This window comes from Segatella maculosa DSM 19339 = JCM 15638 (genome assembly GCF_000382385.1).
GTDB lineage: Bacteria > Bacteroidota > Bacteroidia > Bacteroidales > Bacteroidaceae > Prevotella > Prevotella maculosa.
The window spans coordinates 57,672-223,185 of the sequence record NZ_KB908322.1 but is presented as its reverse complement, the minus strand read 5'-3'; the positions used below and the strand labels follow the sequence as shown (position 1 = coordinate 223,185).

109 protein-coding genes (1 of these 109 running past the window's edge) are annotated in these 165,514 nt (G+C 49.3%); 49 read left to right on the top strand and 60 right to left on the bottom strand.

The genetic code is table 11. The annotated features are described in order from the left end of the window. The 18 genes from H164_RS15090 to H164_RS0105915 all read right to left on the bottom strand — a co-directional run. The coding region (locus tag H164_RS15090) for a transposase (RefSeq protein WP_019967789.1) at positions 1 to 219 on the bottom strand (219 nt) is incomplete at its 3' end. A 44-nt stretch (positions 220 to 263) separates the two neighbouring features. Beyond that, positions 264 to 965 carry an IS4 family transposase gene (locus H164_RS14430; protein WP_019967788.1) on the bottom strand — a complete coding sequence of 234 codons (702 nt, stop codon included), beginning with the start codon at positions 963 to 965 and terminating at the stop codon, positions 264 to 266. Between the two features lie 111 nt (positions 966 to 1,076). Further along, positions 1,077 to 1,589, bottom strand: coding sequence for a hypothetical protein (locus H164_RS0105995; protein ID WP_008564562.1), 513 nt, complete (start codon positions 1,587 to 1,589; stop codon positions 1,077 to 1,079). 43 nt (positions 1,590 to 1,632) lie between these two features. Then, positions 1,633 to 1,884 (bottom strand): hypothetical protein, encoded by a 252-nt coding sequence (locus H164_RS15085; RefSeq protein ID WP_202898943.1) that lies wholly within the window; start codon positions 1,882 to 1,884, stop codon positions 1,633 to 1,635. Positions 1,885 to 2,175: 291 nt separating this feature from the next. After that, a complete protein-coding gene (locus H164_RS0105990) occupies positions 2,176 to 2,484 on the bottom strand; it encodes a peptidase associated/transthyretin-like domain-containing protein (protein WP_154652109.1) in 309 nt (102 codons plus the stop codon). Between the two features lie 844 nt (positions 2,485 to 3,328). Next, on the bottom strand, positions 3,329 to 4,663 hold the full coding sequence (locus H164_RS0105975) for a DUF2130 domain-containing protein (RefSeq protein ID WP_019967783.1): 1,335 nt from the start codon (positions 4,661 to 4,663) through the stop codon (positions 3,329 to 3,331). A gap of 341 nt (positions 4,664 to 5,004) precedes the next feature. Beyond that, complete coding sequence (locus tag H164_RS0105970) at positions 5,005 to 6,729, bottom strand: RagB/SusD family nutrient uptake outer membrane protein (protein WP_008564557.1); 1,725 nt, start codon at positions 6,727 to 6,729, stop codon at positions 5,005 to 5,007. Positions 6,730 to 6,756: 27 nt separating this feature from the next. Beyond that, complete coding sequence (locus tag H164_RS0105965) at positions 6,757 to 9,747, bottom strand: SusC/RagA family TonB-linked outer membrane protein (protein ID WP_019967781.1); 2,991 nt, start codon at positions 9,745 to 9,747, stop codon at positions 6,757 to 6,759. 754 nt (positions 9,748 to 10,501) lie between these two features. Beyond that, positions 10,502 to 11,338, bottom strand: coding sequence for a glutamate racemase (gene murI / locus H164_RS0105960; protein WP_019967780.1), 837 nt, complete (start codon positions 11,336 to 11,338; stop codon positions 10,502 to 10,504). A gap of 1 nt (position 11,339) precedes the next feature. After that, positions 11,340 to 11,849: an OmpH family outer membrane protein gene (locus tag H164_RS0105955; RefSeq protein ID WP_025829682.1), complete on the bottom strand. Its 510-nt coding sequence runs from the start codon at positions 11,847 to 11,849 to the stop codon at positions 11,340 to 11,342. 11 nt (positions 11,850 to 11,860) lie between these two features. Next, positions 11,861 to 12,193 carry a hypothetical protein gene (locus H164_RS0105950; RefSeq protein WP_019967778.1) on the bottom strand — a complete coding sequence of 111 codons (333 nt, stop codon included), beginning with the start codon at positions 12,191 to 12,193 and terminating at the stop codon, positions 11,861 to 11,863. A gap of 18 nt (positions 12,194 to 12,211) precedes the next feature. Continuing rightward, positions 12,212 to 13,105: an ATP-binding protein gene (locus H164_RS0105945; RefSeq protein ID WP_019967777.1), complete on the bottom strand. Its 894-nt coding sequence runs from the start codon at positions 13,103 to 13,105 to the stop codon at positions 12,212 to 12,214. A gap of 170 nt (positions 13,106 to 13,275) precedes the next feature. Further along, positions 13,276 to 13,776, bottom strand: coding sequence for an OmpH family outer membrane protein (locus tag H164_RS0105940; RefSeq protein WP_008564549.1), 501 nt, complete (start codon positions 13,774 to 13,776; stop codon positions 13,276 to 13,278). 41 nt (positions 13,777 to 13,817) lie between these two features. After that, a complete protein-coding gene (locus tag H164_RS0105935) occupies positions 13,818 to 14,357 on the bottom strand; it encodes an OmpH family outer membrane protein (RefSeq protein WP_008564548.1) in 540 nt (179 codons plus the stop codon). Positions 14,358 to 14,562: 205 nt separating this feature from the next. Continuing rightward, positions 14,563 to 17,196: a BamA/OMP85 family outer membrane protein gene (locus tag H164_RS0105930; protein ID WP_019967774.1), complete on the bottom strand. Its 2,634-nt coding sequence runs from the start codon at positions 17,194 to 17,196 to the stop codon at positions 14,563 to 14,565. A gap of 27 nt (positions 17,197 to 17,223) precedes the next feature. After that, positions 17,224 to 17,988, bottom strand: coding sequence for an isoprenyl transferase (locus H164_RS0105925; RefSeq protein ID WP_019967773.1), 765 nt, complete (start codon positions 17,986 to 17,988; stop codon positions 17,224 to 17,226). An 8-nt stretch (positions 17,989 to 17,996) separates the two neighbouring features. Then, positions 17,997 to 18,671 carry a type IX secretion system protein PorG gene (gene porG, locus H164_RS0105920; protein ID WP_019967772.1) on the bottom strand — a complete coding sequence of 225 codons (675 nt, stop codon included), beginning with the start codon at positions 18,669 to 18,671 and terminating at the stop codon, positions 17,997 to 17,999. A gap of 9 nt (positions 18,672 to 18,680) precedes the next feature. Beyond that, positions 18,681 to 20,063 carry a DUF6242 domain-containing protein gene (locus H164_RS0105915; RefSeq protein WP_025829679.1) on the bottom strand — a complete coding sequence of 461 codons (1,383 nt, stop codon included), beginning with the start codon at positions 20,061 to 20,063 and terminating at the stop codon, positions 18,681 to 18,683. 368 nt (positions 20,064 to 20,431) lie between these two features. Here H164_RS0105915 and H164_RS0105910 point away from each other — a divergent pair, with 368 nt between their 5' ends. The 11 genes from H164_RS0105910 (at position 20,432) to H164_RS0105855 (ending at position 35,731) form a co-directional block, all read left to right on the top strand. Next, entirely contained in the window at positions 20,432 to 23,464 is a 3,033-nt protein-coding gene (locus tag H164_RS0105910) for a SusC/RagA family TonB-linked outer membrane protein (RefSeq protein WP_238315080.1), read from the top strand. A gap of 49 nt (positions 23,465 to 23,513) precedes the next feature. Beyond that, positions 23,514 to 24,977 carry a RagB/SusD family nutrient uptake outer membrane protein gene (locus tag H164_RS0105905; protein ID WP_019967769.1) on the top strand — a complete coding sequence of 488 codons (1,464 nt, stop codon included), beginning with the start codon at positions 23,514 to 23,516 and terminating at the stop codon, positions 24,975 to 24,977. Positions 24,978 to 25,004: 27 nt separating this feature from the next. Beyond that, the gene (locus tag H164_RS0105900; RefSeq protein ID WP_008564541.1) at positions 25,005 to 25,835 is read left to right on the top strand and encodes a PKD domain-containing protein; all 831 of its coding nucleotides are present in this window, start codon (positions 25,005 to 25,007) and stop codon (positions 25,833 to 25,835) included. Positions 25,836 to 26,069: 234 nt separating this feature from the next. Beyond that, a complete protein-coding gene (locus H164_RS15450; RefSeq protein ID WP_019967768.1) occupies positions 26,070 to 26,225 on the top strand; it encodes a hypothetical protein in 156 nt (51 codons plus the stop codon). 101 nt (positions 26,226 to 26,326) lie between these two features. Then, positions 26,327 to 27,118, top strand: a complete 792-nt coding sequence (locus H164_RS0105890) for a DeoR/GlpR family DNA-binding transcription regulator (protein WP_008564539.1) — start codon at positions 26,327 to 26,329, stop codon at positions 27,116 to 27,118. A gap of 109 nt (positions 27,119 to 27,227) precedes the next feature. Then, positions 27,228 to 28,154 carry a glycoside hydrolase family protein gene (locus tag H164_RS0105885; protein ID WP_025829677.1) on the top strand — a complete coding sequence of 309 codons (927 nt, stop codon included), beginning with the start codon at positions 27,228 to 27,230 and terminating at the stop codon, positions 28,152 to 28,154. 79 nt (positions 28,155 to 28,233) lie between these two features. Further along, positions 28,234 to 29,304, top strand: coding sequence for an SIS domain-containing protein (locus H164_RS0105880; protein WP_036872528.1), 1,071 nt, complete (start codon positions 28,234 to 28,236; stop codon positions 29,302 to 29,304). An 8-nt stretch (positions 29,305 to 29,312) separates the two neighbouring features. Then, positions 29,313 to 30,536: an MFS transporter gene (locus H164_RS0105875; RefSeq protein ID WP_238315078.1), complete on the top strand. Its 1,224-nt coding sequence runs from the start codon at positions 29,313 to 29,315 to the stop codon at positions 30,534 to 30,536. Between the two features lie 11 nt (positions 30,537 to 30,547). After that, entirely contained in the window at positions 30,548 to 31,435 is an 888-nt protein-coding gene (locus tag H164_RS0105870; protein ID WP_019967764.1) for an ROK family protein, read from the top strand. Between the two features lie 427 nt (positions 31,436 to 31,862). Next, positions 31,863 to 34,652, top strand: coding sequence for a glycoside hydrolase family 2 protein (locus tag H164_RS0105860; RefSeq protein ID WP_025829676.1), 2,790 nt, complete (start codon positions 31,863 to 31,865; stop codon positions 34,650 to 34,652). A 50-nt stretch (positions 34,653 to 34,702) separates the two neighbouring features. After that, complete coding sequence (locus H164_RS0105855; protein WP_019967761.1) at positions 34,703 to 35,731, top strand: DUF4434 domain-containing protein; 1,029 nt, start codon at positions 34,703 to 34,705, stop codon at positions 35,729 to 35,731. Between the two features lie 682 nt (positions 35,732 to 36,413). Here the strand turns inward: H164_RS0105855 and aspA are convergent. The 4 genes from aspA to H164_RS0105835 all read right to left on the bottom strand — a co-directional run bounded on the left by aspA (position 36,414) and on the right by H164_RS0105835 (position 41,738). Beyond that, positions 36,414 to 37,826 carry an aspartate ammonia-lyase gene (gene aspA, locus H164_RS0105850; RefSeq protein WP_019967760.1) on the bottom strand — a complete coding sequence of 471 codons (1,413 nt, stop codon included), beginning with the start codon at positions 37,824 to 37,826 and terminating at the stop codon, positions 36,414 to 36,416. Between the two features lie 292 nt (positions 37,827 to 38,118). Beyond that, entirely contained in the window at positions 38,119 to 39,312 is a 1,194-nt protein-coding gene (locus H164_RS0105845) for a porin (protein ID WP_019967759.1), read from the bottom strand. 2 nt (positions 39,313 to 39,314) lie between these two features. Then, a complete protein-coding gene (locus tag H164_RS0105840; RefSeq protein WP_026356260.1) occupies positions 39,315 to 40,361 on the bottom strand; it encodes a type II asparaginase in 1,047 nt (348 codons plus the stop codon). Between the two features lie 30 nt (positions 40,362 to 40,391). Beyond that, entirely contained in the window at positions 40,392 to 41,738 is a 1,347-nt protein-coding gene (locus H164_RS0105835) for an anaerobic C4-dicarboxylate transporter family protein (RefSeq protein ID WP_019967757.1), read from the bottom strand. Positions 41,739 to 42,163: 425 nt separating this feature from the next. Here H164_RS0105835 and H164_RS0105830 point away from each other — a divergent pair, with 425 nt between their 5' ends. Then, positions 42,164 to 44,614: a glycoside hydrolase family 2 TIM barrel-domain containing protein gene (locus tag H164_RS0105830; RefSeq protein WP_019967756.1), complete on the top strand. Its 2,451-nt coding sequence runs from the start codon at positions 42,164 to 42,166 to the stop codon at positions 44,612 to 44,614. A 1,314-nt stretch (positions 44,615 to 45,928) separates the two neighbouring features. On the opposite strand, the gene H164_RS0105820 is transcribed toward H164_RS0105830, so the two are convergent. Beyond that, positions 45,929 to 47,767 carry a sulfatase-like hydrolase/transferase gene (locus H164_RS0105820; protein ID WP_019967754.1) on the bottom strand — a complete coding sequence of 613 codons (1,839 nt, stop codon included), beginning with the start codon at positions 47,765 to 47,767 and terminating at the stop codon, positions 45,929 to 45,931. Between the two features lie 216 nt (positions 47,768 to 47,983). Between H164_RS0105820 and H164_RS0105815 the strand changes: the two genes are divergently transcribed. The 3 genes from H164_RS0105815 (at position 47,984) to H164_RS0105805 (ending at position 52,986) form a co-directional block, all read left to right on the top strand. Further along, positions 47,984 to 49,213, top strand: a complete 1,230-nt coding sequence (locus H164_RS0105815; protein ID WP_019967753.1) for a nucleoside recognition domain-containing protein — start codon at positions 47,984 to 47,986, stop codon at positions 49,211 to 49,213. A 66-nt stretch (positions 49,214 to 49,279) separates the two neighbouring features. Beyond that, positions 49,280 to 50,773 (top strand): oligosaccharide flippase family protein, encoded by a 1,494-nt coding sequence (locus tag H164_RS0105810; RefSeq protein ID WP_019967752.1) that lies wholly within the window; start codon positions 49,280 to 49,282, stop codon positions 50,771 to 50,773. A 107-nt stretch (positions 50,774 to 50,880) separates the two neighbouring features. Continuing rightward, on the top strand, positions 50,881 to 52,986 hold the full coding sequence (locus H164_RS0105805) for a S46 family peptidase (protein ID WP_026356259.1): 2,106 nt from the start codon (positions 50,881 to 50,883) through the stop codon (positions 52,984 to 52,986). A gap of 994 nt (positions 52,987 to 53,980) precedes the next feature. Here the strand turns inward: H164_RS0105805 and H164_RS0105800 are convergent. The 8 genes from H164_RS0105800 to H164_RS0105765 form a co-directional block, all read right to left on the bottom strand. Beyond that, on the bottom strand, positions 53,981 to 55,252 hold the full coding sequence (locus H164_RS0105800; RefSeq protein WP_026356258.1) for a helix-turn-helix transcriptional regulator: 1,272 nt from the start codon (positions 55,250 to 55,252) through the stop codon (positions 53,981 to 53,983). A gap of 16 nt (positions 55,253 to 55,268) precedes the next feature. After that, positions 55,269 to 56,858 (bottom strand): S41 family peptidase, encoded by a 1,590-nt coding sequence (locus tag H164_RS0105795; RefSeq protein WP_019967749.1) that lies wholly within the window; start codon positions 56,856 to 56,858, stop codon positions 55,269 to 55,271. 100 nt (positions 56,859 to 56,958) lie between these two features. Beyond that, complete coding sequence (locus H164_RS0105790) at positions 56,959 to 58,944, bottom strand: DNA topoisomerase IV subunit B (protein WP_025829670.1); 1,986 nt, start codon at positions 58,942 to 58,944, stop codon at positions 56,959 to 56,961. 41 nt (positions 58,945 to 58,985) lie between these two features. Further along, on the bottom strand, positions 58,986 to 60,134 hold the full coding sequence (locus tag H164_RS0105785; RefSeq protein WP_019967747.1) for a hypothetical protein: 1,149 nt from the start codon (positions 60,132 to 60,134) through the stop codon (positions 58,986 to 58,988). Positions 60,135 to 60,194: 60 nt separating this feature from the next. Then, complete coding sequence (locus tag H164_RS0105780) at positions 60,195 to 61,415, bottom strand: THUMP-like domain-containing protein (RefSeq protein ID WP_019967746.1); 1,221 nt, start codon at positions 61,413 to 61,415, stop codon at positions 60,195 to 60,197. Between the two features lie 6 nt (positions 61,416 to 61,421). Further along, positions 61,422 to 62,111, bottom strand: a complete 690-nt coding sequence (locus H164_RS0105775; RefSeq protein ID WP_025829668.1) for a M15 family metallopeptidase — start codon at positions 62,109 to 62,111, stop codon at positions 61,422 to 61,424. 66 nt (positions 62,112 to 62,177) lie between these two features. Beyond that, a complete protein-coding gene (locus tag H164_RS0105770; protein WP_019967744.1) occupies positions 62,178 to 62,672 on the bottom strand; it encodes an MgtC/SapB family protein in 495 nt (164 codons plus the stop codon). Between the two features lie 910 nt (positions 62,673 to 63,582). Beyond that, complete coding sequence (locus H164_RS0105765; RefSeq protein ID WP_019967743.1) at positions 63,583 to 64,512, bottom strand: PfkB family carbohydrate kinase; 930 nt, start codon at positions 64,510 to 64,512, stop codon at positions 63,583 to 63,585. Positions 64,513 to 64,593: 81 nt separating this feature from the next. Between H164_RS0105765 and H164_RS0105760 the strand changes: the two genes are divergently transcribed. Beyond that, a complete protein-coding gene (locus tag H164_RS0105760; RefSeq protein ID WP_026356255.1) occupies positions 64,594 to 65,823 on the top strand; it encodes a M16 family metallopeptidase in 1,230 nt (409 codons plus the stop codon). A gap of 118 nt (positions 65,824 to 65,941) precedes the next feature. Further along, complete coding sequence (locus tag H164_RS0105755; RefSeq protein ID WP_019967741.1) at positions 65,942 to 66,592, top strand: HAD family hydrolase; 651 nt, start codon at positions 65,942 to 65,944, stop codon at positions 66,590 to 66,592. A 116-nt stretch (positions 66,593 to 66,708) separates the two neighbouring features. Here the strand turns inward: H164_RS0105755 and H164_RS0105745 are convergent, their stop codons facing one another. Next, entirely contained in the window at positions 66,709 to 68,697 is a 1,989-nt protein-coding gene (locus H164_RS0105745) for a glycoside hydrolase family 97 protein (RefSeq protein ID WP_019967739.1), read from the bottom strand. Positions 68,698 to 69,172: 475 nt separating this feature from the next. Between H164_RS0105745 and H164_RS0105740 the strand changes: the two genes are divergently transcribed. Further along, positions 69,173 to 71,251: a TonB-dependent receptor plug domain-containing protein gene (locus H164_RS0105740; RefSeq protein ID WP_019967738.1), complete on the top strand. Its 2,079-nt coding sequence runs from the start codon at positions 69,173 to 69,175 to the stop codon at positions 71,249 to 71,251. 879 nt (positions 71,252 to 72,130) lie between these two features. Here the strand turns inward: H164_RS0105740 and H164_RS0105735 are convergent. The 19 genes from H164_RS0105735 to mraZ all read right to left on the bottom strand — a co-directional run bounded on the left by H164_RS0105735 (position 72,131) and on the right by mraZ (position 102,385). Next, positions 72,131 to 73,618 carry a SusD/RagB family nutrient-binding outer membrane lipoprotein gene (locus H164_RS0105735; protein WP_025829662.1) on the bottom strand — a complete coding sequence of 496 codons (1,488 nt, stop codon included), beginning with the start codon at positions 73,616 to 73,618 and terminating at the stop codon, positions 72,131 to 72,133. A gap of 37 nt (positions 73,619 to 73,655) precedes the next feature. Beyond that, positions 73,656 to 76,817, bottom strand: coding sequence for a SusC/RagA family TonB-linked outer membrane protein (locus H164_RS0105730; RefSeq protein ID WP_019967736.1), 3,162 nt, complete (start codon positions 76,815 to 76,817; stop codon positions 73,656 to 73,658). Between the two features lie 647 nt (positions 76,818 to 77,464). Further along, positions 77,465 to 79,147 carry a C10 family peptidase gene (locus tag H164_RS0105725; protein ID WP_025829661.1) on the bottom strand — a complete coding sequence of 561 codons (1,683 nt, stop codon included), beginning with the start codon at positions 79,145 to 79,147 and terminating at the stop codon, positions 77,465 to 77,467. 109 nt (positions 79,148 to 79,256) lie between these two features. Continuing rightward, positions 79,257 to 80,048 carry a hypothetical protein gene (locus tag H164_RS0105720; RefSeq protein WP_019967734.1) on the bottom strand — a complete coding sequence of 264 codons (792 nt, stop codon included), beginning with the start codon at positions 80,046 to 80,048 and terminating at the stop codon, positions 79,257 to 79,259. 22 nt (positions 80,049 to 80,070) lie between these two features. Then, positions 80,071 to 81,687 (bottom strand): RagB/SusD family nutrient uptake outer membrane protein, encoded by a 1,617-nt coding sequence (locus tag H164_RS0105715; protein WP_019967733.1) that lies wholly within the window; start codon positions 81,685 to 81,687, stop codon positions 80,071 to 80,073. Positions 81,688 to 81,710: 23 nt separating this feature from the next. After that, positions 81,711 to 84,971: a SusC/RagA family TonB-linked outer membrane protein gene (locus H164_RS0105710; protein WP_025829659.1), complete on the bottom strand. Its 3,261-nt coding sequence runs from the start codon at positions 84,969 to 84,971 to the stop codon at positions 81,711 to 81,713. An 843-nt stretch (positions 84,972 to 85,814) separates the two neighbouring features. Then, entirely contained in the window at positions 85,815 to 87,149 is a 1,335-nt protein-coding gene (gene ftsZ, locus H164_RS0105705; protein WP_019967731.1) for a cell division protein FtsZ, read from the bottom strand. A gap of 38 nt (positions 87,150 to 87,187) precedes the next feature. After that, positions 87,188 to 88,639 carry a cell division protein FtsA gene (ftsA, locus tag H164_RS0105700; RefSeq protein ID WP_019967730.1) on the bottom strand — a complete coding sequence of 484 codons (1,452 nt, stop codon included), beginning with the start codon at positions 88,637 to 88,639 and terminating at the stop codon, positions 87,188 to 87,190. A 10-nt stretch (positions 88,640 to 88,649) separates the two neighbouring features. Continuing rightward, positions 88,650 to 89,720, bottom strand: coding sequence for a cell division protein FtsQ/DivIB (locus tag H164_RS0105695; RefSeq protein ID WP_019967729.1), 1,071 nt, complete (start codon positions 89,718 to 89,720; stop codon positions 88,650 to 88,652). Between the two features lie 14 nt (positions 89,721 to 89,734). Next, positions 89,735 to 91,111, bottom strand: coding sequence for a UDP-N-acetylmuramate--L-alanine ligase (locus H164_RS0105690; protein ID WP_019967728.1), 1,377 nt, complete (start codon positions 91,109 to 91,111; stop codon positions 89,735 to 89,737). Between the two features lie 19 nt (positions 91,112 to 91,130). Then, positions 91,131 to 92,237, bottom strand: a complete 1,107-nt coding sequence (gene murG, locus H164_RS0105685) for an undecaprenyldiphospho-muramoylpentapeptide beta-N-acetylglucosaminyltransferase (RefSeq protein ID WP_019967727.1) — start codon at positions 92,235 to 92,237, stop codon at positions 91,131 to 91,133. Between the two features lie 96 nt (positions 92,238 to 92,333). Beyond that, positions 92,334 to 93,602: an FtsW/RodA/SpoVE family cell cycle protein gene (locus tag H164_RS0105680; RefSeq protein ID WP_019967726.1), complete on the bottom strand. Its 1,269-nt coding sequence runs from the start codon at positions 93,600 to 93,602 to the stop codon at positions 92,334 to 92,336. Between the two features lie 564 nt (positions 93,603 to 94,166). Further along, on the bottom strand, positions 94,167 to 95,498 hold the full coding sequence (gene murD / locus H164_RS0105675; RefSeq protein WP_019967725.1) for a UDP-N-acetylmuramoyl-L-alanine--D-glutamate ligase: 1,332 nt from the start codon (positions 95,496 to 95,498) through the stop codon (positions 94,167 to 94,169). 1 nt (position 95,499) lies between these two features. Next, a complete protein-coding gene (locus tag H164_RS0105670) occupies positions 95,500 to 96,768 on the bottom strand; it encodes a phospho-N-acetylmuramoyl-pentapeptide-transferase (RefSeq protein WP_008564480.1) in 1,269 nt (422 codons plus the stop codon). 22 nt (positions 96,769 to 96,790) lie between these two features. After that, positions 96,791 to 98,239 carry a UDP-N-acetylmuramoyl-L-alanyl-D-glutamate--2,6-diaminopimelate ligase gene (locus H164_RS0105665; protein ID WP_019967723.1) on the bottom strand — a complete coding sequence of 483 codons (1,449 nt, stop codon included), beginning with the start codon at positions 98,237 to 98,239 and terminating at the stop codon, positions 96,791 to 96,793. Between the two features lie 24 nt (positions 98,240 to 98,263). Then, positions 98,264 to 100,423, bottom strand: a complete 2,160-nt coding sequence (locus tag H164_RS0105660) for a penicillin-binding protein (protein WP_025829656.1) — start codon at positions 100,421 to 100,423, stop codon at positions 98,264 to 98,266. After that, a complete protein-coding gene (locus H164_RS0105655) occupies positions 100,420 to 100,947 on the bottom strand; it encodes an FtsL-like putative cell division protein (RefSeq protein ID WP_019967721.1) in 528 nt (175 codons plus the stop codon). The genes H164_RS0105660 and H164_RS0105655 overlap by 4 nt, the downstream gene beginning before the upstream one ends. Further along, positions 100,944 to 101,888: a 16S rRNA (cytosine(1402)-N(4))-methyltransferase RsmH gene (gene rsmH / locus H164_RS0105650; protein WP_025829655.1), complete on the bottom strand. Its 945-nt coding sequence runs from the start codon at positions 101,886 to 101,888 to the stop codon at positions 100,944 to 100,946. Before rsmH ends, H164_RS0105655 begins: the two co-directional genes overlap by 4 nt. A 35-nt stretch (positions 101,889 to 101,923) precedes the next feature. Beyond that, positions 101,924 to 102,385 carry a division/cell wall cluster transcriptional repressor MraZ gene (gene mraZ, locus H164_RS0105645; RefSeq protein WP_025829654.1) on the bottom strand — a complete coding sequence of 154 codons (462 nt, stop codon included), beginning with the start codon at positions 102,383 to 102,385 and terminating at the stop codon, positions 101,924 to 101,926. Between the two features lie 254 nt (positions 102,386 to 102,639). On the opposite strand from mraZ, the gene H164_RS0105640 reads away from it, so the two are divergent. From H164_RS0105640 to H164_RS0105625, 3 genes are all read left to right on the top strand, one after another. Continuing rightward, positions 102,640 to 103,467, top strand: coding sequence for a glycerol acyltransferase (locus H164_RS0105640; RefSeq protein ID WP_019967718.1), 828 nt, complete (start codon positions 102,640 to 102,642; stop codon positions 103,465 to 103,467). A 40-nt stretch (positions 103,468 to 103,507) separates the two neighbouring features. After that, the gene (locus H164_RS0105635) at positions 103,508 to 104,500 is read left to right on the top strand and encodes a GNAT family N-acetyltransferase (protein ID WP_019967717.1); all 993 of its coding nucleotides are present in this window, start codon (positions 103,508 to 103,510) and stop codon (positions 104,498 to 104,500) included. A gap of 1,440 nt (positions 104,501 to 105,940) precedes the next feature. Beyond that, positions 105,941 to 110,026, top strand: coding sequence for a hybrid sensor histidine kinase/response regulator transcription factor (locus tag H164_RS0105625; protein ID WP_019967715.1), 4,086 nt, complete (start codon positions 105,941 to 105,943; stop codon positions 110,024 to 110,026). A 615-nt stretch (positions 110,027 to 110,641) separates the two neighbouring features. On the opposite strand, the gene H164_RS0105620 is transcribed toward H164_RS0105625, so the two are convergent. From H164_RS0105620 to dut, 4 genes are read right to left on the bottom strand one after another with little or no spacing between them, the layout of a single operon-like run. After that, complete coding sequence (locus H164_RS0105620; protein WP_019967714.1) at positions 110,642 to 112,315, bottom strand: murein hydrolase activator EnvC family protein; 1,674 nt, start codon at positions 112,313 to 112,315, stop codon at positions 110,642 to 110,644. Next, positions 112,316 to 113,221 (bottom strand): DUF4292 domain-containing protein, encoded by a 906-nt coding sequence (locus H164_RS0105615; protein WP_019967713.1) that lies wholly within the window; start codon positions 113,219 to 113,221, stop codon positions 112,316 to 112,318. It abuts the gene before it with no gap. Further along, positions 113,218 to 115,002, bottom strand: coding sequence for a tetratricopeptide repeat protein (locus tag H164_RS0105610; protein WP_025829653.1), 1,785 nt, complete (start codon positions 115,000 to 115,002; stop codon positions 113,218 to 113,220). Before H164_RS0105610 ends, H164_RS0105615 begins: the two co-directional genes overlap by 4 nt. 16 nt (positions 115,003 to 115,018) lie before the next feature. After that, positions 115,019 to 115,453 carry a dUTP diphosphatase gene (gene dut, locus H164_RS0105605; protein WP_008564465.1) on the bottom strand — a complete coding sequence of 145 codons (435 nt, stop codon included), beginning with the start codon at positions 115,451 to 115,453 and terminating at the stop codon, positions 115,019 to 115,021. Between the two features lie 103 nt (positions 115,454 to 115,556). Here dut and dgt point away from each other — a divergent pair, with 103 nt between their 5' ends. The 18 genes from dgt to H164_RS0105505 all read left to right on the top strand — a co-directional run bounded on the left by dgt (position 115,557) and on the right by H164_RS0105505 (position 146,196). Next, positions 115,557 to 116,894 carry a dGTP triphosphohydrolase gene (gene dgt / locus H164_RS0105600; RefSeq protein ID WP_019967711.1) on the top strand — a complete coding sequence of 446 codons (1,338 nt, stop codon included), beginning with the start codon at positions 115,557 to 115,559 and terminating at the stop codon, positions 116,892 to 116,894. Positions 116,895 to 117,692: 798 nt separating this feature from the next. Continuing rightward, a complete protein-coding gene (locus H164_RS0105590; protein WP_025829652.1) occupies positions 117,693 to 120,851 on the top strand; it encodes a SusC/RagA family TonB-linked outer membrane protein in 3,159 nt (1,052 codons plus the stop codon). 46 nt (positions 120,852 to 120,897) lie between these two features. After that, positions 120,898 to 122,823: a RagB/SusD family nutrient uptake outer membrane protein gene (locus H164_RS0105585; RefSeq protein WP_019967707.1), complete on the top strand. Its 1,926-nt coding sequence runs from the start codon at positions 120,898 to 120,900 to the stop codon at positions 122,821 to 122,823. A 39-nt stretch (positions 122,824 to 122,862) separates the two neighbouring features. Next, positions 122,863 to 125,727: a SusC/RagA family TonB-linked outer membrane protein gene (locus tag H164_RS0105580; RefSeq protein WP_026356254.1), complete on the top strand. Its 2,865-nt coding sequence runs from the start codon at positions 122,863 to 122,865 to the stop codon at positions 125,725 to 125,727. A 26-nt stretch (positions 125,728 to 125,753) separates the two neighbouring features. Further along, a complete protein-coding gene (locus H164_RS0105575) occupies positions 125,754 to 127,445 on the top strand; it encodes a RagB/SusD family nutrient uptake outer membrane protein (RefSeq protein WP_026356253.1) in 1,692 nt (563 codons plus the stop codon). A 333-nt stretch (positions 127,446 to 127,778) separates the two neighbouring features. Continuing rightward, on the top strand, positions 127,779 to 129,092 hold the full coding sequence (locus H164_RS14415; protein WP_025829651.1) for a discoidin domain-containing protein: 1,314 nt from the start codon (positions 127,779 to 127,781) through the stop codon (positions 129,090 to 129,092). Between the two features lie 81 nt (positions 129,093 to 129,173). After that, complete coding sequence (locus H164_RS0105565; RefSeq protein ID WP_019967703.1) at positions 129,174 to 130,289, top strand: glycoside hydrolase family 43 protein; 1,116 nt, start codon at positions 129,174 to 129,176, stop codon at positions 130,287 to 130,289. Positions 130,290 to 130,318: 29 nt separating this feature from the next. After that, positions 130,319 to 132,142: a heparinase II/III domain-containing protein gene (locus tag H164_RS0105560; protein ID WP_025829649.1), complete on the top strand. Its 1,824-nt coding sequence runs from the start codon at positions 130,319 to 130,321 to the stop codon at positions 132,140 to 132,142. Then, entirely contained in the window at positions 132,139 to 133,389 is a 1,251-nt protein-coding gene (locus H164_RS0105555; RefSeq protein ID WP_019967701.1) for a DUF2264 domain-containing protein, read from the top strand. Before H164_RS0105560 ends, H164_RS0105555 begins: the two co-directional genes overlap by 4 nt. Before the next feature lie 13 nt (positions 133,390 to 133,402). Next, on the top strand, positions 133,403 to 134,590 hold the full coding sequence (locus H164_RS0105550) for a DUF4861 family protein (RefSeq protein ID WP_019967700.1): 1,188 nt from the start codon (positions 133,403 to 133,405) through the stop codon (positions 134,588 to 134,590). After that, the gene (locus H164_RS0105545; RefSeq protein ID WP_019967699.1) at positions 134,587 to 135,714 is read left to right on the top strand and encodes a glycoside hydrolase family 88/105 protein; all 1,128 of its coding nucleotides are present in this window, start codon (positions 134,587 to 134,589) and stop codon (positions 135,712 to 135,714) included. Before H164_RS0105550 ends, H164_RS0105545 begins: the two co-directional genes overlap by 4 nt. Positions 135,715 to 136,328: 614 nt before the next feature. After that, the gene (locus H164_RS0105535) at positions 136,329 to 138,473 is read left to right on the top strand and encodes a M3 family metallopeptidase (protein ID WP_019967697.1); all 2,145 of its coding nucleotides are present in this window, start codon (positions 136,329 to 136,331) and stop codon (positions 138,471 to 138,473) included. Positions 138,474 to 138,531: 58 nt separating this feature from the next. Further along, entirely contained in the window at positions 138,532 to 139,920 is a 1,389-nt protein-coding gene (locus H164_RS0105530; RefSeq protein WP_019967696.1) for a DUF5687 family protein, read from the top strand. A gap of 91 nt (positions 139,921 to 140,011) precedes the next feature. Further along, on the top strand, positions 140,012 to 140,725 hold the full coding sequence (locus tag H164_RS0105525; protein ID WP_019967695.1) for an ABC transporter ATP-binding protein: 714 nt from the start codon (positions 140,012 to 140,014) through the stop codon (positions 140,723 to 140,725). A 442-nt stretch (positions 140,726 to 141,167) separates the two neighbouring features. Next, on the top strand, positions 141,168 to 143,138 hold the full coding sequence (gene gyrB / locus H164_RS0105520) for a DNA topoisomerase (ATP-hydrolyzing) subunit B (RefSeq protein ID WP_019967694.1): 1,971 nt from the start codon (positions 141,168 to 141,170) through the stop codon (positions 143,136 to 143,138). 263 nt (positions 143,139 to 143,401) lie between these two features. After that, positions 143,402 to 144,328: an alpha-L-rhamnosidase gene (locus tag H164_RS0105515; RefSeq protein WP_019967693.1), complete on the top strand. Its 927-nt coding sequence runs from the start codon at positions 143,402 to 143,404 to the stop codon at positions 144,326 to 144,328. Positions 144,329 to 144,401: 73 nt separating this feature from the next. Then, complete coding sequence (locus H164_RS0105510) at positions 144,402 to 145,274, top strand: AraC family transcriptional regulator (RefSeq protein WP_008564447.1); 873 nt, start codon at positions 144,402 to 144,404, stop codon at positions 145,272 to 145,274. Positions 145,275 to 145,365: 91 nt separating this feature from the next. Beyond that, complete coding sequence (locus H164_RS0105505; protein WP_025829646.1) at positions 145,366 to 146,196, top strand: DUF481 domain-containing protein; 831 nt, start codon at positions 145,366 to 145,368, stop codon at positions 146,194 to 146,196. A gap of 151 nt (positions 146,197 to 146,347) precedes the next feature. Here H164_RS0105505 and H164_RS0105500 read toward each other — a convergent pair whose 3' ends face one another. The 3 genes from H164_RS0105500 to gpmI all read right to left on the bottom strand — a co-directional run bounded on the left by H164_RS0105500 (position 146,348) and on the right by gpmI (position 149,284). Further along, positions 146,348 to 146,950 (bottom strand): DUF3109 family protein, encoded by a 603-nt coding sequence (locus tag H164_RS0105500; RefSeq protein WP_019967691.1) that lies wholly within the window; start codon positions 146,948 to 146,950, stop codon positions 146,348 to 146,350. 146 nt (positions 146,951 to 147,096) lie between these two features. After that, positions 147,097 to 147,759, bottom strand: a complete 663-nt coding sequence (ung, locus tag H164_RS0105495; RefSeq protein ID WP_019967690.1) for a uracil-DNA glycosylase — start codon at positions 147,757 to 147,759, stop codon at positions 147,097 to 147,099. A gap of 4 nt (positions 147,760 to 147,763) precedes the next feature. Beyond that, positions 147,764 to 149,284, bottom strand: a complete 1,521-nt coding sequence (gene gpmI, locus H164_RS0105490; RefSeq protein ID WP_019967689.1) for a 2,3-bisphosphoglycerate-independent phosphoglycerate mutase — start codon at positions 149,282 to 149,284, stop codon at positions 147,764 to 147,766. 1,132 nt (positions 149,285 to 150,416) lie between these two features. Here gpmI and rimP point away from each other — a divergent pair. The 10 genes from rimP (at position 150,417) to H164_RS15680 (ending at position 162,838) form a co-directional block, all read left to right on the top strand. Then, positions 150,417 to 150,884, top strand: coding sequence for a ribosome assembly cofactor RimP (rimP, locus tag H164_RS0105480; protein ID WP_019967687.1), 468 nt, complete (start codon positions 150,417 to 150,419; stop codon positions 150,882 to 150,884). A 4-nt stretch (positions 150,885 to 150,888) separates the two neighbouring features. Next, entirely contained in the window at positions 150,889 to 152,154 is a 1,266-nt protein-coding gene (gene nusA / locus H164_RS0105475) for a transcription termination factor NusA (protein WP_019967686.1), read from the top strand. 69 nt (positions 152,155 to 152,223) lie between these two features. After that, positions 152,224 to 154,992 (top strand): translation initiation factor IF-2, encoded by a 2,769-nt coding sequence (infB, locus tag H164_RS0105470; protein WP_026356250.1) that lies wholly within the window; start codon positions 152,224 to 152,226, stop codon positions 154,990 to 154,992. Positions 154,993 to 155,515: 523 nt separating this feature from the next. After that, entirely contained in the window at positions 155,516 to 156,961 is a 1,446-nt protein-coding gene (sufB, locus tag H164_RS0105465; protein WP_019967684.1) for a Fe-S cluster assembly protein SufB, read from the top strand. Between the two features lie 29 nt (positions 156,962 to 156,990). Beyond that, positions 156,991 to 157,755: a Fe-S cluster assembly ATPase SufC gene (gene sufC / locus H164_RS0105460; RefSeq protein WP_008564433.1), complete on the top strand. Its 765-nt coding sequence runs from the start codon at positions 156,991 to 156,993 to the stop codon at positions 157,753 to 157,755. A gap of 14 nt (positions 157,756 to 157,769) precedes the next feature. Then, the gene (gene sufD, locus H164_RS0105455) at positions 157,770 to 159,113 is read left to right on the top strand and encodes a Fe-S cluster assembly protein SufD (RefSeq protein WP_025829639.1); all 1,344 of its coding nucleotides are present in this window, start codon (positions 157,770 to 157,772) and stop codon (positions 159,111 to 159,113) included. 177 nt (positions 159,114 to 159,290) lie between these two features. Next, complete coding sequence (locus tag H164_RS0105450; RefSeq protein ID WP_019967682.1) at positions 159,291 to 160,529, top strand: aminotransferase class V-fold PLP-dependent enzyme; 1,239 nt, start codon at positions 159,291 to 159,293, stop codon at positions 160,527 to 160,529. Between the two features lie 185 nt (positions 160,530 to 160,714). After that, a complete protein-coding gene (locus tag H164_RS0105445; RefSeq protein WP_019967681.1) occupies positions 160,715 to 161,377 on the top strand; it encodes a ribonuclease HII in 663 nt (220 codons plus the stop codon). 102 nt (positions 161,378 to 161,479) lie between these two features. After that, positions 161,480 to 162,403 (top strand): helix-turn-helix transcriptional regulator, encoded by a 924-nt coding sequence (locus H164_RS0105440; RefSeq protein ID WP_019967680.1) that lies wholly within the window; start codon positions 161,480 to 161,482, stop codon positions 162,401 to 162,403. 60 nt (positions 162,404 to 162,463) lie between these two features. Beyond that, positions 162,464 to 162,838, top strand: coding sequence for a hypothetical protein (locus H164_RS15680; protein ID WP_169336422.1), 375 nt, complete (start codon positions 162,464 to 162,466; stop codon positions 162,836 to 162,838). Positions 162,839 to 163,303: 465 nt separating this feature from the next. Here the strand turns inward: H164_RS15680 and H164_RS0105430 are convergent, their stop codons facing one another. Both H164_RS0105430 and H164_RS0105425 read right to left on the bottom strand, forming a co-directional pair. Then, the gene (locus H164_RS0105430; protein WP_019967678.1) at positions 163,304 to 164,194 is read right to left on the bottom strand and encodes a helix-hairpin-helix domain-containing protein; all 891 of its coding nucleotides are present in this window, start codon (positions 164,192 to 164,194) and stop codon (positions 163,304 to 163,306) included. Positions 164,195 to 164,248: 54 nt separating this feature from the next. Then, positions 164,249 to 165,514, bottom strand: the 3' portion of a protein-coding gene (locus H164_RS0105425) for a sodium-dependent transporter (protein WP_019967677.1). It continues 93 nt past the right edge of the window; only the last 1,266 of its 1,359 coding nucleotides appear in the window; its start codon lies off the right edge, out of view — the gene reads right to left on this strand; the stop codon is at positions 164,249 to 164,251.

The window sequence follows — 165,514 nt, the reverse complement described above, 5'->3', positions numbered from 1 at the left end:
CTCAATAAATTCCTTATTCCATTTGTAGTAAGTGCTATCTGATATACCATATTTACGGCAGAGCTCGGCAATACTATGTTCGCCACGGATTCCTTCCATCACAATTAAAACCTTTTGTTCTGAAGTGAAAATTCGTTTCGTGTTACAACGGATATCCTTTAACAAGGATTCTGATGTTCTCTGCTGAGAACCTGCTGAAAAATTCTTTTTTGTTGTCATTGTGCAAATATACTTTTTTATTAATATAATTCATACTAAAACCCCTAACTTAATTGAGGTCCCAGTTGTGCACTTTTATTTGACAACGTACACTCTCTGACAACAAAGAAGGCTCCTATACGTTTGATAAGGCAAAGCTGGGCCGTGTTCATGTAGCCTCTGTCGAAGATATACAAAGCACCCTGTTCATAGGGGATTAGGTGCATCACCTTTGAATCGTGGACGTCTCCGTTTGTAATCACGAAGAAAGAAGGGATGTCCGTCTTGACATCATACAAGGTATGCATCTTAACTGCTCCCTTGTCATGATGAAGCCTGCTCCACCAGAATATCTGAAGACTGAGGGAAACCGTCGTAGAGTCAAAGGCATAGACAGAACCTTCATAGAAGGAATCTTCAGAGACACTTCCAATCCGATACTCACGAGCCTCCTGTGCAAGATAAACTGCCATCTCTTCGAAGATCCTAGCTTCGCGCTGTTCGTTAGCCTTCGAGAGATTGCTTCTTGTCACAGCCTCGCCAAATCCAAGTCTGTTAAACTTGGACTTATGCGCATTGAGTGTAGAAACGAGGTCTCTTAGGCTCTCACGCTGTGTAAGCTGTGCGAAAATCATAACCAATAAATGATTCCAGCAAGTAAACTTCTTTACGTATTTATTACCTTCATATTTCTTTACAAGCCAATCAAACTTTATTTTCGGGAGAAAGTCTGTCAACTGGCTAAAAATGTATTTACCTTGATTCATGGGTGTACTGATACTTACAGATTGTTACTTCCTGAAAAGTTAGCCAGTTCTAACCCATAGAGTCCATTTAGGGGTCTTATTTATTTATCGTTCAGCATATTATGCCATTTGTTAATCGATTTTAGTGGACACTAGTGAATGATCTTCAGCAGAATCTACGTCCCTGTATTCATACAGGCTATTACAAAAATCCTTCTTGATTACAGTCTTTCTGTCATAAAGTTTTTTTGTACGAATCTCTTCCAACGAATAGTGTGTTACCACCCAGTGCTTTATGGCATATATGTAACACGTATCGTTATTTTTAAATGAGTATGGACTAGCAAATACCATAGAATCTGGCGGTGCATAGAAAAAATTATCAATAACCACTTTTTCTCTATGTATATAAATCCAAGTTGTATCTTTTGGCATAATAGGCCTCTTGGTGTCTTTAGGATATTTACTCCAATATATCCAATTGTCAAGAGTATCCGACTCCGATAGTTCAATATAAAGAGTATCATTTGTGCAATTTCTTATACAAAATGCAGTAATTCTGTCCATAACACAAGAATAGAGTACAAATACTCCTAAAATAATAGACGCTAAAAATAGAATTTTATCAATTTTCTGTTTACTCATAAGCCTATGTATTTACTAATGGTTCTAGTAGTTCTAGCATCATTTAAAAACAAAAACCTTTCCAACCAAATTTTGCAAACTTAAGTAATGTATTAAGTTCTTTTGATGGATAGTAAAATTCCCAATTCTTTGGTGAAAGATTCTCCATTCCAAGCCATTTTGTTCCAAAGTATTGCTTTGCCAAATAGTTTGCCCAAGTCTCTGTCCAGTAAGTACTATGTGTGTGTGTACCTAATAGCCAGTCATATCCACAATTATATGCGCTTTCTTTTGCTATGACATTATAATTATCCACAAAATCTACTATCCTATACTGAATGTTTACCAGTCTACCAAATGTCCATTACGCCAAATTTTACTACTTTATAAATAGTTTGGATATATGCAATCAACTCTGTTTTTCGCACGAATGACGCTTATGCTATCACTATCAGAACACGACAATTCAATAAATAATTCGTATGTTCCTTTATTTAGTTTATCTAACGATCTTGCATAAAACTGTATGATTTTGTCAATGTAAGAAACTGAGCCGAGCGTACTACAAAAATGCAGAATCTGAAAGTGTTGTTTTATCTTTTCCATATCATTTTTCTCTTTTCAGTATTATGATTGCAATGCTATCTGTATTTATTTTCAGTTTCTGTCTGCTTTCGATAAAGCCTTTTCTTGAAAAAAGAAAGTTCATTTCACCCCGGTGCTTCCATCCTGCCATGCTGATAAATTTAAACCTTCCTGCAGAATCAGTACGAACCTTTACACCGCTACTTGTAATGATAACGCTATCTAATGGAACATTATTGGCATCTGTAACAATACCATTCAGATATATAACGCTTTCACATGAACATAAAGCAATCCCAGTCAATGCACAAAACATTATCTTTCGTATCACTCTCATATGTACCTATTCATTATATGGATTACCCACGGTATTGTACCCGTGCGACATCAGCCATTTTGCCACGCTGTTTCAGCCATTGTGCGAACCAATATCTATCATTTCACACGATAATATCAGCCACATTGGTTCGCTTCTGAAACCTTGCTCCCCCAACCGGCATGGAAGGCGAATCCCAGGAAAATGTTTTTCGATTTCGTACTGATGCAAATATACAAAATTTTGCAAGCGATTGCAAGAGTTTCGTAGATTTTTTTATAATCGAAACGGCCGGCAATGTTTTTTAAGCAAAAAAGCGGAAACGACGACGGCGGCGAAAATAAAAACCATCTTGAGAAGGAACGGCGGCGACGACAACTCTTTCTACTTCTTTTTCTTCGTCTTTCTTTTTTCTTGTTCTTTGTTCTTTAGAAACATAACCAACTGATTATCAAGCTTTCCATTTGTTAATTAATTTAAACTTTTTGTTGTTTAACATTAATTTACACGACATTTGAACAAAAAATCAGGCAAAAAATCGGTTGAAAAAACGGTGTTTTAATCTCATCGGTCATTGGCTATTGTGTCACTATCTTTTTCAAATGATCGATTGGAGATGGAGCGTCTTTTTAAATCAACTTGATCGGACGCACGAACCGTGCGTCCCTACATGGCTACTTCAGCCATATTATCGTACAATGCGGCTGATGTTCCACCGCAACAGCCGCACTCCTGACGCCATAAAGACCTGTCTTGCCCCGCATGTCCTTTTCCTTTCTCCGGAAAAACGGAGACGACTGCAGACCGCAAGGCTGCCGTTTCCAACAGACAACCCACTATTTCGCAGAAGCCCGAGGTTTTATTCCTCGTCCGTGTCCTCTTCCTGCCGACGGGCCTCATCAAACTTGGCCTTCATCGTGGGGTTGTTGTGGGTGAGTTTCTTGATTGTGAGCGCCTCGGCCTTGTTGTTGGCCAGTCGCAGATTGTTCTCACTGCCCAAGAGGGCCGATTTGATTTTCTGAAGATGCTCGATCGACTTATCGATTTCCTCAATGGCTTTTTGGAATTTCTCGCTGGCCAGCCGATAGTTGTTGGCAAACTTGTCTTTGAAATCCATGAGCCGGCTCTCGAAATTGGTGACATCGACCGACTGACTCTGTGCGATTGCCAGCTGTTGCTTATATGCCAGGCTCTTTTTGGAGGTCTGAACCAAGAGCGAAATGAGTGGCAGAAAGAATTGCGGACGAATGACATACATCTTGTCATAGCGATAAGAGACGTCTACGATGCCACCGTTGTAGAGTTCGTTATCGGGTTCCAAGAGCGAAACCAGCACGGCAAACTCGCAACCTTTCGCACGTCGGTCGCTATCCAGCTTCTTGAAAAAGTCTTCGTTCTTGTGTTTCGTGGCCGTTTCATCGGCTTCGTTTTTCATTTCAAACATAATCGACACGTATTCCGTACCATCTTCGGCATAATCGCGAAAGATAAAGTCGCCTTTCGTACCCCCCGATGCGTCGTTGTCTTTCTCAAAATAGGCGTTAGGAAGCATCGAACGCATGGTCTGATTGAACAGCGTTGCGCAATGAATCTCAAGCGTTTCGCCGATCATCTTGGTAGACATGCGTGTCTTCAAGTCTCTGTAATACTCCACCTGCTCCTGTGCAGCCTTCAGTTTTAGCTCATATTGCTCCTTGATAGCGTTCTCGTGGTTGGCCGCCTTCTGTTTGTCGAGTTCCACCGAGGCCTTCAACTGCGCAATCTCCGCCTCCCGATGCTGCAAACTGTCTTGTGCTTTGCGCTGTTCTTCCATCACCGCCATCTTCAACCGGCTGTCGTTCTCGTTGAGCGAGGCTTGCAAGGCTGCAATCTCTTGGTCTTTCTGAGCCAAAGCCAGCGAAATTTCGCCCTTTTTCTTCTCTTCCGCATGCCCGAGTTCCGTCTGCAAACGGACTATCTCGGCCTCTTTTTCCGATAACTTCTGCGCTTGCCTGCTTCGTTCTTGCTGATATTGTTGCTCAGCTTTGGCCGCAACGAGAGCCTCTTCGGCCTTATGACGTTCATGTAATTCGGCAAGACGGCAATTGATTTCGGCATCAAACTCGGCATTCTTCACTTGGTTCACGATAGAAGCATAGCCTGCTTCGTCTACCGTGAAGGCCTTATGACAATTGGGACAGATGAGTTCTTTCATTCTTTTTTCTTGATATAAATGGGTACGCCCGACTTTTTAAGTCGGCTTCCTGTGGTTTTTATGCTCCTTATAAGGTCACGACAGAAAGTATCGTGTGCACAAATTTATTAAAAAAACACCATATCCCGGCACTTGAACCTTGAAATTATGCACTGAAAAGGGATTGTCGGCCATTTGTTTCCATCAAACTGCACCGAAAAGCATGTGGGGACGCGGTGTAAAATGGGTTAAATAAGAAAACAGGTTGGGCGATATGGCAAATTACCACATGAAAAAAGGCACTCCATGAGCCTTTTGTCATTAAACAGACATCATGGAGTGCCTCGGTAAACTGACCGTTTCTATTTGGCGTAACCGGGATTTTGATGCAGGTTCTTATTCAAGTTTAGCACCTCATAAGGAATGGGATAAAGGCAAGTATAGCCTGTTTTATCCTCATTAAAATCGCCGGCAGAAGCGTTATGCCACACATTTGGATAGCGATCAATGGTGGGTTGGGTAAACGTGCAGAAGCGGATTTGGTCTTGACGACGCACCCCTTCCCATGCCAACTCTATCATGCGCTCATTGAGAATGTCGTTCAACGTGACCGAAGTCAAGGCCGTTGCACCCGCACGATGGCGTATTTGATTGACCAATGTCAATGCGCCCGACGTGTTACCCAAGCGATATTCGGCCTCGGCCTTCATCAATAAGGCATCGCCATAACGCCAAACAACAAGGTCGTTGTTGTATTGTCCCTGTGCTGCGGCCGTGGGGTCGTATTCGTATTTCTTGAATCTTGCCCCGGCACACTTCACATCATGCTTGTCAGCTGCGTTGTTGAAATCAACAACAACGGCCAAAGGACGATACTCCAAGGTTCCTCCTACACCGTCGTCTACGGTCTTTCCGCCCGTCTGCTGCGTGTATTCACGTTCCACCCAATAGTTGATTCTCAAGCGGGGGTCCTCGTTCGGCGTGTTATAACCCATGACCTTCATAGCCTGAACAGTGGCGCATGCGCCGTTCCAACCATTGAATCCGGCAGCACTTGCATGGTTATAGTGCACGGAACGAATGAGGTTATAATCCGTTATCTTATAGGTCTTGTCGTCATTCGGCCGCGTGAAAATGTTTTCGTTGGAGTTTTGGTTCTGCATGACAAAGTTGTCGCTGTAGTTTGCTGCCAAACCATAGCCCAACGCAGCCAGTTTGTCGACGCAATAAACCACGGTTTGCCACGCATTTCGGGCCGTTCCGTCGACAGTGATACTGATACCGGCTCCCATGGTTGATACATGTGCGCCGAGAGTCTCGCTTGCTTTATTCTGTTTTGACATGTCATCGCCCACGAAAGCCTTATAACTGCTGACTGATGTGGCGTCAGTGGTGTAAACAGGAGCATTGATGGCACATTTAGCCATACACATGTAGGCCACGGCTTGCGTGATCCGACCGTAATAAGTGCCCGTTTTCTGGCTGGGTTCTGCTGAAAGATGGGGAATGACGGCAGCCAGTTCGGTGGTGACAAACTTGAAAACTTCGGACCGGTTGCTTTGTTTCACGCTCCTTATGGTCTGTGAAGACGAGGTAACCAAAGGGATTTGTCCGAAGAGGTCCATGGCATAGTAATAATAAATGGCCCGCAAGGCCCGCAACTCGTCTACATATTTCTTGTAATCGGGCCGCTGTGAGATCATAGGCGTCAGCTTATCAATGGAAGAATTGCAGAGACCGATGATCTTATATATGTTCTTCCAGTTGTCGTTATAGGTATTGACCGACGAAGCGAAGTTATGTAAGAAGAAATTCTGCCACTTTCCGCCATCAACCCAGTCGCCTTGCCGGCCCGGAAGGATTGCTTCGTCGGAGGTAAACTCCTGTAAACAATGGATAGCATCGGTTCCCCCGTAGATGCCATCACCTATTGCAGCGTAAACATTGGCTACCGAATTGACGTAAGTGAGGGTGGAATTGCCAAAAGCTTCGCTTTCATTGAACTTGCTTTTAGGACTTTCGTCCAAGGAACAGCTGGCAAGAAGAGCCGTTGAAAGCAAGGATGCAATAAAAATATAATGTTTCATAATTGTATTCACTTTTAAGTTTGACATTTAGAATGTGACGCTTACATTGAAAGAGAAGGTACGTGAGAGCGGATAAAGGCGTTTATCGTCTACACCGATGGTGCCATAAGTGGTCCTTCCCTCGTCGACGCGTACCAAAGAGGTCGAGTTGATGAGCGGAGAGAGTCCTTTATAGCCGGTGAACATATACACATTGTTGACCGATAACCCTAAGTGCAGGCTCTGAATCCAGTTGGCTTTGAGCTGCTTTTTGCCGAATGTGTAGCCCAAGGTGACGTATTCAAAGTTCACATAATCGCCTTTTTCCAACCAATAATCGGAGATTTGAATATCCTTGATTCCCTTTTGGGGAGCCTCAGCCAGCACGTTATAGGTAGGAAAGTTGTTCATGTTGCTGTATGTCATGCCTGTTCCGTTATAGATTTTATGCCCGAACGCACCGTTGAACTGCATCGTCAGGTCCCAATTCTTATACTTAAACGTGAAGTCCCAGCCCAAATAAGCCTTCGGAATGGCCTGTCCGCAGACCTTCCTGTCGCCGGAATCTCCGGTATCTATCGTCTTGTTGTGGTCGAGATCAGAGATAACATACTGTCCGTTGGCGTTGATTCCCTCGCAATGAGGCAGATAGAAGACGCCGATGGGCTGTCCTTCGATGAGATAACTAACGCCGGTGTTCTGTGTCAAGCCTGCCGCATTGATCTTTGCCACGGCAATATGCTCACTTGTTGTAAGCAGTTGCCCTTTATAATAGCCGCTCAATGAATTGAGTTTGTTCTTTTGGAAGCTGAGATTCAGGCCAGAGTTGAAGGTAAAGTCCTTTGAACGGACAATATCCCCGCGGACACCGATTTCAAATCCCATGTTGGTCATCTTTCCCATATTGGCCAACAAGGTGTTATATGTGAAAGGAGGCACGGGAACCGTGTAGAGATAAAGCAGGTCTTTGGTGGTGGAAGTGTACCAATCAAGCGTCACGTTCAATCTATTTTTGAAGGCACTGAAGTCCACGCCCACGTCGAAGGTCTGCTTTACTTCCCATTTCAAATCGGGATTGTCGTTACTCAGTATTGCATAAGTGGTGGATTTGGCACCGTTAACGGTTGTAACACCGTTCGGACCATAGAGTGCTAACGACTGATAAGGCTCGATGACGTCCTGATTACCAGTCACACCGTAGCCCATTCTGACCTTGAGATTGTCTATCCATTTGACATTTTTCATGAAGTTCTCTTGTGAAACGACCCACGCAACAGATGCCGAAGGGAACCAACCCCACTTATGTCCTTTGCCGAGTTTTGACGAACCGTCGGTCCTTAAGTTCACCGTTGCGATGTATTTGTCGGCAAACATGTAGTTGAGGCGGGCCATATAGGACATCAATTTATATTCTTTCGCCTCCGAAGTCACGTCGCCCCACGACACATTCGCCCCGGATTGCATGTTGTTGTAGCCGAAATAGTTGGTATCAAACTTGAAAGCCTGCCCCATGTTCTCGAAACTCTTGTATTGTTGCCCCTCCATCAAGGCCAAAGCATCGATATGATGCTTACCAAAGTCCTTCGTATAGGTGAGCTGGAGATTGCCCATGAGGTCCGTACGTTTGATATTCTTGATGTATGCCCAGCCATTTCCGTTGATACGTCCCTGTTGAATGTCGTTGGGAACATAGCGTTTGTGGTCGAGGTTCAGCCTTGTATAACTGCCAAATGCGCTAAGGAACAAGCCGTCCAAGAGTGTATAGGTTACTTTTCCATGCACATTGAGCGAGCCCACATCGTAACGGTCCGTCACTTCCAGCTGTCCCATGGGGTTATATATCTCATTTGCGAGTCTGTCCTCGTCCCATTCGCCCGTATTTTTGTTCTTGTAAGTGGGGTAAGTGGGGTTATATGCCGCTGCAGAATAGAACATTTTCTGCGGATCATACTGCATCTTGCCGTCACGTTCACTACCGAAGATGCCCAATTCGAGCTTCAATCGCTTGTTGAAAGCATATTGCATGGCATCGAGTTTGGCTGTATAGTTCTTCATATCCGAGTTCTTGAGGGCTCCTTCACGCTGAATGAAACCCAAACTTGCACGATAATTGCCGGTATCATTGCCCGAAGAGAACGATACATTGTGGTTTTGAGTAAGTCCCACAGACCGTTCTATCTCGTCGAACCAGTTGGAGTTTCCGCCCAAATCGGTGAAGGCAATGCCCAAACGGGTTGCCGTTGCACGATAATCTGTAGCATTCAGCATCTTCAGATTCTTGTAAACGGTGTTCACACCAAAGGTCCCACTATAGTTAATGCTCGAAAATCCGTTCCTTCCCTTGGTCGTTGTCACCACAATAACGCCCGCAGCACCACGCGATCCATACTGGGCTGTCTCGGAAGCATCTTTCAATATGGTCATCGACTCAATATCTCCGGGTTGCAAGGCATTGAACATTGTCATGTCGGCAAACACACCATCAATGATGACGAGCGGGTCGTTGCCTCCCGATAACGACGAGGTTCCACGCACACGTATGCTGGTTGTCCCCATCGGGTCGCCTCCGTTCTGACTGATAACGACACCGCTCACCTTACCTTTCAGCGCATCTGACGCCGATGTCACCACGCCTTTATTCATGTCGGCCTTGCCAATGCGGTCGATTGCGCCCGAAACCGTGCGCTTGGTTCCCACGGCATAGCCCACGACAACAATCTCGTCGAGTTGCTGATGGTCCATTTCAAGAGAGACATTGACTGTGGTTTGATGCCCGACGGCCACCTCTTTGTTCCTATATCCGATATAGGAAAAGACCAACGTGGCATTGTTTTTCACGTCGGAGAGCACATAATGGCCGTTAATATCGGTGACGGTACCGCCTTGAACGCCCTTCACTTGCACCGTGGCCCCTATCAATGGCTCGCCCGAAGCATCTTTAACACTTCCTTGAACGACAGACTGTGCATGCGAATAAGCAGCACAAACGATGCTGAAAAGCAACAGCAACGTGCGTCTTGCAATGTTTTTACTGTTCATGAAAATTAAATTTAGATTGGTTTAATAGTATTTAGATTGACAAATAGGTCTTACATGGATTTCCTATAGCCCGGAGTTGCGCTTGTGAAGTGCCTGACAGGTGTTCGTATTAACATGGTTTGACTGCATCAAATATACAATTTTAAGAAACACTATCATACATTAAAAGACGAAAATTAACACTATTTAGTGCAAAGGTGTGCAAAAGACGAAGGCTGAAAAGCTGCAGATTAGTCTGTCTCCCCGCCTTAGACAGCGTCAATTCTCCACATATTGAAGGCCACAAACAACAAACCGACGACACGGGAATAACCGCATCGCGCCGCACAGCACATCACGCTGTTTGATAATTGCATGCATTCGGAAACTTTGTTTCAGTCCTATTGTCGCGCAATACGGGTGAGATTGCACGGCGAAGTGGTCGGGTTAGAAATGCAGGGACGCACAGTTCGGGCGTCTGACCAAAGTGAACCGACAAGTATATATACCTGTTTATTGAAGCGGACGAACGAACCGGGCGTTCCTACATGTGCTCAACTGATTCTCGGTGTCGGCCCTATTGACAATCAACAACTTACACATTGCATTCCAATCTCAGCCATTTTACCGTGCTAAATGGGCCTTTTCACCGTGCAAAATGGGTGATATTAGGCGATGAAATGGCTGATATTGAATTACGATAGGAGTGATATTGATTTCCGAAAAGGGGAAATCAGTATTCTCAGGCTATGAAAGCGGGAGGCAAGAGGGCTTGTCACAGCTCCACATGCTCCACTTTCACCTTCTCATGCAGGAAGATGCGGGCACTTTCCTCAAAGCGTTCGGGACTCTCGGTCGTGAAATAACAGCACGAACCGCCACGGGTGAGCTTCGCTTCGATGTCCGTATGACGTTCGAGATAGGCCTGAAGACTGCCCGCAACATACTCACCTTGCGGAATAATGCGCACGCCCGGGCGCACGTATTTCACGATTTTGGGCATCAGAAGGGGGTAATGTGTGCAACCCAGAATGATGGAATCGATGTCGGGATCGCGCCGCATAAGCTCGTCTATGCGCTTCTTGACGAAGTAATCGGCACCGGGACTGTCGGCCTCGTTGTACTCAACCAGCGGCACCCAGAACGGACATGCCACGCCCGTTACCTTGATCTTGGGCCACAGTTTGCGGATTTCAAGGTCGTAGCTGTGGCTCTTCACGGTGCCTTCGGTGGCCAAAAGGCCCACGTGGTTATTCTTTGTGAGCGTGCCAATAACCTCTGCCGTGGGACGAATCACACCCAAAACGCGGCGTGAAGTGTCCAGTTCGGGCAGGTCGTTGCGCTGAATGCTGCGCAGAGCCTTAGCCGAAGCGGTGTTGCAACCGAGGATAACAAGGTGGCAACCCATCTCGAAAAGCTTCATCACGGCCTGCCGGGTGAACTGATAAACCACGTCGAACGAGCGCGTACCATAGGGTGCACGGGCGTTGTCTCCCAAGTAAACGTAATCATACATGGGCAACAATTGGCGGATACCATGCAGGATGGTCAGTCCACCATAGCCCGAATCGAACACGCCGATGGGGCCGGGTAGCTTGGGAAATGGCGTCATTTTACTTCCTTACTGCATCTTTCACCAAGGCATTGATGTCCTCACCGACGGCATTATTGACGTAGGGAACGGCATCATTGTCGGTGTTGAGAATGAAAGCATAGCCGCGGTCGGCACCTATCCGTGCCACAATGGCACGCAAACGTACCTTCAATGAGGCCTTACTGTCGGCCTCGGCCTGTGCCAACAGCCGTTGTGATTCGGTCTTGAAAGCCACGTTTTTCTCCATCATCTCTTGCAGTTCGGCTTGCCGTTTCTGCAATATCGACGGAGCAAAGTCGCGCTGTCCGTCAAGAAACTGCTCGTATTTCTTGTTGAATTCGTCCTCAACGCGCTTGCCTTCTTCGGCATATTTGGCCCGAAGGTCGGCCATATTGCGCTCGGCAACCGCATAGGCGGGCATGGCTTTCAATGCTTCTGAAAAGCTGAAATAGCCGTATTTCAAAGGTGTTTGCGCATTGGCAGAGAGCGTCAGTGCCGTGAATGCGAGCAACAGGAATAGCTTTTTCATTATTGTTTTCATTATATTGTTTGTAAAAAATCCACGAATTTATCTATGGAAGTCATATCTTGGATTACCGTATGGTCTGCTTTCCTTTCTCTCTTTTTCTTTCTTCCTTCCCATACCACCTGCATCATCTTACTTACTTCTTCAGATTGATTGCAAAAGTGTACCTGTTTGTAGTCGTATTGAAGGTTATAGAGTTCATCGGCAAATGAACGGGAAATGAAAGTTATGTCTTTCATGTCTAAACACACTTCTCCTTTATTCTCCATACGCTCCTTGATAGCGCAAATAGAGGCTCTGGAGCGTATCTCCTTACCTAAAATCTTCTGAACTTCGATGATGTCCATATCCAATCCTTTCTTAATTTATTCAACAAAATGATAGAAATTAAAATCTTGTGAGGCTTTTAATGGAATCCGAACTAAAATAATAGTTCCATTCCACCGATAAGCTTCAGGTATATTAACGATATTAATTCCTTGTTCATTGTGCCTATAAAAGGCTGTTCCTGAGAGCATGAAGAAAGCTCCTCCTAACCCATCAACAACCATTTCCCTAGATTTTGATATTCCATAGCCTCGGTTTTCGGCCTCAGGTCTATCTTTTGTGGAATACCCTTCATTGGCAATCTTGATGGCAAATGCCTCGTCTAAGCCTATGATATCAAGATATTTCTTTGTATTAACGTAGCTACCATAAATGGTTCTTCCACTATCACCTATCACTATGAGGAGATCTCTTTTGACACGTTGACAAAATATATAACCATATTCACTGCCGGAATGTTCTCCTATATTATCAACGAGTTCACTTAACAGGTGGGAAATAGGGGTCCTCATATTTTTATCCACTCGTGACTGCCTTTCTATGACACGTTGAAGTATTTCTTGTATTCTGTTTATATCAGTTCCCTTACATTTGAATTTTACAATAGGAATATAACTTTTCTCAAGATACTTGTTCAATTCTCCACTTTTAATGCCTGATGCATCATAAATTTCTTTGAAACAAATATTCGTAAAATATTTCTCAAGTTCAGGCTCCATGTTGCTACATCTCACTTCTTTGTTGCAAATATCTTTATAAATTGCAAGTGGCGCAAGGAAAAATGGATGCAGGAACAAATCATTTTTAAAATCCCAATTAAGGGTTTCAGACTCAATCAATTCTGATTCCCTTATGATAGCAAAGAGACTGTTGAAGACACTCCCTATTCTGTCATCTCTAGAGACATTGGGTATGAATATATTCTTTGTCATTCTTATAATCTGCGAATATACTATCTTTTATTTACTCTTCCAAGTTTTATAATCGTTTATTTGGTTTGAAATTAAAAGAATGTTGAATGACGGGGGAGCGAAGCCCCTGTAAAGTGCAAAGAGGGACGGAAAAGAATTCCGCCCCCACCACTATTGTTCTGTATCGTTAATTACTTCAGTTTGTTGAGTTGCGTCTTTACCTCGGCAGTAACGTCTTTGCTCAGGGTGTCGCTGATGTAAGGAATGCCTGAACTTACGTCCATGATGTAGACATAGCCACCGGTTTTGCCCACTTCCTTAATGGCATTGACCAGCTTTGTCGTGATGGGCTGCATCTTCTCCTGCTGTTCTTTGGACAGTGTCTGCTGGTTGTCTTGCAAAGCCTGCTGATACTTTTGGTAAAGGGTGTTGAGCTCGGCCTCCGTTTCCTGCTGTTTGGTAGCATTCATCGTAGACTTGTTCTTGTCATACTCCTGACTCTTGCGCTGGAGTTCGTCCTGCATGGCCTTGAGATCGTTCTCCATTTGCTTGGCTTTGGCTTCCATTTCGCCGCGGGCCTTAATAAACTCGGGCATCTGCGACATCACTTCCTGTGCGTTGATGTGGCCAAACTTCTGTGCAAATGTTGCCAAAGGGGCAAACATCAGCATCATTAAAATCATCTTCTTCATGTTGTTCTGAATTTTATTTGTGTTATATAATTATTTTTTGCTTACTTTCCGTAGCCCAATTTTTGCAGCACTTCATTGGAAATATCAATCCTCGGGCTACCAAAGATGATGCCTTGGTCGCTCGAACGGTCGAGAACAAGACTGTAGCCACGCAGTTCTGAGATTTCTTTCACGGCGTTGTAAATCTCTTCTTGAATAGGACTGACGAGGGCTTCGCGCTTCTTGAAGAGTTCACCTTCGGGGCCGAAGTATTTCTTTTTCAGGTCGGCTGCGGCCTTTTCCTTGTTCATAATCTGCTCTTGTTTAGCCTTTTTCTGCTCTTGTGAGAGGAAGACCGACTCGTTCTGATAGTTCTTATACATCGTGCTTGCCTCGGTATTGAGTGCTTCGACCTCGGCTTGCCATTTCTTGCTCACCTGATTCAACTGCTCATTGGCACGTTCATAGGCCGGAACATTCTTCAGAATGTACTCCATATCGATCAATGCGAACTTCTGCGCAGAGGCAGATAAAGGTAAAAAGGTAAAAAGATAAAAAGGTAAAACAAACCTTAGTACCTTTCTTAAAATCTTCTTTTCCATATCCATTTGTATTTAGTTTACTGGCAGACAAGCAGATGAGAGGACGCACCCAACCCATTCCTTCCGAGAGAAAGGAGTGAACGAACGGACAAATGGCTTGTCAATTCGAACACGTTGTCAACCATTATTCTTTTTATAAACATTATCATTGACTCGTCAACCAGTTCACTTGTTTACCCGTTTACTATCAACTCGTCAACTCTCATTAGAATTCTTGTCCCAAGATGAAGTGGAATTGGCTTCCACCTTTCTTGTTGTTCACGTTGTCCTTATCGAAACCGTAGGCCCAATCGATGCCCATCAGACCCACCATCGGCAGATAGATGCGCACACCAAGGCCGGCACTGCGCTTCATATCGAACGGATTGAAATACTTCGTGTCTGACCAAGCGTTACCAGCTTCAACAAATCCAAGACCATAGATAGTGGTATTGCCCAAGAGGAACGGATAACGAAGCTCTAAAGAGAAGCGGTCGTAGGCATAACCATTATAAGCCAGCGAACCGTTGTCGTAGCCTCGCAGTCCGATTGTCTCGTCGGCATAGCTCGAAGAAGAGCCACTCATACCGTCACCACCCACATAATAGGTCTCGAACGGTGTCTTCTTATACTTGTTATAGCTGCCCAACAAGCCCATTTCGATGCGGGTCATCAGCACGAAACACTTCTGTCCGCCACTAAGCGCGGTATAGGTACGGGCCTTGAACTTCCACTTATGATACTCCACCCAGCGATATTTCTCCTGCTGTTCGGCCGAATAGGTGGGCGAATAAGGATTCACGGCAAGGTTCTTATAGTCCTTATGGCTCCATACACTCCATGGCGGAGTGACCGTAACGCTGGCCGTGAACTCCGAACCACGGCGTGGGAAGAGCGGGTTGTCCGTTGACGTGCGGCTCAAAGAGATGCTCAAGTTCAGGTTGTTGGCTATTCCGTTGGTCATCAGGAAGTATTTCCAGTTCTTTAACTCATAGCGTTGATAAGCCAACTGTGCCGAAAGCACGAAGTAATCGTCAGGCCAACGCAACCGTTTTCCCCAACCCAAGCTGATACCATACATGCGCATGTAGGTGTCGGGGTCGTAATAGTTCTCGTAATAATTGTTGTTATAGTTGCCATAGCCGTAACCATAGCCGCCATAATAGGAATTCAGATAGTTCTGACGGTAGGCATCGTTGTAATAACTGCTCGAAACGTCGGTCATCTTGCTGAAATAGAGACCGATGCTGAACTGATTAGGCCGCTTGCCACCAAACCAATTGGTGGAATAGCTGGCATTATAGCTCTGATAATAGGTACCGTTGGTTTGTGCACCGAGGCTCAACACCTCGCCATCACCGATAGGCATGATGCCACGATGCTCCTTATTCTTTTTGAAAAGATTGGCCATGGAGAAGTTGTTGAGCTTCAAACCAATCTTACCAATGACACCAGTCTGCCCCCAACCCAAGGAAAATTCAATCTGGTCGTTGCTTTTCTGCTCCAAATTGTAGGTGATATCGACCGTTCCGTCCTCGGGATTGGGTTTCACATCAGGCTGACTGCTCTTCTCAGGGTCGAAATGTCCCATGGATTGTATCTCACGTAGCGAGCGCATCAAGGCTTCTCGTGAGAAAAGGTCGCCCGGTTTGGTGCGCAGTTCGCGACGAATTACATTCTCATACAGGCGCGTGTTGCCGTTAATTCGCACGTGACTCAGATAGGCTTGCGGCCCTTCGGTGACGCGCATCTCAAGGTCTATCGAGTCACCGTCGATGTTTACCTCGGTCGGACTGATGCTTGAGAACACATAACCATTATTATAATAGAGGTTAGCGGCTGCATCTTCGTCCCTTGAAACGCGTTTTTCGAGCAATTTCTGATTGTAGACATCGCCCTTGTTCATTCCCAAGATGTGGTTCAGCTGCTGCGTCGAGTAGACTGTATTACCCACCCAAGTGATGTTGCGCAGGTAGTATTTCCGACCTTCATCGACTTTCAGATAGATATTGACATGTTTCGGGTCGGCATTCCACACACTGTCTTTCAGAATGACGGCATCGCGGTAGCCATATTCATTGTATTTCTCGATTAAGTTCTTTTTGTCCGTCGCCCAACGTTCGGGGGTAAACTTCTTTGCTTTGAGGAACGAGCCGAGTTTTCCAGCCTCGTGCGTCTTAGCAAAGGCTCCTTTCTTTAAGAATCCGCCCTTTATCTTTGAAAGTTTCAGGGCATTGTTACCCTCAATGATGATGCTGCGCACCTTCATCTTCTGCTTCTTGTCGACAATAACATCAAGGATTACGTGACCTTTGTTAGCCACATCGTCACGCTGGTTAATGGTGATTTCTGCGTTCTTGAAGCCTTTATCGTCGAAATATTTCTTGGCTAAAATCTTTGCACGGTCAATCATGTTAGGCGTAATCTGCGAACCTTTGAGCAGTCCTAACTTGTTTTCCATGTCTTCGCGCTCGCTCTTCTTCAGTCCTTCGTAGTTGATTGTGGAGACACGTGGCCGTGTTTTCAGGGCAATATGCAGATAAATCTTTCGCCCGACGATGGAGTCGGCCGAAATACGGACATCGGAAAAGAGGCCATGACGCCAATAACGCTTCACCGCATTGGTGATGTCTGCCCCCGGAACCGTGATTTCCTGTCCCACTTGCAAGCCGGAAATGCCCGACAACATATAGTCCTCATAGCCCTCAACCCCCGAGATATTGATACCTCCAATGATACATGAGCGTGGTGTTCCGGCGTAGGATATATCGGGAAAGAGTATCTTATCCTGCGCAAAAGCAGGCACTCCATAAGTGATTCCCGCTGCCAATATGAAAAAAACTTTCTTTATAGGGTTCATTATCAAAGATGTTTCAACGCTTTATTACTATTCGGTTGCCTCGGCTTCCACCTGTGCCTCGGTCTTTCCAAACCTACGTTGCCGGTTCTGATAGCTCAGAATAGCCTTCCGAAGGTCTGCCTCACTGAAGTCGGGCCAATAGGTATCACAGAAATACAGCTCGGAATAGGCAATTTGCCACAGTAGGTAGTTGCTGATGCGCAGCTCTCCACCCGTTCTGATCAGCAAGTCGGGATCGGGCATAAAGTTGGTTTGCAGATGCTTGGCAATGAGTTCTTCCGTGATATCTGCCGGCAAAAGAGGCCGATGAGATGGGATTTTAACGTCCATTTCGTGCGCAGCGATGATGTCTTTCATTGCCTGTGTGATTTCCCAACGTGCACTATAGCTCAGAGCCACCACCATTGTCATGGCCGTATTGCCTGCCGTATGCTCCTCGGTCTCGCGAAGTTTCTGCTGAACGTCGTCGGGCAGACGCTTCACCTCGCCGATAACACGAAAGCGCACATTGTTCTTCATGAATATTTCGTCTTCAAGTGAGGTCAACACAAGCCCCATCAAAGCACTTATTTCGTCAGCCGGTCGGCTCCAATTCTCGGTGGAGAAGGTGTAGAGCGTCAGGAACTTGACACCCAACCGTGTGGCTTCCGATGTGATACGACGCACGGCATCGACCCCAGCCTGATGGCCGTAGCTGCGCGGTTGCCCTTTTTCTGAGGCCCAACGCCCGTTGCCATCCATGATGATGGCAATGTGTTCGGGTATCCGTGTCATATCCAATGAAGTGTCCATATTCTTTTTTAATCTTTATTGCAAGTTGAACATTTAGGCATGAAGCTGTAAGTCAACGTCAGTTGCAGCACGGAATAGCAGTCGGTGTTCTTGAACATTCCCGTCGAAGCAATGCCGTAAGGGTCTTTCCTACCGTCGAGTTTGTCGCTCAACGAGAAGTGCATGGCCCAGTCAAGTCCAACATTCATGCGTTCACCTATTTTATATTTAAAGCCGAGACCAAGGGGAACATTCGCCGTAAAGACTTTCTCCGCCCCACTGACATACGTTCCGCCCACTCCGATGAAGACGAAAGGAGTCAGTCGTTTGGCTCCATAATAGTCGTTGCCCGTGCCATAAGGCCAGAAGTTATATTCATATGTCAGGCCCACATCGGTCACCGAACGGTTGAAAGCATAAGCCGTACCGCCCATGAGTGGATAATACGTACCGGCATTCCTTTCGTCTCCTTTCAGCTTTCCCATCGAAACTGCAAGCCGAAATGCCATATAAGCATTCATATTACGGCGCATCATCAGTGTCACCATCGGCTGCAGGCCACGTGTCAACGACCCATTATAGTCGCCCAGATAGCCCATGAGCCCCACGCCTCCGCCTACTTCCATCAGGTATTCATCGTCGGTTTGTGCATTGATTCCAAGCGTTGAAGCCATCATCAGCAGCAAGAGCGTCATCTTTCGCATCTCGGTCTGTTACTCTTTTGCAAGCATTCCGGCAAGGTTTCCCTTCCAAACACGCCCGCTCTTTCCGGCTATCAGCCACAGATTGTGGTGTTCATCGACGGTCATGGCAAACGACGCTGCATCGCTTTCAAAGTTCTTCGGCAACGAATAGCTGTCGTTTTTCCGCCACGTAACACCCTTATCCACACTATAATGGAACTGTGCAAAGGCCTTTGCCTTGTATCCTCCGATACCTACACCGCCGAAAGCTAACAACTGACTGCCCACCTTTACCACTTGCAGATTGGTGAGTCGCGGAGTCTGATAGGGCGAAAAGCCTTGTCCGTAGTAGTTCCATGTCTGCGTGTTGTCATTCGTTCCAAGCAATCGCCCCCACACCATACCACTGTCATCGACATAGTTTGACGGGCGAATACCTGTCAACACGAGGTTGTAAACGCCGGCGTTCACTTTTGAAGCGAAGCCGAACAAGCGCACGTTCTGTGTGGGCAGATAGCCCGTTTCGGCACCCATGGCGTCACTCTTCCATGTAGTTCCGCCATCTTCAGACAGCAGAACGCTTCCTTCAGTGACACCATATATAATATTGTTGTAGCCACCGGCCAATTGTTTCAGTGCGACATTGCCCCTATACTCCCATGTAATACCGTCTTGACTGCGCAGTACACGGCCATTGCTGTAGGTATAAAGATAGCCATTCAGCGCCATCAAGTTGGCGTAAGCCTGCCCGTCGAGCGTTACATTTGGGGCCAGTTGCTGCCAACCGGCTACGTTATTATCGGCCGTAGCATAGAGTTTGACCGTGCTTCCTTCGTTTCCCATCACGTAGACTTTGCTGTTCAAGGCCACGGCTTTCATTGCTGTAAGGGCACCCAAACGTGCATCTTGCCCACTGACGCGATGCCAAGCGAACACGCCTTCGGCCACTTTTCTGACGTTTACCGTCACCTTGTAACTGCAATAGGCTCCTTCACGATTGTAAACACGGAATTCCCGCGGCTTAGAGAAGTCGACAGAATCTTTCGTTGTATAGTAGTGAAGTGTGTCAGACGTAAGACTTTTATAAACAACCGTACCGCCGTTCTTTGCCGAAATCGTGCACAATACCTTTCGTGCATCGGTACCATAGGGCAAAGAATCAACATTATAGATTTCGTGCTTGAGTTGGTCGATATAGAATTTATAGCCACTTGCCGTCAATTTGTCCTGATAAGTGGAGTCCTTTCCAGCTTTCGTCTTGACGTGTTTGGTTTGTTTCAGTGTGTTCAGAGAGAAAGCCGTAATGGCCGTATCAGCATAGTTTGTCTGGTCGTCATCGTTACTTTTCAAGCATGATGTAAAAACAAAAACAGCTGAAAACAGCAGTACTGAAGATAATAGCTTCCTTTCCATTCACACAATTTTATGTTGTTTAATCCGAAGAGACACCCTGTCTCACAGGTTTTTGCCTGCAAATTTAAGTAGAATTCCGCAAATAGACCGCTATTCCTACCCATTATTATGTAAAATAATGAATATTCCGTGGTTTTTTAAGTTTGTTTTACATAGAGAAATTGTTCTGACAACGAGTCGCATAAATGGATTTAGTATCATCATTTAACAACTCATACATATTAACAATAGCGGTTTTTCTATGTAAATAATGTTAATTAATAGATAGAATACAAGCAAATGAATTTCGTTTACTTTCTTTTTATTATCTTTGTGATTGAAAATAACCTATATACATTAATATCATTACTGCTATGAGACCAAAAAGAATGAGATTCTTGATGTTGTTCATGCTCTCCTTTATACCTATTTATATAATAGGACAGACTGGAGGAGAACGGACAATTGCAGGCGTTGTATTGGATGCCGAAACAAGTGAGCCGTTAATAGGCGTAACCGTACGCTCTCCAAAGAGTGGAACGGGGGTGACGACCGACCTGAACGGGAAGTTTGTCATCAAGGTTCTGCCCAACGATTCCACGCTATCTTTCTCTTATATAGGCTACTCTCCCAAGCACGTAAGCGTGGTGGGAAAGAGCCGGTTGAGTATTTTACTCTCGGAAATAGCCAATTCTGTGGGCGAAGTTGTCGTCGTTGGTTACGGAACACAGAAGAAAGAAGACCTCACGGGAGCCATTTCCGTAGTGGATATGAAAGAGGTGAATAAACTTTCGGCATCGACATTGAGCCATGCTTTGCAGGGACAAGTGGCCGGAGTTGACGTGACGAGCTTCTCAGGGTCGCCCGGTTCGGGTATCACGGTACGCGTGCGAGGCATCGGAACACTGAATGATTCCGACCCGTTATTCGTGGTCGACGGCATGATGGTGGGCGATATCAACTTCTTAAATACGGGCGACATCGAGTCGGTTCAGGTACTGAAAGACGCTTCGGCCACGGCTATCTACGGCTCGCGCGGTGCAAACGGCGTTATCATCATCACCACAAAGAAAGGCAATACGGGCAAGGCCACCATCAATCTGTCAGCCTATTATGGCGTTCAGAACGTGTGGAAGTCGAACAATATGTGCGACGGTCCGACGTGGGGCATGCTACGAAACGAGATGTCGGCAGGCCTTGGCGGTGGCACGCTCATAGAGGACACGCGCACATTGCCCACGGTTGACTACTTCGATGCCATTCTTCACAAGGATGCACCGGTGAAGAATGCCGACCTATCCATATCGGGTGGCAACGAAAAAGGAACGTATTTCTTGAGCTTGAACGGCTTTAGTCAAGACGGAATCATCAAGAAGACGACCTTTGATCGCGTCACCTTGCGTGCCAACGGCGACTTCAAGGCCAACTCATGGCTCACGGTCGGCGAGAACATCACACTGATTCGTACGAACCACAAAGGTGGAATTGAGAACGACGAGTGGACAAGTCCGATCATGACCACCTATACCCGCGACCCGATTACACCCATCCGCAATGAGGACGGCAGCTTCACAAAGTCCACGTTCAGCGACATTTGGAACCCGTTGGCAACCATCGAGTACAACAATCCCAAGAATACCGCCTACCGGGTGCTGGCAAATATCTATGGAGAAATCAATTTCTTAAAGAACTTTAAGTTCCGTTCTGCCTACTCAACCGAGTATACCAACAACGAATTTTCAAGCTATATACCGGTTTATTACGTATTCTCTGCACAGCAGAATCCCAATGTGAACTCGCTGACAAACTACACCTACAGCACTTATGTGAGGCAGTTCACCAACACGTTGACCTACGACAAGAAGCTGAAAGAGCACACGTTCTCGGCTATGTTGGGCTGCGAAACGTATGCTGTCACCTACAGAAAGCTCCAAGCTTCAGCGAAAGACGTTCCCAGTAACGACCCACGTGTGATGCATATCGATAACGCCCGCACGAAAGACAACGCCGCTGCGGCCCAAGGAATGACCACGGAAAGTAAGCAGGCTTCGGGCTTTGCCCGCCTAAACTACAACTTCTTGGAACGCTATCTCCTGACGGCTAACGTGCGAATGGACGGTTCTTCGAAGTTCGTAAGAGGGCATCGGTGGGGCACGTTCCCCTCAGTTTCTGTCGGATGGCGCATCACCGAGGAACCTTTTATGAAGAAAGTAAAGGTGCTGAACAACCTGAAACTCCGCTTAGGTTGGGGACAAATCGGTAACGAAGGCAGTGTCGATGCCTATTCATATGCCACGTTTGCCTCCGCCGGTTCCAACTATTTGTTCGGCGGAACCTTTGCACCGGGCTTCAGTTTCAACAGCACCGGCAACCCTGAACTGAAGTGGGAAAAGACCACAACGACGAACATCGGTCTCGACTTTGGCTTCTTCAACAGCAAGCTCAGCGGCACAATAGAGTTCTTCAACAAGGTGACAAGCGACATGTTGCTGCGTGTTCCCGTTCCCGGACAGACGGGAATCAGCGAGCCGCCTTTCCAGAATGCAGGCAAGATGCGCAACCGTGGCTTGGAGATTTCGCTGCAATATAAGAACTACGACCACCCTGTGGGCTACTCCGTCGGGGCAAACTTCACCACAATTCAGAACCGTGTGCTCAGTTTGGGAGCTAACAATGCCTACATCGAAGGGGCTTCTTTCATGAATACGGTACATCTTACGCGCACCGCAGTGGGCAAACCTATCGCACAGTTCTACGGACTGAAGACCGACGGACTGTTCCAAAACTGGGACGAAGTGCATGCACAGACGGCACAGAAGAACGTTGCTCCGGGTGATGTGCGCTACAAATTGGTGAACAAGGAGAACCTTTTCAGCAGCGAGAACTACACTTATTTGGGAAGTCCGCTGCCCAAGTTCAGCTACTCCGTCAACGGTGCCGTGAGTTATAAAGGCTTCGATTTGAGCGTAGCCTTGCAAGGTGTCTACGGCAACAAGATTTATAACGGCCCGTCAACCTATACCCGTTCGACGCAAAACCTCACCTATAACTACTCCCGCGACATGACAAAGCGTTGGAGAGGAGAGGGAACACAGACCGACGCCCGCTATCCTCGCTTGGGAGGATTGGACGCCAACAACTCCATTCTCCAGTCCGATCGCTACTTGGAAGACGGTTCTTACCTGCGCATTAAGATGGTACAGCTCGGCTATGCCGTGCCCGCCGCACTCACGGCAAAGGCAGGTATCAAGTCGGCCCGCGTCTATCTCAACGCACAGAACCTTTATACCTTCACGAAATACACGGGACTCGACCCCGAAATCGGCATGAAAGGCGGCGAAGACCCGTTGGATATCGGTGTAGACCGCGGCTATTATCCTATGCCACGCCTGTACAGCATCGGATTGAATGTGACCTTCTAAAGGAGAATACGTCATGCAACACAATAAAACAATCTAAAACAACACAGCAATGAAAAGATATTTAACCTACGTGCTCTCGTTTGCACTCCTTGGCTTCACCTCGTGCGAAGGCTTTTTGGACACCGACGTGCCGAGCATCGACCAACATACGTTCTTCTCCGGCGAACAAACCGCCTATAGTGCATTGGTCGGCATCTACGATCCGGCCGGTTGGATGGAATATATTCAGTTTCTTGACTGGGCCATCGGCGACGTTGTGTCTGACGATGCCACGAAAGGCGGAGGCGGCGACAGCGACCAACCGCAGATTTATGACCTCGAACACTTCCGTGCCACACCCGAAATGGCAACGCTTTCCACTGTATGGGAGCAGAACTATGAGGGCATCAACCGCGCCAACCGACTGATTGAAGGCCTCAAAGACAACACGGCCGTCAAGGAAGATGTGCGCAAACGCTTCATAGCCGAGGCTCGTTTCATGCGCGGCTACTACTACTTCTGCCTGATAAAGGTATTCGGTGCCGTGCCCATCGTAGACCATATCCTCGCCCCTTCCGAATACAAAGGCCCAAGAAACACACTGGAACAGTGCTGGACCTTCGTAGAAAACGACTTCAAGGCGGCCATGGAAGGACTGCCACACAAGAAGGCCATGCCGGCTACAGAGCTCGGACGGGCCACATGGGGAGCAGCTGCAGCCTTCCTCACCAAGGCTTATATCTTCCAAGCCAAGTGGAAACCAGCTGAAGCGCAGGCCAAAGCAATCGTGGCTTCGGGCGACTACGACCTGCAACCCAACTACGGCGACCTCTTCACGATAGCCACCGACAACGGCATCGAGTCGGTATTCGACATCCAACTCAAGGACTTCAAGATGACGCAGTGGGGCGACGAAAACGAAGGAAGCATGCTCGAAATCTATCAGCGCAGCCGCGACGATCGCAACGGCGGCTGGGGCTTCGACCAACCCACGCAGAGTCTGTACGACGAGTTCGAGCCGGGAGATATCCGACGCGAGTGGACCATCATCAAAAACGGCGACGTGCTTTGGCAAGGGACGGCAGACGAGGAGACCATCTACACCAACTACGACCCCGTTCACAACCCCGATGCACCGCGCATCGGCTACTGTAAGCGCAAAGGAACGCTACCCAAGAGCCAACGTCCTGACATGACCGACGCTGCCAGCCTCAACGTGCGCGTCATTCGCTTTGCCGACGTGCTCCTGTGGCAGGCCGAGGCCGCCGTTCACAACAACAGCGACTGGCAGACACCGCTCAACCACGTGCGGGCAAGAGTGGGATTGGGCGAAAGTCCCTACAAGGCCGACCCGCTCAAAGCCGTCTATCACGAGCGACGCGTGGAGCTTGCCTTGGAGAGTCACCGCTATTGGGACTTGGTGCGCACGGGACGCGGCTCGCTCATGGAGGGCTACACCGACAGCAAGCGTTACTTCCCGATACCGCAGAAGGAAATTAACCTCAATCCCAACTTGAAACAGAACCCTTATTGACGCACATCAACTTAAAACCAAACGACAATGAAAAAGCATATCTACCCGGCTGCCGCCCTTATCACGCTGCTGGCAGCCTGCGAACCGCAGCAGATGGAGACGCGAGAGATGGGCCCCGGGCCTGCGAACGCACGCATTGAGACGAAGGCCACCGACCCCTATAACCCCGTGTTCACGGCAAAGGCCGACCGAGGTTACATCTTCCACTGGGACATGGGCAACGGACAGACCATCGCACCCGGCGCAAACTCCGCCACTTCCTACTATCCCTTTGCCGGCACCTACACCGTGGGCGTGACCATATACGGCGAAGGTGCGCAGGAAACCTCGGCCGAAACCACCTACAAGGTGGCGAAGACCGACCCCACCATAGCCAACAAACCCGTGTGGAAAGAGCTGACGGGTGGCGGAGCGGGACGCACGTGGGTCTATAACACCAACCCCTTGACCGGCTCGCCCGACTACTGTTACCAGACGACGGGCGACCTCGTGAACTATCCCGACAACTGGATGCCCTCGGCAAGTTGGGGACAGTGCGACCGCATCACGCCCGACATCAACGGCGAAATGACGTTCGACCTCGACGGCGGCATCAACTTCACCTATCATCATGTGGCAGGAGACGCCGGCGTGAAGGGCACTTTCATTCTCGACACCGAGAAGATGACGCTCACGGTGAAGAATCCTTTCATTCTCGACCACAATGCTGCCTGCACCAACTCGGCCGCTGCGGCCACGGGCGTCTACCAAATCAAGAAGCTCACCGACGACGAACTGGTGCTTTGGCAGCTGCAAAAGGCTCCCACGACGCCCGGCTCGGGCGAAGGTTGGGGCTGGAGTTTCAAGCGCAAACCCTGAGCGTCGCGGGCCAAAAGCACCCGTCGCCGCCTTCCTAACGGGCCGATCTCGGTTGTCCTTATAGGAATACCGTCATCGAATAAGGCTGATGCAAGGGGCCGAGATACTTGATGTATCGAATTATCAGCATGCAGAGAAATATTTATCAGCATGCAGAGAAATTCGTCTCAGCGTGCAGAGAAATATTTATCAGCGTGCAGATAATTCGCAATGCCAAGTATCTCTCCGATAAGAATGACGGTATCAGGAGGCAAGGACAGCTATAAGCATCAGCCGACACAGGGCACTGTGGACCCGTTCTACAGCCCTTTGCCATCGGCCTCGGGCCAAACAAGACAAGCGATCTTTCACACTTTGGACGACAACGAGACCCACCTTTCGGGCCGGTAAGACTGCCGGCGGCATGCAGGAACCGAAAATCAAGGGGCAAAAAGAAACGAAAGTAAACGGAATTTCGTACTTTTGCACTACAGACTTAATCAGATTTCAGCATGGAACAACAGAAAGGAACGACAGAGAACGTGCTCTTCCAAGAAGAGCGGCTGGGAAAGATCATCGCATTGCTCGAGAAAGAGGGACGCTTGGTGACCAAAGACTTGGTCGATACGCTGGGGGCCACGCCCGTGACGCTGCGCAAGGATTTGCTGTTGCTTGAGAAGCGCGGCCTGCTCAAGCGCACGCACGGCGGAGCCGTCAAGGTGAAGCAGCTCTATCCGGGCCTTGCGCTCAACGAAAAGGAGAAGATCAACCTCGAAGAGAAGATGCGCATCGTGCGCAAGGCTGCGGCTTTCATCTCTGAAGGCGACACGATTATCCTCGATGCGGGCTCCACAACGAGTCTGCTGGCCAAGGAAATCAAGGGCTTCAAGCGGCTGGTAGTGATCACGAATGCGCTGAACATCGCCACCGAACTGAGCAACACTTCCATCGAGGTTATCATGGTTGGCGGCAGTCTGTTGAAGAAAGCGGCTACGCTCGTGGGCCCTTTGGCCGACGAAGCCCTGCGCCGTGTGTCGGCCGACAAGCTCTTCATGGGCGTCGACGGCGTTGACTTTAGGGTTGGACTCACCACGCCCGACATCAACGAAGCCAAGACGAGCCGGGTGATGATGGAGGCCGCAGGCGAGGTGTTCCTGCTGGTTGACTCCTCGAAGTTCGGGCGGCGGAGTCTCGGTGTCATTTCCGATGTGAAGCACATCGACAAGCTCATCACCACGAAACGGTTCACCGACGAGGAGTTCCGCTCGCTTCTGACCGACAAAGTGGAGGTGTACATGGTGTAAAGTCTGCACGCAGGAAGCTCATACGAGTAAGGTTCGTGTTGCTTTCTTCATGGCTTGTCGGGGTGGCTTGGTAAGAAGAAACATTCATAACACATAAAAACAAGAAAGTATGAGAACAAAGAAATCATTCATTGCATTGAGCTTGTTCGCGGCATTGAGCGTCAATGCTTTCGGACAGCGTAACGTTTACCCGCAAGCCGCCGATGACCAGCTGGTCATTCAAGGCGACAAATGCGGCTGGGATGCCGGCACCGTGCACACCTTCTCGGTGGTTGAGGCCAACAAGGACGGCTACAAGTATTGGGGCTACTATGGCCTTGACCACTATGAGAACGATGTTCACCTGCGAAAGGCGGGCCTCGTGCGCAGCAACAACCTACTCGATTGGGTGAAATATGAGGGTAATCCCATCATCGCCTCCAATTGCCGGTGGCCGACGGTGGTGATGAGCAACGGTAAGTTCTATATGTTCTATGCCGAATACAAAGGCCCGAACAAAGACAGTCGCATCATGATGGCCGAGAGCGACAATGGTATCGACTTCGACAACAAGCGTGTCGTGGTGCCTTATGCCGACGGTCAGCAGAACCAGAACCCTTTTATCTACTTCAACAAGAACGACGGTTTCTTCTACCTTTTCTATTATAACGGAACGGAACAGGCCAAGAGCAATCAGTATTGGAGTGTGCTCGTCAAGAAAAGCAAGAACGTGGCCGACCTACCTAACCAGAAACCCTACACGGTCGTGTCTTCCGACAAGACCTTGGCCGCTCCTTCGGTGGCCTATTATGACGGCACTTACTATCTGTTGGTAGAGGAATTCAGCGACGATACCCACACGAAATGGGTCACGAACGCCTTCTCTTCGAAGGAAGTGGACCGTGGCTACAAGCGCGTCAGCAACAATCCTGTGTTGTATAAGAACGACGCCTGCGCTTTCCAATACGTACTCGACAACCATCTTTACGTGACTTATTCACATTGCATCGACCTTTCAAAGGGTCAATGGGTGCTGCGTATGATGAAAGCGAAATAGGTATTTCATGATAATTGACTGGCCTGTGTCGGGAGACACGGGCGGTTTCTCAACGTTATAAACCCAATCCAAACACATTATGAATATGACAAAGAATCAGTTTCTCACAGAGATAATGGAGCAGCCCGCCGCCATCGGGAACATCATTGCGTTCTATTCGGGCACAGAAGGCATGGCCCTGCTGGCGAAAATCAAGGAGACCATCGCACAACGTGCCATCAGTCGCGTGATATTCACGGGCATGGGCAGTTCGTTCTTCATCTCCTTTGCGGCCGCCAACCTCTTCAATCAGCTCGGCATTCACGCCATGTACATCAACACGAGCGAGTTGTTGCACTACAACCTCAGCCTGCTCGACGAGCCCACACTGCTGGTTTGTTCCTCGCAGTCGGGCGAAAGCTACGAGATAAAGGAAATCCTTGAGCATCTGCCTGCCACGGTTTTCTGCGCAGGCATCGTCAACGAGGAAGACAGCGCACTGGCCAAGAAGGCCGACGTTGCCCTGCTTTGCAAGGGAGGAAAGGAGGAGATGACCTCCACGAAGACCTATGTCGTGACTTCACTTGCAGCTTATATCCTCGGTTTATACCTCACCGGGAAGTGGAACGAGGCCGCCATCGCACGCCTTCATGCGCTGCAACGTCAGTTCGAAGACACGCTTTCGGGCTATGAAGCATGGCTCGACAAAGGCTTGAACTTCCTCGGCGACATCACAACCTTGCAGATCATCGCCCGCGGTCCGGCCTACTCCACGGCCAGCCAAAGCGCCCTCATGTTCAAAGAAGCCACGCACATCGCCGCAACGGGCATCTTGGGCGGCGAGTTCCGCCATGGTCCTATGGAGATGGTGAGCCAAGGCTTCAAGTCGATATTGTTCGCTTCAGAAGGAAAAACACTGGAGCAAAGCCTGAAAATGGCCGAAGACATCACGCGGTTCGGCGGCAAGGTGTGGCTCATAACGAATGCAAAGGCCGCGCTGAACAGGCAAAGTGAGCACATCGTCCCGGTGTATATCGACGAGCAAGACGAGTTCCTTTTCTCCATACAGAGCATTATTCCCGTACAACTCTTCATCGATGCGTATGCCAAACGCCACGGTTTCGAGGCCGGAAGCTTCTCGCGTGGCGCCAAAGTAACGATAACCGAATGAGCAATCCCATGGTACGAAGCGAAAAGAAACATTCCTTTCTGCTGGTTGTCACCACGTTGATGTATGTGATATTCGGGCTGCTCACGTCAGTTATCGGCGTGGTCATCGACCGTTTTCAGACCGAATACAACGTCTCGTTGGCCGTGGCAGCCCTCCTGCCCCTTGCCTTTTTCCTCGCCTACGGACTCACTTCCATTCCCTTCGGCATGCTGATGGACCGGCGAGGTGCCAAACTTGTGCTGCTCACGGGTACGGGTTTGATGGCTGCGGGAGCCTTATTGTGCTACTTCAGCGACAACTATGTGGCCGTCATCGTCTCCGTTTTCCTCATCGGGATAGGCGTCACGGCCGTTCAGATAGCCGGAAATCCGTTTATCCGCGTGCTCGATGCGCCGTCAAGATACACGGCCAACCTCACCATGGTCATCGGCATCGGGGCCTTAGGCTACGCCTTGAGTCCGCTTATCGTACCGGTGTTGCAGTCTAACGGCTGCTCATGGAAGACCATTTATCTGCTCATCGCCATCGTCTGCATCGCCATTCTGCTCATCGTGGCCTTTGCCCAATTCCCCGAAGCCAAGGCCGGCGAGGAAGAACGACTCGACCTTTCGCGGCTATGGACGCTGTTCCGCCACCCGATTGTCTGCACTTATGGTCTCGGCATCTTCCTTTATGTGGGAGCCGAAGTGGGCGTTTCGTCCTACATCATCACCTTTATGAACGAGGTGCATCACCTTGACAACGCGCAATCCTTTTGGGGCGAAGCGTCCTTTCTCTACCGGATTTTCCCCTCGAAGACGGCATTAATCGTCGCATTGTTCTGGCTGTTGCAGGCCGTGGGCCGCATGGTGGCCTCGTTCCTGATGCGTTTCGTCAGCGAAAGGCGCATCTTCATCTTCCACAGTGCCTGCACGGTCATCGCACTTTTATGCGCCATCGCGGGCAACGAGACCGTTTCGCTCGTGGCGTTTGCCCTGACCGGCTACTTCACCTGCGTCTCCTTCACCTCCGTTTTCAGTGCCGTCATCAACAGTTTCGACCGCGACCACGGCATGATTTCGGGCCTTTTGGGCACGGCAATCGTGGGCGGTGCGCTCATAGGTTGGCTCGTCGGGAGCGTCGGAAACCGTTGGGGAATGGTTGCCGGCATGGCAGTCAACGTGCCGGCCTTCCTTTATGTGTTCGCACTTTCGGTGTGGGGAAAGGGCCGGTTAGATGTCAATGACAATTAATTCTCAAACGAATGGAAAAAGAAATCATCATAGGAGTAGACCTCGGTGGCACGAAAATCATGACAGGGGCCATCGACCAACAGGGCAACGTGATAGGAACGCCCGTCAAAGTGGCCACGGAAGGCACACGACCCAAGGAAGTTATCCTCGACAAAATCATGGCCTCTATCCGGCAAGTGATACGCGACAACGACCTCGACCCGGCCCGATTGCGGGGCATCGGCGTGGGATCTACGGGCCCACTCGACAGCGACAAGGGCCTCATTCTCGAATGTCCGCAGCTGCCCACACTGCACTTCTTCCCCTTGCGCGACGCATTGAGCCGGGAGTTCGGCCTGCCCGTGGCACTCAACAACGATGCCAACTGCCTTATTCTGGGCGAGGCTCGCTTCGGAGCCGGCCGCGGTAAGCAGCGCATTGCAGGCTTCACGCTCGGCACGGGCATCGGGTGTGCACTCGTATTCGATGGGAAGATATGGAACGGAGCAACGGGAACGGCTGGCGAAATCTGGTGTTCGCCCTACGCAGACGGCATCATCGAGGACTTTATCTCAGGGCATGGCGTCGCCAACATCTACCGTTCTGTTTCGGAAAAAGAGGCATCTTCGCTCGACGTATTCAGGCTTGCCGAGCAGGGCGACCAAGAGGCTTTGACCACATGGGAGAGCTTCGGGCGGCATCTGGCCGTGCCCTTGGCATGGACCATCAACCTCATTGATCCCGAAACCGTTATCTTGGGCGGCTCAATCGCTGCGGCCTACCGCTACTTCGGCCCCGCGATGGAGGCGCAACTCCGGCAGAACATCTGTCCCGTTCCGGCCAAGCAGACGCGCGTCGTGCTGTCGATGCTGGGCGATAATGCCGGCTTTGTGGGTGCAGCCTGCTTGATGCTGGAATGAAGAACCGGCACGCTCGGCACGCAATCTTAGCCATTTTGGTCTGCAATCTCAGCCATTTCACACGCTAATATCAGCCATTTTACGCGCTGAAATGACCCATATTGCCCGACAAAATGAGCCTTATTGCGACACGGAATAAATTTCCTTGCGGGAGGAAGAAAATTTCTTTGCGGGAAGAAATAAATTTTCATACGGGAAGAAATAAATTTCTTTGCGGGAGAAAATAAATTTATATACGGGAGAAAATTTCACGGCATACGGGAGAAAATAAATTTCCTTGCGGGAGAAAATTCCATGGGTCGCCGTGCAACGTCAACCATCACGCAAGCCGACACGCCTCATCCCGCAACGCACGCTGGCGGAGAACGGCACAAAGTCCGAACGAACGAACAAAACAATAAAAGCAATAACAACGAAAAACGATACAATGAAGAAAACCATTTCAACTATCTTTGCCCTCGCGGCATTGGCCGTTATGCCGGCAAATGCCTCGGACGAGAAGCAAATGCTCACGGATTGGGAACTGAAATCCGCCGTGCAGGTGAAGCAAGGTGGCGGAATGCTCTCGCTTTCCTCCTATAAAACCAACCGCTGGATCAAGGCGAAAGTGCCCACGAGTGTGCTGGGGGCGCTCGTCAAGGCGGGTGTTTATCCCGACCCACACTTCGATTTGAACGACCTAAAGATACCCGATGCGTCGGACGATTTGAACCGACGTCTGGGCCTGAGCAAGTACAGTTACATCAAAGGTACGCCCAATCCGTTCAAGCATCCCTATTGGTTCCGCACGAAGTTCCGCATTCCGGCCAACCGGAAAGGGCGGCGTGCGTGGCTCAACTTCGATGGTATCAACTACAGAGCCGACGTTTGGGTGAACGGAAAGCAGGTGGCCGACCACCGCGAGATGGCCGGAATGTTCCTCAGGTTCAAGTATGATGTGACGCGATTCGTGTCAGCTGACCGAGAGAACACGGTGGCCGTGAAAATCTATCAGGTAGACAATGTGGGCACACCGTCGCCGGGTTACCTCTTCGAACCGTTCGGACAAGGACGCGGACAGGGTGCCGAGATATTCCGAGACGTTACGTTGAAGTTCATGGCCGGCTGGGATTGCTCGCCCGTCGTGCGCGACCGCAACATGGGAATGTATCAGAATGTTTACCTTTCCTACACGGACGACGTGAAGATAGAGCACCCTTACGTGGTCACCGACCTGCAACTGCCCGACACGACGAATGCTTTCGTCACCGTTTCGGCCGAACTTCGCAACGCAGGGACGACCGTTCGGCGGGGCATTCTGCGTGGAACCATCGACTTGGAAAAGGAGATTGACTTCTGTACATACAGGAAACTGATGCCCGGAAGCATGAAAACTGTGGTGTTTGAACGTGAGGTTGAGGTGCCTGCAGGCCGCAGTATTACGGTGTCGTTCACGCCAAAAGACTACGCACAACTGCACATTCGGCGGCCTTATCTGTGGTGGCCTAACGGCTATGGCATGCAATATCTGCACCGACTGAAGCTCACTTTCGAGGCCGACGGCAGGGTTTCTGACACGCAGACCACCACGTTTGGTATCCGTAAAATAACGTCTACGCTGAAAGAACGCGATGGCGAACACGGCCGAATCTTTTGGGTAAACGGCAAAAGGATATTCAGTCGGGGCGGCTTTATCCAGCCCGATATGCTCTTAGACATGAACCGAAAGCGCATGTATGACGAGGCTCGGCTCCTTGCCGCAGCCGGCGTGAACATGATTGCCAATGAAGACATGCCCTCGCCTCCTGAAGAAGTGATGGAAACCTACGACAAATACGGCCTCTTGATGTGGGAGGTTTTCTTCCAATGTTGGACAAGTTACCCCGGAACGGAGACCTTTAAGAACCCCACGGACACCAAGTTGGCACTGCGAAACATGTATGATGTGGTGAAAAGATACCGCAACCACCCGAGCTTGGTGCTGTGGTGTATGCAGATAGAAACCATCGTTCGCGAAGAGCTTTACGTGCCTTTGCGACAGTATATCCGCGAGAACGACCCCACACGTCCGTTCATTGCGACGTCGAGTCACGGCTGGAATGTGGAAGAAACGCCGTATATCAAGCCCGATTTGCCCACCGGAATGACCGACGAGAACGCTCCTGACTACACATGGTACCCACATCCCTACTATTATGAGAAGGTATTGGAGGTGAAAGACCAGATGTTTCGCAACGAGATGGGCGTGCCTGCCGTCTCAACCTTGGCCAGCATGAAGAAGTATATCTATGATTTGGGCAAGGGAGAGAAGCGGGGTTACTACCCGTTGGACAAGGTGTGGGCCTACCACGACGCTTGGGATTCCATCTGTTGTCCGCCAGAAAGCTACGCCTACAAGCCTTATGACGACGCTATTCGCCGCCAGTTCGGACAGCCACAAAGCGCAGAAGACTACATCAGATGGGCGCAATACATCAACGCGGGCAGCTATCGTGCGATGTATGAAGCCGCAAATCATCGCATGTGGGACATTACAACTGGAGTCATGTTGTGGAAACTTAACGCCACATGGCCGCAGGTTTTGTGGCAGATTTACGACTGGTTCCTCAATCCGAATGCGGGATATTACTACGCAAAGAAGGCCTTGGAGCCGTTGCATATCCAGATGAACGAACACAACCGCATGGTGGCTGTCATCAATACCCAGCATCGTTCGCACGAAGAACTCACGGCCGACGTGCGCCTCTATGACTTCAATATGAACGTTGCATGGCAGAAACAGCAACCGCTTTCCATCGGAGAAGACCGCTATCAAGAGCTGTTCAACATTCCACAACCCGACAGAATAACTCCCGTTTACTTTGCCCGTCTGCTCCTGAAAGACAAAAACGGCCGGGTGGTTTCAGAGAACTTCTATTGGCTTTCGGCCGACGGAAAGAACGATTTCCGGCCAATTACGCGCATGCCGAAAGTGGAATTGCAACTCACTTCCACTACAATGACGAAAGATGGTGACGTCATTATGAAGGTCAATGTCAAGAACCCTACCGACCGACTTGCCTTTATGCACCGCCTTATCATCACCAAAGGAGAGGGCGGAGAAGAGGTTTTGCCGACCTTCTGGAGCGACAATTTCCTCACCATCTTCCCCGGTGAGACGCGTGAAGTGACGGCAACTTTCGCCCGGAAAGACCTGAACGGCACCACACCCGTGCTGAAGTTAGACCGCGACCAATAACAAATCCATCGACTTATCCCTATCAACAAACGCATAAAACCTTAAGAATTATGAAGAAGTATTGCTTATTCATCGCGCTGCTGCTGCCGCTTTTGCTGGGCAGTTGCAGCAATGACGACTCGCAACCCGGCACAAACGACGCCGATTACATCACCGTTGACGCCCGCAAAGCCCTCACGGGAACCTTCGTAGAGTTCTCGGGAAAGGACGATTGGGCGCCTTATCAGTGGAACAGTCTGCTGGAAGGCATGAAGAAAATCGGGCTGAACACGGTCATTGTTCAGTTTGCTGCCTACAACGACAACACGTGGTTCGACTCGCAAAACACGTTCACCAAGAACAAGAACAAGTATGCCTTGGCCCGCTTGTTGGCTGCCGCGGAGTTGAAACACATGGAGGTCTACATCGGACTTTACTTCAGCGACGAGTATTGGAAGAACCAAACCAATGCCGAATGGCTGAAACTGCATGCCGACCGCTGCATCTCTATTGCGCAGGAAATCCAAGCACGGTTCGGAAACAGCCCCGCTTTCAAGGGCTGGTACATTCCCCATGAACCCGAACCTTATGCTTATAACAGCGATGCAAAGGTGGCTTTGTTCAGGAATAACTTTGTGAACCGCATCTCAGACAGGCTCCACAAGCTGAACGGCAAGCCCGTTTCGATTGCCGCTTTCTGGAACAGCGACCTCTCAACGCCCGAACAATTGCAACATTTCATGGCCGAATTGGCCAAGGCTAACCTGCAAGTCATCATGCTGCAAGACGGAGTTGGCGTGGGACACGTGACGCTTGAGCGACTCGCCGGCTATTATCAAAGTGCGGCAAAGGGCCTTTTCAAGGAGAATACATCATACAAAGGAGCCTTCTGGACCGACCTTGAGACCTTCTCATCCGGCAGTATTCCCGCGCCGTTCGCCCGCATCAAGCAGCAACTCACGACCGAACTGGCCGTCGAGAAAGTCACGAAGGCCGTTTCGTTCCAATACTATAACGACATGTGTCCCACCGGTCCGGGCGGCAAAACGGCCGGAAAGCTCCGCCAAACCTACCGTCAATATCTTGAAACGCTCAAATAGAGCGGCTCCGAATCTTCAACCATCGCGTTCCTAATAAGTAGCGAACGCAAGCGCCCACCGCCGGTTTCATATCGTCGATGGGCCTTTTTTTGCAGCCACATCGGCCCTGTTGCAACTTGGTTTCAACCCTATCGTGTCATCATGTGCCCGGTTTTGAACACCAAATGGCTGCGATGCCCATATAGGGACGTACGGTTCGTGTGTCCGTTCAAGGAGGATGAAACACAAATGCACGATTGTTAGAGCGGACGCACGAGCCGTGCGTCCCTACATCGTTCAAGCAGAACGGAACATAAGTTCTATTGATAACCAACGACTTACACCTTGCTTTTCAATCTCACCCATTTTACCGCGCAATATAGCTGAGATTGCACGGCGATATGGGTCATATTACACGGTAAAATGGGTGAGATTGGAATGCAGGAAGTATGTGGTTGATTTTCAATGTGCATGCGCTTGGTCTTCAAATGGGGCTGATGGGCGTGCAGAATGAAAGCCGGGGCATGCGAATGCCTTGGTACTTATGTGTGTGCATTGCTGTTTGAGTGGACGCACAAGCCGTATGTCCCTATATATTTCCATGGCAAATGCTCATTGAAAATAGGAACATACGGCCCCGTAGTCCGCTCAAACAGCGCGTGATGGCAGCCATGTGGCTGCCCGATAGCAACAATGAAAGGACCTACTTGATGAACTTATGCGACACGAGCATGTTCTTCGGGTCGAGCGCTTCATCGAGTTTATCCTTCGTCATCAGCTCCTTTTCGAGCACAATGTCATAGACCGAGCGATTGGTTTCAAGGGCTTCTTTGGCCACTTTTGTGCTGTTTTTGTATCCAATGTAGGGGTTCAAGGCCGTCACAATGCCGATGGAATTCTTCACCATCTCGTAACAACGCTCCTTATTGACGGTGATTCCGAGTACGCATTCCTCTGTAAGCGTGTCGATGGCATTGTGTAACCACCACAGACTTTCAAAGAGACACTCAGTGATAACGGGCTCCATGACGTTCAATTCAAGCTGACCTGCCTCAGCAGCAAAGGTGACCGTGACGTCGTTTCCGATGACTTTGAAGCACACTTGATTGGTAACTTCGGGGATAACGGGGTTCACTTTGCCCGGCATAATGGACGAACCGGGGGCCTTGGGTGGCAGGTTTATCTCGTTCAAACCGCAGCGCGGACCTGATGCCATGAGTCGGAAGTCGTTGCAAATCTTGGAGAGTTTCACGGCCAAACGCTTCAAAGCGCCGCTGTAACTGACGTAGGCTCCGGTGTCGGGTGTGGCTTCTACGAGGTCGGTTGCAGAGACAAAAGGCTCTCCGGTGAGCTTACTTAGGTTGGCCGCACACAGCTTTGCGAAGCCCGGAACAGCGTTTAAGCCTGTCCCGATGGCTGTTCCGCCCATGTTAATTTCGTGCAACAGCTTGATATTACGCTCCAAATTGAGGACTTCCTCCTCTAAGTTATTGGCATAGGCATTGAACTCTTGGCCCGCTGTCATGGGCACTGCGTCCTGCAACTGCGTGCGTCCCATCTTCAAAACGTCCTTGAACTCTTCGCCTTTATAGCGCAAAGCGCTGATCAATCCCGTCAGACTTGACACGAGACTTTTGTTCATTCGAATGAGAGCAAGGCGGATGGAAGTGGGGTAAACATCGTTGGTACTCTGCCCACAGTTCACATGATCGTTGGGATAACAGTATTGATAGTCTCCCTTTTTGTGTCCCATTATCTCGAGAGCACGGTTGGCTATCACCTCATTGGCGTTCATATTGACCGACGTTCCGGCTCCTCCTTGCATCATATCGATGGGGAAGTTCTCGTGCATCTTGCCGTCGATGATTTCCTGACAGGCCTGACTGATGGCGCCGGAAATCTCATCATTGATGACACCGAGGCTGTGATTGGTCTGCACGGCAGCCAGTTTTACGTAGGCAATGGCCACGATATAGTCGGGATAGTCACGCATCTTCTTGCGCGATATGTGGTAGTTGTTGATGCCACGCTGGGTCTGTACGCCGTAATAGGCATCGATTGGTACTTTGAGTTCGCCTAAAAGGTCGGACTCTACTCTGAATTTTTCTTCTGACATAGGTGTTGAATGTTGATGTTTAATGGGAAATGAAAAGTTATTTTAATGTTGAATGGCGAATGGGGAGTGTGGAATGATTTCCAATGTCAATGATTAATGGGGAATGTTTAATGGGAAATGAGGAATTATCTTTCATGAAGAATTCCTCAATTCCCCAAAGAATCATTACTTTCCTCATGCTCCTTAGTTCTCAAGACACCCTCTGCAAGCACCCTCTCCCCTCCCTTCGGGAGGGGCTGGGGGTGGGTGTTAGAGCGGAGAGAAGTGGGTGTTAGAGGCCGAAGGTGGGTATTTAGAACGCCTTTATCCTATACATGAACCCCAATTCGATGCGGTTCGTGTTGTAATCCTTCAGCCCCGACTTCTCACTGAAGTCATATTTGCGGCCCACATAAGCCAAGAAGACACGGAAGTCCTGGTCTTTGATGGGGTAATACTCCACACTTCCGATGTAGCCGAAGCTCTTTCTGTAGTTCTTTCCTTGCTCCATTTTGCTGATACTTGCCGTCTCATACATGCCTTTCAGCATGAGGTTCCATTGCGGAGCGAACTGCCAATTGACCTTAGAGATGAAACTATTGTAGTGAACATCGCTGGCATAGACGTTGGCTCCAAGCACATGACCCATGTCACCGGTTGCTATTCCGAGCCGATCGAGCCCATCCCATGCGCCCATGTAGTCCACATACCATTGGAACTTCGCGAGATTTAGCTGCTGACCAAGCACGAGCATGCGACTGTATTTGTGCCGAGCTTGCGTCTGAAGTCCCCAAGACCATCGCGTATTAATCATGCCGTTGGCAAAGCTTCCATTCCAGTTTGCGATGTAAGTCAACGGGTTTTTGAATTGCTCTAAGGGCCGAGTTCCACCCTGTTCCCATGCATTTGACCCCACACCATAGACCATATTGAGGTTGTCATTGTTGGCATCTGACACCTCAAAAGCCAGCTCTTGGCTCGGTATAGGCTTGTAGGAAACGACCAAACCGGCCATGAAATTGTCCATATAGTCTACCATATCGCTGTATTGATAGATGTACATGGGGTTCTCATCAAACTCAAATCCGCCCCAAATCTGGCACATCTTACCAGCCTGAATGCTCAACTTGTCGTTGAATTTCCAGCCAGCCATCATGATATCCGTAGCCTTGGCAAAGTTGTCTCCGCGTGCATCTGTGCCCTTGTTCAGGCGATGACGGAAGCGATAATAGAGGTGGTCGCCGATGTTTCCCTTGATTTCAAGGCGCAATTGCTTGTTGGTAAAGGCCGCAGACCATTCTTTATCGCCGTTCTGCTCTGCCCGGAAGCTCGCAGCATAGTTGAAATACACGTTGAACGCATCGTTCTTCTTTTCCAAATTCGCCACTTTCTCGGCCAAAGAAGCATAGTTTCCGTCGCTTCCGCCCATGCCGGTGTTGGCTCCGTTCTGTGCGCCTGCCGTCAAACTTGCGGCAAGTAAGGCGCAAATTAACATTGTCTTGTTCATGGTTAATACTCTTGGAAATACTTTTGTATCTGTTGCCAGTCGCGTGTCTTGGTCAAAGCGAGTTGCAAGAGCACGCGTGCTTTCTGCGGATTAAGGTTCAATGCGGCCACAAAATGATACTTACTGTCGTCTACTTCTCCGTTCAAACAAGTCGGACCTGTGGGAACTCGGCTCGCACGCACAATCTGTGTGCCACTCTCTTGCATCTGAACTGCAACGTCAAACACATCTTTATAGAAGTTACCATCACCCACTCCGGCCAGCACAATGCCATCGAAATCGGCCTTAAAAAAGGCCTCTATGGGTAGCGTTGAGCAGTTGGCATAACCGTAAATGATGCCGACTTTCGGCAGTTTCTCAAGGTTATCGACATTGAAAATGCTTCGAGTTGTGTGCTTATATGTAGGCTCGAAGATGTAATAAGGCTTGCCGTTGTAGACGTATCCCATCTCTCCATAGGTGCCTTTGAACGTGGCACAGTCGGTCGTATGCGTCTTGATAAGGCTCTTAGCATCGATAAGTTGGTTGTTCATACAGGCCATAACGCCATGCCCTTTGGACGAAGGATCGACCAAAGCTGCCACACCATTGTAGAGATTTGCAGGCCCATCGGCACTGATTGCGGTTGAAGGTCGCATGCTACCTACAAGGATTACGGGCTTATCGCTGTGGACTGTGAGGCTCAAGAAATAGGCCGTTTCCTCCATCGTATCTGTACCATGCGTCACGAGAACGCCGTCATAGTCTCCGCTAAGCAGCTGATTGATGCGCTTAGCCAGCTTCAACCATACTGCATCATTCATGTCCTGACTGCCGATATTGACCAATTGTTCACCGCTAACATCAGCTAATTCCTTGATTTGAGGAACGGCATCAATCAGCGTTTGAATGCCTACTTGCCCCGCACCGTAGGCAGATGAGGTAGCACTTGCACTCACTCCGGCAATCGTTCCGCCCGTTGCGATGATGCGAATCTTGGGTTTTGCACTCAGTGTCAGCGTGAATACCAATGCCAATAGCATCAGCATTGAAATCTTAGTTGTTCTCATACTGTTTGTTTTATAGGTTAAAGATAGGTGTTAATATAGAAAGGTGATGACTAAATAGCCCACACCAATGCTCACAAATGTCGTGATGAAGCCGGCTAATTGAAAGCTATGGTTCAACACATATCGCCCAATTCGCGTCGTTCCCGTGCGGTCGAAGTTGATTGCCGCCACCTCTGTTGGGTAGTTGGGAATGAAGAAATAACCGTTAACGGCAGGGAACATAGCCACCAAAGCCAGTGGAGTTATGCCCAAACCTATGCCCAATGGATAGAGTGTCCTCACTGTTGCAGCCTGCGAAAACAGCATGATCGACATGAAGAACAACGCCACTGCGAAGAGGAAAGGATACTGAGTTACGATGCCAGCGATGTGACTTTTGAAGAAAGAAAGGTTGCCGTTGAAGAACGTATCGCCCATCCATGCGATGCCAAAAATGCTGACCATGGCATTCATTCCGGCTGCAAATACGTTGCCTTTCACGGCATCTTGCACCTTTGCTTTGCCCACTAAGAGGATCAATGCCGACATAGCCATCATAACAACTTCAATGATTTCGGGCATTCCCATGCGCACGGTTTCACCGTCAACCACGAAAGATGGGCGCAGAGAAGGAACCGAACCGAAGACCACAACCAGCAGAACAGCCATCAAAAATGCCATCACTGCATACTTGGCATGAGGGTTCGGGTGCGCTTCTATCTGCTCCATTTGCTTACTATCCTGCTCGGGATTGATGACACCTTCCTTGACCCTGCGTTGGTATTCGGGGGCATCAACCAGCTCTTTCCCTACATGGTTCTGTACGAAAGAGGCCACCAAGATAGCAATGAGCGATGCCGGAATGCAGATAATCAGCACATCTTTCAGTTCAATTCCCCTGTAACCGAGCAAATCGGTGGAGATAATAGCCGCCGTAGCTGCTGAAACCGGACTGCCAGTAATGCCCAATGAGGCTGCAATTGTAGCCACACTCATCGGCCGTTCGGGCCTTATCTTCGAGTTAGTTGCTATCTCTGAGATAATCGGAAGCAGTGAATAAGACGTGTGAGCTGTGCCGGCTACGAGGCAAAAAAGCCACGTTACGAGTGGTCCATAATAAGTAATGTGTTCGGGATGTCGGCGCAGAAACTTCGCAGCAAGGCCCACCAAGTAGTCCAATCCGCCTGCAGCTTGCACCAAAGCTGCCGCAGTGATGACCGAAACAATAATCAACATCACGTCTATCGGCAGCTTCCCGGGCTTCAAACCAAAGATGAACACGAGGATAAAAACGCCCACCATGCCATAGATTCCCAGCCCGATGCCACCCACACGTGCACCGATAAAGATGAGTGCCAAGACGATAAAGAGTTGCAAGATAATCAAAAAGGTCACCATAAATGATAGTAGGTTTATAGAAAGATAGGCTCGTTGAATATTAAATTCTATGGACAAAAATAGGCAAAAAAAGGCAAACCATATTTACAAAATCCTGCACTCTTTTTGTAAAATACGAAACAATCGGCCCTGTTTTCCTATTTTTCGATCACAAAATACAGGTTGAAACCGTCACCCCGAGGCCATATAGCCATCCAAACCTTATCGGTTTGCCCCACCATATGGTTGGGACAGGCATGTAGGGACGCACGGTTCGTGCGTCCGCTCAAGGCAAATGACAAACAAATATACATGATTATCGGAGGCGGACGCACGAGCCGTGCGTCCCTACATGCATCAGGCAGTTCACAAAATGACGGAAACAAATTCCCGATAATCATTTTTTTTCGTATCTTTGTGGGCAGTTAACCAAAATAAGATACGACATGAAGAGACCTTTTATCCTGTTATTGAGCGTTTTATCTTGCGTGGTTCAGGCACAAAACCGGCAAGAAACAGACCTGCGAACATGGCAGTTCAGCCGCGATAGTGTGCATTGGCAGCCGGTAACCGTGCCGCACGACTGGGCCATCAGCGGCCCTTTCGACAAGAAATGGGACCTGCAATGTGTGGCCATCACGCAGAACGGCGAGCAGAAAGCCACCGAGAAGAGCGGTCGTTCGGGCGCGCTTCCGTGGATAGGCAAGGGATTTTACCAAACAGAATTGACTTTCGAGACGCTTCCCTCACATGCTTGGCTCGCCTTCGACGGTGCAATGGCCGAGCCAAAGGTCTATGTCAACGGTCATTTTGCAGGAGAATGGAAATATGGCTACACGCCTTTCCGGATAGATGCCACGAGATGGCTGAAGAAAGGCCGCAATCTCATCACCGTAACACTGAATAACGTCGAGGAAAGCAGCCGATGGTATCCCGGAGCCGGGCTGTATCGGCCCGTGAAACTCGTAACAACGGGCGAAACTCACTTCGATTCGTGGGCGACTTTCGTCAGAACGGAGCGCATCGAAGCCGGAAAAGCCATCTTGAAAGTAGACTTTCAGACCGTCGGACCCATGAAAGGGCGATTGGTTCGCGGTCGGATCGTCGACGACCGGGGCAACCTTGTGGCCTCATTCAGCCGACCAGCCGCCCCGACCGGCTTGAACGAACTGACCGTTACGGTGAAAAAGCCGCATTGTTGGAGCCCCGAGACGCCTCGACTTTACACACTCGACCTCGCGATATGTCGCGAACGTGGCAGCAAAGTCCCCATGCTTGTCGACGACCGTCAGCAACAACGCTTCGGCATCCGCACGGTCAGCGTGTCGAAAGCAGGCTTCCAACTCAACGGAGTGGCCCGGAAATTCAAGGGCGTCTGCCTGCATCACGACCTCGGACCGCTGGGTGCAGCCGTCAACAAGGCTGCCCTTATCCGCCAGATACGCCTTTTGAAAGACATGGGATGCGATGCCATTCGCACCAGTCACAACATACCTTCGACGCTACAGATGGAGGTTTGCGACTCCATGGGCATGATGGTGATGGCCGAAAGCTTCGATATGTGGCGCTATCCCAAGTGCAAGAACGGTTATGCCCGCTTCTTTCAGGCGTGGAGCGAGCGCGACATTGAGAACCTTGTACGCTGCCATCGCAACCATCCTTCCATCATCATGTGGTCCATCGGCAACGAGATTCCCGAGCAAGGCAGCGCAGAAGGGCGCGAGATAGCCCACAACTTGCAGGCCATTTGCCACAGATTGGACCCTACACGGCCCGTTACGCAGGGCATGGACCGTGCCGAGGCAGCCCTGAAGAGCGGTTTCGCGCAGGAAATGGACGTTCCGGGCTTCAATTACAGGGTATATAAATATGATACGAACATTACCCAACTTCCCGCGGGCTTTCTCTTGGGGGCCGAAACGGCCTCAACAGTCTCGTCACGTGGCGTGTATAAAATCCCCGCACGTATCACCGACAAGGCTACCTACAGTGATGGGCAGTGCTCAAGCTATGACACGGAATACTGCGGCTGGAGTAATCTGCCCGAAGCTGACTTCCTTATGCAGGAAGATCGGCCGTGGACAATCGGCCAATTCGTGTGGACGGGCTTCGATTATCTTGGAGAACCCACGCCATATGATGAGTTTTGGCCGAGCAGGAGCAGCTATTTCGGCATCTGCGACCTTGCGGGAATACCGAAAGACCGCTACTATCTCTACCGAAGTCAATGGAACAAGCAGGCACACACGCTGCACCTCCTGCCCCATTGGACGTGGAACGGGCGCGAAGGCATGGAAACACCCGTGTTCGTCTACACGGATTATCCGTGTGCCGAGCTGTTCTTGAACGGAAAAAGCCTTGGACGGAAGTGCAAACAGACCTATACTGTCGCACCGGGAAGGCCAAACGAGGAGAAACGGCGCTTGGAAACCAGGGAGTTGCTACAACGTTACCGCCTGATGTGGGACGATGTGAAATACGAACCGGGCGAATTGAAAGTGATAGCCTACGATGCCAGCGGAAAAGCCGTGGCTACGCAGCAGATAACGACGGCCGGCTTGCCCGACCATCTCGTGTTGGAAGCCGACCGAAACAGCATTCATGCCGACGGCGATGACCTTTGTTTCGTCACTGTTTCGCTGGTTGACGCGAAAGGGACGCTCATTCCGACGGCCGATAATGCGTTGTCGTTCGACGTAAGCGGCGCGGCAACGTTCAAAGCTGCCTGCAATGGCGATGCCACAAGCCTCGAACCGTTCACCGAACCCCGCATGAAACTCTTCAACGGAAAGCTGGTTGTCATCGTTCAGAGCAACAGGCAGCGGGGCGATATCACGCTGACCGTGACGGACAAAAGCCTCGGTAAGCACGCCACTTTGAAGCTGAAAGCCGGCTGAAACAGCAGGATAAACCGGAGAAATGGCTGTGGTTTTCAGCATGCGTTTTCATTTTGAATTCCAACCAACCTTTTTCCGGTTTTTTGTTTCAACCATTTCGCGTCATAGTATGGGTGAAATCGCATATAGGGACGCACGGTCTGTGCGTCCGCGCAAGTGGAGTTGACAAATTAAATAAGTTGGTAAGTTGGTGAGTTACATGCTTTGAGGTATGTAGGGACGCACGGCCCGTGCGTCCGCGCAAGGAGAATGAAACACAACTGCACGAGTGTTAGGACGGACGCACGGGCCGTGCGTCCCTACATGCCTTTTGTCAACAGTTCATCTTATCTTTTTGCTAATCCTAAAGGTCAAAGTTCAAAGTTCAATATTCAAAGTCAAGGTCCCTACATGCATTCGAACGATTTGCAATCTCAGCCATATTGCGTGGTAATCTCAGCCATTTTAGCGTGTAATATGGCTGACATTGCGCGGTAAAATGGCTGAGATTGAAACGCAGGATATAAGTTGTTGATTTCCAATGTCAAAGACCTTGGATTTTGTTCTCCTAACCGCAAGCGGTATATTGATAAAAATCGTAGAATATCCAAGAATATTTTATAAATCAATAGGGCTTATTTTCTTTTATATATTCTCTGGTATTTTTTATATGCCGCTTACGGTTAGGCGATAAAAACCTTTTATCGGGAATTAGGAAAACCTTTCATTGGAAGAAAACGCAACACCCTTGGCGTTGATCTCTTGCTCGTCGCTCGGTGACAGGGTTGACGTGCAACGTCAACCCTGCCCTATAAATAACGAAACTGCCATGCGGTTTGTTGGTTGCGCACCCATATTTCCCCCGCACTTCCCTCGCCTTTACATCGGAAAACGCTATAAGCATGTAGGGACGCACGGCTCGTGCGTCCGCTCAAACAACCGAATGAAACAACAAAAGCAAAGTGGTTATGCAATAGTCCCAGCCCGATCAACGATCAGGCAAGGCGAGATTACAAATCAGCAGCTGGCGAATGGTTTTGAGAAGTGAATACAGGTGCATGGCCATTTGAGCGGACGCACGGGCCGTGCGTCCCTACATGGCCCGTGAGCGCTACTTGACGGTGGGCGAAAATATTGCACTTAAATCACGGTTTGACCCTCAACGGCTTCCTTTCTCCTTGAAAAAAGGACGTAACAAAGGCCGTTATCTCTTGAAAAACACTCCCCTCCTTTGGAGGGGTTGGGGGAGGCTGGGTGCGACAAAGGCCATTATTCTTTGAAAAGCACTCCCCTTCTCTGGAAGGATTGGGGGAGGTTTGCCTGCGACTGAGGCCGTTATTTCTTGAAAAACCGGTTGACTTGCTGAATAGCGGCATTGAACTCACGTGGATTAATGCGGTAGTTAGTCACGGGATTTAGCCGACTATCGGTCACATCCATGGCCCCGTCGCCTTCCTTGTTCACGATAGTATCGCCCCCAATAATAAAGGCATACTCGATGTCAGAGCCTACCATTTGCCAGCGACGTGGCCTTTTATCGGTGAGCAAATGGCCGATACTGTAGTCTTCGATGGGGTTCGTTACGCCCAACCAATCGTGCATCAGGGTCGGAACAAGGTCATAATGCGTCGTGCGATAGCTGATTTTCCGAGGCTTCTCGCCCGGAATGCGATACAACAAAGGTACACCAATCTGCCACTTGGTGAAGTTGGCGCCGTGTCCCCAGTAGTTCTTTTTGTTTTCATTGAACTCTTGGGCGTGATCTCCAGAGATAACGATGACAGAATGGTCATATAAGCCCTCTTTCTTCAGCTGTTCGATCACCTCGCCTATCATTTTGTCGATCAACCAACAGCAGTTTCGGTAGAGGTTAAAGTAAGGTGTGGGGTCCATGTCGTTGTTCAAGCGGGTGTAATCGGCGTAGTCCCACGACGGTTTGAACCTTTTAGGCAGGCTTTTGGGGTATTCATAGCTGTGTGCAAGGTCGTAGAAGAGGAACGAGAAGAATGGTTTTCCCTGTTGTTTCAGCCGTGGCAGCGCACTGATGAAGTCATGTGTGATGCGTTGGTCGCGGTCGTAAGTCGTTGCACCGGGTGTGTTCACCTGCAATTTGGGCACCCTTTGGAACACCACACGTGAGAATGGCGGGTTAACCAAGTTGGCACTGCCGTGAATACTGAAGTTATAACCTTGCCGAATCATTTCGTCAATGAACAACGGACTGATGTGACTCGACTCAAAGCTGTTCCAATAGAAGCAAGGAACGCTGAAGAAGAGTCCGAAGATCGAATACCGGGTGCCGTTGCTGCTGCTGAAATGATTGTCATACCACTGACTCTCGGTGGCCACACGATAGACGTTGGGCATCGTTTCGGGCGTAAGTGTGCGCTTGTTCCACGAGTCGATGAAGATGAAAATGATGTTCGGACGCTTTGAATCCTTCACTTTTAGGGGGTGTAAAGGATAGATAATGTCGGTCGAACTGGGCATGTCTGCAATGGGATTCACAGGAGCTTGATAGCCCAAATCCCTCAAAGCGCTCGTCGCAGTGAGTGGAAAATAGTAGGGAAGTAGGGCTCTTGACTTCATCACGGAGGGCTTTTGGAAGAACGCTCCATATACATGTATGACGTTAGATGCAAGGATTGACAGCATCAAAAAGGCCGCCATCGACCACAATTTGCCCCGACTCGTATGCCTTACCAACGTGGGAACGAGTCGCCATAGCCCTAAGGCTGCCACCACAAACAGCAGGAGTATGCCCCCTTCCTTGGCCAAAACGGCCGCATCGAAATTGAATATTTCGCTCGCACCGCTACCGAATACCATGTTAAGAATAATGCCGTTGATGTGGAACCGATACAGTTGATAGACCTGAAGATTGAGCATTGTCAACACCAACAACAGGGAAACCGACGTCACAAACCAGACTCCGGCCACCCAAGGTTGCCGTAATCGGGCCAGCAGTGCATAGCCGGCAAGGGGCAAGAGCATGATGATGGCGGCATGAGAGAGGCAGGAAAGCACGAAGAACAACCAACCCATGACATCCATGACGGGCAAAATAGTGCTGCCGATGATGTAACAAAAGAAAGTAAGTGCCAGTAGCAAGGTGGACAAGAAGTAGTAGATGACGCCCTTGCACTGATATTGTAAAGTGTCTGTCTGAACCATGATATAAAATTATTTCTAAATTTCTGCTTGCAAAATTAGACATTTATTCTTGAAACAACGCCTGTTTCGCACTGTAAAATCAAGATTTATATGCCGCTGAACAAGTCAAACAGTACCGAGATGTAGCCATTCATGCGTAGCAGGAAAGGTCTTTTTGCCATGTTTTTTCACGTTTTTCTTTTATATATAACGTATTTCCTTTAACTTTGCACTCGTATGGTTCTGAATTATATTTGGGTGGCTTTCTTTGCAATTGCCTTCCTTTTCGCATTGATTGCACTGTGTTTGGGAGACACGACAGTCTTTCAACAGATTGTACAGTCGACTTTCGACGCTTCAAAGAATGCTTTTGAGATCTCATTGGGGCTAACTGGCGTCTTATCGCTTTGGCTTGGCATGATGAAGATAGGCGAGAAGGCCGGTGTAGTGAATGTATTGGCAAAGGCATTGAGCCCAATCTTCACTAAACTCTTCCCCGATATACCGAAGAACCACCCCGTGATGGGAAGTATCTTCATGAATATTGCTTCCAACATGCTGGGGCTTGACAACGCAGCTACCCCAACTGGACTGAAAGCCATGCAGCAAATGCAGGAACTTAACACGAAGAAAGACACCGCAACCAACCCAATGATCATGTTTCTTGTGCTCAATACAAGCGGACTAACCATCATTCCGACCACCATCCTTGCCTTTCGGGCCGCATACGGAGCTGCCGTTCCCACCGATGTATTTGTTCCTATTCTCTTAGCCACCACAGTTGCCACGCTTGTTGGCATCATTTTGACAGCTCTTTGGCAGCGAATTAACTTGCTACAGCCTGCACTTTTGGCGTTCATCGGGGCCCTTTTGGCATTCGTAGGCGTGGTGATTTGGGGCTTCGGACAGTTGGATCAAAAGACGATGGAGACCGTTGCCAACCTCAGCGGCAGCATGATTCTCTTCTCAATCATCGTGAGTTTCATCGTTGCGGGCTTCATCAAGAAAATCAATGTCTATGATGCTTTCATCGAAGGTGCCAAGGAAGGTTTCACCACGGCCGTGAAAATCATTCCTTATCTCGTGGCCATTCTCGTGGGAATTGGCGTATTTCGCGCCTCAGGAGCTATGGATATGCTGATCAATGGCATCGCATGGTGCGTGGAGAAATGCGGACTTAACACCGATTTCGTAGGTGCTTTGCCCACTGCTTTCATGAAACCTTTGAGCGGAAGTGGGGCACGTGGCCTGATGTTGGAGGCCATGAAGACCTACGGTCCCGACAGCTTTGTCGGTCGATTGAGCTGTATGTTCCAAGGAAGTACAGACACAACGTTCTACATTCTTGCCGTTTATTTCGGCAGTGTGAATATTAAATACACGCGTCATGCTGTTGCTTGCGGCCTATTGGCTGACCTTGCAGGCGTGATTGCAGCCATCTTTCTGGCAAATCTTTTCTTTGAATAAGTGCTTAAAGCCCCACCCCGGCCCTCCAAAAGGGAGAGGTTGGAGGTGGATATTACTTTTTAAAACATGTCAAACTTAAAATCTTTGGCCAAAGATACGGCCATTTACGGACTCAGTTCCATCGTTGCTCGCTTCGTCGGCTACCTTTTGGTGCCGATAGAAACGGCGAAGTTCAATGCCAGTGGCGGGCAATTCGGCATCATTACCAACCTCTATGCCTACGTGGCCTTGCTGATTATCCTGCTTACCTACGGCATGGAAACCACCTTTTTCCGCTTTATGAACCGCCCGGGCGAGCAACCCGACAAGGTTTATGCAACAGCCTTGCGAACGGTTTCGGCCACTTCTGTGCTCTTCATTGGCTTGATTGCCCTCTTTTTAAGGCCCGTTTCGAATGCCATAGGCTATCAAGATCACCCCGAATTCATTATGATTATGGGGGCATGTGTGGCCGTTGATGCTTTCATAAACATTCCAATGGCCTACTTGCGCTATGCACATCGGCCCATAAAATTCGTGTCGTTGCGCATGATAAGCATTGTGGTCAACATCGTGGGTGTGCTGCTTTACCTCGTCATTCTGCCGCATTTCCGCCTCAATCCCTTTAGCATTTACGACGCAAACTTCAACTTGAACGTCGTTTGGGTGTTCTGGATAGAACTCGCTGGCAGCCTGATTACGCTCTTCTTTTTAGGCAAAGAGCTTCGCGGTTTCCGCAATCCTTTTGACAAAGCTACCTGTAAACGCATGCTGAAATACACGTGGCCGTTGCTTGTGATGGGCTTGGTGGGCCAGCTGAACCAAACAGTTTCGCAGATAATCTTCCCTTGGTTGTATGACGGAACGGCCCATGAAGCCCGCACACAATTGGGCATTTACGGTGCTTGTATCAAGATAGCAATGATCATGGTCTTTATAACTCAGGCCTTCAGATACGCCTATGAGCCTTTCGTTTTCGGCAAAACAAAGGACCAAGACAACAAAGAAACCTACGCCAAGGCCATGAAGTTCTATATCATCTTCACGCTACTTGCCTTCCTTTGTGTCATGGGTTACATGGACATTCTACGCTACTTGCTGGGCAAAAGCTATTGGGAAGGACTGCAAATCATACCGATTGTGATGGCCGCGGAAATCATGTTTGGTATCTTCTTCAACCTAAGTTTCTGGTATAAGCTTATCGATAAGACCATTTGGGGGGCCTACTTCAGTGGCATCGGCGCTGTAATCTTGATCGGAGTAGACTTGCTTCTCATTCCAAGGTTCAGCTATTGGGCCTGCGCTTGGGCTGGTTTTGCTTCGTATGCTGTTAGCATGGTGCTCAGTTATGCATTCGGACAGAAGTACTATCCCATTCGTTATCCACTCAAAGACATTGCTGTTTACACGCTGATTGCTGCACTGTTGTTTGTCTTTATCTCGGTTTCCAATGCCCGACTCCCCATGGTTGCGGCCCTCGGAGCCAACACATTACTCATCATTTGCTTTGCCCTTGTGATTGCGAAACGCGATTTAAGCCCATCGACTTTAGCCAAAATAAAAGATAAATTCAAGAAATAAACATCACAAACTGCCTTGCCCTACAAATGAAAGAAGTCACATTCAAGTCGTTCTCCCCTCCTTTGGAGGGGTTGGGGGAGGCTCCCACATTTACTAAAATCATTCTTATGAAGAAAAAACTCTTTTGGGTTCTCATTCCCTTTCTCCTTTTCTCCTTTTCATCTTTACGTGCCGATGAGGGCATGTGGACGCTTTATAACCTGCCACAAGCCGTCTTTAATCAAATGAAAAGCGAGGGTTTTGCGTTGCCCTATGGCGCACTTTACAACAATAATGACGCCATCAAGAACAGCGTTGTCAGCTTTTCAGGCTACTGTTCGGGCGTGGTTGTCAGTCCCGACGGACTCGTTTTCACCAACCACCACTGCGGTTTTGAGGCCATCAGAAGCCACTCCACCGTTGAACACGACTATATGTTGAACGGCTTTGTGGCTAAAAACTATGCGGAGGAACTGCCAAACAAAGACATGTTCGTGAGCTTTATGATCAACCAAAAAGACATAACGGCCGACGTGATGCGCCTTGGTTTCGAGGCCATGAGCCGCAAAAAGCAGAACGCTTTGCTTGATTCTTTGCAGAATGCCTACACATCTGAGGCCAAGAAACAAGACAGTTCGTACCACGTAGACATTGATGCTTTCTACGAAGGTAACCGATATTACGCCACAACCTATCAGGACTTCACGGACTTGAGACTGGTTTTTGCCGTGCCAAAATCAATGGGGAAGTTCGGCGGAGATACCGATAACTGGATGTGGCCGCGCCAGACTTGCGACTTCAGTGTGTTCAGAATATATGCCAACAAGGACAATCGACCTGCCCCATATAGCAAGGACAACGTGCCTTATCGCCCGAAACACTGGGCACCCGTGAGTCTTCAAGGCTACAAAGAGGGCGACTTTGCCATGACAATGGGCTATCCCGGCAGTACAAGCCGCTATCTTTCGAGCTACGGAATCCGTGAACGTCGCGACGCACTCAACGCACCTCGCGCCCAAGTTCGGGGAGTTAAGCAACGCATAATGGCCCAACATATGCGCGCAGATGAGGCAGTTCGCATCAAATACGACTCCAAATTCGCACAAAGTTCCAACTATTGGAAGAACTCAATCGGTATGAACAAGTGTATCGATTCCATTGGTCTTATTGCTCAAAAGCAGCACTATGAAACCCTCATCCGGGCTTGGCAAGACTCTACGGGCTACTTGAAAGGCCAGCTCGACTTTGGGGAAATGGCCCGTTTCTACGCTGATCGCTTCGAAGCTCGCAAGGCTTTGATGTACTTCAACGAGACTTTCTTGCGCACGAACGAGCTGACTGACCGAGCGTTGAAGGCCATTAAGACGACGATCAAGGACAAGAAAGGGCGTTACATCAAGTTTGATGACAACCGAAAACAATGGGATGCAGCCCTTGACAAGGAGGTGCAAGTGGCGCTGTTGAAGAACTATCGCGCGCATGTTGAAGCCAAATACCTGCCCGCTTTCTATCAAACGATTGATAAAAAGTGCCACGGTGACTACGAAAGATACGTTGATCACCTTTGGGAAACATCTGCCCTGATGACCAACGGCAAACGGGTTTACGTCACCAAACAGACCATCAAGAAAGATGCCGGACTGCAATATGGCGAGCAACTCAACGCCATGCGCGAGCAATTCAACCGCATGTTAAATGCCACACGCGACAGCATCGACGAGCAAGAACGCCTGCTTTGCGCCGCAAAACTGCGCATGGAAGAAGACATGCCCCACTATAGTGACGCCAATTTCACGATGCGTTTGTCCTATGGACAGGTGGAAGGAATCACCCTCGGTGGCCATTCTACCTATTACACCACGGCAGAAAGCCTCGTCGAAAAGATGAAACGGGGCGACAACGGCGTGTTTGATTACAAGGCAGAGCCCGTGATGCATCGCCTGATGGACGCCACTTCATTCGGTCCATACGCTGATAAAACGACCGGAAAGCTGCAACTTTGCTTCCTCACCAACAACGATATCACGGGCGGAAACTCCGGTTCTCCGATCTTCAACGGCAAAGGTCAGCTCATCGGATTGGCCTTTGACGGCAACTGGGACAGCCTCAGTAGCGACATCAACTTCGACAAACGACTGGCAAGATGCATCGGTGTAGACATTCGTTACATGCTCTACATGATTGATAAATGGGGGCATGCCGACCATTTGCTGCGAGAAATCAATGCACAATAAGAGGTAAAGCCCAGCCAAACCCTCTCAAAGAGGGGGTGAATGCGCTTGCAATGAGATAGAAATCCCCCTCCTTTTGAGATTTCTTTCCCCCACGAGAGAAGCTAAGGGGAGCTAAAGACCATTGAAGGGAGGGGGCTCCAAGCCTGAAATTCTCGCAATTTTCATTGCCTAACTGGAAGCAGTTTTCAAAGAATATCGGAGAATAATAAGCAAATAAACAGAACTTAACGGATAAACCCCATAGGGGTTTCGTTATTTAGAGGGCAGTTGGCATGCAATGTCAACGCTGTTGCCAAATGACGAGCAAGAGTTCAACGCCATCGGCGTTGCTTTCACATTACTTGTCCCATGACAGCGTTGGCGTTATATGCCAACACAGCCCTTTCGATAACGAAATCGCGATACGGTTTGTCCATTGAAGGCAACTTGTTCCTCTACCTTAAAACAACCATTTGAGTTGAATTGAAGGTATATATACATGATTGTTTGGGCGGACGCACGAGCCGTGCGTCCCTACATCACTTGAAGCGGTTTTTCACATCAACCGTATGGTAATGCAATCTCACCCATTTTGCCGCGCAATCTCACCCATTTTAGCATGCAATATGGCCCACTTTACACGCCAAAATGGCTGATATTGAAACGCGACCGTTAAGTCGTTGATTATCAATAGCGCTAACACCACAATCCGTTAGAATGGTATAGGACTGGGAAATACCAAAAATAAACATGCGACCTTCATCAGGCCGCATGTTCGTATTGTTCATTTTGCTGTCCTCCGCAGAGGAAAATCAGTTCAATTGCTAATCTTCAGCAAGATGAACATGATTTTTATAACTCTCTAAATAAATTAAAATGCGAAAAATGAAATAACGCTTGCCCTCACGGGTTCATGTAATTTACAAAGTTGAGTACTTAATAGTCTAAACTTAAACCTTCGATGCAAAGATAAACATCATTGAGAATAGAAGCTATCACAAATGTTCACATGTTCTCACATTTCTTCATTTTGCGCACTTTTTTCTGCATTTTTCTGTGAAAGAATGCGGAAATCGGAGGGTGTAACGCCGAATTTATCCGAGAAGTTACGATAAAAAGTTTGTGCAATCGGCATGCCGCACGCTTCTCCGATGGCCTCGATGGTGTAGTCGGGACGGTCGAGAAGCAACTGAGCGGCATACTCCAAACGTAGTTCGTTGACGAATTTCGTGAAGCTCATGCCTGCATATCGCGTGAAGAGTTGGGCGAACTTGTTGTGCGGAACATACACTTCATTGATGACATCTTCGCGACTCAGCTTCGGTTGAAGGAACATCTTCTTGCTCATGATGGTGGCCGAGACGCGGCGGAACAATAGCTTGTCGGCATCATCTTTCGGCTGTTCAGCCTGCTGGGAGGCTTCTTCCGAGGTCATGGCGGCTGTTTTGGCCTGCGTTTCGGCCGTTTCATGTTGCTTACGTTCGTTCATCAACGCCTCACGATACTGCAACAGTCGGTTGATGGTATCAACTGCCGATGCGTTCTTGCGTGTGATGATGCGGTTATACCGCGCGATTCGGAAGATGATAAAGCACAACAAGAGAAAGATAACGCCACCCATGATGAGCGCCATACGCATGGTTCGGAGTTCAGCTTCCTGTTGTTTCTGTTGCAATTCCAAGATGGTTGTCTCGCTGGATTTGGCCAATTTGAAGGCTGAACGGGGCATAAAGCCGAACGTACTGTTGGCTCCTGCCTTCATGGATGCCGTGTCCGGACACTCAGCCAACAGGCGGAACGAGCGGTTAAGGTCGGGTAATAGGCGCATAGCTTCGTCATATTTACCCGCGTTCTGCATTACCAATTCGACGTTGAGCAGTGCATATACCTTCTGATAAAGCCCATTCCACGGACTTGCTGCAGTCGGCATGGAGTTGTAAATGTTGATGGTTCGATGGAAATAAGGCATGGCTTCGTCGTATTTTCCAATGTTGGCTTTGTTGATACCAATAAGGAATGACAGGATAGCTTCATAGCTTTTGGACTGCTCTTCGATGGAACGACCGAGCGCAATGTAGGCATATTCGAGGCTCGAAAGGGTCTCTCCCTTGAGGTATTTGGCGTAGGCTATCTTCGTAATCGTGCGAAAATAGGCCTCACTACTCGAGGCCGTGTCTTCGATGGCAGCTGAAACCTGACGCGCATTCTGCTGACCTGAGTGGCAGGAAAAGAGCGTCATTGTCGCCAATAATGCACCGATTAGTGCATATAACACCTTATGTTTCATGCTTTATCTCCTTTAACTATGCGTTTTGATGGTTACTTTCAGCTTGCTCAAACAGCTCCACAGCCTTCCGAACAATGGGATTCTCTTCGTTGATTACCTGAAAATATTCACTCATGTCCCACAGGTCGCGTGCCACAAGTGCTTTGAGTTGCAATCTTAAACGGGGCAACGTCTGCTGCAATTCCTGCTCATCTTTGGGCTTGATGTTGTCTTTTGCGGCTGCTTCGAGCACGTCATTGACAAACGATTCGGGCACTTCATAGCGGGCATTGAAGTCGGTAAAGGTGGCAAAACGGTTGCGGAGTTGCTTCCGGTTGACGTCGATATACTTCAGATTTGCATTGATGATGTAGCTTCGGGCAGCCAGTTGGCGATGGAACCGCGTGTATTGTGCGGTGTCAAGAGGAACGAAATAATCGGGCATAATGCCCCCTCCTCCGTAGACAACACGCTGCTTTCGCAAGGTTTTATACTTCAAAGAATCGGCAAAATGAATGCTGTCGGCACTGTAAAGTTCGCCATGTTCGAAGCGTTTCTCAATGTCCATGGCATAGTCAAGGGCCTCACCTTTCTTATAAGGTTTCTGGATACAGCGGCCCGAAGGTGTATAATAATGGGCTATTGTGAGGCGGATCATGCTGCCGTCTGCAAAGTCTATAGGGCGTTGCACAAGGCCCTTGCCGAACGAACGACGCCCAACGACCTCACCACGGTCCTGATCTTGAATGGAACCGGTAACGATTTCGGCAGCCGAAGCCGTGTATTCATTGATGAGAACGACAACCTTTCCGTCGAGTAATTTGCCTGTTCCATCGGCACGATGTTCCTGCCTTGGAGCTCTTCTTCCTTGCGTATAGACAATCAAATCGTTGCGTTTTAGGAACTCATTTGCTATCTGCACGGCCGCCAAAAGATAGCCTCCGCCGTTCTCTTCAAGGTCGAGTATGAGGTCTTTCATGCCGTTATTCTTCAGCATATTGACCGCTTCCATGAACTCATTATAGGTGGTTAGGCCGAAACTTCCAATGCGGATATAACCTACTTTCGGCCGAATCATGTAGGCAGCATCAAGGGTCTTCACGGGAATCTTGTCGCGCGTGACCGTGAAATAGAGCATACCGGCAATGCCACGGCGCACGATTCCGAGTCTTACCTTAGAGCCTTTGGCCCCTCGGAGCCGCTTCATAATCTCTTCTTTCGACATCTTTACGCCTGCAATGGCTGTGTCGTTGACACTCACGATGCGGTCGCCAGCAAGGATACCTACACGTTCTGACGGGCCATTTACAATGGGTTGAATGACCAACAGCGTGTCTTGTACCATATTGAATTGCACGCCGATGCCTTCGAATGAGCCCTGCAATGGCTCGTTCATCTCCTTGGTTTCCTTGGCAGTTGCATAGGAAGAGTGAGGGTCGAGCTTCTCTATCATGCCACGAATGCCGTCTTCCACGAGTTTATTTTCATCGACTGTATCGACGTAAAGATTGGAGATGGCCATCTCGGCAATCTGCAATTTACGGATTGGAGCATCGCTCCCAAGGTTCATTCGCTGTGCTTTCAGCGACAAAGGCAACATGGCAAACGAGAAAACAACCCATACCATCCCTTGGCGGAAGGCATATAGGCATCTCATCGGGTTAGGATTTGATTTCATATTCATTTTTGTTTCGACGGTTTCAATGGCTTTCTGCCGTCTGTAACCGTTAATCTAAGGGTTCGGAATCAGCGTCCGGGAGGTCTTCTTCGATGACAAGATTGTCGATAATAAAGTTCTGTCGCTCCATGGTATTCTTGCCCATGTAATACTCCAAGAGCTTTCCAACTTGATCATTCTTATGAAGTGTCACTTGTTCGAGACGCATATCAGGCCCTATAAAGTGCACGAATTCCTCCGGACTGATTTCACCCAATCCTTTGAATCGGGTGATTTCGGGGTCGGGGCCCAATTCCTTAATCGCATTGATACGCTCTTCTTCGGTATAACAATAGCGGGTAATAAAGTCCGAACGCTTTTCCTTTTTGTCCAAACGAGCATCAGCCTCGGCAATCACTTGCTTGTTCTTGATTTTCGTCCGCTTGTTCCTTACGCGGAAAAGTGGGGTCTGCAATACATAAACATGCCCTTTCTTGATTAGTTCGGGGAAGAACTGTAGGAAGAAAGTAATGATTAATAAGCGGATATGCATGCCGTCAACGTCGGCATCAGTGGCTACAATCACCTTATTATATCGCAGACTATCGAGGCCATCTTCAATATCCAAGGCAGCTTGAAGCAGGTTGAATTCCTCGTTTTCATAAACCACTTTCTTCGTCAATCCGAATGAGTTGAGGGGCTTTCCACGTAGGGAGAAGACCGCTTGCGTGTTCACATCGCGACTCTTGGTGATGCTTCCACTGGCCGAATCTCCCTCAGTAATGAAGATAGCACTCTCTTCCTTGCGGTCGTTTTTGACGTCACAGAAGTGGATACGACAGTCACGTAGCTTCCTATTATGCAGGTTTGCCTTCTTTGCTCTCTCGCGAGCCAACTTCGTAACGCCTGCCATTGCCTTGCGTTCACGCTCACTTTCTTTGATTTTATTCTCCATCACTTCCGCCACATCGGCATGGATATGGAGGTAGTTGTCGACATTTTGCTTGATAAAATCCCCTACGTACTTGTTGATACTCTCACCGTCGGGCGCCATTTGGGTGGAACCGAGCTTTATCTTCGTCTGACTCTCGAACACCGGCTCCTCAACATTCAGCGCAATGGCTGCAACAATACCGTTACGCACATCGGTATACTCATAATTCTTGTTGAAAAACTCTTTTATTGTCTTGGCGATATGCTCCTTGAATGCGCTTTGATGCGTGCCACCCTGCGTGGTATGCTGACCATTGACAAAACTATGATACTCTTCGCCATATTGATTGGCGTGCGTGAAGGCAATTTCTATGTCTTCTCCCACGATATGTATAATGGGATAGAGCCCATCGTTCGTCATATTATCATTCAATAAGTCCTCCAATCCATTGCGACTTTTGATGCGACGACCGTTATACATGATTGTAAGACCGCTGTTGAGGTATGTATAATTACGGAGCATCGTCTCAACAATATCGTCATGGAAGCTGTAATCCTTGAAGAGTGTGTTGTCAGGTTCGAAATATATATACGTTCCATTCTCATTGTCGGTCGTATCTTTCGTGCTATCAGACTTCTTAACGCCTTTTTCAAACGTCAGTTCACGCACTTTTCCATTACGAAACGACTTGACTTCAAACCTCGAACTCAAAGCATTGACAGCCTTAACGCCCACACCATTCAACCCAACACTCTTCTTGAAGGCTTTCGAATCATATTTTCCACCGGTGTTAAGCATGCTCACTGCCTCGACAAGTTTACCCTGTGGAATGCCTCGTCCATAGTCTCTGACACTCACACGGAGGTTATCTTCAATCTCAATCTCAATGCGGTCGCCAGCCTTCATCTTGAATTCATCGATGGAATTATCAATGACTTCCTTCAATAATACATAGATTCCGTCTTCCGGAAGATTGCCATCTCCCAACCGACCAATGTACATTCCGGGGCGTGTACGCACATGTTCCATATCCGACAAGTGGCGGATGTTTTCGTCAGTATAGGCAACAGGCTGTCCTTGTTGCTTGTTTTCTTCTTCGTTTATCGTTTCTTTTTCTGGCATATTCATTCCTTTTCCGGTATATTATCAGCTTATGGGCCTACTTATATCAACTTTCGATAGCAACGACGGTATTTATGTCGGATGGTTTCCAAGTATTGCCACTGCGACTGCACCTTGTCATTGGTCTCCATTTCCACATGAGTTTCCCCCCACTCTATACCATATTTCTGATAAATAGGAATGAGATAGGAGAACAATAACGCATTGGCTCCCTTCACACGATATTCAGGAAGAACACCAATTAGCAATAAATCGACGATCTTGGTCTTGTGGAATTTCAACACACGTAGCACATCCCACCAACCAAAAGGCCACAACCTACCTTTATGAAGCTTTTGTAATACACGCGAAAGTGACGGAAACGTAATGCCAACGCCCACGACCTTGTGGGGCTCAACGCTCCAATCTTCGATAATCGGTATCCATTTCAAGTCGCTAAACGGCAGATACATATTGATATATTGATAAATCTGCCTTTCCGAAAGTTCCGAAAACCCATAGAGATCTTTAAAGGTTTCGTTGATGATTTCAAACACCTTGTAACCATAACCGTCCTTGTATATCTCCTTTTTCGTCATCGGACGCACGTGAAGATTATAGCGTTTCTCTATCATCTCCGCCACTTTCATATACTTTTCCGGTGTTTCTTTCGGCACAATAAGCTTGTATTCCACGTAGTCATTGTCCTTTTCCCAACCACCAAGTTGCTCCATGTGGCGTGGATAATAGGGATAATTATAAATCGTAGCCATTGTTCCAAGCTGGTCAAAGCCCTCAACCAGCATGCCTTCCGGGTCTAAATCCGTGAAGCCAAGTGGCCCGATCACCTTGTCCATTCCCTTCTTTTTACCATACAATTCGACTGCAGCAAGGAGTGCACGGCTCACTTCGAGGTCGTCAACAAAGTCAATCCAACCGAACCGAACGGCCTTCGTTTTCCATTTCTCGTTAGCTTTATGGTTGATGATGGCAGCCACACGACCCACCAGTTTTCCCTTTTTAAAGGCAAGATAGTATTCGGCTTCGCAGAAATCAAAGGCCGCATTCTTCTTTGGATTCAGCACATGTGCATCATCACTATAAAGCACGGGGGCATCGAATTCGTTTCCTTTGTAAAGGTCGTAATGGAATTCTATAAAGGTTTTCAAGTCTTTCTTGGTCTCTACTTTCCTTATCTCAACTGATGACATCGTATGTTCGTTTTACTTCTGAACCTGCAAATTTAGCCAATTTCAGGCAGAAAGCCAAATTTACCCCTGTTTTTTGCAGAATATTAAGGTATGGTTTCCGCCCACAATCGTGGCAAACAAATACCCGTCGCCGCCTTCTTTCAGTCGCAATCGCTTGCGTAATTCAGCCACGTTCAGTGGGAAATTCCTCACAGTCACGTTGGCTTTCTCCAACCCACCAAGCTTTTCTTTCAGCTCCTTTCGGTTCATTGACGACACAGCCACTATTTCGAAGCCCCGCCCCGGGAACCCTTTTACTGGCCCATCTGCCACAAATAGATGAGAATTCCGGCCCACTCCTTTCACCTTGAAACGCTCGGCAAGCACTCCGAAGCAGCCACCTTTCATCACCGAAGCATTCGGTTCGTAGAGCCAAAGTCCGGCTTTCACATCGTTTATCATGGGCATTCGGCCGCTTTCTTCACTTGGATTACAGGCAAAAACAGTGTCGTCGTTCGCGCAAAAAAGGCGTAACTCGTCTCCGTTCTGCTGCATCACGAGTAGCAGTTCCTTACATTCGCCCTCGACACTCACGATATGTACTTCGTAAACGTGCTTCATTCGCTCCACAGCCGCATGCCAATCGAGCATCGGAGACAGTTTTATCAACACGAGGTTGGCCCGTTCAATGAGCCTATCTGACAGCGCTGCCACGTCAGGAGAGCAGTCTTCAATGGCATAGGTCTTGCTCCCATGAGCATCGCGGCGGGCCGGATCGAGATAAAGCAATGTCACTTTTTCCTGCAATCCATGTAGATAGGCGATGCCATCTCCGTGAACCACCTCGGCATTCTTCACGCCCAAGCAGTCGAAATTATGGCGTGCCACGGCGCAAAGTCGCTCTTGTCGTTCTACATAAACGGCCTTTCCAAATCCCTGTGCCATATAAGAAAAGTCCACACCAAAGCCACCCGTAAGGTCTGCCATCATGCCTTTCCGCCGTTCCTCTGCCGAAATCAACCGCTCGACAATGCCACATTTATAGCGTGCTGTAGCCTCACTCGAACACTGTTCCATGGCCAGATGCGGCGGAAACAGCACACATTCCATCGCCCAACCGGGCAGTTTGCGTCGTGCCGTCTGCCACCCTTGTATCTGTTCGAGCACAAACGGCATGTCAACCTCCGGGTATTTCGAAGCCTGAAGGGCCAATGTACGCACGTTGTCCGTGCGATGCTGCTTGATAAACGCAATGTTCTTTATGCGCAAAGCCTCTAAGTCGACGTTTGCAGAATAAGCCATTATGAATTACGGTATTACTTTATAATAGCGTTTTGCCGTGGCTCGCGAGCATTTATTGAAGTGCCACCACTCCGTTCTCAATGGCATGAAACCGCCATGGCGCATCACCCGGCGCAGCAATTGGCGGTTTTCGCGTGCCTTTCGACTGATTTTCTTCTCCTTCACCAGCAGATCTTCGTGGTCAATATGGGCCGCCTTACCCATGTAATCAATCTTGGTTCCCATGTCGAGCGTGTCGCCTTTGAGCGTACAGAGCGTGATATCGACGGCCATTCCATAGTTGTGCATGCCGCCACCATGGCCAGGATTCGACACATAAATGGCCTTTCGCGTGTGCTTCACCTTGTCCCACATCTTCTGTTGAATGCTCTTCGGACGGGCCGCATCATAGACCTTGAGACTCAAATCGGGGCGCAGTTGTTGCAGATAGGCCTGCGCTTTCTTCAGAGCCGCCATGGCTTCAGGGTGCAAAAAGGCCTCTTTCAGGTCGTCATAGAGCACGACGCCGCAGAAGTTATCGGCCCTGCTGTACATCAGGCTCACATGAATCGTGGGGTCTTCCTGCCGAATATTGACATAACCTTGGCGGGTCAACCGGCGTGCTGTCTCTCCCTTGTCGGCTGAAAAGGCCGGGATGGCGACGGAACAAAGCAGCCATAAAGCGGCTAATGCCTTGCCATAAGTGTGCCGCAACATGCCTTGCGCATCACGACATCCCCCTTTTCGTCTCATTATTCTCATTCGTTTCATTCGTTATCCATGTCAAACTGCCCCGTCTTCACTTCCATCTTCGACCTCGTTTCCATGCTCCGTACCGCCCTCTTTGCTCCGGTCGAGCCGACGAAGCACGTAGTTGAAGGCCTCCATACCAACCAAAACGAGCACCGTGGCAACTACTGATAGCACGTAAAGTCCGGCACCACAGGCCAGACCAATAGCCGCTGTGACCCACACTCCGGCTGCCGTTGTCAGCCCATGTACGGCATTTTTCTGGAAAATAATAGTGCCTGCACCGATGAAACCAATGCCAGATACCACCTGAGCTGCTATGCGTGAGACATCAAGACGCATGTTTTCATCTTTCAAAACGCCCTCAAATCCGTATGCAGAAATAATCATAAAGAGCGCCGAACCCAGTGCAACAAGGAAGTGAGTTCGCAGACCTGCCGCCTTTTCCCTATACTCTCTTTCGAGTCCAATCAGGCCACCCAAGACGGCTGCCACAAAGATGCGGGCAATGAATTCGATAGTCATCATAAGCAATAAATGATTTTGCCTGCAAACTTACATAAAAAAGTGCAGAAATGCAAATAAAAAAGGACACCCACTCCAGCCATTCGGAACACCCACCCCGGCCCTCCCAAAGGGAGGGAGAAGCAGTTCGCGGGCCAAGAATGGGCCTTTTGTCGTTCAATGGCAGCCTTTTTCACGATGAAATGGCCAAATATTACATCGTAATACGGCCATAACAGACATGTAGGGACGCACGGTCCGTGCGCCCGTTCAAGCGAAATGGTAAACGAAAACATAAGATTATTGGAGCTGACGCACGGACCGTGCGTCGCTATATGCCTCTTGTCAACAATTCATCTTATCATTCTGCTAATCCTAAAGTTCAATATTCAAACTTCAATATTCAAAGTCTGCAAATCCTAAAGGTTAAAGTTCAATGTTCAAACTTCAAAATCAAAGTCCCTACATGCGCTCAAAGCATTCTCGGTTCCATTCATTTTGATAATCAATAACTTACAGCTTGCGTTCCAATCTCAGCTATTTTGGTGTACAAAATGAGCCATTTCATCGTGTAAAATGGGTGAGATTGCGCGGTAAAATGGCTGACATTAGAATACAGGATATAAGCTGTTGATTTCCAATATGAGAAGCATCGCGTCTTTAGTGGCCTAACCGCAAGTGGTATATCCACGAAATCGTAGAATATCCAAGAATATTTTATAAATCAACAGGGCCTGTTTTCGTTTATCTATGCTCCAATATTTTTTGATAAACCGCTTGCGGTTAGGAAATGAAAAAAGTGCCCTATTTTCGGAGTTGAGGCCCTTTTCAAGGTCGACAGCCCCGGAAACATATCATGCGTGTTGCCATAAAACATCGATGAAATCGCTGTTTTTCGCGGCAGGTACATGTAGATTGCTTTCCAAAAGGTCTGTCAACGTTGCATAGACAAGCCGAACTCCTTGCTCACATAATTATATATATCCTTGCAACATTCAGCAGAAAAGGCCTGTCCCGAGGCTGTCAAGGCATCCCATTGCGCCTCGGAAAGGCCGCGATCGATGTCGTCTCGCGTGATGTTTTGGCGGATAATACCATAGAGAAAACCCGCATTGAAGTTGTCACCCGCACCGATAGTACTCACCGTTTTCGTGTTTTTGACTTCGTAATCCTTGTGGAAATCGTTCTCTGCATACACCGAAATGGGTTCCTTTCCACGCGTGCAAATGAACTTTTTACAATAAAAGCTGATTTCTGAATGATATACTTTTGCGGCGTCATTCTGCCTGTAAAGGATTTCAAAGTCCTCGTGACTGCCGCGCACAATGTCTGCCAATTCGAGGTTTTCTATCAGGTTTGGCGTGATTTTCATCACTTCGTTGCGATGCGAAGCCCTGTAGTTTACGTCGTAATAAAGAATGGCCCCGCATTTATGGGCATAAGTAAGGAAGTCTGAAACCTGCGGTCTGACGGCGGGATTGATGGCAAAGAACGACCCAAAAAGCACGATATCATCGCGGTTTATCTCGGGATAAGTGAACTCGAGTCGGTCATGCGGGTGGTCTTTATAGAAGAGATAGTCGGCGTTGTTGTCAGCATCAAGGAAGGCAAGTGACAAAGGTGACTTGCTGTCGGGAAAGACATTGATGCCGTCGGTAGCCACTCCATTGTCGCGAAGGAAGTCGGTCACGTAGTCGCCGATGCGGTCGTTGCCGGCCTCACCGATGAAGGTTGTGGCGATGCCTGAGCGTCCCAACGAGATAATGGCATTGAATGCAGAACCGCCCGGAAGGGCATTGACGGGTTTGAAGCCTTTGAAAATGATGTCGAGAACGGTCTCTCCGAGACCTATTACTTTGCGCATAATGATGGGTTGTCTTTGATTTCTCTTGCAAATATACGCGAAATCAACGGCAAATACAAATTTTTCAGTAACTTTGCACGCATGAAATACAATACAGCAACGCTTGCCAACGGGCTCCGCATCATTCATCAAAGCACTGATTCGAGCGTGGTTTATTGCGGATATGAGGTCAATGCGGGCACACGTAACGAGCAACCGGGCCGCGAAGGCATGGCTCATTTCTGCGAACACATGGCGTTCAAGGGGACCAAGCGGCGCAGGTCGTGGCACATCAGCAATGCTCTTGAGAGCGTGGGTGGCGACTTGAATGCCTTTACCAACAAGGAAGACACGGTTTATTATGCCGCTATTTTGAAGGAACATACGCCCCGGGCGGTTGATTTATTGACCGATATCGTGTTCCACAGTACCTATCCTCAGACCGAAATTGACAAGGAAGTAGAAGTCATTTGCGATGAAATCGAGAGTTATAATGACTCACCTGCCGAACTTATCTACGATGAATTCGAGAATATTCTCTTTGAAGGTCACCCCTTGGGGCATAACATTTTGGGAACAGCCGAGCGTGTCAGGAGCTTTAAAACAGCCGATGCTTGCGGCTTTGTGCAGGCTTTTTACCGCCCCGAAAACTGTATTTTCTTTCTCTATGGCGACGTGAATTTCAACCGACTTGTACGGCTCTTGGAGCGTGCAACGAGTGATTCCCCATCGGCAAAGCCCTGCATTTCGCCCACGCTCCGGCAGCCTTTACCTTCATATTTCCCCCATTTCATCGAAAAAAAACATGGCACCCATCAAGCTCATGTCATGATAGGTAATCGCGGATATGGGGTACATGACGAGCGAAGATTGGTGCTTTACCTGCTCAATAACATTCTCGGTGGACCGGGAATGAACGCACGTTTGAACCTTGCCTTGCGCGAACGGCATGGCTTGGTCTACACGGTTGAGAGCTCAATGGTGAGTTATGGCGACACAGGAGTGTGGGGAACGTATTTCGGTTGCGACCCAAAAGACGTGAAAAAGTGCCTGCGTTTGGTGCGCAAAGAGCTTGATCGGGTCATCGGGCAGCCCCTCACGGCGGGGCAATTGCGGGCAGCCAAGAAGCAAATCAAGGGACAAATCGGCGTAGCCTGCGACAATCGGGAGAACTTCGCCCTTGATTTTGGCAAGAGTTTCCTGCATTATGGTTGGGAACGCGACATCACTTCGCTCTTCCGACACATTGAAAATGTGACGGCAGAAAGCCTGCAACAAGTGGCAACGGAGCTGATGAGCGAAGACCGTCTGACTACCCTCATTTTCACTTAAAAGCGATATTCCTTGCATGCGCGGCTTTCATTGCCGGGGTAATTTGGCCATTTTATGACTGCAAGGTGGACCTTTTCTGCATTTTTCTGCGTATCTTCGCAGGCAAAACAGACGAAAGATGAAAACAAAAATCGTGATATTGGATTTCGACGGCACCATCGGCGACTCGCAAGACCTCATCGTTCGCACGATGAGAGAGACACTCCGGCAATGCCATCTGCCCGATAAAACGACGGAAGAATGCGCACGTACCATCGGACTTCCACTGAAAGCGTGTTTCAAAATGCTGCAACCAATGAGCGATGAAATGGCCGAATTGTGTGCTAATTCCTATCGTGTAATCTTCGACCGCAATAATATTCGTGGGGCCGTTGCGGCCTTTCCGGGTGTCAAGGAGACCATCAAGGCCCTGCATGATGACGGCCTCACGGTGACAATCGCCAGCAGTCGGGGGCACCATTCGCTGGCAGCTTTCGTCGAAGAGCTGCATCTCGAGCCGTTCATCAGCCTCGTCTTGGGGGCCGACGACGTGGAGAAAGCGAAGCCCGATGCTGAACCTGTGCTGAAAACCTTGCGTCGGTTTGGTTTGCAACCGGCTGAGGCTTTGGTCGTGGGTGACACGAAATTCGACATACTCATGGGGCGCAATGCAGGTACAATGACCTGTGGCGTCACCTATGGTAACGGCAACAGGGAGGAATTGCAGGCCGCCCGAGCCGATTATATCATTGATCATTTCGAGGAAATCAGGCTGTGCGTGAGGCGTTAAACCGATGGATTAGGCCGTTTTTTCATCGTGGTAAGGTAATCATCAAGGCCGGAAAAAAGCCCGTCTTTACCGTCTGGTAATTGAAAAACAGACGGTAAAGACATGCAAAACGAGTGTTATAAGATGGCTATTGCAAAGCCTCCGCCAGGTGCCATCTGCAATTCAACGGTTCCATCTTCAGGTATGGAGATGGTCTTTTTGGCGTAATCTTGCGCCATTTTCTCTGCGTTCGGACCGTCATAATAGATTTCTGCTTTCCTACCGGCAGCATGAAGCCGACCGAGTTGCAGCCTGACAGTGCGCTCTTTCCAGTTGTTCAGTCCGCCGACATACCATGAATTGCCTTTCCGTCGGGCCATGATGACATATTCACCGACCTTACCTTCGAGTGGCAACGTCTCGTCCCAGACTGTCGGAATACTCGAAATAAAGCGAGTACATTCAGCTTCTTGCTCATAATGGGTAGGGCTATCGCAGAGCATGTTCAATGGCGAGAAGAAGACAACATACATGCCCAGCTGATGAGCACGCGTACCTTGGCTCATCGGATTGCTGTTTGAGGGATAATAGGTCTTCTTTGTTCCGTTCAACATGGCTCCTTGCGTGTAGTCCATTTGGCCTGCCAGCATTCTGATATAGGGCACCGTGACATCATAGTTCACTTGGTCGTATTTCGAAATGGGCGACCATTTGGTCTGTTCCTGCCCGGCCACGCCCTCGAAATTAACCACATTGGGGAACGTTCTGTTCAATCCGGTGGGCTTATAAATGCCATGGAAGTCTACTAACAAATGATACTTGGCCGTCATTTCCGCTGCCCTATATGCGAAATTCACCATCTGTTGGTCGTCACGGTTCAGGTAATCAATCTTGAATCCTTTCACACCAAGCTCAGAGAAATAGCGACATGCCTTCTCCATATCCCGCTCGAAGGCATAGTAACCGGCCCATAAGATGATGCCGACATGCTTTTGTTCGGCGTAGTTCACAATTGCTTTCAAATCGATTTCGGGCACTATCTGGAACAAATCTGCCTTATTCTTCACAGCCCAACCAGCGTCCATGATGACATACTCCAAACCATACTTGCTCGCAAAATCAATATATGCCTTGTAAGTTTGGGTGTTTATGCCCGCTTTGAAGCCCACATTGTAAAGTCCCCAATCGTTCCACCAGTCCCAAGCTACCTTTCCTGGCTTGATCCAAGCAGTGTCTTTGATGCGCGAAGGCGCAGCCAACAGATAGACCAAATCGTCATTCAGCAACTCATTCTCGTTTTCTGCGATGGAGATAATCCGCCATGGAAACGTGGCATCTTTGGCAGATTGGGCGATATAGTCCTCGGTAGAGCGCACCAACATCTCCAAGTTGAAGGTGCCGCCTTGTACGGTTTCCTTGGGATAAGGGGCAAAAATGCCTTTCAATGTCGTTGACTTGGGGGCTTCAGGATTGAGATACATGCCCGGATAATCGTTCAGGTCGGATTCCGTGATGGCCACTTTGACTCCGTTTTCGGCCTCTACCAGAATCGGAAGAAAGATAAGTCGGTCCTTATTCAGGCCGGAAAGCGGTCCATGCGTATAGGTGTTCTCGAACGAATTGGCGAATTGCTCGGCAAAGGTTCCCTTTTCACGGACATAAGGAACGTAAGATGGCAGGTCTTTTGCAAAATTAAAGGTCGCAATCTCATTGACTACTTGGAAAGTATTCTTGCATTTGGCCTCGAAACGATAGGCAACGCCTTGGTTATAAGCCCTGAAAACAAGGTTATAGTTGTCGAATCCGAGGGTAAGTTCCCAATACTTGTCTTCGATGGTGGCCTTTTTGTAAAATACCGCATTGACAGTGCCATCATGAAACGCCTTTTTAACGTTCTTGATGCGCTCTCCATTGCCGAAGTCCTTGGTCATTCGGTTTGTCATGGCTATCTGAGAGCTGTTGATCAACGGCTGGTTCTTATAGCTTACAGCGTAATGTATTTTTCCATCGACGTCAACCTCGACGGTAATGTTCTTGTCCGGAGAGTTCAATCTGTAGGATTTTCCCACGGCACTTCCAATCGAACAAACTGCCAAAAGGGCCAGCAAAATCAATTTCTTGTTCATGGTTTTGAGTTTTGTTTATGGTTTATATGATGTATGATCGTGTATTTCGGGTTGCCCGTCGGCTTTTCTTGACTTCCTATTCGGCCCACTGTCCATCAGTTGATGGTGCTGTTTGCGAACGAAAATCCGTGTCCCTGTATGTTTTTCAATGAAGTTGGTTAACCTTCATGCTATCGGTTGTCTTTTCATATTCGTGCAATATTACTTAATTTCGGCAACATGCAACGAAAAAAATACCTGAAACACAAGAACTTTAACATATTAACACAAAACATTTCTTTTATTAATTGATTTGTAATATTACTTATAAGCTTTGGCAAATCTCCGGTTCTCGCACTTCATTCCACACGGGTTTCCCTCCTCATCTCTCTTTTTTCATTCCCTAAATTCCACACTTCTCATTTCTCATTTCCCATTTTTTCCCTATCTTTGCAATCGTTTTGCACTTTTGCAAACGCTGAAATTATAATTATTTATGTACAAAACAATTTTCAACAAGCGCCGTAGTATCCGGTTTACGCAGTTCGTAAACAAGGGCTACGCACTCTTTTCGTGCTTGGGAAAGGAAGTGATTGTCGGTACATTGAGCGTGGCTTCGCTCACTTATGCGAAGGCCGAAGGCATCAGTACCGACGTTACTAAGCTCGACTCTGCACATTTTAACGAGAAAGAGTATGTGCTCGACGAGGTCAATGTCACCGGGTCGAGGGCGCCGCTGACGCAACGTCAGCAAGCGAGAATGGTTACTGTACTGAGCCGTGAGGACATTCAAGCGGCGCCGGTACAAAGTGTTAACGACCTGCTGAAGCGGATTGTGGGAGTCGATGTGCGCCAACGTGGCCCGATAGGTGCGCAGACCGACGTGACAATCCGGGGCGGAAACCACGAGCAAATCACCTTTTTGCTGAACGGAATCAACATCGGTGACCCGCAAACGGCACACAACGTGGCTGACTTCCCTGTTGACATCAGCGAGATAGAACGCATAGAAGTGCTCGAAGGACCAGCCGGATCGGTCTATGGAACAGCCTCGATGCTGGGTGCAATCAACATCGTTACGCGACCGAAACGGCTGCCGAGCCTCTCCGTTTACGCTGAAACAGGAAGCTTCGGTTATGTGCGTTCGGGAGGCAGAATCAATGCCGTTAGTGGCAAATGGAACCATCAATTGTCGGCTTCTTTCACCAGAAGCGACGGCTATAACCGCAATAAAGCGGGCGGACTGAACACAGATTTCCGTGCTGAAAAGGCTTTTTATCAAGGCAATTACACTGATGACGACGTGCTTGTCAGCTGGCATGCGGGGCTAAGTAACAAGGATTTCGGGTCGAGTACCAACTATAGTGCCAAGTATGATGACCAGTTTGAGCATACCTTTAAGACCTATACGGCCGTGCAAGGTGAGACAAAACGCGGTGTAATTAAGTGGAAACCGGCCGTTTATTGGAACCATAATTACGACCGTTTTGAGCTGTTTAGGGGTCGCCCGGGCAGCTATCCTTTCAACTATCATCGCACAGATTGCTATGGAATAAACCTCAATTCGTACTTCGATTGGACCTTGGGTCGCACCGCATTCGGGGCCGAATTGCGCAACGAAGACCTTGTGAGTACGAACCTCGGCACCCCGCTTTCGCACCCGAAACACGTGAGCGGCACCGATAATGTCATGTATAAAGTGGGAGTGAACCGCACGAACTTGCAGTTCATCTTAGAGCATAACCTGCTCATTGGTGGCCTTACAATGTCGGCAGGTTTGGTGGCTGTGAAGAACAGTTGGGCCGAAATGCACATGAAAGTCTATCCGAGTGTGAACGCAAGTTACCGCTTTGGCGACGCATGGAAGCTCTATGCAAGTTACAATACGTCGTTGCGTATGCCGTCAATCACCGAACTTTTCTACTCTGTCGGGGGGCATAAGGCCGACCCAAACCTGAAACCAGAAGAGCTTTCTGCCGTGGAATTGGGCATGAAATATGCCAAACATGGACTTTCGGGTAGCCTTAGTGGCTTCTATAATCACTACACCAACCTGATAGATTGGATTGACGACGGCGAGAAAGACGCTGGAGGAGCCGTGGTGTGGAAGTCGGTTAACTTCGGAACAATTGATGCTTGGGGCACGGAAATGGCCTTGAATGCTGACTTCCGGCAGCTTCTTCCCACGCAAAAACTGTTGAAAACGTTGGGCATCAGCTATTGTTTCATTCAGCAACATCACAAGGAATTTGCCGGCATTCACAGCCTTTATGCACTGGAATATCTCAAGAATAAGGTCGTTGGAAACCTGCAATTGAACCTTTGGAAGCGGCTTGATTTGGGCGTGGACTACCGTTTTCAGCATCGCATGGGCAGCTACAAAGACCCCGCGGGCAAGCTGCATCGCTACGGCTCCTACGGCATATTGGACGCCAAACTGTCGTGGAATGCGCCGAAATGGAACGTTTATCTTGCCGGAAACAACCTGCTCGACCGCGATTATGTGGACGTGGGCAACGTGAAACAACCCGGCGTTTGGATCGTAGCAGGGGCAAGGTTCGACGTTGAACTTTGATGTTTGGGCCTTTGAAGTTTGAAGATTGAACATTGAACTTTATGATTACTTGTGCCTTGGCAACAAGTTATCGGCAGGTCAGGTAGAGGAGAAGCCTCGCCTGACCTTTTGCTTTCACAATTTGTTCCAGCCCATTTTGTAACCGGACATCACCCCAATTATACGATGAAATGGCCCATTTTTTGGCATAATATTGCCGAAATGGGCATGCCGGGACGTACGATTCGTGCGTCCACTCAAGCTGATTAAAAGCGAAATAGGCAAGACTATCGGGGCGGACGCACGAGCCGTGCGTCCCTACATACATTCAAGCAGCTCACCCCATCACTCAATTTACGCATCAATCCAGCCATGATAGGCATGTAGGGACGCACGGCTCGTGCGTCCGTTCAACACGCAACAATCACCTTGTTCACCCGTTTACTCGCTAACTGTCAACTGAGAAACGGAGCGGACGCACGGACCGTGCGTCCCTACATGCATTCGAGCGGTTCGGAGTATCGGCGATATTGATAATCAACAGCTTATGACTTGCGTTTCAATATCAGCCATTTTAGCGTGCAAAATGGGCCATTTCATCGTGTAAAATGGCTGATGTTGCACGGTGAAATGGCCCATTTTAAAATGTGATGTGATTACGATGGGAATGTAGGGACGCACGGTTCGTGCGTCCGCTCAAGCAGAGTAAGTGGATAAGTGGACAAGTAAACAAGTTGACAAGTGGGTAGTAATCGGACTATAAACAAGCCCATTTAAGCGGACGCACGAGCCGTGCGTCCCTATATGCCACGCAACAACCACTTGTTCACCCGTTTACTCGTCAACTGTCAACTAAAACATGAAAAAGGGGTGCCATACTTATACTGCATTGGCAGCCTATTAGTTGCCACCGGCCCACCAAACGGGTTGCGTATAGACGTACATTCCGGCGTCATTGCCCGAACCGAACGCTTTGGCGACATTGGGATTGGAAACCACATCGCTGTTACCATAGGGCAAACAAAGCGGCCAACGGTTGGCACTTCCAGCAGTATTGTTGGGGTTAGTCAGGCTTACGGGATAGCTACCATCGATGAAACGGCAGCGACGAATATCGTTATAGGTCTCCAATTGTTCGTCACGTGACTGCGCAATATACTTCTGAATGAGGATTTCTTTCAGTGGGTTTGCGGTGTAACGTGGGCCGATTGCCGCGAGATAGGCAGCGATTTCGCTGTCGGATATTGTCTTGTCGATGACGCTTCCGCCAGTCTGATAGAAGTCTTTGACAGACGCTTTGACCCCTGATTCGAAGTTTGTCGTAGCGTCAAGTCCCAAGCGTGCCTTGGCTTCGGCAAGGACAAAGTGGAGCTCGGAAAGGCTGAGCACATGCAAAGGTGCGGCACCATTTTCCAAATAGGCAGGCCAATTGACGTACTCCGTTTCGGAGGCCATCGCGTCATCTCCGGGATTTGCCACAACGTTGTTGCCCCATTTGTTGTAGTTATAGATGGGTTCGCGCGGGTCGTTGCGGTCGCTTAGCAGCTTCTCTACGGTCGAAGAGCAACCCGTGTACTCACGGCTTTGCGCGTAGGCATACCAAGAATTGTCGGCCGTTTGACCGTTGAACACAGCCAGTTCGCAGCCCGTGAAGCCGCCATCGAGGGCAGCCTGTGCCTCAGTGATGACTTTCTGGAGTTGCGCATTGGTCTTGTTCGTGCCATAGGTGCGCAGCAAATAGCGGGCTTTCAGGGCGTGGACGAAGGCCAACCATTGGTCAGTTTTACCTTTATAAAGAATATCATTGTCGCTGACATCATCGGTCCCGCGGGCCAAATTGATTTGAGCACTATCCAAAAGTTCAAACACACGCGCATAGATTTCCTTTTGCTTGTCGATCTTCGGAGCCGACTTTACGAAGCATTCCTTATAGGGAATGTCGCCATGGAGGTCGGTCAGCGTGGCCCAGTTCAAGGCTTCAAGCGTCTGAGCCATGCCTAAAAGGGCGTATTCCCCTGCGTTGACACCGCCTTCCTGACACTTGTTTCGAAGCAGAGAGAGGTTATGAAGGTTGAGATAAGTGCTGTTCCAGTCGTTCTCAAAGACCGGACTTCCGGCCACTTCCGAGGTGTTCCGGGCCTCAACTTGGCGCAGTTGGTTGTTTCCGGTGCCAAAGAGTTGCTCGGTAAAAGAGGACACATACCACGCATAATTGCCACAGAGCGTGGAGTAGACCGTTGAGACTTCGGTCTCGGTCAGCTGAAGTCGGGCGTTAAGATTGATGCCGGGGTGGGCCTCATCCCTGTTGATACGGTCCATCATATCCTCTGAACAAGAGGCGAAAGCCAATGAGAATGCGATGGCACCGAATAGATATTTTGTTTTCATAATTGTACGCTTTGCGTTGATAACTGTTGATATACGTTTAGAAAGTGAGCTTAAAGCCACCGCCGAAGCTTGAAGTGCTGGGCACAGAGTAGCGTTCGAAGTAGCCGCTCATGTTGCCGTTGCCTTGTGAACTCTCGGGATCGAGGTCGGGCATCTTGGCCCATACGAGCACATTGCGGGCGAAACCGTAGACCGAAAGGTCGATGCCTGCGAACTTAGGCAGCTGATACGTCAAGGTGACATCGCGCAACTTGAGATAGCTGGTGTCGTAGATTCCGGCCTCGGTCACGTCATTATAGGCCTGATAATAATCCTGTTTGCTCACCTTAACGGTGTTCTTCTTTCCCGTGGCTTCGTCGATTCCCTCGGCAACCATCGTGCCTTCGTGATAGTCGAGCGATGCTTTCGTCACGCCGAAGAAGTTCATCGTGAGCAGTGTTCCATTGTACATGCAACCGCCTTTCTGCCAATCAAGCGTGGCAGCGAGCGACAATCGCTTGTAGCGGGCATGGAGATTGAAGCCCATGTTGAAGTCGGGCGCACACTCACCAAGGTTGACACTGGCGGAAGTGGCCTGCGGAAGACCATTACGGAGCAGCAGACTGCCGTCTTTCGTGCGCTTGAAAGCCTTGCCATAAATGTTGGGATAGGTGTAACCCGCCTGTGCACGAATCTGCGGTTCAACGAAACCACCGAGCATGATGCTCTCAACACCGTGGGCAAGTTCCTTCACTTTGTTGGTCACCTTCGTGAAGTTGAGACCGAAGTCAAGGCTGTAGTCGGCATGGTCGAGGAGTGTTGCGTTCAAAGTGAACTCATGTGACCATGTCGTCATGCGGCCGGCATTGGTACGGAGAGCCTGATAGCCGCTTGAGCCTGCGGTCGGGACGTCGAAAATCTGGTCCTTCACGTCTTGATAGCTCAGCGTATATTCCAGTTTCACACGGCTTTTGAAGAGTGCAAGGTCGATACCTGTCTCCCAGTTCGACGTGTTCTGTGGCTTGAGGTTCTCATCGAACTTCACATAATAGGGCGCATAGCCCCTTGCACCACCAAGAGGATAGCTTATCGGCGTGTAGATATACATGCCACTACCATAGGCCGGGACATACATATAGTTGTTATAGAACCGACCGGCCTGGCCCACTTGTGCATAAGACAGGCGGAGTTTACCGTAAGAAAGCAGCGGATGCTCTTTTAGCGGTGGAAGTTCGGTGAATATCCAGCCCAAAGAGACCGACGGATAGAAGAACGAACGGTTGCCACGCGGCATGGATGAGATCATGTCGTTGCGGCCCGTGACGGTCAGATAGAGCATATCTTGCCACGAGAGCGACGCCTGACCGAAGAAACCCACAGTGCGTTCCTGCTCATGATACTCCTCATGAGCGTCTACCGAGGCCGTGTTGGCGATGGTGGGTTGCCCATAAAAGGCCAGACCGGAGCCGTCGTAGTCCCAAATGCGACGGTATTCGTGATTGAACTCGTTGCCAAGTACCAACCCAAAATCCCACTCCCTGTCGGCTCCCCACTTAGCCGTGAAGTTGGCAGTGAGCAGGTTATTGAAGATGTTGTTCTGTTTTCCGTAGTTCTCCACCTCGCCTTTTGTGTTGTAAGCAGAGCCAAGTTCGGCAACAGTGGCATTGTTACTGGTGTATGTGTCGAGCCCGGCTTGCTCGCGAAAAACAAGGTGGTAGCGGTCGCCCCAGTTCAGTTTCGGGGTAAATTCCGCATAGGCATTGCCAAAGACGCGGTTCGTGTGCTGCGAGAATTCGTCGTTGGCCGCCCACCAATAGGGATTATTGAAGCTCGTGTTGCGGAAGAGGATTTGCGAAGTGGGCTTTCCCAGCGCGTGATAGGGCGTGCCTTTGAGGTCGTATTCGGCCGGAGCGGAATAAACCACATTGATGATGCCGCTGTTGGCACCCGGTGCAGCCTTCACTTTCACGGAGCTATAGTTGGCAGAAAAGCCAGCCTTCCACCTATCGTCCACTTTCCAATCCACAGCACCGCGTGCACCGGTCCGCGTCATGCCCGTCGAAGGGATGATACCGTTCTGATATGTATCGCTGATGCTGAACGAATAGCTCACATCGTTCTTGCGTTGCGAGATGTTGAAAGTGGAGTTTTGGGTGAAACCTGTCCTGAAGAAGTCGCCCACGTTATCATGGGTCTCGGGCTTGGCCCAGCCACTCAGACCGGCCGCTGCATACTTCGGGTTGTAATACATGCCGGCATGTGATGTGAGGTCGCCGTTGGTGTATGTGTTGTTGACGTTTCCGCCGTATTTAGGGTCGTTGGGTAGGTCGGCTATCTTCGGACCCCACGACATGGAGTTATTCGGATTGTAGTTCGTTCCGTCTGCACCTTGGGCGTAAACTGTCTGCCGTTCGAACTTGCGGCTGACAGTTTGCGCGCTCAAATCGGTCGAAAACGTGATGATGGGCTTGGCCGATGCCTTGCTACCCCGCTTCGTAGTAATCAAAATCACGCCGTTCGAAGCACGAATACCATAGAGAGCTGATGCCGCCTGTCCCTTTAACACGTTGATACTTGCAATGTCATCGGGGTTCAAGTCAATCGTTCGGCTGGCGTTATCGGCCCCCTTGACAGAGTCTTCCGTGTCAAAATCGGGCGTAGAAGAAATCGGCATGCCATCAACAACGTAGAGCGGTGTGTTGTTACCATCGAAGGAACGCGCCCCGCGAATGACGATTTGGGCCGACGCACCCGGTGCTCCTGAAGAGGTACGAATGTCAACACCCGTCAGCTTTCCCTGCATGGCACTGGCCAATGACGATGTTCCCGACGTGTTCAAGTCCTTGGCATCGAGCACTTGCGAGGCATAACCGAGGGCCTTCTTCTCGCGTGTGATGCCCATAGCCGTAACGACTACCTCGTCGAGCACACGGTTGTCTGGGTCTAATTTGATTTTCATGTTACCCAATGCCGTGACCGTCTTCGGTCGCATGCCCAGATAAGTCACCACGAGCTTGCTGCCTGCTTGTACACTTAAGCCGAACTTACCATCGACATCGGTCGACGTGCCCGTCTTTGTTCCGGCCACCATGACCGAAGCACCGACAATGGGCTCGCCATCTTCGCTCGAAACCACGGTTCCCGTCACTTGCATCTGTGCAACGGCTGCTCCGACGCTTAGGAACAGACCGGCAAGAAACATCAAAAGTCTCTTCTCCATAAATCTCTCTCTTTAAAATTTGTAAATTACATCAGCCGTCCGACTGCCACCAAGCACCGATACGACTTGCTTATGATTGAAAATATCGAATGCAAAGTTAAGAAATGTATAATTGATATGCAAGCTTTTTTGGGTAAAAAACTTTCATTTTAATGCAAATACCGTGGTATTTATTTCAAATAACACGAAAATTGCGGATTTATACAACAATAATGCAAGGAAAAGGTGCCACAAACTTACTTTCTTGCTTCCATTCCTAACGCTCTCTTTTTATCTTTTGGAGACAAAACTGTGGCACTGCAATCGGAAAACCATAAGTTAACCGGTCGTAAACCACAAGTTTGCGATGCAAAAGTGGCAAGTTTATGATTCCAAGGCGAGGTTCCAGGGAGTTCCATTAACCGGAACGGCAGAGAAATAGCAATGAAATAAAATTATGATATAAGCGATATTGAAACGCTTACATACGTAATTATCAACGAATTACAAAGGAAGAAATTCCAATTTCCTGCAAATTCGTTGGAAATTCACGATTATAAAAAATCTTTATTCTTGTTGAAAAGCACATCTATTGGTAGCCACAGAAATGAAAAACCCCCGTTGCAGTGTAACGAGGGCTTGTGTTTGAAAATGCTTCTTTCAGGTGCTTATCTCACAATCTTATGACTTTTGTCACCTTGCTTAACGATGAACACGCCATGCACCGGGAGTGCGTCCGCGTTGAATTGAGCTGCGGGAACGCTGAGTAGCCGGTGCCCTTGCAGGTCGTAGACGGTGACGGGCGCAGAAGCATCGGCTACCTTGACCGCATTAATGCCTGTAGTCGTCCAACCATCGTCGCCTGTACCGCCATCGATACTTTGGAGAGCACCGCCTGCAATGACAACCTTGTAGCTATTGGCAGCTCCTTTCGCCCGGCGCACGAGTTGCCATTCCGTCTCATGATACTCGGCGGACTTCGTACCGACAAACAGTCGGTAGGTTCCGTCAGCAAGTCCCGTCGGCAACGTAATCATATCACTGAGCTCGCCTACGGAGTGGAGATTGGCAACTCTTGCGACAAAGTTTTTCTTCAACACCTTTGTCGTCGTGTTGTTCTGAAGCACGATGGCAACCTCGCCCGTGAAGCTCTCGCCGGTCAAGTTGTACATGGTTCCGGCATTGACGTTCAACATCGGTCCGAACTTCATCGCAGAGAATCTCTCATCGCTAATAATATGTGAATGATAGTCCATTACCTTGTCTGGGGAGACGCCCACGAGCATGTCCTGCCCCTCTTTGAAGGAATAACCCTGTGGATTCAACAGCGCAATGTCGTAATAGCCGTTGCCTCCTTTGGCACCCCAACCCCAGTTCACATGGACGAAGCCCTGTTCGTTATAACCGTCAATCACAAAGGCATGCCCACCTTCGGTCTTGTCCGAACCCGTATAATACAACGGTCGACCGGCGTTCAGTTCCTTATAGATGATGGTCATCCACTGCAATGTGGAATAATAATTGCGATAAAGCAGATTGATACCGGCATTATAGCCGAAGTTCTTGATCAGACCATGGCGGGCCTCGTTGGAATAGGCTCCCGATCCGCTCGGCGTATATTCCATACTGACGGCAATGCCACATTGCACCATCAGCGTTGAGACAGCTTTGGCCTGCACGGAATTATAAGTTACCGCGTCATAGTCATTGAGCATGTTCTTCCAATCGTAGGTGGTGTTGCCAAAGTCGGCCGAGATAATCGTACTGCTACCGTTGACCACGACGCTCAACGTGCCTTTACCGATACCTTTGGCCGGATAATTGTAGTGCTTCATAATCTGTGACAATGCCGTTGCCACGCAACCCGTGGGATAAGGTGTCGTTCCCGACAAATGTGGGCAGTCGTTGTTATAGGGCTTCGACTGGCTCCACACGGTCTTCACAATCGGACTCACCGCTGTTTTGAATGTTCCGGTAGGAATGACTGGGGCATATTTCTTCCCTTCTGCAAGGTAATTGCTCATCGAAGCGGTCGCCGCATTGACGAACCAACGCAAAGATGTATTGTTCTCTGCATTATAGGAGTCCTTGGAATATCCGATGACTGCAGGGAAAACATCATCGTTGGCAATGATGGCAAAGCCTGCCTCTGATCCCATGACGGTCAGCACCTTGTTCTCGGATAGGACTTTCAGGTCGGCAGTCAGACAGGTTGTACGTGTCTGCGCCGGGGATTCAGGACCACGCAGTGCCTGCAATGCGGCCTGACGCTTCTGTAACAAACTGCGGTCGGCAGCCTGAATCCCCACCGACAGCAAGAAAAGAGAAGATAAGAGTAAAAACTTTCTCATTAGAATTGGTGTGTTGTTTGATAGAAACGAAATAAAACTTTTTACATATAAAAAAGAACCGGACAAGACAAGCCTGTCCGGTCTTTCGTTATATCAGAGGATTTTGCATCTACGGGAATAAGATATAGTCGGTCTTGGTGCCGAACGCTCCCAAATTGGGCACGGCATGTATCAACTTCAGCGTGGCCATCTTTGTACTCTTATCGTAGGTTCCAGCAATACCGGAGCCATTGACACCGTCTGCAGTGACCTTCGCATCGTCTTTTTCATTGCCACACACCCAAACCTTTCCATATTTTGAATGCTCCCAAGCGGATTGAGCCGGAACGGTCACCACGCCTTTCTCGTCAATCGTAAACTTGATGTCGTAGTCGTAACCGTTTTTCGCGTCAGCCAACAGTACATAGTTGGTACTGTATGAGTGCACAATCAGGTTTGGCTGTTTACCAAACATACCCAAAGCAACCGTTACTTTATGGGTCTTGTAGCGGATAATATTATAGGTTATCTCCGGCAGACCATAGATAAAGGCGTCTTTTGAGGCCACGGCAATATTTACCTTTTCTGATTTTCCTGCGGGCATATTGAAAGTTACTTCAACGTCCTTGGCCTTTTCTCCGGCAGCAAATTTCACATCGGTCGGTGCATTGAAGAGTTTATTATCACTTGACAAGGCAATCGTCTGTGTCCCGGCTGAGTTGGCACGAGCCACGCGCACAATGAGCTTTTGAGCCTCATCTTCAGTAAACTTAACAGTATCAGACTTTGGTGCAACCAAGTATGCGTTGCCACCTGTATCAGATGGTGCCGGTTCATACTTATAATCGTCTGAGCAGGCGCTTAAGCTTGCAATACACAAGCCGAGCAATACTGCGAATGAATATTTCAGCATCTTTTTCATTTCCTTTTCCTTTATGAAATACTTATTTAATTACCGGAGTATAACGACTCGAGGGGTCAGGATTGTTATAGCCTTTGACCGCACTGTTATTGTTTTCCTCGGTTATAACAATACAGAGGTTCATCCAAGCCGGCCGCCCGTTGGTGTTGTAACGACCGAGTTCATAGAAGTTTGTGCCTGCGTAACCACGTTTGACAGAGTAGTTCAGACGTTTGATATCGAAGAAACTCTGTCCTTCACCCCAAAGTTCTACGCGCTTCTGGAAGACGATCTCTTCAATAATAGCATCTTTGTCCGTGAGTAGGCAATTGTAGTTTGCATCACGTGTCTGCATGATATTGTTCAAAACCGTCTTTGCATCGGCAAGCTTATTCTGCTGGGCCGCAGCCTCGGCTTCGATGAAATACATCTCTTCGACGCGCATCAAAGGATAGGCACAGGCCGCAGCAACGGAAGACTCGCCGTCATTACCTTGACCCGGACGGAACTTAATGGAAGCATAGGTGGATAGTGCTGTCTTGTAAGAAGCCTTTAAGTAGGGAACTTGGCCGGCCAAAGGGCTGGAAGCCGGGGCTTTCCAATAAAGTTTACGCCAGTCGGTATCACTGATGCGGTCATAGAGTTCCTTTCCTATCATACAATGCACAGCGCCTGCACCGTTATAACCGAACGTTGTTTCGTTTGACATCCATGAGGTCCAGTTAAGAATACCTGTCTTCACCGTTGCAGCGTCTGCAGTCTGGTTAGAACCCCACATCCAAGGAGCGGTCGTATTGAAACCTGTTGTCGGGTTCAAGGCAACAGCTTTAGTCACAGGAGTCACCTTTGCAGCAGCAATGGCCTTCTTTGCATACTCCTCAGCCTTGGCATAATCCCCGACCCACATATAGAGCCGGGCCTTCAAACCATAGACACAGGCCTTGTCGGGTAGGGTTTTATCGCGTGTGTCGGTCAGCTTGTCAATGTTTTGCTCAGCATTATTCAAGTCTCCTTCAATGAATTTCTTCATATCTTCACGTGTAGCACGAGGATTCTTGCGAGCATCTTCCTTGCTCATACCGGCTTTTACGATAGGACAAGTCAGGTTTGTAACTACGTTACCATCGCTGTTCTTGCCGTCAGGAAACTTTTCGTTCGGCAAAAACTCATACATACGAGCCATATCCAGATAGAACATCGCACGGAAAGCATAGGCTGCCCCAAGATAACCTAACTGTTGAGTGGTTGCCGTTCCCGGGTCTACGGCGAGGATAAGGTTGTTGGTTGTCAGCACCATCTTGTAGAAATAGTTCCAAATAAACTGTGTCACGGCATAGTCTCTTCCGATACCAGAGCATTCTATCCACTGCGCATATTGGTTATAAGCACGTTCCGACAGCGCCTCGTCGGCCGTCATTACGTCTCTGATTTTCATGATAGAGCCATAGCCCCAGCTATAATGGTAACCACGATCCCAAACCGTATTCAATGATGACGGGATAGCACTCAATAGGGCTTCCGTCGCTGCAGAGGAACGTTGCATCTGATTGGTCGTCGCGTAGGAAGTAGCCGGCTCCGTCTCTTCTTCACACGAGGTGAAAGCAGAAAGAGACAAAACAAGCAGCCCCAAGCCCAAGATATATTGATTGATTTTTTTCATATTCTTTTCCTTTTCTATTATGATTAAAATGTTACTGTCAAGCCACCTGAAATGGAACGGATTGGCGAATAGTAGGCATTCGTGATGGAACCACTCTCGCTCTGCCGTGGGTCGAAGCCCTTACGCTTGGAGAATAACCACACATTATCACCCGTAACATAGACACGGATATTGGTCAAGCCGAGGTTGCGGACAACAGGTTTCGGCAACGTATAGCCCAAAGTGATGTTCTGCAAATTGAGATAAGAAGCCGAAGTCAGGAAGCGGTCGCTCTGTGCAGCCATGTATTTATCGTTGAAGTTCAAACGGGGAATACTTGAATTCCTGTTGGTCGGCGACCAAGCATCAAGGATATCGGCATGGATCGCACTGCCTCTGTCCAGGTTCATTCCACTTGCATAGCCATTATCGTAAGCCTTTCCACCTAATTGATAAGTGAAGTCTACGGCAAAATCAAAGCCTTTCCAGCTAAGGTTCGTGCCGAAACCGCCGAATGCATCGGGGTTGGGGTCGCCACAAAGATACAGGTCTGCTTCACCTGTTGTCTTGACAGTTTCCTGACCGACAACCTTTGGGCGTGCACCATGGGTAGACTGATCGACCTTATTGCCGTTTGCGTCGTAGTAAATGGTCTTTCCATTCCCATCTTTCTCATATACATTTTTATAATAGAGGGCCTCACCAGTAGTTTGGTCTACGCCGGCATACTTGTATATATACCAAGTGTACATCGGTAGCTTCTCACCATAGAAGTAATTGCCACTCTGGTAACCTTGCTTTCCGTCCACTACCGCGTTTTTCTTTTCATCAGCCAATCTGATGATACGGTTCTTATTGGCCGTCATATTCAGGTGGGCCGACCATGTAAGGTCCTTGGTTCGGATGATGTCGCCCTGCAATTCGAATTCGACACCCGTATTGCGCATGTCTCCGATATTGTCATAGTAACCCGTGAAACCAAATGATGCCGGCAAGGTGTACCAAGAAAGCATATCGGTTGTCTTGCGGTTATAATACTCGATAGAACCTGTTAGGCGGCTCTTCAGCAAAGAGAACTCGACACCGACATTGAACTCGCCGTTCTTCTCCCAAGAGATCTTCGCATTACCCAACTGAAGCGGTGCAAGCGCAAGCTTTCCGTTAGAGTTCTGAATTCTGTAAGTAGTAACATAATTGTAATAACCGATGTCGTCATTTCCCTGTTCGCCGTAAGAAGCTTTCAGCTTCAGTTCGTCTACCCAGCCTACATGGAAGAACTTTTCCTTTGAGATGAGCCATGCACCACCCAAAGACCAGAAGTTACCCCAGCGATGGTCGGGGTCGAAGTAAGACGAAGCATCACGGCGATAAGACAGTGAAGAGAAATATTTGTTGTCATAGCTATACTGTGCACGGCCGAAGAAACCCTCCGTGTTGTATTCAGACGTGGACGAAGTAGCAATGGCATTGGTCGTTACGGCAGAGCTCAACTCAACAATGCTGTTGGTAAACATGTTGTTGTTGTGGCCGGCCAGCGTCGTTATGCGGCGATGATAGTATTCATGCCCGAGCATTGCTTCAACATCATGCTTGCCGAACTGACGATGCCAGTTGAGCAACTGCTGATAGTTGTAGGTCCAAGTACGTCCATGGCTTACATCGGCCATACCATTTGAAGAAGAATATTGGCCGAACCAAGGATTCCTGCTTGATTGCGCACGGTATTCATCATCATAGACGCTGTTGGTAGAAGTGAACTTGAAGTCAAAGGGGAGATTAATTTCCACCGTACCGGTTGCACTGAACGTGTTACCTTCGTTATAGTTCTTGTTCACCAATGCATCGGAAAGCGCATTACTACCTCCCATATAAGGACGTTCCAAACCAAGGAGGCTCTTCTTTTCGCCATAGTCATAGGTCCAGCCACCCGAAGCCTCATGGCGGATTTTGTTGCCTTGGGCATCACGAATGAATAGCGGATAGATAGGAGCTATTCTTGATGCAGTGAAGACATTACCGGAGGCATTAGCTTCACCATCAGAACCTAATTGATTCGCATTGTAGTGTGCATAGTTCATGTTGACACCAAACTTCAGCCATGGTTTGAACTGATAGTCGGCTTTCAAACGCGATGTGAAACGCGCATAATCAGAGCCAATGGAGATACCTTTCATGTTCAGATAGTTGGCCGAAGCATAGAAAGAAGACCGCTGGGTGCTGCCCGCACCCGTCACAGTGTACTCCTGACGCAGCGCATGACGATAGATATTGTCGAGCCAATTGTCTGGAGTCAGGAGGTATTTTCCACCATCCGTGCCCGTCATGACGCGGCCTAAAGTGGCATTAGGATTGAGCTTTCCGTTCATACCAATCATGTTCTGACCCGTCGGAACAGTGTAGACATTGTAGTTAAGACCGTAACTGTCGCTCGCTGTCAAGTGCTGATTGGCAAACGCATTGGCCTGTACTGCACTGTAACCATAGGTATCACGGGCATAATTATAAAGACCTTTGTACCATGTTTCATAGTAACCTGCAGGGTCGTTTATATAATTATAGTCGGGCACCTGACGTGAGTTCACACCCCATTTTGCATCAACTGTGACGGTTGCATTGCCAGAACGACCGTTTTTCGTTGTAATGATGACCACGCCATTGGCACCACGTGCACCATAAAGGGCGGCGGCGGCGGCCTCTTTCAATACAGTCATACTCTCAATATCCGTAGGAGCAATAATGTTGATATCACCATCATAAGGCATTCCGTCAACAACATAAAGCGGAGAACGGGCCGCATTAATCGAACCGATACCACGGATACGAACCGTCGGAGCCGTGCCCGGCTGACCCGAAGCCTGTGTAATCTGCACACCCGAGACCTTGCCACGCAAGGCTTCTACGGCGTTCGTGGTCTGCACCTTTGCGATATCTTCGGCCTTTACGACTGCAGCAGAACCCGTAAACGACGATTTCTTGGCCGTTCCATAGGCAACAACCATCACTTCGTCCAAGGTCTTGTCATTCGAATCCAAGGTGATGTTCATCTTCGAAGCTGCCTTGACCGTCTTATTTTGCATACCGATATAAGAAATCTCCAAGCGCGAGCCGGCCGGTGCAGACAGTGTAAACCGTCCATTTGCATCGGTCATCGTACCCGTATTGGTACCTACGACCCGGATAGAAGCCCCAATAACGGGCTCACCATCTTCACTTGAGACAACAGTTCCGGAAATTTGTGTTTGTGCCAAAGCCACTCCAAAACTCAAGAATAGGCCGGCCAAAAACAGCATTAGTCTTTTTTCCATAAAATCTCTCTCTTTGTTTAATTTAATTATAATGTTTGTCTTTTCTTTGTTCAACTTTTTGGGCCGTCCCGTCTCTATCTTCAGCAGGCCTCATCTTTTTATCCGGCACGGAAGCGAAGCCGTTTTACGAACGAACTTCAGCCGGAAGTCAACTTTATCTACGCATATTGGAATGCGAAAATGAAATGAGCTAGTTCTCTATTCAATTAATAAAAATATCTTAAACGCGTTATGCTAAACAGTCACAAAATTAAATAATGTTTAGAATATGGCCAAACTTTTTCTGCAAAAAGTTAGTTTCAGACCTTGAATTTAACATAATCACTTGCTTTTTCCTGCATTTTTGTTACGAATTAAAAGTTTCAACTACCGCATTGAAGCGTTTTATGCTGTCAATATCAAAAAGCAAAAGAGTGTTAACAGGCTGCTCGAGCGGATACACGAGCCGTGCATCCCTACATGCTTATAGCGTTTTACACTCAAAAACAGGCAGTATGTGAGGGGAATGTAGGGACGCACGGTTCGTGCGTCCGCTCAATATAGTTAATAAGTAGACCAATTTACGGGGTGACGAGTGGGCAGTAATCGACCGTAAACAGGCCGTTTTTGAAACCGGGACAGGTTCTTCCAAAAATATGCGGCAGTAGAATCGGCCGTTAACAGGCAACCTTTGAAATCTATTCAAAGGCTATTGAAAATCAACAACTTATATCTTGTTTCCCAATCTCGCCCATATTGCCGCACAATATGGCCCATATTACCGTGCAATCTCACCCATTTTATCGTGCAATATGGGTGAGATTGGAAAGCAGGATTACAGTTCATGTAAATCCGGATAGCCGTTTATGTGAAACTGATAACGGTTTGTGTCGGCTCACCTCCGCTTTTTTCGTCGTTCTTGGCTACCTGATTGCCGGCTGCCTGATTGCGTATTTCCTCCAACATCTGGCTGGTGCGCTTGTAAGTGGGAGTGCTTTCGACGGCGAGAATGACGTCTTCATTGTCGAGATCTTCAGGCCTGAAGAGGAAAATACGGGGGCGACGCTTGTATTGGTTGTTCTTTCCGATGTTGCCATAGTAGTGACCTCGGCGCTCATCGCGCTCTGCCCGGCGTTCCTCTTCCTGTGCCATTCGGTCGGCTTCTTCCTGCGTATGCTTCTTCAGATGACTGTCCATGCCGTCCACATCTTCTATTCCGAAGCCGGTGGCAAGGAGGGTCACCTTCACTTTCTGGCCCAGTTCAGGGTCGATAGCCAGCCCCCATTTGATTTCAAAGTCGCTGCCGAACTTCGCCATGAAGTCGTTGACGTCGTTCATTTCTTCCATCATCAGGCCCGACTTCTCGTTTTTTTCGTTGCTAAACCCAATGCTTAGGAGTATCTTTTTGGCGTTGAAGATGTCGTTGTCGTTGAGCAACGGCGAGTTAAGGGCATCTTCTATGGCATGCTTCACACGGTTTTCTCCCTCGCCGTATCCCGTGCTCATGATGGCCACACCACCGTCTTTAAGGACCGTTTTCACATCGTTGAAGTCGAGATTCATATACCCATCGTAGGTAATAATCTCTGCAATGCTCTTCGCAGCCACGCTTAATGTGTCGTCGGCTTTGCCGAATGCGTCGAGAAGCGTAAGGTCGGGATAAATCTCCCGCAGCCGTTCATTGTTGACAACCAGCAGGGCATCGACGTGTTTTGCCATCTCTTCGACCCCGTCGAGCGCCTGATCAATCTTGCGATCGCCCTCGAAACGGAACGGAATCGTAACAATACCGACCGTCAAGATGTCTAATTCTTTGGACACACGAGCAATAACCGGCGCCGCACCGGTGCCCGTTCCGCCCCCCATTCCAGCCGTGATGAAGGCCATTCGTGTGCCGTCTCCGAGCATATACTTGATGTCATCGATGGTCTCTTCGGCTGCCTGACGGGCTTTTTCGGGCCTGTTTCCGGCACCAAGGCCTTCTTTCCCAAGTTGCAAGTGCACGGGAACTGGCGAGTTGTTAAGGGCTTGTCGGTCGGTATTACAGAGCACGAATGACACTTCATGTATGCCTTCTCGGTACATATGATTAACGGCATTGCCGCCTCCACCGCCTACTCCTATCACCTTGATGATGCTGCTTTCCTTTTCAGGTTCCACGAAATCCAATTCCGTCGGCTTGTTGTTTGTGTCAATCATAACGTCAAATGATTATATATCCGAAACTATTTTACTGCTTATTCATCTTCAGAAATCATCTTACCAAAGAAGTTCTTGAGCTCTCTGAAGATTTTATGAGAGGTGCTGTTCTCCCTTCTTTCCTTAGCCAAGCGGGCCTCTTCTGCACGCAAAGCCTCGCGTTCGGCCTCCATTTCTTCGTCTTTTCTGCGGCGTTCCTCGGCCTCGGCCTTTTGCTTTTCGGCCTCCGTGCGCACCACTCCGCTACCGGTTGTCTCGTTCAACGTGCGTGCTTTCTGGTGCAGTTCGTCTGTGGTTGCGGTGGTTTTCGCCTCGGGTGCGCCGGTGAAAAGGTCGCTGTTGATTTCCGGTCCGGCGCAGTTCATGTCGCCTTTTGCCAGAATTCCGAGCACAGTATTCATCGTTCCGTCATGCGCATTGATGGCATCATTCGTTGAATTTATGGTCAATGTGACAAACTTAGCTATGCGAATTTTGTCGATATGTGTGTGATTTCGGAACGCAATCTCAATGTTTTTGAGGTTCGATCCGCCTCCGGTGAGAATGATACCCCCCAAGAGATTGTCGGCATATTCGGCTGGAACTTGGAACCAAACATTCTCGATTATCTCCTCAACACGGGCCTCAACGACCTCTATAAACTTGCGACTTTCAACCTGACGTTCGGCATCTATGGAGAGCATCAGGCTGTTATCGATGTCGTTGTTGTCTGTATATGCACTGGCATATTTGAGCTTCATCTTTTCGGCATCGGCCTCTTCCATCTGCAAAGAGGCGATGTCTTTGGTGATGTTGTTGCCACCCAACGGGATAACGGCCAAGTGACGGAGAATGTTTTTGTAGTAAACGGAGACCGTAGTGCTCTCTGCTCCGAGGTCAACCAGCACGCAACCGGACCGCTTTTCGGCCTCGCTCAGCACGCTATCTGCCAGCACCATCGGGGCAAGATACATCTCGGCGATGGCTATACCGGCCTGATCGAAACACTTGTTGAGGTTGCGATAGAAGGTTTTATGCCACAGAATGTTGAGGAAATTGCCCTCCAAACGATTGCATTGTATGCCGACCGGGTCGAGTTGATACTGTTGGTCGAGTTTGTATTCCTGTGTGGCTGCCTCCAAAATCTCGCGGTCCGGATAGCTCATCATGCGGTTGGCGTCCATCAATTGATTGACCATTTCCTGCGAAACCACCGTATCTTCGGGAACTTCCTTCACGATAACGTTGCGCACACTGCGTATGGATTGCCCACCAACGCCCACATACACATGGGCAATATCGGTCCTCAGAGCAGTCTTGAGCTTCGTGATGATATTGGAAAGACACTGCACGGTCTTGTCAATGTTATACACAACGCCCTTGCGAATGCACTGTGTGGAGTCTTCTCTGACTACAGCCAACACCGTAATACTGCCGTCGAGGTTCTTCTTTCCGGCTATACCGGTGATCTTGGTTGACCCCAGTTCGATAGCAACAATAAATTCTGCCATGCTCTTTTCTTTATCTATTCAACTTCTGTTTCTTCTTTTCTTCGGGCTTCTTTGGGCCGTTTTCTGACTTTTCCGAGGCTTTGTTCTTCTTCGGTTCAGCCTTTTTCGCAGACGTTTTGGCCTCATCTCGCTTGTCCTCCGCAGCCTTTTTCTTCGGCTCGGTCTTTGTTTTTGCGGTCCCGGGAGCCGCAACTGGAGCCTCTTCTTGTTCGAGGTCATGGGCATCGATCACCCCTCCTACAGCGTCACTCTCTGCAACTGCCTCGGCAACACTCTCCGTTTCGTCACGCTTTCCGTCTTTTCGTTTGCAGATAATCTGGTTATCAAACTCGAGATTGATGTAGCTATAGCGGTTCCAACCGGCTTGCGAAAGCCCATATTTATAGAACTTTTCAAGGCGATTCATCTTCTTATCGACAAACGAAGTCACGGCTTCCATGCGCTTGGTCCTGCTCTTTAGAGACGGAAGTCGGCCCAAATAAACAATGTGATCTCCCACTCTTGGCACCAGTTCGACACCTAAATCGGGCAGCACATTGATTTGTTCAATCTGGTTACGCCACAGTTCTTGAGACATCAACTCCTTGCTTAAAGGCGATATATATTCGGTGGCAAACCGCTTGTTGATGTTTCCTGTAGCAATGATCAGGTCGGAAGTGTAATGCGAATTGGGCATGATGCAGTCGTTGTCGTCCAGATAATAGTCGTCGCCATTGGCGGCTTTGATTCTGACGACAGGCATTCGCTGGGTCAACGCAATGTTCACTTCGCCGCATTGCGTCTTATAACACTGGGCCGTTTTCACGAAAGGACTGGCCGTTAGCGTCTCTTCCATCTTGCGAAGGTCCACATACTTCATCGGTTTTTCAAGCGGATAGAGATGCGTTTTCTCCAGTCTTTCCTTGATTTCCCGGGTGTTGATGAAGCCATTGGTGGCCTCATCCTGAATGTTGATGTTTACTTTTGTGCACAAACGGACTGTCTCATCGGGCTTATTAAAGGCTGTAAAGGCCAGTATCAGATATGTTCCAATGAGCATATCTGACGCAACGATGAAAGTCTTTTTCCAGTTTATGCGCATTCGTCTGGCCGTTTTTATGTTTTACTTTCAATGATTTTGGCAATCTGCGGCACGTAGTTTTCGAGGTTACCTGCGCCAAGAACCACGAGCACATCAAAGTCGCGACTCTTCACATAATCGAGAACTTCGTCCTTTTTTATCAGAGATTTCTCCACGCCGGGCTTGAGATTGTCATAGATAAGCCTGCTTGTCACACCCTCGATTGGTTCTTCTCGCGCCGGATAAATCTCCGTTAAAACCACCTCATCGAACAAACTCAGCGCGTCGGCAAACTCATGATAGAAGTCGCGCGTACGTGTATAGAGATGCGGTTGGAAGATGGCTGTGAGCTTACGGCCCTTGAAAAGTTCCCTCAAACTCTTGGCACTCTGCAACACTTCCTTGGGGTGATGCCCGTAATCTGACAGGAACACGTGCCTATTGTTCTTGATTTTGAAGTCGAACCTACGCTCAACACCATTGTAAGTCCGCATGCCATAGCGTAGCTCTTCGGCTGTACATCCGTTCAATTGTGCCATAGCCATGGCCGCAATTCCATTCTCGATGTTAATCGGAATGGGTTGTCCAAGGACGATATTCCCAACGTTTTCAATCGGAGAAACAAAGTCGAAGCTGATTTCTCCGTTCTCTATTGTGATGTTTTCTGCATGGAAATCGCCTGCTTCACGGCTGTATTCATACACTTTAACGCCTGCTTGTACGTTCGGTTTCATCTCTAAATCCTTGTGAATAACAAGTGCTCCGCCGGGCTGAATAAGCTCCGTATAGTGGCGAAAGCTTTCAAGATAGGCCGCTTTTGTACCGTAGATGTCGAGGTGATCGGGGTCGGTTGCCGTGATAACACTCATCCATGGGCGCAGCCAATGAAAGCTTCTGTCGAACTCATCGGCCTCTATGACGACGTAATCGCTGTCTGAAAGAATGTAATTCGTGCCGTAGTTCTTCGATATTCCGCCAAGGAAAGCGTTGCAACCGATGTGACTCTGGTGCATGATATGCGCACACATCGTCGAAGTTGTAGTCTTTCCGTGCGTCCCGGCAAAGCATAATCCCTTGTGACTGCGGGTCAATGTGCCCAAAACCTGTGCGCGTTTCTGGATTACAAAGCCTCTTTCTTGGAAGAACTTCAGCTCTTGATGCTCCGCGGGAATGGCGGGAGTATAGACCACCAACGTCGTTTGTGGGTTCTTGCAGGCGTGCGGTATCTCGTCGATGTTCTCTTCATAGTGAAGCAACATGCCCTCTTTTTCAAGCTGATGTGTGAGGGCCGACGGTGTCTTGTCATAGCCCGCGACCACCAATCCCCGCTTGATGAAGTATCTTGCAAGGGCACTCATGCCAATTCCTCCGGCCCCGATGAAGTACAAGGCCTTTATATCTTTCAGTTCCATATGTCTCTTTTTGCTGTCTTTATCTTGTTGCTAACTTGATGACTTCGTCGGCAATAATGTCGGCGGAGTCCTTTAATCCGAGTTTCAATATGTTTCCTTTCAGTGCTTTCAGCTTGGCTTCGTCGCCGACGGCCTGAATTGCCGTCCGCAAAAGCACGTCGGCGGCCTCGCTGTCTTTTACATATAGGGCCGCATTCTTATTGACCAAGGCCATGGCATTCTTGGTTTGATGGTCTTCGGCCACGTTGGGTGAAGGCACAAGGACAACGGGCTTGCCTATCAAACAGAACTCACTGATGCTGCTCGCCCCTGCACGACTGATGACAAGGTCGGCTGCTTTGTAGGCTGCTCCCATGTCACTGATGAAGTCGACTGCCCGAAGATTGGGCAGTTCCTCACCCTCTAACCGTTCCTTAATGGCCTCATAATACACCTTACCTGTCTGCCAAATGAACTGAACATCGCTCTGTCCGACGAGGTCAAGATGCTGCAATATGCTCTCATTGATGGTACGGGCACCCAGACTTCCGCCCACGATGAGAATCGTTTTCATGTCGGGAGCAAGCCCGAACAGCTGCCGTGCCTCTGCAACGGAGTATTTTGAGTCGAGCACGTTCTGCCGAACAGGATTGCCGGTCAATATGATTTTGTCGGCAGGAAAGAAGCGTTCCATTCCCTCATAGGCCACACATATCTTCTCGGCTTTCTTGGATAAGAGTTTATTTGTGACGCCGGCGTAGGAGTTTTGCTCCTGAATCAGGCACGGAATGCCCCGCTTTGCGCACACATTCAACATGGGACCGCTGGCATATCCGCCCACTCCGACGGCCGCCATCGGCTTGAAACGGCGTACAATCCCGCGGGCCATGCACTCGCTCCTCAAGATCTTGAAGAGCACAATGAAGTTTTTAAGCAGGTGTTTGCGGTCGAAACCGCAGATAGGAAGCCCCTTTATCTCGTATCCGGCAGCCGGAACACGCTGCATTTCCATACGTCCCAAGGCTCCAACAAAGAGTATATTGGCATCCGGTCGCTTAGCCTTGATGGCATTGGCAATGGAGATTGCCGGGAAGATATGGCCTCCCGTTCCGCCTCCACTGATGATGATTCTCAACTCATTATCCATTTCTCACGATTTAATATGATAGTGCAAAAGTAATGATTTTTTTTAGTTTATATTCATTTTGCATTCTATTTATTGTTAAAGACGGCCCAATGCGCATCACGCCTGCGCTGTAACCGGCTGCGGTTTTGGCTTCGAAGACTCGCCTTTCTTCTTGGCCGAGCGGCTCACACTCAGGATAACTCCCACATAGATGCAGTTGATCATTGACGATGTTCCACCCTTACTGATGAGCGGAAGAGGCTGCCCGGTGACCGGAACAAGCCCAACAGCCACGCACATGTTGAACAAAGCCTGCGACACGAGCAGCAAAGCGAGTCCCATGGCCAGCAAGGCTGGGAAATTATTCTCGCATCGGCTGGCGATACGACCCGTGCGAAAGAGGAGCATAATGTAGAGAACAGCCACGACAACCGCCCCTTCTATGCCCAATTCCTCAATGATGATGGCATAGATGAAGTCGGAGAACGCCTGCGAAAGGAAGTCGCGTTCGACACTGTTTCCCGGACCTTTGCCCACCACATTGGCCGAAGCAATGGCGATATTTGCATGGGCCACCTGCGCATCCTTGTCCAAATCGACCTCTTCGGGCGTGGGGTCCTTGGGCGAAGCAAACTTGTCTATGCGCGATTTCCACGTGTCGGCGCGGTGGAATATCTTGCCCAATGCGCCCTCTTCACGGTCGTCTTTCACCTGTTCCGTCAGTTTCTTGTCGGTGTTTTCCTGCGTGTTGTCCTTGCCTATCAGCATGATTCCGGCGAAAACAACCAGCATGAAGCTCGCCGTAATGCCCACGAGTTTGCCCAATTGTCGCATGGGTACGCGCCCAATAACCATCAACAAGAAGATGACAACGCACAACAATGCGGCCGTGGAAAGGTTTTCCATGCCGATAAGAGGAATGATAAAGCCACACACAATGAGTATGAATTTGAAGGCTCTTCGGTCGGCTCCGTGGTCAGTTTGCATGGCACTGAGGATCTGAGCCGTTGCCAATATGAGCGTACCTTTGGCTATTTCCGAGGGTTGGAACTGGATTCCGACGAAGCTAACCCATCGTTGTGCGCCGTTGGTTGCCTGACCTGCGAAGAGAACCCAAATCAAACTGATGAACGAAATGGGTAACATAAAGGGGGTAACTGCCTTGAAATACTTGCACTGAATGTTCAATGTTACGATCATACAGCATATACCTAAGAACAGAATTCCTATGTGTTTGATGAGCGGGGAGAAGTAACTTCCTCCCTTATACGTAAGCTCTGAAGAGGCCGAAAACACCTCTACGACGCTGATAATGCACAGAAAGAAGAAGATCATCCAGATGACCTTGTCTCCCTTGAAGATATTACTTAGCGTTTTATTGTTCATCAGTTATAAAAAATTAATACCCACTCTGGCCTTTGAAGATACCCACTCTGGCCCCTCCAGATACCCACCCCAACCCTCCCAAAGGGAGGGAATGCGAACAGAGGGAGCCTCCCCCAACCCCTCCAAAGGAGGGGAAAGCGAGTTTGCGGGGCTTTGATTATGAATGATACATTGTGAGTTATGAATTAAACATTATATCTTGTAAATTAAATACGGTGAGTTATGAATTAAATTCTGCGGTGATTGATAATCAATATATTACACCTTGTCGTCTAATATGGGCCATTTCGTCTTCCAATATGCCCCATTTTGTGCGATGATATCAGCCATTTTACCGCCCAATATCACCCATATTGCACGCTAATATGGCCTATATTGCAACGTTGTCTCTATATAACTGCAAACCAATTGCTTAGGAACCCTTTCTCAAAAGTATTGCCCCAACCTCACTCTCCCCTCCTTTAGAGGGGTTGGGGGAGGCTCCCTCTACTCGTTCTCCCTCCCTTTAGGAGGGTTAGGGTGGGTATTAGAGAGGGTGTTGGGAGGAGGCTTTATATTCCTTTTCTACAGCCCTCTCACCATTTCCTTAAACATATTGCCTCGCTCTTCCATGTTGTGGAACAGGTCGAAGCTGGCACAACAGGGACTCAGGAGCACAGTGTCGCCCGGCTGCGCCATTTCGTTACAGGCCCGAACGCAGTCTTCCATACTGTGCGTGTCACGGACCGGGAGCCCCAAACTGTCGAAGTTATCGTGCAGTTTTTGGTTGTCGGCACCGAGATAAACAAGGCCCCGACACTTCTTTTTCACGAGTTCTTTGATGGGAGTATAGTCGTTTCCCTTGTCTTTTCCACCCAGAATGAGGACTGTCGGCGTTGTCATGCTCTCCAAAGCATACCAACATGCATCGACATTCGTGGCCTTCGAGTCGTTGATATACTGCACGCCTCCGACCTTGCATACCTTTTCCAAGCGGTGTTCCACGCCCGGAAAGTCGCCCAGACTCTTGCGGATTATCTCCTTTTTTATGCCGGCAATGTTTCCTGCAAGGCCTGCTGCAAGACTGTTATAGATGTTATGTTTGCCCGTAAGTGACAGCTCTTCCTGCTCCATATTGAATGGAGTGGGATACTCAAGTCGGTATTCTCCGCTCTCGATATAGCCGATGGAGCCTTTCTCTTTCAGCTCTGAAAACGGACAAGCCACGGCTTTTATCTCGAACTTTTCAAGCTCTTTGCGAATCACAGGGTCGTCGTTCCAATAGATAAAGCTATCATTCGGGGTTTGATTTTGGAGGATACGCATCTTCGCATCGGCGTAGTTCTCGAACTTGTTTTCGTAACGATCGAGATGATCGGGAGTGATATTGAGGAGTATAGCGATGTTGGCATGGAAGTCATACATGTTATCCAATTGGAAACTACTCAGCTCTATGACGTAGTAATCATGCGGATCTTCGGCCACTTGAAGGGCCAAACTCCGACCGATATTGCCTGCCAATCCAACGTCATATCCCGCAGATTTGAAGATATGAAAGATGAGAGAAGTGGTTGTGGTTTTGCCATTACTGCCCGTGATACACACCATTTTGGACCGCGTATAGCGTCCCGCGAACTCTATTTCGCTGATGATATGCGTGCCTTGAGCCATGAGTTTGCGCACCATCGGCGCCTCTTTCGGAATACCGGGACTCTTGATTACTTCGTCGGCATTGAGGATTTTGGCTTCCGTGTGCTGCCCTTCTTCCCACGCAATGCCGTGGTCGTCGAGGAGTTTCTTATATTTATCCTTAATCTCCGACATGTCGGAAACGAACACATCGAAACCTTTTTTGCGAGCCAAAACGGCTGCTCCGGCACCGCTTTCACCGGCACCTAATATAACGATTCTACTCATATTATCTGACTTTTAGGGTGATGATGGTGAGTGCAGCAAGGATAATCGTGATGATCCAAAAGCGAATGGTGATCTTTGATTCATGCTTTGCGCTGTGTGGACGCGTCAAAAGATACTTGCAATCCGGGTCGAGTTGGTCGTCGGTGACGCGGAAATTGTCGTGTATGGGTGTCCGTTTGAACACGCGTTGTTTGATGCCTCGATGCTTACCTATTTTGTAATAGTAAACCTGAATGATGACACTTAGGCTTTCAACAAAGAAGATTCCGCAAAGTATGGGCAGCAATAATTCCTTGTGAATGATAATAGCACTCACTGCAATAACGCCGCCAATGGTCAGCGATCCCGTGTCACCCATGAACACTTGTGCAGGGTAAGCGTTGTACCAAAGGAAGCCTATTAGCGCCCCAATAAAGGCACTTAGGAAGACAACCAGCTCTTCGCTCTGGGGTATATACATGATATTGAGGTAGGCAGCAAGCTGAATATGACTGCTCACATAGGCCAAAATACCGAGCGCAACGCCGATGATGGCCGAGTTTCCGGCACACATTCCGTCCATACCATCGTTGAGATTGGCTCCGTTGCTGACGGCCGTCACTACCAAGATGGTCATGATGACGAAGAGAATCCAGCCTGCCGCAACCTTATGACGACCGCAAAAACTCATCAGATTGCTGTAGCTGAGGTTATGACCTTTCACAAACGGAATGGTTGTCTTCAATGATTTGTGGGCTTCGGCCCGGTGCTTGACGACCATTTCCCGGCCCTGTCGCTCGATGGCGATATTCTCGTTCATCTTCACATCGGGCGACATCCACAGCACAAGTCCCACGATAAGGCCGATACCAACCTGTCCAATGATTTTGTATTTGCCTTTCAATCCCTCCTTATCGCGGCGGAATATCTTGATATAATCGTCCATTCCACCGAGGAACCCCAGCCAAACAGTGGTGATGATCATCAGTATCAAATAGATGTTACGCAGTCGCCCTAAGAGCAAAACCGGCACAAGTATGGACATGATAATAATGACTCCGCCCATCGAAGGCACGCCGATTTTCTTCACACCAAAGGGATCTATGGACGCATCGCGCTGGGTTTCGGTAATCTGTTTCGCCTTCAAATACTTGATAAACTTCTCACCAAACCATGCTGAAATGGCCAGCGAAAGAATCAAAGCGAGCAGCGCACGGAACGAAATATAGCCCCACATGTGGGAACCACTGATGCCGTATTGCTCAAGAAACCTGAAAAGATAGTACAACATGTTATTGATTTTAGAAACCGATTTATGCTTTGAAGATGTCGTGGAGCACTTCCTTGTCGTCGAAATGATGCTTCACGCCCTTGATTTCCTGATAGTCTTCGTGGCCTTTTCCTGCAACAAGCACCACATCTCCACGCTTTGCCATCATGCAAGCCGTTCGAATGGCCTCCTTACGGTCGACGATGGAGATGACTTTCCGCAGCTGTTGGTCATTCAATCCGGCCAGCATATCGTTGATAATCGCCTGCGGTTCCTCGAAACGGGGATTGTCACTGGTGATGATAACCCTGTCACTTTGCCTCACAGCTTCTTGTGCCATAAGGGGCCGTTTGCCCTTATCACGGTTGCCACCTGCGCCACATACGGTGATGACATGCCCCTTTCCATCGAGCACTTCGTGTATGGCATTGAGCACATTTGCCAGTGCATCGGGCGTATGGGCATAGTCAACGATGGCCGTAAAGCCCTCAGGTGACCGGATAGGTTCAAGACGTCCGCTGACACTATGCAGCGTACTGAGCACCAATAATATGTCTTCGGGCTTCTTGCCTAGCATGACTGCTGCGCCATAAACGGCCAGAATATTGCTCACATTAAACTTGCCAATGAACTGAACACCGACTTCCCGGCCGTCAATCTCAAGGTACATACCTTCGAAATGACACTCCAATATGCGGGCGCGGAAGTCGGCCAGCGTGCGAGTTGAATAGGTCTTGACGGTTGCTTTGGTGTTCTGTACCATCACCATTCCATTCTTATCGTCGGCATTGGTAATGGCAAAAGCGTCTTTAGGCAGGCCATCGAAGAAGGCTTTCTTGGCATTACGGTAGTTTTCGAACGTCTTATGATAGTCCAAATGGTCGCGGGTGAGATTGGTAAACAAGCCACCTGCGAACTTCAGTCCGCCGATACGCTTCTGGTGGATAGCATGACTGGAGCACTCCATAAAGGCATATTCGCAGCCGGCCTCGACCATTTTGGCCAACAATTCGTTGAGTTCTATGGGGTCAGGAGTCGTGTGATCGGCCGGTATAGGCTGGTCATCTACATAATTACATACCGTAGAAAGCAAGCCGACCTTATGGCCAAACTTACGGAACATATTATATAATAAGGTGGCAATCGTAGTCTTTCCGTTCGTTCCTGTCACGCCGACGAGCTTCAATTTCCTTGAAGGATCGCCGTAAAAAAGCGTTGCAACCTTGCCGGCGGCATCTTCCGTAGAGGCTACCTGCACATAGGTTACGCCCGTAACCGACTCAGGAAGGTCTTCGCAAAGAATGGATTTGGCCCCGAGTTCTATAGCTTTGGCAATGAATTGATGGCCGTCTACTTGCGTACCTTTCATGGCTATGAACAGATGACCGGCTTTAATCCTGCGCGAATCAATGTTCACACCCGTGATTTCTACTTCGGCATCACCGACAATCTTTATCGGATGGATGTTCTTGAGGACTTCGTTTAGTTTCATATTCTTATGTGTTGCTGTTTCTTTTTAATCCAAAACGAGGGTTATTTTTTCCCCTTTCTTGATGAAATGGCCCGGTTCCAAACTTTGTTGAATCACCTTTCCACGTCCTAAAACAGTTGTCTTTACGCCACGACTTTCCAAGAGATAGACGGCATCGCGGGCCCCCATGCCGGTTACGTCGGGGACATATTTAGAGCGATGTATGCGTTCTCGCACCAAGAAAACCGTGTTAGTATGGTTCTTGCTCTCTGCCTTTCCCCAGACAGGATTACCATCTGCATAGCTACCACTCCAGTTCTTGTTGGTCACAATGCCCAAATGACTGAGCACATAGTCGGCAGCAAGAATGTTACCGGCTTTCACATCGGGAACCAATATCGATGAAGCATCGCGGGCATCTGCCACATCTAACTTCAGACTTTGGGCCATAATACCTTCTGCGATATTGTGGAATACGACACCACTCATGCCACCTCCGCTGGCCGGAAGCCCCGATTTCTGAATGCAAACAATGCAACTATAGCGCGGAGCATCAGCTGGAAAATAACCGGCAAAACTCAAAAGATAATTAGTTCCGCCGCTCTTATACCCCTGAGCTCCCTTTGACATCTGTGCCGTTCCAGTCTTTCCAGCCACTCGAAATGAGAGAGAACCGGCCTTCTTTCCAAGTCCTTGACTGACCACATGGTCGAGAATGGTTTGTATTTCGCGCAATGTCTTCTCCTTACAAATGCTTGCCCGCATCACTTCGGGTGGAAAATCCATAATCACTTCTCCATTCTTGACCACCTGTTTAACAAAGCGTGGCCGCATCATGCGACCGTTGTTAGCAATCGCATTATAGAAAGTTAGCGTCGAAATTGGCGGCACCTGTGTTTCATATCCAATGCTCATCCAAGGCAAAGCCGTGTGACTCCAGTTCACCCACTCACCTCTTTCGTTCTTCCTAGGCATACGAATTCGCGCCGGAGAAGCACCCACTAAGGGAATTTGAAGATTATCTGCAAGCCCCGTACGATAGATGCCTTGAACGAACTTTTCAGGGTTATTGCGATAATAATCATCGATGATTCGACTCACACCTATATTGGAACTGACCATCAACGTCTGTGGTAATGTCAGTACACCGTAGCCACCTCGTCGCCAATTATGGTCTTTCATCTCACGTCCATACATCGTCCATATGCCCGTTCCCGTGTTGACTCGGTAGCTTGTATCGACCACTCCGTCGTCAAGGGCAGTCATGATAGATGCTGTTTTGAATACAGATCCCGGTTCAAGAAGGTCGCTAACGGCATGGTTATGTATCTCTCTATACTTGCCATCTATGCACTTTTCCATATTAACAATGGCCTTTATGTCGCCCGTTTCCACCTCCATAACGATGGCAACTCCCACGTTTCCGTTGATTAATTTCAGCTCTTCTATGACCGAACGTTCGGCTAAATCCTGCATACCTACATCGATTGTCGTCACGATGTCTGCACCATCTATCGGTGGCGTATCCATGATATTGAGGAACCGATTGAGCACTTTTCTGCGGTGAATGATACCATTTGAACCTCTAAGAATAGAATCATAAGAAAGCTCCAAACCAAAGCGGGCAGTGTCTTTTGCGCCAAACATGGCCCCAATTGTACGTCCTGCTAACGAACCATAGCTACGCTTTCGTGCGTTATATTCCTCGACATGGAAGCCGCTTTTGTTTTGAGAAAGACAAAATATCGGCAGTGCTTTCACCTCTATATACGTGTTATAGTCCACGCGTTTGCTCCAAATCGGAAAATGACGACTTTGCTTTTTGAGCCCCATGGCAAGATCCTTCTTGAACGCAACGACTGACTTTCCAGGGAAGATGCGGTTCAATCCCATGCAAACGGAGTCCACTTTGGCATGCCAAAGTGAATCGTTCTTAGCATCATGCAACGCCTTGAAGTCCATAAAGAGCTTGAATTCCGGCAACGAACTTGCCATCAATTGTCCGTCACAACTTAGGATATTGCCACGTATCGGCTTTACGCTTACGCTGTCTTTCTTTACTCTATCGGCCACTTTCAACCAGTAATCGCGCTTGGCAGTCATAAGATATAGTGTCTTACCTATCACCAATACAGCTATCATCGTCATTAAAATGGCGATGGCACTGTATCTCGGCATAACCTTATTACTGTCAAATTTGCTCATTCTTTCGGCACATTAATGATATAAGGAGGCTGACTTGCAATTTTCAACACACTGTCCTTGTTGTGCTTCAACAGCTCCAACACATGGCTCTCACGGCTCTTTTCCGTCAGTTGACTGCTGCTTGAGAGGGCTTTATATTTTGCATCCTGCAATTCATTTTGCAGTTTATCGATTTCTATCAAGTCGTGCTGAACACTGTAACGATTGGCAATATACACCATAAGGAAGGCCGTAATGAGCAGAAACACGCCTATCTGGTGGCGTATAGTCTGCGTCGTCAGGATATCACCACCAAGGATTTTCTTCAATGTAAAATTGAAAGCCTGTGGCGATTCGTCTTCCGTTGCCTGCGTTTGAATGACCTCTTTCAGCGTGGGAGCACTGTCATCAACCGCCGTTCTGACCTCACTTCTCACCTTTACAGACTCCTGTGATGTCTTCACAGCCTCATCCGTTTCGACTTCTCCGGCAGTTTTCGGCTGTTCGATTCGGTTATCTCCTTTACTATTTATATCGTTATTCATCGTTTCTCTGCAATTCTTAGTTTAGCACTTCGGCTCCTTGGGTTCTCCCGCTGTTCATCTTCCGAAGGAACAATCACTTTGTTGTTCACGATATTGAACGGTGTCTCGACCCTTCCGTAGAAGTCTTGCACCCTTTCCCCCTCTGCATTACAGGTCTTCATCACGTTCTTTACGATACGGTCTTCCAACGAATGATAGGTGATGACACTCAACCTACCCCCCGGTTTCAGTAATGTCGTGGCCGATTGCAACATTTCTTTCAAGGCATCCATCTCGTGATTGACTTCTATTCTCAATGCTTGAAAGAGTTTGGCCATGTCTTTTTTCTCACGTTCGCGCCTGAAAATAGGTTCCACAGCCTGCAGGAAGTCCTGCGTTGTTGCAATGCGCTTCCGTGCCCGCATGGTACATAATGCAGCGGCAATACGGCGCGATTGCTTCAGTTCCCCATAGAGATAAAACACGTTGGCCAATGCTTCTGCGTCATAATCATTCACGATATCGGCTGCCGTTTTGCCTGCTCTTTTGTTCATACGCATGTCCAATGGCGCATCAAAACGAAAGGAAAAGCCACGGCTTTCATCATCAAAATGATGGCTCGAGACGCCTAAATCAGCCAGTAATCCATCAATCTGTACCACGCCATAATAGTGCATCCAGTTTCTCAGATAACGAAAATTACTCCTCACAAAGGTGAAGCGTGTGTCGTCAACGAACCTTTTTCCTGTGCCAACCCTATGATTGACGTTCTGTTCTGCATCAGTATCCTGATCAAAACCATACAGATGTGCCTTACCATCAAGCCGAGACAAAATCTCACTACTATGTCCTCCGCCACCGAAAGTGACGTCTACATAAATACCATTCGGCTGAATGTTCAGCCCGTCTACACTCTGTTTCAAGAGTACCGGCACATGATATGTCTCCACGGTCCGTATTATCTTCGGGACGTTTCCCGTTTGCATGCCCCCTTGCTTCATTCTGTTTCCTCCCCGTTCTGCCCCATCAATTCCTGCAAGGCACTACCGAAATCGGCCGGTTCGACAAAAGGTGCATCGCAACGTTCCTTGCTCCATATCTCAATCGTGTCGTCCACGCCGATGAACTTCAGCTCTTGTTCGATGCCGGCCAGCTTCAAATACCGCTTCGGAATAAGGAAACGACCATTCCCATCCAGCGTAACGACCTCGGCATCCGACACATACTGGCGGAAAATCTGCCATTGTTTCTTGTCCCATCTGTTGAGCCGTTGACGCAGAATATCAAGCTGTTCGTTCCACACCTGCTCAGGATAAAGCACCAAACATTGCTCATATACGTCTTTGCGCAACACCAAACGGTCCTCGCCAGACACCTGAAGTGCCTTGCGAAACACGGCCGGCAGAAAGGCCCTTCCCTTCGTATCGGCTTTCGCTTCTATGTTTCCTAAAAAGCGCACACGTACATTATAATATGTTTCGGGGCCAAAGTTACATAAAAAACTCCACACTTCCCCACTTTTCTCCACTATTTTTTGTTTTCTTTCCGAATTGAGAAAACGATGCCGTTTCCATTTATTTCAAAATCAATCCGATTTATTTCTCAAATGAATATGAAATCGTTTGCTAAACGTAAAAAATGAATATTTTTGGCTTGAAAAGTGACTTTTTAGAAAAACTTATGCTATTTTTGCATCTTGTTAGTATGATAAACATGGATGAACAAATAGAGAAAACGATAGACATCGACCGAATCTTGAAAGGGAAAATGGGCAGCAAGGCCCGTTATGTGCCCCGTTTTCTCGTCGTTTGGCTCAAACATATCGTCCATGAAGACGAGGTGAACCGCTTTCTTTGGGCGAGTCGGTACCTTGAAGGCACTGATTTTCTAACGGAATGTGTGCGTTATCTCGACATGAAACTCGACATTGTAGGCATCGAAAACCTGCCTGATAAGAACGATGGTAAGCTATATACGTTCGTTTCCAATCACCCTTTGGGCGGTCAAGATGGCGTTGCACTCGGTTCAATCATCGGCAAACAGTATGACGGAAAGTTCCGTTATCTGGTCAACGACCTGCTGCTTAACCTCCCGGGATTAAAGCCCGTGAGCATCGGAATCAATAAAACCGGCAAGCAAAGTCGCGACTTTCCACGTATGGTCGAGGCCGGATTCAAGGGCGAAAACCACCTTTTGATGTTCCCGGCTGGGCTTAACAGCCGTAAGATTAACGGTAAAATTCACGACCTTCCGTGGAAGAAAACGTTCATAACCAAGAGCGTTGAGACCCACAGAGACGTTGTCCCTATCCACTTCGGTGGCCGGAACTCTGAACGATTCTACCGCATTGCGAGGTTCAGCGACCGCTGGTTACCCTTCAATTTAGCCATGCTTTTCCTTGTTGATGAGATGTATAAGAACGTGGGAAAGACCTTTCGCGTGACCATAGGGAAGCCAATTCCATGGCAAACTTTCAACAAGAGCCGAACTCCGATGGAATGGGCTGAATTCGTAGAAGACCGCGTCTATGAACTACAATGAATGCAATCAGACTTTCATATACTGAAAAGAGAAAAAGAGAATGGAAGAAGAGATTATCCAGCCGATTGACAAGGCACTGCTGAAGCGTGAACTTTCCGCCGAACGTCAGCTTCGTATGACCAACAAGAGCCACAATGAAATCTACATCGTAACAGCTCATGAGGCCCCGAATGTGATGAAAGAGATTGGCAGACTGCGTGAAATTGCGTTTCGTTCTGCAGGCGGAGGCACGGGAAAAGCCATGGATATAGACAACTTCGACACGATGGAAAACGGGTGCAAACAGCTCATCGTGTGGAACCCGGAAGCCGAAGAAATCATCGGAGGTTACCGCTATCTCTTCGGTTCCGACTGGAAAATCGATGCCAAGGGCCAGCCCGTTCTCGCTACAAGCCACATGTTTCACTTCTCCGATCAGTTCATGAAGGAATACGCTCCCTACACCGTTGAATTGGGACGCAGCTTTGTTTCGCTCGAATATCAGAACGTTCGGACTAATTCCAAGAGCATCTTTGCCCTTGACAACCTATGGGATGGGCTCGGTGCACTCACCATCATCAACCCCAAGTGCAAGTATTTCTTCGGCAAAATGACGATGTATCCGTCGTATATCCGCAAGGGAAGAGACATGATTCTCTACTTCCTTAAAAAGCATTTTGACGATAAAGACAACCTAATAGTGCCCATAAAGCCATTGAAAATCGACACATCTGAGGACGAATTATCAGCCATTTTCTGCGAGAACGACTTTAAGAAAGACTATCGAATTCTTAATCGTGAGATACGCCATTTGGGCTATAATATCCCCCCATTGGTCAACGCTTACATGAGTCTCAGCCCCACCATGAAGCTCTTCGGCACGGCCATCAACTGCGGTTTCGGCGAAGTTGAGGAGACAGGAATACTCATTGCCGTCGATGAAATCCTTGAAGACAAACGTGTACGCCACATCGACAGCTTCGTGAAAGAGCACCCCGAGGCCCTTTATATCACGAGCGGGGCCAACAAGGTCATCTATAAAGACAAACCGTAGAGGCGATATCAGCCTTGAAAAACCATGAAATAGCCATCAAGTCAAATAGGTTTCAAGAAATATTATAGGGGTCATCACCCGCATATCCACATGCTGAAAGTCCTTTAAGTTTCTCGTTATAATGAGAAATTTGAGTTTTTTTGAAATTTAAGTATTCAAAAGTAAGGTTGTACACTACGGACAATCCGCATCGCGGATTCGTGATTTAGAGGGGCGGGTTGCCGAACGCTGTAAGAAACCCGGTCTAAGAAAGCACATAAAAGCAACGCTGTAAGTGTTGCGTTTTCTTTTTCTAAACGTGGCATATTAGTATGTGAACCTCATCTTTTTGTGTATATCAAATGCCAATACCAAACATTAATCGGAAGAAAACGCAACACCTTTGGCGTTGGTTTCGTGCACTTCACCCGGCGACAGCGTTGGCATTACATGCCAACACTGCCCTCTAAACAACAGAACCCCGGTGGGGTTCATTCATGATATGAAGCATATTCTATTCCTCGATTCATCAAGTAGGGCGTGCAACCCTGCATTCCCCCCCCCCGTTTTGTTAATTTTTATGACTAAAAAACAAGACGTTCGGACATCACCATTTAGAAACGGGAGACTATTTTTTTCTAAGTTTTTTCACCACAAAATAGAAGCTATGCCGTTATTCGGTCCGAATGAAGATGCAGTATGGGCCATATTGTACCACAACATGAATGATATTAGCGCACAATAGGAGTGCTATTACCACACAATATTGCCCATTTCATCGTGCAAAATAGCTTATTTGGCACGTTTGTCCCACCAATTTCAAGCACTATTCCTTCCCATTTTATGCCTCGGTTTCCTACAGATAATGCAACAAGTTGACAGAGAATAATTTACAAACAAGGCTCAAAACTGTCGTATTTCTGCTGAAACGGCCTTTCGTTTTGAATATCAAAATCCTGCGAAGCACTTTGTAAAGAATTATCATAGTCGTTTAATTCATGCATCATTCCCTCTGTTTAGCAAACCGAAAGACGCCATTCTGCCCCATGAACCCCTGTCCGTTTCGTGCAAAAATGCTATTGTCATGTAGGGCCGCACGGCTCGTGCGCCTGCTCAAGAGGCAATATCATACGCAAACGACGGGAGATAAGCAAGGCAATATCATTTGAGTGGACGCACGAGCCGTGCGTCCCTACATGCCCCCTGCCTACAAATGATTTTATAATAGGACAAAGCCTAAAGTTCAATGTTCACACTTCAAAGCTCAAAGCCAGCTCATCTTAAAGTTCAGACTTCAATGTTCAAACTTCAAAGCCAAAGTCCCCTACATATTACTTGCATGTACTCCCAACGCATATTTTGCCTTTATAAAACACGAAAAAGCAGAAAAAACAACGATGAAATCGCTTATTAATCAAAAAAACAGTTAAATTTGTAAACAACCTATCTAAACCTTTCGTCATGTCTAAGAAACTTTTGCTGCCTATCTTGTGGCTTTGCGCCTTGAATGTCGGTGCCCAGACGTTGAATTGTCGTGTGCTTTCGACAATCAATGCACCCGATTTAGGTGAGACACAATGCCTTTTCTTCGACCGACAAGGCATGATGTGGGTGGGTTCTTCGGCCGGTTTGAGGTCCTACGACGGCTATGATTTCCGGTCCTATCAGAGTGATGGCTACACGAAATGCCTCTTTCCGAGCAACAATATCCTTGCAATTACCGAAGACAAGCACGACCGTTTGTGGATTGGAACACGCAACGGGCTGGTCAGAATGGACCGAAGAACGGGGCAATTCAAGACCTATCACCTGCCCGGAAGCAGGCAACGGGTCGTCTATACGCTGTTCACTGCACGCGATGGTCACGTGTGGATAGGGACCGACGGCGGCCTTTCTCGCTATGAACCCGGGCGAGATTGCTTCGTAACCTACAGCGATCGGAATGCCATTGTCATGGACGTTCGCGGGCAAAAAAGCCGTTTAGGCGACTACAGTGTCAAGGCTATTACCGAGGATAAGCATGGAAATCTCTACCTTGGAACATGGGGAAACGGGTTGCTTTTCTTTGCTCCTTCGCAGCGAAAGTTCGTGAGTTACGACCGTTTGAACGCCCGAAATTCGGCCTATTCGCTGCTTTTTGACAGTCGAGGACGGCTGTGGATAGGCACTTGGGGCTATGGCATCGTGCGCATGGACAGGCCCTATGACCGTGCAAATCCAGGCTTACATAGTTACAACAGTGCCCAAACAGGCTTCGATATCTGCTACAATCTGACCGAAGAACCGGCCGGAAAGAAGGTCTGGGCCTGCTCCCGTGGTGGCCTTACAGCCATTGATATGGACGACAATATGGGTCATTGTGCGAACTATACCGCCATCGGTGACGAGGCACAAACGGTGCCCTTGGGCGGCCCGAAGCGGATAACGACCGACCGAAAGGGCTGCCTTTGGATAGAAGCGGCAGCCAACGGCATCTTGCATGTCAATACAAATCCGGCGCCGTTCAATCTGTATCGCCTCCCAACCTTGGCGCAGAACAGCACCCCGAAGTCTGTTTATACGACCGACGGAAAGGGCTTTTGGATAGGAATGTACCCCTCGCAGCTGGCCTATTACAGCTCAGAAACGGGCCAAATACACTATGGAAATCAAATCAGGGGCATTGAAAACATCTCACCTTATATATTATATTCGAGCATACCTTCGGTGAAATTACGCTTCAACGGCGAGCTTTGGATTGCCACGAATGGGTCGGGTATCATCGTTGTTCCACCCGGACAGCGTGACAAGGCACGCATGCTTTCGGCCGCAGATGGCACAACCATTGCCGATGATTACGTCAATATGCTCTTCGAAAGCCGTGACAATGTGATGTGGGTCGGGCAAAGAAGCGGGCTGAGCATCGTCACTCCTGACGGTAAGGGCCGCCGTTTGGAGATGAAAGACGGCCGAGGAAGTTTTGCAAACTGCGATGTCCGGGGCATCATTCAAGACCATAAAGGGCGCCTATGGATAGCTACCGACAACGAAGGTATCATCAGAATAACGGGCAATTCGGCGCATCCTAATCGGTTTGTTTACCGACATTACACCCCTGAAAACGGGCGTTTCTCGCTCCATGACGCCTCAACTTGCTTCGAAGACAGGGCACATCGGCTCTGGGCTGTGTCTTATACGGGTGGCCTTTTCATCTATGATGCACGGCACGACCGCTTTGTTCCCGTCAATAGGGAGTATCAGTTGGGTCGCGGACAAGCCTTTTCACTGAATGAAGATAAGCGGGGCAGGCTTTGGCTTACCATGGGACAATCGCTCTTGTGCCTGACTTTCCGACCGAATGCCATGTTGCTTGATGCACAAGGTCACGTGAAAGACCGACCTGACATCAGGATTTTCACGCGCGAAGACGGCCTCGGCAATCTGCAAGGCTACCCGAATGCCACGTGCAGCTATGCGGGTCGACTCTTCTTTACAACAAAAGGTGGCTTCTTTTCTTTCGATCCTGATGCCGCAGCCAACATGGTTCGGCTGGAAACGGGACGACTGTTGGTGACCGATTTCTATGTCGACGACACGCCGTTTGCCCAACTTGAGGCTGCAAAGCGCAGCAAGTTGTCGGCCTATTCACCTGCCTTTGCACGCCGGATTGTCATTCCTTCCACCGTCAGCAAGTTTGCTTTTGAGTTCGCACTGCTCTGTTATAGCCATCAAGACATGGTGAGATACGCCTATAAATTAGAGGGATATGATGACAATTGGCACTATCGTAGCGCCGATTTCCGCAGGGCTACCTTTCAAAACCTGCCGTCGGGACATTACAAACTCTATCTTAAAGCGGCCGATGGGCAGGGGAAATGGCATGCCCTTCCCTATGGAATTGCAATCGAGGTTCAGCCACATTGGTGGGCAACATGGTGGGCTTTTGGGTTGTATTTGCTGCTATTTGCGGGTCTTGTTTCATATGGAATACGACGTTATAAACGCCATTTAAAGGACCGAAACCGCATGCAGATGGCTGTCGTTTTCACGAATATTGCACACGAATTGCAGACACCTTTGGCCGTTGTTTCAGCCGCTGTGGACGAGCTTCGCAGGCAGGCTCCGCAGTTTGAACAAGCTTATTCGCTGATTCAAAACAATGTAAATAGATTGGTTCAGCTGATACGTCAGACGCTTGAAGTAAGGAAATCGCAAGCCGGACAACTGCATCTCCGCGTTTCAGAAGGCGACTTGGGCGAGTTTGTTTCAGCCGTTTGCCACAACATGAACGCCCTTGCTGTCAGCCGAAACATCGCATTACAGGTGGCAACCTTCCCCAAATTAATTCCCGGATGGTTTGATACTGACAAGGTTGAAAAGATGCTTTCAAACCTTATTTCCAATGCTTTGAAGTACACGAATGCTGGCGGACACGTGCGCGTCACGGTGGTTTTGGAGCAGGAAAAGGCCGTGATAACGGTCCAAGACGACGGCATCGGCATCTCGAAAGAGGGGCAGAAGCAACTCTATACGCGCTTCTTTGACGGCGATTATCGCAAGATGCACACGCATGGAACGGGCATCGGACTCTCCTTAACGCGTGACCTTGTGAAGCTACATCATGGAGAAATAGCTTGTAAAAGCAGGCTCGGCGAGGGCACAAGTTTCATGATCAAGCTGCCAATAGCGCGTCGGTTCTATGCCGAAAACGAGGTAGAAGCAAGCCCGGAAAAGGCACATCGGGGGCCATCGACGGTGGACGTGGCCGGTAAAACGCCTCCCATTGAACCGTCAGATGACGTAGATGACAAAGAATACCGACTGCTGTTGGTCGAAGACAACACCGAACTACTGCGCTTGATGCAGCGTTTGTTGAGTCGAAAATACACGGTATTGACGGCCAAGAACGGCCTACAAGCCTTGAATATCATACGTAAAGAGGAGCTTGATTTGGTCGTTACAGACGTGATGATGCCCGTGATGGACGGCTATGAACTCGTGAAAACGGTGAAGAACGACAAAGATTTAGCAATGCTTCCCTTTGTGATGCTGACGGCAAAGATACAGGACAAGGAACGCATGGAGGCCTATCGCATCGGCGTAGATGCCTATGTCACGAAGCCGTTTAAGCTGGAAGACCTGCAATTGCGCATTGACAGTATCATCGAAAACCGCAAGCGTATCAAGGAGAAATTCAGTGCACAGGCAGACTTCAAGATAGAAAATGAACACTACAGCAGCCCAGACAGTCGGTTCTTGCAGGCGGCTGTGGATTGCGTAAAGACGCATCTTGCCAACTCGGATTACGACCGTTCGGCCCTTGCACGGGCCATGTGTGTCAGCGAATCGACCCTTTACAACAAGCTGCGGGCCTTGACCGGCCAGAGTATCACGGGCTTTATCAATGCCGTGCGCATGAAAGAAGCCTGCCAAATTGCCCTGAAACAGCCCGATATTCCCGTTGGTGAACTTGCCGCAATGGTGGGTTTTAACTCGCCAAACTACTTCACTCGCTGCTTCAAAAAGGAGTATGGAATGGTGCTGAAGGAGTGGATTGGGAAACAATAACACCCATTCCAACCCTCCTAAACACCCACCCGGGCCCTTCAAATACCCACCCCGGCCCTCCCAAAGGGAGGGAGAGTGAGCAGAGGGAACCCACCCTAACCCTCCCAAAGGGAGGGAATGCGAACAGAGGAAGCCTCCCCCGGCCCCTCCAAAGGAGGAGAAAACGAGGTTGGAGAGCCTCCCCCGCCCCTCCAAAGGAGGGGAGAGTGAGATTGGGGCAACACTTTTGAGAAAGGGTTCTAAGCAATTGGTTTGCAGTTACATAGAGACCGCGTTACAATATAGGCCATATTGGCGTGCAATATGGGTGATATTGGGCGGTAAAATGGCTGATATTAACGCGCAAGATAGGCCATATTGGAAGACGAAATGGCCCATATTAGACGACAAGGTGTAATATGTTGATTATCAATCGCTGAGGAATTGAATTCATAACGTACGGAATTGAATTCATCATTCACAATACATCATTCATCATCAAGGCTCCGCAAGCTCGCACTCCCCTCCTTTGGAGGGGTTGGGGGAGGCTCCCCTCTGCTCGCACTCCCTCCCTTTGGGAGGGCTGGGGTGGGTGTTTGGGAGGGTTAGGGTGGGTCCTTCGAGTCGTCCGCGCCTCTATCTTCCCAACCAAACTTCGGGATTCAGCTTTGTAGTTTCCTTGCGCAACTGGAACTGAAGGATATTATCTGCCCCGACAACACCCAAGGATTGGCGCGGACTTACCTTTTGTCCGCGACTCACACTGACCGAATGTAGGTTGCAATATACGGAGATATAGGCACCATGGCGCACCATAACGACCATGCTTCCCGCGTATCCAAAGACCGCACTCACCTCACCATCGTAGATAGAACGGGCCACACAGCCGGGGTTTCCCTTGATATTGATGCCCTTATTGTCGAGCGTTACGCCCTTCAAACCCGAGACATTGTATTGTCCGAAGTGGCTCACAACCTTGTAACTTCCGGAGATTGGCATCGGTAAGCGGCCGCGGTTGGCCTCGAATCCGCCGCTGATCATGCGGTCAACCGTGGAGAGATGCTGCACTTCGTCGGCCTCTTTCTTGGCTTCGGCAAGCTCTTGTCGCTGACGGGCAGCCTCGGTTTTGGCCTTTCTTTCAGCAGCCACACGTTGGGCTTCGGCCTCTTTTGCGGCCTGTTCGGCCTGTTCCCGCCTCTCTGCAGCAGCCCTTGCCACCGCTTCGGCAGCCGCTTTCTTCTTGGCTTGTGCCGCAGATTGCTGTGCTTTCCGAGCCTCTTCGGCCGCGCGTGTGGCTGCTTCAGCCTCGGCTTTCAGCTTAGCTTCGCGTGCTTTGGCCTCTGCAATGCGCCGCTCATTCTCGCGTTGTGCGGCCTCGGCTTCAGCCTTTTTCTTGGCCAATTCGGCTGCGCGACGCTGTGCAGCTGCCTGTGCTTCGGCCTTTCTTTTGGCTTCTGCGGCCGCCCGAGCACGTGCTTTTGCCACCTCTTCTGCCACCAATCGGTCGATTTGGGCATTGAGAGCAGCATCTTTCTGCTGCTGTTCGGCAATGATTTTCTGTATGGTTTTCTGTTGATTTTGCAAGGAAGCGACCACTTTCTTCTGCTCGTCTTGCTGGCCTTCGAGGGCTTCTTTCTCTTTCTTTCCTTTGTAGAGGAGATTGTTTTTCCGGCCTTTTACCTGCTGAAGTTGCAGATGTTTGCCGTCTACCTGCATCTGCTTGACCTTCACCATCTCGCCTTGTGCCTTCTGATAGTCGGCATATTCGCGCACGAAACGCATGCGGCGGTACATCTGGGCAAAGCTCTTTGCCGAGAAAATAAACATCAATCGGTCTTGAACGGTGCGGTGACGGGCCATGTAGCGCATGGATTTCACATACTTGGACTTGCGGTCTGACAGTTGTTGTTCAAGCGTTTTGAGTTGCGCTTCCAGTATGTTGATGTTGCCATTGATATGGTTGATGTCGCTTTCTATGCCCTCGATATGCTTCTGTCGCTGGTCTATTTGAGCGTTTAATGTAAGCAGATTATCGAGTCTTTGCTTCACATCGGCTTGGTTTCTTCGCAAGGCTTGCTCTTGTTCCTTAATCTTTTTCCGGATTTGCGCACGTTGTCCTTGCAGTCCTTTGATGGAAGCATTGGTGTAGACAGCCGTCTTTCGGTCGGCTTTCTTCTTGCCGGCAGGCTTCTTTTGCGGCGCTGTCGTCTTCTTTTGTGGCGTGCGTTGCGGTCTGACGGTGGTTTTCTTCTGTGCCGAAGCGCCCAAGGTCAGCAACAAAGTTAAAAGGATAAGTGCTGTTCTTTTCATTTAGAAGCTCATGATTTTGGCCAAAATATCTTTGGTTTCTATCTTCTTGTATTTGCTTGAAACGGTTGAATTGGTCTCCCATCCGTCCTTGGTGGTCACCTCATCCATGTCGATTGTCACTTGAACCGTCCGCTTTTGGCGGGTCGCAGTGGTTGAGAAAGTAAAGGTTTGCTTGGCAGGGAAACGCTTCACGCCAACGTTCATGAAGTTCTCGTAAAGCCAAGTAAGCGTGGAATTTCCGTGCTGTGCACTGTGATAACCAACTGTTGTCTGGCCAATCAGTCCGCTTTTCGTATCGGCATTCCACACGAAATTCAAGTTACCCTGCTTCAGACTGATGGGCGTTGTGGCCGTGGTTGGCTGCAAATTCGCCTCGAACTTACGCAGCGAAGTCTCGTTCAAGCGGTCGGTTCCGGGCATGAATAGCTGGTTCCAGAACAGAGATTGCAAGCTGTAAAAGGTCAGTCCGTTGTCTTTCAAGAAGTCAAGTTGGTTGTAATCTGCCTTGATATACTCCTTATGAAAGCGGTCGATGACGAGCACATAATCAGGAGTGAACTCCAAACGGCCCACTTCTGATCCTAATAAAGGAATGAAAAGTTGAATGCGGATCACTTGGTTTTTACGCATATGGAGCGAACCCGGCGCGGTGATATCCCTGCCATCGACCTTGAGATTGAACTTCATATCGCCCACAATGTTGTTGGCATAGACGGCATTGTCGGCCACTTTTTGCAAGAAACCAAGTTTCTGTAGTTCGGGATTAGGGACATTTCCCGTTGTTGTTTTCGTGGCGACCGTCGTCGAAGTGGTGGTCTTTACGAGGTTTTTCTTTGCTCCGCAGGCTGCAAAGAGCACGAGGAGGGCCGGCAATATGAGCGGGCTATACAACAGTTTCGTCTTCATCGGCTTTTAATATATTTCTTTAATCGTATCTTTTTCATCAGGATAGCCTCGTTTCCGCTGCCGGCTTTCAAGGCTTTCTGCCAGTAATCGACAGCCTTTTTCATGTCTTTAAGCTGTGCATAAATGTCACCGGCGTGTTCTAAAATGACTGAACTTGCCACCGAATCCGTGTCGTTTTGCAGTGCTTGGTCAGCGTAGATGCGGGCCTCAGTGTAGTGACCTTGCATGAAAAGAATCCATGCATAAGTATCGAGATATGAGGCATTTCGGGGTTCAGCCTCCACGGTTTTGTAACTCATTTGCGCTGCTTTTTGCAGGTTACCTCCGTTTTCACAGAGGTAATAAGCATAGTTATTGAGGGCGTAAATATTGTCACTCTTGTAGGCCAAACAGCTGTCGTAAGCCGCATACGACTCCTTTGTTTGATGCTGTTTTTGCAGATAATCGCCCATGATGGCATAGAGTTCGGCCACCATGTCCTTGTTGGCTTTGTCGCAATGTGCCATTCCTTTGCGTATGGTCTCTACGACCAAGTCTGGCTTTTCCAGCTGAATGTAAGCCAGACTCATAAAATAATAGAACGCCAACTCATCGGGATTGAAGGCCAATCCCGTGTGACATTGCTCCACGATTTGGGCCCAATTCTTGGCCGACCACATATCTTGTAGCAGTTGAATTCGGGCGCCTTTGCGGTCAGGAGTCACGTTAAGCAGGTCGATAATTGCGCTATCTATGGCTGCTGTTGGCATCTTTTTCAACGACATATAGGCCACTTTCAGCTCGGCAACAGCCGCATCTTTGGGCGAAATCTCAAGCACTTTGTCAAACATGTTCAGCACGATTGTACTGTCTCCCCCAGCCTTTTCGTTGGTCTGAATGAGTTGTTTCAGCATGCTTTGTTTGGCTTCCGAGTCGGTATTCTTGCTCAAAAGACTTCGCTTCATGATGTCTTTTGCCTTCAAAGTGTCACCGTTTGCTGTGTAATAATCATACATAGAAGCGAGTGCCATCGCGTTTTCTGGCTCCTCATTCAACACGTTTTGATACCGCTCAAAGGCTGCTTTTGGCTCGTTGTTCTGCATGAACCAGTTGCCTAACATCACCTGATAACCGAGGTCATTCGGGTAAGATTGGCAGAGATCTTGAAGGGCTTTGCAGGCCGATTTCTTATCACCTTTCAACTCAAAAACATGCACTTTGGAGAGCGTTAGCCCCTCACTATTGCCGTCATTCTGCTCTAATCGGGCGAGCACACGCAGCATATTGTCGTAGTCTTTCTGCTGATTATAGAGCTGAAGCAGCAGTTGAAGCACGTCCGTACGGTCGCCGTGGCGAGCCACAAGGGCCTCATACACATTGATGGCCTTGCTATATTGTTGAGCATTGATGTAGTATTCGGCCAACCGTTCCTGATAATCTTCATTGTCAGGTGACAGCTCCACGGCCTTTGTCAGATAGGCAATGGCCAGCGAATCGTTCTTTTTGTCCGACTCGAACGGGGCAAGAAAGTAGTAAGCTTCGGCCGCATTGGGATTGAGTTCGATGCATTGTTTCAGCAGCGTGTAGGCAGAATCGGTCTTGTCGGCAGCCTCTGCGAGAATGGCATCCAGGAAAAGCGTGTTGTATTTCACGCTGTCTTCATAGCTCAAAACCGGCATTTCGGTCGATGAAACCGCCGTTTTTCGTTGTTTATCACGCTCTGCAAAGGAGGGAATAGCGGTCGTTGAGACCACCAAACCGGCGGCCGAAGCGATTAAAATATATTTGAATGCGTATCTCAAAATCGTGATTTCTTGATTATTTCAACCCCGTATGACCATATCCGCCCGTGCCCCGTGTGGTCTCATCAAGTGCTTCTACAAGCTCGAAAGTCCCATGTTCGTGACTTGCAATCACCATTTGAGCAATCCGTTCACCGTCATTAACGATAAAATCACGGTCGGAAAAGTTGACCAATAGCACCATGATCTCACCGCGATAGTCGGCATCTACGGTACCGGGCGTATTGAGAACGGTGATGCCATGCTTCAAAGCAAGACCGCTTCGTGGGCGGATTTGTGCCTCAAACCCGGCCGGTAAAGCGATATGAAGTCCCGTAGGAACGAGCCTGCGCTCCATGGGTTTCAATACGATTGCCTCCTCGATGTTGGCCCGAAGGTCCATACCTGCGCTCTGAGGTGTGGCATATTCAGGCAGTGGCTGATGGCCTTTGTTTACTACTTTAATCTTCATTGCGTTATATAATTAGGTGCAAAAATACGCAATTCCATGCAGATAACTTCATTTTTCGGCTTAAAAAGACAGAAAATCCACTAATTTCCACTATATTTGCCACATGAATTGGCAACAACTTATATCCAACAAGCGACTCGGACAAGAGCACCGTCATGCCGAACGTCACGACGATCGATCGGAATTCAAGCGTGATTACGATCGCTTGATCTACTCTGCTCCGTTCAGAAGATTGCAGAACAAGACGCAAGTTTTCCCGCTTCCGGGCAGTATTTTCGTGCATAATCGGTTGACACATAGCCTTGAAGTGTCGAGTTTGGGGCAGTCGTTGGGCAACGATGTCTGCACACGTCTGAAGCAAAAGCACCCAGAATTGGCCAATACTTTGTTCGAAGAAATCGGCACAATCGTCAGTGCTGCGTGCTTAGCTCACGACATGGGGAACCCTCCTTTCGGCCATTCTGGGGAGAAAGCTATACGGACTTTCTTCACAGAAGGGAAGGGGAAGCAACTCAAAATGGCTGTTTCAGCACCGTTTTGGAACGACATTTCGCACTTCGAAGGCAATGCAAATGCGTTCCGATTACTGACACATCGCTTCTTTGGAAGGCGCATCGGAGGCTTCGTTATGACCTATTCTATGTTGGCAAGTATTGTGAAATACCCCTTCTCAAGCAGCTTAGCTGGTAGCCATGGTAAGTTTGGTTTCTTCCAAACCGAGGCCGAAGACTATCGCAAAATCGCCGATGAATTGGGCATAATTTGCAAGTCTGGAGATGCAGAAGCATTGAGATATGCCCGCCATCCACTGGTTTATCTCGTCGAAGCTGCCGATGATATATGTTACGAAATCATGGACATTGAGGACTCACATAAGCTGAAAATCCTCTCGTTTGAGGAGACCAAAGACCTACTTCTGGGCTTTTTCGACGAGCAAATGCGCGAATATATCCTTGAAAGAATCAAGGAAGAAGGCGTCACCGACGCCAATGAACAGGTGGTATATATGCGGGCCAGCGTCATTGGAAAGCTCGAAAACGAGTGCGTCAAGGCTTTCGTTGACCACGAAGATGAGCTATTAAGCGGTACCTTTGAGGGCAGTATCATCGACCATATCTCCCCTTTGCAGCGCGAAGCTTACCGCAAATGCGAGGCCATTTCGTATGAGAAAATCTATCATAGTAAGCCGGTTCTCGACATTGAACTATCGGGTTACAAGATCATGGAGACCTTGATGGACGTGTTTATTGGGGCAGCCATGGAGCCAAACCACTTCTATTCGCAACAGTTGATACGCCGTGTCAGCAGCCAATATGACATTCACAGCGACAATATGGAGACGCGCATCATGGCCGTTATCGACTATATCAGTGGCATGACTGACGTATATGCGCTCGATATCTACCAAAAGATAAACGGTGCGGCCCTGCCGATTGTGTAGGAAAGGAACCCACTCCAGACCTCCTAAGTACCCACTCCACCCCTCCCAAAGGGAGGGAATGCGAGCAGAGGGAGCCTCCCCCAGCCCCTCCGAAGGAGGGGAGTACGAGGTTGCGAGGCTTTGATGATGAATGATATATTGTGAGTTGTGAATTAAATATTATGCCTTGTGAATGATGGTGCAGCTACCGATACGCTTCCTTTTCTTTGTTGTGAATTAAATTCCGTGAGTTATGAATTAAATTCCTCGGCGATTGATAATCAATATATTACACCTTGTCGTCCAATATGGGCCATTTCGTCTTCCAATATGACCCATCTTGCGCGCTAATATCAGCCATTTTACCACCCAATATCACCCATATTGCAGGCCAATATGGCCGATATTACAACGCGGTCTCTATGTGATTGAAAACCAATTGCTTAGAAACCCTTTCTCAATAGTATTGCCCCTATCTCACTCTCCCCTCCTTTGGAGGGGTTGGGGAGGCTCCCTCTGCTCGCTCTCCCTCCCTTTGGGAGGGCAGGGATAGGTATTTGGAGGAACTGAGCCGGACTTTTGAGGAAGCAACGAAGGCTCTTTTTCCCCATTTCATCGCTATTTTTCACTTTATTCCTCATAAAATTAACGAATAGTGCGAATGAAATCGCATATCGTGAGTGCCGATATTCTTAAAAAAAGCAATCTTTGCAAACAAATCGCTAATGGAAGTTAAACTCCTGTTTCAAGGAAGCAAGGCCGCCATTTGCCGTGAAAAGAGACCTAAACTGCGCAACCAAATAACTAAATACTTAAATTATGAAACATCCTTATTGGATATCTCCTTCCGTAAAAATGTGTATGGCAGCCCTGCTGTCAACGGGATTGGTGTTGCCTTTGTGCTCGACAAGTGCCGCACAAGACCCACATTTTCTTTCCGTCCAGCAGCAAATGCAGACTGTAAAGGGCGTCGTGGTTGACAATAACGGTGAACCCGTAATCGGAGCAACCATCAGTATCGGCGGCAAGGCCGTGAAGATTACCGACATCGATGGTAAGTTTGTCGTGCAAACCCACGCCAACGAACTTATCACGATTACCTCTGTGGGCTACTCAACCAAGAAAGTAAAGGCCACTCCGGGGCGCGAAATGCACATCGTTATGGCTGACGATGCACTGACAGTGCAAGAAGTTCAGGTCGTAGCTTACGGTGCTCAGAAGAAAGTAACGGTCACGGGAGCCATCTCAGGCATCAATGGTGAGTTGCTGACCAAGGTGCCAACAGCTTCTATTACGAACATGTTGGCGGGCTCGGTTCCGGGCATTTCGTCCGTACAATACTCGGGAGAGCCGGGTGCCGACGGTGCTTCTCTCTTCGTTCGCGGCAAAGCCACGTGGGCCAACTCGGCTCCTTTGGTTCAGGTAGACGGTGTGGAACGCGACTTCAGTGAGATAGATCCGAACGAAATAGAGAGCGTAACGGTGCTCAAAGACGCCTCGGCTACGGCCGTATTCGGTGTACGTGGCGCCAATGGTGTCATTCTTGTGACGACCAAACGCGGTAAGGAAGGCAAGGCAAACATATCGGTCAATACCAGTGCGAGCGTGGTTTTGCCGACCAATCTGCTGAAACTTGCCGACTCATATTCGTATGCCTTGTATCACAATCAGATGATGAAGAACGACGGAGCGACGCCACTTTTCTCGGATGCTGTGGTGCAGAAGCTGCGTGATCACAGCGATCCTATTCGCTATCCCGATACGGATTGGATGGATTATTGCCTGAAAAAGGCGGCATTCCAGTCGCAACACAACGTGAGTATCTCGGGAGGAACCAACAACGTGCGCTACTTTGTGTCGCTTGGTGCATTCACCCAAGGCGGCCTTTTCAAGCAGCAAGCCCTCGACTATGACTTCAATTTCAACTACAAACGCTTCAACTACCGCGCCAATCTCGACTTCGACGTAACAAAGACCACCACGATTTCGGTGAACATAGGAGGCCGTGCTGACACCAAGAACACGCCGATTTCCACCGAAGATGGGCAGCAACTCTTTCGCAAACTCTATAATACTACACCGTTCTCAAGCCCGGGTGTGATTGGCGGACGCTATGTTTTGACAACTACAGACCCCGATGAAGACGGCAATCATCTGCCATTCACCGGCATCAGCGGGCTTTCTTCCTACTACGGAATGGGCTATACTTCGCGCAATACCAACGTGCTCAATGCCGACGTGATGCTGAGGCAGAAGCTCAACATGATTACGAAAGGCCTCTCATTCAAGGTGAAAGGGTCTTACAACAGTACCTATTATATCACAAAGAAACGGCCGGGTGGCGTGGCAACCTACAATCCCGTGAAAGTAGGCGGCAATGTCATTGAATACCGAAAGAACGGACAAGACTCCCAATTGGGCTATTCGGAGGAGTTCGGAAAGGGACGCAACTGGTACATGGAAGCCAGTTTGGACTACACACGTGGCTTTGGACAGCATCATGTGGGGGCACTTTTGCTCTACAACCAGTCAAAAACCTACTACCCAAGTCAGTATTCCGACATTCCTCATGGCTATGTAGGACTGGTCAGCCGCGTTACTTATGACTATGCAAACCGCTACATGGCAGAGTTCAATGTGGGCTATAACGGTTCGGAAAACTTTGCTCCCGGCAAGCGATATGGGCTGTTTCCGGCCGGTTCGGTGGGCTGGACCATCAGTGAAGAGCAGTTCTTCAAGCCCCTAAAAAAGGTGGTCGACTATTTGAAACTGCGTGCTTCTTGGGGGCTTGTCGGTAACGATCAGCTCAATGGCTCACGCTTCATGTACACCGACGACCCCTATGTTTTGAAGAGTGGTTGGTCAGCTTATGGCAATAAAAACAACACTTATAACTTCGGAACGAACACAGGAAACTACCTGAATGGCGCCATCGAGGGGGCAAAACACAATCCCGAGGTGACTTGGGAGAAGTCGTTCAAGCAGGATTATGGCGTAGATGCCAACTTCCTCAACAGCAGATTGAAAGCCACTTTCGACTACTATTACGAGCACCGCAAGGATATTTTGCTCAACAGTTACATTGCTCCGGGCATCTTGGGCTTTACACTTCCGGCCGCAAACCTCGGCGAAGTGAACAGCTGGGGCTATGAAGTTTCGCTGAAATGGCAGGACTTTATCGGCAAGAATCTCCGCTATTGGGTGGGAACCAATCTCTCTTATAACCAAAACGAAATCAAGGAGATGATGGAAGCTCCACAGAATTATGACTGGCTTTACCAGAAAGGGCACCGCATCGGCTCGCGTTCAATCCGCCAATTCTGGGGACTTTACAGCGCAGATGCCGACGCACGGTACATGGCCGAGCATGGAAAACACCTGCCAACTCACCCGGTTGCGCTTGAAAACGGCGACGCAGTGTACGCCGATCTTAATGGCGATGGTATCATAGATAACAATGATTACTCCTATTCCTTGGGCCATACGGACGACCCGGAATATACTGCCGGTTTCAATCTTGGCTTCCAATACAAGGATTTTGAGTTCAATACGCAGTGGACAGCGGCTTGGAACGTGACCCGAATGCTGGCAGATTGCTTCCGTCAGCCCTTGGGCGACCAGCAGGAAAAGGCCTTGTTGCAATATCAATTCGACAACGTGTGGACACCTGATAACCCCAATCCGAACGCTCGTTATCCGCGTGCCACAAAGTTGCATGCCTCGAATAACTACGCCTCTTCGACGCTTTATGAGGTCAACTCCGCCTATCTGCGCCTGAAGACCATGCAGGTGGCCTATCATTTCCACTTCCCTTGGATGAATACCATCAAGCTGCGCGACCTCACTTTGGCACTCAGCGGCTACAACCTGCTGACATTCTCCAAGTTCAAATGGGGCGACCCGGAGTCAAGAACCAGCGACCGCCCCAACTATCCGCTGACCCGTTCGTTTGCCATCAGCCTGAAAGCAAGCTTTTAATAAGGTGAACCAATAAAGTCGACTACATCATTAAAAACGATAAAACATGAAACATTATCATATTCTTCTCGGTGCAGTGCTGCTGTTAGGCGCTTCCGTTGCGAGCTGTACCGACCAAATTAAATTCGGAGATGCATTCCTTGACAAAGCACCGGGCAATGATGTTACCAAAGATACCGTGTTCAATAATCCCGAATACACACGTAATTTTCTATGGTCGTGCTATGGAAAGCTGCACTACGGTTTGCCCTATTGCTGGACAGGAGGTGAGGCCCAAGGCATGAATACGGGCGTCATCGACGCGCTGTCTGACTGCATACACAGTCATTGCGACTGGGACGAAGTGAACAGACAATATTATGCCGGGGCATATACGGCCCCATCTAAGGGTGGAGACGACCACGGACGCTTCCCCTATATGAACTATAATGTGTGGGAAACCGTGCGCGCCTGCTACATCTTCTTGGAAAACGTAGACCACACACCGAACATGGAAGTAAGCGAAAAAGAACGCTTGAAGGCCGAAGCAAAGAGTATCATCGCCTCGCGTTACTTTGACCTTTTCCGCAATTATGGGGGACTTCCGCTTGTCAGGAAATCCTATGACGGGACGGATGCCGTTTATGAAATTCCGCGTACCACGGTAGATGAGACCGTGAAATTCATTGTCGGACTCTTGGACGAGGCTGCTCCTAAACTGCCATGGGCATTGGGTTCAGACCTATCCAACTGGGAAGGACGCTTCACGCAAGCCGGTGTGATGGGGCTAAAAGCCAAGGTTCTCGACTTTGCAGCGTCTCCGTTGCTCAACAATGCCACGCCTTATTGCACGACAGGTAACCAAGAGGCCAATGAGAAACGGCAGGCATGGTATGGCGACTATCAAGAGGCTCGCTGGCAAACTGTGGTCGATGCCTGCAAAGCTTTCTTCGATAAGGTTAACAGTCAGGGCTGGTATGCCCTCGTACAGGCTGACAACAACACGCCGGGCGCCTATCGGGCCGCCTTCCGTAAGGCCTATTCTGACCGCGGAACAACCGAAGTGCTGATTTCAACCCGTGTGAAATATCAGGATTCTCAAGACTGGCAATACCTCTTTTCTGAATGGAATGGTCTCGGAGGTTACACGCCTACGGAGGAATATCAGGAGATGTTCGGGTGGAAGGACGGCAGTCCGTTCGATTATGACGAACTGGAACGACACGGCAACTTGGACAGAATGTTCATTGTTCCGGGCAAACCTAAAGAGCTGACCCGCGACCCTCGCCTCTATGAAACCATCATCGTGAACGGCACTCTGAACCGTATGGACGCCAATGGGAATATGAGTGGCCGGCAAGTGGAGGCTTGGGTGAACGGTAACGAAGGCTCAGGCATCAGCACGGAGAGCGGACAATATGCCACAGGTATGGCCAACAATAAGTTCTATATGAACAAGGCCGACTCGAAGAACCATGTGCTCAGCTGGCCTTACCTGCGCATGGCAGAGATGCATTTGATTTATGCAGAGGCATTGGCACAGACGGGACAGACTGCTAAAGCCATCGAACAGGTTGACAAGGTGCGTGCCCGCGTGGGCCTGAAAGGACTGGTAGCCTCTGATCCTGCGACGGATTACACAAAGAAAGCCAACCTGATAGAAGCCATTCTACGCGAACGAGCCTGCGAATTCGGCTTCGAAGAGTCGCGTTTCTATGACATGATACGCTACCGTCGCGCCGACCTCTTCGGCAAGACCTTGCATGCATTGCGCATCTATCGGCTGAACCCGGACGGCACAGACAACAACACGCCCTACCTTGGCAATGAAAACAGCAAGCCTTTCCCGACACATTTCCGCTATGAGCGCGTGCCGTTGAAGAACAAGAGCCGTGCATGGTGGACCTCGTTCGACCCGAAATGGTATCTCTCTGCATTCCCGACTGCAGAGGTAAACAAAGGCTATGGCCTGACACAGAACCCGGGTTGGTAAGTTGAAACATCAAAAACAGAAAACATAATCTTGAATAAAATGAAACGACATATAACATTTGTCTTGGCATTGGCAGTCGGTATGGCAGCGCAGGCACAGACCGACACGCTGAAAACCGGCAGTCATGCTTCACAACACAGAGAAGGTACCCTTTTCTCTTACACTTGTAACGTGCAAACTGCCGGTAGCTATGCTTCGCAACCGGTCAATTTAGGATTCGGAATAGAACAGACTTTGGGCGAAAGTACCATGTCCGTAGCATTGAGTAACGACATAAACCGGCGCTCTTCGAAGAATATAGGTAACTCACTTTACGGTCAGGTGCTCGGCTTAACAACCCTGCAAGGAACAGGAGACTACGCTTCTTTCGAGCCAACTTTCTTTGTTCGTGGTCTCCAATCACTCAATGGTTCGTCGCCATTGATTATGGTTGACGGCATCGAACGCAACATTACGAACATCAGTCCAGAGGAAGTGGAGCGCGTTATCGTCTTGAAAGATGCGCCGGCAACAGCACTCTACGGCTATAAAGGAGCCAACGGGGCCATCAACATCATCACGAAGCGGGGCCGATATAACTTCAGTGAAATCAAGTTCACGTATGACCACGGTTTCACATGGGAGGCACGTCGGCCGCAATTCGTCAACGGTTACGACTATGCCACGGCCTTGAACGAAGCCTATGTCAATGATGGCAGGGCACCACGTTACACCGCCAACGAACTCAATGCTTTCCAAACTGGGAAGTATCCTTACCTATATCCGAATGTTGATTGGATAGCCGAAACGTTCCGAAACCATGGAGCAAGCGACATCTTCAACCTGAGTTTCCGAGGTGGAGGCAGCCGTCTTCGCTACTATACTCAGGTGAACTTGGTCAACAATGCAGGCTTTATTGCCCACCCGAACGAGAACGAAGGCTACTCAACACAGAACAAATACAACAAGGCCAACCTGAGAACCAACCTCGACATTGACCTGACTACGACCACGAAACTGGCCGTTAACTTAGACGGAGTGCTGTTGGAGGCATCGCGTCCCGGTCTATCGAGCGATGCACTTTGGGACAAGATATACACCGTTCCGGCCGCAGCTTTCCCGATAAAGACCGAAAGCGGACTCTGGGGTGGCAACACAACGTGGACCGGTTACTATAATCCTGTGGCGCTGACTCAAGGACGTGCTTATAGTAAAGCGCATACCCGCGCCCTCTTTGCAGACGCAACACTCAAGCAAGACCTGTCGTCCGTCACACAAGGATTGAGTGCTTGGACGTGCTTTGCCTATGACAATATCGCCGCCTATTGGGAAAACCACACGCGAAGCTATCAATACGGCATGGCTTCGGCAGGCAGTTGGAATAACGGCGAGCCCACCGGTATCACACAATACAAAGCTGGTTCGGACAGCAACATGAGTGCCGACAGCAAACTGGACTGGCAGAACCGTAACTTCAACTTTGGGGTCGGGGCCAATTATGACCGTAGTTTCGGTGAACACAAGCTGCAATCGGTACTCATGTGGAACTATGAATTCCGCAATGCCAACGGACAGAACAACACCATCTACCGTACGTCGGCGTCACTCTACAACCACTATGGTTACAAAGAGAAGTACTTTGTCGACCTGTCCTTGGGCCTGGCGGCTTCTAACAGACTGGCTCCCGGACACCGGACGGCCTTCTCTCCCACACTCTCAGCAGCGTGGTTGCTCTCTAAGGAAGACTTCATGCAGGGTATGCGCTTCGTGGACTTCTTGAAAGTTCGGGCCTCATGGGGCATCATCAACTTGGACCATATCCCCGAACAAGGCTACTGGGAGCAAGTATTCACGGGTGGCGGAGGCTACAACCTTGGGTCGAATTACGATGCCTATAGCGGTTGGAAAGAGGGCCGTTTGGCTGCAATGAACTCCACACATGAGAAGGCCTATAAATATAATGTAGGCTTGGATGCCACGCTCTTCGGCACACTCGACCTAACCATTGACGGCTATTACCAGCGTAGAACTGATATTTGGGTGGCCTCATCGGGCAAGAACTCGGACGTCGTTGGCATCAGTCATCCCTACGTGAACGGTGGTATCGTCGATAGTTATGGCTTCGAATGGGGCACACAATATCATAAGGAGATTGCCAAAGACCTGCAACTTCGGGCCGGAATGAACTACACCTTGGCCAAGAATAAGATTAAGGAGGAATATGAAGAACCGCGGGCTTACGACTATGAGAAGCGCACCGGGAACCCTGTCAATCAGATTTTCGGCTTGCAGGCCATTGGCTTCTTCACCGATCAGGCAGACATCGACCACAGTCCCGTGCAGCGTTTGGGCACCAATCCCAAGCCGGGTGATATCAAATTTAAGGACCAGAACGGAGACAATGTCATTGATGGTGACGACTACGTGAAGATGGGTTACAACACCGTTTGCCCCGAAATCTATTACGCTTTCCATCTCGGAATGGAGTTCAAGGGGGTCGGCTTCTTCGCACAGTTCCAAGGTGTGGCCAACTATACCGCCATACTGAACACGAAGTCCGTCTATCGTCCGCTGGTCAACAATACGAATATCGGACAGTATTATTTCGAGAATCGCTGGACACCCGAGACCGCCAACACGGCGCTTTACCCTCGTCTTTCCTCCGAAGACAATCAGAACAACTATACGGTCAACTCCGTTTGGCTGGCCGACCGCTCGTTCTTGAAGCTGCGCAACGTAGAGGTTTACTACCATCTTCCAGCAACGCTGTTCAGCAATTCACGTTTCATTAAGAATGCCAAGTTCTACGTTCGTGGTATTGACCTGCTGTGTCTCGACCACATCAAACGTGCCGATCCCGAATGCTATGGCGCCGATTACCCCGTCACGCGTTCCGTTTCGCTGGGCGTGGTATTAGGTTTCTGATAATAACAACTAAAAATTAAACAACAATGAATATCAAGAATATATTAGGAGGAGCCCTTTGCCTGGCGCTGTTCGCATCGTGCGGCGATGAATTGGACTATCGCGAGTTCTCCAACTACAATAAAGACTATGTGTTCAAGAACTTCGACAACACCGTGGGCTTCGTGACCAACATCTATAGCTATCTCGACTACGACTACGGAATGATTGATGGCGGCATGCAGGCTTCGGCTTGCGACGAGGCCGAATATGCGTGGAAGTCGAGCCAAGTGAACTATTTCACGAACGGATCACTAAGTTCCAAGAATACGCCCTCGCTCTTCGGCTACTATGCTCCCATTCGCGAAGCCAACTATTTCCTTGCCCATTATCCGGAATGCGACTTCTCCGATTACAAGTTCAACAAGGATTATAAGAATCAAATGGTACGCTTCAACCGCCTGCCTTATGAGGTTCGGTTCCTGCGAGCCTACTACTATGCGCTGCTGGTGAAGTATTACGGAGCCGTTCCCTTCACCACCGAAGTGCTCACCGAGGCACAAGCCAACGCCCTCGGCCGAACGCCGGCGCAAGACGTGATGGCCTTTGTCGTGAAAGAGTGCGACGAGATATTGAACCACCTGCCTGCCAGTTACGCCGGACTGACCGACGACGCCGCAGCAGGCGAAACGGGTCGTGTGACGAAACTGGCCGTGCTGGCGCTGAAGGCACGTACGCTGCTCTACGCCGCCAGTCCGCTCTTTGGCGCGGAGACTGCCGAGCGTTATCATCAGGCCGCACTGGCCGCCAAGGCCGTCATCGACTCGTGCGCAGCCTACGGCGTGAGCCTTGGCAAATACGCCGAACTGTGGGGAACGGATAACTGGAAAGCCAAAGAAGTCATTATGGCCCGTCGCATCGGAGACCTGAACGACTTGGAAAGACGCAACTATCCGATGGGCGTTGAGAACGGAAACTCCGGCAACTGCCCCACACAGACGCTCGTCGATGCCTACGAAATGCGGGCCACGGGCAAGTTGTGGAACGAGGCCGGCAGCGGCTATGACCCCGAAAAGCCTTACGAAGGGCGCGACCCGCGCTTTGCCATGACCATTGCCGTGAACGGTGAAAAGAATTGGCCGTCTTACAATGCAGCTGCACTTGAGACATATTACGGCGGAAGCAACGGCGAACCCAAAGTGGGTGCTACGCCCACGGGCTACTACTTGAAGAAGCTGCTCGATGGCACGGTCAACATCTCTTCGGTAAACGGCAACTCCAAGCGCCACTCATGGGTGGCCTACCGCTTGGGCGAGTTCTACCTCAACTATGCCGAAGCCATGTTCAAATACAGCGGAAGCGCCGACGCCGTCACACCAGACCTTCCCATGTCGGCACGCGAGGCGGTTAACGTCATCCGCAGCCGTGTGGACGTCAACATGCCTGCCCTCCCAACGGGATTAAGCGCAGATGACTTCTGGAAGAAGTATCAGAACGAACGTATGGTGGAACTCGCTTTCGAGGGACATCGCTACAACGATATCCGCCGTTGGCGCGAAGGCGCGAGCCACAAGGATATCGTCGAGATGAAAATCACGAAGAAAGCCGACGGGACACTCGCCTATACACGCCACACGGTCAGCCGTATCTGGGACGACAAGCTCTACTTCTGGCCCATCTCCAACAGCGAGATGATGAAGCACACAGGCTCAGGTTTCACGCAAAACCCGGGCTATTGACCCGCCAACATCATGCAGAAGCCGCACTTTCAGCCTTGCCTGCGCCGTTGCCAAACCGTGGCGAACGGCAGGGCCGGGCGTATCTATCGACACAGATATGCAGTTTCACAAAAGTTCCATGCCTTGGTACTGTGTGTTCCAGTACATGGAACTGTGAGTTCCAGTATATGGAACTGTGCGTTCCAATAGGAGGAACTGTGTGTTCCAAAGCATGGAACTTTCTTGGAACACTGTAGCGGACCTCGAAAGATGCGGCTCTTTCGTGCAGACAGCACGAGTTTATAAAGCAGACAACACGATTTTATACAGATGTATCACTTAAAACTTAACGACATGAAACGATATATGACATTTCTATTTGCCCTGCCGGTGATGATGCTCCTCGCGTCGTGCACCGACAACATCACGAACATGGAGCGCACGGGCTACCTCGGTGAACCCAAGACGTTGACGGCGTCGGAGATTCGTTCCGAGGCGCTACCGGGACAAATCAAGCTCTACTGGAGCGCACCCGTGGCGGCCACCTATGAATACATGAAGGTTTCATACGTGAACCCGGCTGACGGTCGGAGACTGACGCAGGTGGTTTCCCGGCACACTTCGGAGCTGCTCATCAGCAACACGCTGCAGAAATACGGCGATTATACGTTCACATTCCAAGCTTACAACGCCGACGGAACGGCCGCCTCGCCCGTGGAAGTGAAGGCGCGCTCGGGCAAGGCGCCTGCAAGTTACGCCGAACGGAGCCGCATGCGCGTCACGCTGACGGCCTCGCAGCTGAGCACCGACAATCAGGAACCGTCGGAAGGCCCCATCAGAAACCTTATCGACGGCAACACGTCGACCTTCTTCCACACGCGTTGGTCGTCGCCACAAAAGCCGTTACCGCAATACATCCAAATCAATTTCAATGAAGAACACGAGGATTTCGCCATCAAATACACCACGCGCGACACGGGAAACGCCGACGGTTTCCCCACATCGGCCGACCTGCTCGTCAGCGACGACGGTACGAACTGGACGACGGTGGCCACGCTTTCGGGCCTTCCTGCGAGCCGAAAGACCGACTATAACTCGACGTTCTTCCGTCCGGGAAAGAAGTTCAAGCACCTCCGTTTCCTCGTCACTTCAACCAGTGGCAACCGCAATTACTTCCATATGTCGGAGTTCTCGTTCTATGATGTCGACGTGGTTGTTGACGACCCGGAGGCCGAAACGACCGAACAAAGCAAGAAGGTGCTCGTTTGGAGCGACGAATTCGAGGGCACCGGCCAGCCCGACCCTGCCAAGTGGAAGTTTGAGGAGGGCTTTCAGCGCAACCACGAAGATCAATACTACATGAAAGAAGGCAATGCCGCGCTCGATGGTTCGGGCCACCTTGTCATCACGGCTCGCAGGCAAAACGTGAGCAATCCCAACTATCAGGCCGGCAGCAGCGACTGGAAGAAGAATCGCGCCAACGCAAAATACACCAGTGCCTCGATGCAGAGCCGTTTTACTTACCGCTATGGAACGGTCGAAGTGCGGGCGAAAATCCCCACGGTAAGCGGCTCGTGGCCGGCCATTTGGCAGTGGGCAGAATCCCTTCGCCAATTCCATTCCCGGCTTCGGCAATTTAATTTGGCTGAACCTTGCTTTAGGCGGTGACAATGGTGGGCATATCGACGAGTCGGCCTTCCCCATCAAGTATTATATCGACTATGTAAGGGTCTATCAAAACAAAGCAGAATGAGAACCATCTTGGCGTTAGCAGCACTTCTGACGTGTCTTTCGGGCAACATCAAGGCCGGAAACAACATTCGCCCCGGCGCTTTGTGGCCCGATAACCGCGGCATTCACATCAATGCGCATGGAGGAGGTATCCTGAAACGGGGCAAGACCTTCTATTGGTTTGGCGAACACAAGGCCGACACGACGAGTACGGCTATGGTGGGTGTCACTTGTTACAGTTCAACTGACCTTGCCAACTGGACTTACCGCGGCGTTGCTCTCTCTGTTTCCAATGAGAAAGACAATGACATAGAACGTGGTTGTATCATCGAAAGGCCGAAGGTGGTCTATAATGCCAAAACCCGTCGGTATGTAATGTGGTTTCATTTGGAACTGAAAGGACGCGGATATGCTGCCGCACGCTATGGCGTTGCCGTCGCCAACAAGCCCGAAGGCCCCTATCAATACCTTTATTCTTCGCGCTCATGTCCCGGCATCTGGCCTCAAGATTGGGCTGGTTCGCTCGACAGTACGACCTATAATGCAGGCCGACAAATGAAATGGTGGACGCCCGAATGGCGCGAACTGATTCGCAAAGGTCTTTTTGTTCAACGCGATTATGCACAGGGGCAGATGGCCAGAGACCAGACGGTTTACGTCGATGATGACGGGAAAGCCTACCATATCTTCTCTTCCGAAGACAATCTGACCCTACATATTGCCGAGCTTACCGATGACTATCTGCACCACACGGGGCGCTATTGGCGAATGGCTCCGGGTGGACAAAACGAGGCACCGACGCTCTTTAAATATAAAGGTGTATATTGGATGATCACCAGCGGCTGCACAGGTTGGGCACCCAATAAGGCCCGCATGTTCTTTGCCAAACGCATTCAAGGCCCTTGGACGCAGGTAGACAACCCTTGTCGCGGGCCAAAGTCCGAACTTACCTTCGGCGGTCAGGGCACCTATATCCTGCAAATTGGTACGTCGAAAGACCCACGTTTCGTCTTCATGGCTGATATTTGGCGACCGAAACAACCGAGCGATGCTCGCTATATATGGTTGCCGATAACGTTTGAAGATGGGAAGCCCGTCATTCAATGGACTGACCAATGGAGCATCAAGCCCTGAACTCCCCTCTTATCCAATAACAAGAACCAATGAAGACAAGGCCGAGAACACTTCTACTGCTTTTGCTGTGCATGGCATACACGGCCATTTCTGCACAGCTTTCTATGCCCCGTGCATCATCAACTTATTGGAGAAACTCCGTTCCTCAAGCCATGCGGCAAAGCTATATCGCCTATGGTGCACAATATGCCGGCCAACCTTGGCCAACGATTCCCGACTCCGTCTTCGGCGAATTCAAGCGCACGGGTAACCGAACCCACTATGAACGGCTGTGCTTTCAAAAGCGAACTCGGTTGGCCGCTCTGGCACTTGCCGAGATAATCGAGGGTAAAGGGCGTCTCATTCCCGACTTGAAATGCGGTCTGGAGAACCTGTTTAGCGAACCATGGTGGGGCATTCCGGCCCACTACGGACACGACCGTCCGCTGTCAACCGACCAAAATGTAGATCTCTTCAATGCCGAGACTGCAGGCTTAGCTGCATGGATAAACTATATGTTGGGAGAAGCCTTGGGAAGCGATTTAAGGCAAACCATCGACAAGGAAGTGCGGCGTCGACTCCTGATACCGGCCTTAAAGACCGATTATTGGTGGAAACACAGCCGCATGAACTGGACGCCTTGGATTTCTTCCAACTGGCTGACGGCCGTGCTGATCAGTGAGAACGACGGGGCAAGAAAGGCCGAAGCCCTACGACAAATCACGGCGGCTTTGCAGTATTTCACCGATGGATACCCATCAGATGGCGGTTGTGACGAGGGAACATTCTATTGGGACCGTGCCGCGGCCTCGCTTTTCGATTGCCTACAACTGATGCAAGCAGCCAATCTGACCGTTCCGGCCTCGCTCCCCAAGGAGAAAATAAAAGCCATGGCAGCCTATATATATAAAATGTATATTGGCAATGGCTATTGTGTCAATTTCGCCGACGCCCACGACAACCGTTCTGTCGTCCAACTCAATGTTCTTTATCCTTTCGCATTGTGGGCCGGCGACAAAACGATGCGCCGTTACGCGGCTTGGATTGCAAAAGAGAAAGACTTCTTCCACCGACCTTCAACGCTTTTTGCCGCCAGTGGAAATTTCCCCACACTGGGACGCGAACTTTTTTTGCTTTCAAATCTCCATCAATTACAGGCCGAAAAGCCCGCAGAACCGCTGCTTGAGAACGTGTGGTTGCCCGATTTGCAAATTATGACGGCACGTAACAACAATAAAAAGCATGGGTTTTACGTTGCTATGAAAGGTGGGACAAATGCCGAAAGCCACAATCACAACGACGTGGGGTCGTTCATTGTCTATGCCGATGCACAGCCTTTACTCATCGATGTCGGCGTGGGCGAATACACTTTGGCTACCTTTTCAGCCGACCGTTACAAGCTGTGGACCATGCAATCGGCCTATCATAACCTGCCTAAAATCAACGGAGTCGACCAGCACGAAGGCGAGATTTATCGTGCCACCCGCGTGGAATACCATCTGAAATCACTCGCCATGGACATCGCCCCGGCCTATCCTGCCTTGACACAAGTCACGTCATGGCAACGTAAAGTCGAACTGAAAGCCGGTGAAACAGTCGTGGTAACCGAAGACTACCGGCTCTCTGAATGGAAAGCACCACAGCGTATCATGCTTATGACACCTATCTTGCCAACCATTGCCAGAAGTGGTGTCCTGCAACTTGGTAAACATCGGTTACTTTATCCATCGCAACAAGTCGTCATCACGATTGAAGATGTCAGCGAGCGTATGGATTCTTTGCTCAAAAGTGTGTGGGGACCGCATCTCTATCGCATTGTGATGACCGTGAACAACAAGAAAACAAGAAACAAAATCATATACAGCCTACGATGAAAAAGATGATATCGACCTTGTGTTTGCTGCTGGTATGCATAGGAACCGTGGCCAAGAAAACCAAACAGAACGACCGTGCTTACTGGGTAGCACAGGCCTATCAGATGGCTCGGCCCGTATTGGAGAACATGGCACAAGGAAAACTGCAACAGAATATGCTGACAGAGTTCAGCCCAAGTTTCGACAATCGCAACCGAAAGGTGGTCTACATGGAGACCTTCGGACGGCTGATGGCCGGCATTGCCCCGTGGTTGGCCCTGCCAGATGATGGAACCTCAGAGGGAATACAGCGCAAACAGTTGCGCCAATGGGCCTTGGCAAGCTATCGAAATGCGGTCGACCCCGCCTCTTCCGACTATCTTTGTTGGGGCGTTTCCGACCAAAATCTCGTCGATGCGGCCTACATTGCAGAGAGCTTTTTGCGTGCTTATGATGTCTTATGGCAGCCACTTGACGAGACAACCAAGGCGAGATACTTCAACGAATTCAAGAAACTTCGCCGCGTTGACCCACCCTATACGAATTGGATTCTCTTCTCTTCTGTCATCGAAAGTTTCCTTGCTAAGGCTGGCAATATGTGTGATATCTTTCGCGTAAACACGGCATGTCGCAAGGTAGAAGAGTGGTATGTGGGTGATGGTTGGTATGCCGATGGCCCCGTATTTGCCTTTGATTACTACAGCAGTTACGTCTTTCATCCGATGTATTTGGAGACACTTCAGGCGATGACCGACGCCAAAGTGAACAGTCGGATCGACTATTTCAAATACCATGCACGGGCTTTAAAGCGTGCCCAAAGATATGCCCTTATCCTCGAACGGCTTATATCTCCCGAGGGAACCTTCCCCGTTTTCGGTCGCTCGATGCCCTATCGAATGGCCGCAATGCAGCCTTTGGCGCTATTAGCTTGGTATCAACAGATGCCAAAAGAGCTGACAAACGGACAGGTAAGAGCAGCCTTGACGCAGGTAATGCACCGCATGTTTGATCAGCAACAGAACTACAATCGGCAGGGATTCCTCACCATCGGCTTCTGCGGTTCTCAGCCCGAAACGGCCGATTGGTATACGAATAACGGCTCACTCTACATGACTTCATTGGTCTTTATGCCCCTCGGACTACCGGCTGATCACCCGTTTTGGACCGAAGCACCACAGCCATGGACGCAGGTAAAGGCTTGGAACGGACAGCCTTTCCCCAAGGATCACCGCTGGGCTGACGACATTCAGACACGTGACAAATGGTAAACACGCTCGAAAGATGAATAAAAAGAACTATATCACTTTGTTTTTGGCCTTTCTCGCCGGCTTTCTTCCATCGCAAGCAAAAGACATTCGCGTCAGTGTTACCAACACTTTAGCGCACGCCCGCCATGAGTTGGCGAGCCTTGATGCCGCACCGTTAAGAGCCAAACTGGCCGTAAGTGAGACCACACCATTGCGTGTTCTCAATCAAATCGGGCTGGAACAACCCAGCCAACTCACCCATGATGGCAAACTGATTTTTGAGGTCTGCGTGCCTCCAAAGGGCAAGATGACTTACCTTATTCAGCCAAAAGCACCCGCAAAACAGCCGTTATGGGTCTTCGGAATGCAGTATCCTATTCGCAAAGATGACATTGCTTGGGAGAACGACCGCATCGGTTTCCGCGTCTATGGGCCTGCACTTCAGCAGACAGGCGAACGCTCATTCGGCATCGATGTATGGACGAAAAACACGCCAACCCCCGTGTTTTCCAAACGCTATTTGGACGATTGGCGAGGCAATATGCAGGAAGATTCGCTGCGAAAAGCCGGACTTAACGCCCAAGCCGACTCCATCAACCGCGCCACTTCCTTTCATCTTGACCACGGAAATGGCATGGATGCCTACGGTGTTGGGCCCACTTTGGGTTGCGGAGCGCCTGCTTTAATGGGGCCAAAAGGACTGATTTTCCCTTATTGTTACAGTGATTTTCGCATCTTGGATAACGGTCCGTTGCGGTTCACTTTGCGCCTTGATTTCGCCCCAAATGCCGAAGGTATCACCGAACATCGGCTGATTTCGCTCGACAAAGGCTCGCATTTCAACCGCATGACCGTGTGGTATGACGGCATCAAATCGCCCATACAACTGGCTTCGGGCATAGTACTTCACGGTGAGAGCGACCTCACTTTGGGCGACCGTTTCATCTGTTATGCCAACCCAACCGATAGACCTGAGACGTGGGGATCGCTGATTTTCACAGGCATTCTTTACCCCGATGGAATCGATGAAATCGCACGTTTTGAACATCTCAACCATGCTTTGGGCATCAAAAACGGCTACCGTGGCGAGCCTTTCACCTATTACTTCGGAGCGGCTTGGAGCCGTTATGACGTGCCAACCTTTGCACATTGGACACTGGAAAGCACGCAGTTTCTCGATAATCTCAAACATTCATTTATAATAACTATTGAAAAACAATGAAAAAATCAATCCTTCTTTGGGCCTTATGGCTGGGTGTTCTGCCGCTGTGGGCCAAGCAACAGACACCCGAAAGCGTTGCAGAAATCATCCAACGCGTCAACAACAACTGGCAAAGTAACCACACTTACAAGACTCGCGCCTTTTGGGACGACGCAGTTTACCACATCGGAAACATGGAAGTGGTGCAACTTTTCCCCAAATCCGACTTTACTGGCTATTCAATGCGATGGGCTATCCACAATCGATGGCAGGGAGCAACCGAGAAAGACCCAAAGAAATGGAAGTATCAACACTATGGTGAATATCAATTCCACGTCTTGTTCGGCGATTGGCAGACCTGTTTTCAGACCTATATCGACCTTTACAAAATCTCACCGACAAAGGATAAGATTACACGGACCAAGGAAGTGATGAGCTATATGGCCGATGCACCCGAGTCAGATTATTGGTGGTGGGCCGATGCACTCTTTATGTCAATGCCCGTAATGACCAAGATGTACAAGCTAACCGGCGAACAAAAGTATCTGAACAAGATGTATTCCTGCATACTTTTCACCGATAGCCTCATGTACGACCATGAAACCGGCCTCTATTTCCGCGATGCCAAGTATGTTTATCCCAAGCATAAGACCAATTTGGGCAAGAAAGATTTCTGGGCAAGAGCCGACGGTTGGGTGCTTGCAGGGCTGGCAAAGGTGCTGCAAGACCTGCCCAAAGACTATCAACACTATGATTTCTTCGTCGAAAAATACCGTCGCTTGGCCGCAGCCGCAGCCAAATTGCAACAGCGCGGAGGCTATTGGACGCGCTCAATGATGGATCCTCGTCAGGCTCCCGGCCCTGAAACGAGCGGCACGGAACTGTTGACTTACGGTTTGCTTTGGGGAATTAACAACGGAATTCTGCCGATGAAATCGTACAAAAAGACGGTCGAACGCGCATGGAACTACCTACAAAACACGGCACTCCAGCCCGATGGGCGCGTAGGCTACGTGCAACCCATTGGCGAAAAGGCTATTCCCGACCAAATCGTCGACCGCAATTCCGAGACGAACTTCGGTGTCGGTGGTTTCCTTCTTGCCGCCTGTGAATACTATCGTTACCTAAAAGCCGGCACCAAATAAATAAAGCCGGTTTCTAATCCCGATTCTATTGCGTTTCAATCTCAGCCATTTTACCGCGCAATCTCACCCATTTTACACGATGAAATGGGCCATTTTGCACGCTAAAATGGCTGAGATTGGAACGCAAGGTATAAGTTATTGATTGTCAATAAGGTTGAAACCGAGAAGGGTTTAAGCGTATGTCGGGACTTTGATTTTGAACTTTGAACATTGAACTTTAACCTTTATGATTTGCAGACTTTGAATATTGAAGTTTGAATATTGAATTTTAGGATTAGTAAAATGATAAGATGAATTGTTGACAAGAGGCATGTAGGGACGCACGGTCCGTGCGTCCGTTTCAACAACCGTATGTATTTGCTTTTCAGTTCCACTTGAGCGGATGCACGAACCGTGCGTCCCTACATTTCCATCATGGCTGATTGATGGGTGAAATGGGTGAGATTGTACGATGAAATGGGTGATTTTGGATATTATTTCGAACTCCGTTGCTTTTTCATTTAGTTTGGGTCTACCGCCCATCTGCATGCTTTTATCGGCAAAACCATGGTTTTTTCGGCGAAAAATGCTTATATTTGTACCGCTAAAAAGCGCAAACACAAAATAAACAAAGCATGAATAAAATCAACACCCGCATCAAACGAACGCTGGTTACGGCCGGTTTGGCATCGTCCGTCGCATGGTTAAACGCAGCAGAACAGCCCAAAGAAGGGGTCAAAAACAATCCATTGCTGACCCATAGTGCCCTGCTTTTCGCAGCACCCGACTTCAGTTGTATCCATGAAACCGACTATCTGCCTGCACTGAAAGCGGCTATTCAAGCGCAACGCAAGGCCATTAAACGCATTGTGGACAACAAACAGCGACCCACTTTCGCCAATACTATCGTGGCATATGAGGAAAGTGGGCGACTGCTTGACCATGTTTCGAGCGTATTCTTCTGTCTGACGGGTGCCAACAAGACCGATGTCATTGCCAAAACCGAGAAAGAAATCATTCCGCAACTGACCGATTTGGAGAACGAAATCACGTTCAACGCTAAACTGTTCAGCCGCATCAAATACGTATACGACCGCGAACGCGCCACATTGAAAGGCGAAGACCGCAAGCTGTTAGATGAAATCTACAAGCAGTTTGTACGCTCCGGCGCCCTGCTTTCAGCCGACAAGAAGGCCCGCATGGAGCAAATCAACAAGCGGATTGCCGAGCTTCAGCAGCAATGGGGAACCATGTTGCCCGACGCAACCAACGATGCAGCGGTGTGGGTTGACAGCAAAGACAATCTGAAAGGGCTGAGCGAAGCCGACATTGCCCAGTGCCGAAAAGACGCAGAGCGCCGCGGCGGCAAGGCACCTTATTGCATTGTGATTGTCAACACCACCCAACAAGCCATCTTGACTCACCTCGAAAACCGCGATTTGCGCCGCCGTGTGTTCGAAGCCTCGCTGCATCGGGCCGACGGAACGGGCGCATTCAACACCTATCCCATCGTGGTGGAGATAGCAAAACTGCGGGCCGAGAAGGCCGAACTCATGGGCCATAAGAACTATGCGGCCTACTCCTTGGAGCGTACCATGGCCAAAACGCCCGACAATGTCTATGCTTTCTTGAAGCAACTCATTGCGGCCTACAGGCCGAAAGCCGAGGCCGAGACACGCGCCATCGAGGACTTTGCCCGCCGAAGCGAGGGACAAGACTTCCGACTTCAGCCCTACGACCGCTTCTATTACTCGGCCAAGATGAAGCAAGCACAGTATCGTTTCGCCGAAGACGACGTGAAACCCTACTTCAATATCGACAGTGTGCTCGTCAATGGTGTGTTCTATGCCGCCCAAAGAGCTTACGGATTGACCTTCAAGGAACGCAAAGATATCCCGACATATCACAAAGACATGCGCGTGTTCGAGGTCTTCGACAAAGACAAACGCCCCCTTGCTTTGTGGTATTGTGACTACTTTCGCCGGCCAACAAAGCGTGGGGGAGCATGGATGAGCAGCTTTTCAAAGCAGAGTAAATGGCGCAAACAACAGCCCATTATCTATAATGTATGCAACTATGCCAAGGCACCTGAGGGGCAACCCACGCTGCTGACGTGGGACGAAGTGACAACGATGTTCCATGAATTCGGCCACGCCTTGCACGGAATATTGTCCGATTGCAAGTACAATATGCTTAGCGGAACAGCCGTAGCACGCGACTTTGTGGAGATGCCCTCACAGTTTAACGAGTCCTTTGCCACTGTTCCTGAGGTCTTTAATCACTATGCAAGGCATACGAAAACCGGCCAACCAATGCCCGAAGACCTCAAGGAAAAGATGCTCAAAGCCATCAATTTCCAACCCGCTTACGCCTTGGGAGAGAACCTGGCTGCCACATGTTTGGACATGGCATGGGCCATGTTGCCGGCCAAGAACGTGCCGACGGCCGACCAAGCTGCGGCATTCGACCGTGAAGCGCTTCGTGAAATCGGTCTCTTGGACACGCAGGTTCCGCCCCGATATGCCACGTCTTACTTCAATCATGTATGGGGTGGAGGCTACGCAGCGGGCTATTACAGCTACCTGTGGACTGAGGTTTTGGCCGACAACATTGCTTCTTGCTTCGCCAAACGCGGCGCATTGAACCCCGAAGTGGGTCAGGATTTCCGTGAAAAAGTACTCAGTCGTGGCAATACAAAGGACCTTATGCAGACCTTTACCGACTTCACTGGCCTGAAAACGCCTGATGTTTCGGCATTAATGAAGGCAAGGGGAATGTAGAAGAACGCTGAATGAAGCGTCGCACATGGTAGATTATGAACGATAAAATTATCTTTTTATGCTGAAAATATTGCTGCAACTGTGGTGGACACAGAAGCGAAGAACGTTTGATTGGAAGCGCATGGGCATCTTCATCTATATGGTGCTGTGCGTGGTTGTCGGCCTTATTGTCGGCCATTGGCAGGGAGGAAGCAATCCTTTCGAGGCCATACGAAACGACAATTTAGAGCTCATTATCGTCCCACTTGTGGTCATGTTCTCTCCCATGGAACTGTTGATGAAGTTCCTTTTGAAGACAGATGCCGCCGGAATGGACGATTACTTGCGGTCTAAACCCGTTCCGCAAGCCACGTGGAATCGCTTTCTTTTGGTGCTCAACTTGCTGGATTACCTCAATTGGTTCATTCCTATTATGGTCTTCGGACTGTCATGTTTGTTCATGTCTGCAGGCTATGCACTGCTCGCTTTCGGCCTTTCGCTGACGCTAAACATTGCAGATGGCCTGCTAATCACAGGGCTACGGAAGGCCCAAGGCTGGGAATATAAACTGCCGTTGTGGCTGATGTTGCTCTTCTACTACTGTCTGGCGATACCTTTCATGATTTTCTTTATGAGCTGGTTCGGGCCCTTTGGCAGCGTCGTGGCATGGTTCTTCGCCACCTTGGGCTTTGGGGCAACCGTCTATGCCTACCTTTGTTATGTCAAACATTACAATGAACAGCGCGGTCAACAAGCCAAGGCTGGGCGCATAGGTGGCTCATCGCTCTTCAGTATGGAGTACATTTCGCTGCTCCGTTCCAAGCGTTTGCGCACGGGATACCTAACACTTGTCGTCGTTATGACACTGCAAGCCTATCTCCAAAACCGCACGATGAGCGACGAAATCGGCGAGAGTGCCATCGCGGGAATATTCCTTTTGCTGGCCGTTATGTTCTCTTCGATGATGCTGGGGCAATGGATCTTCGGCATTGAAGGCAACTTCTTCCATGGCTTGATGACCAAACCTGTGTCGGTATATGGCATGCTTGAGCGCAAGTTTCTATTCTTTTTGCTGCTCGATTCCATTACAGCTGTGTTGCTTATTCCGGGCATTTTCCTTGGTTATTGGACGACGATGGCGTGGCTTTCCACCCTTCTTTTGGGTGCAGGTGCCAACGTATTGCTGTTGCCCACCTGCCTTTTCTCCAAGCGCATCGACCTGTTTTCGTCGGCATTCTTCAATTATCAAGGGGCCAACATGGGCGTGAATGTCTATGGATTTGTTGTCCTTATCCCGGTGGCGGCCTACGCGTTGTTGGCCATTTTCATAGACAATGCCTTGGTGGTTTACGCCATCACGGCGGTGCTCGGCCTGCTTTTGCTGGGCACGTCTAAGAGAGTGCTGCGCTTGGTTGCCCATAAGTTCATGGCAAAAAGGTACAAACGGATGGAGGATTTTATGAAATAAAGTCACAAAAGCCTCCCCCTACCCCTCCAAAGGAGGGGAGACTGAGATAGAGAACCAATCATTATCGTGAATTATAAATGAAGAATTGTGAATGATGAACTGCGAATTAAACATTAAAGACCTCAAGAAAGTCTACGGAGAGAAGACGGTTATCGACATTCCGGAGCTGACCATACACGCCGGAGAGCTCATCGGTCTCGTGGGAAACAACGGAGCCGGCAAGACGACCCTCATGCGATTGATGCTCGATTTGATTAAAGCTGACGACGGATATGTGCTAAGCAACGGCATGAAAGTGAACGAAAACGAGGCTTGGAAGCACTATACGGGCTCGTTCATCGACGGCCGTTTCCTGATAGATTTCTACACCCCGGAGGAATATTTCACCTTTATCGGCAACGTGTACGGCCTACCGAAGGAGACCATCGACGAGCGATTGGCCTGCTATGCGCCCTTGATGCATGATGAAATCCTCGGCACCAAGAAGTATATCCGCGACTTTTCGGAAGGCAACCGACAGAAGATTGGCATTCTCGGTGCCATGATCATCAACCCCGAAGTGCTCATCTTGGACGAGCCTTTCAACTATCTTGACCCTTCATCACAGATACAAATCGCCAAAACCATCCATCAGGTGAACAAGGAAATGGGCACGACAGTCGTCTTGTCGAGCCACAATCTGAACTTCGTTTCAGACATTTCGTCGCGCATTTTGCTGCTCGAAAGGGGCCTGCTCATCAAGGATTTGCCCAATGAAGAGGGCAGTGCAATGACCGAACTCAAGGCTTATTTCGGAGCCGAATAAGGCAGTCACTCCACAAACAGCCCGCTCTCGTCTCATTGAGAGGGGAATATCAGCGTGCAATGTGACAGGGCGGAAAATGTAGGGGCGCACGGCTCGTGCGTCTACTCAAGGCGAAAGAAACGCAAATACACGATTGTTGGAGCGGACGCACAGGTCGTGCGTCCCTACATAGAGTCGAGCGGCTCATAGTGTCAGGCCCGTTGATAATCAACGACTTGGGCCTTGCGTTTCAATTTCAGCCATTTTACCGCGCAATAAGGCTGACATTAGCGTGCAATAAGGCTGATATTGCGCAGTAAAATGGCTGAAATGATTTTACAGAGCGACGCATCTTAGATTTCAACCGCTGTGCCCATGCACGTTAATGTAATTTAGCGTAGAAAAGTTTCGCAGTCTGTTTATTTTTTAGTATCTTTGCAATTCAATCACACTATTGAAAGAAATGGCAGAAAATCTAAACACCGAGGCAAATTATTCTGCCTCGAATATTCAGGTTCTTGAGGGGCTTGAAGCTGTGCGTAAGCGTCCGGCTATGTACATAGGTGACATCAGTGAGAAGGGACTTCACCATCTTATCAACGAGACAGTGGATAACTCTATCGATGAAGCCATGGCAGGTTACTGCACGGATGTGGCGGTTACGCTCAACGAAGACGGCTCGGTTACGGTCGAAGACAACGGCCGTGGTATTCCTGTAGACGAGCATAAGAAGCTCCATAAGTCGGCTCTTGAGGTCGTGATGACCGTACTTCACGCCGGAGGAAAGTTCGATAAGGGTTCTTATAAGGTCAGCGGTGGCTTGCATGGTGTAGGTGTGAGCTGCGTAAATGCACTCTCTTCGCACATGCTTTCCCAAGTGTTCCGCGACGGAAAGATTTACCAACAGGAGTATGAAAAGGGCAAACCGCTCTATCCGGTCAAGATTATTGGCGAGACAGACAAGCGAGGTACGCGGCAACAATTCTGGCCCGACCCTGCCATTTTCACCACAACAACCTTTAAATGGGACATCGTTGCCAGTCGAATGCGCGAGTTGGCATATCTCAATGCGGGTATTCGTATCACGCTGACCGACCTCCGTCCCAACGAAGAAGGCAAGACCCGGCAAGAGGTTTTCCATGCAAGAGACGGACTGAAAGAGTTCGTTCGCTACGTAGACCGGCATCGCACGCATCTCTTCGACGATGTGATTTACCTGAAAACCGAGAAGCAAGGCATTCCTATCGAGGTGGCTATCATGTATAACACCGACTATTCGGAGAACATACATAGCTATGTGAACAACATCAACACCATTGAAGGGGGAACCCATCTCACGGGTTTCCGTGCCGCACTGACCCGTACTTTGAAGACTTATGCCGATGCAGAGCCTACCATTGCCAAGCAGATTGAGAAGGCAAAGATAGAGATTGCGGGCGAAGACTTCCGCGAAGGACTCACCGCAGTCATCTCTATTAAGGTGGCAGAGCCGCAGTTTGAGGGGCAGACGAAGACCAAATTAGGTAACAGCGAAGTCTCCGGAGCGGTGCAACAAGCCGTGGGTGAAGCCCTTTCAAACTATCTGGAAGAGCACCCGATTGAGGCAAAAAAGATTTGTGAAAAGGTGGTTTTGGCTGCCACGGCCCGCATCGCTGCGCGCAAAGCCCGCGAGAGTGTGCAGCGCAAAAGCGTGATGTCGGGTGGCGGTTTGCCTGGAAAACTGGCCGATTGTTCCAACAAAGACCCGAAAGAATGCGAGATATTCCTTGTCGAGGGCGACTCTGCGGGAGGCTCAGCCAAGCAAGGTCGCGACCGCTATACACAGGCCATTCTTCCGCTAAGAGGCAAGATTTTGAACGTAGAAAAGGTGCAATGGCATCGCGTTTTCGAGGCAGAATCCGTGATGAATATCATACAAAGCATCGGTGTTCGCTTTGGTGTTGAGGGCGAAGATGACCGCGAAGCCAACATCGACAAGCTGCGTTACGATAAGATTATCATTATGACCGATGCCGATGTTGACGGCTCTCACATCGATACGCTCATCATGACGCTCTTCTATCGCTTCATGCCAAAGGTCATAGAAGACGGACATCTCTATATTGCCACGCCGCCTTTGTATAAGTGTTCCTATAAGAAAGTGAGCGAATATTGCTACACCGAGCAGCAGCGTCAAGCCTTTATTGACAAGTATGTTGAGGGAAAAGAGGACGACAAAGCACTGCATACGCAACGCTACAAAGGTCTCGGAGAGATGAATCCCGAGCAACTTTGGGAGACAACCATGGACCCCTCGTCGCGTCTTCTGAAGCAAGTGACGATACAGAATGCGGCCGAAGCCGACGAAATCTTCTCAATGCTGATGGGCGACGATGTGGAACCGCGCCGCGAATTCATCGAACAGAACGCCACTTACGCCAATATCGACGCGTAAGACCGGCCAAACCTGCTATTTGTCGGGAGGGTGTGTCAAGCCGACACAGCCTCCTTTGATTTTAAATATCCGCCTCTGAATGAAAAGAGATAGGGAGGTCATGAGTGTGAGACCCGGGTCTCACAGACGCGAGAGGGGGATGTAATTCAAAAAAGAGGGGGATGTAATTGAAAAGAGAGGGGGATGTAATTGAAAAAAGAGCCCCCTCTGAGTGCAAAAACCAATGTGACGGTCTCGTTACATATTTATTTTTGTTCCTTGTTATGGTTAAATGGCTTTTCGGTTTTGTGTTCTTCTTACAGGCAACGGCCCTGCATTCGCAAGGCTTTCTGCCCCGATGGATAGGCTGTGCCGAGCCGGATTCCACCTCGGAACTATGGTTTCGGCACACCTATCTCTGCGCGGGAAGACCGCGTTTTGCCGCAATCGAGGTCACGACCACAGGCTTTTTCGATCTTTATGTGAATGGCTATAATGTGTCGACCGACAGTCGTATGCCGTTCAGACCGCAGGAAAAAGACGACCAGCCGATATGCCTTCGTTTCGATGTGACGCGCTTTTTGAGCCCCGACAGCAATACGATTGCCCTGTGGTATGGCCCGTCTTATCCGCATATTCAGCCGCGACAGGTAGCCGTTTCCTATTTTGGAAGGGGACACGACGACCGTTTCTTCAGTTTCACGGCAGATGAGAACTGGCTTTGTCGCAAGGCGTATATCAGCCTTGACAGCGTGGGTGGCGAGGTATTCCGTGCGCCCGATGCCTCTCAAAGAGGGTGGAACGGCTCCGATTTTGCCCCTGCTTGCTGGCAAGGGGCTGCTTGTCGGCCTCCCGATTGCACGCGGAAAACGGACTACCGCGAGGTGTGTTATCCCGCCGAACGCGTCGCAAAGGTTCTTATTCCGGCCTATCGTGTCGTGGAAGGCGACACGGTTTGCTATGAATTTCAGACGGGTTTCTACGGCTATGTGAGGGCGACGCTGCGCAATGCTCATAGGGACTCGTGGCTGAACATCAACGGTCTGCGCTATCAATGCCGCGGAGAAACGGACGAACAGGCCTACCGGAAGTTCACAAGAGGACTGTTCCGGCAGGTTTGGGCCACGGGTGACGGTCCGTTTAGAAGTAGTCGTATCGAGCGTATCGAGGGCATCGAGACGTGCTCATACTTGCACTTCGGTTGGCAATAATCCCGCTTCTTTTTGCCGAAAACGACCGAAGATATTCCTATTTTTATTACTTTTGCAAACAAAGACGAGTGCTATGACGGATATGAAAGAGATAACCGTGGCCTCAGCCCTACAGCTTCACAAGGGCAGCCACATAGAGAATGACCTCCTTTTATTGGACGCTTTGGCCGCACTTCCACTGCCCGAGGAGCCCAGAAGAATGGGATGTCTGCTGCTGGCGCTGTGCACTTCGGGTACGGCTCGCTACACTGTTGACACCATACAACATGTGGTTCGCCCCAAAGATATCATCATTATCAGTCCCGGACAAGTTACGGATGACTACGATTTAAGCGAAGATTGCAACGGAATAGGACTCATGTTGTCCGACCGTTTCTTTAGGGAAAGCATCTCAGGCATACACGAATTGTCGTCTCTTTTCTTGTTTTCAAAGAACCATCCTGTATGCGAACTCCGACCAGAAGAGGTCGAAATGCTCAGCAATTACTTCCATTTGTTGAAGCAAAAAGTCGATAATAGCGACCACCATTTCCGTGTAGAAACGGTGAAATCTCTGCTTCAAACGCTCATTTATGACATCAGTAACGCCATCTATCGCATTCAAAACAGCGAGAAACACAAGCACTCTCGCAGTGAAAAGATATTCTTCGACTACATCGAACTCGTTGAACGTAACTTCCGACATGAACGGCGTGTGGGCTGGTATGCAGCGCAATTGAACATCACAGCGAAGTATCTTTCGGAGTCAGTGAAGGCCATCAGCCGCCGAACCCCCAATGCTTGGATTGACTATTACGTGACGCTTGAAATGCGGGTGATGCTGAAGAACACCGCAAAGAGCATCAAAGAGATTGCCAACGAGCTGCATTTCTCCAACCAAAGCTTTATGGGAAAGTATTTCAAGGAGCATGTCGGCATGTCGCCGTCACAATATAGGAAGACGTAAAAAACAGACTTACGGTCCCATCTGTTTGAAATATTATCCTTACCTTTGCAACCCAAAACAGAAAAAGACGAATGATAACATGAATAAAAAGATGATTCAGAAAAAAGGGGCTGGACTTCATGCCCGCAAGAACAGCCATGGCAGCAGACTTTTCTACCTGTTTGTAGGGCTCATTATCGCGCTTCCGACACAAGCCCAGATGCTTTTCTCGGAAAACATGACGATGGCTATCGACAGTACAAAGACCATACAAGGCTCACTACAGCCGGTTGTCGATTTCAAAACAGAGAAAGAGAATGTGCTCACCCTTAAAAATACGGCTAATCTCAACCTGTTGATCAACCGAAACCGCGTGGTAAACCTCATCAACAAGCTCGAATTCTCTACTTATGGCAAGAAAATCACGGTGAGCGGAGGCTATGTGCATGCCGAATATCGCTACCTGCTTCATCATGCTTTCGAGGTTTACCCTTATGTTGAGTCGCAATGGGCAGGCAGTCGCGGTATGACTTTCAAGGTATCTTCAGGGTTGCAATCACGTTATCGGCTGGTGAACTCAGCACATTGTCTCATGTTCGCAGCCATAGGCGTGTTCTATGAATTCGAAAAATGGGAATATCCCGACCCACCCGTAGGCATCAGCGCCCACGCTTACAGCCGCAGTGTGAAGAGTCACCTGTCACTTAGTTTCAGACATTCAATCGGAGAACATTGGGAACTGACCACTACGGCTATCCATCAGGCTAAACCTGACAGCTATTCCAAGTGTGCCCGGTTCGGTGGTGCAGTAGATTTGACTTACCATATCACGCCAAAGATAGGCATTCGCGGTACTTATCGCATCATTTATGATACATCTCCCATCGTTCCCATGCGCAAAGATTATACCACTGTCGATGCCGGTATTGACATAGCTTTCTAAGAAAGCTGACATATCACAGGCACACAGCGGCATGATTTCCCTATGATTAGATTTTAATTGTGCGCATAACTATAGTCATGGAGCCTTAAATGAGATGCAGCTTCCTTTGGCTCCCCTCCTTTCGAGGGGGCGGGGGAGTTTTTAGAGGCTTTTATTTGTCAATCATTTCCTCTATTTCCTTGGCCGCTTCGCACAATTCTGCATACCAATCTTCGCCGAAACGGCGGACAAGAGGGCCTTTCAAGAACTTGTAAACAGGCAGGTTGAGGGCCTCACCTTTTGTGACTGCGTCCTTGCAAATAGCCCATTTGTGATAGTTGATGCCCACAAGTCCGTGGCCAAATTCCTTGGCGCGAATAGGATAAAGCGCGCAGGAAGCGGGCTTCACAAAGCGTGTCTTGCCTGCGCGATGGGCGCGTTCAAGCGCACAAAGGCAGCATCCGTCCTCGTAACATGTGAAGACACAGTCCTTACTGCCCACGATGCTCGTCACCAAATCGCCCTCTATATCGGCATAAGCCACGCCTTGTTTGTCGACAACGGCCTGTGCCGAGGCACTCATATCGGCCCAAACAGCATCCAAAGCCTCTTCGATTTCGTTGATTTCCTCCAGCGTAATAGGAGCCCCGGCATCGCCTTCTACGCAGCAAGCTCCCTTGCATTTGTCGAGGTCGCAGCAGAATTTCTCGGTAATCACATCGGGAGAGACCAGCACGCTGCCTATCTGTATGATGTGCAAATCCTCTTTTTTCATAATGTTTTTTGTTGCTTTGGGGGCTTATTACATTTAGAATATTCCGCACGCTTCGTGCGGAATACGACAACATAGCCCACTATCCCACACTCCCTCCCCTTGGGGGAGGACCATGGAGAGGTATCTGGAGACCCCGGGATAGGCTTTTACCAAGCTATTTCCTGCTCTCCTCGTTCCCTTAAATATGCATTACACTGCGAAAACTGATGATTTCCGAACCACCCACCACGGTTGGCTGACAGCGGAGACGGGTGTACCGACTCCAGAACCAAATGGCGGTTACGATCTATCAGATACTTTTTTCCGCGGGCAAAGCCGCCCCATAGCATGAAAACAAGGCCGTTCTTGTGGTCGTTCAAGGCCTTGATAGCTGCATCAGTAAAGGTGGTCCAGCCCAATTGTTGATGGCTGTTGGCCTCGTGTGCACGCACAGTCAGCGTGGCATTCAAGAGCAAAACGCCTTGCTGGGCCCACCGTGTCAGGTCGCCATTCGGCGGCATCGGCTTACCGAGGTCGGCCTCTATCTCCTTAAATATATTGATAAGTGAGGGCGGCATCGGCACACCTTCGGGCACAGAAAAGCTCAAACCCATGGCCTGTCCGGGCTCATGATAGGGGTCTTGTCCGATGATTACCACCTTCACTTCATCGAAAGGGCAGAGGTTGAAGGCGTTAAAAACCAGCTTTCCCGGCGGATAACACGCGCCACGTCGGTATTCTTCGCGAACTGCTTTCGCAAGGTTTGCAAAGTAAGGCTTGTCGAATTCCGCACCAAGATGCTGGTTCCAACTCTCTTCAATCTTTACCATTGTCTTATTTATTATCTGAAATCAAGCATTCACCTGTCATGTCCGACGGCTGTTCCAAGCCCATAATGTGCAGGATAGACGGCGCAACATCGGCCAAACGGCCGCTTTTCACGGTCGCAGAATTGTTGTCGGTGACATAGATAAACGGCACGGGATTGAGCGAATGTGCCGTGTTTGGCGTTCCATCTTCATTGATAGCATTGTCCGCATTGCCGTGATCAGCGATGATAAGTGCCTCATAATCGTTAGCCTTGGCAGCCTCGATGACCTCCTTCACACAGTGGTCTATGGCCCAAACGGCCTTGGCAATGGCATTGTAAACGCCCGTGTGACCGACCATATCTCCATTGGCAAAGTTGACAACAATGAAGTCATACGTGTTCTTATTGATGGCAGCAATGAGCTTATCCTTCACTTCAAAGGCACTCATTTCGGGCTTTAAGTCATAGGTAGCCACCTTAGGTGAGGGCACAAGAATGCGGTCTTCGCCCTCGAAAGGAGCCTCACGTCCGCCGTTAAAGAAGAACGTTACGTGGGCATACTTCTCGGTTTCGGCCGTGTGAAGCTGCTTCTTGCCGAGCCTCGACAGGTATTCTCCCAACGTATCCTTCACGTTTTCTTTCGGGAAAAGCACCTTTACGCCCTTGAAATTTGGGTCGTATGGCGTCATACAATAGTACATTAAGCCCTTCACAGTAGCCATACCTTCCTCGGGCATATCCTGTTGCGTGAGTACTTGTGTCAACTCTTTAGCGCGGTCATTGCGGTAGTTGATGAAGATAACGACGTCGCCCTCGCCGATCGTTCCGTCCACCTTACTGTTGTTGATAGGCTTGATGAACTCGTCGGTCACGCCCTCATCGTAACTCTCCTGCATGGCTTTCACCATGTCGTCTGCCTGTTTTCCCTCGCCTTTCACCAGCAAATCGTAGGCTTCTTTCACGCGATTCCAACGCTTATCGCGGTCCATTGCGTAGAACCGCCCTACGATACTTGCGACATGGGCACCATTCTTTTCGCAACAATCCTGCACCTCTTCGATGAAACCTTTACCGCTCCTCGGGTCGGTATCACGGCCGTCCATGAAGCAATGCACGTAAGTTTTGGTGCCATACTCCTTGCCGATCTCGATCAATTTGAAGAGATGAGCGAGCGAAGAGTGCACACCTCCCGTTGAAGTAAGGCCCATCAAGTGAAGCTTCTTACCAGTCTTTTGCGCGTAAGAATAGGCTTCTACGATGCCCGGGTTCTTCAATATTGCACCGCTTTCGCAGGCTTTGTTGATTTTCACCAAGTCTTGATAGACAATCCGTCCGGCCCCGATATTGAGGTGACCTACCTCAGAATTGCCCATCTGGCCATGCGGAAGACCCACGTCTTCGCCCGAAGTGAGCAGCTGAGAATGCGCAGAAACCGCGTTCAGATAGTCCAAAAAAGGAGTCGGTGTATTGTAAATCACGTCGCCTCGTCCATGTTTTCCGATTCCCCATCCATCGAGAATCATCAATAAAGCTTTCTTTCCCATAATCTAATAAACTTAAAATCTAATATCCTGTGTCCTGCAAAGTTAGTGCAATCGGGTGAGAAAACAAAGAAGTTGCCCCCGTTTTTTCATGCCTTTTCGCAAATATTGCGCCACAGGGTGGGAGAAGTCGGTTTGCATTCTGACATGGGCAGACGATTGTTTTGTAAATTTTATTCATTAAAAAAGAGCATCGCGTGAAACGACAAAATAGAAATTAGAATGCAGAAATCCTTCCGTTTCGCGCATATCCCATTGCTGTTTTTCTTCTTTTCGTCCACTTTTGAAGGCGAAACCGCTTATCTCAGCGTGCAAAATGGGTGAGTTTCGAATGCAAGGTGTAAATTGTTGGTTTTCAATAGGATTAAAACTGAGAATTGTCCACGTGAATGTAGGGACGCACAGCTCGTACGTCTGCTCCAACAATCCTTCATATATGCCTTCAATTCTACTTGAATGGACGCACGAGCCGTGCGTCCCTACATGCAATCTCACCCATATTACAATTCAATATCAGCCATTTCATCATATGATATTACCCATTTTGCACGATGAAATGGGCCATTTTTGTGCCTTAATCGGGTCATTTCGGACGGTTAAACGACTCACTTTGTATCAAGAAACGGCCCATTTGTCATTGTAACCTTATCGTTTTTACCTCGTATTCGTAGCAAAAACGACAGGCATTTCATGCTTGTTTACACAACTATTTGGTTGTCAATGTGTTGTAAAAACAGCTCAAAATGCGCGTATTTCGGTCATGGTTTGTTTTCGTTTTGAATACGCAAGTTATGCGAGGTTACTTGTAAAGGAATTTCATGTAATGTTTCGAGCAATCCTAAAAGGGTCATAAAATGTGTAAAGCTTACAGCGCTGATACGGTATGAACCACTTGTTTCCGATGTTTGTATGTCCGAAGTAGGAAGGAACGACCTGTGCGTTTCCGTTTACCCAAAGCGTTTCGGCATGCCCGATGGTCCGGATTGAAGGGCTGAAGAATAGGAAGTATATTGCTGCTCGATTGAAATAAAACGGCGAAAAGTTTGCATACTACAGAATAAAGTCGTAATTTTGCAGCGTTCAGTGGAATGAGGAGCTCCGAGAGAGTTCCTCATTTTAGTTTAATATAACGTGTATGATTGACAAAAACGTCGTAAGGAAATTCGTAGACGAGTGGCTGTCGGACAAGGAATACTTCCTTGTTGGCATCGAAATCAGCCCGGATGACAAGATTGTTGTTGAGATCGACCACGCCGATGGCGTTTGGATTGAAGACTGTGTTGCGCTGAGTAGGTATATCGAAGAGCGTCTCAGTCGCGACGAAGAAGACTATGAATTGGAGGTAGGTTCAGCCGGATTGGGTCAGCCTTTCAAGGTGGTTCAGCAGTATATGAACTTTGTTGGCAAGGAAGTCGAGGTGATGGATGCCGACGGAAAGAAGTATCAAGGCGTGCTGAAAAGCGTTGATGGCAATGATTTTGTGGTCACCGTGAATGAGAAGGTGAAGGTAGAAGGCAAGAAACGTCCGCAACTGATGGACGTTGACCATGCTTTCAAGATGGACAATGTGAAATATACTAAATACTTAATAAGTTTCAAATAAAGCTATGGCAGCAAAAAAGATTGATGAGAATCAGGTCAGCATGATCGACACTTTCCGTGAGTTTAAGGAAACAAAGAATATCGATCGCACGACGTTGGTGAGCGTTTTGGAAGAGAGTTTCCGCAATGTGCTTGCCAAACTATTCGGCAGTGACGAGAATTTCGACGTCATTGTGAACCCCGACAAGGGCGACTTTGAGATCTATCGGAACCGCATGGTCGTGCCCGACGGAGAGGTTGAAGACGAGAACAAACAGATAGCACTGAAGGAAGCTCAAAAGATTGAGCCCGATTATGAGGTGGGAGAAGAAGTCTCGGAACAGGTGAATTTCGCCAAATTCGGGCGTCGTGCCATTCTGAACTTGCGGCAAACGTTGGCCTCAAAGGTGTTGGAATTGGAGCATGACACGCTGTATAACAAGTATAAGGACCGCGTGGGACAGATCGTTTCTGGCGAAGTTTATCAGGTTTGGAAGCGTGAAGTGCTCATCGTAGACGATGAAAATAACGAGCTGATTCTGCCGAAAAGCGAGCAGATTCCGGCTGACATTTACCGTAAAGGTGAGACGATTCGTGCCGTCATCTTGCGCGTCGACAATGAGAACAACAATCCCAAGATTATCCTTTCGCGCACAAATTCCATGTTCTTGGAGCGTTTATTGGAGGCCGAAGTGCCTGAGATTGGCGACGGACTTATAGCCATTCGCAAGATAGCCCGCATGCCGGGAGAGCGTGCAAAGGTTGCCGTTGAGAGCTTCGATGACCGCATTGACCCCGTTGGGGCATGTGTGGGAGTGAAGGGAAGTCGCGTATATGGCATCGTTCGTGAGCTGTGTAACGAGAACATCGACGTGGTGAACTACACCTCAAACATCAAACTTTTCATTCAACGTGCATTGAGTCCGGCCCACGTAAGCAGCATTAATATCGACGAAGAGAACCACAAAGCCGAGGTTTATTTGCAGCCCGAAGAAGTCAGTTTGGCCATCGGTCGCGGTGGAATGAACATCAAGTTGGCCTCAATGTTGACCGAGTTCACCATCGATGTGTTCCGTGAAGTGCCCGAAGGTGAGGCCGATGAGGACATCTATTTGGACGAATTCTCCGACGAAATCGACCAATGGGTGATCGATGCCATCAAGAGTATCGGGCTGGATACGGCCAAGGCAGTGCTCAATGCACCGCGTGAAATGCTCGTAGAGAAGGCCGATCTTGAGGAAGAAACCGTTGACCATGTGCTCAATGTGCTGCGGGCCGAGTTCGAACAGTAGGCACGTGGGAAGGCAACACCATCAGAAAACAGAAACACCCTAATAAAGAAAAAGGAGTAAGATAGATACATGAGCATCAGATTAAACAAAGCATTACGCGAATTGAACATAGGACGTCAAACGGCAGTTGACTTCCTTCAAAAGAAAAGTGAACTGGGAGAGGTGAAGGACGACCTGAGCTTCAAGCTCAACGATGCCCAATATCAGGCACTCGTAGAGGCTTTCAAGCAGGACGCTGCCGTGCGCAGTGAGGCGGAAAAGCTCTTTCAGAAGAAACCAAAAGAGAAGAAGCGCGCACCCGAAGTGAAGGAGAATCGTGCCGAAAGTCTGCTGGAATCGTCAAATCAACAGGTCTATAAACAGGTCGGAAAAATCGACCTTGACAGCGTCGGCAAGAAGGCTTCGGCCCGAAAGTCTGCTGCTCCTGAAGAAAAAGCTCCCGAAACAAAGGCTGCTGCCGTCAGTCCGGAGCCCAAAAAGGAAGTAAAAGTGCCGGAACCTGAAGCACCTAAGGAGGAGTTAAAGGCAGAAAAGCCGGTTGAAAAGCAACAGGTTGAGGAGCCGGAACAGCCGAAGGAACCCGAAGTTGCAGTAGAAAAGGCCGACGAAGGCATCTTTACGCTGAAGAGCGAGCAGCAGATTCTCAACACGCCAAAAGTGAATGTGCTGGGTAAGATAGACCTCGACACGCTGAATCAAAGTACACGTCCGAAGAAGAAATCCAAGGAAGAAAAGCGTAAGGAGCGTGAGGAAAAGGCGGCCACACAGAACGGTGGCGAACGCAAAAAGCGTGCACGCATCAACAAAGAGCGTGTGGACATCAACGCAGAAGCCAAGCAGAATACCGGGAATCAGGGCAACAACGGTGGCAATAACGCCGGGAAAAATAAGAATAAGAAGAACCGCAACAAGCGAAATCAAAAGCCGTTGGAGGTGGATGACGAGGCTGTGGCACGTCAGGTGAAGGAAACGCTCGCTCGATTGACGAGTAAAAGCCAGAACAAGAAGGGGGCTAAGTATCGCAAGGAAAAGCGCGAAGCCATTCAGGAAAAGCTGCAACAAGAGGCGAGTGCTGAACAAAACGAGTCAAAGGTACTGAAGTTGACCGAGTTTGTGACGGTCAGTGAGTTGGCAACGATGATGAATATCAGTGTGACACAGGTCATCTCTACATTGATGAGCGTGGGCATCATGGTGTCCATCAACCAGCGACTTGATGCCGAAACCATCAATATGGTGGCCGATGAATTCGGCTTTAAGACGGAATATGTCAGTGCTGAGGTCCAAGAGGCTGTCAGTGAAGAAGTAGACGATGAGAATGATCTTGCTCCACGGGCTCCTATCGTTACGGTAATGGGTCATGTTGACCACGGTAAGACTTCCTTGCTCGACCATATCCGCAATACTAACGTCATTGCCGGTGAGGCTGGCGGCATTACACAGCATATCGGCGCATATAGTGTCACATTAAAGAACGGACAAAAGGTCACTTTCCTCGATACTCCGGGCCATGAAGCCTTTACAGCGATGCGTGCTCGTGGTGCACAGGTGACGGATATCGCCATCATTATCATTGCAGCTGACGACTCGGTGATGCCTACAACCAAGGAAGCTATCGCTCATGCGCAGGCAGCCGGCGTGCCCATGGTGTTCGCTATCAACAAGATTGACAAGCCCGGAGCCAATCCGGATAAGATACGTGAGGACTTAGCCAACATGAATTTGCTCGTTGAAGAGTGGGGCGGCAAGTATCAATGTCAAGAAATCAGTGCAAAGAAAGGTGTTGGTGTAGATGCTTTGTTGGACAAGGTGTTGCTTGAAGCCGAACTACTTGACCTCAAAGCCAACCCAAACCGGAAGGCTACGGGTACGATTATTGAGTCCTCACTTGATAAGGGACGCGGTTACGTAAGCACAGTTCTTGTAAGTAATGGCACGATGAAGATTGGCGACGTTGTAATTGCAGGCACAAGTTGGGGTCGTATCAAAGCGATGTTCAACGAGCGCAACCAACGTATCGAACAAGCCGGGCCTTCAGAGCCGGCAATTATCCTTGGTCTCAATGGGGCACCTACTGCAGGTGACCAATTCCATGTGTTGGAATCGGAACAAGAGGCACGCGAGATTGCCAACAAGCGCGAACAGTTGCAGCGTGAACAAGGCTTGCGAACACAGAAGCGCCTTACGCTTGGCGATATTTCACACCGCATTGCTCGCGGAGAGTTCCATGAATTGAATATCATTGTAAAGGGTGATACCGACGGTTCCATTGAGGCTTTGAGTGACTCGTTCATTAAGCTCTCCACGGAGAAGGTACAGGTGAACGTCATCAGCAAGGCCGTGGGCCAGATTAGCGAGAACGATGTCATGTTGGCCAGTGCTTCTGATGCTGTCATTGTAGGCTTTCAAGTTCGTCCTTCTTCTGATGCGCGCCGATTGGCCGACCGTGAAGGCGTTGAAATCAACACCTATTCGATTATCTACGATGCCATTGACGACATCAAGAGTGCCATGGTAGGTATGCTGGATAAGGTGAAAAAGGAAATCGTTACTGGCCAGATTGAGGTGCAACAGGTGTTCAAAATCTCCAAAGTCGGAACTATTGCCGGCGGTTTGGTCACCGAGGGTAAGGTGCATGCCAAGGATAAAGCCCGCGTTGTTCGTGACGGTATCGTTATCCATACGGCTGATATCAATGCGCTGAAACGTTACAAGGACGATGTCAAGGAAGTTCCGATGGGAATGGAATGTGGCTTGAGTCTTGTCAACTATAACGACATCGTGGAGGGCGATATCATTGAAACCTTCACCGAAATCGAGGTAGAACAGAAACTATAAGCGTGCATCAGCTTTGCTTCCAGATGGAGGCAAAGCTGACCTGCCACTCATCAGCAATCTGCAAATATCGGAAACAAACGGCACACCAAAGCGGTCGCGCAGAACAGCCCGGTGGCTGAAAACCAATTACCTCTCGGAGAGGCCATGTGTTTCATCCCGCTGGAACTATGCGTTCCACCCCGCTGGAACTGTGTGTTTCATCCCCGTGGAACTGTGCGTTTCATCCCGATGGAACGGTGTGTTCCAACCCCCTGGAACTGTGTGTTTCATCCCGGTGGGAATGTTTTGGGAGTGTATGGGAGAACTCGCCATGTGGGAAATGCGCCTCGGCTCTTGCCGTATGCCGGCGGCTGCATAGACCTGAAGAGAAGTTGCTTTCAGCCGTCTCGGCATTTGCAGGCATATATAAGGTAGTGGCACTCTTCGGCAATGACAGGGTGTCACTATTGTAATTAATAACAAATGTGACCATATTGGAAATGGTACACTATTTGTCAGTCATATTCATACAGACAGTTGTAAAATGGCAGAAAAGGAAAAGAATGAGTTTGTAAAACAGGTGGCAGAGAAGAAGTATGAGTTCGGCTTTACCACTGATGTACAGACCGATATCATAGAGAAAGGGCTCAACGAAGACGTTGTTCGCCTTATCTCGCACAAGAAAGGAGAACCCGAATGGCTACTTGATTTCCGCCTGAAAGCCTATGAATATTGGAGTCATCTCAAGCAACCTACTTGGGGACATGTACATCTTCCCGAGATAGATTATCAGGCTATCTCTTATTATGCAGACCCTTTGGCCAAGAAACCGAAGAACAAAGAGATCGATCCGGAGCTGGAAAAGACTTTCGACAAGCTGGGGATTCCCTTGGAAGAACGCTTGGCTTTGAGCGGAACGGCCGTCGATGCCATCATGGATTCGGTGTCGGTGAAGACCACGTTCAAGGAGAAATTGCGCGAGAAAGGTATCATCTTCTGTAGTATAGGCGAGGCCGTTAAGGAGCATTCCGACTTGGTTAAAGAGTATTTGGGAAGCGTTGTGCCCTATCGTGACAACTATTTTGCGGCGCTCAACAGTGCGGTTTTCAGCGATGGTTCGTTTGTTTATATTCCCAAAGGCGTGCGTTGTCCGATGGAACTCAGCAGTTATTTCCGTATCAATGCACGCAACACGGGTCAGTTCGAACGCACGTTAATCGTCGCAGAAGACGATTCCTACGTGAGCTATCTGGAGGGTTGTACGGCCCCGATGCGTGATGAGAACCAGCTTCATGCAGCCATTGTGGAAATCATTGTCAAGGATAATGCCGAGGTGAAATACTCGACCGTGCAGAATTGGTACCCCGGTGACGAGCAAGGAAAGGGCGGTGTGCTGAACCTTGTGACCAAAAGAGGCGACCTGCGTGGTGTCAATTCGAAGTTGAGTTGGACGCAGGTCGAAACGGGTTCGGCCATTACTTGGAAGTATCCTTCGTGTATTTTGCGTGGTGACAACGCCGTTGCAGAGTTCTATAGTGTTGCTGTTACCAATCATTATCAAGAGGCCGACACCGGAACAAAGATGATTCACATGGGCAAGAACACCAAATCTACCATCATATCCAAAGGCATTTCGGCCGGTCACAGCCAGAATTCTTATCGCGGACTTGTGCGTGCAACGCCCCATGCAGACAATGCCCGGAACTACAGTTCGTGTGATTCTCTGCTGTTAGGCAGCAATTGTGGCGCCCATACCTTCCCTTATATGGATATCCATAACGACACGGCTGTGGTGGAACATGAGGCCACTACCTCCAAAATATCCGAAGACCAACTCTTCTATTGCAACCAACGTGGCATCCCGACCGAGCAGGCCGTGGGGCTGATTGTCAATGGTTATGCCAAAGAAGTGCTCAACAAGCTGCCCATGGAGTTTGCCGTTGAGGCCCAAAAGCTGTTGAGTGTGAGTCTTGAAGGAACTGTAGGATAAAGGAATAACAACGATTTTGAAGTAAGAAAATGTTAGAAGTAAGAAACTTGCATGCCGAGATTGCCGGCAAAGAAATATTAAGAGGCATCGACCTCACGGTCAATGATGGAGAGATTCATGCGATTATGGGGCCCAATGGCTCGGGAAAATCAACGCTGAGTGCAGTGCTCACAGGAAACCCGCTCTATACGGTTACCGAGGGAGAAGCCGTCTTTAACGGTCAGAACCTGCTTGAGATGAAGCCCGAGGACCGGGCGCGGGCGGGCTTGTTCCTTTCGTTCCAATACCCGGTTGAGATACCCGGCGTGTCAATGACCAATTTCATGCGAGCCGCTATCAATGCCAAGCGCGAGTATGAAGGCCGGGAACCGCTGAATGCCGCCGACTTTTTGAAGCTCATGCGCGAGAAGAGAAAGCTGGTAGATTTGGATAGTAAGCTGGCACATCGCTCGGTCAACGAAGGCTTCTCGGGCGGAGAGAAGAAGCGAAATGAAATCTTTCAGATGGCAATGTTGGAGCCGACGCTCAGCATTCTCGATGAAACTGACTCGGGACTTGACGTTGATGCGATGCGCATTGTGGCCGACGGTGTGAACAAAATGCACACGGCAAAGACCTCGGCCATCGTCATCACACATTACGAACGCCTGCTGGACATGATCAAACCCAACTTGGTTCACGTGCTTTACAAAGGAAGAATCGTCAAGACTTCCGGCCCCGAACTGGCCAAGGAAATCGAACAACACGGTTATGATTGGATCAAAGAAGAGGCTGATGCCCGATATGATGACTAACAAAGTGGCTGATGATGAACAGTGAACAACAATATATCGATCTCTACAACGAGGCTTCGGGCATGCTTAAACGCCATGCGGCCGAGGCGCTCAACGCCGTTCGCGACCGTGCCTTTGCCGATTTCAAGGCACAAGGTTTCCCGACACGCAAGGTAGAACGCTACAAATACACCGACATTCCGGCCTTGTTTGCACCGGATTATGGCTTAAACCTCAATCGTTTGGAGATACCGTTGAACCCTTACGACACGTTCAAATGCGACGTACCTAACCTCAGTACGTCCCTTTACTTCGTCGTCAACGACAGCTTTTATAACAAGATGCTGCCGCAAGCAGGCCTGCCCGAGGGCGTCATCGTTGACTCCTTGGGGCACGTAGCCACTCAGAAGCCGGGCCTCATCGCTGAATATTATGCCCGGATTGCCGATACCCGAGAAGATGCCGTCACAGCTTTGAACACGATGTTCGCCCAAGATGGCCTCTTTGTCTACGTGCCGAAGCATGTCAAAATAGACCGTGCTATTCAGGTCATCAATATCCTTCGCGCCGATGTAGACCTCATGGTCAACCGCCGTGTGCTCATCGTTATGGAACAAGGTGCCGAAGCCAAGTTCCTATTTTGCGACCATGCAGCCGACAACCGCAAGTTTCTTTCCACACAAGTCATCGAGGCTTATGTGGCCGAGAATGCAAGTTTGGAACTCAACTGCTTAGAGGAAACGCATCTGAAAAACACGCGTTTGAGCAATGTCTACATCGAACAGCAGGCCAACAGCCGCGTCAATCACAACGTCATCACCCTGCATAACGGCGTAACGCGCAATCGCCTCGACCTCGTTCTCAAGGGCGAAGGGGCCGAATGCCATTGCAACGGCTGTGTGGTGGCCGATAAGGAACAACACGTAGACAACAATACGCTCATCGATCATCAGGCCCCGCATTGCACAAGCAACGAGCTTTATAAATACGTTCTCGACGACAATGCGGTGGGAGCCTTTGCCGGTCGTGTGCTCGTCAGGCAGGAAGCGCAGAAGACCATCAGTCAGGAAACCAACCAAAACCTCTGCGCCACGAAGACCGCCCACATGTACACGCAGCCCATGCTGGAGATTTATGCCGACGATGTGAAGTGTGCCCACGGCTCAACGGTGGGGCAATTGAACGATGCGGCCATGTTCTATATGCAGCAACGCGGCATCAGTAAGAAGGAAGCTAAGCTGCTCTTGGAGTTCGCTTTCATCAATGAGGTCATCGACAAGATGGAACTTGAACCGCTGCGCGACCGTCTGCACCACCTTGTCGAGAAGCGTTTCCGTGGCGAACTGGACAAGTGTGAGGGCTGCGATTTGTGCAAGTGACCGCTTCACTCCATGGAGGTGTTTTTGACAACTTATACTTTCGTAAGGCACAACTTATACTTCCGTGGGGCACAACTTATACTTTCGTCAATTACGGCTCCTCATCTTGAGGTGGAAAGAAACCGCTGAAAAGAGGAGAGGTCAGGCTTGCAAACCAATCATAATGATGAATTTTAAATGAAGGATTACGAATTAAACCGGATAAGAAAGGATTTCCCCATTCTCTCGCGCACCGTTTATGACCGCCCACTTGTCTATTTCGACAACGCGGCCACCACGCAGAAGCCGCTCTGTGTGCTGGATACGATGCGCGAAGAATACGTGAATGTCAATGCCAACGTGCATCGTGGGGTGCATTGGCTCAGCCAGCAAGCTACAGAACTGCATGAGGGAGCGCGCGAAACGGTGCGCAGATTCATTCATGCAAGAACCGCAAATGAGATTGTTTTCACCCGCGGAACCACCGAAGGACTCAATCTCATCGCGTCGAGTTTCTGTGAAGCTTTCATGCAAGAAGGCGACGAAGTCATCATTTCCACCGTCGAACACCATTCTAATATTGTTCCTTGGCAACTTCAACAAGCCCGAAAAGGCATTGTTCTGAAGGTCATTCCGATGGACGATAACGGCGTTCTCGACCTCGAAGCCTTTGAGCGTATGCTTGGCGAAAAAACCAAGATTGTGAGCGTTTCTCATGTCAGCAACGTCTTGGGGACCATCAATCCGGTAGCAGAAATCATTCGTATTGCACATGAACATAACGTTCCGGTCGTCATAGATGGGGCCCAGAGTGCACCCCATTTCAAGGTCGACGTGCAGCAACTTGATTGCGATTTCTTCGTGTTCAGCGGGCATAAGGTCTACGGCCCCACGGGCATCGGCGTGCTGTATGGCAAGGAAGATTGGCTCGACCGGCTGCCCCCTTATCAGGGTGGTGGCGAGATGATTTCGCATGTCAGCTTCGACAAGACCACTTTTGAGCGTCCGCCGCTGAAGTTCGAGGCTGGAACACCCGACTATATCGCCACGACCGGGCTTGCAAAAGCCCTGGATTATGTATCCGATTTGGGCATGGAGGCCATTCAAAAGCATGAGGAAGAACTCACGCGTTATGCTATCCGGCAACTGCGAACGATTGAAGGAATGAAGCTTTATGGCGTGCCCGACGATGCTTCTTCGCCCTTACGCCACGATGCCGTCATCAGTTTTCAGCTCCGCGACATTCATCATATGGACATGGGCACGCTGCTCGACCGCCTCGGTATAGCCATTCGCACGGGCCATCACTGTGCCCAACCGCTCATGGACCGCTTGGGTGTGCTCGGAACTTCGCGCATCAGCTTCGCACTTTACAACACTTTCGAGGAGGTCGATGCCCTCATTGCGGCCATTAAACGCATCAACACGATGTTTTGAAGTGGCCAAGTTGACGGCAAACGAGTGAACAAATTGTGTGCTTTTCAGCATGTAGGAACCGAACGGCTCGTGCGTCCGCTCGCACTTCAGTTGACAAGCTGACATGTTAACAAGTAAAACGCGTTGCATGTCTGCCTGCTCGGCCTTGCATCAGTCTCGTGTTTGCATGATAAAAAATAGTTTATATGCTTCTTCCGCATTATTATCACGGCCTTGTCGAGGCCGGTTGCGACGAAGCCGGCCGCGGTTGTCTGGCCGGAAGTGTCTATGCTGCGGCGGTCATTCTGCCTCCCGACTACGACAATCCGGCCCTGAACGACAGCAAGCAGCTTTCGTCCAAGAAGCGTTATGCCTTGCGCGAACAGATTGAACATGATGCCTTGGCGTGGGCCGTGGGCATTGCTACACCCCAAGAGATTGACGAAATCAACATTCTCCACGCCAGTTTCTTGGCCATGCACCGTGCACTTGATCAACTGAAAGTGCGCCCCGAGGCTCTGATTATCGACGGGAACCACTTCGATCCTTATGTCGTTGGCGCGAAACTTCCCGATGCCGGCAGGCAATTGCCCCACACTTGCATCGTCAAGGGCGACGGAAAATACCAGAGTATTGCCGCCGCCGCCATCTTGGCCAAGACCTATCGCGATGATTACATGGTGGAACAGGCCCGCCTCCACCCCTTTTATGACTGGGAAAGCAACAAGGGCTATCCCACCAAAAAGCATTATCAGGGAATTGAGGAGCACGGGATTAGCGAGCTGCATAGGAGGAGTTACAACACCCACCCCAGCCCTCCCAAAGGGAGGGAGCCCGAGATTGGGGAAGGTGAACTGATGTTTAAGTAGTCTTTCTTCCTCTTTTCTCGTAAAGAGGAGAATAAGAAAATGAAATATTCTCAAGTAGTTACTCCTCCCCTTTGGGGAGGTTGGGAGGGGTTTTAGGCTTCTATGAAGAAATTAGGCAACGAGCTTTCGCTCATACTTTTAATGACCGACGGTACCGATTACACTGCACAAGACTTGTGTAAGCACCTGAATTGCACGCGTCGCAACCTATATTACTATCTTCAATTCCTGCGTGATTACGGTTTCAAAGTGCTGCGTAACGGAAACTGTTACCGTCTTGATCCCAATTCACCGTTCTTTCAACGCATCGCTTCTTCGGTGAATTTCACGGCCACGGAGGCTGCTTTGCTCTTTCAACTTGCCGACGGTGCCGACGCCAAGAACCCCACCGTAGCCTCTATTAAGCGTAAGTTGGCCTGCGCCTACGATCTGCGTTGCTTCACCGACTCACGCTATCGGAAGAAGCAACTTCGCAATCTCGATGACCTCACCACGGCCATCAACAACCGAAGGGTAGTCTGTTTGCACCGTTATTCCTCGCCTCATAGCCATTCATTCAGCGACCGTGTGGTCGAACCTTTCCTCTTTTTGAACGACCATCAAGACGTGCGTTGCTACGAATTTGCATCGGGAATGAACAAAACATTCAAGCTGGCGCGCATCGGAAAGGTTGAAATCTACGACGCACCTTGGATACATGCCGACCTTCATAAGCGTGTTTTCACCGACATGTTCGGCTTTTCGGGCGAGCAAAGCTACCGTGTCCGGCTGCGCATGGGCCAACTTTCCTACAATCTTATGCTTGAAGAGTACCCTATTTCTTCGGGGTTTTTCACGCCCGAAGATGAGCATCACTGGCTTTTCGAAGCCGATATGATGAGCTATCTGGGCATTGGTCGCTTCATACTCGGACTTTATGACGACATCGAAGTGCTTGGAGATGAAGGCTTGCGCAGGTATGTTGAGGGGAAAAGAGACACCCACCCCGGCCCTCCCAAAGGGAGGGAGAGTGAGATTGCGGGCTAAGTAGGGACGCATGGCCTGTGCGTCCACTCACATTTTGATTAACAGTAGACAAGTAGACGGGTGGACAAGTTGATTGTTCATGCGCATGTAGGGACGCACGGCCCGTGCGTCCGCTCCAACAACTATCTGCATTCACTCACTATTCATCTTAAGCGGACGCACGAACCGTGCGTCCCTACATCTCCTTCTCGCTCCTATTCATGTACAAAACAGCTGATGCGGCAAACCACTTACACGCATGTAGGGACGCACGGCTCGTGCGTCCGCTCCAACAACTATCTGCATTCACTCACTATTCATCTTAAGCGGACGCACGAACCGTGCGTCTCTACATCTCCTTCTCACTCCTATCCATGTGCAAAACAGCTGATGCAGCAAACCACTTACACGCATGTAGGGACGCACGGCTCGTGCGTCCGCCCGCTTTATAGTTGACAAGTTGACGAGTTAACAGGCAAGCGGGTTGGCAGTAAATATGTTGAAGTGAGGCCACTCGACAAAACGAGGGAGCGAACATGCCTCATGCCGTGAACAAACTCCACGGGGCCGGCGGTTAAAAAGCCTGCTTATTCGTCGGAAGGCATCAAGTATTACTATCATCGTCATGTTGTTTGTCCATTAAAAAAGCCTACCTGTTTACCCGTTATGATGTATCTGCCGGACCGAAATCAAACCATCGGCATTCTTCCATTCATCGTCTGCCATTCCATCTGTAAGCCATTGGGAAACAACCTGTTGGACACAGGCTTCCAATATGGCTCATTTTGCGGTGCAAAGTCAGCCATATTGCACGCTAACCGCAGCCATTTTACCGCGCAATATAGCTGACATTGCCAACCGGAACAGGCGCACTTGCGTCTCTCCCCTCCCTCGGGAGGGGCCGGGGGTGGGCTCTATCTCTCAAAAGGTGATGTAAGGACGAAGGCGTTCGAGGGCTTCCGGGGGAAAAGACTTGAGGAGCCGAAGGTCGTCAAGCCGCTTCAACGGACCGCGAAGTCGGCGATAATCCACGATATCGCGGGCCATATAGAAGTCGATATAAGGGTGATGTCGCAGTTGAGAAAGCGTGAGTTGGTTGACATTCAGCCTTGAAACAAGGGCGGCATTCACGCTGAAATAGTTCAGAGAAGTGGCCGGAAAGCCATCGATTTCCAGCAACTGTGCGGGATTGACGAAGCCACCCAAGCGGTCACGATAGCGCACAATCTGACGCGCATAATAGGGCCCTATGCCTGGAACATGCTGCAAAAGTGAGGTGTCGGCAGCGTTCAACTCGATGTGTTCTCCTGCTTTCAGCTTCGGTGTATAGTGTGCCACGAGGCTGTCATGGCGTGCTTTGCGCTCTTGCGCCTCGGGAAGAAGCGCGGCAGGTTGGTACGCTTTGCCGATACGGATATAGGGTTTCAGGGCAAGATACTGCTTTTGTGTGAGCCCATAAAGGCGGGCAAAGTCGCCCGGACAGCGATAAATGCCGCCCTTGCTGCGGTATTTGTAGATGTTGCGTACCTGCCATGGGCGCAGACCCAAGCTCAACAGGGCGGTACTGTCGGCCGTATTCGGGTCGAATGTGAACAGTTCGGGCATCCGTTCTTCCACCTTATAATATAATGGTTGGCCGGTTTTACCGTCCACTCTACCCTTCTGGGGTTGCGACCGATAGCCATTTTCCGTGGTGACCGTCTTGTCGTCGAAGAGGAAGAACGCTGTGATTGCAGCCACGGCCAGCGCAAGCAGGAAGAGAATGGCTTGGCGATCGGAGCGGTTGAAATAAAAGAATTCCTTGAGTTTCATGCCATCAGATGCGTTTCAAGGGGTATGGGACGTTTTCGCTCTTGCTCATGGCCATCATATCAAGTGGAATTGATGCAGCACGATAGCCAAAATGCACAGCGGACAGACGAAGCGCATGGCGAAGATAAACAGATGATAGCAGCTGAAACGCAGCGTTCCCCAGTTCGTCAGCTCGTCTTTGATGATTTGTTTCGGCACATACCAGCCCATGAAAAGGCACATCAACATGCCACAGATGGGCAACATCAGCTGTCCGGTCACGAAGTCGAAGAGTTCGAAAAGGTCCATTCCGAAGACCGACATGTGGGCTTTCTGTCCAATAGACACCGAACATACCGCTCCAATCAGGCAGCAGGCGACGGTCACAATCCATGCGCCTGTCTTGCGGGAGATGTGCAGTTCTTCATAAAAGAAAGCGGTGTTAACCTCGTGAAGGGATATCAAAGAGGTCAAAGCGGCCAGCGAAAGCAGTGCATAAAACATCAAAGCCACGAGCCAACCAATGACCGGGAAGCCCGAAAAGGCTTGATTGAAGACGTTAGGCAACGTGATGAAGATGAGCGAAGGACCGCTGTCGGGACTGATTCCGACTGAAAAAGCCGCGGGAAATATCATCAGTCCGGCCAGAACGGCCACCAACAAGTCGATCAATCCGATTTGAACGGCCGCCTTGCTGATGTTGGTCTGTCGGCTGAAATAGCTGGCATAGGTGCACAGGCAACCCATGGCGATGCTCAAAGAATAGAAACATTGGCCCAAAGCCCCAAGGAAAACGTCGCCCGTGAGCTTGGAAAAGTCGGGCTTCAGCAAGAAGTCCATGCCCTTGGATGCCCCGGGCAGCAGGCAGGCGGCAACCACAATGACGAGCAAAAGCACGAAAAGCGTGGGCATCATCAGCTTGGAAGCCTTCTCAATGCCATTGCGAACGCCATGCACAATCACGAAATGTGTGATGCCAAAGATAATGATTGTCCAGACCACGGGACGTATCGGATCGTTGGAAAAAGCCTCAAAATACGCCGTAATAAAGGCCGGATCGCCTTTCAATTCGCCCATCAAAGCGGCATAGATATAGTTGAGACACCAACCTGAAACGACTGCATAATAACCCGTAATCAGGAAACCTGTGAGCACTTCCAAGTAGCCGATCCACTTCCATCTCGTCCCTTTTGCGAGACGAGTGTAGGCTCTTGCCGTGTTAGAAGCACCGTGACGGCCGATGATAAACTCGCCAATCATGCAGGGAATTCCAAGCACAATGACGCACAATATATAGATAATAATGAACGCAGCTCCGCCATTTTCGCCCGTCATATAGGG

Excerpts from the sequence above, each read along its gene's own strand:
- H164_RS0105730 (WP_019967736.1), bottom strand. The coding sequence starts at position 76,817 with ATGGAGAAGAGACTTTTGATGTTTCTTGCCGGTCTGTTCCTAAGCGTC.
- H164_RS0105965 (WP_019967781.1), bottom strand. The coding sequence starts at position 9,747 with ATGAACAGTAAAAACATTGCAAGACGCACGTTGCTGTTGCTTTTCAGC.
- H164_RS0105590 (WP_025829652.1), top strand. The coding sequence starts at position 117,693 with ATGAAACATCCTTATTGGATATCTCCTTCCGTAAAAATGTGTATGGCA.
- dgt (WP_019967711.1), top strand. The coding sequence starts at position 115,557 with ATGAATTGGCAACAACTTATATCCAACAAGCGACTCGGACAAGAGCAC.
- H164_RS0105970 (WP_008564557.1), bottom strand. The coding sequence starts at position 6,729 with ATGAAACATTATATTTTTATTGCATCCTTGCTTTCAACGGCTCTTCTT.
- gyrB (WP_019967694.1), top strand. The coding sequence starts at position 141,168 with ATGGCAGAAAATCTAAACACCGAGGCAAATTATTCTGCCTCGAATATT.
- H164_RS0105910 (WP_238315080.1), top strand. The coding sequence starts at position 20,432 with ATGAGATTCTTGATGTTGTTCATGCTCTCCTTTATACCTATTTATATA.
- H164_RS0105805 (WP_026356259.1), top strand. The coding sequence starts at position 50,881 with ATGAAGAAAAAACTCTTTTGGGTTCTCATTCCCTTTCTCCTTTTCTCC.
- H164_RS0105525 (WP_019967695.1), top strand. The coding sequence starts at position 140,012 with ATGATGAACTGCGAATTAAACATTAAAGACCTCAAGAAAGTCTACGGA.
- H164_RS0105430 (WP_019967678.1), bottom strand. The coding sequence starts at position 164,194 with ATGAAACTCAAGGAATTCTTTTATTTCAACCGCTCCGATCGCCAAGCC.
- H164_RS0105975 (WP_019967783.1), bottom strand. The coding sequence starts at position 4,663 with ATGAAAGAACTCATCTGTCCCAATTGTCATAAGGCCTTCACGGTAGAC.
- H164_RS0105880 (WP_036872528.1), top strand. The coding sequence starts at position 28,234 with ATGAATATGACAAAGAATCAGTTTCTCACAGAGATAATGGAGCAGCCC.
- ung (WP_019967690.1), bottom strand. The coding sequence starts at position 147,759 with ATGGTAAAGATTGAAGAGAGTTGGAACCAGCATCTTGGTGCGGAATTC.
- H164_RS0105860 (WP_025829676.1), top strand. The coding sequence starts at position 31,863 with ATGAAGAAAACCATTTCAACTATCTTTGCCCTCGCGGCATTGGCCGTT.
- H164_RS0105615 (WP_019967713.1), bottom strand. The coding sequence starts at position 113,221 with ATGAAGACGAAACTGTTGTATAGCCCGCTCATATTGCCGGCCCTCCTC.
- sufC (WP_008564433.1), top strand. The coding sequence starts at position 156,991 with ATGTTAGAAGTAAGAAACTTGCATGCCGAGATTGCCGGCAAAGAAATA.
- H164_RS0105695 (WP_019967729.1), bottom strand. The coding sequence starts at position 89,720 with ATGCGCATAAACTGGAAAAAGACTTTCATCGTTGCGTCAGATATGCTC.
- H164_RS0105845 (WP_019967759.1), bottom strand. The coding sequence starts at position 39,312 with ATGAACAAGACAATGTTAATTTGCGCCTTACTTGCCGCAAGTTTGACG.
- H164_RS0105780 (WP_019967746.1), bottom strand. The coding sequence starts at position 61,415 with ATGGCTTATTCTGCAAACGTCGACTTAGAGGCTTTGCGCATAAAGAAC.
- H164_RS0105885 (WP_025829677.1), top strand. The coding sequence starts at position 27,228 with ATGAGAACAAAGAAATCATTCATTGCATTGAGCTTGTTCGCGGCATTG.
- sufD (WP_025829639.1), top strand. The coding sequence starts at position 157,770 with ATGAACAGTGAACAACAATATATCGATCTCTACAACGAGGCTTCGGGC.
- H164_RS0105760 (WP_026356255.1), top strand. The coding sequence starts at position 64,594 with ATGAAATACAATACAGCAACGCTTGCCAACGGGCTCCGCATCATTCAT.
- gpmI (WP_019967689.1), bottom strand. The coding sequence starts at position 149,284 with ATGGGAAAGAAAGCTTTATTGATGATTCTCGATGGATGGGGAATCGGA.
- dut (WP_008564465.1), bottom strand. The coding sequence starts at position 115,453 with ATGAAGATTAAAGTAGTAAACAAAGGCCATCAGCCACTGCCTGAATAT.
- H164_RS0105905 (WP_019967769.1), top strand. The coding sequence starts at position 23,514 with ATGAAAAGATATTTAACCTACGTGCTCTCGTTTGCACTCCTTGGCTTC.
- H164_RS0105765 (WP_019967743.1), bottom strand. The coding sequence starts at position 64,512 with ATGCGCAAAGTAATAGGTCTCGGAGAGACCGTTCTCGACATCATTTTC.
- H164_RS0105795 (WP_019967749.1), bottom strand. The coding sequence starts at position 56,858 with ATGGTATGGGTTGTTTTCTCGTTTGCCATGTTGCCTTTGTCGCTGAAA.
- H164_RS0105740 (WP_019967738.1), top strand. The coding sequence starts at position 69,173 with ATGTACAAAACAATTTTCAACAAGCGCCGTAGTATCCGGTTTACGCAG.
- H164_RS0105820 (WP_019967754.1), bottom strand. The coding sequence starts at position 47,767 with ATGGTTCAGACAGACACTTTACAATATCAGTGCAAGGGCGTCATCTAC.
- H164_RS0105790 (WP_025829670.1), bottom strand. The coding sequence starts at position 58,944 with ATGCCAGAAAAAGAAACGATAAACGAAGAAGAAAACAAGCAACAAGGA.
- H164_RS0105580 (WP_026356254.1), top strand. The coding sequence starts at position 122,863 with ATGAAACGACATATAACATTTGTCTTGGCATTGGCAGTCGGTATGGCA.
- porG (WP_019967772.1), bottom strand. The coding sequence starts at position 18,671 with ATGCGAAAGATGACGCTCTTGCTGCTGATGATGGCTTCAACGCTTGGA.
- H164_RS0105955 (WP_025829682.1), bottom strand. The coding sequence starts at position 11,849 with ATGAAAAAGCTATTCCTGTTGCTCGCATTCACGGCACTGACGCTCTCT.
- H164_RS14415 (WP_025829651.1), top strand. The coding sequence starts at position 127,779 with ATGAAACGATATATGACATTTCTATTTGCCCTGCCGGTGATGATGCTC.
- H164_RS0105800 (WP_026356258.1), bottom strand. The coding sequence starts at position 55,252 with ATGAAACATAAGGTGTTATATGCACTAATCGGTGCATTATTGGCGACA.
- H164_RS0105655 (WP_019967721.1), bottom strand. The coding sequence starts at position 100,947 with ATGAATAACGATATAAATAGTAAAGGAGATAACCGAATCGAACAGCCG.
- murG (WP_019967727.1), bottom strand. The coding sequence starts at position 92,237 with ATGGATAATGAGTTGAGAATCATCATCAGTGGAGGCGGAACGGGAGGC.
- H164_RS0105625 (WP_019967715.1), top strand. The coding sequence starts at position 105,941 with ATGTCTAAGAAACTTTTGCTGCCTATCTTGTGGCTTTGCGCCTTGAAT.
- H164_RS0105735 (WP_025829662.1), bottom strand. The coding sequence starts at position 73,618 with ATGAAAACAAAATATCTATTCGGTGCCATCGCATTCTCATTGGCTTTC.
- H164_RS0105635 (WP_019967717.1), top strand. The coding sequence starts at position 103,508 with ATGGAAGAAGAGATTATCCAGCCGATTGACAAGGCACTGCTGAAGCGT.
- H164_RS0105935 (WP_008564548.1), bottom strand. The coding sequence starts at position 14,357 with ATGGAAAAGAAGATTTTAAGAAAGGTACTAAGGTTTGTTTTACCTTTT.
- H164_RS0105510 (WP_008564447.1), top strand. The coding sequence starts at position 144,402 with ATGACGGATATGAAAGAGATAACCGTGGCCTCAGCCCTACAGCTTCAC.
- ftsA (WP_019967730.1), bottom strand. The coding sequence starts at position 88,639 with ATGGCAGAATTTATTGTTGCTATCGAACTGGGGTCAACCAAGATCACC.
- aspA (WP_019967760.1), bottom strand. The coding sequence starts at position 37,826 with ATGTCAGAAGAAAAATTCAGAGTAGAGTCCGACCTTTTAGGCGAACTC.
- H164_RS0105890 (WP_008564539.1), top strand. The coding sequence starts at position 26,327 with ATGGAACAACAGAAAGGAACGACAGAGAACGTGCTCTTCCAAGAAGAG.
- H164_RS0105640 (WP_019967718.1), top strand. The coding sequence starts at position 102,640 with ATGGATGAACAAATAGAGAAAACGATAGACATCGACCGAATCTTGAAA.
- H164_RS0105585 (WP_019967707.1), top strand. The coding sequence starts at position 120,898 with ATGAAACATTATCATATTCTTCTCGGTGCAGTGCTGCTGTTAGGCGCT.
- H164_RS0105830 (WP_019967756.1), top strand. The coding sequence starts at position 42,164 with ATGAAGAGACCTTTTATCCTGTTATTGAGCGTTTTATCTTGCGTGGTT.
- infB (WP_026356250.1), top strand. The coding sequence starts at position 152,224 with ATGAGCATCAGATTAAACAAAGCATTACGCGAATTGAACATAGGACGT.
- H164_RS0105995 (WP_008564562.1), bottom strand. The coding sequence starts at position 1,589 with ATGAGTAAACAGAAAATTGATAAAATTCTATTTTTAGCGTCTATTATT.
- H164_RS0105840 (WP_026356260.1), bottom strand. The coding sequence starts at position 40,361 with ATGAGAACAACTAAGATTTCAATGCTGATGCTATTGGCATTGGTATTC.
- H164_RS0105915 (WP_025829679.1), bottom strand. The coding sequence starts at position 20,063 with ATGGAAAGGAAGCTATTATCTTCAGTACTGCTGTTTTCAGCTGTTTTT.
- H164_RS0105775 (WP_025829668.1), bottom strand. The coding sequence starts at position 62,111 with ATGTTGCGGCACACTTATGGCAAGGCATTAGCCGCTTTATGGCTGCTT.
- H164_RS0105785 (WP_019967747.1), bottom strand. The coding sequence starts at position 60,134 with ATGTCATCAGTTGAGATAAGGAAAGTAGAGACCAAGAAAGACTTGAAA.
- H164_RS0105660 (WP_025829656.1), bottom strand. The coding sequence starts at position 100,423 with ATGAGCAAATTTGACAGTAATAAGGTTATGCCGAGATACAGTGCCATC.
- H164_RS0105440 (WP_019967680.1), top strand. The coding sequence starts at position 161,480 with ATGAAGAAATTAGGCAACGAGCTTTCGCTCATACTTTTAATGACCGAC.
- H164_RS0105725 (WP_025829661.1), bottom strand. The coding sequence starts at position 79,147 with ATGAGAAAGTTTTTACTCTTATCTTCTCTTTTCTTGCTGTCGGTGGGG.
- murD (WP_019967725.1), bottom strand. The coding sequence starts at position 95,498 with ATGAGTAGAATCGTTATATTAGGTGCCGGTGAAAGCGGTGCCGGAGCA.
- H164_RS14430 (WP_019967788.1), bottom strand. The coding sequence starts at position 965 with ATGAATCAAGGTAAATACATTTTTAGCCAGTTGACAGACTTTCTCCCG.
- H164_RS0105710 (WP_025829659.1), bottom strand. The coding sequence starts at position 84,971 with ATGGAAAAAAGACTAATGCTGTTTTTGGCCGGCCTATTCTTGAGTTTT.
- H164_RS0105505 (WP_025829646.1), top strand. The coding sequence starts at position 145,366 with ATGATTCAGAAAAAAGGGGCTGGACTTCATGCCCGCAAGAACAGCCAT.
- H164_RS0105680 (WP_019967726.1), bottom strand. The coding sequence starts at position 93,602 with ATGAACAATAAAACGCTAAGTAATATCTTCAAGGGAGACAAGGTCATC.
- H164_RS0105445 (WP_019967681.1), top strand. The coding sequence starts at position 160,715 with ATGCTTCTTCCGCATTATTATCACGGCCTTGTCGAGGCCGGTTGCGAC.
- H164_RS0105515 (WP_019967693.1), top strand. The coding sequence starts at position 143,402 with ATGGTTAAATGGCTTTTCGGTTTTGTGTTCTTCTTACAGGCAACGGCC.
- H164_RS0105945 (WP_019967777.1), bottom strand. The coding sequence starts at position 13,105 with ATGACAAAGAATATATTCATACCCAATGTCTCTAGAGATGACAGAATA.
- H164_RS0105535 (WP_019967697.1), top strand. The coding sequence starts at position 136,329 with ATGAATAAAATCAACACCCGCATCAAACGAACGCTGGTTACGGCCGGT.
- H164_RS0105670 (WP_008564480.1), bottom strand. The coding sequence starts at position 96,768 with ATGTTGTACTATCTTTTCAGGTTTCTTGAGCAATACGGCATCAGTGGT.
- H164_RS0105950 (WP_019967778.1), bottom strand. The coding sequence starts at position 12,193 with ATGGACATCATCGAAGTTCAGAAGATTTTAGGTAAGGAGATACGCTCC.
- rimP (WP_019967687.1), top strand. The coding sequence starts at position 150,417 with ATGATTGACAAAAACGTCGTAAGGAAATTCGTAGACGAGTGGCTGTCG.
- H164_RS0105560 (WP_025829649.1), top strand. The coding sequence starts at position 130,319 with ATGAAGACAAGGCCGAGAACACTTCTACTGCTTTTGCTGTGCATGGCA.
- H164_RS0105620 (WP_019967714.1), bottom strand. The coding sequence starts at position 112,315 with ATGAAAAGAACAGCACTTATCCTTTTAACTTTGTTGCTGACCTTGGGC.
- H164_RS0105665 (WP_019967723.1), bottom strand. The coding sequence starts at position 98,239 with ATGAAACTAAACGAAGTCCTCAAGAACATCCATCCGATAAAGATTGTC.
- H164_RS0105690 (WP_019967728.1), bottom strand. The coding sequence starts at position 91,111 with ATGGAACTGAAAGATATAAAGGCCTTGTACTTCATCGGGGCCGGAGGA.
- murI (WP_019967780.1), bottom strand. The coding sequence starts at position 11,338 with ATGACGCCATTTCCCAAGCTACCCGGCCCCATCGGCGTGTTCGATTCG.
- H164_RS0105940 (WP_008564549.1), bottom strand. The coding sequence starts at position 13,776 with ATGAAGAAGATGATTTTAATGATGCTGATGTTTGCCCCTTTGGCAACA.
- H164_RS0105565 (WP_019967703.1), top strand. The coding sequence starts at position 129,174 with ATGAGAACCATCTTGGCGTTAGCAGCACTTCTGACGTGTCTTTCGGGC.
- H164_RS0105720 (WP_019967734.1), bottom strand. The coding sequence starts at position 80,048 with ATGAAAAAGATGCTGAAATATTCATTCGCAGTATTGCTCGGCTTGTGT.
- H164_RS0105550 (WP_019967700.1), top strand. The coding sequence starts at position 133,403 with ATGAATAAAAAGAACTATATCACTTTGTTTTTGGCCTTTCTCGCCGGC.
- H164_RS0105930 (WP_019967774.1), bottom strand. The coding sequence starts at position 17,196 with ATGAACCCTATAAAGAAAGTTTTTTTCATATTGGCAGCGGGAATCACT.
- H164_RS0105835 (WP_019967757.1), bottom strand. The coding sequence starts at position 41,738 with ATGGTGACCTTTTTGATTATCTTGCAACTCTTTATCGTCTTGGCACTC.
- H164_RS0105900 (WP_008564541.1), top strand. The coding sequence starts at position 25,005 with ATGAAAAAGCATATCTACCCGGCTGCCGCCCTTATCACGCTGCTGGCA.
- sufB (WP_019967684.1), top strand. The coding sequence starts at position 155,516 with ATGGCAGAAAAGGAAAAGAATGAGTTTGTAAAACAGGTGGCAGAGAAG.
- H164_RS0105745 (WP_019967739.1), bottom strand. The coding sequence starts at position 68,697 with ATGAACAAGAAATTGATTTTGCTGGCCCTTTTGGCAGTTTGTTCGATT.
- H164_RS0105810 (WP_019967752.1), top strand. The coding sequence starts at position 49,280 with ATGTCAAACTTAAAATCTTTGGCCAAAGATACGGCCATTTACGGACTC.
- H164_RS0105715 (WP_019967733.1), bottom strand. The coding sequence starts at position 81,687 with ATGAAAAAAATCAATCAATATATCTTGGGCTTGGGGCTGCTTGTTTTG.
- H164_RS0105450 (WP_019967682.1), top strand. The coding sequence starts at position 159,291 with ATGAAGGATTACGAATTAAACCGGATAAGAAAGGATTTCCCCATTCTC.
- ftsZ (WP_019967731.1), bottom strand. The coding sequence starts at position 87,149 with ATGATTGACACAAACAACAAGCCGACGGAATTGGATTTCGTGGAACCT.
- H164_RS0105530 (WP_019967696.1), top strand. The coding sequence starts at position 138,532 with ATGCTGAAAATATTGCTGCAACTGTGGTGGACACAGAAGCGAAGAACG.
- H164_RS0105545 (WP_019967699.1), top strand. The coding sequence starts at position 134,587 with ATGAAAAAATCAATCCTTCTTTGGGCCTTATGGCTGGGTGTTCTGCCG.
- H164_RS0105870 (WP_019967764.1), top strand. The coding sequence starts at position 30,548 with ATGGAAAAAGAAATCATCATAGGAGTAGACCTCGGTGGCACGAAAATC.
- nusA (WP_019967686.1), top strand. The coding sequence starts at position 150,889 with ATGGCAGCAAAAAAGATTGATGAGAATCAGGTCAGCATGATCGACACT.
- H164_RS0105555 (WP_019967701.1), top strand. The coding sequence starts at position 132,139 with ATGAAAAAGATGATATCGACCTTGTGTTTGCTGCTGGTATGCATAGGA.
- H164_RS0105755 (WP_019967741.1), top strand. The coding sequence starts at position 65,942 with ATGAAAACAAAAATCGTGATATTGGATTTCGACGGCACCATCGGCGAC.
- H164_RS0105575 (WP_026356253.1), top strand. The coding sequence starts at position 125,754 with ATGAATATCAAGAATATATTAGGAGGAGCCCTTTGCCTGGCGCTGTTC.
- H164_RS0105875 (WP_238315078.1), top strand. The coding sequence starts at position 29,313 with ATGGTACGAAGCGAAAAGAAACATTCCTTTCTGCTGGTTGTCACCACG.
- H164_RS15450 (WP_019967768.1), top strand. The coding sequence starts at position 26,070 with ATGACGGTATCAGGAGGCAAGGACAGCTATAAGCATCAGCCGACACAG.
- H164_RS0105925 (WP_019967773.1), bottom strand. The coding sequence starts at position 17,988 with ATGGACACTTCATTGGATATGACACGGATACCCGAACACATTGCCATC.
- H164_RS0105500 (WP_019967691.1), bottom strand. The coding sequence starts at position 146,950 with ATGAAAAAAGAGGATTTGCACATCATACAGATAGGCAGCGTGCTGGTC.
- H164_RS0105855 (WP_019967761.1), top strand. The coding sequence starts at position 34,703 with ATGAAGAAGTATTGCTTATTCATCGCGCTGCTGCTGCCGCTTTTGCTG.
- H164_RS0105770 (WP_019967744.1), bottom strand. The coding sequence starts at position 62,672 with ATGATGACTATCGAATTCATTGCCCGCATCTTTGTGGCAGCCGTCTTG.
- H164_RS0105815 (WP_019967753.1), top strand. The coding sequence starts at position 47,984 with ATGGTTCTGAATTATATTTGGGTGGCTTTCTTTGCAATTGCCTTCCTT.